Genomic DNA, 230,686 nt, shown 5'->3' with positions numbered 1-230,686 from the left:
ATTCGGGGATACCTGATAAGAAGCGATGCTAACAACGCGACCGTTTACCATGATAGCTTTGTGGCTTACCATCTGACGTGATTCAGCGCGAGTAGCACCAAAACCCATACGATAAACAACGTTATCCAGACGACCTTCAAGCAGTTGCAGCAGGTTTGCACCTGTGTTGCCTTTCAGACGTGCTGCTTCTTTATAATAGTTACGGAACTGACGCTCTAGCACACCGTAGATACGGCGAACTTTTTGCTTTTCACGCAACTGTACACCATAGTCAGACAGACGCGGTTTACGCGCACCGTGCTGGCCAGGAGCTTGTTCAATTTTACACTTGGAATCGATCGCACGAACACCAGACTTCAGAAACAGGTCGGTGCCTTCACGACGGCTCAGCTTGAGCTTAGGACCCAAATATCTTGCCATTTTCTTTCTCCAACAATCCTAAAAGCGGCGTTATACGCGGCGCTTTTTCGGCGGACGACAACCGTTATGAGGGATCGGAGTCACATCAGTAATATTAGTGATGCGGAAACCAGCCGCGTTCAATGCGCGGATAGTAGACTCACGGCCCGGACCAGGTCCTTTAACCATAACTTCCAGGTTCTTAATACCGTATTCTTTCACGGCCTCTGCGCAACGTTCTGCAGCTACTTGAGCAGCGAACGGCGTAGATTTACGAGAACCACGGAAGCCGGAACCACCGGCAGTTGCCCACCCCAGCGCATTACCCTGACGATCAGTAATGGTTACGATGGTGTTGTTGAAAGAAGCATGGATATGAGCCACACCGTCAGAGACTTGCTTTCTTACACGCTTACGTGCACGAATAGGTGCCTTTGCCATTATTCAATCACCCCGATTATTTCTTGATCGGTTTGCGCGGACCCTTACGGGTACGGGCGTTAGTCTTGGTACGCTGACCGCGAACCGGCAGACCACGACGATGACGCAAACCACGATAAGTACCAAGGTCCATAAGACGCTTGATGCTCAGGGTAACTTCACGACGCAGGTCACCTTCTACAACAAACTTGGCAACTTCGTCACGCAGCTTATCGATTTGCTCTTCAGACAGCTCACTGATCTTAACATTTTCGGCAATCTCTGTTGCAGCACAAATAGCCTGCGACCGAGTTTTACCGATACCGAAAATTGACGTTAACGCAATAACGGTATGTTTATGATCAGGAATGTTAATGCCTGCTATACGGGCCACTATGCACTCCTACAATTTTATACAGCAACACCATTCTGAAAAGCCCGTTTTCAGGATACTCAAATAATGTTGCAGCTACATACAAAAGATTGGCTGGCTAATCTAGCCAGCTCAATCCAACTTTGCAAGAAAAATATGCGAGATAATCAGCCTTGACGCTGTTTATGCTTCGGTTCGGCACTGCAGATCACACGAACGACACCGTTACGCTTAACAATCTTACAGTTACGACATAATTTCTTGACGGAAGCACGAACTTTCATTTTTACTCTCCGTAACTTCTCAAGCTCACCTAATTAACGGTTATAGCCTTTCAGGTTTGCTTTCTTCAATGCAGACTCATATTGACTCGACATCATCAGAGTTTGCACTTGAGCCATAAAGTCCATGATGACGACAACAACGATCAATAAAGATGTACCCCCGAAATAGAAAGGCACTTTCATTGCGTCACGCATAAACTCCGGGATCAGGCAGATAAAAGTAATATACATCGCACCAATCAGAGTTAGGCGAGTCATTACTTTATCGATATATTTCGCCGTTTGCTCTCCCGGACGAATTCCTGGCACGAATGCACCGGACTTCTTCAGGTTATCTGCTGTTTCACGCGGATTGAAAACCAACGCAGTGTAGAAGAAACAGAAGAAGATGATTGCAGACGCATAGAGTAACACATAAAGCGGTTGTCCGGGCTGCAAATACAGCGAAATAGTTGTCAGCCAGTTCCAACCGGTACCGCCCCCAAACCAGGATGCAATCGTGGCAGGGAACAGAATAATACTGGAAGCAAAGATCGCTGGGATAACCCCAGCCATATTCACTTTCAGCGGTAAATGCGTACTCTGTGCTGCATAAACACGACGACCTTGTTGACGTTTTGCATAATTAACGACGATACGACGTTGACCACGCTCAATGAAAACAACGAAGAAGGTTACTGCAAACACTAAAACTGCAACCAACAGCAACAGGAGGAAGTGCAGGTCGCCTTGCCGAGCTTGCTCGATGGTATGGCCAATGGCCGGCGGTAGACCCGCAACAATACCAGCAAAGATTATGATCGAGATACCGTTACCGATACCGCGCTCCGTAATCTGTTCTCCCAGCCACATCAGGAACATTGTCCCAGTAACTAGGCTTACAACAGCGGTAAAGTAGAAAGCAAAACCAGGGTTTATAACTAGGTCTTGCATTCCAGGCATATTTGGCAAACCGGTAGCAATACCGATCGACTGGAATATAGCCAATACCAAGGTACCGTAGCGGGTATACTGGCTGATCTTACGACGGCCAGCTTCCCCTTCTTTCTTTATTTCAGCCAAGGCGGGATGAACCACCGTCAGCAACTGGATAATAATCGATGCCGAAATATACGGCATAATACCCAGAGCAAAGATAGAAGCACGGCTGAGAGCACCACCAGAGAACATGTTAAACATTTCAATGATGGTGCCTCGCTGCTGTTCAAGCAATTTGGCAAGCACAGTGGCATCAATACCAGGAATCGGGATAAAAGAGCCAATACGGAAAACAATTAGCGCACCGATAACAAACAAAAGTCTGCGCTTCAGTTCACCAACTCCGCCTTTAGCACTCTGAAAATCTAATCCTGGTTGCTTAGCCATCTGCTACTTATTCCTCAATTTTACCGCCAGCAGCTTCGATAGCAGCACGAGCACCTTTAGTGACACGCAGACCACGAATCGTTACCGGACGAGCAACTTCACCAGACAGAATCACTTTCGCGAATTCAATCTGAATGCCAATAACATTAGCGGCTTTCAGCGTATTCAGGTCAACTACGTCGCCTTCTACTTTAGCAAGATCAGACAAACGAACTTCTGACGTGATCATTGCTTTACGAGAAGTAAAACCAAACTTCGGCAGACGACGGTATAAAGGCATCTGACCACCTTCAAAACCACGACGTACGCCACCACCAGAACGAGAGTTCTGACCTTTGTGACCACGACCGCCAGTTTTGCCCAGGCCAGAACCGATACCTCGACCTAAACGCTTCGGTGCATGTTTAGCACCTTCGGCCGGAGACAGAGTATTTAAACGCATCTGTTACTCCTCCACTTTAACCATGTAGGAAACCGCGTTGACCATACCACGAACCGCAGGAGTATCCTCACGTTCAACAGTATGACCAATACGACGCAGACCCAGGCCAAGCAGTGTCGCCTTATGTTTCGGCAGACGACCGATTGCACTACGGGTTTGAGTGATTTTAATAGTCTTTGCCACGGTCAATTACCCCAGAATTTCTTCAACGGATTTACCACGCTTGGCAGCGACCATTTCCGGGGACTTCATGCTGGCCAAGCCATCAATCGTTGCACGAACCACGTTAATCGGGTTAGTGGAACCATAGGCTTTAGCCAATACGTTGTGAACCCCTGCAACTTCCAAAACGGCGCGCATTGCGCCACCGGCAATAATACCGGTACCTTCGGAAGCTGGCTGCATGAACACACGAGAACCCGTGTGAGCACCTTTAACCGGGTGCTGCAGGGTGCCGTTGTTCAGCGCGACATTCATCATATTGCGACGGGCTTTTTCCATCGCTTTCTGGATCGCTGCTGGAACTTCGCGAGCTTTACCGTAACCAAAACCAACGCGACCGTTGCCATCACCCACTACTGTCAGTGCGGTGAAGCTGAAAATACGGCCACCCTTAACGGTTTTAGATACGCGATTTACCGCGATCAGCTTTTCCTGCAGTTCGCCAGCTTGTTTCTCGATGTGAGCCATCTTACACCTCTACCTTAGAACTGAAGGCCAGCTTCACGGGCAGCATCTGCCAGTGCTTGGACTCGACCATGATATTGGAAACCGGAACGGTCGAAAGAGACATTCTTGATGCCTTTTTCTAACGCGCGTTCTGCAATAGCTTTACCTATTGCGGTTGCAGCGTCTTTGTTGCCAGTCGACTTCAGTTGTTCAGCGATAGCTTTTTCTACAGTAGAAGCGGCTACCAGGACTTCAGAACCGTTCGGTGCGATGACCTGCGCATAAATATGGCGTGGAGTACGATGTACCACCAGACGCGTCGCACCCAGTTCCTGGAGCTTGCGGCGTGCGCGGGTCGCACGACGGATACGAGCTGCTTTCTTATCCATAGTGTTACCTTACTTCTTCTTAGCCTCTTTGGTACGCACGACTTCGTCGGCGTAACGGACACCCTTGCCTTTATAAGGCTCAGGACGACGGTAGGCGCGTAATTCCGCAGCAACCTGACCAATAACCTGTTTATCAGCACCTTTCAGTACGATTTCAGTTTGGCTTGGGCATTCTGCAGTAATACCTGCCGGCAGTGCATGCTCTACTGGGTGAGAAAACCCAAGAGACAGGTTAACCACATTGCCTTTAACAGCAGCACGGTAACCAACACCAACCAGTTGCAGCTTCTTAGTGAAGCCTTCGGTAACACCGATAACCATTGCGTTCAACAGAGCGCGAGTGGTGCCCGCTTGGGCCCATCCATCAACGAAACCTTCGCGCGGGGCGAAAGTCAAAGCGTTGTCAGCTTGTTTCACTTCAACAGCATCATGGATCTTACGACTCAGCTCGCCGTTTTTACCCTTAATCGAAACATCCTGACCGTTGAGTTTTACCTCTACGCCGGCAGGAATGACGACGGGTGCTTTTGCAACACGAGACATTTTTCCTCCCGATTAAGCTACGTAGCAGATAATCTCGCCACCAAGACCAGCTTGGCGAGCTGCACGATCAGTCATAACACCTTTAGAGGTAGAAACAACTGCGATACCCAAACCGGCCATAACTTTTGGCAGCTCATCTTTTCTTTTATAGATGCGCAGACCTGGACGGCTTACTCGCTGAATGCTTTCTACCACTGCCTTGCCCTGGAAATATTTAAGTTCTAATTCCAGAACTGGCTTGGTGTCGCCTTCGATTTTGAAATCTTCAATGTAACCTTCTTCCTTCAGCACGTTGGCAATCGCCACTTTCAGCTTGGAGGAAGGCATGGTGACCGCAACTTTGTTCGCGGCTTGACCGTTACGGATACGGGTCAGCATATCCGCGATCGGATCTTGCATGCTCATCTGTCTTTACTCCCGTGATTCAATTGGTGACAATTACCAGCTAGCCTTTTTCAGACCCGGAATTTCACCGCGCATAGCGGCTTCACGGACCTTGATACGGCTCAACCCGAACTTCCGCAGGAAAGCGTGCGGACGACCAGTTTGGCGGCAGCGGTTACGCTGACGAGACGGGCTGGAATCACGCGGCAGAGTCTGCAGCTTAAGAACTGCATCCCAACGATCTTCGTCGGATGAGTTCACACCAGAGATGATAGCTTTCAATTCCTCGCGTTTAGCGCGGTATTTTTCAGCCAGTTTCACACGAACAACTTCGCGTGCTTTCATGGATTGCTTAGCCATTAGTAACCCTACCTTACTTGCGGAATGGGAAGTTAAAGGCGGCCAACAGCGCACGGCCTTCATCATCGGATTTCGCAGTAGTGGTAATGGTAATGTCCAAACCACGAACGCGATCGACTTTATCGTAGTCGATTTCCGGGAAGATGATCTGTTCACGCACGCCCATGCTGTAGTTACCACGGCCATCGAATGACTTGGCGGACAAGCCACGGAAGTCACGGATACGTGGTACAGCAATGGAAATCAGTCGCTCAAGGAACTCCCACATGCGTTCGCCACGCAGAGTTACTTTACAGCCGATCGGATAGCCCTGACGGATTTTGAAGCCTGCAACAGATTTGCGTGCTTTGGTGATCAACGGTTTTTGACCGGAGATTGCTGTCAGATCAGCTGCTGCGTTATCCAGCAGTTTCTTGTCAGCGATCGCTTCACCAACACCCATATTCAGGGTGATCTTCTCGACCCGAGGGACTTGCATGACAGAATTGTAGTTAAACTCAGTCATGAGTTTTTTAACTACTTCGTCTTTGTAGTAATCATGCAGTTTCGCCATCGTACTACTCCAAATTACTTGATAGTTTCGCTATTAGATTTAAAGAAACGGACTTTTTTTCCGTCTTCGAATCTAAAGCCTACACGGTCAGCCTTACCAGTTGCCGCATTGAAGATTGCAAGGTTAGAAACTTGAATTGCAGCTTCTTTTTCAACGATGCCACCTGGTTGGTTCAGGGCCGGAACCGGCTTCTGATGTTTTTTAACCAGGTTAATACCTTCAACAATGACCTTACTAGCAGACAGGACATTTTTTACTTTACCGCGCTTACCTTTATCTTTGCCGGTTAGCACAATAACTTCGTCATCACGACGGATTTTCGCTGCCATGATTCGCTCCTTAAAGTACTTCTGGTGCCAGAGAGATAATTTTCATGAACTTCTCATTACGCAGTTCACGAGTTACCGGCCCAAAAATACGCGTACCGATAGGCTGTTCGCTGTTATTGTTTAAAATAACGCAAGCATTTCCATCGAAGCGAATGACAGAACCGTCCGGGCGACGAACACCCTTCTTGGTGCGCACCACTACCGCCTTCAGAACGTCGCCTTTTTTCACCTTACCGCGAGGAATTGCTTCCTTGATGGTAATTTTGATGATGTCGCCGACGCCTGCGTAGCGACGGTGCGAGCCACCTAGAACCTTGATACACATTACGCGACGTGCACCGGAATTATCGGCCACGTTCAGCATAGTCTGTTCTTGGATCATTTTAGTGCTCCGCTAATGTCAACTACTACTTTAGGACCCTTTCGGGCCATTAAATACCCCATAATTGAGGGCGCAGCATTATAACACTGCTTCCTTAGTATGGGTAGAAAAAATAAACGGCCCTTTGCAGAGCCGTTTATCTATTTTCGAGAAGCGCTACTGTATTACAGAATCGCTTTCTCTACAACGCGAACAAGTGTCCAAGACTTAGTTTTGGACAGCGGACGGCATTCATGGATTTCAACCACGTCACCGATACCGCATTCATTGTTCTCGTCATGTACGTGCAGCTTAGTCGTACGTTTGATGAATTTACCGTAAAGCGGGTGTTTCACGAAACGTTCGATGGCAACAACAATGGATTTCTCCATTTTGTCGCTTACAACACGACCTTGCAGAGTACGGATTTTATCGGTCATTACGCACCCGCCTTCTCAGTCAGTAAAGTCTTAACACGTGCAATATTGTGACGCACTTGTTTTACCAGGTGAGTCTGTTGCAACTGACCACTGGCAGCCTGCATACGCAGGTTAAATTGCTCGCGCAGCAGGCCGAGCAGCTCAGTGTTCAGCTCTTCAACGCTCTTTTCACGCAGCTCATTTGCTTTCATTACATCACCGTCTTAGTTACAAAGGTGGTTTTGATAGGCAGTTTCGCTGCTGCCAGTTGGAATGCCTCACGGGCTAACTCTTCCGGCACACCGTCCATTTCGTACAGGACTTTACCTGGCTGAATCAAGGCAACCCAATATTCCACGTTACCTTTACCTTTACCCATACGAACTTCAAGCGGTTTTTCGGTGATCGGTTTGTCCGGGAATACACGGATCCAGATCTTACCTTGACGCTTAACAGCACGGGTCATGGCACGACGTGCAGCTTCGATTTGACGAGCAGTCAGGCGACCGCGGCCAACAGCTTTCAGACCGAAAGTGCCGAAGCTAACATCCGTACCTTGCGCCAGACCACGGTTGCGGCCCTTGTGCACCTTACGGAATTTTGTACGCTTTGGTTGTAACATCAGCGACTCTCCTTACTTGCGGCCTTTACGCTGCTGCTTTTTAGGTTGAGCAGCCGGTTTTTCCGGTTGTTCAACTGCAGCCATACCACCCAGAATCTCACCTTTGAAGATCCACACTTTCACACCGATAACACCATAAGTGGTGTGCGCTTCGGAAGTGTTGTAGTCGATATCCGCACGCAATGTATGCAACGGAACACGACCTTCACGGTACCATTCGGTACGCGCGATTTCAGCGCCGCCAAGACGGCCACTTACTTCAACTTTAATACCTTTAGCGCCCAGACGCATGGCATTCTGTACAGCACGCTTCATAGCACGGCGGAACATTACACGACGTTCCAGCTGAGAAGTGATGCTGTCAGCAACCAATTTTGCGTCCAGTTCAGGTTTACGAACTTCTGCGATATTGATCTGTGCAGGTACGCCAGCGATATCCGCTACGACTTTGCGCAGTTTCTCAACATCTTCACCTTTTTTACCGATCACGATGCCTGGGCGAGCAGTGTGAATAGTCACACGGATGCTTTTTGCAGGACGTTCGATAACGATACGAGAAACGGAAGCTTTCTCCAGTTCCTTCGTCAGGTATTTACGAACTTTAAAATCGCTGTCCAGGTTGTCAGCGAATTCTTTGGTATTCGCATACCAGGTAGAGTTCCAAGGTTTGACAATACCCAGGCGAATACCATTAGGATGTACTTTCTGACCCATTGCTAGTCTCCAGAGTCTCAGCGATCGGACACAACCACAGTAATGTGGCTGGTACGCTTCAGGATGCGATCCGCACGACCTTTAGCACGCGGCATAATGCGCTTCATGCTTGGGCCTTCGTCAACGAAGATTTTCGCGACTTTCAGATCATCAATGTCAGCGCCATCGTTGTGTTCTGCGTTAGCAATAGCAGACTCCAGCACTTTTTTAACCAGACCAGCAGCTTTCTTGTTGGTGTAGGTCAGAACTTCCAGAGCTTGCGACACTTTCTTACCGCGAATCAGGTCTGCCACCAGGCGAACCTTTTGAGCAGAAGAACGAGCGTGGCAATGTTTAGCGATAGTTTCCATCTCTTCCTCCTACCTTAGCGCTTCTTGGCCTTTTTGTCGGCCGCATGGCCGCGATAAGTACGAGTCGGCGCGAATTCACCCAGCTTGTGACCGACCATTTCATCGGAAACAAACACCGGAACGTGCTGACGACCATTATGGACAGCGATGGTCAAACCGATCATATTTGGAAAGATCGTTGAACGACGGGACCAAGTGCGCAAAGGCTTCTTGTCTCCGCTTTCCACCGCTTTCTCTACCTTCTTCAGCAAGTGCAGGTCTATAAATGGACCTTTCTTGAGAGAACGTGGCATGGTTTATCCTCTAAGATTATTTAGTACGGCGACGTACGATAAATTTATCAGTACGCTTGTTGCTGCGGGTCTTTTTACCTTTGGTCTGAAGGCCCCACGGACTCACCGGGTGCTTACCAAAGTTACGACCTTCACCACCACCGTGTGGGTGATCGACTGGGTTCATTGCCGTACCGCGAACGGTAGGACGAATCCCGCGCCAGCGTGCAGCACCAGCTTTACCCAGAACGCGCAGCATATGCTCAGCGTTGCCAACTTCGCCCAGCGTCGCGCGGCAGTCGGATTCGACTTTACGCATTTCGCCAGAACGCAGACGCAGGGTAACGTAAGCACCATCACGAGCAACGATCTGAACGTAAGTACCAGCAGAACGAGCCAATTGGCCGCCTTTACCTGGTTTCATTTCTACGTTGTGAACCGTTGAACCGACTGGGATGTTACGCATCGGCAAGGTGTTACCCGCTTTAATCGCAGCATCAACGCCAGATTGAATCTGGTCGCCGGCTTTCAGGCCTTTCGGCGCCAGAATGTAACGACGCTCGCCGTCTTTATACAGAACCAACGCGATATTCGCGGAACGGTTCGGATCATACTCCAGACGCTCAACAACCGCAGGAATACCATCTTTGTTGCGTTTAAAGTCAACAATACGATAAGCCTGTTTATGACCACCACCGATGTGACGGGTAGTGATGCGGCCATTGTTGTTACGGCCACCGGATTTGCTGTTCTTTTCCAGCAACGGGGCATAAGGTTTGCCCTTGTGCAGCTCAGGGTTAACCACTTTAACAACGTGGCGACGACCCGGAGATGTCGGTTTACATTTAACAACTGCCATTGTCTTTCTCCTCCGACTTACTCAGCGCCGCCGATGAAGTCCAGATTCTGGCCTTCTTTCAGGGTGACGTAAGCTTTTTTCCAGTCGCTGCGACGACCAATACGCTGTCCGTGACGCTTAACTTTACCCTTAACTACCAGGGTGTTTACGTCTTTAACTTCTACTTCGAACAGTTTCTCGACAGCAGCAACGATCTCTGCTTTAGTCGCGTCTTTAGCAACTTTGAGAACGATGGTGTTAGTTTTTTCCATCGCGGTAGATGCTTTTTCAGATACGTGCGGCGCGCGCAGTACTTTCAGCAGACGTTCTTCACGGATCATGCCAGCATCTCCTCAACTTGCTTAACTGCATCAGCAGTCATAACGACTTTGTCGAAGGCGATTAGGCTAACTGGGTCGATTGCTGCTGCATCACGCACATCAACCTTGTACAGGTTACGTGCAGCCAGGAACAGATTCTCATCCAGTTCACCAGTGATGATCAACACGTCTTCCAGTGCCATTTCTTTCAGCTTCTGAGCCAGCAACTTAGTTTTCGGTGCTTCTACAGAAAACGTCTCGACAACGATCAGACGATCTTGACGTACCAGTTCGGACAGGATGCTTTTCAGCGCGCCGCGGTACATCTTTTTGTTAACTTTCTGACTGTGGTCCTGTGGCTTCGCAGCAAAGGTTACACCACCGGAACGCCAGATCGGGCTCTTAACAGAACCTGAACGCGCACGGCCAGTACCTTTCTGACGCCAAGGTTTTTTACCAGAACCAGTTACTTCAGCACGCGTCTTTTGAGCGCGAGTACCTTGACGGGCACCTGCTGCATAAGCAACAACAACCTGATGTACCAGCGCTTCGTTAAAATCACGACCGAAGGTAGTTTCGGAAACAGTCAGCGCGCTTTGCGCGTCTTTCAATACTAATTCCATTGCTATCTCCTCACGCCTTCACAGCTGGTTTAACGATCAGGTCGCTACCGGTAGCACCCGGAACAGCACCTTTAACCAGCAGCAGGTTGCGCTCAGCGTCAACACGCACTACATCCAGGCTCTGAACAGTTACACGTTCGTTACCCAGTTGGCCTGCCATTTTCTTGCCTTTGAACACTTTGCCCGGAGTCTGGTTCTGACCGATAGAACCCGGAGCGCGGTGGGACAAGGAGTTACCGTGAGTAGCATCCTGAGTACGGAAATTCCAGCGCTTAACTGTGCCAGCAAAACCTTTACCTTTGGATGTACCAGTAACGTCTACTTTTTTAACGTCAGCGAAAATTTCAACACTGATGCTCTGACCAATAGTGAACTCTTCGCCTTCAGACAGACGGAATTCACGCAGGGTACGGCCAGCTTCTACGCCAGCTTTAGCAAAGTGACCTGCTTCTGGCTTGGTAACACGGTTTGCTTTTTTAGCACCAGTAGTTACTTGCACAGCGCGGTAACCATCGTTAGCCAGGTCTTTAACCTGAGTTACGCGGTTTGCTTCAATTTCGATAACGGTTACGGGGATAGATACGCCATCTTCAGTGAAGATACGGGTCATGCCCACTTTTTTACCGACTAAACCAATCATTGTTTCAACCTCTCAATCGCTCAATGACCTGATTAACCCAGGCTGATCTGCACGTCTACACCAGCAGCCAGATCCAGACGCATCAGAGCATCAACGGTTTTCTCGGTTGGCTCAACGATGTCAACCAGACGCTTGTGAGTGCGAATCTCGTACTGATCGCGCGCATCTTTATTGACGTGCGGAGAAATCAGAACGGTAAAGCGCTCTTTGCGGGTCGGCAGCGGGATCGGACCACGTACTTGCGCACCAGTGCGCTTAGCAGTCTCGACGATTTCCGCAGTTGATTGATCAATCAGACGATGATCAAACGCTTTCAGGCGGATACGGATTCTTTGGTTCTGCATGAGACCAGAGCTCCAATTATTTATAAACGTAAATGATTACTCCTCACACCCATTTCGATTGATGGGGGAGTGTAATCGTCAGCACATAACCCCCATATCGGGAGTATTGTTTTAGTCAATAAATCAATATTGACTCTCTGATTCGGATTGAATCAGGCTTACCTTGTTTCAGTAAGCTCGCGCATTATACGCAAATTGGCTAGGGAAGCAATAAGCAGGATTAAATGATTTTAAACGCGGCCGGAACGATAAACGTTAGTCCGGCCGGATTGAGGTAGACAGCAGACTACGACGCCATGTTACTCAGCCTTTAGCTGAGCTTGAAGGTAGTTTTGTATCCCAAGACGGGAAATCAAATCCAATTCAGTTTCCAGCCAGTCGATATGCCCTTCTTCATCGGCAAGAATTTCTATCATTAAATCTCTACTGACGTAGTCATGCACGGAATCCGAGTGAGCAATCGCCTCACGTAAATTCTTTGCACCATCTAGCTCAAGTTGCAGGTCAGAACGTAAAATCTCTTCGACATCCTCGCCAATATTTAACTTACCCAAATCCTGTAGATTCGGGATGCCTTCAAGAAACAGGATTCGTTCGATGTAGCGATCAGCGTGCTTCATTTCGTCAATAGACTCATGATACTCGTGATCGTTAAGACGGGTTAAGCCCCAGTTTTTAAACATTCGGGCATGAAGAAAATATTGGTTAATGGCTACCAGCTCGTTGCCCAATAACTTATTCAGGTGTGTGATGACTTTTTTATCGCCTTTCATGACATGCTCCTCCGCTCCAGTTCTTAAAGTGTAGAACTGGTCAGCAGAGAGTCAAAAAAACGACCCTACATTTTATGCTACTTCATACATGTCAGGAATTTTAGCCTGCTCTTCCTCAAAAATGACACGCGCCTGACGAATACATTTTCCGCAATCTGTCCCGATAGGAACGAGCTTGCGTAATTGTTGCATAGATTGAGGCTGGTGCTGGCGAACAGCATTACGGATGACTTTGTCAGAAATTGCGTTGCACAAACAAACATACATACCAGAATGACTCATCGTTATCGCGAATGTCTTTGACGCTACCTTTCAGGACACTGCAAACGGCATTTGAAACCGCTCCTAGCGATTTTTTAACCAACCCAGTCATTGTAAATAAGAATTATTTTTATTTCAATTTACATTTAATTATTGAGGCGTAAAAAAAGGCACCGAGGTGCCTTTTTCATGCATTTAGTTTATCAGCGATTAAGCGATAACTTTAGCAACAACGCCCGCGCCTACAGTACGGCCGCCTTCACGGATTGCGAAACGCAAACCGTCATCCATCGCGATTGGGTGGATCAGGGTAACAACCATTTTGATGTTGTCGCCCGGCATTACCATCTCTACGCCTTCTGGTAGTTCGATGGTGCCCGTTACGTCAGTTGTACGGAAGTAGAACTGAGGACGGTAGCCTTTGAAGAACGGAGTATGACGGCCGCCTTCATCTTTGCTCAGGATATACACTTCTGATTCGAACTGGGTGTGCGGCTTGATTGAACCAGGCTTAGCCAGTACTTGGCCACGCTCGATTTCTTCACGCTTGATACCACGCAGCAGAACACCAACGTTCTCGCCTGCACGACCTTCGTCCAGCAGCTTACGGAACATTTCAACGCCGGTACAGGTTGATTTCACGGTATCTTTGATACCAACGATTTCAACTTCTTCACCAACTTTAACAATACCGCGCTCTACACGACCGGTAACAACGGTACCACGACCTGAGATGGAGAATACATCTTCGATTGGCAGCAGGAACGGCTTATCAATCGCACGCTCTGGTTCTGGAATATAAGAATCCAGGTAACCGGCCAGTTCGATGATTTTTGCTTCCCACTCAGCTTCGCCTTCCAGCGCTTTCAGTGCAGAACCACGAATTACCGGGATGTCGTCGCCTGGGAAATCGTACTGAGACAGCAGCTCACGCACTTCCATCTCAACCAGTTCCAGCAGCTCTTCGTCATCAACCATGTCGCATTTGTTCATGAATACGATCATGAACGGAACGCCAACCTGGCGACCCAGCAGGATGTGCTCACGGGTCTGAGGCATTGGGCCATCAGTCGCAGCAACAACCAGGATCGCGCCATCCATCTGAGCAGCACCGGTGATCATGTTTTTCACATAGTCGGCGTGGCCTGGGCAGTCAACGTGCGCATAGTGGCGAGCAGGGGTATCATATTCAACGTGAGAAGTGTTGATGGTGATACCACGTGCTTTTTCTTCTGGTGCGTTATCGATCTGGTCGAATGCACGCGCGCTACCACCGTAGGTTTTAGCCAGAACGGTAGTGATTGCAGCGGTCAGCGTTGTTTTACCATGGTCAACGTGGCCGATAGTACCGACGTTAACGTGGGGTTTTGTACGTTCAAATTTTTCTTTAGACACGGCGATATTCCTTACTCAAATGCTCTCCCCCTATGGAGAGAGCACGGGATTTTGTTTTAACCCTGAGGCTTATTTACCACGGGCTTCAATTACGGCCTGAGCAACGTTGTTAGGCGCATCATCGTACTTCAGGAACTCCATGGAGTAAGAAGCACGGCCTTTGGTCAGAGAACGCAGTTGAGTTGCGTATCCGAACATTTCAGACAGCGGAACTTCAGCATGGATCACAACGCCAGTAACGTTGGATTCCTGACCACGCAGCATACCACGACGACGGCTAAGGTCACCGATGACGTCACCAGTGTTCTCTTCCGGCGTTTCAACTTCAACCTTCATGATCGGCTCAAGCAGAACAGGTTTTGCTTTCTTAAAGCCATCTTTAAAGGCGATAGAAGCAGCCAGTTTAAACGCCAGCTCAGAGGAGTCAACGTCATGGAAAGAACCGAAGTGCAGACGCACACCGAGATCAACCACTGGGTAACCAGCCAGAGGACCCGCTTTCAGTTGCTCCTGGATGCCTTTATCAACGGCAGGGATGTATTCACCAGGAATTACACCACCTTTAATGTCGTTGACGAACTCGTAACCTTTCGGATTTGAGCCCGGCTCCAGTGGGTACATGTCGATAACAACATGACCATACTGACCACGACCACCAGACTGCTTGGCGTGTTTACCTTCAATATCAGTAACCTTCGAACGAATCGCTTCACGATAAGCAACCTGTGGTTTACCCACGTTTGCTTCAACGTTGAATTCACGTTTCATACGGTCAACGATGATATCGAGGTGCAACTCACCCATACCAGCGATGATAGTCTGGTTAGATTCTTCATCAGTCCATACGCGGAAAGATGGGTCTTCTTTAGCCAGACGGCCCAATGCCAGACCCATTTTTTCTTGGTCAGCTTTGGTTTTCGGTTCTACCGCAATGGAGATAACCGGTTCTGGGAACTCCATACGTTCCAAAATGATAACGTTGTTCGGATCACACAGTGTGTCACCCGTCGTTACATCTTTCAGACCGATAGCCGCAGCGATATCGCCCGCACGAACTTCTTTGATCTCTTCACGCTTGTTAGCGTGCATCTGAACGATACGACCAAAACGTTCACGTGCTGATTTAACTGGGTTCAGTACGGTATCACCGGAGTTAACCACACCAGAGTACACGCGGAAGAACGTCAGGTTACCAACAAACGGGTCGGTAGCAATTTTGAATGCAAGCGCAGCAAACGGCTCGTCATCACTTGCATGACGCTCAGCCGGTGTGTCTTTACCGTCATCCAAAAGACCGTTGATCGCAGGTACATCAACTGGGGATGGCAGGTAATCGACTACCGCATCCAGCATCGCCTGAACACCTTTGTTCTTAAATGCAGAACCACAGGTTACCAGGATGATTTCGTTGTTCAGAACGCGCTGACGCAGAGCTTTTTTGATCTCTTCTTCAGTCAGTTCTTCACCACCCAGATACTTCTCCATCAGCTCTTCAGAAGCTTCAGCTGCGGATTCGATCAGGTTCTGGTGCCATTCGTCAGCCAGATCTTGCAAATCAGCCGGGATCTCTTCGTATTCGAAGGTCACGCCCTGATCGGCATCATTCCAGTTGATGGCTTTCATTTTCACCAGGTCAACAACACCGGTGAAACCTTCTTCAGCACCAATCGCCAACTGCAGCGGAACAGGGTTCGCGCCCAGACGGGATTTGATCTGACCAACAACTTTCAGGAAATTCGCACCCATGCGGTCCATTTTGTTAACGAACGCAATGCGTGGAACTTTATATTTGTTTGCCTGACGCCATACGGTTTCAGACTGCGGCTGAACACCACCAACTGCGCAGTAAACCATTACCGCACCATCAAGTACACGCATAGAACGTTCTACTTCGATAGTGAAGTCAACGTGTCCTGGGGTGTCGATGATGTTTACGCGATGCGGTTCATACTGCTTAGCCATACCAGACCAAAATGCAGTAGTCGCTGCGGAAGTGATAGTAATACCACGTTCCTGCTCCTGCTCCATCCAGTCCATGGTAGCTGCGCCGTCATGAACTTCACCGATTTTATGATTTACACCAGTGTAGAACAGAATACGTTCGGTAGTAGTGGTTTTACCGGCGTCGATGTGCGCACTGATACCGATGTTACGGTAGCGTGCGATGGGTGTTGTACGAGCCATTTGTATCCTCTATTTACTAGGGCGTTCAATTTAGTTAACCCAAGCGGGTTGGCTATTTTTAGCGCCCGCTTGGTTAGCATGACTACAGCGAAGGGATTACCAACGGTAGTGAGCGAACGCCTTGTTAGCTTCGGCCATACGGTGAACGTCTTCACGTTTCTTAACAGCAGTACCTTTGTTCTCTGCTGCATCAGAAAGTTCGTTCGCCAGGCGCAGAGCCATAGATTTATCACCGCGTTTACGAGCAGCTTCTACGATCCAACGCATTGCAAGCGCATTACGACGAACCGGACGGACTTCTACTGGTACCTGATAAGTAGAACCACCAACGCGGCGCGACTTAACTTCAACAGTCGGGCGAACGTTGTCCAGAGCTACTTCAAAAGCTTCCAGATGGCCTTTACCAGAACGCTGAGCCAGGGTCTCCAGCGCGGTATAGACGATTGCTTCAGCAGTAGATTTTTTACCATCTACCATCAGGATGTTTACAAATTTGGCCAGCAGTTCTGATCCGAACTTAGGATCCGGCAGAATTTTACGTTGACCAATGACGCGACGACGTGGCATGGAAATACTCCGTTGTTAATTCAGGATTGTCCAAAACTCTACGAGTTTAGTTTGACATTTAAGTTAAAACGTTTGGCCTTACTTAACGAAGAACCATTAAGCCTTTGGCTTCTTCACGCCGTATTTGGAACGGGATTGCTTACGGTCTTTAACACCTGAGCAGTCCAGCGCGCCACGAACGGTGTGGTAACGCACACCTGGCAGGTCTTTAACACGACCGCCACGGATCAGGATCACGGAGTGTTCCTGCAGGTTATGACCTTCACCGCCGATATAGGAGGTAACTTCAAAACCGTTAGTTAAACGAACACGACATACTTTACGCAGTGCGGAGTTCGGTTTTTTAGGGGTGGTAGTATATACACGGGTACATACGCCACGTTTCTGCGGGCATGCTTCCAGCGCCGGAACGTTGCTTTTAGCAGCCTTCAGGGAGCGTGGTTTGCGTACCAGCTGGTTAATTGTTGCCATTAAAAAAGCTCCTGGGTTTTGCTTCGTAAACACGTAATAAATCGTCTCATGTTTGCGCAAGGCAAAGTATGAGGACGCAGAATTCTATTGCTGGCAGTGGAAGGAGTCAAGAAATATACAATAATTCGGCGTTACCACGCGAGTTGCTGCGGATGTTCCACTGTCAGTTGAACAAACTCATTATAGCCAATGAGCGTCACGCTGTTTGAAATTTGTTCAGTCACGCCCCTTGCCTCAGTATCAGGCCGGAGCGCATAGAGAAGAACCGCTGAATCAAGCAGGCGTTGAATAATGTCCCCACCAGCCAAAGCCGCAATCACACCATCTTGTAGCAATACCAAAGCATCGCCCTGCTCAAGACTACGTAAAAGCGTATCCAGGTCAGCGTGATAAGGAGAAGTTGAGAGCGTATGTAACATAAATGGAGAGGCCCGTCGCTAGAATGAAAGGATGGAATGATAATCGGCCAGCTTGCTACGCCATGCTTCTGGCGCTAACAACTCCACATCCAAAACCCAGTCCGTATCTATACTCAGCCCGCGCTGGAGCACGGAAGTCTCGCACAGATAGCAAGATTCGATGTCGTACAACGGCAACACGCCAAACGTGGCGATGTAATTGCGCATCAGAATCTTTTCCGGCTGTTGATGCGGCAGCAGTTGAAGCACGCCATCGCCAACAAAAAACACACCAATCTCTTCCGTCAGTGCCGACATCGCCAATAGCGCATCCAGCCCTTCTCGCCCAGACGCACTCCCATGCGGAGAATGCGTAAAAACAAATGCGACTCGCTTCATAATGCTACCTTAAAACTGAATAACCCGATCGCAGGTCAGCACCGACTGTGCCAGCTCACCCAGCCCACTCAGAATAAAACCAGGTTGCAGATTCGCTCCTGCAAGGTTGAGTTGAGCGGCTTGCTGAGCGTCAGTAATGCCTCGACGCAGCGCGGCGGCAACGCAAACATTCAGCACCACCTGATGCACATCGCCCAGCTGTTGCCAGCCGCGAACAACATCAAACTCATCGTTAGCTGGTGATGTCAGTTGGTTAGCATTCAGCACGCCTTCCCGGTAGAAGAACACACTTTTCAGTTTATGCCCCTCAGCCAACAGCGCCTGCGCAAACTGCAACGCGCTACTCGCTTGCTGTGTGCCGTAAGCAGGGCCGGTCACCAGCAAGCAGTAAGTCAGCATCAACGTTCGTGCCCGCTGAAGTCGCCGCTTTTGAATTGACGAATATAAAGATAGACAGTGTGCTTGGAGATATTAAGGCGCTCGGCAACCTGATTGATGGCGTCTTTAATATCAAAGATGCCTTTTTCGTACAGGCTCAGTACGATTTGGCGATTTTTCGCATTATTGGAAACATTGCGATCCGCATTGACTTCCTCAATAGAGAATTCCAGCGTTTGTGCCACCAGATCGTCAACGGATGATGCGAAGTTAACAGAAGACGCAGCGTCATGCGTTTCAGGTGGAATAAAGGTTTGCACGATCTGGGAGAAAGGTACATCCAAATTCATGTTGATACACAACAACCCAACCACGCGCTGATCGCGATTACGGATCGCAATCGTCACTGACTTCATCAACACCCCGCTTTTTGCGCGGGTAAAATAGGCCTTCGACACGCTGCTATCTTCGCCTGCCATATCATGCAGCATGCGCAATGCAAGATCCGTAATCGGCGAGCCAATCTTCCTGCCGGTATGTTCTCCATTCGCAATACGCACGGCGGAACATTTAAGATCCTCAAGCGAATGCAATACAATCTCACAGTGCTCGCCAATCAACATGGCCAAGCCATCAACCACTGCTTCATACGATTTCAGGATCTCATAGTCCGTTTGACTGAACGGCCGTTCATCCAGCAAATCAAGCTCATAAGATTCGCCAGATACAAGCGAATTAGACATGGCAGACACCACCCTCAACGTCATTTATCCCGTAAATAATTCGAGTTGCGTGACAAAACGTTAGCGTTTTGAACAACGCTCTGCGTTGGTCCTTTAGGACAAGGCCCATTTATGAGCCTTGTAACGCGGCAACCGCGCAAATCCTCAGGAGCTTACATCAGTAAGTGACTGGGGTCAGTGAGGACGGCCAACGCACAAGCAGCTTGAAGTATGACGGATATATTTATTTTGTATTGACAGGGGACATAGTCTAGCAAATGTCCACTCTCGCGTCCCTGAATTTCACGGGCTACCTCTTAAGGTTGTATTAATTTAATCCCGCTAGAGTCTGCGTCTTCTTTCCTCTCCATAATGGAAATCACGAGAGACGTGTATGAAAAACCTAATACCAATGGGCAGACCACACCTAAACAGCATCACGTTTGTGCTGATATTTTCTGCCTTTATTACTCTGGTCCAGAACATCGCCTACTACCGTCAAACGCTGCAACTGCTGGATATGGCAGACTGGATCAATATCCCTTTCTTCCTCAGCATGCCGGTAGTGATTTTCGCCGTGCTGAATATCATTTTCACGCTTCTGGCAGCGCCTTATCTGCGTAAGGCCGTCATTGTTTTCTTCCTGCTGTCCGGCGCTGCAGTGCAATACTTTATGTTGAACTACGGCATTATCATTGACCGCACCATGATCCAAAATATCGTTGAGACGACGGCCAGCGAGTCCTTTTCGCTTCTTACACCGCAGTTGATCGTCTGGGTATTTTTCACTGGCGTCATTCCCGCAGCGGCGGCCATCTGGATAAAAATAAAACCCGCCAAGCCAACAACGCTCTATATTGGACTGCGCTTTCTCAGCGTCATTATCTCGTTATTCGCTATTTTATCTGTCGCAGCATTCTTTTATAAAGATTACGCCTCGTTCATGCGTAATAACAAAGAGTTGGTAAAAGCGATTACGCCCAGCAATATTGTGGCAGCCAGTTTGTCCTACCATAAGCATAGTGCGCTGGCTAATTTGCCTCTGGTGCAAATTGGTCTGGATGCCCGCAAAGTGCCGCCGTCATCTCCTACGGCAAAAAAGAATCTGGTTATTCTGGTGGTCGGCGAGACCTCTCGGGCACAAAACTTTTCGCTAGGAGGCTATGAGAAGGAAACCAACCCGCTGCTGGCGAAAGACAATGTGGTTTACTTTGAGAACACGTCATCGTGCGGCACATCAACAGGTGTTTCCGTTCCGTGCATGTTTTCCAACATGCCGCGACAAAACTTTGATGGTGGCTTAGCCAGCCATCAGGAAGGGTTGCTCGATATCTTACAACGGGCAAAAGTTAACGTGCTTTGGCAGGAAAATGACGGTGGCTGCAAAGATGCCTGTACGCGTGTGCCAACAGTTGATGTGACATCGCTGAAACTACCAGTGTTATGCACCCGCGGCGAGTGCCACGATGAAGCGTTATTCCACAGTGTAGAAGACTATATTAACAAGCTCGATAACGATGGGATTATTGTATTACATACGATAGGCAGCCACGGCCCGAGCTATTACCAGCGCTATCCTGACGCCTTTAAGAAATTTACCCCAACCTGTGATACCAACCAGATTCAAACCTGTACGCAGGAGGCACTGACCAACACGTATGACAATACCATTCTGTATGTCGATTTTATTCTGGATAAAACGATCAACCTACTGAAGCAGCATCAGGATAAATTTAATACCTCACTAGTTTACCTGTCTGACCACGGCGAATCGTTAGGCGAGAACGGCATCTACCTGCACAGCATGCCCTACTCTATTGCGCCGAAGCAGCAAACGCATGTGCCGATGTTGATGTGGTTATCAGCAGGTTACCAGCAGCAACAGGCGATTCAGGACACCTGCCTGCGCCAGAATGCGAAGCAGGAGGATTACTCGCAAGATAATCTTTTCCATACCATACTGGGGATGTTTAGTATCGCCACGAAAGAATATCAGCCTCAGCTCGATATCCTTCAGCCGTGCAGGGATAAGGCAACATGAAATTATTGATTGTTGAAGACGATAAGCTGTTGCAGGAAGGATTATTCTTGGCACTGAGTCATGAAGGTTATGCCTGCGATTGCGCAGGCACGGCCAAAGAAGCGGACGCGCTCATCAGCAGCGCGCACTATAGTCTGGTGATTCTCGATCTTGGCTTACCGGACGACGACGGCCTCGCCTTGTTATCACGCTGGCGTAAAAATAATTACCAGCATCCCGTACTTATCTTAACGGCGCGGGATAAGGTCAACGATCGCGTCAGCGGGTTGGATGTTGGCGCCGACGATTATCTCGCCAAACCTTTCGCGCTGACGGAATTACAGGCGCGCGTACGCGCGCTGATTCGCCGCAATCAGGGATCGAGCAACAGCAAGATACAGGTCGACAACATTACGCTGGATTTAAACAATCAACAGGTGCTGCTGGACGAAAAGCCAGTGGTACTGACGCCAAAAGAGTTCGCGATACTTTCCCGACTGGTGCTGAAAGCCGGTTCTCAGGTACACCGAGAACTTCTGCATCAGGATATTTATGCCTGGAACGACGACCCGTCCTCCAATTCGCTAGAAGTCCATATCCACAACCTGCGTCAAAAGATAGGCAAAGACCGTATCCGAACCCTGCGAGGCTTTGGCTACCTGCTGACCAAAGGGGAACAACCATGAAGGGCGACACCGACGCCGTCACCAGTATGCGTCGCCGTTTGGTGCTAGCACTGGGCGGCATCCTCCTCGTTTGCCAGATGATCAGCGTATTCTGGCTCTGGCACGAAAGCGAAGAACAGATCGGCCTGCTGGTTGATAAATCTCTGAGCGCCAGTGCCCAGAACATGCAGATTGATCAAGAGATTAATGAAGCAATCGCGTCGCTCAGTATTCCCAGTCTGGTGATGGTCATCCTGACATTGCTCATGTGCTTTCAGGCGGTCAGTTGGATCACACGCCCGCTTTCTCGTCTACAGGAAGAATTGCAGGATCGCACTGCCGAAAATCTAGAACCGCTGCCACAGCAGAGCGACATTAAAGAAATCGCCGCGGTCACCCATACCATCAATCAGCTTTTTCAACGCTTAGACGAAACGCTGCAACGCGACAGGCAATTTACTGCCGATGTCGCCCATGAGTTACGAACTCCACTAGCCGGTATTCGGCTGCATCTTGAATTACACCAGCAACAGCATCAGATTGACTGCAGTGCACTCATCAAACGGATTGATAAGATGGTGAAGACAGTGGAACAGCTCTTACTGCTTGCGCGTGTCGGACAAGAATTTTCGGCAGGCCACCACGAAAATGTCGCATTCCTGGAAGACGTTATTTTTCCCATGCAGGATGAACTAGCGGAGATGCTGCAAAAGCGCCAGCAAAGGCTGAAATGGGTATTACCGCAGGAAGATGTCTCTCTCCACGGTGATGCCACGTTACTCCAATTGCTGTTACGCAATCTGGTAGAAAATGCCTATCGCTATAGCCCAGAAGCAAGTCAGATCACGGTTAGTCTGACTAAACGGCAACACCTTGAACTACAGATCGAAGATGAAGGGCCGGGTATCGATGAAAGTAAGGTTGGTGAATTAAGTAAGGCGTTTGTTCGCATGGATAGTCGCTATGGTGGTATCGGTCTCGGACTGAGCATCGTGACGCGCATTGCTCAGTTGCACGATGGGAAATTTTTCCTCAGTAACCGGCCGCAAGGCTCTGGTGCACTCGCGCAGGTGGTACTAACCACGCCTGAGGAATACCCAGACTCAGCCTGAAGAACAACAACAGAAAACCACGTCAAAATAACATCGCGACGACACATCCCTGTGCACGCGCCTTATACGCCTTATTGATACACAGGATAGCGGCGGCACAGCGCGACAACCTGCTCGCGAACACGATCGCGTATCACCGTTAACGCTTCATTCCCAGCACCTAGCCCATCCAGCACATCACATAACCACCCTGCCAGTTGCTCACACTCTGTCACACCGAAACCGCGCGTCGTCACAGCTGGCGTACCAATACGCAGGCCTGAGGTAACAAAAGGTGAACGTGGGTCGTTAGGCACCGAATTCTTATTTGTCGTGATGTAAGCATCGCTCAGCGCAGCGTCGGCATCCTTACCGGTATACGGCTTAGCAGACAGGTCGATCAGCAGCAAATGGTTGTCGGTGCCGTCGGAGACGATCTTGTAACCACGCAGTTGGATAATGCGCGCCATTGCCCGGGCGTTAGTCACGACCTGACGCTGATAAACCATGAAATCAGGGCGTAACGCTTCCTTGAAGGCTACCGCTTTAGCTGCAATAACGTGCATCAGCGGGCCACCTTGAATACCGGGGAACACGGCGGCGTTGAGCTTTTTGTAAAAATCCTCACTCTGCCCCTTGGCCAAAATAATGCCACCTCGTGGGCCACGCAGGGTCTTATGCGTTGTACTGGTCACAACATGTGCGTGAGGGAGCGGGTTGGGGTATTCACCCGCCGCCACTAAACCAGCAACATGAGCCATATCCACCCAGAAGATAGCCCCCACTCTGTCAGCAATAGTGCGCATACGCGCCCAGTCCTTGTGGCGTGAATAAGCGGAAAATCCTCCTATTAACATTTTTGGCCGGGTTTCCAAGGCAATACGCTCCATTTCGTCGTAGTCGATAAGCCCTGTTTCAGGGTCAAGACCATACGGTACGATCTTGTAGTGGCGACCAGAGAAGTTGGAGGGGTTCCCGTGAGTCAAATGCCCGCCCTGAGCCAGATTCATACCCATCACGGTGTCACCGGGGTTAGTCAAGGCCAGAAATACGGCGGCATTCGCCTGAGCGCCAGCATGGGGCTGGACGTTAGCGTAATCGCAGTCAAACAGCGCTTTGGCCCGCTCAATAGCCAGACGTTCGGCTACGTCAACATACTCACAGCCGCTGTAGTAGCGCTTGCCGGGGTAACCCTCTGCGTATTTGTTGGTGAACACGGAATTCTGGATCGCCATCACCAGCGGGCTGGCATAGTTCTCTGAAGCGATGAGTTCAACGTGGATTTCCTGACGGTGTTCTTCGTGCAAGATGGCATCGGCCAACTCAGGGTCGAAATCGGTAAGAGTTAAAGAGGTGTCATACATGGGCATCATCCTATGCGTTAATCGTTGGTTTTTTTAAAGGGGAGACTTCGGTGGTGGTTTCATCAGGCCAGTAGTAGCTATCCGGCAAAGGGCGTGCACCGAAGATCGCCTGACCGACGCGTACTACGGTGGCACCTTCCTCGATCGCGATTTCAAAATCGCCGGACATCCCCATGGATAATTCATCCAGTCGAATACCGACAGGCACGTTTTGCTGTAACCGATCGCGCAGGTTACGCAGTCGAATAAAACACTGGCGCACGCGTTCTGCCTCGCTGGAGAACAACGCCAGCGTCATGAGCCCACGCACACGTAGCGCAGAGAATGTGGGAAGCGCCTGAATAAAAGCAGGAACGTCTTCAGGAGACAGGCCGTACTTACTCGCCTCACCAGAGGTGTTAACCTGCACGAAGACATCCAGTGAGCGACCTTCAACGTGCAAGCGACGATCCAACGCTTCAGCCAGTCTCAGGCTATCCAAAGCCTGAAATTCGCTAGCGAAGCGTGCCACCAGCTTAGCCTTGTTGGTTTGTAGGTGGCCAATGACTGACCACTGTAAGTCGGCTAAGTCCTGCATGGCTTCCCATTTGCGGTACGCCTCCTGCACCTTGTTCTCACCCAATATCCGGCAGCCTGCTATATGGGCCATACGCAGGCGATTTTCTGGCTTGGTCTTGCTGACTGGCAGCAAGCGCACGGTTGCAGGATCGCGGCCAACGCGGTGACAAGCCGCCGCGATGCGCATCTGTACTGCCGCCAGATTACGTTGAAAATCCTCAACCGTGGCGGCTTCAGGGTAGCGACCGTGACTATCGTGGCGAGTGGGTGTATCGGAAGATATCGGCATCAGCCTAACTCCTGATAAAGAGGATGAATGGATTGTGAAACGTATTTATAGATTTAAAATAGCCGGATGTTCCCCACCATTTTTCTTATAAGAGGCAGACCAATTGTTCAGACACGCCCAGCTCGAATCTGTCAAAGCCTGGATTGGCGATCCCGCGCACGGCGCTTTGCCACTGCATGCTCGTATCCAGCGGGCGATTCGTCAGCTCATCCTCGATGGCATTCTCGATGTGGGAAAACCCTTACCCGCTTCACGCGCGCTGGCTACATCGCTGGAGGTATCACGTGATACGATCGAATCGGCTTACAGCCAGCTGCATGCAGAAGGGTTCATTGAGCGTCGCGTTGGCAGCGGCAGTTTCGTGTCAGAGCGGGCAAAACGTCTGTCAGGACGTGGTAAAGCCAGGAAAACAGGAGATAGCAAAGCAGAGCTGCGTCTCAGTCAACGCGGCAGCGCCATGTTCCAAAATGGCGGTGTACGAGATTTCATCATACCGCGAGCGTTCGCGCCCGGCGTGCCGGAAACACGCAGCTTTCCCCTCCAGACGTGGGAACGACTAGAGCGGCAGGTGCTAAAAGAATATGGCACTAAAGCGCTGTTACACAGCCCGCCGCAGGGTATGGAAACGCTGAGACGAGCCATCGCAGATTATGTCAATCTCGAACGAGGAGCCCGCGCCACGCCAGACCGCGTGTTAGTGTTGACCAGTTCCCAGCAAGCACTCACTCTGTGCGCGAATGTGCTGATGGATGCTGGCGATAGGATCTTCCTTGAAGATCCGGTGTACCACGGCGCACGCAAGGCATTCGAGGCCGCAGGGCTCGCGTGCGTTCCAATACCGTTAGATGCCGATGGTTTGCAGGTCGATCACCTGCTTGAAGCAAGCAGCGGACACAATGCGACCGTTAAAGCCGTATTCCTCACGCCCTCACACCAGTTTCCAACGGGCGCGACGCTGGCGTTGGACCGAAGGCTGGCGGTTATCGAATGGGCTAGGCAGCACCAAAGCTGGATTATTGAAGACGACTACGACAGCGAGTTTCACTACGCGGGCAAACCCACCGCCTGCGTACAGGGACTCGACCCGCACGATCGCACGATCTATATCGGTACCTTCACCAAATCGCTGTTTCCCGGCCTGCGCATCGGCTACATGGTACTGCCACCGCAGTTGGTCGCACCGATGACCGTGGGCCGTACCTTGATGGATGGGCACAGCGCACCGATTCCGCAGCTCACGCTGGCACGCTTTATCGAAGGCGGCCACTTCGGTGCCCATGTACGCACGATGCGCACCATTTACGCGAAACGCCGCGATGTGCTGGCACAACTGGTTCGCCAGCATCTGGCTGATTTCGTAGAGCCACGGGTGCCGACCGGAGGCATGCAGATGCCCTGTATCTTCATCCGCGACATCCCTGAACACGATGCGGTGGAATCCGCACGCCGGGCCGGTATCGATCTACTCGGGCTAACAGCGCTGTATGCGTCGGGCCAGCATAAAGCAGGTTTCCTCATGGGATTTGCTGCCCACGCTCCGCATGAACTGGAAATTGCCGTCAAGACGTTGGCGAAGGTGCTACGTGCGCTGTGCCGCTAATAGGTGGTAAGCGGTGGATGATAGGTATGAGCCGTACAGTCAGTGGGAAAATATCGGTCAGACTGAAGCTAAGCGTCATCGAAAGATGAGTAGCTGGAAAAGGGATTCGGTGGCAGGGACGTGATTGTGAAACACAAAAAAAACCGCAGGCCAAGCCTGCGGTCATATCGCCATAACAGCGATGCTTATTTAGCGGTTTTCTCTGCGGCAGCTGGTTTTTCAGCTTTCGCATCATCGGCTGCTTTCAGGTCAGCTTCAGATTTAATGTCCAACAGTTCAACGTCAAACACCAGCGTAGAGTTAGCCGGAATGCCAGGCACACCGGTTTCACCATAGGCCAGCGCTGGTGGGATAGCCAGCTTGATTTTGCCGCCTTTCTTAACGTGCTTCAGACCTTCAGTCCAACCTGGGATCACACCGTCCAGACGGAAAGAAAGCGGCTCACCACGTTTGTAGGAGTTGTCGAACTCGCTACCGTCAACCAGCGTACCTTTGTAGTTAACAACTACGGTATCGCTGTCTTTCGGCGCACTGCCGCTACCTTCTTTCTCAACCTGATACAGAAGGCCAGATTCAGTTTTCTTCACGCCTTTTTCTTTGGCGAAGGACTCAAGATACTTGGTGCCTTTATCAGCGTTATCTTTCGCATCTTGCTTCATCTTGGCTTCAGCAGCAGCTTTTACTTTACCTTCAAAGCCTTGCAGCGTTTTTTCGATTTCTTCGTCAGTCAGCTTGCTCTTATCAGCAAAGGCATCCTGAACGCCAGCAATCAGCTGATCCTTATCCAGTTTGATACCTAATTTTTCTTGCTCTTTCAGAGAGTTATCCATATAACGCCCTAAAGATGCACCTAACGCATAAGCCGCTGCCTGCTCATCGTTCTTGAATTTGGCTGCCGCAGTGCTCTCAGACGCCTGTGCTTTGTCTGCCGCCAGAGCCTGGCCCGCGTTCAGAGCCAGAGCCATCGTTGTTGCTAACAGCGTTACTTTAAACAGTGATTTCATCCATTTCTCCAGCATCTGGAGCGACACGCTCCAGCCATCATTAAAATAAATTCGCGCCTACTATAACTGTGCGGACGAAGACAACACAACGACGCACTCGACAATCCTTTGATAAAAAACGTCAGGAAGCTTTTCCGACACCATTTGTATCGTCCTAAGGCCATCTGGCAACGATATGCCCCATTCCGGATACGTCATTGCGCCCTACTGCGACCGTTTTTACTACCAGAAGTTTCCGCTTTCTGACAAACTCGCGGGTAACAAGAAGTAAGGGGAATACCGATGTCACCATCAGCACTCGAAGAACGGCTTGAACAATTGGAAAGCCGACAGGCTTTCCAGGAATTAACCATAGAAGACCTTAACCAAACGGTGATTCAACACGAGCGGGAAATTAGCCGCTTGCGTGAGCACGTCCGTCTACTCACCGACAGACTGCGCAATCAGCAAACGTCGCTTGTTGCTTCCCAGTCGGAAGAAACGCCACCTCCGCATTATTGAGGCCCGAGCCACGTGGTATCTGCGCTTACTATATCGGTGCTTACTCTATCGGTGCTTACTACAGGCCAGATATAAAAAAACCTCAGGTGATATTCATCAACCTGAGGTTTTTTTATGCACTACAACTAATTAGTGTAATTAGTGGCAGCCACATCCACCGTTGCCGCCGCAGCCGCCTTTACCATGTTGGTGATCATGGTCATGATCGTGGTCATGGCCGTGACCGCCACAGCAGCCGTCGCCGTGTTCATGATCGTGTTCGCCATGAACGTGACCGTGAGCCAATTCTTCTTCCGTCGCTTCGCGAATGGCAATCACTTCAACGTGGAAGCTCAGATTCTGGCCTGCCAGCATGTGGTTGCCGTCGACAACAACGTGCTCATCTTCAACTTCGGTAATTTCAACTGGAACTGGACCCTGATCGGTCTCAGCCAGGAAACGCATGCCAACCTGCAGCTCGTCAACGCCCATAAAGACATCTTTCGGTACGCGCTGAACCAGATTCTCATCATAGTTGCCGTAAGCGTCGCTGGAACCAATGTTCACATCAAACGTTTCGCCAGCTTCACGGCCTTCCAACGCAGTTTCCAGACCTGAAATCAGGGAACCGTGACCATGCAGATAGTCCAACGGCGCGCTCACCGGAGACTCATCAACCAACACACCGTCTTCTGTACGTACCTGATAGGCCAGGCTGACCACCAGATCTTTTGCTACTTTCATGATATCTCCTACCGTTGGAAATCAAACTGGCGCAAATTGTAGCTGAAAAATGTCCCTATGTACCGTCTGGAATCAAAAAACGTCAACGGTTGGTGACAATGCCACCATGACATTCTTCCATCACTCTGGCCGGAAGATCCCGATAATATCGCTAGCCTGCGGGGCGGGTGCCGTCGTGGGTTCATCTGCCCGACTCTGGCGATATCCGCACTTTACGCACACCACCACCTCAGCCTCATCCTCTCGTCCAACCGCTAGCGTGTCCTGAGCCTGACACGTCGGGCACACCGCCCCGGCAATAAAACGTTTACGCATGCTCGCTCCCACTCCTCTCCGTTCCAGCACCTATAACCTATTCAGATAGGCGTTATTGATTCTTACTCGTCGTCCTCATCCCACACACTTGGCCGACGACGCTCACGCTGCATTTCCCGCTGGAAAATATCTTCCAGCTCACGGCGCGCCTCTTTCACACGAGAAATCTGTGCGACATCTCCCGTCAGTTGCGGTACCAGCTCACGCAGCATACGCATATCAAGGCGGCGAAAATGCTGCTGTGCGCGCATCGCCTGATGGGGATGCATGCCTAACGTTACCAATGTTTTCCGCCCCAATTCCAGGGCGCTGGAAAAGGTTTCACGCGAGAAATGCCTTACGCCAGTTTGCAGCAATTCATGGGCTTCAACACGCCCACGCGCCCGTGCCAAAATCTCCAAATTCGGAAAATGTTGCTGGCACAGATGTACAATTTCCATCGTATCTTCCGGCGTATTACAGGTAATCACAATCGAGCGTGCTTTATCCGCCCCCGCCGAACGCAGCAGTTCCAATTCCGTGGCATCACCATAATAAACTTTATAACCATAGCTACGCATCAGGCTGACGGCGCTGATATCGCGCTCTAAAACCGTAATCCGCATTTTGTTCGCCATGAGCAAACGGCTGATCACCTGTCCAAAACGTCCGAAGCCCACCACAATGACCTGCGGCTCGTCATCTTCGACATACGGTTTCTCATCCGGCACATCCTGCACGTTATAACGACGCGCCAGAATGCGGTCTATCACCTGCATCAGTAGAGGCGTCGTCATCATCGATAGCGTCACCGTCACCAGCAGCAGCGGCAGTTGCTCACCTTTCAATACGTTGAATGAAGCCGCAGCGGAAAACAGAACGAAAGCGAACTCGCCGCCCTGACTCAGCACGCCAGCAAACTGCAAGCGTTCGGAACGGCGCATTCGGTTAATCCGCGCAAGGAGATAAAGTACAGCTGCTTTCACCGCTACCAGCACCAATACCGCAATCATAATCTTCACGATGTGGGTGTAGAGGATCCCGAGATTTAGCGCCATTCCTACAGAAATAAAGAACAGCCCAAGCAACAACCCTTTGAACGGCTCAATCGCAATTTCCAGTTCATGCCGATACTCACTTTCCGCCAATAGAATACCGGCGATAAAGGTGCCTAACGCCATAGAAAGACCTAATGCTTCCATAAACAGCGCAGAACCTAGCACCAGCAACAACGCAGCGGCAGTGAATACTTCGCGCACGCCGGATGCCGCAATAAAACGGAACAGCGGACGTACCAGATAGCGCCCACCGATTAGCATGCCGAGAAACGCAGCAACCTTCAGTCCAATCCGTTCCCAATCGCCGAAGTCACCCTGCACCCCAGCGAGAATAGGAATCAACGCCAACGCGGGAATCACCGCAAGATCTTGAAAAAGCAGCACAGAAAAGCCAAGCTGTCCCGATTCATTGCGGTTCATGCCTTTTTCGCGCATCAGTTGCAGCGCCATGGCCGTTGACGACATCGCCAGCCCCACACCACCAATCAGCGCAGACTGCCACGAGAAATCAGTCAGATATAAGGCTCCGCCTAAAATCAACGCGCTGAGGCCAACCTGAGCCACCCCAACGCCGAAGATTGAACGACGTAGCGTCCACAGCTTTCCCGGATTCAATTCCAGACCGATGATGAACATCAGGAAAACCACACCCAGCTCAGAGAAGTGCAGGATAGCTTCCACGTCACGGATAAAGCCGAGCCCCCAAGGGCCAATGGCGATCCCGGCGATCAAATAGCCCAATACGGCGCCAATCCCTAATCGGGCAGCGATCGGTACGGCTACTACCGCCACAAACAAAAACAAGACTCCGGCAGTCAGTAGCGCAGAACTCTCCATATTAGCGTTCCTCTTCAGATAAAGGTGAGGATAGCCATTCACCGTAAGCTCTGGCTTGACTCGATAACACATCGGGCTGTAAACGACGTGCCCAGTAAACAATCATGGGGCGCATCCAGTGCATACGGCACATGGCGGCCGTCAGCTCAAACGGGCGTAGCAAATCTTCCATCGGGTAGCGATTATTGCCATCCGCATGGTAGGCATCTTCCGGTTCGCCGGTCGTAATCACCGAACGCCAGTATTTGCCCGCCAATGCATTGCCGCCAATCCCATTGGCAAAACCACGGGATAACACCCTATCGAGCCACTCTTTCAGTAAAGCCGGACAGCTATAGGTGTAAAACGGGTGTTGGAAAACAATGATCTGATGCTCGCGCAGCAACTGTTGTTCGTGATGAATATCGATAAAAAAATCAGGATAGTGTGCATAAAGATCGTGCACGGTTACATTTGCCAACTGCTGCGCCGGTTGCAATAAGACGCGGTTTGCGACCGAGTCCTGTGGTTCCGGATGGGCATACAGCAGCAAAATCTTCGGTGGCTGCGACATCATTCCCCTCCAAAGCGTCGTCATGATAATCGTTTTCCGTTACCATGCAGCGCAACGACTAAAAACAGGACACCCCGTGTCCTGATATGTCCATAATTTAACATACTCTGAACATACGGCGCTTTATGATTGTTTTCTCTTCGCTGCAAATTCGACGTGGTGTACGCGTTCTGATCGACAACGCGACAGCAACGGTTAATCCTGGCCAGAAAGTCGGTCTGGTTGGCAAAAATGGCTGTGGTAAATCTACGCTGCTGTCATTACTCAAAGGTGAAATCACCGCCGACGGTGGTAGCGCGACATTCCCACAAAACTGGTCACTGGCCTGGGTCAATCAGGAAACCCCAGCATTGGACAAACCGGCGCTGGACTACGTCATTGACGGTGACCGCGAGTTTCGTCAACTGGAAGCCGCGTTACAGACCGCCAACGAAGAGAACGACGGCAACGCTATTGCCACCCTGCACGGCAAACTGGATGCCATTCAGGCTTGGACGATACAAGCCAGAGCGTCGAGCCTGCTCAGCGGATTAGGGTTTTCTCAGCCACAGTTGCAACAGCCTGTCAGCGCCTTTTCCGGCGGCTGGCGGATGCGTCTGAATCTGGCACAGGCGCTGATTTGCCGTTCAGACTTGCTGCTGCTGGATGAACCGACCAACCACCTCGATCTGGATGCGGTAATCTGGCTGGAGAAATGGCTGAAAAACTACGCTGGTACTCTGGTTCTGATCTCGCACGACCGTGACTTCCTCGATCCGGTAGTGACCAAGATTCTGCACATCGAGCAACAGTCGCTCAACGAGTACACCGGCAACTATTCCTCGTTTGAACGCCAGCGCGCTACCCGTCTCGCACAGCAGCAATCGCTTTATGAGCACCAACAGGAACGTGTCGCGCATCTACAACACTACATTGATCGGTTCCGTGCGCAAGCGACCAAAGCCAAGCAGGCCCAAAGCCGAATAAAAATGCTGGAACGCATGGAGATGATTGCGCCGGCGCATGTCGATAACCCTTTCCGCTTCAGCTTTCGCGCCCCGGAGTCGTTGCCCAATCCTCTCATGAAGATGGAAAAGGTCAGCGCAGGCTACAACGACACGCTGATTCTCGAATCCATCAAACTCAATTTAGTGCCAGGCTCCCGCATCGGGCTGCTTGGCCATAACGGCGCGGGTAAATCAACGCTGATCAAGCTGCTTGCTGGCACGCTTGCCCCGCTGAAAGGGGAAATTGGGCTCGCGAAAGGCGTTAAGCTCGGTTATTTCGCCCAGCATCAGCTAGAGTTCCTGCGTGCAGACGAGTCACCCTTGCAACACCTGGTGCGTCTGGCAGAACGAGAAACAGAGCAGCAACTGCGCGACTACCTCGGCGGCTTCGGTTTTCAGGGCGACAAAGTCACCGAGATCACCGAGCGCTTCTCCGGCGGCGAAAAAGCCCGTCTGGTGCTGGCGCTGATCGTCTGGCAGCGTCCGAATCTCCTACTACTCGACGAACCGACCAACCACCTCGATCTCGATATGCGTCAGGCGTTGACCGAAGCGTTAATCGATTTTGAAGGCGCGCTGGTTGTCGTCTCGCACGATCGACACCTGATCCGTTCCACCACCGACGATCTCTATCTGGTACACGACCAAAAAGTCGAACCGTTCGATGGCGACTTGGAAGACTACCAACAGTGGCTGGTCGGCCTTCAACGTCAGGAAAATGCGGCCGATGAAACGCCAAAAGAAAATGCCGCCAATAGCGCGCAGGGTAGAAAAGATCAGAAACGTCGCGAAGCCGAGTTGAGAACGCAAACGCAGCCGCTGCGTAAGCAGATCACCAAGCTTGAACAGCAGATGGAAAAACTGGGAGAAACGCTCGCAGCACTGGAAGCTCGGCTGGCGGACAGTGCCATCTATGATATCAGCCGCAAAGCCGAACTCACCGACTGCCTGCAACAGCAAACCAAAGTTAAAATCGAGCTGGAAGAAACAGAGCTGTCCTGGCTAGACGCGCAGGAACAGCTAGAGCAGATGATGCAAAGCGAGTAAGTGGTATTTCCCTACGAGCGGGTAGCCCCCGCTCGCTTTCCCACGTTTTTCTTTCCTTCTCACGACATTATCTTAAAAAGTGATGATAAAGCGCATTGAGCGCAATATTCCCCCAAGGTAATATTTAGTGATTAATCTACTGATTTCTACACACTTACCTATTCACTGACATTGAAGGCCGCAAGGCATAAAACGGCCGGACAATAAGGCAAGGACAATATTTATGATGGAAAATACGCCGTCTGTTTCTACTGATTCGCTCTCTGCTACGCTCACAGCTTCCGGCAACAACGCCGTCACCACGACAGCAAGCGATGCGTTATCTGAATTAAACATGTCGCAACTTAGCGAGCAGGAAAAAAGCGAAGTCTCGGTACTGGTCAATAAAATTGATATTACTGACCCTATGCTTTCCATCTCTTATGCAGCAAACACGATGGGTAATATTTCGCGCTTTTCAGAATCCTTAATGCAAGAAGTCAGAGCGAAGGATGCAGGCGTGATTGGTGAACAGTTGACAGACCTTCTGATGAAAGTAAAGTCGGTTGACCTCACCGTTTTTGACACTAAGCAAAGCTTCCTCGCCTCATTCCCATTGATAGGGAAATTGTTCAGCACCATCCAACGTACGCTGCTGGAGTATCAAACGCTGGCGCAGCAGGTTGATACCGTTTCTAAAAAACTCGAAAGCGCCATGATGGAGCTATTGCGCAATATCTCCACGCTGGAACAGCTTTTCATACGCAACCGCGAGTATTTTCAACAAATCACGCTGCATATCATTGCCGGTAAACAGAAATTGGCAGCCATTCAGTCTGGCGATCTGACCGCCGCACAGGAAAAAGCACAGCGTACCAACGACCCGATGGATATGCAGTACGTGCGTGATTTAGTGAGCAACATACAGCGCTTTGAAAGACGACTACACGACCTGATGATGTCACGCACCATCGCGATCCAAACCGCGCCTCAAATTCGTTTGATGCAAAGTAATAGCCAGTCGCTCGCCGAGAAAATTCAGAGCAGCATTCTCTCTACGATCCCGTTGTGGAAGAGCCAGATCGTGATGGCGATAACGCTGCATTCACAGCGCAAATCGGCAAAACTGCAAAAAGAAGTCTCTGATACCACCAATGCCATGCTGAGGAGAAATGCAGAAATGCTCCAGCTCGGTACCGTTGAAACCGCGCGGGAAGTCGAACGCTCGATTGTGGACATCGAAACCTTACGCGAAGTGCAAAGCCGCCTTCTGAACACCATCGAAGAAACCGTCACGATTGCCAATGACGCCAGAGTACGTCGCACTGATGTAGAGAAAGAACTGGGCACGATGGAAACAGAGCTAAGAACGCGTCTGGCCGAGATTGCAGCGAACCAACAACACGCGATGCAGCAACGTTCTGCATAAATAATTTCGTTTTGATAAGTGGTCTTTATTGAATATGCAAAACGCATCTTCCCCTCCAGATGAGGGATGGCAAAAGAAACTAGGTCGTTTGTGCCTGACGCTGCTTAAGCTCTGGGGATTAGTCTGCGCTGCTTTTATCGTCTCTACGCTCATCACTATAGTGTTTCTAGGTGAATTATATCCAGACCTCATGGCGGATAAAAACGTTCAAACCTGTGTTTTCATTGTGAATGCTTTCAGCTTAATTCTGCTGTGGTACGCCTTTACACGGTCTCAGGTTGATATGATTTGGCCACTTGTGGCTGGCGTAATTTGGTTCATTGCGCATGATGCCCTATTCGTTCTGGGATGGATTGCCGTAGCGTGGTGGATAATCAAAGCATGCTCCGAGATTTCCCACCCTCGTCTCGGCACCGTTATCCAGTTTCTTTTAGTTTTCATCATCATCATGGGCTACACCGATGCACATCAGTTTGGTGAACACCCTTTCTATAATACGGCCTTCGCCACGTGCATTGTGCTAGGTACGATGAGCCATTACCAAGGGAAAACGGCTTTCAAAATAAGGAAAGACCAACCCAAAACGCTCATTCCGGCACCAGCACCTATGTCGCCTCAACCTTCACCGGTCGTTATTACACCACCCGTTCAGGAAGCCGTTACATTTGAGAGCCGTATAGTACGGTTGCAAAACCTACAGAAGCTCCCCAGCGAGCTTCTCGACGAACTGAAAACGATCGTTGAGTATGCGCAGCTTATTGTCACGTGTATGAAGGAAGATCCCAAGGATGTTGAGCCGGGAACAGCGTTTCTTAATCGCTACCTTCCTGCCGTAGAAAAAGTGGCCGGTGAATTTGTCAGACTTTCCAACCAATTAGAGAAACATGGCAAATCAGACGATTTTCTGCTGAAGAATGTTACCGCACTGAAAGCGCTGGGCTCCGCCTTTCAACAACAACACGCACGACTGCTGGAGAACGATACGCTGGATTTTGATGCCGAACTCAACCTTGTTGATAATCTATTAAAAACAGACGGTTATAAGTAATTCCTACTGATAGTATGCAGCCGACAGTGTGCTTCCTCAGTCGCGAGCGAAAAACCGCTCGCGACGTTATCAAACCAGCATCAATGCCAGATCAGCATTAATGCCAAATCAACAGCACGCAAGCGGCGGTCAGCAGCCCCATTGATACGTTGAAGATAATCCACGCTTTCTTACTGCGCAGCAGTCGCCCAATCATCGTGCCAAATCCAAGCCAGATGACACCGGACACCAGATTGACCAGCACAATGCCGATGCTTATCGCGATCACAGAATGGTTATAGCCTTCACCAGCCAGACTAAAGCTGGCAACCGCGCCCAGCGCCATAAGCCACGCTTTCGGGTTCAGGAATTGCAGCAACCACCCTTGATAAAGCCGTATCGGCTGGGGCGGCGCAACGGACGTTTCCAGCCGTTCGTAAGCCGCCGTGGCGATTTTCCACGCCAGCCAGAGCAGATAGGCACTACCGAGGACTTTCAGGATAAAGTGCAGCGAAGGATAAATCAGAATCAAACCACCGACGCCGAATGCTACTAGTAGTAAAATGCTCTGCATGCCCAACATGATGCCGACCATCAACCACAGTGAACGCATAAAGCCAAAATTCGCGCCCGAGGTGGTCAACAGCATATTATTCGGCCCCGGTGTGATAGCCGCTACCCACAAAAAACCCAACATCGAAAGAAATAAACTCAGTTCCATTATTTGTGGGCGCTCCTGACCCAAATGTCGTACCAACTGGCAGCATTGAAGCTAACAGTGTGATATTGATCGTACAAGAGCCGACAACAAGATTTTCATATCCTTTATGCATGACCATTTTCGTCCGCTGAGCGGCGCCCATAATCCGCATCTGCAAACGCTATTGCCACGCTTGATTCGCCGTCACGCGCAGTTCTCACCTGTCTGGCAAGCGCTCGAATTACCGGACGGTGATTTCGTCGATCTGGCGTGGAGCGAAGCGCCCGAACAGGCGAGGCATAAACCACGCGTAGTGTTGTTTCACGGATTGGAAGGCAGCTTTCATAGCCCCTACGCTCACGGTCTCCTACATGCCTGTAAACAGCGTGGCTGGCTGGCCGTCATCATGCATTTTCGCGGGTGCAGCGGGAAGCCCAACCGGATGAAACGTATTTATCACTCCGGCGAAACCAGTGATGCAAGCTATTTCCTGCGCTGGATGCAAGAGACGCTGGGTGAGGCTCCTACCGCTGCCATCGGCGTTTCTCTCGGCGGCAACATGCTGGCCTATCTGCTCGGCCAGCAGGGTGAAGCCTGTTCCCTGTCCGCCGCGGTCATCGTTTCCGCACCATTGATGCTCGAACCTTGTAGCCGCCGGATGGAACAAGGTTTCTCCCGCGTCTATCAGCACTACCTGCTGCACCTGTTGAAACAAAATGCCGGCCGCAAGCTGGCAGCCTACCCAGACACATTGCCGATTCAGTTGCCGCAGTTGAAGCGAATCCGCCAGCTACGGGAGTTTGATGATGTCATTACTTCACGCATCCACGGTTTCCGCGACGCGGCCGACTATTACAAACGCTGTAGCGCCCTGCCGTTGTTGCCTCAGATTCGTAAACCGCTGCTGATCATCCACGCGAAGGACGATCCTTTCATGACGTCCGAGGTCATTCCCGATCTGTCGCAGTTACCGTCTAATATTGAGTATCAGCTAACGGAACACGGTGGGCATGTCGGCTTCGTCGGTGGAACATTGCTGAAACCGGAAATGTGGCTGGAACAGCGCATTCCCAATTGGCTTAGTCCATTTTTGGACCACGCCACCGGTTCTTTTTATTCAGAAACAATTTTTACTCAGGAAACATAGCGTGATAATTCCCTGGCAACAGCTCGATCCAGAAACGCTGGATAACATCATCGAATCTTTCGTGCTGCGCGAAGGCACCGATTACGGCGAACAGGAGCGCTCGCTGGCGCAGAAAGTCGAAGATATCCGCAGTCAGCTCCAATCCGGCGAAGTCGTTTTGGTGTGGTCTGAGTTACATGAAACGCTAAACATTATGCCGCGCGGTCAGCTCAATGCCGGTGGACATGCCCCTTATTGAGCATGGCGAAAGACGTGAAAGAACGCGTCAAACATGCTAACAATGGGAACAATTACGTCATTTTTGAGAATGCGCGCAGGCTTTCAGTCTATGCGGGCATCGAGATCACGGAGTCACGCGCCTTATGTCACATCAACATCCGATTATTGCGGTTACGGGCTCCAGCGGAGCGGGAACCACGACCACCAGTCTGGCCTTCCGTAAGATATTCCAACAGTTCGACCTACGCGCAGCCCAGTTGGAAGGTGACAGCTTTCACCGCTATACCCGCCCGGAAATGGATATGGCAATCCGCAAAGCGCGTGATTTAGGACGCCACATCAGCTACTTCGGCCCAGAAGCGAATGATTTCAGCCTGCTGGAACAGTCGTTTATTGAATATGGCCTACATGGGTGTGGTCAGACGCGTAAATACCTTCATACCTATGATGAAGCGATTCCCTATAACCAGGTTCCTGGGACGTTCACACCGTGGGAACCGATGCCAGAACCTACCGACATCCTATTCTATGAAGGACTGCACGGCGGCGTAGTCACCGAACAAAATGATGTGGCACAGCATGTCGATTTGCTCGTCGGTGTGGTGCCGATCGTCAACCTGGAGTGGATACAAAAGCTGATCCGTGACGTCAATGAGCGCGGCCACTCGCGTGAAGCGGTCATGGATTCCGTTGTCCGCTCCATGGAAGACTACATCACCTATATCACGCCGCAGTTCTCTCGCACCCATATCAACTTCCAGCGCGTACCCACCGTGGATACCTCCAACCCGTTTGCTGCCAAGTCGATCCCCTCACTGGATGAAAGCTTCGTCGTCATCCACTTTCAGGGATTGGATAATATTGATTATCCCTATCTGCTCGCCATGTTGCAGGGCTCGTTTATCTCCCACATCAACACGTTGGTCGTTCCCGGCGGGAAAATGGGGCTGGCAATGGAATTAATCATGGCACCGCTGGTGCAGCGGTTAATCGAAGGGAAAACGATAGAATAAGCATCGAGATACACGCGGAGACCACAGGGTGAGGCCTCTCTACGGGCCCCCCTGTGTTTCCCCTAATAATGGGCTTAAGTAACCAGAATTAGTGCTCAGAGAAAGGAATTATGGCAGTACTCTAATTTCGTGACTGTGTGTCACCTCAACGGCTTTACCCAGCATCAATGCCACAGAACAGTATTTTTCCGCTGACAGCTCGACGGCACGTTCGACGGCTTTATCGGTCAGCCCTTTCCCCGTCACAATAAAATGCAGATTGATATGGGTAAATAAGCGCGGTGCTTCAGACCGACGCTCTGAGGTTAATTTCACCTCACAATCCGCCACATCATTACGGCCCTTTTGCAGAATCGATACCACATCAATTGCGCTGCATCCCCCTACGGACATCAACACCATTTCCATCGGACTGGGCGCTTTATCGCCAGAATTACCGTCCATCAATACCTGATGTCCCGATGAGGATTCGCCCAAAAACGTTAAGCCTTCAACCCATTTTACCCGAGCCTGCATGATGCCTCTCCACTAAAAATTTTTTGAAAATTTATACCGTTACTGTACAAAAACCAGCGTTAATCAGAGCTTTGTCATGCTGAAGCGAGACAACACAAGACACATCCTTAAAGCTGTGTTAAAACGAAAATAGAATAGACCTTTTCTGGACAAACCCAGAAACGAAGAAGATGATGACGTAGCCAGAAATACCCAGCCACGTTTACGGTGCGGCAAAGCAGCAACCGAAAAACCAAGGGTACAGTGGTTCCAGTATATTCCCTGACGTCATTCTGCCTAGACTGAATTTTATTTTTTTTAGCAGTTAAACACGCCGTACAGGGAACTCTGACCCCTGTAATTTGCGCAGTGAATTACAACAGAGGATGATAGCGAATGGTTCTCGGCAAACCGCAGACAGACCCAACTCTCGAATGGTTCCTTTCCCATTGTCATATTCACAAGTATCCATCGAAGAGCACGCTGATTCACCAAGGTGAAAAAGCAGAAACGCTTTACTACATCGTGAAAGGCTCTGTAGCAGTGCTAATCAAAGATGAAGAAGGCAAGGAAATGATTCTTTCCTACCTCAATCAGGGCGATTTTATTGGTGAGCTCGGCCTGTTTGAAGAAGGTCAGGAACGCAGTGCCTGGGTTCGGGCAAAAACCGCCTGTGAAGTGGCTGAAATTTCCTATAAAAAATTCCGCCAGCTCATTCAGGTTAACCCGGATATCCTCATGCGCTTGTCTGCGCAAATGGCAAACAGACTTCAGGTTACTTCAGAAAAAGTCGGCAATCTCGCCTTCCTTGATGTGACCGGCCGTATCGCCCAAACCTTACTCAACCTGGCCAAACAACCTGATGCCATGACGCATCCAGATGGCATGCAAATTAAAATTACCCGTCAGGAAATTGGGCAAATCGTTGGCTGCTCGCGTGAAACCGTGGGCCGCATTCTGAAAATGTTAGAAGACCAGAATCTGATCTCTGCGCACGGTAAAACGATCGTCGTTTACGGCACTCGCTAAACCCTTGTCGCGGTACCCTATGACTAGTCCTGATATGGGTTGACAGTTTTCTGCCTGTAAAACGCCTGATGAACCTCATCGGGCGTTTTGTATTTCAGGGCCTGATGTGGCCGCTCATGGTTATAAATCGCCACAGATTCTTTTACCATTTTCCTCGCTTGTGCCAGATTAGCTGGGCGAGAGAGTAAAAACTCATTTTTCAGGATGCCGTTTATCCGTTCAGCCAGCGCATTCTGATAGCAGTCATAACCATCTGTCATTGAACAGGTTATCCCATTTCTCTCATGTACCGACTGGTAAAGCGCTGAACAGTATTGTAGCCCTCTGTCAGAGTGGTGTATCAACGGCCCTTTTGTTTTTCTTTGTCGTAACGCACGTTTGAAGGCTTTTACCACATTTTCAGTTTGCAGATTATCCCCTACATGGTAACCCATGATTTTTCTGGAACAGGCATCCGTGACCAAACTCAGATAGACCGTGCCACTGCGTACTGGTAGATAAGTAATATCGGCGACCCAGACTTGCTCCGGCTGAAGGACAGTAACCTGTTCGGGGCCAGACTTCAGCAAGTTCGGATGCCGGTAAAAACGATGATGGCTGTTGGTCGTTTTGTGGTATGCCCGCTTTACGGGTACCAGAAGCCGGTGTTTACCCAGTAGGCTAAACAGGCGGTCACGCCCGATATTGAGTGTTTCACCTGCCTGACGGTTCAACAGAGAGTGGAGTTTGCGTGTGCCTATACGTGGCTGACGGCACCGAACTCGGGCAATAAAATCAAGAACCTGACTATTGTGTTCATGTCGTTTATTGCACCTTGCATTATGCTGGTACCATGCCTGTCTGCTGTGCCCCAGGAGCTGGCATGCGCGTGTCACGGTGACTTTTGGGGCCTGACTCTGCGCAAGGACTTGCCGGGCCGCTTTTTTACGACACTTACCCCGTAATCATTTTTCAGGACGTTGATAACAGATTCAAAAAACTCAGCTTTCTGATTCGCCAGCTTAAGCTGCTCTTCAAGTTCTTTGATTCTTTGCTCGGGTGTAAGTGGGGTATTTGTCTGAGCCACAAGCAGTTTCCTTTTCATCAGGTCAGGAAGTCCGGGACTCCAGTCAAGCTGGCCATATTTACGCAGCCAGACAAGAACGGTGGAGCGCCCCTGAATGCCATATCGCTGCTGGGCCTGTTTATAGGTCATCTCGCCTTTTTCGACCTGTTCAACGACGGCTATTTTAAAGGATAGAGGATAATCACGTTGGGTACGTTTGAACTCAGTCATCATCACGTTCTCCGTATTTAAGTCAGGGACGTGTCAACGCTATTCAGGACGGATCACTACCAATAAAAAAGCGTGAAGCCTCGGCCTCACGCTTTTTTTATGCCGAGCTTCCTGCTCGCCACCTAACGGGAAGTCGCAAGCGATGTTGAGAGCGTAATCAGTGTGCTGCGTTAACCACTTGAGCGACGGCTTTGGCGAATTTATCCATCCCCTGCGCGATATCATCTTCATCAATGATCAAAGACGGTACAAAGCGGATCACGTTCGGCCCTGCCATCAACACCATCAGCCCCTGAGCCGTTGCAGCAGCCAAGAACTCGCCCGCACGGCCATGCCATTGAGGTTTCAGCTCAGCCCCCAGCAAAAGCCCCATACCGCGAACCTGATCAAATACACCATACTGCTGGTTGATTTTATCAAGTTCACTGATAAAACGATCGTGACGATCCGCGACACCAGACAATACTTCTGGCGTGTTGATGACATCCAGCGCGGCTTCCGCCACCGCACAGGCCAGAGGATTGCCGCCATAGGTGGTACCGTGTACCCCAACGGTCATGACTGATGCGATCTCTTCCGTCGTCAGCATCGCACTAATAGGGAAACCACCGCCCAACGCTTTAGCCGTTGTCAGGATATCCGGCGTAATACCATAGTGCATATAGCTGAATAATTTACCGGTACGCCCCATCCCGCTCTGCACTTCATCAAACACCAGCAGCGCTTTATGTTGATCGCACAAATCACGAACGCCCTGTAAAAACTCAGGCGTCGCGGGTGTAATACCGCCTTCGCCCTGAATCGGCTCCAGCACGACCGCACAGGTATGATCGTCCATCACCGCTTTAACAGCCGCCAGATCGTTGAACGGAACGTGCACAATATCCGCAGGCTTAGGTCCGAAGCCATCGGCATATTTAGGCTGTCCGCCAACTGAAACGGTGAACAGCGTACGGCCATGGAACGCATTGTAGAAGGCGATGATCTTGGTTTTATATGGACTATGGCGTTTAACCGCATAGTGGCGCGCCAGCTTAAATGCGGCCTCGTTTGCCTCTGCACCGGAGTTAACAAAGAACACGCGGTCAGCAAAAGTGGCATCAATCAATTTGCTGGCAAGGCGTAGCGCAGGCTCATTGGTGAAAATATTGCTGGTGTGCCACAGTTTTTCGCCCTGCTGCTGCAATGCGTTAACCAGCGCAGGATGGCAGTGACCGAGCGCCGTGACGGCGATACCACCGGAGAAATCGATATATTCACGACCGTCCTGATCCCAGACGCGGCTCCCTTTACCTTTCACTGGTACAAACTTCGCGGGTGCATAAACCGGCAAAATCACTTTATCGTGAGTATCCCGTGTCACTGCTTTCTGCTCTGCTGCCATTTGCTGCCTCACTCTGCTGCCCATCATGTCGAAATGAAAATATAGTCAATAAATATGCATAAAAAATCAATCACAGGCAATCTTAAATCGGCTATTGAAAAGAATAACTCTCTATATAGTTAAATTTTAAGGAAATTATCCAGAAGCTGATGCCCTTGCTGACTAAGAATACTCTCGGGGTGAAACTGCACCCCTTCTAGCGGTAAGGAGCGATGGCGTATCCCCATAATCTCATCACGCTGCCCTTCATATTCGCTCCAGGCCGTGACCTCAAAGCAATCAGGTAGCGAAGTGGAATCAATAATGAGTGAATGATAGCGGGTGACCGTCAAAGGCTGAGCCAACCCGGTGAAAACCCCCGCATCGCTGTGCGCAATTGCCGAGGTTTTACCGTGCATCACCTGCCGTGCCCGCACCACACGCGCGCCGAACGCCTGCCCCATCGCCTGATGACCAAGACACACACCCAGAATAGGCAATTTATCGGCAAAGTGACGAATAGCAGCCAGTGAAATGCCCGCTTCATCCGGCGTACAGGGACCCGGTGAAATGACCAATCGCTCAGGCGCAAGCTGCTCAATCTCACGTAGCGTCAGTTCATCATTACGCTTCACCACGACCTCTGCGCCAAGCTCACAAAAGTATTGGTAAAGGTTGTAGGTAAAGGAGTCGTAGTTATCAATAATCAGTAGCATAGTCATTGCACAGTTAGTCGGGAAAGCGGTACTAACATACATGAAATTCACATCAGGTACCCAGCCCTTGTCGCCAGCAAAGACAAAAGACGTGCCATCCCTACGCAATAAGTTAGCGCAATAATAATTATGACGATCACAAATGATTTATTTATACAAAAAGCACTTTTATTAATAGGTAATATTTATTATTTATCTCTATAGAAAACTATTTTTCTGAAATCATTTTTAACAAAAAAAATAATAAACAAAAAACCATCATGAATTAATTAGAGTTTTTAGATTAGGCAGGTTAGTTCATGGGATTTATCTTTCTAACCAATATTTATCTTTAACTTTTGACGACGATCACAATTGCTAATAAGCGAATAAAACCCTAGAAATGAGACGGATGAAAAATAAAGAACAAAGTTTAAATAAAAAACACAAGACATTGATTTAAATGACTTTAAGTGGAAATTAGTTTCTATTTAAAAGCAATAAACACAAATCCTCTCAGCTGTCCTCTGTTATTTAATTAATATATTTAACGCCCCATCTTGTTTTGTTTATTTTTTCTGTTAACACTTAGCTCGGCTTTATAGACAAACCTTAATTTCATTTTTGTTGAAACAGCCATTTTATTACACAGGGTGTGTAGTGATAAATACCCAAAAAATTCTATGTCAAGGAGAGTACACAATGAAATACCTACTGCCTTCTGCAGCCGCTGGGCTGTTGCTGCTTGCTGCCCAACCGACAATGGCGGCAAATACGGGGGGTTATGCCACCACTGACGGCGGCGATGTTTCCGGCGCTGTGAAAAAAACCGCACGCTCTCTGCAAGAGATCGTCGATATCATTGAGGCAGCGAAAAAGGATTCAAGTGGTAAAGCAGTCAAAGGTGGAGCCTACCCGCTCGTCATTACCTATAACGGTAATGAAGATGCACTAATCAAAGCGGCTGAAGCTAACATCTGTGGCCAATGGAGCAAAGATCCGCGTGGTGTAGAAATCAAAGAGTTCACCAAAGGGATCACTATCCTCGGTACTAATGGGTCTTCCGCTAACTTCGGCATCTGGGTGGTTAACTCTTCCAATGTTGTCGTACGTAACATGCGCTTCGGTTATATGCCGGGTGGCGCAAAAGATGGTGACGCTATCCGTATTGATAACTCACCGAACGTCTGGATCGACCACAATGAGATCTTCGCCAAGAACTTCGAATGCGCTGGTACACCAGACAACGACACCACTTTTGAATCGGCTGTCGATATCAAGAAAGCCTCAACCAACGTCACCGTGTCGTACAACTATATTCATGGCGTGAAAAAGGTCGGTTTGAGCGGTTCAAGCAACACGGATACGGGTCGCAACCTGACTTACCATCACAATATTTACAGCGATGTTAACTCACGTCTGCCACTGCAACGTGGTGGTCAGGTGCATGCTTATAACAACCTGTATGACGGCATCAAAAGTTCAGGCTTTAACGTCCGTCAGAAAGGGATCGCGCTGATCGAAAGCAACTGGTTCGAAAATGCCCTCAACCCTGTGACCGCACGTAATGACGATTCCAACTTCGGTACCTGGGAACTGCGTAACAACAACATTACCAGCCCGTCTGATTTTGCTAAATACAACATCACCTGGGGTAAACCATCCACACCGCACATCAATGCGGATGACTGGAAGAGCACCGGCAAATTCCCTGCCGTCCCGTATAGCTACTCCCCTGTTTCCGCACAGTGCGTGAAGGATAAACTGGCGAACTATGCTGGCGTAGGTAAAAACCAGGCAGTACTGACAGCAGCCAACTGTAAATAAATGCATTAATCCCGGCGTATTCACTCTGCGCCGGGTTCTTCCTGAGCGAGTTCTTTGGGCTCGCTCATTTTTTACGGCACATGGAGATGAATAATAATTATTTCTTAACAAACTAAAATTCAATGTAAAATTAACCCATACAAAAACAAAACTGAATGCGCCTGTGATATTATATTTTGACTTAAGATGAATTATTTACGTTAGTCTCAGCGCTCAACATCATAAAAGTAGCGATGTAAAATCATATAGATAAAGAAACCAGAATAAATCAATCATCCATTTAAATAATAACCTACTGATTTTCAATTATTTTAAAAGAATATCGTTTCCTATAAAATCCAAATCATCCAATCATCAGTATTACAAAATGTTTCCGCTGTAATACATTTAACATTTCACCCTTGAATTGAACTTATTTTTTGACCACACTCCCCTTGGTTTTTCATCAAAATTGATGATTCATTTTTGTTGAAAAATGTGTGTCGGGCATATGGAGCGATAAATGCCCATGAAATTCTATTCCAAGGAGACAGTCATAATGAAATACCTATTGCCTACGGCAGCCACTGGATTGTTATTACTCGCGGCTCAGCCAGCGATGGCAGCAAATACGGGCGGCTATGCCACCACAGATGGTGGAGAAGTTTCCGGCGCTGTGAAGAAAACCGCACGTTCTCTGCAAGAAATTGTGGATATTATTGAAGCTGCGAAAGTGGACTCAAAAGGCAAGAAAGTCAAAGGCGGTGCTTACCCGCTCATCATCACCTATAACGGTAATGAAGATTCATTAATCAAAGCGGCTGAAAAGAATATTTGCGGCCAATGGAGTAAGGACGCTCGCGGCGTACAAATCAAAGAGTTCACCAAAGGCATTACCATCCAAGGTACCAATGGTTCATCCGCCAACTTCGGTGTCTGGATCGTGAACTCCTCTGACGTCGTAGTACGTAATATGCGCTTCGGCTATATGCCAGGCGGTGCGCAAGACGGCGATGCCATTCGTGTTGATAACTCTCCAAACGTCTGGATTGACCACAACGAGATCTTTGCCAAGAACTTTGAGTGTAAAGGCACACCAGACAATGACACGACTTTTGAATCGGCCGTCGATATCAAAAAAGGGTCAACCAACGTCACGGTGTCATATAACTACATTCATGGCATCAAGAAAGTCGGCCTGAGCGGCGCAAGCAATACGGATACGGGACGTAACCTGACTTACCATCACAATATTTACAGCGATGTTAACTCACGTCTGCCGCTGCAGCGTGGTGGTCTGGTTCACGCCTACAACAACCTGTATGACGGCATCACTGGCTCCGGCTTTAACGTCCGCCAGAAAGGGATTGCGCTGATCGAAAGCAACTGGTTCGAAAATGCGCTCAACCCAGTGACGGCACGTAACGACAGCTCCAACTTCGGTACTTGGGAGTTGCGTAACAACAACATCACAAAACCAGCGGACTTCTCCAAATACAACATCACCTGGGGTCGCCCTTCTACGCCTCACGTCAATGCTGATGATTGGAAAAGCACCGGCAAGTTCCCTTCCATTTCTTACAAATACTCTCCGGTTTCGGCGCAGTGTGTGAAGGATAAACTGGCAAACTATGCTGGCGTGGGTAAAAACCTGGCGGTACTGACAGCAGCTAACTGCAAATAAACGCGGTCTGATTTACCCTTGAGCGAGCTCTTAGAGCTCGCTTATTTTTTATGAGGACCGACAAATGAACATGAGTATGCATCCCAATAAAGAGGGAATAAATTAAATATCATGCTAATTATTTTATAAGTTAATTATCTTTGTTATTGATGTAATCAAAAATAATTCACAACACGGGATTAATTAATAATTTGATCGGCGTCAATTATTTTTTGACATGGTCATCTCAATGAAGAATTTTACTTATTTCTTGATGGCGCTCACATTTATCACCTTTATCAAAACTCTCCCAACGTAGAATAACAAAACGAAATATAATTTTATTTTTCATAAAAACTCTGAATGCATCTATTTTATAAAAAATGAAAAAAATATCATCATTTAAAATAGAGACTTATTAATCATCAGCATTCCCCTGCGTTATTCAGTCGATATATTTAATATCTAAATATTGAATTATTTTATTTTTATGATAACACTTAATCTGGGTTTCAATAAACCTAGATTTCATTTTTATTGAAACACCAAAACAATATAATCTGGGTGATGTGGAACATTAATACCCAAAAAATTCTATTCCAAGGAGAGTACCCTAATGAAATACCTACTGCCTTCTACAGCCGCTGGGCTGTTATTACTTGCGGCTCAACCGACAATGGCGGCAAATACGGGAGGTTATGCCACCACTGATGGTGGTAACGTTGCTGGTGCAGTGAACAAAACGGCGCGCTCTATGCAAGATATCATTGATATTATCGAAGAGGCGAAGCTGGATTCTAAAGGTAAGAAAGTCAAAGGTGGGGCTTACCCACTCATCATCACCTATAACGGTAATGAAGACGCGCTGATCAAAGCTGCCGAGAACAATATCTGCGGCCAGTGGAGTAAAGATGCTCGCGGTGTGGAAATCAAAGAGTTTACCAAAGGGGTTACCATCATCGGTACCAACGGATCTTCCGCTAACTTCGGGATCTGGCTGACAAAATCATCCGATGTCATCATCCGTAATATGCGCTTTGGTTACATGCCGGGCGGCGCGCAGGACGGTGATGCCATTCGTATCGATAACACGCCGAACGTCTGGATTGACCACAACGAAATCTTCGCGAAAAACTTTGAATGCGCAGGAACAAAAGACGGTGACACCACCTTTGAATCTGCGATTGATATCAAGAAAGCCTCTACCAACGTGACGGTGTCGTACAACTACATTCACGGCATCAAAAAGGTGGGGCTGAGCGGCTTCAGCAGCAGCGATACGGGCCGCGATCTGACTTACCATCACAATATTTACGACGACGTTAACGCGCGTCTCCCACTGCAACGTGGCGGTCAGGTTCACGCTTACAACAACCTGTATACCGGCATCACTAGTTCTGGCCTGAACGTACGCCAGAAAGGGATTGCGCTGATCGAACGTAACTGGTTCGAGAATGCGAAAAACCCAGTGACCTCACGTTACGACGGTTCCAACTTCGGTACCTGGGAACTGCGTAATAACAACGTCATGAGCCCGGCCGACTTCGCTAAATACAATATCACTTGGGATAAAGACACCAAGGCCTACGTGAATGCTGAAGACTGGAAAAGCACCGGCACGTTCGCTTCACTCCCTTACAGCTACTCTCCGGTTTCACCACAGTGCGTGAAGGACAAACTGGCAAACTATGCTGGTGTGAACAAAAACCTGGCCGTGCTAACAGCAGCAAATTGCAACTAATCACGAAGTGTAAAGTGTACTAAGCGGACTTCAGGCTCCTACCCTCATTGTCCTGTGCTAGCAGGAGCCTGCAAGCGAGCTTAACGCCCGTCGATTTATCGTTCGGGCCATACTTGAGCGAGCCCTAAGGGCTCGCTCATTTTTATCGTTAATATTCAAGGAAATGAAATGAAACGTTCTCTTCTGTTCGCCGCACTGTTCAGCACCTGCACAGTATTCAGTGTCGGCATACCGATGGCTAGCGCCGCCACGCCAGCGGCACCAGAGTTGAAAGGATTCGGAACGGATACCGTGGCAGGCAGCGGTGGACGCATTATTCGCGTCACAACGCTGGCTTCTTCCGGAGCCGGTTCACTCAGAGAAGCACTGGCCACCAAAGGGCCACGCATTATCGTTTTCGAGGTTGGTGGCATCATCGACCTGAATAAAAGTGACCTTCGATTAGCTGAGCCATTTGTCACTATCGCTGGCCAAACTGCTCCCTCTCCCGGTATCACGATCATTCGCGGCGGGATGGGGATTAGCACGCATGATGTTCTCATGCAGCATATTCGTTTTCGCATCGGCGATGCCGGTACGGGTAAAAAAAGCGGCTTTGAACGCGATGTTTCAATCAACGGCAAAGATGCCTATAACGTGGTGATCGACCACTCCAGTTTCGCCTGGGGGACAGATGAGAACCTGTCTATCTCCGGCCCACGCTACGACGGGCCGCAGGGCACCGCACACCGCATCACGCTTTCAAATAATATCGTTGCTGAAGGCTTATACGACTCGGCTCACACTAAAGGCATTCACTCGATGGGGACGCTGGTTCACGATAACGTGACTGACGTATCGATCGTGGGCAGCCTGTATGCCCACAACAACGAACGCAACGCCTGGTTCAAGGCGGGTTCAACAGGCGTCATGGTCAATAATCTGATCTACAATCCCGGCATCTGGGGCGTTCGCGTTGGTGGTGTAAAAGGAGAATGGGAAGGGAAAACCATGCCTGCCAGCCCGCGTGTTTCCGTTGCGGGTAACGTGATGCACTACGGCGCAAATACCAAAGCGGGTTTAGGGCTGGTAGGGAGCAACAGCTCCGGCGATGTCTGGATGTCGGATAACCTCGCCTACGATGCCAAAGGCAGCGCTGCTCCGCAAACGTCAGGCACTGGGATTACGTTACTCAAGGTGTCCCCTATTTGGCCAGCGGGCTTAACGGCATCAGCGGCCAGCGCCGTCACCAATCAGGTACTGCAAAGCGCAGGCGCACGCCCCAAAGATCGTGATGCCGTCGATAAGCGTATCGTGGATAACGTCAAACAGCGGAAAGGTGGCTTCGTGAACAGCCAGGAAGACGTTGGCGGCTACCCCGTTGCAACGGCAACCTACCGTCAACTGAACGTACCCAGTACCGGCGTGGACGCCTGGCTACAACAGATGGCAAAAGCGCTGGAGTAACGTGCTAGCTGAAACGTTAAGATCGCAAAAGGCCACTCTCGTGGCCTTTTTCATATTCTCAGTGTCTTACTTCTCTATCTCACCAATCAAGGCAACACCTTCGCGGATTGAATCACAATCGGCGCAGTCGGTACGTTCTGATAAGGCCCGACGTTTTTCGTTGGTACCTGCGAGATCTTATCTACGATTTCCATGCCCTTAACCACTTTACCGAACACAGCGTAACCAAAATCACGCTGCCCGTGGTCGAGGAAAGCGTTGTCCGCTATGTTGATAAAGAACTGGCTGGTCGCACTGTCTTTGTCAGACGTACGCGCCATGGCAATCGTGCCGCGCTGGTTACGCAAACCGTTATCGGCTTCATTCTTGATCGGCGCATTCGGCGCTTTCTGGTTCATTTCGCCAGAAAAGCCGCCACCCTGCACCATAAAGCCAGGGATCACACGGTGAAATGTCGTCCCGTTATAAAAACCGTTGTTAACGTACTCGACGAAATTTTTTACCGAAACCGGTGCCTTTTGGTTATCTAAAGACAGTTCGATATTGCCTGCGGACGTCGTCAACAGCACATGAGTGGTGCCGGAAGCCGCAAAGGCTGGAGAAAATGCCGTCAGTGAAATAAGGGCTGCCGCAGCAACCAGAGTACGTTTGAACATGAGAATTCCTTTTTGAAGAGGCCAACTACAGAAAGCGTAATGATTGTAAGTATCCGCACTCTTCAACGCCACCCATTTACCTTTTTTTACGTATAAAAGTCTGTTCGTAACCAACTGTGATCGAAAACCTGCGTGAAAGATAAAAAAAGGGCCGATTGCTCGGCCCTCAGACCGTACGGAACGAGAACGGGGAATGGGATAGAAGAGTAAAACGTCCGCTCCAGGGACGTACTTGCCGCGTCTTTACGATCTACCCATTATCACCGCTCAGCAAACTCAGCCCATACGCTCCGAGCGCACCGCCAGATCGCGACTGTACTGACGACTGGCCTCCACCAGCATCGAGGTATAAGCATCCTTCGGCACATCGCTGGTCAGGTCGTCGGTTTCTAGCGTTTCCAGTATCTTACCGTACTGCATCACCGCGACTTTATGGCATAGGTGGGAAATCACGCCCAAATCATGCGTCACCATCAGGTAAGTCAGCTTTTCCTGCTGCTGCAACTCCGTCAGTAGATTGAGAATTTCCGCCTGCACCGACACATCCAGCGCCGACGTTGGCTCATCCAGCAGCAACACTCTCGGCTCCAGAATCAACGCTCGGGCAATCGCCACACGCTGGCGCTGTCCACCCGATAGCTGATGCGGATAACGGCGACGGAAATTGGTTCCCAGCCCGACTTTCTCCAGCAAGGTATCGATGCGATCGTCACGATCGTCAAAGCGGTGGATCGACAGCGGTTCCTCCAGAATCGACTCCACAGTATGACGAGGGTGCAGCGATCCGTACGGATCCTGAAACACCATCTGTACCCGACGGCAGCGCGCCTGATCGATCCGGTGCGCCAGCTTCTTCCCATCAATCAGCAGCGTGCCTTCCCAGTGATTAAATAGCCCTGCCAGACACTTCAGCACCGTGGTTTTGCCGGAACCCGACTCCCCTACCAGACCAAAGATATCGCCATCGTTGACGGTAAGATTCACATCGTACAACACCTGATTCTTCGTACTGCCCTGACCAAAAGAGAGATTCAGGTTATTCACTTCGATCATCGGCTTACGCTGACCCATTGCTTCAGTTGCCATGATTATCCCCTTTATCCATTGATCCAGGCTGGATCGCGATTCATCACCGGCAAACGCGGACGTCGGTGGTCGATATCCGGCAGCGAATTCAGCAACCCACGCGTGTACGGATGCTGTGCGTTGTCCAGATCGGCGGCAGCAATCGACTCCACGACGCGCCCGGCATACATCACCAGCACCCGATCGCAGAAGCTGCGCACCAGATTGATATCGTGACTGATAAAAATCAGCCCCAGACCGCGCTCACTCACCAGATCGTCCAACATCGCCAACACCTGCAAGCGCACGGACACATCCAGTGCGGAGGTAGGTTCATCGGCAATCACGATTTCGGGTTCGGTAATTAGCATCATTGCAATCATGATGCGCTGCCCCTGCCCGCCCGAGATCTCATGGGGATACAACTTGTAGACACGCTCTGGCTGACGAATCCGCACCACGTCCAGCATCGCCATGACCTTTTCCTTCGCCTCACGGTGCGACACCTTATGGTGTGCCAGATAGGCTTCGGCAATCTGATCGCCAACGCAAACCACCGGGTTCAGCGAATATTTGGGGTCCTGCATAATCATGGATATGCGTTTGCCGCGAATCTGACGCATCCGCGCCTCATCCGCTTTCAGCAGATCGGTATCACCGAAGCGCAGTTTGTCCGCCGTAATCCGCGCACTGTGCGGATGCAGTTGCAACAGCGCACGGCCGACCGTCGATTTACCGGAGCCAGATTCGCCGACAATTGCCAACTTTTCACAGCCCAGCGTGAAGGAGACACCGCGCACGGCATCCGTCACAACACCACGGTTCACGAAGCCTACCCGCAGATTTTCCACTTCCATCAGGGGCGAGCTTCCCGGCGCACGTTGAGAAAACTTATTCAGTTCTGGGATCGAGGATGTCACGTAGGCCGTCTCCAAGGAAGTTGAATGCTAGGCTGTTAATCAAAATCGCCAGCCCCGGAATAGTTACTAACCACCAGCACTCCATCATGTAACGACGACCCGCAGAGATCATCGCGCCCCATTCAGGATCGGGCGGCTGTGCCCCCAACCCCAGAAAGCCCAGACCCGCCGCTGTCAGAATAATGCCCGCCATATTCATAGTGATACGAATAATCACCGACGGCAGACACAGCGGCACAATGTGATGCAGCAGGATGCGGACAGACGATGCCCCTTGGAGCTTCACGGCAGAAACAAAATCCGCGTGACGCAGCGACAGCGTTTCCGCCCTTGCCAGACGCGCAATCGGTGGCCAGGCCGTCAACGTAATCGCGATCACCACATGATCCAGACCAGGACCGAGTGCCGCAACGAACGCCAGCGCCAATACCAGGCTGGGGAAAGAGATGAAAATATCGGTGATACGCATCAGGATAGTATCGACGATACCGCCGTAATACCCAGAAATCACACCCAGCGCCAGCCCGATCGGTCCAACGGTGACCGACACCAGCGCAACGATATACAGCGTGATGCGCGAGCCGTAGACCAGACGACTAAATACATCGCGCCCAAACTCATCGGTGCCAAAGTAATGTGCCGCACCCGGTGCCTGTAGCGCGTTGGACAAATCCTGTACCAGCGGGTCGTGTGTGGCGATCCAGGGTGCGAAGATGGCAACCAGCACCAACATCAGCACAATCGCGGAACCAATCGCGGTAAGTGGATTGCGCATCATCGTCAAGAGAAACCCGCCGATTCGCGCCCCACGCAGCCGCAGACGACTCACGCGTTTTTCCGGCGGTGTCCGCATTACCGATGCGCGAGTGACCGGCTGCTCAGAGGAAATATTCATGCGTTCGTCCTCGGATCAAAGATTTGATACAACATGTCCGACAGCAGGTTAAGCGTCACAAAGATCAACCCCACCAGCAGCACACATCCCATAACCGCGTTCATATCCCCCAGCAGCAGGCTGCCCGTCAGATAGGAACCAAATCCCGGCCATGAGAAGACCGTTTCGATCAGTACCGCCCCTTCCAGCAGCGAGCCATACGCCAGCGCCACCACCGTCAGAAGCTGAACCAGAATATTGCGAAACGCATGCGCCCAGACAACACGGAACTCAGATAGCCCTTTCACTCGCGCAGTGATGATGTATTCCTGCGAAAGCTGCGCCAGCATGAAGCTACGCGTCATACGGCTGATATAGGCCAGTGAATGGAAACCGAGAATCGTGGCTGGCAGCACCAGATGGTTCAGCGCGCTGCGGAACACATCCCACTCACCTGCCAGTAGCGAATCCACCAGCAGCAAACCGGTACGGTTCTCCACCAAACCGTCGTAGGCCATGTCAACCCGCCCAGCGCCGCCAACCCAGTTCAGCCAGGCATAGAACACCAACAGCCCCATCATCCCGACCCAGAATATCGGCGTGGAATAACCGGCCAGACTAATAAAACGCACCACATAATCTGCCCATTTACCGCGTCGTGCCGCAGCCAGCACGCCTAGCGGCACGCCCAGACCCGCGCCTACGATAATCGCCATGGTGGCCAGTTCGATGGTGGCAGGGAAAACCCGGATAATGTCATCCACGACCGGTCGCCCAGTCAGAAGCGCATTGCCCAAATCCCCATGCATCAGTGAATTGAAGTAAATAAAGAACTGGACATACAGCGGCTTATCCAACCCCAGCTGTTGGTAAACCTGTTGATAGGTACTTTGGTCAGCATCCTGCCCGACAATAGCCAGGACTGGATCGATTGGCATCACGCGGCCGATCACGAAGGTCAGGATTAATAACCCGAACAGCGTGATGACGACCTGAAACAGACGTTTTGCCAAACGACGCAGTACTCCACCCGGCTTGATCCAATCAGAGAAAACCATGTTCTTTCTCCTGATATCCCGGTTAGCGGCGACAGCAAACCACCACTCACGCGGTCATCTCTTTTTAACGTATCTGAGCCGGATGATTAGCTGGAAAGGTGTCGGCTAATCATCCGGTTTAACGTGTGGACACTAGCGCTGCTTATAGACCTCGCGCAGATGCGTCGTGGAGGACGGATGCGGCACATAGCCTTTCACGTCCTTACGCAACACCACAGAATCGATCATCTGCGACACCGGAATAATGGCCGGGAACAGTTCTTCATAGCGATTCTGTACGTCGATATACATCTGCTTCTGTTTCTGAGGATCTTTCTCCAACAGCGCCTTATCGATCATGTCGTTCAAAGGTTTGTCGTAGAAAGAGGTGCGCCAGCCTTGGAAGTTGGTCAGTTTGGCTTCGTCGCTGTTATCGGGGTTATAGACAACAGAACGCAGGCTGGAGTGAGGATGCGGGTCGACGCCGCCACCGCCGCGGCCAACCAGCATATCGAAGTTACGATCGCGCATCGCGCCGTAAACCTGATTACCGGTGCCGGAGATGATTTTGGCTTTGATGCCCGCCTGTGCCAGCGTGGACTGTACTGACGTCGCCAGATTCAGGAACGGTTGATCGGACAAGACACGCAGCGTGGTTTCAAATCCATTCGGGTAGCCCGCTTCGGCCAGCAGCGCTTTGGCGCGTGGCACGTCAAGTTTGTAGCCAGGGTCCGGCAACGTCGCATCCATCCCTTTTTGGATAGGGCGCTGATGATAGAAGCCATAGCCAGGCATCACCGTCTTATTGACGCCATCGTAATCAATCAGGTAGCGAACCGCTTCGCGCACTTTTGGTTTAGCGAAGTATTCATTTTTCAGGCTCATTGCAACGTAGTACAGCGTGCCTTTTTTCACCTCATCAACCACAACGTCTTTGTCTTGTTTCAACGCGTTGATATCCGGCACCGACATCCCAGAGGCAACATCAATATCGCCTTTTTCAATCATCAGACGAAGCGCCTGTGATTCGGTCATGTGGCGGAAAATCACGCGCCGCATTTTCGCGTCGCCCTGCCAGTTGTTCTCAACCTTGCTGATGCGCAGCACGTCTTTCGCCTGCCACACGTCCAGCTTGAACGGGCCAGAACCAGCTTCGTTCGTGGTCAGCCAGCCGTTACCCCAGTCACCATTTTTCTCATGTTGCATGACCGTTTTGCTGTCCAGCACAGAGCCGCTACCCAGCGTCGCCAGCGAATAGATCACCAGCTTGGGGTCGTTCGGTTTAGGCAGCTCGATTTCAACGGTGTGAGCGTCTTTGGCGCGGATCATTTTCTCCACGTTTTCCGCAGTGAAACCGTAGGATTTCCACGTCGTGGCCTGAGCCATATTGAGGCTAAGCAGACGTTTCATCGACCAGGCAAAATCTTGCGCCGTCACGGGGTTACCGGAATGGAATTTGGCGTTGTCCACCAGATTGAAGGTAATGACGGTGCCTGCATCATTGACGCTCCAGCTTTTCGCCAGAGAAGGCAAGATGTTACTCAAGTTGGCCGGATCGAGCACCACCAGCGAGTCATAGAGGTTGACGATAATGCCCACCACTTCGTTACCGGTCATCGCGGCCGGATCGAGTGAGAGCATGTTGTTCATGTTCATCCCTACGATCAACTGATCGTCAGGAGTTTTTGCCGATAGAATGGCCGGCGTAGCGGCCATGCAGAGTGAACTTAACAGCAGGGTACGGAGTATTGCTCGTGCTTTCATCATTATTCTCCAGGTGTGGGAGCATGGAAGACGACAACTTTTTATTTTTTAGGTAAGGCTATCTTTCAGATCGAACAACAAACTATTCATATAAAAAACTATTCTTTACTTAGGGTATGCTCCTCAATCCAATCAAAGTTGATATCTTCTCCCAGCCCTGGACGTTGCGGCAGATGCACAAAGCCCTCGTCATCCATCGGATCGACAATCGAATTCAGATAAGCAGCAGGTTCGTCGTAATCGAGGAAAGGATGCAGCAGCCCGCGTTCATACCAGCGGCAGTTTTTGATCGCTCCAACAACGTTGAGGTTTGGCGCACCGTTACCGTGGATTTCACAATCCATACCGAAGGATTCAGCCAGGCTCGCAACTTTCAGACACGGCCAGAGACCACCTACGCCTTGCACGCCCGCGCGTAAAATGTCGCATGCGCCTTCTTTAACCCAGTCAGCACGGCTGAAATATTTACCTGACAGGCTTTCCGGCCCAATCACATCGATATCCAGACTCTTGGTCAGCCAGTTGTAGGATGCCATGCTCTGTTCTTCCATTGGCTCTTCAAACCAGGTGAAATCGAGCTTTTGCAGTTCACGACCGATGTATAGCGCATCGCTGCGGCTGTACCAGTGGTAACCATCCAGCATCAGGCAGATATCTGGGCCGACCGCTTCACGCACCGCCGCACAGGCTTTTACGTCAATCTTAGGGCTGGGTGCGAATGACACCGGAGGCATCCATGTGTGCAGCTTGATGGCTTTATAGCCGCGCTGCACCAGCTTTTCTGCAAACTGGCCGAACTCTTCTGGCGTAGATAAACCGCCTTCCAGTTCATCGCCACACATGGTACTGCCGTAAGCAGGGACTTTTTCACGATAGCCGCCGAGCAGTTTATGTACCGGCATGTTCAGCACGCGACCTTGCAGATCCCACAGTGCAGATTCCACAATCGACAGCGCACGATCGGTCAGTTGGTTGGCGCTGCCGCGTTGCCAATGCACCAGATCCTGCCAGAGACGCTCGCGGTCGAACGGGTTCTGCCCGATCAGCACTTTGCGGAAGAAAGCGTTAACGATATGAGGACGAATCACTTCCGGCGGAGCGAAAGCGTAACCTTTTTGGCCGTCATCCGCCGTGATGGTCAACAACGCCATCTTGGCCTGATTCTCAGCTCCCGGGTGTGAATGACCCGCACTGTCGGAAACCCGACGTGTGGGATAAGTGAAGACGGTGACATCAATTGATTCTATTTTCACGTTGTTACCTGCCTTGATGTTTAACACAACTCATGTACGCGATTGCGAATGTAAGCCACATAAATAATTAAAGAAGAACTCCACTGGCTGTGTTGGGTCGGTAGATAAAAAAACACCGATATCTTTCTGGTACGACCTTATAAGTCGATCGACATCACAAAAAGAAATGGCGTGCTAATTAAAAAAAAATAGCGTTTTATTTTCAATTATTAAGGTTGTTACGCCGTTAGTCATTAGGCAATTTCTTTCATATGAAGAAATTATGCTGCGGATAACTGTGCAATTGCACATAAAGCTGTGAGCATTATCACCAGAAACTTTCATATCCTTATTAAATAAATGGATAATCCCTTAGTTTTATTTCTAAGCGTTCTGAAACGTGAATGATTGATGAGGGGGATGATTACTCTGATAGCGGATTGGCCGCTAATCAGTCGGCTTCTGACCAAAAGCGTGCTATAGATCTCATTTTTACTTGTCATGAAAAACCCAACAAAAACCAAGACTTAATAAAAAATAAGCAAAATCATCAACATACCCACAAAGAAGTATATAAAAGACAACTTGATGTACATCAATAAGCGCCCCTTGTAGCGCGATAAGGTAACCTCAGAAGAAGCAATTTTGAGGCAAAAATGAACAAAGTCAGACTCGCTGTTATCGGTAACGGGATGGTTGGCCACCGTTTTATCGAAGAGTTACTGGATAAGGCCCCAACGTCCACCTACGAGATTACCGTTTTTTGTGAAGAACCCCGCGTCGCCTACGATCGTGTCCACCTCTCTTCTTACTTCGCTCACCACACGGTAGAAGAACTCTCTTTAGTACGCGAAGGCTATTACGAAAAGAATGGCGTAAAAGTCCTACTAGGTGAACGCGCCATCACCATCAACCGCAGTGAAAAAGCCATACACTCCAATTCCGGCCGTACCGTGTATTACGACAAACTCATCATGGCAACCGGCTCCTATCCCTGGATTCCTGCAATCAAAGGATCGAACGGGCAAGACTGTTTTGTGTACCGCACCATTGAAGATCTGAACGCCATCGAAAATTGCGCTCGCCGTAGCAAACGCGGAGCGGTGATCGGCGGAGGACTATTAGGTCTGGAAGCAGCTGGTGCGCTAAAACACCTTGGTGTGGAAACACACGTCATTGAGTTCGCCCCCGTACTCATGGCCGAACAGCTAGATTCACAGGGTGGTGCCCTGCTGCAACGCAAGATTGAAAACATGGGTGTGCGAGTGCACACCGGCAAGAATACGCAGGCCATTCAACATTCCGGTCTGGAAAGCCGCAAGACGATGGTGTTTGCCGATGGCAGCACGCTTGAAGTGGATTTCATCGTGTTCTCTACCGGTATCCGTGCGCAGGACAAACTGGCGCGCCAGTGTGCGCTGGAAATCGGCCCACGTGGCGGTATCGCCATTAACGACTGGTGCCAAACGTCCGACCCTGATGTCTATGCCATCGGTGAATGTGCCGCCTGGCAGGGCAGACCGTTTGGTCTGGTTGCACCCGGCTACAAAATGGCACAGGTCACCGTCGACCACCTGTTAGGGCATGAGAACCGATTCCAGGGTGCCGATATGAGCGCCAAGCTCAAGTTAATGGGCGTCGATGTTGGCGGGATTGGCGACGCACACGGTCATACGCCGGGTGCACGCAGCTATATGTGGCTGGATGAAAATAAAGAAACCTACAAACGTCTGATCGTCAGCGCTGATAACAAAACGTTACTCGGTGCCGTACTGGTCGGCGACACACGGGATTACGGCAATCTGCTGCAATTCATGCTGAACAAGATCCCGCTGCCGGACTCCCCTGAAGCGCTGATTCTTCCGGCTACGGCGGGCAGTGCGAAACCGACGCTGGGCGTTGATGCACTGCCGGAAAGTGCACAAATCTGTTCCTGCTTTGACGTGTCCAAAGGCGACATCATCAAAGCGATTAACGGCGGCTGTCATACCGTCGCGGCGCTGAAGGAAACTACCAAAGCCGGCACGGGCTGCGGCGGCTGTATTCCGCTGCTGACACAAGTATTGAATTCGGAACTCAGCAAGCAAGGGATTGAAGTCAATAATCACCTGTGCGAACACTTTGCCTATTCGCGTCAGGAGCTGTACCACCTGATCCAAATCGAAAAAATCAAAACGTTCGATCAACTGCTGGAAAAACACGGTTCAGGCTACGGCTGTGAGGTCTGTAAACCGACCGTCGCGTCCCTGCTGGCTTCCTGCTGGAACGAATACGTACTCGAACCACAGCACACGCCATTGCAGGATTCCAACGATAACTTCCTCGGCAATATCCAGAAAGACGGCACCTATTCCGTCATTCCACGCTCCGCCGGTGGGGAAATCACCCCAGATGGTCTGATCGCGATTGGCAGGATCGCGAAGCAATATAACCTGTACACCAAAATGACCGGTTCTCAGCGCATGGCACTATTTGGCGTCCAGAAAGACGACCTGCCTGACGTGTGGGCGCAGCTCATCGAAGCCGGATTTGAAACAGGCCACGCTTACGCCAAAGCGCTACGTATGGCGAAAACCTGCGTCGGCAGCACCTGGTGTCGTTTTGGCGTCGGCGACAGCGTGGGCTTTGGCGTCGAGTTGGAAAACCGCTACAAAGGCATCCGCACCCCGCACAAAATGAAATTTGGCGTCTCCGGCTGTACGCGGGAATGTGCTGAAGCACAGGGTAAAGACGTGGGGATTATCGCCACCGAAAAAGGCTGGAACCTCTATGTATGCGGCAACGGCGGGATGAAGCCGCGCCACGCCGACCTGTTGGAAGCCGATCTGGATCGCGAGACTTTAGTTCGCTACCTGGATCGCTTCATGATGTTCTACATTCGCACAGCCGATAAGCTCCAGCGTACGTCCGTGTGGCTGGATAATCTCGAAGGCGGCATCGACTATCTGCGTAATGTGATCGTGAAAGACAAACTGGGCATTAACGATCAGCTTGAAGCCGATATTGCACGGTTGCGAGAAGGCTATGTCTGCGAATGGCAGGCCACACTGGCTGCCCCAGAGGCACAGAAACGCTTCGCCCACTTCATTAACAGCCCAGAACGCGATCCAAATGTACAAATGGTGGGTGAACGTCAACAACACCGTCCAGCGCGCCCTGCCGAGCGTATTCCAGTGAAACAGATTGAGCTAGAGGAGGAAAACGCATGAGCCAGTGGACGACGGTTTGTAAGTTAGACGACATCCTTCCCGGTACGGGCGTTTGCGCACTGGTCGAGCAGCAGCAGATCGCCGTGTTCCGGCCACGTAACGATGAGCAGGTTTACGCCCTCAGTAATATCGACCCCTTCGCACAGGCTAGCGTATTAAGCCGTGGGATAGTGGGCGAACATCATGAAGAGCTTTGGGTCGCAAGCCCATTGAAAAAACAGCACTTTCGCCTTTATGATGGTTTCTGTCTGGAGGATGGTGCCTATTCTGTTGCAGCTTATGATACTCAGGTAACAAACGGTAATGTGCAAATATCCATCGCAGACAGTGACGTAGCGGTTGATAATAGCCAACCATTACCCTAGCCCTAATGGGCAGTGTCCTGCGTACATCGCAGGGCACGCCACCATCTTATTTTTTTAAGATAATCTGAGTTCTCAAGAGGCGTTACATGGATTACCTGCCAATATTCTGTCAGCTACACGATAAACCTTGTCTGTTGGTAGGAGGCGGTGAAATAGCCGAGCGCAAGGCCCGGCTATTGTTGGATGCTGGCGCAGTGATTACCGTCAATGCGCTCGATTTTAACGATCAGTTTCGGGCGTGGGAGAAGGATGCTCAATTAACGCTGGTACACAGCACCTTCGATCCCACGTTACTGAACGAGGTGTGGCTAGTGATTGCCGCCACAGACGATCAGGACGTCAACAACCACGTTTATGCCAGCGCCAGCGAGCGCCGAATTTTTTGTAATGTCGTCGACTCCCCTGAACGCGCCAGCTTCATTATGCCGTCAATCATCGATCGTTCACCGTTGATGGTCGCCGTGTCTTCTGGCGGTACCGCGCCAGTTCTGGCTCGGCTACTGCGGGAAAAACTGGAAAGCATCCTGCCGCAAAATCTCGGTAAGCTGGCAACACTCGCAGGCGAATTACGCAGCCGCGTCAAAAACCGCTTCTGCAATATGAGCGCGCGCCGCCGATTCTGGGAAAAACTCTTTGTACACGATCGGCTGGCACAGGCGCTGGCCAATGAAGACAAACAGAGCGCTCAACAACTGACGGAACTGCTTTTCTCCGCGCCGTTGGATGACAGAGGTGAAGTAACGCTAGTGGGTGCCGGGCCGGGTGATGCAGGATTACTGACGTTGAAAGGTCTACAGCATCTACAGCAGGCCGACATCGTCGTTTACGACCGACTGGTGTCGAAAGAGATTCTCAACCTGTCACGCCGTGACGCCGAGCGCATCTTTGTCGGCAAAGCGTCTGGCTATCACAGCGTTCCTCAAGATCAAATTAATCAGTTGCTGGAAGAAAAGGCACGGGCTGGCCATCGTGTCGTCAGGTTAAAAGGCGGCGATCCCTTTATCTTCGGTCGTGGTGCCGAAGAGCTAGAATATCTGCAACAGGCGGGTGTGTCCTTCTCTGTCGTTCCCGGTATTACCGCTGCATCAGGCTGCTCGGCCTACAGCGGTATCCCACTCACCCATCGCGATCACTCGCAGGGCGTCAGGCTGATCACCGGACACGTCAAACACGACACCGATCTCGACTGGTCCAGCCTGGCAGCAGAAAAACAAACGCTGGTGTTTTACATGGGGCTTCAACAGGCTGAACACATTCAAAATAAGCTCATTGAGCAGCAACTACCGGAAACCGTGCCGGTCGCCATTATCGAAAATGGCACCTCAACGAAACAGCGTGTTCTAAGTGGACAACTCTCACAGCTGGGCGAATTAGCCCAACAAGCCAGCAGCCCAAGCTTGATCATTATCGGCAGCGTCGTCGGACTGCGGGAAAAATTGAGCTGGTTCGCAGAACAGACAGCATAATCCTCTCCCTATCCCTAGACTTACCCGCTATCCGTCCTGCCGGATAGCGGTTATTGCACCATCATAATGCAACGCCCCATCAAATAGCATAACAATGCACTATTTTAAACATACCCCCTTACAAAATGTCACTTTAATGCTTTACCACAGGCCACATCTGCCTTATTTTGATTAAAATAAAACTCATTAATAAGCAGACTATATGAATAAATAATCAATAATAATTTACGTAAAACGTGGCCCGACTATTGCTTGGTTTTCTAATAGATTCGCGGCGCGACCTCTGAGTCGTTCATATCGAACCGATTTCATCGTCAAACCATCGTGGTTCATTACACTAGTGCTTCACCGCTTTAGTACATATCGAAGGGTGATACATCGCATTAGTACAGATACATCGAGTCATTACGTATTTCTACTCTCGTTCCTGAACGGAGTATGTAGTCCTCTCATCACAAAAACAGTTCTGTTCAACAGAACAATCAGCAAGCAGTTTGGAGTCACTTGTGGAAGACGTTACTTTCTGGCAGCTCATCAGTTTTGGTGAACACGGCTGGGGGAAATTATTACTGATTGGGGCAGGAATGACGCTCGCGCTGGCGATCTGCGGCTTCCTGCTAGGGGCAGTGATCGGCACGATCGGTGCCTGGTCCAAAATTTGCGGCAATCGCCCCGTGCGCTATCTGGCAGATGGTTACACGACGCTCATCCGTGGCGTCCCCGATCTACTCATCATCTACCTGCTTTATTTCGGCGGCAGCTCTGCGTTAACTCTGCTCGCCAAACTGTTTGGCAGCAATGAGTTCTTTGGCTTTCCGGGCTTCCTCGCCGGGGTACTCGCCGTCGGCATTTCCTCCGGTGCGCAGCAGACGGAAGTCTACCGCGGCGCCTTTTACGCCGTGTCCAAAGGGGAAATTGAAGCGGCCAAAGCCTGTGGTATGCCAACGCTATTGCGCCTGCGCCGCATCATTGTCCCGCTCCTACTACGCCATGCGATCCCCCCACTCGGCAATGTGTGGCAGTTGGTGCTAAAAACCTCTGCGCTGGTTTCCGTTACCGGTGTCGCAGAGCTGATGACGCAGTCACAAACCGGCGCCGGTTCTACCGGCAAACCGTTCGATTTCTTCATGGCGGCCGCGCTGCTGTACCTGCTTATCTCAATCTGTTCCGGCTGGATTATGCGCCGTGCTGAGTCTCATTATTCCCGGGGTGTGAAACGCTGATGGATTTTCCTTTTCTGTACGAAACGTTTCTGGAGATTATTCCCGGTATCCCGCTGACCCTACAGTTGGCGGTTAGCTCTGTTTTTCTGGGTTTCTTTCTGGCGCTGGGCTTAGCACTGATGCAGTTGTCATCTTTTACCGTGCTGCGCTCAATTGCACGAACCTACGTGCTGTTTTTCCGCGGCACACCGCTGCTGGTGCAGCTGTTCCTGATTTACTACGGGCTGGGGCAATTTCCTTGGGTTCGGGAAAGCATGCTTTGGCCGTTCCTGCGGGAACCCCACTGGTGCGCCCTGCTGTCGCTCAGCCTGTGTACCGGTGCCTATGCCAGTGAAATTATCCGTAGCGGATTGCAGTCCGTTCCCGTAGGCCAGATCGAATCTGCACGCGCCTGCGGCATGCCGTCGTTCATGATTTTCAAGCGTATCGTTTTTCCGCTGGCAATCCGTCAGGCGCTCCCTGCTTACGGCAATGAGCTGATTTCGATGGTTAAATCGACCTCGCTGGCTTCCATCATCACGCTGATGGAAATCACCGGTATCGCCGCACGCCTCATTGCAGAAACCTACCGAGCGCTCGAAGTTTTCCTAGTCGCCGGTGCGATTTATCTGTTTATTAACCTTATTCTGACACGTTTACTGATGTGGACAGAATTTAGGCTTACACCTCATCTCCGTGCGCCGGGTGCGCAACCGGCAGCGAAAAAAATTAAGAAATTGGGAGATCTGCAATGACGACACCCGCCATTAGCCTGCGCAACATTCATAAAAGCTTTGGTTCTCTGGACGTCCTGAAAGGGATTTCGATTGAGGCCAACCAAGGGGAAGTCATCTCAATTTTGGGATCGTCCGGTTCAGGCAAATCGACACTGCTGCGCTGTAGCAACCTGCTTGAGCTTCCCGATCAGGGCGAGATTATCGTCGGCGGAGAAACGATTGAAATGAAGCCGAACCGTAAAGGGCAGAACCGCCCGTCGAACCTCAAACAGATCGACCGAATTCGCAGCCAGTTGGGCATGGTATTCCAAAACTTTAACCTCTGGTCACACAAGACCGTGCTGGAAAACATCATCGAAGCGCCCGTGCACGTCTTAAAGCGTCCACAGGCGGAATGCGTGGAACACGCCGAGCAGTTACTGGAGAAGGTCGGACTAGCGGATAAGCGTCACTACTATCCCGCTCACCTGTCCGGTGGTCAGCAACAGCGTGCAGCGATTGCCCGTGCGCTCGCGATGGAACCTAAAGTGATGCTGTTTGATGAGCCAACCTCTGCACTCGATCCAGAGTTGGTTGGCGAAGTGCTGCGCGTCATGCGCACGCTGGCGGACGAAGGGATGACCATGCTGGTCGTGACTCATGAAATGGATTTTGCCCGCGAAGTCTCTAACAGTATCGTCTTCCTCCATCAGGGGGAAATTGAAGAACAGGGAACGCCGGAGCACGTTTTCACCGCCAGCCAGTCGGCTCGCTTCCGGCAATTTATTGCCAGTTGGTAAACACAACCCCACTAATTTCGCGCGCAGACTTTTACCGCTGTCGCGACATTCGGGGAATAAATAAAATATAACTATATAGAGCTCCAGGAGAACACCATCATGATCAAATCAAAACTCACTCTGCTTGCCTGCTCACTGTGTATGGCAGGAACGCTGGCCGCCTCATTCACCGCATCAGCGGAAGAGAAAAAATGGACAACCGTCCGCATCGCGACCGAAGGCGCTTACCACCCGTATAACTTCACCAAGCCAGACGGTACGCTCGATGGCATGGAGATCGAACTGTATAAAGTGCTGTGCAGCAACATGCAGGTAAAATGCGAAATCATGGTTCAACCTTTCGCCAGCGCCATTCCTGCACTGAATGCCGGTAAATATGACGCGATCATTGCAGGTATGTCCGCCACGGCAAAACGCCGTGAGGTGATCGATTTCAGCCAGCCGTACACGCAGTCAGGGCAGACTTTCGCCGTGCTGAAATCCAGTTCACTCGCCAAAGATTTCCCAGATGCAGGCGTGCGTTTCTCCATTGACCCAGCCGATGAAGCTAAAGCATTGGCAGAAATCGAGAAACTGAAACCGCTGTTGGAAGGCAAAACCATCGGTGTGCAGTCTGCTTCTATCGCCAGCGCCTTTTTAGATAAATATATGAAAGGCGTGATGAAAGTACGCGAATATAAAACCACGCAGGAACACGATCTGGATCTGAAAGCAGGTCGTGTGGATCTGGTCATCGCTTCCGCGCCTTACTTGAAAAGTACGACGGACAAACCGGGCAATGACAACATCGTAATGCCAGGGCCACAGTTCATCGGCGGCATTCTGGGTAGCGGCTCCTCCGTTGGCCTGCGTAAAAGCGATCCTGAACTAAAAGCCATGTTCGACAAGGCAATCGATCAGGCCAAGCAAGACGGCACCATCAGAAAACTGAGTGAAAAATGGTTCGGTATGGACACCACGCCACTCTGAGTGTGACCTTCTAGTGAATCACGCGTCATAGCCAACGGGCTATGACGCGTCCCGCGCCAATGCATCAAAGAAATCAAACGAGCACACCACGCATGAATGCAACACACAATGAAGGAACGCTGCCAGCCGTCAATCACCAGACCGTGGAAGAGATCTGCGGCCTGATTGCGGCCAAGCGGCAGCAATTCTGTACGTTAAGCGACGGTATCTGGGACACGCCAGAACTGAACTACGAAGAACATCGTTCAGCTGCACAGCATGAAGCCATCCTGAAAGCAGAAGGCTTCCGCCTGACGAAAGGCATCGCCAACATGCCGACTGCGCTACTCGGGGAATTCGGTGAAGGTCTGCCGATTGTCGCCATTCTGGGTGAATATGATGCGCTGCCGGGCCTGAGCCAACAGGCAAATGTCGCAGAACCGAAGCCGCTCGAAAATGGTGGCAATGGCCACGGTTGCGGACATAACCTGCTCGGCACCGCGGCGCTACAGGCTGCGACGGCAGTGAAGGATTATCTGCAAAAACATGCGCTGGCCGGAACGGTACGTTTTTACGGCTGCCCTGCAGAAGAAGGCGGATCGTCCAAAGGTTTTATGGTCAAGGAAGGCGTATTTGATGACGTCGATATTGCCATCTGCTGGCATCCAGCGACCTTCACCGGCGTCAACAGCCCGGTATCGCTGGCCTGTAACGAACTGAATTTTTACTTCAAAGGCCGTGCCGCTCATGCTGCCAGCAGCCCACACTTGGGGCGCAGCGCGCTGGATGCCGTTGAATTAATGAATGTTGGCGTTAACTATATGCGCGAACACATGCCGTCCTCCGCGCGCATTCACTACGCGATTACCGACAGCGGCGGTCACGCACCCAACGTCGTACAGGCCAACGCTACCGTGCGTTACCTTGTACGAGCACGCCAGTTGCCGGAATTGCATCAGTTAGTCAAACGCGTGAAAAAAATTGCCGAGGGCGCGGCGCTAATGACAGAAACCGAGGTCAGCAGCGAGGTGATTAGCGGTGATGCCAACCTGCTGGCAAACCCACCGTTGGAAGCGCGTATGCACGAACACCTGCTGGCACTCGGCCCGATAGCGTTCGATGACGAAGACCGTAAGGTCGCGGCAATGTTCCAGACGGCGTTGAGTGCCGAAGACATCGCCGAATCCTACGCACGTTTCGGCGTCAAACCTCAACCGGGTTTAACGCTGCACGACGGGATTTATCCACTGTATAGCCCGAATGAAGCCTTCATCGGCTCCACCGATGTGGGAACGGTCAGTTGGGTTGTGCCGACCGTGCAAATCCGCAGCGCCACCTACGCTATTGGTACACCGGCGCATTCGTGGCAATTGGTTGCACAAGGGAAAACTGGCGCAGCGCACAAAGGCATGGAATATGCGGCAAAGGCGATGGCATCACTGGCTATCGATCTGCTGGTAACGCCTGAACTGATTGCACAGGCAAAAGCCGACCACCAGGAAAGATTGCAGCACACACCGTTTGAGAACCCGATTCCAGACGACGTGTTTGCACCTATCCCGCAGGAATAAGAAGCTGATTCGAAGGGATAAATAAGACGTATCAGAAAACCGTCAGGAGAGATCCTCCTGACGGTAATTAAGACTTACGGGCGAGAAACAAAGCCGACTGCGTCGTACACTTTCTTCAGCGTTTCCTGTGCGCGAGCGCTGGCTTTTTCAGCCCCTTCACGCATCACCTGTTGCAGGAAAGCCTCATCGTTACGGAAGCGGTGATAACGTTCTTGCAGCTCAGACAACATGCCGGATACGGCATCCGCTACCGCACCTTTCAGGTGACCATACATCTGGCCATTAAACTCCTGCTCCAGCTCAGGGATGCTTTTTCCCGTAACACCAGACAGAATATCCAACAAATTCGATACCCCGGCTTTATTCGCAACGTCATAGCGCACGACTGGCGGCTCATCGGAATCGGTCATCGCGCGTTTGATCTTCTTCACCACTGCTTTCGGATCTTCCAGCAGCCCGATAACATTGTTGCGGTTATCGTCGGACTTGGACATCTTCTTGGTAGGCTCCAGCAGCGACATCACGCGTGCGCCCGACTTCGGAATGAACGGCTCAGGCACTTTGAAAATATCGCCATACAGGCTGTTGAAGCGCTGACCAACGTCGCGACTCAATTCCAGATGCTGCTTCTGATCTTCGCCCACTGGCACTTGATTTGTTTGGTACAGCAAGATATCCGCCGCCATCAGCACCGGATAATCAAACAGACCGGCGTTGATGTTCTCTTCATAACGCGCAGATTTATCCTTGAACTGCGTCATGCGGCTCAACTCGCCGAAATACGCGTAGCAGTTCAATATCCAGCTCAGTTGGCTATGCTCAGGCACGTGAGACTGAACGAAAATGGTGCTCTTTTTCGGATCGATACCACAGGCCAAATACAACGCCAGGGTATCCAGCGTCGCTTTTCTCAGCGCCTGCGGATCCTGACGCACCGTGATGGCATGCAAATCCACGATGCAATAGATGCAGTCGTAATCGTCCTGCATGCTGACCCACTGACGTAACGCCCCCATGTAGTTACCAATGGTCAATTCACCAGACGGTTGCGCACCGCTAAATACAATGGGCTTGCTCATACTAAGGGTTCCTGATTGTGTGAAGAAGGGTGCCCGATCAGGGGCAAAATATCGGCAAAACGATCCAGAACGACGTCCGGCTGACTCAGTTCGATCGCTTCACCATAGTTATAACCATACGTCATGCCAACACTGCGGCAACCTGCCGCCTGTGCCGCCTGAATATCATTGCGGGAATCACCGATGAACAAAAGTTCACTCGTGCGTAATCCCAGCTTACCCAGCACCAGATAAAGCGGCGCAGGGTGAGGTTTTTTCACAATGACGTCATCACCACCGATGATCAGCGAAAAATAATCGCCGATCCCTAAACCTGCCAGCAACGGCGCAACAAACGGCGTGGGTTTATTGGTCACCACTGCCATCGGAACACCTTGCTGTGCCAACTGCGCCAGCGTCTCTTTTACCTGGGGGAACAGCGTGCTGCCGCTATCCACCGTCTGCGCATAATAGCTATCGAACCGCTCACGGGTTTCCTGCAAGCGTGCGGTAGTCGGCTCAACACCAGCCCAGCGTAGCGCTCGTTCAACCATCACATCCGCACCGTTACCAATCCAGGTTGCGACACGGGCTTCGCCCGCCGCAGGCAACGATTGTGCGACTAATGCCTGATCGATAGCCGCCGCCAGACCCGGTGCGCTATGAATCAACGTACCGTCCAAATCAAAAGCCAACCCGCGAATCGCGGCTAATTCAGTCATGTTTCGTCCTTGAAATTTCATTACGCATTTGATCAATGACAGTTCGGTAATCTGGATGACCAAAAATAGCCGATCCCGCCACAAACATATCCGCGCCAGCTTCAGCAATCGCGCCGATATTCTCCACCTTAACCCCACCATCGACTTCCAGTCGAATGTCGTAACCGCTGTCGTCGATCAAGCGACGAACCTGACGCAGTTTATCCAACGTGCTGGGGATAAAGGACTGGCCGCCAAATCCAGGATTAACCGACATCAGCAGAATGATATCCAGCTTATCCATGACGTAATCGAGGTAACTTAGCGGGGTCGCAGGGTTAAACACCAGCCCGGCTTTGCAGCCGTGATCCTTGATCAGTTGCAGTGAACGATCGAGGTGATCCGTGGCTTCGGGATGAAAGGTAATGAAACTGGCTCCCGCGTTGGCGAAATCGGGGATGATACGATCAACGGGTTTCACCATCAGATGAACATCAATCGGCGCGGTAATGCCGTAATCGCGTAGGGATTTCAGAACCAGTGGGCCAATCGTTAAATTTGGCACATAGTGGTTATCCATGACATCAAAATGGACCACATCAGCCCCGGCAGCCAATACGTTAGCAGTATCTTCACCAAGACGGGCAAAATCAGCCGACAAAATGGACGGCGCGATTAAAAACGGTTTCATTCATTTCTCCAAACGGTAAAGTCTGAATGCCTGCGGGTAACCTATTCTCGACTAATAACGCCTCTCTGACGACATTAACCGATTCACTGCGCTCTGTTTACCCCACCTGTACACAATATGGTATTACCGATATAAGGCGAGTAACTCACTGACTTTACTACGCCCTAAAATATTACGACTAATCGTTCGGCGCGCTTTAACAACATACAGCACGGCCTCCTGATACCATTCACGCGTCAGCACCGTGTCATGGTTGGAAATCAGTACTGGAATCTGGCTTTCTACGGACAAACGACGTGCCAATAACGCCAAACTCTGCTGGTCGGCACGGCTGAAATTATTGGTGTGATAGGCCGTAAAGTTCGCGGTAGCAGACAGCGGTGCATAAGGCGGATCGCAATAAATAACCGATCCCTTCTCTGCTTTTTCCAACGTGTCCTGATAATGCTCACAGATGAACGTGGCATTTTGCGCTTTCAAGGCGAACCAGCGAATTTCCTCTTCAGGAAAATAGGGTTTTTTGTAGCGCCCGAAAGGAACATTGAATTCACCGCGCATGTTGTAACGGCACAGGCCGTTATAACAGTGGCGATTCAAATAGAGAAACAGCAATGCACGCCGATAGGCATCGCGACAAAGGTTAAATTCTTCACGCAGCAGATAGAACGTCTCTGACGTGTTTACCTCATCCGTAAAAAGTTTACGAGCATCGGTAACAAACTCATCTGCATTCGATTTAACAATATTGTAGAGGTTAATCAGGTCGCTATTAATATCAGCCAGTATGTAGCGATCGTATTCCGTATTCAGAAATACGGAACCCGCGCCAACAAAAGGCTCAATCAGACAGTCTCCTGCGGGTAAATAGCGACGAATTTCTTCTACCAGCGGATACTTACCACCAGCCCATTTTAAAAAAGCGCGGTTCTTCTTCATGCCGTCGTTAGTTACTCATACGTTTCAGAGCCGCGGATTGTACTCTGTGTCAGACAGCACATCAGGGCTAAAATTGGTGTTACTTATTCAAGTCCTGCTTCACCTGGCGGATCGGCTTAACCCATGGTTTTTTCGTTTGTACCTCTGCGGGCAAGGCGGCAATCGCCTGTTTCGCTTCCGCAGAAGAAGCATAGACTCCGGTCACTAACACATACCAGGATTTTCCGTCTCGTTTCGTTTCATACACCCACGAATGGGCGAGGTTATGTTGTTTCGCGTAGGCTTTCAGCGTGTCCGAGCGTGAAGCGCTGCTCAGTTGCAAAGTAAAGTGGCTGGCTGGGGCATTCTGTACGGAAACGTTCTGCCCAGCAGTCGCCGGAGCAGCTTTTGCATTCGCTACAGGCTTGCTGGCTACTGGCGCTTTTGGCGCATTGTTTGCGGCAGACTTAGCGTTGCTAGCGTGTGCAGCCGTCGTATTGTGCGTATTTTTAGCGGACGATGTCGCAGGCGCTTTCCCCGTTGGAACAACCGTCGCAGGTGCCGTCGGCAGCGTCGAATTTCCTGTTGCGCCTTGGGAGAACTCGCTAACGCGCCCTTGCTGTTGCGACAGCGCATCAGTGATGTTGCCCGGCAGCTCGATACGCTGCTGGCCTGCCACTGGCTGTTGAACCTGTGCATCCGTTGGCGTACCGGAAATCGGTGGAGCACTTAATGTTTGAGGCGACATCGGCGCTTGAGAAGACGTCTGCGCTGGTGTTTGACCATGACTGGCATCGCCAGATACCGCAGTAGGGCTCTCACCCTGTGAGGAAGGCTGCGCACTTTGCGTCATTGGGGACGATGAAGAGAGATCGATATTTCGCTCTCCACCCGCTTGATTCTGCGTCTGTGACGTTTGTGGCTGAGAAGGTGCCTGCAAAGCAGAACCAATACCCACGATCAGCAGCACCAGTACCACAATCCCGATGCCAATCATCAGGTGCTGTCTGGAAAGCGCGATTTTCGGTACTGCGAAGTTGCTGCTTTTTTGCTGACGAGTAGGTCGACGGTCACTGGTATCTGGCTTCAGCTCATCTTCCGGCTTGAACTCATCCATTTAACATCTCCCCACTAAAAAGCTCGAATCCGCCGCGCGGTCGCCAAGGCGAATCATTGAATCGTAACGCATTGTATTTTATTAACCATAACCCATCAGGGCGTGTCTGTCGTTAATACTTCTGTTTCATAACTGGCATAGCATTACGCATCAGGCCAAGCAATCTGCTATCGAGGCCAACACCATGTCATGCGCGACACCACCACGGACTTCGGATTGACCAATTGCCGTTGGAAGCACCAGACGTAACTCACCCGCCAGCACTTTCTTGTCACGCATCATGTGGGGAAGATAGGCTTCAGGCGTCATTTGCGTCGGACCGTTCACTGGCAGGCCAGCGCGAACCAACAGAGACTTGATACGTTCGACGTCCGAATCGGAGAACTGTCCGAGGCGACGTGCCGTATGTGCAGCCATCACCATGCCTGCCGCAACCGCTTCGCCATGAAGCCAGTTACCGTAGCCCATTTCAGCTTCAATAGCATGCCCGTAAGTATGGCCCAGATTGAGCAATGCGCGCATGCCACTTTCACGTTCATCGGCTGCCACCACTGCGGCTTTAATTTCACAGCAGCGTCGAATGCAGTAAGCCAGCGCGTCATGCTGTAGCTCACGCACTGCCTCAATGTTTTCTTCAAGCCAAAGAAAGAAATCGCGATCCAGAATAATGCCGTACTTAATGACTTCCGCCAGCCCGGATGACAATTCCCGTGCCGGTAAAGATTTCAGGCAGTCCAGATCGATCACAACCGATACGGGCTGGTAGAACGCCCCGATCATGTTTTTACCCAACGGGTGATTGACGGCGGTTTTACCACCGACGGAAGAATCTACCTGCGATAACAGCGTTGTCGGCACCTGAATGAATCGGACGCCACGCTGATAACTGGCTGCGGCAAAACCGGCTAAATCGCCGATGACACCACCACCCAAAGCAACAATCGTCGTATCACGACCATGCGGCTTCGCCAGCAGCGCGGTAAATACCTGATCCAAGACGGTCAGCGATTTGTACTGCTCGCCATCAGGTAAAATAACCTGATCGACATGCACGCCATTGTTTTCCAGCACACCACGAACACGGTCAAGATACAGAGGGGCCAATGTCTGGTTCGTCACCAGCATGGCCTGATCCCCCGCTTTCAACGGCATAAAAGAAGCCGAATCATCAAACAATCCGGCAGCTATCGTAATGGGGTAACTACGTTCCCCAAGTGTTACGGTAATTCTTTCCATGCTCGTTAAACAACCCGTTCAGAATCCGCTCAATGCGGATAAGGTATGCTCTTAGTTACTTTCCAGCATATTGATAATCTGGTTAGCAACGACCTTGGCACTTTGCTCGTCAGTCCGAATGGTAACGTCAGCGATTTCTTCATAAAGCGGGTTCCGCTCTTTCGCCAACGCTTCCAATACTTCACGTGGAGGGGTTTCAACCTGAAGTAACGGACGCTTCTTATCACGCTGCGTGCGGGCCAGCTGTTTCTCGATTGTCGTTTCCAAATAAACGACAACGCCGCGCGCGGAAAGACGATTGCGCGTCTCACGTGATTTGACTGAGCCACCGCCTGTCGCCAGTACGATGCCTTGCTTTTCCGTCAATTCATTAATGACTTTCTCTTCACGATCGCGGAAGCCTTCTTCGCCTTCCACATCGAATACCCAGCCCACATCAGCCCCAGTGCGTCGCTCAATTTCTTGATCGGAGTCGAAAAACTCCATATTGAGTTGCTGAGCTAATTGACGGCCAATAGTGCTTTTGCCGGCACCCATAGGCCCAACCAGAAAGATATTGCGTTTCTCTGCCATGTTTTTTGGTATTACTAAGACAATTCGTTAATGATAACCCGCCCCGCCAATTAACCCAGCGGCGGGACCTAAACTGAAACCTCATGAGCGATAGTGCGAGAATCAGACAAAAAATTATCTCAAGACTCAGGGTAGTTTGGCAACCGAATAAAATGTCACACCGACCACAGGTGGTCAATGTAGTATGTTTTATCGACATTTTCGGTGGAACAACACTTCAGTGCTCAATTCGCTAACCCTTGTAAGCTAAATCCGCCGCAGCGTCAAACTCATAAGCGCCAAACGTGACAAAATATTGCTCCCTATCCGAGCAAAAAACACCGTATAACATCAGAGCGAGCCTGGGTTTGCTCATAATGATGCAGGGATCAGCGTCGGTGTAATGAAAATGACCAATTCTCGTCGCGTATGCTGCTGAGTATGGTTTCTGAACAGATGACCAAATACGGGAACCTCACTCAATATTGGCACCTTTCTGTCGTTGTTCTTCTTTTGCTGCTGGAAAATGCCGCCTAATACGATGGTTTCTCCATCAGCAACCGTCACCTGAGTTTGGATTTCCTGTTTATCTATCGCTAGCGCTTCGCCGTTATCACCTTGCTTAATCGTCTGTCCCGGCATGTTTTGACTGATTTTCAGGTTCAGCGTAATGCGTCCAGCACGCAGAATGTCAGGCGTGACTTCCATGCCTAATACCGCCTCTTTGAATTCGATAGACGTCGACCCGCTGGCACCGCTGGAGACCTGATACGGAATTTCCGTCCCTTGTTTAATACTGGCGGTTTGCTGATGTGCGGTAAAGAGTCGAGGACTGGCAATAATCTCGACCTCACTTTCCTGCTCCAGCGCCATTAATTCCAGATCCAGCAAGCGACCGTTCAACCGCGCCAGATGGAACCCCGCATTTACCGCTGGCGTATCCACAGGCAGGCCAACATTAAAATTATTCAGCCTGAGCGCTTTGTTTGTCGCGTCCCCTTCACCCAGCCCCCAGTTAACACCCAATGCCTGCAGGTGCTCACTGCTGATGGTGACAATATGCGCCGCCAGCTGCACCTGCGCTAACGGCAGATCGAGCTCTTTCACCCACGGTTCGAGCTGTGACAGCGCGTCTTCCGTATCGCGAATCAATAAGGTATTCGTCCGTTTGTCCACGGTTACGCTGCCACGCGTAGAAAGTAGCGTCCCACGTTGAGCCTGAACGCTGGCCGCCACTTCCGTGACATCAGCATACTGCAAGGCAACAGCAAGATTATGCAGCGGCAATTTCTGCGCCTGCTCCGCTACGCGTTCGTCCTTTTCCTTCTGCAGAGACTCAAGATGCTCAGCAGGGAAAACCAGCAGCACGTTACCGTTGCGCTCTACGCTGAGCTTCCCCATGCGTAAAACAATATCCAACGCCTGCTGCCAGGGAATATCTGCCAGCCTCAAGCTGAGATTCCCCGTCACGCCCGGCGCGATCACCACATTGAGCTGCTGGTGATCGGCTAATGCCTGTAACACGCGAGGTATCGGTGAGTCCTCAAATGCCATCGATACCGCGCTCTCCGCACTGGCCTGATACGGCACGCTGAGAAGCAACAGACAGCTCCACGCCACTACCCGACATAACATCCTCATATTCATCATCGTCCTTGTTATCGAGATACGCTCTTGTCCAAAAAAATCGTTGTCAAAAAACGACTTTCAAAATACGTGTCACCAGAGAGACTTCATCTATTCGGCTCGCTTATTGATAAACGGAGAAGCCAGCAGCAGCTTATCTGGCAGGCCGTCACAGCCGGCCTCACCCGCCGTCGGAATCAGTTTGGCTCCTGATTTATCCAGTTGACTGACCAGCCAGTTTCCTGGCGGGATCGTCTCGCCACTTGCCAGCCGGATCCACCCAACAGCCTCTGGCTGCGCGAGCCAACCAATCCAACGCTCGCCAGAGCCAATCACGCCTTTTAGCTGCCACGGTGGCAATGTCGCCGAAGGTAAACAACGCACAGTAGCCAAAGGATGAAAAGGGTCTATGCGTTCTGCGCGTTCTGCGAGCTTTTCTGCCTGCACGCTATGCGTTACGAAGAGCAGCATCAAAGCGGTACGAAGCGTGATATGACTCATGGCGCACCCTCTGGCCTGATTAGCGATAGCTCAACCAGTAACCGTGGCATTCCTAATAATGGCTCCGTTTGAGCGGTATCAGGCTTTACGGTCAGTTGCGCAATTCGCAGTACATAAGGCAACCCCATCAACTTACGAAGCACCTGCAACACGCCCGTGTAATCGGCGCTAAATGCCAACTGCCAGCGGTCATGATGAGGTTCACCTGCGTCACGCAGCGTGGGTTGCCAGGACAGCAGCGAAGCACCAGCCTGCGATAAAGGCTCGACGATAAGCTGTGCCAACCTGTCGGGCTGAAAGGGAACGGCTTGCGCGGTTTTCTCCGCTAATTGAGTGCGTAACACCGACAACGGCGGCATCGCGTCTAGCTTTTGCTGCACCTCTTGTATATCCAGACGCACCTGAACGGTTTGCGTTTCTATGCCAATAACAGCTCTCCGTACTTCGCCGATGAGGAACCAACCTGATAGCAGTCCAGCAGCGGCAACAAACGCCCATTGGAGAAAAAGCTGCTGCCATAACGGCTTATTGATGAGCCTCGGCCAGTTCAGCACAATATCAGTCACAATCGATTGATTACTCATTGGTTTCTCCCTGTGAAAGAGCGGTCGTACCACGCCAGTCAGCCTGAAAGGAGAAGCGTAAACCCGTATTCACACCACGCTCCCGGGATGCATGCAGTAGTTGTACACGTTCGACTGAAGCATGGCGCGACAATACATACTGTAACGTAATGATATCGTGGTGGTTTTCACTCATGCCAGAAAGTAACAGGTGCGATCCACGGTCAGCTATTTCCGTCAGCCACAGACGCGTGGGCATCATACTAGCAAGTTGCTCTAATACATGGAGGTTACGACGGTTGTCATGCTGGACTATCGCCTCAGCGCGTTCTTGCGCCTGATAGCGACGTAGTGTTTCTCGCGCCTGGTGGGTCTGCTGATACAACGCCGTCAGTTGCTGCTGTTGCGCCAGCACCGAATTGAACACATCCTGCACACGTTGCTGTCTGTGCTGCCAAAGTAGATACATCGCCGCGATAAGGCAGAACATCAACCCCGTCTGGAAGCACAGCAGCCCTAACCAACGACGTGCCCGCTGACGCATCTGAGTTTTACGCCAAGGTAAAAGATTAATCAGCAGCATGGTCAAACATCCTCAGGACGCAATGCCAGCCCACCCGCGATCGCAAAAGCCGAGGGACAACTCGGTAGAGGCGGCTGCATGTGGCTAAACGCCGTTAACGGCGACCACAGCTGTAGTACGTCGGTCAGTTGGCAGGGTAAATCGGGCGAGACACTAGAGTAATAGGCGATGCTATCGACACCATGCTGATAGCGAGCGCTTACAACCGATAAGATATCGGCCTCATCCTTCAGCTCATCAAGGTGTATCACGCCTGAGTGGAAAGCATGGTTGAGCGGGGATACCCACAGCCAACTATCCAACAAGCGATGCAGAAACAGACGGTTAGATTCAAGCTCTGCCCGCTGCGCCATTACCCGAAGCGCACACGTTGAAATCTCAAGAACATCAGGGTGCAATCCCGCGTAATTCAGACATGCCAGCCAATTATCGATCTCCTGTCGGCGTGCAGCCGTCACCAGCAGCGAACCCTGCATCTGCGGGTCTTCCCGATAGTCTATCGCCAGCGACTCGCTGCCGATCGGCAGCTTGCGAGCCGCTATAGTTTCAATATAGAGGCTGCGCTCCGGCTCCTGTAAACGCCGATCGGGCATAGGGAGATGCTGTTGCAAAGTCAGTTGAACAGGAAAACCCACCCGTAGCGAAATGTGTCCAGGCAGTAAACGACGCCATTTTCGTAAGGCCTCACAAAGCGCCTCAGTATGGTGTAAACTACCTGAGCGCAACGTGTCATCTGGTAGCGGACATTGCCACCAGTGACGAAGCTGCCAGCCATAGCGGCGACGCTGAACCGCCAGCGCACGCATGAAGCCGTTTTGTATATCTAACCCAACCCGCCAGATGTGATAAGCCATGTTCAACCCGATTTCCTTATCCAATAAACGTATCCACAGTGCTGGGTTATCTTTATACTAGCGCCCGATTGTTTATAAACTGTCCAAACGCTACTGAATGGAAAATCCCAGGTGAAGTTCGTAAAGTATCTATTCATCCTTGCAGTCTCTTGCATTCTGCTGGGAGCTGCCTCGATATATGGTTTGTACCGCTATATCGAACCCCAACTGCCCGATGTCGCCGCGCTAAAAGACGTTCGGCTGCAAACGCCGATGCAGGTCTACAGCGCCGATGGCGAGCTGATCGCGCAGTTTGGTGAAAAACGTCGTATCCCACTCAAACTGGACCAGGTTCCTCCTGAGTTGGTACATGCCTTTATCGCGACCGAAGACAGCCGCTTCTATGATCACCACGGTGTCGATCCCGTCGGGATTATCCGCGCCGCCTCTATCGCGCTCACGTCTGGTCACGCCTCTCAAGGGGCGAGTACCATTACGCAACAGCTCGCCAGGAACTTCTTCCTGAGCCCGGAACGCACCCTGACTCGTAAGATTAAGGAAGTGTTTTTGGCTATCCGCATTGAGCAATTGCTGACCAAGGATGAAATCCTTGAGCTCTATCTGAACAAGATTTACCTCGGCTATCGCGCCTATGGCGTTGGCGCGGCGGCGCAGGTTTACTTTGGCCGCCCTGTTGACCAGTTGACGCTAAGCGAAATAGCGATGATCGCTGGCTTACCGAAGGCTCCATCGACGTTCAACCCGCTCTACTCCTACGATCGTGCCGTTGCCCGTCGCAACGTCGTGCTTGCGCGTATGAAGGATGAAAACTACATCACGCAGTCGCAGTACGATGCGGCACGTAACGAAAAACTGGTCGCGAATTACCACGCGCCTGAAATTTCGTTCTCCGCGCCGTATGTCGCAGAAATGGCGCGGCAGGAGATGGTCAAACGCTACGGCGAAGATGCGTATAACGACGGTTATAAGGTCTACACGACCGTCACCAAAAAATTGCAAACTGCCGCGCAGGATGCATTGCGTAATAACATCCTCGCCTATGACATGCGCCACGGTTACCGCGGCCCAAGCAAAGTGCTGTGGAAAGTGGGTGAAGGCGTCTGGGATCAGACGAAGATGATAGCTGCCCTGAAAGCGTTGCCGGTCTACGGTCCGCTCTATCCGGCCATCGTCACCAGCACAACGGCAGACAACGCGATTGCAATCCTGTCTGATGGCAGCAACATTACCCTACCGATGGCGGGCATGCGTTGGGCACGCGCATACCGTTCCGATACGCAACAAGGGCCAACGCCGAAACGCGTAACGGACGTTGTACAGACAGGCCAACAGGTTTGGGTACGCAAAGTGAACGATGACTGGTGGCTGGCACAGGTGCCGGACGTCAACTCCGCTATCGTCTCGCTTAACCCGAAAAACGGTGCCATAGAAGCACTGGTTGGCGGCTTTGACTTTAACCAAAGCAAATTCAACCGCGCGACACAGGCACTGCGTCAGATTGGTTCCAACATCAAACCTTTCCTGTACACCGCGGCGATGGACAAAGGTTTAACGCTAGCAACGATTCTGAACGACGTTCCGATCACCCGTTGGGATGCTGGAGCAGGATCTGACTGGCGGCCGAAAAACTCCCCGGCAACCTATGACGGCCCGATCCGTTTGCGTCAGGGACTCGGTCAATCCAAAAACGTGGTAATGGTACGTGCCATGCGTGCGATGGGTGTGGACTATGCGGCGGAGTACCTGCAACGCTTCGGTTTCCCGGCACAGAATATCGTTCATACCGAATCGCTGGCGCTGGGTGCCGCCTCGTTTACGCCGCTACAGGTCGTACGTGGTTATGCCGTCATGGCAAACGGCGGCTATCTGGTCGATCCCTATCTGATTAGCAAGATAGAGAACGAAGTGAGCGGGACGGTCTTTACCGCGACGCCAAAAGTGGTCTGCGATACCTGTAATCTACCGCTGGTCTACGGTGATACGCCACGTTCTCCAGTCTTAGCAAACACGAATGTTGAAGATGTTGCCACGTCAAACGAAGCACCGCCGTTAGGTCTGCCGCAGCCAGAGTTGGAGCCTGTTACACCAGAGGCCGCACAGCAAAGCGCAGCGCAGCCTTATGCACCGCACGTGATCAACACGCCGCTGTCTTTCCTAATTAAAGACGCACTGAACAGTAACGTCTTTGGCGAACCGGGTTGGATGGGAACAGGCTGGCGTGCGGGTCGTGATTTAAAGCGTCATGATATCGGCGGTAAAACCGGTACAACGAACAGTTCTAAAGACGCATGGTTCTCTGGCTATGGCCCGAATCTGGTGACTTCAGTCTGGATTGGCTTTGACGATCACCGCCGCGATCTGGGGGCCAGTAGTGCATCTGGTGCGATCAAAGATCAGATCTCCGGTTATGAAGGCGGTGCGAAATCGGCGCAGCCAGCGTGGGATGACTTTATGAAAGCCGCACTGGATGGCGTACCTGAGCAACCGCTAACGCCGCCGCCTGGCGTCGTTAGCGTGGTCATTGACCGCAGCAGCGGCAAGCTGTCAAACGGTGGCGGGAACAGCCGTTCCGAATACTTCATTGACGGTACACAGCCGAAAGAATATGAAGTGCATGAAGTCGGCACCACACTGATGGATAACGGACAAAGCGAAGAGCTATTCTGATATCCGGCATTACGTTCATTGATGGCCTTCCTGACGGAAGGCCATTTTTTATTGCAAATTCAACACAATTCCCTTTTGGCCTGTTAGCGAAGTTATCGGCTATCAAGCCCTTCTTCTTTCACATCGCATCACTTAGGCATCACGGTGACAATCGCCCGACGATAGGAAAACAGATTCGGCGTTCCCTCGTCTTTCGCCTGCAAAATGATATGGAAAGGCGTCGGCGTTTTGACTTCTGGGGCGACAAACTGCGTTTGCATGCCTGAGTCGTTAGCCAGCCCCACTTCTGGCGCAAAATGTACGCCGATCGCCGTGGCCGTAGGTTCCTTATATTGCCACCAGGTATAATTCACCTTGTCGCCATCGCGGTCGTGCGAACCGTCGGCGGACAGCGTCACAGTCTCACCCGCTTTCACACCGATCGTCACAATGGAACGCCCGGCCTGACCATTCAGTACCACGTCAGGATTATGATTAACCTTGTTATTCCCCTTCGTTAACGTCCAATCCATACGAGCGGCAAAATCATTCTGGAATGCTTCGCGCCAGCGCCAGATTGTGGCCGAGGCGGTGCGGTACATTTTGCCATTCTTGCTCATAACCTGATCGGACGTGCTGACGCGAAGTCCGCTAATGTCGCCCGGAACGATGGCCGCATAGCGTCCTCCCCAACTGCCATATTCCGTGTGCTCTGGATCGCCAAGTCCGTTTTGAATCAGATAGAGAAACGAGGGCGTATCCCCTTCCATCGTATATTCAATCGCAGGATAGACCGCGCCGAGTGGACCTTTGCTGCGGATGTGTTTGCTCAGCCATTCGTTATTCACCTGACTCATATCGCTGCCTTCTGCAAACGACGAGGACATGCCAATCCAGGTAGAGAGAAAATAATCATTCCAGGCATGGATGCTGGTGATGTAGCGCAGTGTCGGGAAATTCGCCCGAATCCAGGCACCGGTATTATCCTGATCGGAGATCGCATACACGCGAATCTTACTGATAAATGCCGCTACCTGTTCCGGTGAACGAGTGTCGCGTACGTCATGAAGAGCCTGAGCCAAATCAACTGCGCCACCCCATACCGTGATCCACAGCGGCCGAGCATCCTGTTTGTCCACTGCCTGAATAATCAACTTAGACGCTTCCGTTGCTTTATTATCGCCAACGACGTCCATGCCAAATCCGGCACGACCAGCTCTGACAACCTGACGCAATGCGTCCGCAGACGGATATCCGGGCGCATGCTGGCGCAGATTGGGCAGCACCTGCTCGTAGGCATCAAGGCGCTGCATAATCATCTCTGGATTGACCTTATCCCGCAGCCAGGTTGACGTGGTTGCCACAATCCCCTCGACATCGAATTCATTACTGTAGAGCAGGAAGCGCACCAAAGACTGCGAATCATCCGGCTCATTGCCAATGTCCGTCAGAATAAGTATTCGGGTTTTCTCCGGCACCGTTTCCGCAGTCAGGCCCAGTGCAGGAAATAGCAGTGTGCTCATCAGCGCCAGCAACATCAACGGCGTTCGTATTATCCCCTTCGGTATATTCATCATTTTCCCCTTTGTGTCAGTGTCGTTTTGCTTATTTATCCAGGGCTAAAAAACAAAAAAACCCGCCGTGAATAGCAAGTTTTGCTATCCACGGCAGGTTCGCCTTAATTAATTCAGTCACGCCCTGTGCAGACGTTATAGACGCCTGCACCTGTCACGACAACGAACTAAAAAAGGATGTGTGACCAACATCACCGGAAAAGGCGTACGTTTTCCGTTATGCCACAGGAAATTAGCGGGGTGTGCGACGCAGCCAGTCGTGTGCCAGAAACAGCGCACTGACATTACGCGCTTCACGGAAATCAGGCTCTTGCAGCAGCGACAACATGTTATCCACTGACCAGCGGACTTGCGGCATCGGCTCCGGTTCATCGCCTTCCAGGCTCTGTGGATACAGCCCGCGCGCCACCACAATATTCATCTGGCTGGAAAAATAGGAAGGCGCCATGGTTAACGTCGCTAGCAATTCCAGCTTTTCCGCGCCAAAACCGACTTCTTCCATTAGTTCACGGTTAGCCGCTTCAAAGATCGTTTCACCGGGATCGATCAGCCCTTTGGGAAACCCCAGCTCGTATTCTTCAATGCCCACGGCGTATTCGCGGATCAACAGCAGCTCATCATCGATGATCGGGACGATCATCACCGCCTGTCGACCGCTTGAACGCATCCGCTCATAAACCCGGCGTACCCCGTTGCTAAATTCAAGATCGACGGATTCAACGTTAAACAAGCGCGAGCGCGCTATCGTTTCCACCTTGAGGATTTTAGGTTTTTGCAGGTTATGACTCATTGATGCCCCCAGAGAGTTACGACCAGAACGGCACCTTAGCCCAACGCGCATGAAGAGATTACTTTTACTGTAACCTGAATACGGCATGCTGTTGAATAAGAAGAGATCGTAAATATTCTTTTTTGATTCTGTTCACATTGTGCGTTAACAGTCACCTTCGCTGCAACTATCGTGACGATGAATTTACGTGTGAGCAACATGCAAGATACATCCTGTATGAGAAACCACCGCCAAAAGTCAATAACTTAAAAAAAATAGGATTATCCTCATTCAATAGACATTTTTTGCTTGTTACTATCATCGCCTTATGCGATTAATTCTATTCACAATTACGTTATTAATCTAAGAAAACAATGCCATACGGGTTATCATCGATTGTATAATTTTGTTAAACTCCGACGAGAACAGGGAGCATCGCGTTTTGGAATGGAGATGACATGAGCACAATATTTACCATATTGGCGATATTGCTTGCCTGTCTGATCGTTATCGGAGGTCTTGTCGGCTACCGTATGCGACGCCGTTTCCTGTCCGCGCCACCCTTACCCGTTTCGCAATCGCTTCCCCGTCGGTTAACTGAAGATGAGCGGATCGCCGTAGAGCGTTATCTGGCTCAAGAAAATAGTCAGCAAACCACGCCGCTTGATACTCCCAATGCACAGCCAAAATTACCGCGTTCCCTGCAAAGTAATCGGGTTTATCCTATAACCCATACGATTACACGTTACGGCCTGAGCACCGATGTTCAGAATAAGTGGCGCTACTACATTGATACACAAGAAATTCATCTGCCACCCAGTTGGGAACAGTTCATCACCGAAAACAATACCGTCGAACTGATTAAGACACGCTCGATCCCGCTGGTTATATCTCTGAACGGACACTCGCTAACCGAATGCCTCGACGATCGTCCGCTGGCTCCGTTGCCAGCTGAAATCCCTGTGCCAAATGCTTCCATCCGTCAGGAAGGCAATGAACATGCGGAGCTGGTCACCATCCGCAAAGAAACGCGTGAAGAACACGCAATGCACCATTCCCGAGGGTTGAAAGAAACGGCCGTGCTCTGCCTGTCCTTTCTACTTCTGTTCATTAGCCTGAATAGCCCCATTGCCCTGCTCCCCTGGCTGATCGGCGCCGCATCATTGTTAGCAGGCTGGAGTTTGTGGCAGCTTTTCCGGTCGCCGTCCGCACAGGAATTGCGGGATGTACATTGCCTCCACGGCACGCCGCAAGGTTTAGGATTGTTTGGCGAATCTAATCAGGGCCCGCTCGGCAATATCTCTCTTGGTAATATCGATCTGATCTACCCGCCCCACTGGCAGCCCTATATCACGCAGGATCTGGGTCGAAAAACGGACGTAGATATCTATCTCAACCGTCAGGTGATCCGTCAGGGAGAGTACCTTTCACTGCATGATGAAGTGAAAAATTTTCCGCTACAGCGCTGGGGCAGAAATCTGCTGCTGGCCGCGGGTTCGCTGCTCAGCCTGATTTTATTGGTCACTAACGTACAGCTTGAACTGCCGTTAAAACTCAGTCTGGCCTGGCTTCAAGGCGCACAGCGAATTGAGGTAATGCAGGTCAGCGATCTGGAAAAAGCCCAGCTCCGTATTGGCGACACGCTGGCCGTTCGCGGTAATGGTATGTGCTATGTGCCTGCAGGGATTCATCCCGTCTCAGCACCGTCCTCCTACGCGTTCAGCCCTTTCGACTGCTCCGCCATTTACTGGAACAAAGCCACGCCGTTGCCATTACCAGAGTCTGAAACCATTGAAAAAGCCTCCGCTTTGCTTAAATCCGTCAACAGCCAACTTCATCCGCAAGCGGAAAAAGAAGGTCAGGTCAATTCTCAATTAGCGTCCACGATCCAGAAATCAGGACTGATTTTGTTGAAGAACTTCGCTGAAGTCGTTCTGAGAACACAAGATTTGTGTAAACAGGAAAACGATTGCTCTCGCCTTAAAAATGCGCTGGTGAATCTGAGCGACGTCAAAAATTGGAATACGCTGGTACGAGACGCCGATTCCGGCAAGCTAAAAGGCATGAATGTCGTGCTGCCCGCCGTTAGCGCCGAAACGCTGGAGTCATTGGTCAACAGTTCCACCGATCAATTCTTCTATCAGGAAATCAATAACGCGACAGAGTCGCTGAACAGCCCGCCTCCCGGTGGATTCCTGATTCGCAGCGACGAAGGTCGGCAGTTCGTTAACTATCCGCTCCCGCCGATGCCGCTCAATGAATATCGTCCATCGGATCAGTGGCAGGAGCTTCAGCGGCTTTCAGCCATGCTGCTGCATACGCCGTTTAATGCCGCGGGCGTCATCACCCAGCTCAATACCGATGCTAACGGAACGCAGCACATCAGCCTGCATAGCGAACCCGATGTCATTACCGTCTGGCGCTACCTCGGCAGTTGCCTGCTGCTGCTGCTCTTTTCCGCGACGTTTATCATTAATGCGGTTCTGACGGGGATTAAAATGCGTAAAAGCCAGAAACGGGTTACCGATATTCAGCGTTATTACGCCTCACGCTTCAATATGATGGCCGATTCGTTCCCAGATCACCGCCCCCTGCTACCCCGCTAACAGCATCGTGCCCTCTCGGCGGTTATGCTAACCTAGCGGAATCGGTTTCTCGTCACTATTGTCACTATTGCATCGCGCGTCTCCTGCTTCTCACCCCTATAGCACGACGCGACATCTGGAGTCGTTATGAACCCCCACGTTAACTGGCACGACATCGACACCGTGATACTGGATATGGATGGCACGCTGCTCGATCTGGCGTTTGACAGCTATTTCTGGCTTCAACTGGTACCGCAGTCGCTCAGTGAAAAACGCCGAATCAGCCTTGAGCAGGCACATCAGCTTATCAAGCAAGAGTATCAGGCGGTTCAGCACACGCTAAACTGGTATTGCTTCGATTACTGGTCAGAACGTCTCGATCTGGATATCTATCAAATGACGACAGATATCGGCACGCAGGCCCGATTACGCGATGACACCACGCCGTTTTTAGCGGCGCTGCGCGAGTGCGGTAAGGAGACGATTCTGCTGACCAATGGGCATCCACACAGTCTGGCTGTGAAAATCGAACACACAGGGCTGGATCAGCACCTTGATTTATTGCTTTCCACCCATACTTATGGGTATCCGAAAGAGAATCAGCGTTTGTGGCAGGCCGTACAGCAGCAAACTGGCTTCAACCCCGACAGAACACTCTTCGTGGATGACAGCGAGCCGATTCTGGATGCCGCGAAGACGTTCGGCATCCATTACTGTCTGGGTGTACGTAACCCAGACTCCGGTCAGCAGGAAAAGGCATTCCTGCAACACCCGTCAATGAATGACTATCTTGCATTCCTACCAGCCCTGCGTCACTCCGTTAACGCAAGGTGATGTAAGTGGCCTGAGGGGGAAACACGGTGATGAGGTTCCCGCAGGGATGCCTCGCGCCGTGGTCGCCCCCGGTAACGCGATCCTTAAACGATCAGCATGAGGGTAATCAGGGGATTTATGGCGAAAGTTACCGAGCAGGCTGACGACGCCGTTCGTCTGGATAAATGGCTCTGGGCCGCCCGTTTCTATAAAACCCGAGCAATCGCCCGCGAGATGATCGACGGTGGCAAAGTGCACTATAACGGGCAACGCGGTAAACCGAGCAAACAGGTCGAGCTGAATGCCGAGATTAAACTGCGTCAGGGAAATGATGAACGCACCGTGATCATTGTGGCCGTCAGCGGCCAGCGCAGAAGTGCGGCAGAGGCGCAGGCGCTGTATCAGGAAACGGCTGCAAGCATAGAGAAACGAGAAAAGGTGGCGCAGGCGCGGAAAATGAATGCGCTGACGATGCCACATCCCGATCGCCGCCCGGATAAAAAAGAGCGACGCGATCTGATTAAATTTAAATACAGCGATCAAGACTAATCGCCGTATTAAGACGAGAAAATATTATGGCTCACGACCAACTACATCGTTATCTGTTTGAGAATTATGCCGTCCGTGGCGAATTGGTGACAGTTAACGAGACGTATCAACGTATTTTGACCAACCACGACTATCCAGAAGCGGTGCAAACACTGCTGGGCGAGATGCTGGTTGCTACCAGCTTGCTGACAGCAACGCTGAAATTCAGCGGCGATATTACCGTGCAGCTTCAGGGCGATGGCCCACTGAAACTGGCAGTGATTAACGGTAACCACCAGCAGCAGATGCGCGGCGTTGCCCGTCTGCAAGGGGATATCACGCCGGGCAGTTCGCTGAAAGAGATGGTCGGCAATGGCTATCTGGTCATTACGATTACGCCGACCGACGGCGAACGTTATCAAGGCGTCGTTGGCTTAGAAGGTGAAACCGTTGCTGAATGTCTGGAAAGCTATTTCCAGCAGTCCGAACAGTTGCCGACGCGGCTGTTTATCCGTACCGGACAGCACGAAGGCAATCCGGTCGCCGCTGGCATGCTGCTACAGGTACTGCCTGCGCAGGATACCGACCGGAATGATTTTGATCATCTGGCGCAGCTCACCACGACAGTCAAAGCCGAGGAGCTGTTTACCCTACCTGCCAACGAGGTGCTGTACCGCCTTTACCATCAGGAAGAGGTTACGGTATATGAACCGCAAGATGTCGAATTCCAGTGTCACTGTTCACGCGATCGTTGTGCTGATGCATTAATGACGCTGTCCGATCAGGAGATCAATGAGATGATCGAGCAGGACGGTGAAATCGATATGCACTGTGATTATTGTGGCACACACTACCTGTTTAATTCACTGGACATCCGTGCTATTCGGCACGACTCATCAGGAAATCTGTTGCATTAATCTTTTTAACGGGTACGACAGTACCCGTTTTATTTTGCTTATTTCCCCACCTGTAAACCGCCGTGATTATTTTTCAAACACCCTAAATAAGCAAAGTTATTAATGAATTTATTTAATTTTATGATTGCTATCGCGGTTAAAATAAGCTCACTCCCTACAATGTTTAGTAGTACGACTATAACTTGAGGAGTAGCAACATGCAGATCAACGGTATTACCCCGCAAGCCCTGGCTGCTTATGGAATCCATGATGTCCGCGATATTGTCTACAATCCCAGCTATGAACTGCTTTTTAAAGAAGAACGCTCCCCTACCCTACAAGGCTATGAACGCGGCATCGAAACCCAACTGGGTGCAGTAGCCGTTGATACCGGCATCTTTACCGGCCGTTCCCCGAAAGACAAATACATCGTGCGCGATGACGTTACCCGCGACACCGTGTGGTGGTCCGATCAAGGAAAAGGTAAGAACGATAACCAGCCATTGAGCCAGGAAACCTGGACGCACCTGAAAGAACTCGTCACCACGCAGCTGTCTGGCAAGCGGTTGTTCATCATCGATGCTTTCTGCGGTGCTAATCCAGACAGCCGCCTCAGCGTGCGTTTCGTGACGGAAGTAGCCTGGCAGGCGCATTTCGTCAAAAACATGTTTATCCGTCCGAGCGATGAAGAACTGGAAGGTTTTGAACCAGATTTCATCGTGATGAACGGTGCAAAATGCACTAATCCGAACTGGCAGGAACAGGGGCTGAACTCTGAGAACTTTGTCGCGTTCAACCTGACAGAGCGCATCCAGCTGATTGGCGGCACCTGGTACGGTGGCGAAATGAAGAAAGGGATGTTCTCCATCATGAACTACCTGCTGCCACTGAAAGGCATCGCCTCGATGCACTGCTCGGCAAACGTCGGCGAAAAAGGCGATGTGGCGGTCTTCTTCGGCCTGTCCGGTACGGGTAAAACCACGCTTTCTACCGATCCGAAACGCCAGTTGATTGGCGATGACGAGCACGGCTGGGACGACGACGGCGTCTTCAACTTTGAAGGCGGCTGCTATGCCAAAACCATCAAGCTGTCCAAAGAAGCGGAGCCGGATATTTACGGTGCCATCAAACGCGATGCACTGCTGGAAAACGTCACGGTGCTGGCAGACGGCAACGTGGACTTTAACGATGGTTCCAAAACCGAGAATACCCGCGTCTCTTACCCGATTTACCACATTCACAATATCGTTAAACCGGTCTCCAAAGCGGGTCACGCAACCAAAGTGATCTTCCTGACGGCGGACGCATTCGGCGTGTTGCCACCTGTTTCTCGCCTGACATCCGATCAGACGCAGTATCACTTCCTGTCCGGCTTTACGGCCAAACTGGCGGGAACTGAGCGCGGCGTGACGGAGCCGACACCAACCTTCTCCGCCTGCTTTGGCGCGGCATTCCTGATGCTGCACCCAACGCAATACGCAGAAGTGCTGGTGAAACGAATGAAGGCGGCAGGCGCACAAGCCTATCTGGTGAACACTGGCTGGAACGGCAGCGGCAAACGTATCTCAATCAAGGATACGCGAGGGATCATTGACGCCATTCTGAATGGCAGCATTGATGATGCAGAAATGCAGACGCTGCCAGTCTTCGATTTGGCGATCCCGACCTCGCTGCCCGGCGTCAACCCTGACATTCTCGATCCACGTGACACCTATGCGAGCATCGAACAGTGGCAGGAAAAAGCAGACGATCTGGCGCAGCGCTTTATCACCAACTTCGATAAATACACCGATGCGCCAGCAGGTGCCGCGCTGGTGAAAGCAGGACCGAAGCGGTAAACCGCTCGCCAGCAAATGTATGTAAAAAAGGCGCGGATTTCGCGCCTTCAGGCCGTCGAAAAATCTATTTGCCAAACGAAAACGGTAGTAACGGAATAGAAGAGTAAAGCGTTTGCGCCAAGGATGGCGCAAGCCGAGCGCACAGGGATGTGTTCACAGCGTCTTTACGATCTATCCGTTACTACCGCTCGGCGGACTTTATTCGTGACCTCAAAAGGCGCAGATTCCGCGCCTTTTGCTATTGTAGAACTTAAGAAGAGGCTTATGACTAACGCTGGTAGCCTAAGCCTCATTTTAGGAGAAACACGGGGATGAGGTTCCCGCAGGGACACCTCGCCCCGTGGTCGCTCCGTGTATCTCGGTTCTTAAACGATCGGCATTAGGCTTATGACTCTTTTACGGCACCGTTATCCGCAACCAAGGCTTCCGATAGCAGCGGCAAATACGCGCGGACACAGAGCCCACCGCGTTCGCTCGTGCCAACATCCAACACGCCATTGTGCGCATCAATAATACGCTGCACAATCGCCAAACCCAGCCCTGTTCCGCTGGTGGTTCGTGCGCTGTCGCCGCGAACAAATGGCTGGAACAGGTGCTGTAATTGATCGGCCGCGATACCTTCGCCGTCATCTTCTACCTGGAACCACACACGCTGTAGCTCACGTCCGGTACTGACTTTGATCCAGCCGTTACCATAACGCGCCGCATTCACCACCAGATTCAGCGCCGCACGTTTTATCGAGAGCGAACTGATGCGCAACAGCAGCTCACCAGTAGCAAAATCGCTGTCAATCTGACGCTCATAACCGCTCTCTGACGCGACCACTTCGCCCATAATGGCATTCAGATCGGCCACTTCCGTCTGCATTTCCTGACCGGTACGCAGGTAGTCGAGGAACTGCTCAATAATCGCATTACACTCTTCAATGTCCTTATTGATCGACTCCGCAAGGTAGTCATCTTCTTTGCCCATCATTTCAGTCGCCAGACGAATGCGCGTCAGCGGCGTACGCAAGTCATGACTGACGCCCGCCATCAGCAGCGTGCGATCATCGGCCAACAGCTTCACGCCGGAGGCCATCTGGTTAAAGGCGCGCGTCACAGAACGGACTTCAGACGCGCCATACTCCCGCAGAGGCGGCGGAATAATGCCCTTACCGACCTGCAAAGCCGCATGTTCAAGCTCAACCAGCGGCCGGTTTTGCACCCGAATAAATAGCCATGCACCGCCAATCACCAGCAACATAATCGCCAGCGTATAGCGGAAAAGCGGCGAGAAATCGCCTTGATGAATTTCAGTGAGGGGAACACGCACCCAGATATCCGGTGACAGCCAGGTTTTCAGCCACACTACCGGCGTGTTTTTGCTGACTTCAACCCGCACATCCGTTGGGCCGCCCAGCTGTTGCGCCATCTGATCACTCAGAAACTTGTAGTGCTGCGCCCAACGCAGGCCGCTTTCCTCCGCCGCTGCATTGGTGTACAGCGATATACCCAATTCGCGATAAATCTCACGCCGGAACGCAGGTGGCACCTCAAGCGTGGAGCCATCTTCCAGTTGCAGACTGTCCGTCATCAGCATTCTTACTTCGTATGCCAGCACCTTATTAAATTGCTGCAAACTCGGCAGAATAGCGAAGTTGAGCACCACCAGATAGGTGGTGACCAAACTGACAAACAATAACGTGACAATCAGCAGCAATGTCCGTGCAAATGAGCTGCGCGGAGAAAAGCGCCATTGCATCATGCCTTACTGCCGTCCGGGACAAATACGTAGCCAAGACCCCACACGGTTTGGATATAACGCGGGTGCGCCGGATCCTCTTCCACCATGCGACGCAGGCGAGAAATTTGTACGTCGATGGAACGCTCCATCGCACTGTATTCGCGACCACGAGCCAGATTCATCAGCTTATCGCGAGACAGCGGTTCACGCGGGTGGCTTACCAGCGCCTTAAGCACGGCAAATTCACCGCTGGTTAATGGCATCGGTTCATCATCACGGAACATTTCGCGCGTGCCCAGATTCAGCTTGAACTTGCCAAACGCGATAATGGCTTCTTCCTGCGATGGCGCACCCGGCAGTTCATTCGCCTGACGACGCAGCACGGCACGGATACGAGCCAGCAGTTCACGCGGGTTGAAAGGTTTAGGAATATAATCGTCCGCGCCGATTTCCAGCCCGACGATACGATCCACTTCTTCCCCTTTCGCCGTCACCATAATGATCGGCATCGGGTTGCTCTGGCTGCGCAAACGACGGCAGATGGACAACCCATCCTCGCCCGGCAGCATGAGGTCCAACACCATGAGGTGAAAGGATTCTCGGGTCAGCAAACGGTCCATCTGTTCAGCATTCGCTACGCTACGTACCTGAAAACCCTGTTCGGTCAAATAACGTTCTAACAGCGCACGCAAACGCATATCGTCATCTACAACCAGAATTTTATAGTTTTCTTGCATTCTCTTTCTCCAAAGGCGTAATAGCGCCGACGCTGCTATTGTTCAGAAACACACGAATTACTGACAGTCGTTTCTGGTATACATTCTAGGCAAAATTGTTACAAAGCATATTAAAATTCGTGTAATCAATCATTTCCTGTGCTGTCAGTCATAAAATCATCGGCGATTTATGCAGGTTGTGGTTAGCGAAGATTGTCGTTTACGAAGATTATAGTAACGCCGCCGCCAATAAAAAGGCACCGTGGCGGCAAAACAGGAGAAAAGAGAAGCAGCGGGCGCTGCCGCCCAGACTCAGAACGACAGCGTGAAGCGGTTAACGCAAGAGGTGACTAGCGCATGAGTTCATCAAGCACAACACTCACCGACGGCAGTGCGGGCAGGAAAAGGTGACGCGTCGTTTTGTAGGGAAACAGGCTCTTTTCCGTCACAATCGTCTGCATGATCAGATTCTTACAAAAAGGCTGCCCAGTCTTCCAGTGGTAAACGGACACGCGGGGATCGTCATAATCAAGCAGCGCACAAGGAATATGCTTTAATCCCAGCTCGGTGGCCGCACGTAGCCGATGGTTGCCGTCCATGATAATCCCCGTTTCTTTCTCTATCGGCACAGGCGTCGTCCAGCAGCCACAGCGACAAATGTCCTCCATCAGGCATTCCACGTTCGACATATCGACATTTTCCGAGGGCAACAGGAACTGCACGGGCGTAAGGGCAATATGGTAGGTCATACTTTCAAACATTCTCCACCTCCTGACGTAACGGTTACGTGCAGCGCCGACATGACGCCAGCGCTGCCTCTCATTTACGGCGCAAGACTGACGAAGTAGCCCGGCTGGTAATCAACCGGTAAAAACTGCTGATGAAGCTGGCGGAAGGTGTCATCCGCGTTGAGATCGCGGAATAAGTCTGGGTGAAACCACTCAGCCAGTTGCTGAATCGCGATGAAATCATACGGGCCGTTATAAAACTGATGCCAAATGGCATGGAATGCACGTTTCTGTTTAGCGATGGTGTTGGTATAGGCCGGACGCCCCAGAAACCATTCAAGCCGCTTGCGCCCTTCCGCCATATCCTGCCCCGGCCCTAACCCAATCCAGCGGCCGCCGGGCACGAAGGCTTCAAAGTTGCCGCTGGTGATCACCACGATCTCGGGGTTTTCCACAATCACCTGTTCTGGATGCATTTGCATGAAGGTATTCGGCGCGTTTTTCGCGGCCACGTTGTCGCCACCAGCCAACTGCACGAACTTACCGAAGTTATCCCGACCAAACGTCAGGCAGCACTCATCGGTGTAGCCACCTAGTCGCTCAATGAACACGCGCGGAGAACGCGGGTATTTCGCTGCCAACACGTCGGAAACGCGTTTTAGCTGCGCCTCACGGAATGCGAGAAAGGCTTCGGCACGCGCTTCCTGATTAAACAGCGTGCCGAGCAGGCGCATGGTTGGCGCGGTGTTTTCCAGCGGGTGATAGCGGAAATCAACGTAGACGATCGGGATCCCGACGCTGTCCAATATCCGGTCGTAACCCGCATCGACAATCGCCCGCTGCGCCTCAATGTTCATAATGATGACGTCCGGCTTCAGTGACACCGCCTGCTCCACGTCAAACGTGCCTTTCTCCGTACCGTCAAACGTCGGGATCGTCGCCAGTTGAGGGAAACGATCGCGATATTGATGCCACGTTGCCGGATCGGACTGAATCAGATCGCGCCGCCAGGCAACAATTCTTTTCGCCGGATCTTCTTTGTCGAGCATAGCGACCAGATAAAGCTGCCGCCCCTCACCCAGCATCACGCGCTGCACCGGCGTGTTGACTCTCACTTCGCGTCCCAACACATCCTTGACGACGGTTGACGTTTGCGCAGCCTGTCCCGCCAGCGGCGACAGGAATGCCATCAGCAGTGCACTCAGGAATAACGGACGGCGACACTGCCGCTTCCAACGATTAAACATTTTCGATATTTCCCTTCGTCGAGAGAGAGTCATGTTTTTCCGCCTGTATCCGCAGACGTCGTAGCAGCATCAGAGCGACCAGTAAGGTCACCAGATACGCGGCGCCAACGCAGAAGAATAGCGAACGTAGTCCGGGGGAATAGAGAACTAATCCGCCCAAAGAAATGCCAAGAATCGAGGCAAATTGGCTGACGCTTTGCGCCACGCCGAGTATATAACCCTGCTGCCCTGCACCCGCCGCACGCGAAATCAGCGCCATCAGAACCGGCGTGGTAGCCCCAAGCAGCACACCCCACAGGAAATAAAGCGGGATGAAAATCGCAATATTCAGCATCGTGGCAGCGGTCAATGTCACGATGGCGCAGGCCAGCATGACCACACATAGGCGGCTCAGCGTCTGCGACAGCGAGAGGTCTTCAAAATAGCGCGCCCACAATGACGCAGAGACGATCACCCCGGTCGCCTGCAAGCCATAACACAGACCGATAACCCACTTATCTACCTGAAAGAAGTCGTCCATGTAGAGGGAAAACGGCGTTTGCGGAATCATGCGGCTGGTCAGCAACAGGCCAGAAATCAGCAACAGGGCGGGAATCGGCGACAGCGCCCAGAGCCGTTTGCGGGGAATGTTTTTCTCCTGAGCCTCCGCGGTCGGAACGGCAGGAGTCACGGGGGTAACATGCGGCAGGAACAGCGCTACGGTGATGCCACACAGCGCGCACAGGATCGCGGCACTCAGGTTGATCCAGAAGAAGTTCAGATAATCGAGAATCAGCCCACCGACAATCGCGCCCAGCAGCGATCCCACGTTGGTAGAAACCTGAAGCCAGGCAAATAGCCGCGTGCGCTGTAACGGACTGACCACCGCGACGCCATACGCCTGCGCGGGCGCAATATAACCCGCACAGGCACCCTGAATAAAACGCAGCGCAACTATCGTCCAGATATCATTTGCCCACGCCAGCCCAAGTTGGGTCAAGGCCAGCCCGAACAGTGCGCGGACCATCATGGCTTTGTTGCCCAAGCGATCGCCCATCCGTCCCCAGAAGGCGCTGGTCAGCATAATCCCCAACATCGGCCCGACGTAGACGGCAATCCCCGCGACACTCAGTTCAGCACCGGACGACATGCTTTCCAGATGCAGCGGCCAAAACGGCCCGCTCATCTCCATCGCCCCCATCGCCGCCAGTTGTACAACAAACATAAAGTGGATGATGAACGCGACCTGTCCGGTCAAGCGCATGCGTCAATTCCTTCTGGTTCCACGGTGTCATTCTGCCTTAATTCAGCCACTGTCATCATTTTGCCCAATCCCATCATCTCAACCCGTGCGGCGGGAAATAGTCGGGTCGATCCTGCGTGGACACGCCCATGTAATCGCTGCACCACCGATAAACTTCCTCAATGTACGGAACGTTAACCGCTAAATTCTCCGCAAGGGTCACTAACAGGCTCAGCCCATAGGCGATATCCTCCTGAAACACGCGGTGCTGGGTATCAAACACGTACCCGCCAGCGTTATGCTTTCGCAACGGCAGACCGATGCCGTGGTAGGCCTGATTGGTACGCAACACCGAGAGCATCGTGTGCGCATCAGCAATCTGATCGCCATAAGCATCGATAATCTCCTGCTTGAGCGGCAGTACCGAATTCAGCCGCACGCCAAGCCGCGTCTCCAACGCCGCACACAGCCGCTGATTCTCTTCATCCATACGTTCCAGATAATATGCCCCCAGTTCAGGGCAATCATTCCACCAGCACAGCGATTGAAGGAACGATCGGGCATGCCACTGACCGTAAGGGCCGATCAGGCCATAAATTACTGCACTGTGCATAATCGGGTTACCCGGCGTCAGTGTGATCTCCAGATAATCCGGCAACAGCACCACGGGAGTAGAATAGAGCCGTTGCAACAGCGCCATCAGCGCCTGCTGGCTTGTAGCGGTTTCGCGCCGATGCGTGGCGACATACAGCGTGGCCTTTTCGCCGCCCATCTTGATCGACTGTCCCGGCACTAAATCAAACGCAATGTGCGCGACGTCCTTCATTCCCCAAATCACCGCATTCGGCCGCGCAGCTAGCTCACGTTCGGCCAGCCAGTCAAAACCACAAAAACCGGGGATCGCACCAACATAGACCGGCTTATCGGTGGGCAAATGGGGAACGATCCGTGCCAGAAGATCGGCGCGGAAGTTGGCGGGAACGGTGATAATCACGACGTCGGCGTCGCGGCAAGCTTCCGCCGGGTCGCAGGTCACGCCATCCGGCGTGGCGGTCAGCGTTTCGCCATCCGGCAGCAGCGCGTGTAGCCGTTTACCGTGCTGCTGGTAGGCTTCCGGCAGACGGGGATGGCTGCCGAGTAGCGTCACCTTGACGTCTGGCAGTTGCTTAAACAGTACCGTGGCGAGATGGCCGGTTTTACCGGCCCCGCAAATCACCACGTTAAGCGGCTGCCCGCTTAGCGTTTCGCGCATCCTTGACTCCTTAGCTTGCCTGCTCCAGAGAAATCGCGTTGCCCAGCCAGCGATCCAGATCGTGCCACACACTGCTGTCCGTGAGGTTACGCGCCGCCAGCCACTCTTCGTTAAACACCGTGTGCAGGTATTTCTCACCGCCGTCGGCGATCGCCAATACGACGTTGCCGCCGATACGATCCTGATAGATCAACTCCAGCGCTTTATAGATCACCCCGCCCGTCGAACCGCCGACCAGCAGTCCGTAATTCCGTGCGACATAGCGTGCTGTTTCAAACGCTTGTGCATCTGAAACCTGTTCGCCATAGTCGATGCAGCTGTAATCCAGTACCAGCCCCACGGTGTCCCCTGCTGGCGTACCGGTGCCGGACTGATAGTAGGGCTTACCGGGGTGGCCAAAGACGATAGAGCCAACCGGCTCAACGGCAATGGTCGCAATATCCGGGTTATGGACTTTCAGGCCGTGCGAAATGCCGGTCATCGATCCGCCCGTGCCTACGCAGCCGACAAACGCGTCAATCTTGCCAATCTGGCTGAACAACTCGCGGACAAAATCGGCATAGCCGCCTGCATTCGCCGCGTTATCCGACTGGTTCATAAACACCGCGCCGGGAATCTCCTCCGCCAGCTGTGCCGCCATACGCTGGCGCTCCACCACCGCCACCTCATCTTCACCGTAGTCGCCGGAGACGTAGCGAATTTCCGCGCCGAGCGCGCGCATGATGGCAATCTTGTCCTGTGCCGCATGATGATCGACCACGGCAATAAAGCGCAGACCGTATTCAATCGACGCCAGAGCCAGCCCGATACCGGTATTACCCGATGACGACTCGACAATCGTGCCGCCGGGACGGATTTTTCCTGACTTCAGTCCGGCGACAATCATATTTCTCGCCATGCGATCCTTCATGCTGCCGCCGGGGTTGTTCTTCTCCACTTTTAAAAACAAACGCGTATCCCCATAGGGGACGGGAATTTGTATAACGGGCGTATTACCAATCAAATCAGTTACTTTATTCAGGATCATGGTTCTGCTCCATTTCAGTTATCACTGGAAAAAATCAGCTCACCTTTCTTACCTTTGAAAGCGCACAGGCGCGCAGGCAGCGGATGTCGATGAAACGCGTTCTCCAGCAGGTCCATCTGGTATCCCGCCGTATTCGCGTAAATCAGTAAATCGCCTGGCTGCGGCACGGTTTGAAAATGAATCAATCGGTTCGTAATGACATCGTCGTCCAGACAGCTGTGTCCGGCGATCCAGGCTTTACCCGGCGTCGGACGTGTGTCTTTTTTGACGGAAAAAACATGCAGAGGATCAATCAAAAACTCAGAGTTAAACCAGGTCTCGCACGCGCTAAAGCTGCTACCTTCGACAAACACGACGTGGTTGCCATCCGGCTGGCGGCGCGTACGCGTGACGCGAAACACGGTAATCGCACTTTGGTCGGCCAGACTGCGCCCCGGCTCAATCGCCAGAATCAGGCCATACTGTTTCAGTATGTCCGCCACGCAATACTGCCCAATTGAGGCTGACAAGAATGCCTCAAGATAGTCGGCTGCCGAGCGCTCGCCGCCGTACGGGTAAAACGAGGTCGGCACCTGACCGTGGCGGTAATCCGCCTCATTCTGCTCCGCCAAATATGCCTGATAGCGAGAAGCCGAAAGATATTGAATCGGCAATCCACCGCCGATATCAATCATCGCGGGCTGCAAACCCCGTGACCGCGCCCGCTCCAGTAATGGCAACAGCTCAGCCAATGCGCTCACTCGGGTATCGGGAGCATAGCCACCCAGGTGGAAATGGAAGCCTTCAAGATGAAGCACATCCTGTCTGGTGCTTAACGTCTCCAGACAGAGCATGACCTCATCGGCCAGCATGCCAAAACGGCTGGCCTGTGTGAACGATGGGCGATAGCGCAGCAGTACCCGCACCGGTTTCGTCACGCGTAACAACGCCGCCAGCGCCAGCACGTCGTCGAACTCTTCTGGCGAATCCAGCACGATGAGCGCGCGATGATGAACCAACTCAGTCAGAAACTCGCGCGTTTTGGCCGGACCGGTGGCGCACAGCCGCGTGCCGTCGCAGCCAGCCCGCAGCGCATCTTTCAGTTCCTGCAAGCTGGAGACATCCACGCCGATGCCCGCGTTGACGGCCGCCTGTACCAGCCCCGGCGATTTGTTCACCTTCGCGCCGTAGTACAGGCGACAGTCCACATCGTGACGCTGCAACACGGTTCGCAATGCCTCGATATTGTTGGCGACAGTGTGCGGCCAGACAATATTCAATGGCGACCCATACTGCTCAACCAGCCATGACAGCCTTTGCGGCGAGTTGAAAAGGAACTGCTCAATCTCACTATCCAGATAAGGCGTCAGTCTCTCAGGCCAGTAGGCCTGCGTGACAGCGGGGGAAGACACTGCGGCAAAGCTAAACAGGTTGCTCATCGCTATCTCCTTAACGTTCGGTTCCTGAAAAATACCTATCCTTAGAAATCAACCGCCACGGACAGCATCAGCGTCCGCGGCGTTCCTTGCGATACCGTGCTGAATGACGTCACGCCAGACCAGTAATTACGGTCAAAGGCGTTAAGGACATCGGCACGGAACGTGGTAGGGGCGTTATAGATTCGCGTCTTGTAACGTGCGCCGAAATCAACGGTGGTCCAGGAAGGAATAGACTGGGTATTGATGGTGTTGACGTTCTGCTTCCCGTTATGGATGACGTTGGCGTTCAGCGTCAGATCGCGCAGGAACGGCAGGTCATATTCCACCCCGGCGTTAGCCTGAAAACGCGACGTGCCCGGCGCGCGCTTGCCCTGCGCACCCGGCGTCACGCTTTTGGTCAGCTCGGCATCCAGCAGCATCACGCCGCCGGTCAGACGCAGATCCTCCCGCGGTGAACCAACCACATCCAGTTCGATACCCCGATTGCGCTGCTCGTTAGCTGTAACAAACTCACTACCCGTACCGTTAACCAGTGCGCCGCTTGGCTTGGTGATCTGGAAAACGCTCAGCGTAGAGATCGTTCCCAGCGCATCCACTTTCACCCCGGCTTCATACTGTTTGCTCTTATACGGAGCAAGTACCTGCCCCGGATTACTTGCATTCGCTGGCGCGATATCCCCTTTGCTCAGCCCCTCAATGTAGTTGGCATAGAGCGAGACGTGCTGCCAGGGTTTAACTACTACACCCACCATCGGCGTTATCGCATTTTTGTCGTAAGACGATGAAGGTGCGCTATTGCCGGGAACAAAGTTGTCCGACTTGATCTGCTGATAACGCAGCCCACCTGTGACTTGCAGCGCATCATTCCAGAAGCCAAGCGTATCCGCCAACGCGATACCTGAAAGCGCAGTAGAAGAGCGTTTATACGCGCTTGGCGGAGCAGCGACATTTTGTGCAGGTGAAGAAACCGGATTGTAAATATTCGAGTTAATTGCTGTTCCGTTGCCGATACCGGTCGCCTGACGATCGCGATAGTAGCTGGTCTGTGCCGACAGCTTGTGCGTCACCGAGCCCGTTTCCACATCCGCGCGAACACCCGTCGCCAGCGTATAGCGACTGGTAGTAAAGCGATAATTCCCCACGGCGGAACTCACATCGCCATTATTATTCGTCACCTGCGGCACCTGCTCTGACAGTCGGCTCACGTGTGCGCTGGAACCGCCTAAATCGGTAAACCAGGTGACGTTATCCGCCAGATCGTATTCGGTATGCAGCAGCACCGACTGATCTTTGGAATGCCAGAATCCCCACGGCTGGGAAATGTTGGTGTTGCCATCTGGCGCATCAGGCACCGTCACCCCCGCCGCGAACGAATAGGGGCGAGACGGCGCGCGCGTTTTCAGGTGCTGAGTGATGAGATCCAACGTGGCACGGAAGCGTTCTGATGAGAAATCCAACCCGAGTGCGCCGACCTGTGTGCGCTTGTCGCTGCCGTCCCACACCGTGTCGCCGTAGCCATAGTTACCGTTAAAGCGCACGCCGAGCAGATTGTTATTGTCCAGCGCATAGACACGGGAAATATCCGCATGCTGCGTGAATTGGGAATCAGACTGCCAGCTGGTGGTGAGGCGAGTCAGGTTACCTACGGTGGTCGGGCGTTTCGTGACGGCGTTAATCACACCACCCACGCTGCTGTTCGGGGACAGCCCATACAGCAGCGCCGACGGTCCTTTCAGGACTTCCACTCGCTCAATGTAGTCGGTCATCAACTGATAGTTGGGCGCAACACCGTAGACGCCGTTCATGGCGATATCGCTCAGGTTTCCTTCGTTGAGTGGGAAACCGCGGATGTAGTAAGAATCCAGCAGACCGCCCTGCGAACTGCTCACCCGCACTGAGGCGTCATGTGCCACTACCTGCCCCAGCGTCTGTGCCTGTTTGTTTTCAATAAACGATGAGGTCATGTTGCTGACGTTAAACGGCGTATCCATGACATCCTTTTTGCCCAGCAGCCCGGTACTGGACGATCGCGCCGACATGCCGCCCGCCACCAGCCCCTGTACAGCCTCGGCGTCTTTGGCTTCCACCACGATAGTGGAATCATCGCGTTCTCCCGTTGCCGCCTGCACGGGTATCGCGATTCCGCTCAGCATAGCGATTGCCGCCGTTATGGCGACGCCCAACGTAGAAGGAATGGGAAAATGGCGCTTCCCGGTAGACGGCGTGAAGTTCTTCCTGGCGTTCATCAACAAAGTTATCCATCTCAAAATGAGGATTGAAAAAGATGCTCCCGTTTTTTAGCCTGTGAGGCAGGAGCATCGCCATACATCACGGCCCGACGCGAGTTTCTTCTCCTTCCGTGAGGAAGGGGTTGCTCAGGCCGTGCTGAATCCGGTAGTCGCGGTATTCCTGGATATGCATGCGCAACAGCGAGCGCGTATACCAAGGCTGGGTCAAAAACATGTCACGCTCGGTCTGCCACACATCGCCATCAACGCGCGATTTCACTGCGTCAAACGCCGCGGCGGTTTCCTCTTTCATCACCTGCCACAGTCGAGCATCGGCAAAGCCATATTCCGCGCTGAGTGCCAGTGCCAATTCATGTAGGTGACTGACAAAACAGGCATCGACGACAAACATCCGCACCGGCTCGATATCGCCTTCAAATACCGTGGGCAGAATGCCGGGCCAAACGTAAGGTTGCAGGTGATAGCCGCGCTGACTCAGCAGCGGCGCATAGGTGCGCCCGTCGCCGAAATCGCGGATTAATAACCCCTGCGCGACACCTTCAGGCGAGAAGAGGATCTGGCTGTTCTGCTGGTGTGCTTCCAGCCCGATGCCGTACAACAGATAGATAGCGATGACAGGACGGGTCACAGCGCGAACGTATTGACGGAACCACGCTTCTGCACCAAGCCCGGACAGCGTAACCAGCTCGGTGAATAATGGTTGATCGCGGTGAGGCAGCGCCGTAAACAGTGTGGCGACGGTTACGGGCAGCGCGCCGTCGGAGCGTTCATAGGCGCGCGCATCGCGGAAGACGACGGAGAGGTGTTTGCCCAGTGCGTCATCCTGATGCACCGCATGTTTGTAGTGGAATGCGGCCTCTTCGCGGAAAAACTCCAGCCGCTGCTCGAACCCGCCCTCCTGCGCCAGAATCGCTTCGATAATGGTGCTAATGCGCGGCCCCATGTGGATCGATTTTGCCTGTAGGCTACGCATTTCGCTGGTCATCCAGATGGCGACAGGCAGCTTGATGAAAGGAGAAGAAGGTGGCTCAACGGGCAAGACGGTGCGGAACGACATCCCCGGCAGCGTGATGAGATCAGGGCCGTCGGTGAGCAAAATCCCTTCGGCAATCTCATCCGCGTAATGGGATTTCACCCAGCTTTCCAGATGCCAACTGTGGATTGGCAGCGGAAGCCACTGCGTCTCATCCAACCCTTGTTGATTCAAGCGCTGCTTCCAGTTCTGCCAGAGCGCGGGGAACGCCTGAGCAAACCACTGATGAAAATCATCGACATGCGGCATGCATTCCACATACGCCATATCACGGCGCAGCGCAGTAATACGCAGCGGCACACGAGCATTGAATTCTGGCGACAGCAGTTGGACGTCTTCGTCACTCAAGCCCGGACGGGATTTCCAAGTGGGATAGTAGGGATGCCCTTCCAGCGATCCCCATTGGTCGAGTAACATCGCGGCATCGCGAATGCTTCGCTGCCGACGCAGCCACTGCGTGAAATATTCCTGCCCATCCTGCCGCATGGCATCAGCCACTTCAGCACGCCATTGACTCCGATAACGCCGGGCGTTGGTATCATTACGCACACTGTTGCCGACATCTTGTTTCAGGCCATTAATGCCGCTTTCTTCGGGATGGAAATCAAAACTCTCGCGGAGTAAATCAATCAACTGCTCGTGGTCAGTGACGGGAAAAGACGTCCCTTGGGAATTAATGTGATAAATATTTCCATTATTAATATAAGTGTTTGCCGGGGCCGAATAAATATCATCAAACTTCAATTCACCGTTGTTTCCGCGCAAAGAAAATGTTGCACGACCGGAATTAACCTCAGTAAATATCAGGTTATATTTATTCAAAATCCCTTCAGCGAAAAAGCAGCGAATCAATCGCTTTAACGCATTTTTATTTGAATAATCAGAGAGAAAACCATCTGGAATATTCCGTATATCCCTGTGTTCAACTGCGTCTACCTTGATATTCATAATCACTCCCTATACCGATAAAACAAGTAAGAATGGATTGCTGTAACGTATAAAAGGGTGTCATTAGATCTCGGGTTAACACATCCCGAAACTTAATAAAAATGTCGCGATTGATAGATTGAAAAATAATGAACGGAAAGCTAGCATATCACTAACGCCAATGTAAATAGGTATCATTCTTATTCGCAATTAATTAGTTACATTTCTATAAATTCATTTTTAATCAATGAAATAAGAAAAGGAGAACAGCATGGAACACGCTAAGACCTACCTCTTCGTGCCTGGAAATGCGCCTCATCGCTTTCAACATGCCATCCGCTGTGGAGCCGATGCCGTGATATTTGATCTGGAAGATGCTGTTCATCCTGATGAAAAAAACCAGGCCAGAGAAAATATTATCCAATGGTATGAAAATGATACTTCCGTCTCTGAAATAAATTGCAAAAAATATATACGTTTAAATAAATTTGGATCACCGGAATTCAGTGAAGATGTCGACTTTCTAAATAGACTCAGTAACAAGGCGAGATTAAGAAATAAAACCGCAGCGAGACATGAAATAGCCACACAGGAAATTGTCTTACCAAAAATAGAGTCAGCAGCAATGCTGAATGAAGCGAGGGAAATGATAAATCGTAATAGATTGGAAAATGTGAATATTATTGCGATTATTGAGACTGCTCGGGGATTACATAATGCGGAAGAAATTTGTGACGCAGGTGTAGAAAGGGTGGCATTTGGTTCATTGGATTTCTCACTCGACATCCATTGCGATCAATCCCTGCACGCATTGCTGTATGCCAGAAGCCGTATTGTACTGGCGTCCAGACTGGCTGATTTACCGCCGCCAATAGATTGCGTTAATCCCGATTTCACACATCATGACCGAGTGCTAGCTGACGCACTACATGCACGCTCGCTCGGCTTCTCGGCCAAACTCTGTATCCATCCCTCACAGATCGATACCGTTCAGCAGGCTTTCACGGCAGATCGTAGCAAAATAGACTGGGCAAAGCAGGTTTTGAAAGCGGCCGAACACAGCTACGCTTTCCAGATAAACGGCGAGATGGTGGACTTACCTGTCATTGAGCAGGCCAGACAGCTCTTGCGAGCACAAAATTCAGATGGCTAAACCTGTTCCAGGCGACGTCGCGTTTTTCACGTCAGCGATACATCTGCCCGGTGTGAGCCGGGCTACGCTCATGATTTAACGTAATCAATCGCATTGACGAACCACTCGCGTGGGCCATCTGGCGTGTTCACGGTGAACTCCTCATCAACCGCTTTTTTCAGCATCGCGCGTGCCATCGGGGAATCGATCGAAATATAGTCTTTGCTGTCGCCATAGATCTCATCTGGACCGACAATCCGCAAGCGCTTCACGTCGCCTTGCTCATTTTCGATCTCGACCCAGGCACCAAAAAATACGCTGCCATCCTGCTGCGGTGAATAATCAACGATTTTCAATTCCGCCAGACACTTCCTCAGATAGCGCACACGGCGATCGATCTGGCGTAATAAACGCTTATTGTAGGTGTAGTCCGCATTTTCCGAGCGATCTCCCAAGCTAGCCGCCCAGGAAACGATTTTGGTAATTTCCGGGCGCTTTACATTCCAGAGATGCTCATGCTCTGCCCGCAGTTTGTCATAGCCCTCGCGGGTAATCAGATTGGTTTTCAAGTCAGTAACCCCGTTAGGCTCTTAGCGCGTATGCTGTCCGGCGTACCTTCAAAAATAAAAGGGTTGAGAAACATCCGGCCCCAAAACAGCTTACGATCCACTTCGTTCAATGCAACTTCATCGCAGACGCTTTCCCAACATGCACGCACCGTTTCTATCTGATGCATGATGATCTCAATAGCTTCAGCTTCGCTCAGCAGAAATTTAGGTGCAGCCGCCAGACAGACAGAGAAATTGCTCATCCTGTTTTCACCCGTGATCAACATTGCCTGCGTCGCCTCATTACCCGCCCGATTCTGCGGGCAAATATCATAGGCTGGAGTCAGCTTTAGTGTTCGGCCATCCCAGAATGCCGCGTGGTTTCGGGCATGATCGTCGGTGTTCCCGCAGATGATATTGAAGACCAGACGACCAAACAGCTCGCGCAGCGTCGCTTTCGGCTCATCGAAGCGTTGCCGAATGATGTCCGAGAATTCTTCGTAGCTCGCATATCTCGCCATCATTTCATCAAGGCCGAAAAGCGTCAGTGCAGAGACCATTAGCCTGCGTTTCCAGCCACCTTCTGCTTTTGTACGGTCAAAGCGTTCTATCAGAATAACGTCCTTCCCCGCAGTTTGGCGAAAGTGCACCGGAGCCACATTTAAACCAATACTCGCAGCCAGCCGCATAGCAATGTATTCAGCTTTAACGACGTTATAGGTATCCGTCGAGGACGAAAATTTTGCGATGAACTTATGGTTCTCATCTTCGATCATCGCTTTCGGCCGAGCGCCACCTAACGAACTCCCATGGAAAAGTGCTTGATCAAGCTCGGGCGTCAACAAGACACCGTTTTCCACCATAGTGGCCGCAAGCATCAACTCTTCAAGAGAAGCATTTTGAGCTGAACGCGGGATATACTCTGTCGGCGATGCCTGAAAATCGAGCCCGCCAATTCTGTCTGAACCGGACTCAAGCAGATATGTCAATTCATCCAACGCACTGCTATCCACCCTCCTGCCTCTGACACCCATAAGTCGATTAAGGATGACCCTGCGTCCCCATGCGTCAGGTGCGGCATCGCGTAATGCACTCGCCTGCCATAGGCCCGCCGCTGGCGGTATAGCACCACGTATTAACGGCAGTTCAGGTTCATAGATAGGGATCGCGTCTTTTCGCTCCAGATAGTGACGACCATAATTGAAAATGAGTCGGTCGCCGTCCCGGCTCAATAAACCGGCCACAACAGGCTTCGCCGCATCAGGCAACCAGATCCATACATAGGCTTTATCAGAAGTCATCATTCACGACCTTTTTGGAATGATGTACAGCGCGCGGCAGAAGAGAGAGTGTTTTCTCCGTGTTGGCAATATGAAGTGCCATTGTGGATTGGTCTGCGGTAAAAAGAGGGACACCAACAAGGGTTGCCAGTTCGAAAACCGCGCCAATTGAACATCCCATATCTCCTTCCTCTGCGCGATAGACTAAGCCTCGTGATACGCCAGCCCGTTCAGCTAATTCTTCCACTGTCATATTACGTTCGATTCTCGCACTGCGAAGCATCAACCCGAGTAAACGAGCTGCGTCACGGCTGTAGCGAGAATATGTTCGAGCAGAAGGTTTCGCCATCGCTATATTCCTGTTCCATTAATGGGTATACCCCATACTTAACACCTATTTATAGAACATGATGTGTCTGTAATGAAGAAAACACAAGACCCGTTGTTCTATTAATAGATCATATTTATAAGTTATGCCTTATTAATGAAACACGAAAAACAACCCTGCATTGAATAACAGCGGCAACAGAATTGTCCTGGCGAGCTTTTTCCATAGCTAATCGGCATGCTGGGGTTGGTAGTAACACGCAAAAATCGCGCGTTCATTACACAGATTTACAATTTTGGCTAATAATCTATCAACAGACATAAATATGTCATTTCTATCCCGTACTTTTAGCCACGGAGAGCTACGGAGAACGATTTATGTTTAGCTTAGACGCCATTCTGCAAGATCTTGTCCCGCATCGCCATACGCCACCTTGGCAGAAAACGGTTTTGCGTTCTCTGCTATTTGAAAATGAAATGCAGCAATTTGCACGGCGTTACCCACACTTGAAAGGATTGGATCTAGTTGAACAGATTCTTGATTACTTCAATTTCAATTGTGAAATGGTCGAGGGGGATTTAGAAAATATCCCCAGCCAAGGGCCAGTGGTGCTGGTTGCCAACCACCCGATTGGCTCGCTGGACGGCTTAGCGTTATTACGCACCGTCGCCAGCGTCAGGCCCGATGTCCGCATCGTCGCCAGCCAGCTCCTCTCTTATGTCGCCCCGCTCAAAAATCTGTTTTTTTCCGTCGATAACTTCAATAACCGTACCAAACGCCAGCAAATCAGCGCCATCCAGCAACATCTGGAAGGCGACGGCGCGATCATCGTATTCCCAGCCGGAGAGGTTTCACGCGTCAGCCTGCAAGGTATTCGTGATGGTCATTGGCACAACGGATTTATCCGCATGGCCAGCAAAGCACGTGCGCCCGTAGTGCCCATCCATATCGGCGGACGCAATAGTACGCTGTTCTATCTCTCCTCCATGGTTTATCGCCCGCTGTCCACCCTGCTGCTGGTTAGAGAAATGTTCGGCCAGCGCGGACAAACGCTCAAGCTGCGTATCGGTGCCAGAATTCCTTATGCCTCCTGGAGCCAAGGTGAATGGAATGCCAACGATCTGGCGGCTCGCTTCCGGCGTCACGTTTATCGATTGGGACAAGGAAAGCCCGGCTGCTTTGCTGGTGAAAAACCCATTGCGCTAGCCGAAGACCGCGTGCTGCTGAAACGCGCGCTGTCAGCGTGTGAAACGCTGGGCACCACGCCAGATGGCAAAGTGGTCTATCTGTATCGTCGCGGTGAAGAAGATTATGTGCCGCTGTTACGTGAGCTCGGACGCCTGCGCGAAATCGCTTTCCGGGCTGTGGGCGAAGGCTCCGGTCAACGCCGCGATCTAGACAGCTATGATGATGACTACCTGCACCTGATCCTGTGGGACGACCGAGAACTGGAGATTGTGGGTGCCTATCGCTTTGTTTCGACGGCAAACCTGATCGCCGAAAAAGGGAAAAGTGGGCTTTATAGTCACAGTCTGTTCCAGTACGGCGACGAAATGGATCCCATCCTGGCATCAGGCATTGAGCTAGGACGCAGCTTTATTCAACCTAAGTACTGGGGTAAACGCGGGCTGGATTATCTCTGGCTGGGCATTGGTGCCTATCTGGCGCGTTATCCAGGACACCGCTATCTGTTCGGCCCCGTATCGCTTTCCGGCACGTTGCCACCGCATGCACGCGATTTGCTGGTCGCCTTTTATCGCCTGCACTTCACGCCCGATCAGCCGCTGGCAACGTCGCGCCGCCCTTATCCGGCATCGTTGCCTGACGTACTGAAACAGTTTGAAGGAACGGACTACCAGCAGGATCTTACGCGGTTGAAAAGCATGCTCAGCAATATGGGGTGCGCCATCCCGACGCTCTATAAGCAGTATTCGGAGCTGTGTGAACCTGGAGGCGTGCGGTTTATCGACTTCGGCATCGATCCCGATTTCAATAACTGCATCGATGGTCTGGTGCTTGTCGACCTGCAACAGTTGAAAGAATCACGCTATCAGCGCTATATCGCCCCTTTTGTCAGTGATAAAGCCTCTTGATTGATCGGTGTGTTAGCTTGTTCATTAGCTAACGCACCACTCCCCTTCGTGCCAATCGCTTCAGAACCGAGATACACGGAGCGACCACGGGGCGAGGTTTCCCTGCGGGAACCTCATCCCCGTGTTTCTCCTAAAAACAGGCTTAAGTAACCTGTGTTACCACTTCCCTTCGCCTCTCTCATCACCGTCAGACAATGTCGTAAAAATCCGCATTTTGCCTCTCAGATCACACATTTCATACGAAATCCCTCTCTCGGTAATTTACGTGATCAACTGAACGCTTTTTCTGCCAATATTAAAGATATTCTTATCTATAAGTTTTTAAATCCGGGAGTTATCGATGTATCCCGAAAATGTAAAACACAGCAATAAAACCTTGTCATTACTTGCATCGGTTACGATAGCAAGCCCCCTCCGTTATGCCTTCGTAGCATGTCAAAAAATTAAGGATGTTTATGAATATGCTGAACAGAATCAAACTCGGTAACATGTTGGGTATGGGATTTACTCTGGTTATCATCATCAGTTTGCTGGTGGCATTCTTCGGACGACTCCAGTTGGTTGGGCTGGGTAACGACATCAATCGGCTTTCCGGCACCACGTTAGCCAATATGCTACTTATTCAAGAGGTTAAAGCCGGCTTTGATGCCAATGCTCGTCTGATCCGTAACATCGCGATCAGCACCGACCCTGCACAAATCAAGCAGGAAAAGCAGTTCGTCGATGAGCAAATTGCCCGCAATACCGCCAATCTGAAAAAGCTGGGGCAACAGCTGGATACCGAAGCAACCAGCGCGCTGTTGAAGCAGTTTCAAGACACCCGCCCGCCGTACCTTGCCGCCTTTTTGAAAGCCATGGAGCTGGTGCAATCCACCGACCCACAACTGCGTCTGCAGGGTAACACCATTATTCTTAATGAGATGCAACCTGCGCAAAACGCACTGTTCAAAGTGCTGGACGCAATGATGGCCTCGCAACAGCAGGATACCAACGAGATTGTCAGCCACGCACAGCATGGCGCGCAATCTGGCAGCGTCATCATGCTGGTTCTCTCCCTTGCCGCTACAGCGATGGCCGCCGTCGTGGCATGGCTGATTACCCGCACGTTAAAAAACCAACTGGGTGGTGAACCACTTTATGCGACCCACATTGCCCGGCAGGTAGCCGATGGCGATCTGGCTGTCGATATCAACATCAAGCCGGACGACCACAGCAGCCTGCTAGCCACCATGCATCACATGAGTAATAACCTAGGCGATATCGTCGAACAGGTACGGCAGAGCAGCGAAGCTATCGCTTCTGGCTCTAGCCAAATCGAGGCAGGCAGCGAAAATCTCAGCCAACGCACGGAAGAACAAGCCGCCAGCTTGCAGCAAACCGCTGCGTCTATGGAGCAGATGAGTCAGGCAATTCGTCAGAATGCAGATACCGTGCGCAACGCCACCCGTCTCGCCAGCCAAACCAGCGAAACGGCAACGAAAGGCGGCGAGGCGCTCGGAGACATGGTCATTACGATGAAAGAGATCTCCACCAGTTCGCACAAAATCCGAGACATCATTAGCGTCATTGATGGCATCGCTTTCCAGACCAATATTCTGGCGCTGAATGCGGCGGTCGAAGCCGCTCGTGCTGGCGAGCAGGGTCGCGGTTTCGCTGTGGTAGCAGGAGAGGTTCGTTCACTGGCACAGCGCTCCGCCTCCGCAGCCAAAGAGATCGCGGTACTGATCAACACCAGCGTCGAGAAAGTAGAAGCGGGGAATCGTCTGGTCGAAGACACCGGCAGTACGATTGATGAACTGGTCCGTCAGGCACGCAGCGTGGCGGATTTAATCAGCGAAATCGGGACGACCACGCAGGAGCAAGAATCCGGCATTTCGCAAATTCATGATGCAGTGAACCAGCTCGATCAGGTCACCCAGCAGAACGCGACGCTGGTTGAAGAGTCCGCCAATGCGGCAACCAGCTTGCGCGAACAGTCATCCCATCTGGTGACGCTCATGAACCATTTCCACCTGCGCGGCACACCAACAGCACGCCCTACTCCGATGGCGAAGAAAGTGCAACCAACCCGCTTAGCGCTTGCTCCGGTCGGCAACACGCAGGATAACTGGGAAAAATTCTAACGCATTTCCCCTGCTCCCTGATGCCGCAGCATAGGCATCAGGGGCAATCATACGAGTCCTTCATGTTAGAAGGATTTCCCGATGGGAAGCATTATCCCTTCTGAGAAGAATAGTCCCGACGCGGCTGTCCGGTATAAATTTGGCGCGGGCGATAGATGCTGATTTCCTGCTGTTTGTGCATTTCATCCCAATGCGCGACCCAACCAATCGTCCTGCCAACGGTAGAAATGACGGTAAACATCGACGGCGGCAGCCCCATCGCTTTCAGGATGACGGAGGTATAGAAGTCGACGCTCGGGTAGAGTTTATTTTCCAGAAAATACGCATCGGTCATAGCGATATGTTCCAGTTCCATCGCCACCTGTAACAGGCTGTCTTCCGTGCCCAATTCATTCAGCACTTCGTAGCAGGTTTTGCGCAGAATCGCCGCGCGTGGGTCAAAATGCTGATAGACCGAGTTACCGAATCCCATCAGGCGGAATGAATCACAGCGGTCTTTCGCACGCCGAACAAATTCAGGAATGCGGTCAACCGTTTTAATCTCTTCCAGCATGCGCATGCAGGCTTCATTCGCCCCGCCGTGCAGCGGCCCCCACATCGACGCCAGTCCAGCCGCAATGCAGGCAAACGGGTTCGCGCCGGAAGAACCAGACGCTCTGACCGCCATGGTAGACGGGCATTGACCGTGATCGGCATGCAGAATCAGGATGCGGTTCATCGCCCGTTCCAACACCGGATTCACTTCATACTTCTCTGCCGGAATCGAAAACAGCATGTGCAGGAAGTTGCCGGTATAAGAGAGAGAATTGCGGGGATATACGGACGGCTGCTCAATAGAATATTTGTAGCACATCGCAGCCAGCGTCGGCATTTTCGACAGCAGTCGCACCGCCGCCAGCTCGCGGTGTTCCGCGTTATCGATATCCAGGACATCGTGATAGAACGCGGCCAGCGCACCAACGACTGCGCACATCAGCGCCATCGGATGGGAATCGCGACGAAAACCGCTGAACATCCGGGCAATCTGCTCATGAACCAGCGTATGACGGGTAATGTTGTCGGCAAATTTCGCATACGCCTCCGGTGAAGGCGCATCGCCGTGCAGCAGGATGTAACAGACCTCAGTAAAGTCGCACTGCTCGGCAAGCTGTTCAACAGGGAAGCCACGATGCAGCAGCACGCTATTCGCTGCGTCAATATAGGTAATCGCCGACTCACATCCTGCCGTATTGGCAAAACCGGGGTCATAGCTGCACAACCCGTGTTCACCGAGTGGGCGAATATCCACAGCCGCTTTCCCCAGTACGCCGGAACGCATTTCCAGCGCAATACTTGCCTGCCCTTCTGCCGTCAACGTGGACGTTCTGACTGTCATGAACCTTTCTCCTGCCCGAATAATGATGTTGTCCCGTCCGCTCTCACAGGCTTTGGATAGGTAATCCCGTGCTACACGCCCAGATTAAAACGACACTCAATTTATAAAGAAACAAGCCAACGTATTTCATACGCTAAAATCGTAGGTGGGTTGCAAGAATCTGACGGAATATTGATTTAGATAAAGATTGTTGCGCAGAATAGCATCGTTATTGCACTCGCTTTCCAGACAGCGGCGGCTGGCATTTTGCACGCTCAATCCGTATAACTGTCCTCACTGGTTTACTCCACGACTTATTTATTCCACTACTTATTTACTCCACTAACTTGATGACGACTGATATCAGACCTATGAATGATTCATTAAGCCAACTTATCGCCAGCGAATTGCAGGCGCGCACGGAGCAGGTAGACGCCGCAGTCCGCCTGCTGGACGAAGGAAATACCGTCCCTTTTATCGCCCGTTACCGTAAAGAAGTGACCGGCGGGCTGGATGACACCCAACTGCGCCAGCTCGAAACGCGCCTCGGTTACCTGCGTGAGCTGGAAGATCGGCGCCAGACTATTCTGAAATCCATCGACGAGCAGGGGAAGTTAACCGCACAGCTCGCTACCGCCATTAACGGCACGCTGAGCAAAACCGAGCTGGAAGATCTCTACCTGCCGTATAAACCTAAACGCCGCACGCGCGGACAAATCGCGATTGAAGCCGGTCTGGAGCCGTTGGCCGACGGCCTCTGGCAAGACCCAAGCCAGGAGCCGGAGCTGACGGCACAGGCGTATGTCGATGCAGAGAAAGGCGTGGCAGACGTGAAGGCGGCGCTGGACGGTGCACGTTACATCCTGATGGAACGCTTTGCCGAAGACGCAACGCTGCTGGCAAAAGTGCGTCATTATCTGTGGAAAAACGCGCATCTGGTTTCCCGCGTCGTAGAAGGAAAAGAAGAAGAAGGCGCGAAGTTCCGCGACTATTTCGATCATCACGAACCGATTGCTCAGGTGCCTTCACACCGTGCTCTGGCAATGTTTCGTGGGCGTAACGAAGGCGTGCTGCAACTGGCATTGAATGCCGATCCACAGCACGAAGAAGCCCCGCGTGAGAGTTACTGCGAACAGATTATTATCGACCACCTGAATCTGCGGCTAGGCAATGCGGCAGCAGACAGCTGGCGACGTGCCGTCATTAGCTGGACGTGGCGTATCAAAGTGCTGCTGCACCTTGAAACCGAGTTAATGGGCAGCGTGCGTGAAAAGGCCGAAGACGAAGCGATCAACGTCTTTGCCCGTAACATGCATGACCTGCTGATGGCTGCGCCTGCGGGCATGCGCGCCACCATGGGTCTCGATCCGGGTCTGCGTACGGGTGTAAAAGTCGCGGTGGTGGATGCCACCGGCAAGCTGGTCGCGACCGACACCATTTATCCGCATACCGGTCAGGCAGCGAAAGCCGCTCCGATCATCGCCGCACTGTGTCTCAAACATCAGGTCGAGCTGGTGGCGATTGGTAACGGGACTGCCTCGCGTGAAACCGAGCGCTTCTTCCTCGACACACAGAAACAGTTCCCGGATATCAACGCGCAGAAAGTGATCGTCAGTGAAGCAGGTGCATCGGTGTACTCTGCGTCCGAACTGGCTGCGCTGGAATTCCCCGATCTGGATGTGTCCCTGCGCGGTGCGGTATCTATCGCCCGTCGTTTGCAGGATCCGCTGGCGGAACTGGTGAAGATCGATCCGAAATCCATCGGTGTTGGCCAGTATCAGCATGACGTGAGCCAGAGCCAGCTGGCGAAGAAACTGGATGCGGTGGTCGAGGACTGCGTAAACGCCGTCGGCGTTGACCTGAATACCGCGTCCGTGGCGCTGTTAACACGTGTTGCAGGGCTGACGCGCATGATGGCGCAAAATATTGTGACCTGGCGTGATGAGAATGGCCGCTTCCACAACCGCGAACAGCTGCTGAAAGTCAGCCGTCTGGGGCCAAAAGCCTTTGAACAGTGCGCGGGCTTCCTGCGTATCAACCACGGCAATAACCCACTGGATGCCTCTACCGTTCACCCGGAAGCCTATCCGATCGTGGAGCGCATTCTGGCCGCGACCGAACAGGCGTTGCAAGAGTTAATGGGGAATCCAACCGCACTGCGTAACCTGAAACCATCGGACTTTACCGATGAACGTTTCGGCGTGCCGACGGTGACTGACATCATCAAAGAGCTGGAAAAACCGGGCCGCGATCCGCGTCCTGAATTCAAAACAGCTAGCTTCGCTGATGGCGTAGAAACCTTGAAAGATCTGCTACCGGGCATGATTCTGGAAGGTGCGGTCACCAACGTCACCAACTTTGGCGCGTTTGTCGATATCGGTGTCCATCAGGATGGCCTGGTACACATTTCATCACTGGCCGATCATTTCGTCGACGATCCACATAAAGTGGTGAAAGCTGGCGACATCGTGAAAGTGAAAGTGATGGAAGTGGATCTGCAACGTAAGCGCATCGCACTGACCATGCGGCTTGATGAACAGCCGGGCGACACCGCATCACGTCGTGGCGGTGGCAATACACGTGGTGATAGCAATACCTCACAGCGTCAGCCAGCCAAATCACGCCCACGTCCGGCCAGCGCACCAACCTCAGGCAACAGTGCGATGGGCGACGCCCTAGCTGCGGCATTTAAAAAACGTTAATCACCATTCTGTCATTATTTAAAAGATCCCTGACCTTGTGAAAACGAGTTCAGGGATCTTTCCTGCCAAAATATCGCTATTCTGTTTCCCTAATAAAACTCAGTTTCATTTATATTGAAATATTCAATCAATTTACGATTAATTTGTGATCTGTATCTAGGTAAATAAATTACCGTTGCGTTATTATTGTTCTATATAAGAAACCGTGGTTTTACATATAGAACAGCATGAATATATTCCGACAGCTCGAACACAGTAAAGCGCCAGCAGCAGTCCGTTTAGTGATGGTTATTGACTACATTGCCAAACGTGACGAAGCCAGCTTCACTGAAATTTGCACTGATTTGTCTATACCCAAAAGCAGCGTACATCATCTATTGGAAGTGCTAGTGGTAACGCAACTGTTACGCCAGCGCGCTGACGGACGTTATGTTTTGGGACTGAGACTATTTGAGCTGGGCGGTCTGGTAATAAAGAATATTGACCTGCGTAAAGACACCATTAACTTTATGCATGAGCTGGTCAAAGAGACAGAGTTGACCTGCCATCTTGGTATTATGGACGGCGACAACGGTTTCTTCCTGAGTAAAGTGGAATCTCCCAAGGCCATCGTAAAAACATCCTGGGAAGGGAAGAAAATTGTATTTAACCGTATGTCTCTGGGAAAAGTGCTCGTGGCTTGGTTGCCGCAGGAAAGAATTGAATCGTTGATTGCCGATTGCACCTTTGAGTATTTAACACCCCGGACGATTACCAATAAAGAAGATTTCCTGCAACACCTGAAAACCGTCAAGGAACAGGGCTGGGCAATAGACGACGGCGAAGATATAGAAGAAATCTGCTGCATGGCCGCGCCGATTTTTAACCAAAATGGCGACGTCATTGCTGCTATCGGCGTTAACGGTATGCAATCGCAATATGCTAACGGAAAAAAAGAGAAGCATCTGGCAAGCCTGATTAAAACCAGCAAAGCTATCACCGCTCATATCAACAGTCGGAATATTGATATTAGATAATATATTTCACTTAAATAGCCATGGTGAATTTCAATTCATAATTAATTGAAATTCGCATAGCAATAGTCATGAAAATATCAACGTGACGGATACGTCACGGCATAATTACCTGTAATTGCCAACTAGCATTACGGGAAGGCTTTCCATCACCAAAATACAGAAATAACGCATAAACATTACGGTGAAGAAAAACATTAACGATCAACTTTATAATAAGGATGACCATCTTCAACAATTAATGAAATTGGGTAATAACACCTTAGTTATTATTCCCCTCTGTTTATTACTTTATACAAACAATCTCTCTGTCTTTATTGACGGTGGGCTGAACATATTCCTATTTTTACGATGAGAAATTTTATGAAAATCAAACAAGCTATTGATAAAATCCCTGGGGGATTAATGCTGGTTCCGCTCTTTTTGGGCGCGTTCTGTAATACCTTTACGCCGGGGGCTGGGAAATATTTAGGTTCTTTCAGCAACGGTCTTATTACTGGTACTATCCCTATTCTGGCAGTCTGGTTTTTCTGCATGGGTGCATCCATAGAGCTTAAAGCAACAGGAACGATGCTGAAAAAATCAGGTGTTCTGGTGGTGACAAAGCTCGCTACGGCCTGGGTTGTTGCGTTGTTCGCGGGCACATTCTTACCGGGAGACGGCATCCAAAACGGTTTGCTGGCTGGGATCTCCGTTCTTGCGCTGGTCGCAGCAATGGACATGACTAACGGTGGTTTGTACGCTGCATTGATGAACCAATACGGTTCGAAAGAAGAAGCCGGTGCCTTCGTGCTGATGTCTCTGGAATCGGGTCCGTTGATGACAATGGTCATTCTGGGTGCCAGCGGTATCGCCACCTTTGAACCGCAGTTATTTGTCGGTGCCGTACTGCCATTCCTGATTGGTTTTACGCTGGGCAACCTGGACCCGGACTTGAGAAAGCTGTTCGGCAATTCAGTACAAACGCTGATCCCTTTCTTCGCCTTTGCGTTGGGCAACACCATTAACTTATCGGTGATCCTCCAAACGGGCTTCGCAGGTATCTTCCTCGGCGTATTGGTGATTATTGTTACCGGTATTCCATTGATTATCGCGGATAAATTTATCGGCGGCGGTAATGGAACCGCAGGCGTGGCCGCATCCAGCAGCGCAGGTGCCGCTGTCGCCACTCCCCTTCTGATCGCGAATATGGCTCCAGAGTTCGCGCCAGTCGCTCAACAGGCGACAGCGTTAGTCGCCACCAGCGTCATTGTGACGTCAGTATTGGTGCCCATCATTACGGCATTATGGGCAAAACGCTTTTCACCTAAACACGCATAGAAGGTAACAGAATGGACGTACGACAGAGTGTACACAGTGAACATGCGAAAACGCTTGATACTACCGAGCTGAGAAAGAAATTTCTCATTGAGAAAATCTTCACGCCAAACCACTACACCATGACTTACAGCCACATCGACCGAATTGTTGTGGGTGGAATCATGCCAGTAGATGGCGAGATAACGTTTGATGACGGCATCGGTAAACAATTTGGCGTGAACTATTTTCTTGAGCGGCGCGAACTGGGGCTGATCAATATCGGCGGCCCGGCAAAAGTCGTTATCGACGGCACAAGCTACCAGGTTGGCAACGAGGAAGCGCTCTATGTCGGCAAAGGAGCCAAGGCCTTAGCATTTAGTAGCCTGGACAAGGCTAAACCAGCAAAATTGTATTACAACAGCGCACCGGCTCATGCCGTTTACCCGACACGCATCATCACACAAGATGACGCCATCAAAGCACCGTTGGGAGACGTCACGACCTGCAACAAACGGACGATTTGCAAATATCTGGTACCGGAAGTGGTGGAAACCTGCCAGTTGAGTATGGGATTGACGCGTCTGGCAGAAGGCAGCAACTGGAATTCAATGCCGACGCATACTCATGAACGCAGAATGGAAGTTTACTTCTATTTTGACATGGCGGAAGACACCATTATTTTCCATATGATGGGCGAACCACATGAAACGCGTCATCTGGTGATGCATAACGAACAGGCAGTGATTTCCCCAAGCTGGTCGATTCACACTGGCGTCGGCACAAAAAACTACGCCTTTATTTGGGGCATGATCGGCGAAAATCTGACGTTTGACGATATGGACCATATCGCGATGCGGGATTTACGCTAATCCCCTCTGGCGCTACACGCCAAGAGAGTAAGATGTAGCAGGGTGAATCCCGTTCACCCTGCTTATTTGTGTTACGCCAGCAATCTAGTGATGTCGTTCTACCGGCACGGAGTCGTCCTGTCGTTTAGCAGCACCGCTCATTCCACGTCGATGCCGCAGCCTTCACCATTGCGGTGCAATACAGCCGCCAGCGCCCCACGCCGTGCACCAAACCAAAGACTATCCGCAATTAATTAGCTGACTAACAGATGAGTTAACATTGGTACAGAAGTTGCTTTTGTTCTTGTATTCCCATACCAAAAAACAAGGACCTGCAAATGCAACTCTCATTTATCACCCGCACTATCACTGCCGCTTGCCTGATGCTGTCATCTCATGCACTGCTGGCCGATGACGTCAAACCTGGCGTCACTATCTACGCGACTGGCGGCACTATTGCCGGAAAGGCAGAATCCAATACGGCGACGACAGGTTATAAAGCGGGCGCTATCGGCATCCAGGAATTATTGAACGCGGTACCGGCTATTGGCGATGTCGCTACGGTGACAGGCGAGCAGATCGCCAATACCGCCAGCGGAAATATCGATCAAGCGATCCTGTTAAAGCTATCCAAAGCGATTAACAAACAGCTAAGCGATTCAAATACGCACGGCGTCGTCATTACTCACGGCACCGACACGTTGGAAGAGACCGCGTTCTTCTTGGATCTGACGGTAAAAAGCGAGAAACCGGTGGTTGTCGTCGGCGCAATGCGTCCCGCCACTGCCATCAGCGCGGATGGTCCTATGAACCTGCTGGAAGCCGTCACGCTGGCAACCAGCAGGAACGCGGAAAAACGCGGCGCGCTGGTGTTGCTGAACGATCGCATCGGCTCCGCATTCTACACCACCAAAACCAATGCCACGGCGCTGGACACGTTCAAAGCCAATGAACAAGGCTATCTGGGCGCATTCTACGGCGGCGTTCCGCGCTTCTTTTACCAGCCTGCTGCCCCTGAGAACAAACCATTCTTTGACGTAAGCAATAAAGAAACGCTGGCGAAGGTCGACATTCTCTACGGCTATCAGGATCAAGACAGTGGTCTGCTGAATGCCGCCATTGAACAGGGCGCAAAAGGCATCATTATCGCGGGTAGCGGCAACGGCGCGACGCCTACACGAATCAAAGAAGACATCAAGAAAGCGGTAGCGAAAGGCATTCCGGTAGTGATCAGTACGCGTACCGGCAGCGGCTATGTAACCGATAAGAAGAAAGACGGGGCAATCGGCAGCGGATTCTACAACCCGCAAAAAGCACGCATTCTGCTTTCGCTGGCGTTATCTAACGGCGACGACATCGAAAAAATCCGCACCTATTTCGAGCAGTAAGAGCAGAGTAAACCGTAATAATGGGGGTATCCCGCAGCGCCAATCTGCGAGATACCTTTTAAAACAACGTATTAGTTTCAGTATGGATGCACACGTGCACCGTCATTTCCGACGGTGCACGCCGCAATTACCTGCTACACACTTATTCCCCTCGCAGTGCCGTTGCCGGAGACTGACGATAAGACAGCATGGCCGGAATGGTGAGGACAACAGCGGCAACCAGCAACAGGAGCAGGACGAAGTGGATATCTTCCCATTCCAGCGTCACCGGCAGGACAAAACCGCTTTTCTCGCTCATCACCACAGCAATAGCCTGTGCAGCAAGGTAGCCCAGACCGACACCCACTAGCACGCCGACGCTCACCAGTGACATCAACCCGCTCCAAATCAGCGTAAAAATGCCGTAGCGCGGTGCGCCAAATGCACGAAGTGCACCGATCTGTTTCTGCCGCTGCCGCAGGTGGATAACCGCCACCATAGCAACAGCGACGCCCACCAATCCCTGCGTCCCTAGCGAGATGTAAGTCAGCAGTTCACGAATATCGCCCAGCATCGAATAGAGCTTCACCAAAACTTCACCGGGGAACACCGCCAGCGTCGTGTTGCTGCGATACAGCGAGCGCAGTTGATAAGCGCCAGCGATCGTTTTCGGTTTCACGACAATCGCAGGCAGTCCCGCCTGATGTTTGTGCTCATGTACTTCCGCATCACTATGATCGTCATCTTCAGTTGGATGGGCTTCATTGTGATGTTCATCGGCATGTTGGTCGCCTTCCGCATGTGCGGTTTCATCATGCGTATGCCCGTCATGTTCATCGTGATGCGCATCATCTGCATCATGCGGTGGATGGATCCCATGCACTCGCCACACGGCATTTACCGGCACCAGAATCGCTTTATCCCACGCACTGCCATCAGCAGGTAACACACCGACAACGGTATAGCTAACGTCATCGTGCGCGTGCGCCCCTTCCGTTCCCACCTGACCATGAATAGGGCTAAATTTACTCCCCACCGTCAGCCCCGTTTGCGCGCCGACTACCGCTTCAAAGCCGTCGTTGAACACGCGTCCGGCGGTGAGCTGTCGCTTGCCGTTATCCGTGACCAGAGGCGGCGTGGTGCCGATAATCGGCATCCCTTGATAGAAATCACCGAACGCGACTGGTGCCGCCCACGCCACCAGCGGGTTCTTCTCCAAATCCGTCAACACCTGCGCAGGAATCAACGTCAGCGCAGACGGTTGCAGGAACACGGACGACAGCACCAGTTGCGTTTCGCTTCCCGGCGCACCAATCACCAGATCAAAACGATCGGCCGCTTTGGCACTGCCCATGCGCAACGCTCTTTCCTGCAAACTCACCGAAATACTTAACGCTGTCGCCATCGCAATCAGCAATACCACAACCAGCACGCCCGGCCAGAGCCGACGCCAGTCTACCCAGATAAGACGCCATGGAATCATGCACGATCCTCCTGATACAGCGTGTCCGCCACGAGGCGTCCTTTTTCCAGTTGAATACAGCGCGACATCTGCGATGCCAAACGTGCATCGTGCGTGATAGCGACGAGCGTTGCACGGCTCTCGCGAGCCAGCGTCACCAGCAGATCAGCGATCTGCTCACCGCTCTGTGCGTCCAAGCTAGCCGTCGGTTCATCGGCGACGATGATATCTGGATTGCTCAGCAAGGCTCTCGCGACCGCAACCCGCTGCTTCTCGCCGCGTGATAACACCTCAACCGGACGTTTTCCCGTATCCAGTCCGACCTGCGCCAGCAAATCTCCCGCCCGCTGCCTGAGCGATGCAGGTATCCGCCAGTAGTGAAACTGCGCGGGCAACAAGACGTTCTCTATCGCAGTCAGGCCGGGGAAAAGGTGGAAATCCTGCATCACTAGCCCGATATGTTTTGCCCGCCAGCGGTCGCGTTCCGCTTCTTTCAACTGCCAGATATCCTGCTTTTCCCACTGCACCTGACCCGTACCGCTGTGATCCATGCCAGTGATGGCATTCACCAACGTGGTCTTACCGGAGCCAGAAGGCCCCATCACCGCCACCCGTTCGCCAGAACGAATCGACAGCGCGGGAATATCCAGCACGGCCTCTAATGTATCAGGGAAGGTCACACTCAGGTGTTGAATCAATAACTCAGCCATCAGCGCTCCTAAAGGGTATCGAACGTGGCTTCACGCAGTCGCAGCAGGCTGACAAAACCCGTTTCAGGATCGGTCCACGATCCATGATCCAGCACACCTTCCACCTCAATCATGGTGTTGTTCTGTACGAAGGTCTGACGTTTGGCGAGATAGACGACGACAATATCTTCGGGCCAGTCCGCATCAGACGAACAGAAGGGACAGAGCGCCATCGGCATTTTAGTTAATACAAAGAATTGTGACTCCGCCTTGAGCGGCGGTGCCATAAAGCCGTGCATCTTTACCCGTTTACCGGAGAGTGCTTTGACGTCATTGGAGAATTCCAGACCCAGCACGCCGTAAGAGGCATACAGCTTATCGAAGGAGAGTTCAGGCTGCGCGGCTTTCACTGGGGCGATACCACCTAGGAGGAGGAACACCAGCACCGCACGCAGCCAAGAGAATAAAAGCGAGGTTGCCCCCGCTTTGCTACATTTCGCATTATTCATAGCGTCGTAGGGTTACTTTTTGTCTTGCGGTTTCACCGCCAGTGCATCAACAATCACGCGGAACAGATCGGTGTTTTCCATGTAACCACGAATGCGCTCTGCACCCGGGCCGCTAGCCTGAATCACCATATCATCAACGGCATGAACGCCCGTGTCGGAAGAACGTGGCAGGATCCCTTCACGGAACACCGCACCCGGCACTTTCTCGTAGGCTTTGTTAGCAACGTATTCATCTTTTTCGTTCTTGATAGCAGGAACGAACTGACCATCCAGCTTCGGACGGAACGTTTCGTAATAGTCTGGGTAGTTGTTGAAGAACACCGCCAGACGTTTAGAGACGTTCAAATCATCCGGGTAGCCGTCTTTGTTGTCGTCTTTATAGTTCGGATAGCCTGCGTCTTCATACACGCCGACTTTCTCACGCATCTCAGTGCCTGGTTTGCTGTCATCGACTGTACCGATGATAGACAGACCGTGCGTATGGTCGCCCGTTACGATAATCATCGTATCTGGGTTTTTCTCCACGAACTTCTTGGCGATCGCGACAGACTGATCCAGCATGATGGTGTTAGTAAACGCACGTTCCCAATCCAGCGGGTGAGACGCTTTGTCGATCAGCGCAGATTCCACCATCAGGAAGAAGCCGTCTTTGTTTTTGGACAGCACATCCAGCGCCGCCTGCGTCATTTCAGTCAGGTCAGGCTGGTTGGGGAATTTCTTGGCTACGTCGTTTTTCAGGAAACGACGATCCATCACACCATCCATATTACCAGTGTGGAACAGCCCCAGCAGCTTGGTGGCCTGTGACGCGTTTTTCTTCAGTGAATCCGCATCGGTAACCAGTGAGTAACCCGCCTGCTGGAATTTCTCAACGTAGTTGGTTTCGTCTTTACGCTTTGAACCCGGCGTACTTTTCGGCAGGAAGTAGGCAGAACCGCCGCCCAACATGACCGTAGGCTGCACGTTGTAGAACATCTCGACGATTTCGGCTTTATCCGCGCGACGGCGAGTGTGAGAAACGACTGCGGCTGGCGTGGCATCCTGAAGCTCAGCATCGCTGACCACGCCGACAGACATCTTGGTAGAACGGGTCAGCAGTTCACCCAGTGTTTCTTGCTTCGGGTGATCCAGTGAATTTTTGCTACGGCTGACGTACACACCCAGCGCATTCACACCGGATTTGTGACCGGTCATGTAAGCACTCATGGTGTTGGCGCTGTCGGCCGCGATGGAATCAGTACTGGAAGTACCGCCAAACGCCATATATTGCAGGTCATCAATCGCCAGACGACCGTCCGCTTTCCCTTCCGTCACCCCTTTGGACAGGATGCGCGCGCCCGTGCGGTGCGCAACGGACAGGCCATCGCCGATGAACAGAATGACGTTCTTGGCTTTACGCGTACCAGACGCTGAATAGACGTCCCAGTTCACCTGGGTCTTTTTGCCTTTGGCTTCCGCTTCTACCACATACTTGCCAGCTTCTGGCAGGTTTACGTCTCGCAGCCAGATCGTGGAAACATTGCCGCCATCTTCACGCTCAACAAACGAGGCCGTTTTGCCCAGCACCTGCTGGTAATCTTTGCCGTTGATCAGAATGCGAATATCTTCCGGCTTGAGTACTTCATCAAACTCGACTTTAAAATCGAATTTCCCGCCCGCCAACATGGTGGCGCGGTCAATGGGATAAATGGCCTGAGCCTGCACCATTCCTGGCAGCGCAGCAGAAATCAGTAAAGGCAGTAACCAGCGAGCTTTCATTGTTATGTCCTTGGTTGCGTAGTTTAGCAGGACATAACGTAGTTACCTTTTTTTACAGTTTGATGAATTTCACCATAAATTATTGCATCTACATCTATTTTTAATAACAAACGCAATCTGGCCTTTACGTTTCAAAAGCATTCGCCCGACGCCATTTTCCTATTCCAGCATCTTCTCCTTCAACGGAAAGCGGCGGCGCACGACGACAAAGAACAGCGGCACGAAGAAGATGGCGAGGAAGGTGGCGGCGAGCATGCCGCCGATCACGCCCGTTCCTACCGCATGCTGACTGGCTGAGCCTGCACCGCTGCTGGTCGCCATCGGTAATACGCCGAAGATAAACGCCAGCGATGTCATCAAAATTGGTCGCAGCCGCTGGCGGGAAGCCTCCAGCGTGGCCTCAACCAGATCCTTCCCTTTCTGGTTCATCTCGTTGGCGAATTCTACAATCAGGATAGCGTTCTTCGCCGATAGCCCGACCACAGTCAGTAGCCCAACCTGAAAATAGACGTCATTTTCCAGACCGCGTGCCCAGGTCGCCACCAGCGCGCCAAGTACGCCCATCGGCACCACCAGCATGACGGAGAACGGCACCGTCCAACTTTCATACAGTGCAGCCAGACACAAGAACACCACCAGCAGTGAAATCGCATACAGCGCCGGAGCCTGCGCCCCGCTCAGACGTTCCTGCAAAGACATTCCCGTCCATTCCAACCCAAAACCTTCCGGTAGCTTCTCCACCAGCGATTCCATAATAGTCATCGCTGTACCGGTACTGACGCCCGGCGTCGCCTCGCCGACAATCTCCAGCGACGAATAGCCGTTGTAGCGTTCAAGGCGCGGCGATCCGGTTTCCCAGACGGTTTGTGCAAACGCGCTGAACGGCACCATACCGCCGCTGTTGTTACGCACATACCATTTACTGATGTCGTCCGGCAGCATGCGGAACTTCGCTGCCGCCTGCACGTAGACTTTCTTCACTCGGCCACGGTCAAGGAAGTCATTCACATAGGTCGACCCCCAGCCCGTTTTCAGCGTGCTGTTAATGTCGTCTATCGACACACCCAGCGCCTGTGCTTTGCGCTGATCGATATGAATCCGCAGTTGCGAACTGTCATCCAGACCGTTATGGCGCACACGCGTCAGTTCGCGGTTACCGTCAGCCATGTTCAGCAGTTGATCCCGCGCTTCCATCAGCGCATCGTGCCCCAGCCCAGCGCGATCCTGTAACCGCATAGCAAAACCCGCAGCGCTGCCCAAACCATTAATAGACGGTGGACTGCTGGCAAACACGCGTGCTTCCTTGATCTTGCGAAATTCTTTGGTGGCGCGTTCGATGACGGCAAACGAACTGCTCTCCGGCGTGGTGCGTTCGTTCCAGTCTTTAAGACTCACAAACAGCCGCGCCACGTTCTGCCCATTTCCGCCCGGCCCTGAGCCGATGGTGGAAAACACGGACGTCACGGTGTTCTTTTCCTGCGTGAGGTAATACTGCTCAATCTTGTTGACCACCTGTAAAGTCTGCTGTTGCGTCGCCCCAGGTGGGAGCTGTACCTGAGTCGTGAACACGCCCCGATCTTCCTGTGGCAAAAACGAGGTTGGCAGTCGGAAAAACAGGAAAGCCATAATCCCGATGATGCCCATATAAAGCAGCAGCCAGCGTCCGCTGTTTACCAATATCTTGCCAACGCCACGCTCATAGCCCAGCGACGTACGGGTAAAGCTCCGGTTAAACCAGCCGAAAAAGCCTTTGCGACCGTGGTGCTGGCCTTTGGCGAGCGGCTTGAGCAGCGTCGCGCACAGTGCGGGCGTCAGAATCATCGCCACCAGCACCGACAGAATCATTGATGTCACAATCGTGATGGAGAACTGACGGTAAATCGCCCCCGTGGTGCCGCCAAAGAAGGCCATCGGCACAAACACGGCGGACAGCACCAGCGCAATACCGACTAACGCTCCCTGCACCTGCCCCATCGATTTTCGCGTCGCTTCCCGCGGTGAGAGCCCCTCTTCGCTCATCACCCGCTCCACGTTTTCCACCACCACGATGGCGTCGTCCACCAGCAGGCCAATCGCCAGCACCATCGCGAACATCGTCAGCGTGTTCAGGCTAAAGCCGAAGGCATACAGCACGGCAAACGTACCGAGCAACACCACCGGTACTGCAATCGTGGGAATCAGCGTGGCGCGGAAATTCTGCAAGAACAGGTACATCACCAAAAAGACCAGCAGCACCGCTTCAAATAGCGTTTTCACCACATCAGTAATGGAGGCTTTAACAAAAGGGGACGTTTCGAAGGCAATTTTAGCTTCCAGCCCGTGGGGAAAGTAATGCGACAACTCTTCGATACGTTCTCTGACGCGCTTGTCAGTTTCCAGCTCATTCGCGCCAGATGCTAACTTAACGCCCAGCCCAGACGCTGCCTGACCGTTAAAGCGGCTGAGAAAATCATAGCGTTCGGCACCGAGCTCCACTTCCGCGACATTGCCCAGCGTGACGGCAGAGCCATCTTGATTGACGCGCAGCGTGATATCACGGAACTGTTGCGGCGTCTGTAGCAGAGATTGTGCGTTGATCGTGGCGTTAAGCGCCTGATTATCTACCGACGGTACGCCGCCGACTTGCCCTACCGAAACCTGACTATTTTGCGATTCGATAGCCCGCACCACGTCGCTGGTCGTCAGCGAGTAATCCATCAGTTTGGCCGGATCCAACCAGATGCGCATCGCATACTGCGATCCGTAGGAATCGACCTCGCCCACCCCACTGATGCGGCTGATCGGTTCCTGAATATTCGTCGCGACATAATCGGAGATATCCTGCTTGTCCATGCTGCCATCAGTAGAGACAAACGCGACCATCAGGATATTGGTGTCGCCAGTTTTACTTACGGTAACGCCCTGCTGCTGCACGTCCTGCGGCAGCTTGCGGGTAGCGGATTGAAGTTGGTTTTGCACCTGCTGACGGGCTTCATCGGGATCGGTGCCCGCTTCGAAGGTCAGCATGATTCGAGCCTGCCCGGTATTGCTGCTGTCCGAGGACATGTACATCAGGTTATCCAGCCCGGTCATGCTCTGCTCGATAACCTGCGTCACGGTATTTTCCAGCGTCTGTGCCGACGCGCCGGGGTAGCTAGCCGTGATCCTTACGCTGGGCGGAGCCAGATCGGGGTATTGTTCTAGCGGTAATGACTTGATCGCCAACATACCGCACAGGCTGAGAAGGATAGCCAGCACCCACGCAAAAATAGGACGGTCGACAAAAAAGTTCGCCATCTCTTCTACACTCCTCAGCCATATTTTAATGTGGCTGCTTCACGAGCAGCCTACTTATGTTCGATCAGAACAGGATTCACTAACCCCAGAGAAAAACCCTGCATGCAGGGTGCCAAATTACCTTAACTGCCAGCGTCGGCTAAATCGTGGAGAAATTGAGGAGAAAATGTAAATTATCGTCGGCTACGCCTGAGCGAACGCGATCACCTGCTCGGTAAAGGCATCCGGATGCGAGATAAACGGCGCATGCGCGGCCTTTGGCACCACCACCGACGTCGAATTCGGCCATTGGTCATCCAGCAATCCGGCGACCTTACGCGGCACCAGCCCGTCTAACGCACCATAGAGACGCAGGAGCGGCACGGACAAATCGACTAACGGCTGGCGTAAATCCGCTTCACGCAAGATTTCCAGTCCGCCATTCAACACGTCAACTGACGGCATCGGCTGTTCCAGCACCACACTTTTTAGCAGTCTTGCATCCTGCCGCGCGCTCTCCGTTCCCAGCGTTTGCAGTGCCAGAAACCGCTCGACCGTGCGCTGAAAATCTTCACTGAGCTGCTGCTGAAAGCCCTGTAATACGTCCGGCTTAATACCCGGCCAGCCATCCTGTGCGCTGAAACAGGGCGACGATGCCACGGTAATCAGCTTTTCCACCCGCGAAGGAGCGCTCAGCGCAATTTGACTGGCAACCAATCCACCCAGCGACCACCCCAGCCAGACAGCACGTTCCGGTGCCTGCGTCAGCACAATGTTCGCCATGTCACTCAGCGACATTGGCCCGAACTCCTGACTTCTACCATAGCCCGGCAGATCGACCAGATGCAGACGAAAATGCGGAGCGAGTCGCACAACCATGCTCTGCCATACTTGCGCATTCAATCCCCATCCGTGCAGCAACACAAGATCCGTATTTCCTGCGCCTTCGGTCTGCCAATACAACGATGCCATCAGTTATCTTCCTTCCTCAGGAAACCCCTTCACGCATACGAAGGGGTCAATATATTTCAGGGAAAAGCCCCTATTTAGGGGAAACCGTATTTAGGGAAAAATATGTTAACCATCGCAGCACGTTGCTGGCTATGTTTATTGCCGCTTCATCGCAGCCAGCAGGGAATTTGCTCGTACTGTCAGCGCCATTTTCCCCGCGTGCCCACCTGCTGCCCACGTTGTGGTTTGCCCGCAAGCGACACCACGCGTCAGTGCGGACGCTGCCTGCAAAACCCGCCGCCCTGGCAATCGATGACCTTTATCAGCGACTACGCACCGCCGTTCAACACACTGCTTAAGCATTTCAAGTTTAACGGTAAAACCGAGCTGGCAGCCGTACTCGCACGACAGCTGTTATTACGCTGGCAGATGACCTATCGCGAGCGAAAGCTCACTGGGCAAGTTCCCCTCTTCCGCCCTGACCGTCTGTTCACCGTTCCTTTGCACCGAAATCGCCAGTGGCATCGTGGTTTCAATCAGACCGAACTGCTCGCTCGCCCTCTCGCTCACTGGCTAAACTGCGCTTACGATCCACGCGAGTTGCAGCGCACGCGACGCACCCCCTTACAGCAAACGCTCAGCGCCAGCGCGCGGCGAAGAAATCTGCGAGGTGCATTTTCCTGTGACGTATCGCTGTCCGGACAGCAAGTGGTGTTACTGGATGACGTGGTCACGACGGGCAGTACCGCAGCCGAAATCAGCAGGCTATTGCTGGCTCAAGGCGCAGCGGGGGTTCAGGTCTGGTGTTTGTGCCGAACCTTGTAGTCGGGGGGAGGATGGGCGTATTATAACCGATAAGTGCAGTCAACTATCGAGCTTACTATTATGATCCGTATTACCGATGCTGCTCAGGAGCATTTCCTGAAACTGTTGGCAAAACAGGAAGAAGGCACACAGATTCGCGTATTTGTCATCAATCCAGGTACGCCAAACGCCGAGTGTGGTGTCTCTTACTGCCCGCCGGATGCCGTAGAAGCCAGCGATACCGTACTGAAGTTTGAAAAAATTTCCGCCTACGTGGACGAACTCAGCTCACCTTATCTGGAAGACGCTGAAATCGACTTCGTGACCGACCAATTAGGCTCTCAGCTCACGCTGAAAGCGCCGAACGCCAAAATGCGTAAAGTGGACGACGGTGCCCCGTTGATGGAACGCGTTGAGTATGTTCTGCAATCGCAGATCAACCCACAGCTGGCTGGCCACGGTGGCCGCGTGACGCTGATGGAAATTACTGATGATGGTTTGGCGATTCTGCAATTTGGCGGCGGCTGTAACGGCTGTTCTATGGTCGACGTAACGCTGAAAGAAGGGATCGAGAAAGAGCTGCTGGAAAAATTCCCTGAGCTGAAAGGCGTGAGAGACCTCACCGAACACCAGCGCGGCGAGCACTCTTACTATTAATGGCTTCCGCTACTGAGTTTTCCTGCTGATTTATTCTTCTTAATCCTCCCCAGTTCAGGGGAGGATTACTATTCCGCCGTGGTTAGCCTTTTAGCGGTACGCCGCGACGTAAGTCCATATCTCGAACTAGTCGTTCAAGGCAGCGGTCAGCGAAGATCGACTCCAGCGGACGCGTCAGCTTGCGTCGCCAGTTGGGGTATTCACGATTGGTGCCCGGTACATTAACCGGCGTCGCCATATCCAGCCAGTCTTCCAGTTGAAACCCAACGAGTGCACATGCACTATCCGCGACATAGCGGTGAACGCCACGGCTCAGCGGTGCGCCCATCGTCGTCAGCGCCGAATTGCGGCCGACGCGCTGCGGTAATAGTCCGAATTCGTGCAGCGCATTGAGTAGCCCCTGTTTCGCTTTCTCACGTTGCTGCATCTGCTCCTGCAACAATGTCTCCGTAGGATACAGCCCTAACTCGCGCCCAAGCGATAAATCCACCGTTTGCCAGTAGCCGCGTAGCGTCGGAAGATCATGAGTGGTGATGGTTGCCATCGCCTGACGTGGGTAGTCTTCAGGTGCGCGGAAGTGATTCTCTTCGTCCTTTTCAAAGAACAGCACCTTGTAGGAATAGATGCCGTAGTCATTCAGTTTGCTGACAATTTCCGGCGGCACCGTACCTAAATCCTCACCGATAATCAGGCAGCGATGGCGCTGGCTTTCCAGCGCCAGCACCGCCAGCAGATCGTCAACCGGATAGTGCACATAAGCTCCGCTGCTCGCCGACTCCGCTTTGGGGATCCACCATAGGCGCAAGAGCGCCATCACATGATCGATGCGCAATGCACCGCAGTGCGCCATGTTGCTGCGCAGTACGTCGATAAAAGGTTGATAGCCGCGAAGCTGCATCATCGTGGGGTTCATCGGCGCAAGCTGCCAATTTTGTCCCTGCGGCCCCAGTGGATCCGGCGGTGCACCGATAGAAGCATCGAGACAATATAGCTGTCGTTCGTCCCAGGTTTCCGCGCCGCCCTGTGCGACGCCAACGGCCAAATCGCGATACAGACCTAACGGCAGGCCAAGCTGCTTACTGTGCGCATAGCAGTCTGCTAATTGCTCATGCGCCACCCATTGCAGCCAGCTGTAGAACGTAATCTCATCGCTGTTATCACGGCGGAATGATTTCACGGTTTCACTGTGTACATCATGATAGCTGGCGGGCCACTGGTGCCAGTCCGCGTAGTTCTCGCCCTGTTTTTTCAGGTAGGCCTGCAATGCATCAAACGTCGCCTGAAGTTGCAGGCTTTGCCCGCCGCTGACGACAAACTGACGAAAAGCGCTAATGCGCGGATCCAGCAAACTACGGGTAGTAAAGTAGCGGAACGCCAGCCGCAAGGCCGTCAGCTTAAGTTGCGTAACGGGTTCATAATCAACCCAGCGACCCGCTCGCAGCGACGTAACCGCGCTTTGCGTATCCTCACGGCGCCACCATTCCTGCGCTTCACCGCTCTGCTGGAAATCATCGATCCGATTCACATCGATATAAATAATATTCAGCCAGTGTCGGGATGAAGGACTGTAAGGGCTCGCCGCTTCTGGCAGCGCGGGATACAGCGAGTGCAGTGGGTTCAGCCCCACAAAGGCACCGCCACGCCGGGCAATCTGTTCCACCAGTTGGCGCAGATCGCCAAAATCCCCCACGCCCCAGTTGTTCTGTGAACGCAAGGTGTAAAGTTGGACGGTAACGCCCCACCAGCGTTTTCCCTGCAGTAAGGCTTCGGGTTCATAGCAACGATGCGGCGCAACAATAATCCGGCAGCTCCAACGTTGGTCAGCCTGCGTCAGCGTTAGGTAGTGGTAGCCCAGCGGCAGCACACCCGGCAGAGCTAGCGTTGAGCCACCCGTTATCTGTCCTTGAATTTGACCGCCGTTCTCATACATCAGCGTCCAGAGGTATTCACCGTGGCCAGCAAGCTCGATGACCGCATCCCGGCCTTGCAAAAAGACACGAACAGGCGGCAAGGGCGCATTGCCGCTATCAGAAACGTCCATCATTGCCTGAATCTGATTTCTGATTGCGGCCGCAACAATGTGCTCTTTGCCATAGGCATCGGTATAGCTTTCCGCGATGCCTGTCTGTTGGCTTGCCAGTTTATCCACCTTGAACACCCTCTCCTTTTCCTAACGATGCGCCTGCCAAATGCGCGTCTGGTAATCATGAATCGCCCTGTCCGAACTGAACATCCCCATTCTGGCGGTATTCAGCACACAGCGGCGCGTCCATTCATCCGGCTCACGGTAAAGCGCATCAACACGCTGCTGCACCTCACAATACGGTGCAAAATCGGCCATTAACATATAGGGATCGCCCAGCTTCAGCAGGCTATCCAGCAGTGGGGCAAACGCTTCTTTATCCCCCTGACTAAACGCGCCGCTCGCCAGCTCGCTCAGTATTTCACGCAGCAGTGGCGTTGCAGCAAGGTAGTCAGACGGTTCGTAGCCCTGAGCCTGTAACGCTTTGACCTGTTCCACGGTGTGGCCGAAAATAAACAGATTGTCTTCACCGACCTGCTGCGCCATTTCTACATTCGCCCCGTCCAACGTACCGACGGTCAACGCCCCGTTCAGCGCCAGCTTCATATTGCCAGTACCGGACGCTTCTTTACCTGCCGTCGAAATCTGCTCAGACACATCGGCAGCAGGAATCATCCGTTCCGCCAGCGATACACGATAGTCCGCCGGGAAGATGACCTTTAGGCGATCGTTAACCCGGCGATCCTGATTAATGACCGCAGCGACCCGATTAATGGCATAAATGATGTTTTTCGCTAATACATAGCCCGGTGCCGCTTTGGCACCGAACAAAAAGACGTGCGGCACTATATCCAGATGCGGATTGTCACGCAATTGACGATATAGCGCGAGAATATGAAGTAGATTCAAATGCTGACGCTTGTATTCATGCAATCGCTTGATTTGCACGTCAAACAGCGCCTGTGGATCGACCACAATGTCGTACTGCTGGCGAAGGTAGGACGCCAGCTGCATTTTATTATCGGCCTTGATTTGTCGATAACGCTCACGAAAGCCAGCATCGTCAGCGTAAGGTTCTAGCCCTTGCAGCGCAGGCAAATCATTCACCCACGGCGTATGCAGCGTGTCGTCGATCAACGCAGACAGCGCCGGGTTACACTGCTTCAGCCAGCGGCGTGGCGTAATGCCGTTGGTCACATTGTGGAATTTGGTCGGCCACAGCTGGTGGTATTCAGGGAACAGATCTTTCACCACCAGTTCCGAGTGCAGTGCCGCCACACCGTTAACCGCAAAGCAGCTCACGACACACAAGTTCGCCATGCGAATCTGGCGCTGGTGGCGAATGGCAAGCCTCGCCCACACCAGCCGATCGCTAGGCCATTTGCGTTCAACCTGCGCCTTAAACTGTGTATCAATCTGCCGGATAATCGACAGGTGACGAGGAAGCAGGCGGCTAAACAGCCGTTCATCCCAGCGCTCAAGCGCTTCGGGCATCAGCGTATGGTTGGTATAGGCAAAAGTGCGTCCAGTTATCGACCACGCTTCATCCCACGACATCTGGTGTTCATCCAGCAACAGGCGCATCAATTCAGGGATCGCCAGCGTCGGGTGAGTGTCATTAAGTTGGATGACTTCATAGTCCGGCAACGCCGATAACGCCCGTCCCGCGTTAAGGTGACGGCGCAGGATGTCAGCTACCGAACAGGCGCAGTGGAAATATTGCTGCATCAGGCGCAAGCGTTTGCCCGCTGCATGATTGTCATTCGGATACAACACGCTGGTCAGGCTGGCGGCGGAAATACCCGCCTGCGCCGCGCGCAGATAGTGACCTTCATTGAATAAGGTTAAATCAAACGGGTCACGGTGCGTGGCACGCCACAGGCGCAGTGGCTGAGCGGCACCGTTGTGATAGCCAATCACGGGTAGATCACAGGCTTCGCCCCTGAAAACGGTATCCGGTAGCCAACGCAGGCTCCCGTCTGTTTGAGGTTGGAGACGCCCGCCGAACCCCACATCCACCGCCAGCTCTGCTCGCGGTAAAAGCCACGGATAAGTGTCACGTTGCCAGTCATCAGCCGTTTCCTGCTGCTGTTCTTGCGCAAAGTGCTGACGAAACAGGCCATATTGATAATTGAGGCCGTAACCCGTTGCTGGCTGCCCCACCGTCGCCATCGAGTCCAGAAAGCAGGATGCCAACCGACCTAATCCACCATTGCCTAAACCCGGATCGGTTTCCTGCTCCAGAATATCGCTCAGGTTCAGCCCTTGCTCGGCCAGCGCAGTGGCGACGGCGTCATACCATCCCAAATTCAGCATGTTGTTGCCCGTCAGACGGCCGGGCAGAAACTCCATCGACAGGTAGTTCACATGGCGCTGAGGTGTATTGGTATTAGAAGCAGGAGGCGTTGGCGACGCGGTGTGCGTCAGTAACTGCTCGGCCAGCGCAAGGCTAACGGCGCGCCAGCACTGCACCGGCGTCATCGCCTTTAGGGAAGTAACTCCACTGAGCCGCTGTTGACGAAGCAACGCGGCGGCAAACTGTGGTGCATCAAAGGCGATGGCAGAATGAATGGGAGAAGCAGGCTGCGTCAAAGCATCTGACTTTTTTGCAGCCACTGAACGTTTTGACAATCCTGACTTTTTTGAAGAACCAGACTGGTTTGAAGAATCTGACATCGTGCCTCCTCCTTTGTCCATCATGGAAAAGGCACATCGGACTCAACACAACTCCAACTGTACCTTATGTTGTTCAATGATTTTCAGTACGCTGGGTGGTGGTGACTGATCGGTAAAAAGATAGTCGATCAAATCCATGTTGCCCAAATTCACCATCGCATTACGGCCAAATTTGGAATGATCCGTTACCAGCATGACGCAGCGAGAATTTTCAATAATCGCCCGTTTTGTGCGCACTTCATGGTAATCAAACTCCAGTAATGACCCATCCATGTCAATACCACTGATGCCTAAAATACCGAAATCCAGACGGAACTGAGAGATAAAATCGAGCGTCGCCTCACCCATGATACCGCCATCACGGGTGCGCACTTCGCCACCGGCCAAAATCAGGCGAAAATCCTCTTTTGCTGTCAGCAGCGTTGCCACGTTCAGGTTGTTGGTGACCACACGCAGATCCTTATGCTGCATCAGCGCATAGGCCACCGCTTCAGGCGTGGTGCCAATATCGATAAACAAGGTAGCCCCGTCTGGAATCTGGCTCGCCACCCGACGGGCAATGCGCGCTTTTTCATCCGACCACATCATTTTACGGTCATGATAGGCCGTGTTCACTGAACTGGACGGTAAGGCCGCGCCACCGTGGTGACGATGGATTTTATTCTGTTCGGCCAGATCGTTCAGATCGCGGCGGATGGTCTGCGGACTCACCGCAAAATGATCCACCAGCTCTTCAGTACTGACATACCCCTGCCGACGCACCAGTTCAATAATGGCGTCATGCCGTTGTGTCTGCTTCACATTTATCCCCTAAGACGCCCCGATTTACCGGGGGTTTGTTTTATTATACGTGTCCCAAAAGGCCATCAATAGCCCGACAACCAGCCCAGCCACATGCGCCGCATTCGCGATCGACATGCCTAAAATATCGAAATATCCGGCGACCAGCCACAGTAAAGCGAAGGCCATCAGACTGCGCGGCATGGATAAATAACCGTCAGGCTCTCTTTCCCCTCGAAGCCAGACATACCCCATCAGGGCATAAACCACGCCGGACAGGCCACCAAAATAGGTGCCGCTAAACCAGGACTGCGCCCAGCCGCTGACCAGCGCAGAAACCAATGTAATGACCAGTAGCTTGCCGGTTCCCAACACTTTTTCAACCGGCCCACCCAGATACCACCACCACATCAGATTGAACAAAATGTGCAGCAGAGAAAAGTGCAACAAAGCATGACTGAACCAGCGCCACAGCTGTAGTTGCTGTCCTTCTGCCGGGAACGCGAGCCACGTCATCACGTTCTCATAGCCTGAAATCTGCATCAGGATGAACACCGCAATCGTCACGACCATCACGGATAGCGTCAGCGGCCCTGCTTTTTGCTTCAGCGTTTGTAGGTAAGAATAACGCTGGTATTGAATACCGGTATCCATCGATCCCGTTTGCCAGCTCGCCGCCAGATAGCGCGGGTTTGTTGGGTCGCGCAGAAAAACCTCCAGCGCTTCCTGAACCTTACTCAGTTGAGTTTCATCTTCCAGCCACAGTTCAGCTTCATGCCCTTGAGGCCGCATCTCCAGATGGACCTGCTGCGTACGCATGTAATCAACAAATGCCTGAGCCAGACGCGGGTTGGAGAGAGCGATAACGCGAATCATCATAGCGGAAAGCGCCAGTGGGTAGGTTGAGTTAGGAACATGATAATAAAGATTCTTTCATCGTCATGCGATCAGACTTACGCCTGTGTGTCTTGCGGGTAGCGATTTTGCCAGGCTTCAAAGCCACCATCGATGCTATACACCGAATCAAATCCTAGGCTAATCAGGTACTGTGCGGCATTGCGGCTGCTAATACCGTGGTAGCAAATCACCATGACCGGTGCTTCTAAGTCAGCTCCGCGCACAAAGTCAGACAGCGTTTCATTCGTCAGGTGCGTCGCGCCGGGAACATGGGCAACGGCAAAGCTCTGTGGGTCGCGAATATCAACGACAACGCCCCCTTCCTGCCAGCGGGAATGGGCTTGCTCAATACTAATAGCTTCAAATTGTTCCATCGAAAGTGACAACCTTGTTAATAATGGACAGGGTGTTAGTAACAACTGACGTCATTGTAACCCGCCTTCGGCGGCATAAAACCCATATGATTATAAGGTTATTTATAAAAACAGTGCGTCACTAACGTGAAGCGTGACGGCAATTCAGCCTAATAACCCTTATTTTAATGTGACAACTATCATCATATTGTTAGCTTCATCACGCATAAATGTTTTTATTTGGTTAACCATTAGCTGATTTGTTTGTTTTCGATTATTATAATGCTCGAAAACGAACATTTTGATTTATTCGAGGGTGGAGGAAGAAACGTGGAAACCAAAGATCTCATCGTTATCGGCGGCGGAATTAACGGGGCAGGCATCGCCGCAGATGCGGCTGGGCGAGGGCTATCAGTCCTGTTGTTGGAAGCGCAGGATCTTGCCTGTGCCACGTCCTCTGCCAGCTCTAAGCTGATTCACGGCGGCTTGCGCTACCTTGAGCACTATGAGTTTCGTTTAGTCAGCGAAGCGCTGTCTGAGCGCGAAACGCTGCTGAAAATGGCTCCGCACATTATTTTCCCCATGCGTTTTCGTTTGCCCCATCAGCCGCACCTGCGCCCGGCCTGGATGATTCGTATCGGCTTGTTCATGTATGACAACATCGGCAAACGCGTCAGCTTGCCTGCCAGTAAAGGACTGAAATTCGGTGCAGATTCCGTTCTTAAGCCTGAGCTAAAGCAGGGCTTTGAATATTCTGACTGCTGGGTAGACGATGCGCGTCTGGTGGTGTTAAACGCGCAGGAAGTAGCAAAACGTGGCGGAGAAGTCCGTACCCGCACCAAAGTCACCCGCGCTCGCCGTGAACAAGGCGTGTGGATTGTGGATGCCGTTGACTCACTGACCGGCGAAACCTTCACCTGGCGTGCTAAAGGTCTGGTGAACGCAACTGGCCCGTGGGTGAAAGAATTCTTTGATGATGGCTTGCAGCTGAAATCGCCTTACGGCATCCGTTTGATCAAAGGCAGCCACATCGTGGTGCCAAAAGTTCATAACCAGCCGCAGGCGTATATTCTGCAAAACAAAGATCACCGTATTGTGTTCGTGATCCCGTGGCAGGATGACTACTCGATCATCGGCACCACCGACGTGGAGTACAAAGGTAATCCGCACGATGTGAAGATCGATGACAACGAAGTCGGTTACCTGCTGGATGTATATAACGATCATTTCAAACAGCAGCTCACGCGTGACGATATCGTCTGGACCTACTCCGGCGTACGTCCGCTGTGTGATGACGAGTCCGATTCTCCACAGGCGATTACCCGCGATTACACGCTGTCAGTCGATGATGATAACGGTCAGGCTCCGCTGCTTTCCGTGTTTGGCGGCAAGCTGACGACGTACCGTAAGCTGGCAGAGCACGCGCTGGAAAAGCTGAACAAATACTATCCGCAGGCGGGTAAAGCCTGGACGAAAGGTGCGGTACTGCCGGGCGGTGATATCGCTGGCACGCGTGATGATTACGCCGCCGCGCTGCGTCGCCGCTTCAATCTGCCTGAATCACTGACACGCCGTTACAGCCGTACTTACGGTTCAAACAGCGAACTGATTCTGGCAAACGTGAAAGGTCTCAGCGATCTGGGTGAAGATTTCGGTCATGACCTGTATGAAGTTGAACTGCGCTATCTGGTCGAAAAAGAATGGGCCGTCACATTGGACGACGTCATCTGGCGCCGCACCAAACTGGGCATGCGCTTTGATGACGCGCAGAAACAGCGCATCGGCGACTGGTTAGCCAGCTACCGCCAACAGCAAATGGCAAAAGCGGGTTAATTAGCCCTTACCGCGCTCCTTTTACTTCAAATATAAAAGCGCCGTAGGTTTTGCCTACGGCGCTTTTTCATATCATCAACGCGCAATCACAACCGTATCGGTTTGATATTCCAAATATCTTCTGCATATTCGCCGATGGTGCGGTCAGACGAGAAATAGCCCATGCTGGCAATATTCTGGACAGCACAGCGCGCCCACTCGTCTTTGTTCTGATACAGCTCATCAACCCGATCCTGCGTATCCACATAGCTGCGATAGTCTGCCAATAGCTGGTAGTAATCGCCAAAATTCACCAGTGAATCAAACAGATCGCTGTAGCGTCGGCTATCATCAGGGCTGAAGACACCCGTGGTGATTTGCGTCAGCACACGGTGTAGCTCTTCATCCTGATCGTAATATTGCCGTGGGTTATAGCCGTTCTGGCGTAGCGCTTCGACCTGATCGGCCGTGTTGCCGAAGATAAACATATTCTCTTCGCCGATATGTTCCAGCATTTCGACATTCGCCCCATCCAACGTGCCGATCGTCAGCGCGCCGTTCAGTGCAAACTTCATGTTACTGGTCCCAGACGCTTCCGTTCCCGCCAGCGAGATCTGTTCAGAAAGATCCGCCGCCGGAATGATCAGCTGTGCCAGGCTCACGCTATAGTTAGGAATGAAGACGACTTTCAGCCGCTCGTGCAGTGTCAGATCGTTGTTGATCACCTTCGCAACGTCGTTGATCAAGTTAATAATGTGCTTCGCCATGTAATAGGCCGATGCCGCCTTGCCCGCAAAGATGACGACGCGCGATACACGCTCAACCTCTGGGTCATCCTTAATGCGGTTATAGAGTGTGATGACGTGTAACACGTTCAGCAGTTGCCGTTTGTATTCGTGAATACGCTTAATCTGCACATCAAACAGTGATTCTGGATTAACCACAATATTCAGATTTTCCGCCATATAGGTCGCTAAACGCACTTTGTTCTTTAGCTTCACCTTGCGGATTTTCTGCACAAATGCCGGATAATCGATGTGCTGTTTCAGTTCGCTCAATTGGCTCAGATCGGTACGCCAGGTCTGCCCAATGGTGTCATCCAGCAGCTTGGAGAGCGACGGGTTGGCCAGCGCCAGCCAGCGCCGCGGCGTCACACCGTTGGTTTTATTGCAGAACCGGTTAGGGAAGAGACGGGCGAAATCAGCAAACAGAGACTGCACCATCAGATCCGAATGCAGCTCCGATACGCCGTTCACCTTATGGCTGGCAACTACGGCCAGCCACGCCATGCGTATTTTACGCCCGTTGTTTTCATCAATGATGGAAACCCGCGCCAACAGCTCGTTGTCATCGGGGATTTCTTTCTGCACGTATTCCAGAAAATGCTCGTTAATTTCGAAAATCAATTGCAGATGGCGCGGCAGGATTTTACCCAGCATATCAACCGGCCAGGTTTCCAGCGCTTCCTGCATCAGCGTGTGGTTGGTGTAGGAGAAGACTTTCCTCACCACGGTCCACGCCTCTATCCATTTGAATTTATGCTCATCGATCAGCAAACGCATCAGCTCTGGGATAGCCAGTACTGGGTGAGTATCATTCAGGTGGATAGCAAATTTTTCCGCCAGATTGGCGTAGGTCTTATGCATCATCCAGTGCCGGTTGAGAATGTCCTGCACCGTGGCGGAAACCAGAAAGTATTCCTGACGCAGGCGCAGCTCGCGGCCAGAGTAGGTGGAATCATCGGGATACAGCACGCGCGACACGTTTTCCGAGTGGTTTTTATCTTCCACCGCAGCAAAATAGTCGCCCTGATTGAATTTACCCAGATTGATTTCGTTACTGGCCTGCGCACCCCATAGACGCAAGGTATTGGTGGCGTCGGTATCAAAACCGGGAATGATTTGGTCGTAGGCACAGGCGATAACCTCTTCCGTTTCCAGCCAGCGCATTTTGCTGCCTTCCTGCTGGATTCGACCGCCGAAGCGCACTTTGTATCGCGTGCTGTGACGCGGGAATTCCCACGCATTACCGTATTCCAACCAGTAATCCGGTGACTCCGCCTGTTTGCCATTAACAATGTTCTGTTTGAACATCCCGTATTCGTAGCGAATACCGTAGCCGCGCCCCGGCAGCGCCATCGTCGCCAGCGAATCAAGGAAGCAGGCCGCCAGACGCCCCAGACCACCGTTACCTAAGCCAGGGTCATTTTCTTCCTGTAGCAGATCGTCCAGTTCCAGCCCCATACCATCCAGCGCCGCTTTCAGATCATCATACAATCCCATCGCCAGCAGCGCGTTCGACAGCGTCCGCCCCAGCAAAAACTCCATCGACAGGTAATACACCTGCCGCACATCTTGCGAAAGTTGCGCGCGGTTCGATCGCAGCCAACGTTCTACCATCCGGTCGCGCACGGCCAGCAGCGTAGCGTTCAGCCAGTCATGTTTATTCGCAATCGAGGGATCTTTCCCCACGCTAAACATGAGCTTGTAAGCAATAGAGTGTTTCAGCGCTTCCACACTGAGCGTTGGTGAAGTATAGATAAACGGCGAGTTCATAATATTCATTCCCAAGTGAGTGTTACCCTACCCTGTCGTTTTCAGGTTGCACACGGATGACGGGCAGCGAGAAAGCTAGTGGGTATACAAGCGTTGATATAGCGCACTATAAGCCTGAGCAGAAACCTGCCAACCAAAGTCCATCGCCATCGCCTGACGCTGCACATAGCGCCATAGCGTAGGTCGGGACCACAACACGAACACACGACGAATCGCGCGGGATAGCGATCCCACACTGCAATCGTTAAAGACAAACCCGCTTGCCAGACCATCTGCCAGATTCTCTAGCGAACAGTCTGATACCGTATCTGCCAGCCCGCCTGTTCGGCGCACCAGTGGCAACGTGCCATATTTCAGGCCGTAGAGCTGCGTTAGCCCGCAGGGCTCAAATCGGCTGGGCACCATGATGACATCCGCCCCGCCAATGATGCGGTGCGAGAAGGCTTCGTGATAGCCAATCTGTACGCCAACCTGACCGTGATATTCCGCAGCGGCGGCTAAGAAACCTTCCTGCAAATCGGCATCCCCTGCACCCAGCACCACCAGTTGCCCACCCTGCTCCAGCAAATCCGGTATCGCACTTAACGCGATATCGAGCCCTTTCTGGCTGGTCAGGCGACTGACGATGGCAAAAATCGGTGCCTTTTCGTCTACCTTCAAGCCCATCGCCGTTTGCAGACGTCGTTTGTTTTCCGCTTTGTTTGCCAGCGCATCGCGGCTGTAGTGGCTGGTGAGTAAAGGATCGTGCTCCGGATTCCAAATCGTCTCGTCTACACCATTGAGGATACCGGACAGCCTCCCTTCCTCTTCACGCGCCTGTAGCAAGCCTTCCATACCGTAACCATAGGCTGGCAACGTGATTTCATGCGCGTAGGTCGGGCTCACGGTCGTAATATGGTCAGCGTAGAACAACCCCGCTTTGAGGTAGGAAATCTGGCCGTAAAACTCTAGCCCGTAGACCTGAAAGAAGTCGCTCGGCAAGTGGAGATTCTCCATATGTCGGGCATCAAACAACCCCTGATAGGCAAGGTTGTGAACAGTGAAGATCGATTTCGCCGGACGGTTACGCGCCGCCAGATAGGCACAGGTCAGCCCCGCGTGCCAATCATGGGCATGCACAATATCGGGCCGCCAATAGTGATCCAGCCCGCACGCCATTTCACATCCCATCCACCCCAGTAGCGCGAACCGCAGGTAGTTATCGGCATAAGCGTACAGCGCAGGGTCGTGATAAGGGCTGCCCGCGCGTTCATAGAGATCGGGCACATCAATCAAATAAATACCGACGCCGTTAAAATGGCCAAACAGCAAGGTCACGTGCCCGGCGAACGTATCCAGCTCACGCACGACCTGTAGGTTAGCGATGCCTTTTTTCAGATCGGGGAAGGCAGGCAAGATGACGCGGACATCCATCCCCGCCGCAATCTGCGCGCCGGGTAACGCACCAGCCACATCCGCCAGTCCACCGGTTTTTAATAGTGGAAATAGCTCTGAACAAACATGTAAGACCCGCATTATTACTCCCGTTTTGTTCCGATGGTGTTTATAGCTTTTCCAACATCGATCGCGTGACCAGTACGATCCCCTCTTCCGAACGGTAAAAACGGCGGCTATCCTCTTCCGCGTTTTCACCAATCACCATGCCTTCCGGCAAGTGGCAGGCGCGATCGATCACGCAACGGCGTAAACGACAGGAGCGCCCCACGTTGACATCCGGCAGGATCACCGTCGAATCTATGCTGCAAAACGAATTGACCCGCACACGCGGGAATAGCACCGAATGCGTGACAACCGAACCGGAGACAATGCAGCCCCCCGATACCAGCGAATTCATCGTCATGCCATGGCTGCCGGAACGATCCTGAACAAATTTGGCTGGCGGCAGCGATTCAATCGCGGAACGAATCGGCCAGTGCCGATCGTACACATCCAGCTCCGGCGTGACTGACGCCAGATCGAGATTGGCGCGCCAGTAAGCCTCTAGCGTGCCGACATCCCGCCAATACTGGTGTTCATCTTCACCCGACGTCACGCACGACAGGGTAAAAGGGTGCGCCCAGGCCAAACGCTGCGAAACAATCTTCGGGATCAGATCCTGACCGAAATCGTGGTTAGAGTCCGGCGCGTTGCGATCCCCCTCCAGCAATTGATAAAGATAGTCCGCATTAAAAACATAGATCCCCATGCTCGCGAGCGCCATATCCGGGTTATCCGGCATCGGTGTTGGGTTATCCGGTTTTTCGGAAAAATCGAGGATACGATGCTGTTTGTCCACGCTCATGACGCCAAAGGCGCTGGCTTCTTCCAGCGGCACGGGCAAGCAGGCGACCGTACATTCCGCCCCCTTTTCCACGTGATCAATCAGCATACGTGAGTAGTCCATCTTGTAGATGTGATCGCCCGCGAGGATCACCACATACTCCGCACGGTAGCGCCGGATAATGTCGAGATTCTGGCAAACTGCATCCGCCGTTCCCCGATACCAGTGATCGGTAGAATGGCGCTGCTGCGCGGGGAGTAAATCCACAAATTCATTCATCTCTGCATTCAAAAACGACCAGCCGCGCTGAATGTGCTGCACCAGCGTATGCGACTGATATTGCGTAATCACGCCAATGCGGCGGATGCCAGAGTTCAGGCAGTTAGAGAGCGCGAAATCAATAATGCGAAACTTGCCGCCAAAGTGGACGGCGGGCTTGGCACGCAGTGCCGTTAGCCCTTTCAGTCGCGTTCCACGGCCTCCGGCCAAAATTAATGCCACGGATTTTAAAGGGAGCTGTCTTGCCAACATCAGAGGGTCATGCTTGTCGTTGTTCACCATGGCTATCTCCTGATTATTCTTTTAATGGCTTGCGCTTAGGCGGTCTGTTTTATCAAGACGCCTACCGCCTGCGCTTGTCCGTGCCAGATTCCGCCCTCAGGCGGGTTCGTCTCATCAAACGGCGGTGAAACCTGCCAGTGGCCTTCTGGCAAAATGAATGCGCCGGCATGCAGGCTGGCGTTAACCAGCACAAGCCAACGACTAGAAAGCAAAATCTGTAGCTGATGCTCCCCCTGCTCCCACTGCGACGGCGTCAAAGGCTGTCCTTCTCTATTCAGCCACTGCACCGCGCCGTCCCCTTCTTGCCACCACGTTTCCAGCTGTAACGCCGGGATCGCGCGGCGCAGTTGGATCAATCCGGCGACAAATTCACGTAAGCCACGATCCGCATGATCCCAATGCAGCCAGGTTAATTCGTTGTCCTGACAGTAAGCGTTGTTGTTACCCTGCTGGCTATGCCCCAGTTCATCACCCGCCAGCAGCATCGGTGTTCCCTGCGACAGAATCAGCGTCGTCAGCAGTGCCTTCTGGCTCGCCAGTCGGCGTTGACGGATATCGTCGTCTGCCTCAAGCCCTTCTGTGCCGTGGTTATTGCTGAAGTTACTGTCTGTGCCGTCGCGGTTGCCCTCGCCGTTGGCGTCGTTGTGCTTGTGGTTGAAACTCACCAGATCGCGCAACGTAAAGCCGTCATGGGCCGTCAGTTTGTTGATCGAGGCGTAAGGCAGGCGGTCGCGCTGCTGGAAGATGTCGCTGGAGGCGGCAAAACGGCAGGCAAATGCGCCGAGGGAAATGTCACCATGCAGCCAAAAGCGGCGCATATCGTCACGATAACGGTCGCTCCATTCGGCGAACGGCGTCGGAAATTGACCCAGTTGATAGCCGCCATGCCCGATATCCCACGGTTCGGCGATCAGCTTGCAGCCCTGCAAGCGGCTATCGTTTTTCATAGCGGAGAGCAGCGGCGCGGCAGCGGTAAAGTCAGGAGTGCGACCCAGCACCGTTGCCAGATCGAAGCGGAAACCATCAACGTGGCAGACCTCGCGCCAGAAGCGCAGGCAGTCCATCACCCAGTCGATCACCGCTGGATGATTCAGGCGCAGCACATTGCCGCAGCCGGTCCAGTTGTGGTACTCACCGCTTTCGCCCAGCCAGTAATAACTGCGGTTGTCGATGCCGCGCTGGCACAGCGTAGGGCCTTCAACGTCCAGTTCCGCGCTGTGGTTGAATACCACATCCAGAATGACCTCAATACCCGCGCTATGCAGCGCTTTCACTGCATCTCGGAATTCGTTCAGCGCGTCATCGCCTGCGGCCAGACTGTTATCCACCGCAAACGGCAGCAATACGTTATAGCCCCAGTAATTACGCAGCCCAATCTGTTGAAGTCGGGGTTCATCGGCATGCTGCTGCACCGGAAGCAGTTCCAGCGCGGTGATGCCTAGCGATGTCAGATAATCAATCATCACCGGGTGACCCAACGCCGCATAGCTGCCACGAATATCTTCGGGAATATCAGGGTGCAGTTGCGTCAACCCGCGAACATGCGCCTCATAAATTACCGTCTGGTTCCAAGGCGTTTGTGGATGTTGGTCATCCTGCCAGTCGTAATCCTCTACCGTAACCACGCACTTCGCCATAATCTCAGCGCTATCGCGTTCATCCCGCTGGTCAATTCCGCCTTGCAGGCTAGCGTCATCCACCACCCAGCCATCAAGCTGGCGGGCGCACGGGTCTAACAGCAGCTTATGCGGGTTGAAACGTAAACCCTGTGACGGCTCGAACGGCCCATCGACCCGGAAACCGTAACGCAAGCCAGGCTGCGCATCGGGAAGATAGCCGTGCCAGATATCGCCGCTGCGCGCGGTCAGCACGATGCGCTGTTCCTGCTGACGCTCATCAAACACGCACAGCTCTACCCGCTCGGCATCGGCGGAAAACAGAGCGAAATTCACGCCGTTACCGTCAAAACTTGCCCCCAGCGGCGTCGGCTTACCCGTCTGCAATTCCGCCATTTACGTCTCCTTCACCAGATACAGCGTGGCGAGCGGTGGAATGGTCAGAACAAGGGAGTGCTGGCGTTGATGACTACCCCACTCCTCGCTATAAATCGTCCCGACATTGCCCTGATCGCTACCGTTGTAGTGAACAGAATCGGTGTTCATGACTTCACGCCAGCCGCCGGGCTGGTTGATGCCAATCCGATAGCCGTAACGTGGCACAGGCGTAAAGTTGCTGATCACCAGCACTTCATTGCCTTGTTCATCGCGTCGAATAAAGGCGAAGACCGAATTTTCCCGATCGTCCACCACCAGCCATTCAAAGCCCTGCGGCTGAAAATCCAGCTGATACAGCGACGGCTGCTGGCGATAGTAATGGTTAAGATCGCGCACCAGCGCCTGCACACCACGATGCCACCCTTCTGGTTCATCCAACAGATGCCAATCCAGACTGGCGTCGTGATTCCACTCACGCCCTTGCGCAAATTCGCAGCCCATAAACAGCAGCTTTTTGCCAGGATAGGCCCACATAAAGCCGTAATAGGCACGTAAATTGGCAAATTTCTGCCATACATCACCGGGCATGCGATCCAGCAGCGAACGCTTACCGTGCACCACTTCGTCGTGAGATAGCGGCAGTACAAAATTCTCGCTATAGGCGTATAACATGCCGAATGTCAGCAGATCGTGATGGTATTTGCGGTGAACCGGATCGAGCTGCATATAGGTCAGCGTGTCGTGCATCCAGCCCATATTCCACTTGTAGTGAAAGCCTAAACCGTTGCAGTCGGGCGGCAGCGTGACACCCGGATAATCAGTGGACTCTTCGGCAAGCGTAATCGCAGCGGGTGCCGCATGACCCAGCATGTGGTTGGTGTAGCGTAGAAACGCGATGGCTTCGAGGTTCTCTTTACCGCCGTAATGATTCGGCACCCACTCGCCTTCACTGCGGCTGTAGTCGCGATAAATCATGGAGGCCACAGCGTCTACCCGCAGCCCATCAATGCCATAGCGCTCCATCCAGAACAGCGCGTTACCCGCCAGATAGTTACGCACCTCATGGCGGCCATAGTTATAAATCAGCGTGTTCCAGTCCTGATGATAGCCTTCGCGCGGATCGGCGTACTCATAGAGCGCGGTGCCGTCAAACTGTGCCAAGCCGTATTCGTCGCCGGGAAAATGCCCCGGCACCCAGTCCAGCAAGACGTTGATTCCCGCACCATGAAGCGCATCAACAAACGCTCTAAACTCTGATGCTGTACCGAAACGGCGCGTTGGTGCATACAGCCCTAGCGGCTGATAACCCCAACTGCCATCGAACGGGTGTTCGTTAATCGGCATCAATTCAACATGGGTGAAGCCCATGTACTGCACATAATCAATCAGTTGCTTCGCCAGTTCCTGATAGCTCAGCCAGAAATTGTTATCCGTATGCCGCCGCCAGGAACCGAGGTGGACTTCATAAATAGAGATAGGAGAGCGCAGGCTATTCGCCTCGCGACGAGCCTCATTGGTTGGGACTTTCTCAGGCAGCGGCGTAATCAGCGATGCAGTATCTGGGCGCATTTGCGCTTCAAACGCATACGGATCGGCCTTCAACCGGACGCTACCGTGGCTGTCGATCATTTCATATTTGTAGAGCTGTCCCGCTTTCACATCGGGCAGAAATAGCTCCCAAATGCCGTTTTCCTTGCGTAACCGCATCGGGTGACGTCGGCCATCCCAGAAGTTGAACTGCCCCACCACCGAAACACGTTGAGCATTCGGTGCCCAGACGGCAAAGCGCGTGCCCTCAACGCCATCCAGCGTTTCCAGATGTGCACCTAGTCGCTCGTAAGGTCGCAGGTGGGTACCTTCGGCTAAAAGCCAAATATCCATATCCTGCAACAGCGGGCCAAAACGGTAAGGATCTTCAATCACCCAGGTTTCTTCACGCCAGGTCACAGCCAACTGGTAGTGAAAAGCGTGTTTCCGACGCGGCACAAGACCACAAAAAAAACCGCGTCCATCGACACGTTCCAGCTCGACGATTTTTTGTCCATTGCTGGCATCAACAACCCAGGCGGCCTCCGCATCCGGCAGCAACGCTCGAACTTCAAGGCCTTTGGAGGAATGATGCATACCTAACAGCGAAAACGGATCGGCATAATGCCCGGAAATAAGTGAATTAATCGCCTCAGAAAATGCTGACATGGTATCCATCCTCTGATTAACCATTTGAATTAAATAAATAAGCTATATAAAAAACGCATCACGTTGCGTTTATATTCTTCCGTCACTTATTTTTAACAAAAATCCAATAAAAATAATGAGTTATTAGCTTGCTAATGAATAACGGCGACGTGTAAAAATAATGAATACTATGAAAGAGTTCTTGAACAACGCGCCCTAATTTAGCGTAGTCAAAGAACGGAGAAATATCTGAGAACTGATGAAATTTTTCCGTTTATATTTATATGAATAAGTTATGACGCGGGATAATTAGCATCTTTTGTTTAAAGATCGATTCGTCCGCTAGCAAAAAGCAGTACAATTTGGCGATTGTGTATGTTGAGACCCCGTCCATGGTTAGCCAGGTTGATCTGATTCTTTCCCTGTTACAGCAGATGTGTGTTTATCTGGTTATCGCCTATCTGCTCAGTAAAACACCGCTGTTTATCCCGCTGATGCAGGTCACCATCCGCCTGCCACACAAGCTGGTCTGCTATCTGGTTTTTTCCGTGTTTTGCATTATGGGAACCTACTTCGGCCTGCATATAGACGATTCCATTGCCAATACCCGCGCGACGGGCGCAGTGCTCGGCGGTATGTTGGGCGGCCCTTCCGTTGGCTTTCTTGTCGGGTTGACTGGCGGGTTACACCGCTATTCGATGGGCGGTATGACAGCGCTGGCCTGTATGCTATCGACCATTGCCGAAGGTCTGCTCGGTGGGCTGCTGCATCGTTATCTGGCACGCCGTAACCGTATCGATCTGCTTTTTAAGCCCCTCGTCGTTGGCCTGACTGCGCTGGTTGCGGAGATACTACAAATGGCGATTATTCTGCTGGTTGCTAGACCGTTTGATAACGCCGTTGAACTGGTGAGGGATATTGCGCTACCGATGATGATCACCAATACCATCGGTTCCGCTATGTTCATGCGCATCCTGCTCGACAGGCGCGCCATTTTTGAAAAATACACCTCCGCATTTTCCGCAAAAGCGTTGCAAATCGCGGCTCGCGCCGAAGGGGCGTTGCGCCAGGGGTTCAATCCGCAAAACAGTATGCGCGTTGCCCGTATTTTGTATGAAGAACTGGGTGTCGGTGCTGTAGCGATTACCGATCGCGACAAACTGCTGGCCTTCATTGGGTTGGGTGATGACCACCACAACGTCGGTGCGCCCATCACGTCATCACACACGCGACGGGCGATAGACAATAATCAGGTGGTGTACGCCGACGGTAACGAGGTGTCTTATACCTGTTCGGTGTCATCACACTGCAAACTCGGCTCCACGCTGGTGATCCCGCTACGCGGCGAAGATCAGCGCGTTGTCGGCACGATCAAGCTTTATGAGCCCAAGAATAAGCTATTTTCCAGCATTAACCGTACGCTGGGAGAAGGGATCGCCCACCTGCTTTCCGCTCAGATTCTGACAGGCCGTTTTGAACAACAGAAACAGCTGCTGGCGCAGTCGGAAATCAAGCTGCTGCACGCACAGGTCAACCCGCATTTTCTGTTTAACGCACTGAATACGCTGTCCGCCGTGATACGACGCAACCCCGATCACGCCCGCCAGTTGGTGCTATCCCTGTCGACGTTTTTCCGTAAAAACCTCAAGCGCAGCAACGATGAAGTGTCGCTCAATGACGAGCTGGAGCACGTTAATGCCTATCTGGAAATCGAAAAAGCGCGCTTTGCCGATCACCTGACGGTAGAAATCTCGCTGCCGGAGGCGCTACGTGAGGCGCGACTACCGGCATTTTCCCTGCAACCGATTGTCGAAAATGCGATTAAGCACGGTACTTCGCAGATGATTGAACACGGGCATATCCATATTAGCGGGCGTCTGCACGCCAACACGCTGGAACTGTCAGTGGAAGATAATGCTGGCACCTATCAGCCCCGCAGCGGTGGCGATGGGCTAGGCATGAATCTGGTCGACCGCCGAATTAAAGCGCGCTACGGCAACCGTTATGGCATCACAGTAGTCAGCGAAACAGATAAATTCACCCGGGTAGAAGTACGCGTCCCGCTGATTTCAGCGCGCAAGGCATTGGAAAAACTGGATAGCGTGGCATGACGAGGTGGATAAACATGTCAGGTCGTCAGAATAAAATCAGGCAAATGAAAACAGCCTGAAAGCAGGAGACGACGCTTAGTCTGACGGGTGACTCAAGCCGGATGTATCTTCGACTGATATATATCGGGACGCGCAATCGTCCAGACATAGTTTTCTTTGTTAATCGGAGAATATCCTGCTTTTTCATAGAGCCATGGCGCAGTTGATGTTAGTAGCATAATACGTCGCAGCCGCTTAAGTACTGGGTGGTCGAGGCAGCATTCCATTAACCAGCTTCCCAACTTTTGCTGCTGATATTCTTCCAGTATATAAACATCACAGAGATAACCGAAAGTCGCAAAATCTGTCACGACTCGCGCCAACCCAATCTGCTTATCGTCAGTAAATAAACCGAAATTAAGGCTGTTAGTGATAGATTCCCGAACCGTATCGATATCAATGCCTTCTGCCCAACTTGAACGCGTTAAATAACAATGTATGGCATGAATATCCAGTAGATCATTATTCGTCGTAACAACAAATTGCTGATTTTTCCATGTCAATACTCGTGACATATCTTGTTCACTGTTGGTATGCATTCGTTGATGTTCTCGATATGACCTGAGTATGAAACAGGCGCAACACCAATCGATGTCGCGCCAGAAAGCAGGAGAACTATAGCAAGATAACTACAGCAGGATGCGCAGCATACGGCGCAGCGGTTCAGCGGCTCCCCACAGCAGCTGATCGCCGACTGTGAAGGCGGACAGGTATTCCGGCCCCATGTTCAGCTTACGCAGACGACCGACCGGCGTAGAAAGCGTGCCCGTTACCGCAGCAGGCGTCAGTTCACGCATAGTAATATCGCGATCGTTCGGGACCACTTTCACCCAGTCGTTGTGGGTTGCCAGCAGTTGTTCGATTTCCGGCAGCGCGACGTCTTTTTTCAGTTTGATGGTGAACGCCTGGCTGTGGCAGCGCAGTGCGCCGACGCGCACGCAGAGACCATCAACAGGAATGACGCTGCTGGTGCTCAGAATCTTGTTAGTTTCCGCCTGACCTTTCCACTCTTCGCGACTCTGGCCGTTATCCAGCTGTTTGTCGATCCACGGAATCAAGCTACCTGCCAACGGTACGCCGAAGTTATCGGTCGGCAGCGAACCGCTACGGGTCAGCGCTGTCACTTTACGTTCGATATCCAGAATCGCAGAAGCCGGGTCTTGCAGCTCTTTCGCAACTTCGCCGTGCAGGGCGCCCATCTGAGCCAGCAGTTCACGCATGTGACGCGCACCGCCGCCAGAAGCCGCCTGATACGTCGCAGCAGAAACCCACTCCACTAAATTGTTAGCAAACAGGCCGCCCAATGACATCAGCATCAGGCTGACGGTACAGTTACCGCCTGCAAAGGTTTTGATACCTTTATCCAGACCCTGTTGAATCACCCCGTGGTTCACCGGATCCAGAATAATAATCGCATCATCTTTCATACGCAGTGAGGATGCGGCATCGATCCAATAACCCTGCCAGCCACTTTCACGCAGCTTTGGGTACACTTCATTGGTATAATCGCCGCCCTGACAGGTAATGATGATGTCCAGCGCGCGCAATGCTTCGATATTATAAGCATCCTGCAACACGCCTTGATGGCCGCCCAGCGCAGGTGCGGGTTCGCCATGCTGAGAAGTCGAAAAGAATACCGGGTGAATCACATCAAAGTCGCGTTCTTCGACCATGCGCTGCATGAGAACCGAGCCGACCATACCGCGCCAGCCAATAAAACCAACATTTTTCATGGTAACTGTCCTGCTTTGGGGGTAACAAAAAGAATTCTGGCTAACGTCGATAGCGCTTAGTTATTGCTGACTCAGTGATCTGCCGCAGAGGCTGCGCGTGTCGTGTCGTAAACCTGTAAATTATCGTGTCGTTCAACCTTACAAAATGTACATAAAGTCGCAAGTGAATTTATTCGATAGTACGGCATTTTTCAGCAGTCATTCTAATATCATCAACCTGACACAGGATAATAACGTTGGCCAGTCCATAAAGATGGCCCCGGTCAGGAAACACGGTTTTGGGAGTAAAGAACCAACATGACAGAAATGATCTCCGCAACGGTACTACTGTTGCTCATAATGGACCCACTCGGCAACCTGCCGATTTTCATGTCCGTACTCAAGCACCTCGACCCTAAACGCCGACGTGTGGTTCTGATCCGCGAAATGCTGATTGCACTCGGGCTAATGCTGATTTTCCTGTTCGCCGGTGAACACATTCTGGCGTTCCTGAATCTGCGCACCGAAACCGTGTCTATTTCCGGCGGTATCGTGCTGTTCCTCATCGCGATTCGGATGATTTTTCCCTCGCAGGAAGGCAACAGCAGCGGATTGCCAGCCGGAGAAGAACCGTTTCTGGTGCCAATGGCGATTCCACTGGTGGCGGGGCCGTCGATTCTGGCAGCGCTGATGCTGCTTTCCCACCAGTATCCCAATCAGTTATCTCACCTGACGCTGGCGCTGTTTATCGCCTGGACGATCTCTTTCATCATCCTGCTGATGTCTGATTTGTTCTTGCGGTTGCTGGGTGAGAAAGGCGTGAGCGCGCTGGAGAAATTGATGGGCCTGATTCTGGTGATGCTATCGACGCAGATGTTCCTCGACGGCATACGTGCTTATATGAAGTTATAGGCGTCGTTACCCCCAGTGTCTTAGTCACATTTTTATGCCGACTAAGAGACGGTTTCGTGCGCGATAATACCGCAATTTCCATGCTACCCCGTAGCACGCGCCCGACGCAGGGCGCTCAGTCGCCGCCGCCCTGCGAACCCAGGCTTCCGGCTAAATCATACCGCTACGCGGTGCCATCGGCGTTCATGACCCCCCTTCGAGCCGCCAGTGACGCGTTCCATACGCGGCACTGGCTTTCGCGACGTCCTGTCGCTCACTCGGTGCTCATGATCACCGCTGCATAATTTTTACGCCGGATTAATGTCAAACCCTTCCCTTGTACAAGGAGGGTTAAACACATTAGAGGAAAATACTCCCCACTAACGCGATCAGGAACGCGATGGTGCCGAGCAGCGTTTCCATCACCGTCCAGGTTTTCAGAGTCGTTTTCTCATCCATTTCGAGGAAACGGCCAACCAGCCAGAAGCCTGAGTCATTCACATGCGACAGCACGGTCGCACCACCCGCAATCGCCACCACAATAAAGCAGAGATCGAACTGGCTCAGGCCAGGGGTCGCCGCAACCGCAGGCGCCATCAGCGCCGCTGTGGTCGTCAATGCCACCGTTGCCGAGCCCTGCGCGACACGCAGTGCCGCAGAGACCACAAACGCGGCCACAATCACTGGCATACCGGTATCTGCCAACACGCCAGACAGCGCGTCGCCAATACCGCTAGAACGTAGAACACCACCGAACATACCGCCCGCACCGGTTACCAAAATAATCGAGCAAACTGGCCCCAGTGCGCCTTCACAGATCTTCTCAAGGTGTCTACGGCTATGCTGGCCGCTAAACATAATCATGGCAAACAAGACGGTAATCAGCAGCGCAACCGGCGTTTTCCCCAGCATTCGCAGGAACTGCACCAGACTGCTATCACCACTGATGACGCCCATTACCGTCAGGGTGTTCAATCCCGTATCGAGGAAAATCAGGATCAGCGGCAGCAACAGCACCCACATCACCACACTGAACGGAGGCGGCGTATGCTGCTCATCCGCTTTGACTTCAGTCAGGAAGGTTGACGGCAACGGTAAATGGAATTTTTTACCCGCCCACAGGCCGAACAGATAACCGCCAAAATACCAGGTGGGGAAAGCAATCACGGCACCCACCAACACCAGCAGACCAATGTTGGCACCCAGCAATTCACTGGCAGCAACCGGGCCGGGATGTGGCGGCAGCAAGGCGTGCATAACGGCAAAGGCACCCGCCGCTGGGAACGCATAGGTCAACGTTGAACCGCCAAAGCGTTTCGCCACGCTGAAAATAATCGGCAACATCACGATCAGCCCAGCGTCGAAAAAGATCGGGAAGCCGAACAGCAGAGAGGCAAGACCCAGCGCGAAAGGCGCGCGTTTCTCACCAAATTTATTAATTAGCGTATCCGCCAGCACATTCGCACCACCGGTAACTTCCAACAGGCGGCCAATCATTGCCCCCAGACCAACCAACAGGGCAACAGATGCCAACGTGCTGCCGAAACCACTGAGCAACGTAGGAACGAGTTTCTCGAAAGGCGTTTTTGTCGCCAGCGCCGTGATCAAACTCACCAGCGTCAACGCTAGGAATGCGTGGACACGGAAGCGCATAATCAGCACCAGTAACAGTGCGACCGAACCTGCGGCAATGGTTAATAGCACACTGGCGCTATAAGCGGATGTTATTTCTGTCATCGTTAATAATCTCTTTAGGGCACCCAGTCTGGATTGGCTGATTGTTTGTGAGGTGTATCACATCATCATTTGATACCGGTAACATGATACGGGTAACATGTTAAAGTCTGGAACCATTAAGTATCATTTAATTTACAGTTTGCGATAGAGATCAAATTATGTCAGGTCGAAGCATTATTCTGATGGGCGTATCAGGCAGTGGAAAATCCTCAGTTGGCGCTGAACTTGGCCGCGCCATTCAGGCAAAATTTATTGATGGCGACGATCTGCACCCGCGCGCCAATATCCAGAAAATGGGCAGCGGTACGCCGTTGAATGATGACGACCGCGCACCGTGGCTGGAGCGGCTCAGCGATGTCGCCTACAGCCTGGCGCACAAAAACGAGACTGGCATCATCGTCTGTTCCGCGCTGAAAAAGCGCTACCGCGACCGCCTGCGCGAAGGGAACGAAAAGATGGTGTTTATCTATTTGAAAGGCAGCTTTGAACTGGTTCTGGAGCGTCACAAAGCCAGAGCAGGACACTTCATGCCGACAGACCTGCTGAAAAGCCAGTTCGATGCGCTGGAAGAACCGGGCAGCGATGAGCCGGATGTCCTGAAGGTCGATATTGACGGCACTCGAGAAGATGTGGTGCAGCGCTGCGTTGAAGCACTGCGCGCAGCAGGCTAACGCCAAGGCTTAGAGGCTTTCGCCGTCCAGCACGGTAAAGCCGACATCGACCATTTCCAGCTCCACCGGCTCGCCTCGCAGGCGGGCCAGCAGGCGCTCGGTGCCGACGCGTCCCATGTGTTCACGCGGCGTCAGTACGCTAGCCAGCTTCGGCACCATCGCCTGCCCGATATCGTGCCCGTGGAAACCAGCGACGCCGATGTCTTCCGGCACGCGTAGCCCCTGCCGCTGGCATTCAAACATCGCGCCGACGGCTAAGTCGTCATTGGTGCAAAACACGCTATCGACCTGCGGGTATTCCGCCTGCGTCTGCCGCAGTAGCTCACCGCCAAGTGAATAGGAAGAGGCCCGCTCACTCATCACGCAATAACTTTTGAGATTGCTTTCCCACATCGCCTGCTCGTAGCCGCGACAGCGCATAATCGTACGCTCATCCTGTCGCGCGCCGAGATAGACAATATGACGATGCCCCAGTGCGACCATACGCAACGTCATCTGTCGCGCGGCTTCGACGTTATCAAATCCGACAGCCATATCCAGACAGGGTGAAACGGAATCCATCAGCTCCACCACCGGAATACCGGCGACGTCCAGCATCTGACGCGTTCGCGGCGTGTGGGTGCGCTCAGCCAGAATAAGCCCGTCAATGTGATACGACAGCAGTGAGGTCAGACGCTGCTCTTCTTTGTCAGGATGGTAGCCATAGTGCGCCAGCATGGTCTGGTAACCGTGCGCTTCTGCCGTGCGTTCAATCCCACGCAGTACCTCGGCGAAAACCTGATTGGTTAATGATGGCAGCAGTACGCCAATCGCCCGACTGGTCGAGCTGGCGAGCATATTGGGTGCGAGATTAGGGATGTAGCCCAGCTCATCCAACGCAATGGCGATCTTTTCCTGCAACGCGGCTGACACCTGAGCGGGATTACGCAAATAGCGGCTTACCGTCATTTTGGTAATCCCAACGCGATCGGCAACATCCTGGAGAACGGGTCTTTTTTTCTTCATCATCGACTAAAAGCGTCTGAAAAACAGTGCCCTAAGTCTAGCAAAAAAAACGTAAAGAAAGTAAAGGCAAAGGGACAGAATCTAAAGGATAGCGTGAAGCTTTTAAGAGAATAAAAAGCCCGCGTTCTTTCCTACGCGGGCTTATCCGTTATTCCTTCGCCGTCGTTATACCGGCGGTAAATCAAACAACAGAATTTCACTGTCTTCGCTGGCGTGTACGGAAATAGCCGTTTCATCCCAGACCGCAAATGCATCACTGGTTTCGGCTTTCTGGCCGTTAATCTCTACACTACCACGCACCACTTGAACCCAAACGCGACGATCGGCCGGAATCTGATACTCCGCCTGTTCCTGCGCTTTCAGCGCCCAGCGCCACAGCGTCATGTCCTGAAAGACTTTCAGAGAGCCTTCACGCGCATCTGGAGAGAGCACCAGTTGGCGACCTTGAAGCACATCAAAACGCTTCTGCTCGTAGCGCGGCGTCAGCCCGGTTTTTTCCGGGATAATCCAGATTTGATACAGGTGCAACTGTTCATCCTTGCTGGCATTGTACTCAGAGTGACGAATGCCCGTTCCCGCGCTCATAATCTGGAATTCGCCCGCTGGCACCTGCTCTTTATTTCCCATGCTGTCCTGATGCTCAACCGCACCGGATAAAACATAGGTCAGAATTTCCATATCTTTATGCGGGTGCGTGCCAAAGCCCTGACCACCTTCGATAAAGTCTTCGTTAATAACGCGCAGTGCTGAGAATCCCATAAAATCAGGATCGTAATAATCGGCGAATGAGAATGTATGCCAGCTGTCGAGCCAGCCGTGATTAGCATGTCCGCGATCTTGCGCTTGACGTAAATAGATCATGTTCTTTCCTCCTGCGTTTCTGATAAGGAAAGTGTAACGGGCAGCGGAAAATAAGATAGCGCAAAAAACTCACCGCTCTGTTCGAAAAATCAGAACGGGATGCTGCATTGGGGAATGGGGTACAACACACACTCATTCATTTGTATGGAAAAATTGTATATGGAACAATTTCGCACGGAACCAAAGATTAACTCCAGTTCCGTGTTTGATGATTACTTAACAACACCTACCGCTGTCGGGTCGGGATATAACATAGTCCACCGACCATTATCATTGTTAACGCTGGTTCCGGTCGCTGAAAGTTGATAGGTATCCGCATTCATTACAACATAGCGACGATTAGACAGAGCAAGCAATGTACCGTTGCCATTACCAGAATCGGTATAAATAAATGACTCGCTGTCGGTCACATTGTCAGCAGACGCAAATAAACGCCCATCAGAGGAGACAGAAATATATTTACCCGTCTGTATCGAACGAAAAGCGAATCTATTCTGATTAATGTAAACAGCCTGAATCCCACTATTTACCGACGGATTGACCCCATTCACGGCAATTGGCGCGGAAGCACCGGTGACGGCAGCCAGCGTTCCCGTGTTATCCTTATTCAGAGATTTACTGACGGACTGCAACACAATATACATATTGCTTGATGAAGAAGAATTCATGGCATTAATTAATCCTTCATAGGAAGGATGGTCAAAATAGAATTTCCCTATCGGCATACGGCTAATGACTTCTTTCGTGTACGGTAGCTTGGTTTCAGCAACGCCGGCAGCAGTAAATAAGCTGAGAATCCCCCGATATATTGGTCTGAACTCGCCACGAAACGCAGAAGAGATAGTCAGGCCGGAGATCCATGAACGTCCTTTTCCCATATCAGCAAGCGTATAACCTTTACCAGGAATCGGCGTATAGGGAACCGTATATCCCAAGTTATATTTCGCTGTATACTCCGCCGCCTTAACGAGTGGATAGCTATTATTCGGGTAGCTCACCATCTCTGCGCCATTAGTGTGATATTGACGCTGGTTATAGCCAATCTGTGCGGCCATCACTAATAAGCCTAACCCCCCTTGCGCATGCGCCTGATCCCGACCACTCTCCTGCAGTTGCCCATTATCATTTTGTACATAATGGATAACCGAACCGTTGCCTTCACCCTGTTTAAAGTAAGTTACGGCATTGTCATATATTTCAGAATCGCTCAGCCAGACACCTAAGCTCAAGTTAAATACCGTGTCGGCTGCATCCCAATTGCCATTCGCCCAACCGCCATTCACCTGACCATACGTTTTGGTTAATGGGTAAAATACGTTGGTCATCATTTTACTAAACTGCGCAATATCAGCCGATGACCAACCGCTGCCGCTATAGCGTAAAATTTCAGCCGCATTAAGCAATTTATAGCCATAAAGGCTGGCGGCAAGTTGTGCGTCGTTGCCCTTAATTTCCGTTAATGTTGCTGACCAGCCGTTAAGAATTTTTATCGCCGCATTAGCATAAGCGGGATTTTTGGTAATCGCCCATTCAATTGCGAGGGACAATGCGGCTGAAGCACTATTCTGTAATTCGCCATTTCCCGCACTTCCATTTGTGGGGTCGTTTCGGTATACCACCGCTTTAGACGTGACCGAATAAGTGGAGCCTGCCAAATAGTGAGATTGCAGCAGTTGCCAATCTGGGTACCAAGGTTCCTGCTTATTATTGACCCCTGCCTTCATCCGCTCCAAATCGGCTTGCGTATAAAGCATACCTGGGTGCAGGAACGCTTTATCATTCGCCGCAGCGTGGCTCACAGTTAGTCCGCCTAAAAACAGACTCAACAACATCATTATTAAGACAAATACACTTTTTTTCCTACTCATGCAGATATCCATACACCGTTTCCCTTTTATCAATAGATGTCTATGCCGAAGCGACACCAGTCCATTTTTCCAAGACAGTATCATCAATAATCGCGCAGCAGGGCAATCGCCAGCACGATGTATCGGTTCGACACCAGAGAATAATTGATAGCGATGGAATCAAGGCAAGGGGTTTCGGAAGATCAAAGCAGGGTTGTCTGTCTGGGGGCGTTGTTCGACAGGCAAAAAAAAGCCAGCACCCGAGCTGGCTAAATAATACTGGAAGCAATGTGAGCAATGTCGTGCCTTCACAGGGAAGCCGGATCGTCGTGAACACCCTTAACAAATCATCGTTAAACAATTCATCATTAACACAGGTACATGACATCGTTCCCCAGAACGCACAGCAATAATAATCATTATCATTCGCACTTGTAAAGTGCTTTTTGCGATAAATTCTTATTCTCAATACGGACGCAGGAACGCCCCGTTTTTGCTTCCTTTTTTGCGGTTTACTCTGGCTGCGCTAATGACCTCGCCAGCAGCGTGATCGGGTGCTCACACCGTTTGCTGGTCGACATCTCAATCTGCCATTTACAGGTTTCGCAGTCCGTCACCACGATATCGACGCCGCTCTCTTCAATCTGCTGGAACAGCGGAGCGCCAATGCCCTGCGACGTGGCATAATTCTCTTTCTTGAAGCCGTAAGTACCCGCAATACCGCAGCACTGGGAATCCAGCATTACCAGTTCAAGACCGGGGATACGTTGCAGCAGCGCTAGGGTATACGCCGTCCAGCCCATCCGTTCCAAGTGGCAAGGTGTGTGATATGCCACCCGCAGCGGCAATTTACGCAGAGGTAGCGTTCGCCCTTCTTCTTCCAGCAGGCGATAGAGCTGACGCGTCACCAGTTCGATACCATCACGCACGTGGCCGTTGTCCACACCCAGCAGATGTGGATACTCGTCCCGCAGCGTGAACGTACAGCTGGATGACGTCGCGACTACGGGCAAGGATTTCTGATTGATCGCCTCATCCAGTGATTTGATATTCGCGTGCGCCTGCTTTCTGGCTTTGTCGTGAAAACCATTGGCGATCAGCGGCACACCACAGCATTTCTCTTTATTCAGCAACTGAACGCCAATGCCCATCGCATTAAAGACCTGAACCAGATCCTTACCCAATTGTGGATGGTTGTAGTTCACATAACAGCCGTGGAAATAAGCGACTTGCTCATCATAAGCCTGCTGCTTTGCTGCCTGCTGACGATACCAGCGCCGAAAGGTACCGAACGAGTATTTCGGCAGTTGGCGACGATGGTCGATTTTCAACGCCTTATCCAGCAGTTGGCGCACCGGTTTCAGGCTGGTAGCCGTATTGACCAGCGGCGCAAACGGCGTGGCAATCGATCCCATGAAGTCGGTATGGCTCAGAATCGCGTCGCGCAACGTTGGCTTATGATTACTGTGCGTCGCTTTTGCACGCTGAATAATGTCGCCAATTTTGACATCCGATGGGCACGCGACCTCACAGCGTTTGCAGTTGGTGCAGTATTTCAGCGCATCGTCGTACAGCGCTGGATCTTTGCGGCGCAGGCGTTCACCGTCCGGCCCAGCCTGTTTCGGGCCAGGGTAAAGCGGATTCACGCGCGAAACCGGACAATACGTGGTACAGACCGTACATTTAATGCAATCTTCAAAACTGTTATCGCTAAGCAGGCTCATGGGTTGCCCTCCTTCAGGATCTGTTCGGCAACATGGAGCGCGCTGAGTAAGGAAACGCCAGCCCCACATCCCTGCACAATCGGGTCGAAACCTTCCAGCACTGCGCCAATCGCGTACAGATTGTTGACCGTCTCACCCGCGATACGCGGATGCAGGTGTTCATCGACGATCGCACCAAATTGCATATAGGGCTGCGGTGCAAACACATCCTGCTGGCTCCAGCCCTCGCGCTGCTCAGCAAACCGAATGTCTAGCCCAAAGACCGGTTCAGTTACCCGATCGAACTGTGTCACTAGCCCGTTACTGAAGAAGCTACCGCTCGCCAGCACCGCGTGTTTCGCACGCAGCGGAATATCGCGGTGATGGTGGCTATGAATCGCAATTTCTTGCGGAGACAGCGAAGCACGCACCGCGCGATCGCCCGGCATCACCATGCCACCCAATTGGCGAAAACGCTGTGACAGTGCCTGATGCAAACGTAACCCGAGTACTGACGGCGGTAATGTCGGTAACAGCAGCACCGGTTTACCTAACGCAGCAGCGAGTTCACGCACGATCTCAGGGCTGTCCAATCCCAGACAGGCTGGCATGATGATGGCATCGTTACCGTTAGCCAGAAGCGATAGCTCTTCCACCAGCGCCGCGCGGTTTTCTGGTCGATCCAGCACGCGGGCAATATTTACCGCGCGGAATTCGCTAGGGTTTTGACGCAACCGATCCAGCACGGGCAGTTTGAGTTCATCACTACGTGCCGCGATACCCTGCGTCTGAAGCCTGCCAGCCACAATTCGGGACTGAAAATCCAGAAAGCCCTCAATACCGGCAATGAGCGGATTGTCACCAAAATGGGAATTCGGCAGGCCACGCGTGACACCGTCAACCGGGCTTAGCCAGCATGCACGAAACTTACCTAACGGCGTCATACGCCAGTGGTTCTGCTGATGATTGCCCAACAGGGAGATATTGCTGCGTTCCAACAACGCCTCAACCTGTGGTAACAGTGCGGCAACTGCCGACGCCCCCATACGAGAATAAGGGTGATGAGGTGCCTGACGCGCCAGCTCGTCCAGCGCATCGAGCGCCTGGCTAACGGGCTGCCCGTCAGGGAGATGAGAAAGCAAATCCAGCGCACCGGAAGAAAAGTGCAGTGCATTCTGCCCAGCGCTGACAATCGCGCAGCGTTTTCCCTGTTCTGCCAAGCGGATACCGCAGGTCAGCCCTGCCAGTCCGCCGCCAATAATCACAACGTCATAGCGCATGACGATCCTCCTGACTGTCGCTGGCTGTCAAGCCGCACAATCCCTGATAAATCCAGCTGGTAAACTCGCTTTCGCGCAGCGCATTACCCCACGCGATGGGGCGAATGCCTTTCCAGCGTTCGTTCAAAAACTGGCTGAGCTGCGTAAGCGACTGCTCCGGCGTCGCGGTGCCCAGACGGCACAGCAGACCTGCCGCACGGCAGGCGCACAGCTCCCCCTGACAGGTGCCCATGCCAACACGAGTACGCCGACGTAAATCAATCAGGTTATTAACCTGCAACGATTCCACGGCGTAGCGCACTTCTCCCGCCGTCACGGCCTCACATTCGCACACCAGACTGCGGTCCAGACGTTCACCGGACAGCATTCGCCCAGCGCGTTCACCGTGGCGATAGATCGCCGAACCACGTAGCGGCGCAGAGAGCGGTTTTGCCGCGGGATACGCTGACAGAGCGTGGGGGGCGGTTTTCACTTCATTCAGCGATTCAGAACCGGGTAACGGCGTCTGCGCCGTCGAACAGGCGACGTCATGACTCAGCTTTTTGCAGATAGCGTCCGTCACCCATTCCGCCATCAGGCGATAGGTCATCAGCTTGCCGCCAGTGATGGTAATAAAACCTTCCAGCCCGTCGCGGCTAGCATGGTCGAGCAGCACAATGCCGCGACTCACGCTACGCCCGCTGGGATCGCTATCGTTGGCAACCAGCGGTCGGACGCCCGCATAGGCGCGTAGAATTCGCGTACTTGCCAGAGAGGGAGCCAGCATCGAACCTTCCCGCATCAGCGTTTCCACTTCAGCAGGCGTCACCAGCATATTGTCGATCTGATCGTAGTCGATGTGGGTTGAGGTGGTGCCAATCAGCGAAATGGTATCGCCCGGCACCAGAATGTCGGCATCTGCCGGTTTGCGACAACGGTTGATCACCATGTTGTTGATGCGGTGCCCAAGAATCAGCAGCGCGCCCTTTGCCGGGAACATGCGCACGCGCAGATCGGCATATTCTGCAATGTGCTGCCCCCAGATACCGCCAGCATTAACCACCACCTGCGCGTATATTTCTGTTTCTACACCTTTTTTATGGTCGAAAACGCGCACGCCGGTAATACGGTCACCCTGACGAATCAGCCCGATGACCTCATGATAGGTCAACACTTCCGCGCCGTGCTCACAGGCATCAATCATGTTGGCCGCTGTCAGGCGAAAAGGATCTACAGAGCCATCCGGCACGCGCACCGCGCCAATCAGTGTCGGGTTTGCTGCGGGTTCCAGCCGCAGCGCTTCCTGCGGATCCAGCGCCTGCGCGCCAATCCCAGCCTGCTGACAAGCGGTAATAAACTGCGCCTGCCAGCCAAGATCGTCTTCCGGCAAGGTGATAAACAGACCGTCGGTAGGCTCAATACAGTGCCGGGCGATCCGCCGAAGAATTTGGTTCTCTTCAATACATTCGCGGGCAGATTCACCATCCGTCACTGCATAACGGGCGCCGCTGTGTAATAAGCCGTGATTACGCCCGGTCGCACCGGTCGCAATATCATAACGTTCAAGTAACAGGCAGCGCAGTCCGCGCAGGGCACAGTCCCGTGCTGTACCCGCGCCCGTCGCACCACCGCCAATGACAACCACGTCAGTTTCACGCCAGTTCCCAGTGTTTTGCTTCATATTCTCGCTCCAGGCGGAGGATATAGAGGGTATGTATGTTGCTATTGGGACACAAAAAGAAGGGTTAATGTTTGATAAAGAGCAAAAACGAACACTAAACGAAAGCAAAGGGGAGTTTAAAAACAATAAGTGTGATTTGGGTCACTAAAACCACACTGTGGAATTTTCCGATTCTGTTAACATGAGCGCAAAAATCGTCACAGTTTCATAAAAGTGTAACATTAGCGTCATGAATCACACTCATTTGTACGCTAGCCCCTTACAATAACGTTCGTAATAGAACAAAAAAGCTATCGTTTTTTTTCGCATTGGAGATATCTATGCTGAGTATTTTTAGGCCCGCCGCCCACCAGCCACGCGTGTCGCAAGATCACGTCGATCCGCTCTATCGTCGCCTGCGTTGGCAGATTTTCATGGGGATCTTTTTTGGCTACGCCGCCTACTATCTGGTACGCAAAAACTTCACCTTGGCGATGCCTTATCTGATTGAACAGGGCTTCTCGCGCGGTGACCTTGGCTTTGCACTGTCCGGCATCTCCATCGCCTACGGTTTTTCCAAATTCATCATGGGTTCGGTCTCTGACCGTTCAAACCCACGGGTTTTCCTGCCTGCTGGTCTAATTTTGGCGGCTGCCGTCATGCTGTTCATGGGTTTTGTACCGTGGGCAACCTCCAGCATTGCCGTCATGTTCGTCCTGCTGTTCCTGTGCGGCTGGTTCCAGGGTATGGGCTGGCCACCGTGCGGACGTACTATGGTTCACTGGTGGTCACAGAAAGAACGTGGTGGCATCGTGTCCGTATGGAACTGCGCGCATAACGTCGGCGGCGGGCTTCCACCTCTGCTCTTCCTACTGGGTATGGCCTGGTTTAACGACTGGAAAGCAGCACTCTACATGCCTGCTTTCGCCGCCATTCTGGTTGCACTCATCGCATTTGCCTTAATGCGTGATACCCCGCAATCCTGTGGCCTACCGTCAGTTGAAGAGTACAAAAACGACTATCCGGTTGATTACAATGAAAAAGACGAAGAAGAACTGACAGCTAAGCAGATCTTCATGCAGTACGTTTTCCCGAACAAACTGTTGTGGTACATCGCTATCGCCAACGTCTTCGTTTACCTGCTGCGTTACGGCATCCTCGACTGGTCACCGACTTACCTGAAAGAAGTTAAACACTTCGCACTGGATAAATCGTCCTGGGCGTACTTCCTGTATGAATACGCGGGTATTCCGGGCACGCTGCTGTGCGGCTGGATGTCTGATAAGGTGTTCAAAGGTAACCGTGGTGCAACGGGCGTATTCTTCATGGTACTCGTTACCATCGCCACCATCGTTTACTGGATGAACCCAGCCGGTAATCCGGGTGTGGATATGGCATGTATGATCGTCATCGGCTTCCTGATTTACGGACCGGTTATGCTTATCGGTCTGCACGCGCTGGAACTGGCACCGAAGAAAGCGGCAGGCACAGCGGCAGGCTTCACCGGTCTGTTCGGCTACCTCGGTGGCTCCGTTGCCGCCAGCGCCATCGTCGGCTACACCGTTGACTTCTTCGGTTGGGACGGCGGCTTCATGGTGATGATTGGCGGCAGCATTATGGCTGTGCTTCTGTTGATTGTTGTTATGCTGAATGAGAAAAAACATAAAGCAGAGTTAGCCAATCGCGCCTAACCCGCTCTTGTAAGCATCCCTCTGGCGGCGTCCTGATGACGCCGCCTTTCTCTCAACAGAAAGAGGTTTGATCGCATGAACGTTACCGTAACATCTCTGATCTCCGCCCTCGCGCTCTCCGTTTCCTTTAGTGCTTCTAGTAACGCCGACACTTCCGCTTCATCAACCGATAAAATTGTCATTGCCCACCGTGGTGCCAGCGGTTATCTGCCTGAGCATACGCTTCCGGCGAAGGCGATGGCCTACGCTCAGGGTGCCGATTATCTGGAACAGGATTTGGTACTCACTAAAGATAACGCGCTTATTGTCCTGCACGATCACTATCTGGATCGCGTTACCGATGTGGCAGAACGTTTCCCACAGCGTGCCCGCAAAGATGGACGTTTTTACGCTATCGACTTTACGCTGAAAGAGATCAAATCACTGAAATTCACCGAAGGGTTCGACATCAAAGACGGCAAGCAGGTACAGAGCTACCCAAACCGTTTCCCGATGTGGAAATCCGACTTCCGCATTCATACCTTTCAGGAAGAGATTGAATTTATTCAGGGTATGAACCACTCAACTGGCAAGAACATCGGCCTCTATCCTGAAATCAAAGCACCGTGGTTTCACCATCAGGAAGGGAAAGACATCGCACGCGAAACGCTGACCGTGCTGAAGCAGTATGGCTATACGGAGAAAAGCGATAAGGTCTTCCTGCAATCGTTTGATGTTGCAGAGTTAAAGCGCATCAAAACCGAATTACAGCCACAGATGAAGATGGATCTGAATCTGATTCAACTGGTCGCCTATACCGACTGGCATGAAACCTACGAAAAACAGGCCGATGGGGCGTGGGTGAATTACAACTACGATTGGATGCAAAAGCCCGGTGCAATGAAACAGATTGCGACCTATGCCGACGGTATCGGCCCGGACTACCACATGCTAGTTCAAAAAGGGTCGACGCCTGGCAACATCACCTTTACCGATATGGTGAAGGAAGCCCATCAGCACAAACTTCAGGTGCACCCGTTTACGGCAAGAGCCGACAGGCTACCGACGTACGCCAAAGATATCGATCAGCTCTATGACATTCTCTACTATCAGGCGGACGTTGACGGCCTGTTTACCGATTTTCCCGACAAAGCAGTCGATTTTCTGAAAAAGCCGCGCTGAAGTTATCATGCTGGTCACTTAAGCATGGATTTAGAGGGAAACACGATGATGAGGCTCCCGCAGGGATGCCTCGCACCGTGGTCGCCCTCGGTATCTCGATCCTCAAACGAGCGCTGAAGTTCAAAGTTATCATCGGGCATCGCGTGCCCGATGATACATCGTTTCAATAATGCACCGCTTACTTCAGAAACAATTCCCGCAGGTAATTCGGCACCGCACTGTCTGCATTAGAACCAATTACTTCGCGATCCGGTAGCAAATCTTTCAAGCGCTGATGCGCGTTCTCCATGACGCAGCCTTTCCCGGCCATCGACAACATTTCGTAGTCGTTCATGCCATCGCCAAACGCTACGCACTCTTTGAGCGAGAAGCCGATAATCTTCGCTACCTGCTCCAGCGCATGGCCTTTAGACACGCCGCCTGCCATCACTTCCAGACAAGTGAGGGTCGAAAAACTCACGTTGACGCGGTCGCCCCAACGCGCGTTGATCGCTTCTTCAAACGGAAGCAGCTGTTCATGAGAATCGCAGGTAAAGAACACCTTGCTAACGCCATCGGTCTCAAGCAGTGCAGGCTCGAACAGCTTGTATTTAAAGATCGACTCTTTGAAGAAACGCTCTTCTTCCGCACGCGGACGGTTCATAAACCATTCGTCATCACGGTACACGTGCGTCAGCATATCGGGGTTAGTGTGCACAATGCTGTAAAGGTCGCGGGCAATATCCTGATCCAGATTGTGACTGAAAATCAGCTCGCCCTGCGAGTTGTGTACGCGCGCGCCATTCGAGGTAATCATAAACGCGCTGATACCGAGATTATCGCGGATTTGCGCGACATCCATGTGATGCCGTCCGGTCGCGAACACAAAGTGAATCCCTTTCTCCGTCAGCAGCCTGAGGGTTTCTTTCGCATACGGGGACAGCGAGTGGTCAGGTGACAGCAGTGTGCCATCTAAATCGGAAGCAACGACATGGTACATAACGATGAGATCTCACTTCTGGTGTATTGGCGGCACGCGCCGCAAAAAATGAACGAGGTTGCTGGCAGTATCCGTTGAGCGATTTGCCAACAGTCTAAAATTAATGATAGCGCGCAAAGTGCGCAAAAATCAGCGCAAATGCATGAGCGCGGAGACTATCCGTCTCAAATAGAATTTCATGCCGCGCGCCGTGGATAACCTGCAAAACGCCGTTCGAATTGGCATCACCGCTCTGAGTCAGTGTCTGGCAAAACGCATTCTGACTGCGATTATCCACCACGCGCTCCTCTTCCGCCTGTAGCAGCAGAAGCGGCGTCGTCACGGCGCTGGCCTGTGCCAGCAGCTGTTTCCCAGCCTGTATCGCCTCACGCACCCAGTGGTAAGTAGGGCCACCAACACGCAAATCTGGCGAATCCGCGTAAAATCGAATACTACGCTGGTAGCGTTCGCGGCTGTGCGTCAGCACATTCATTCGGTAAGGCAGAGGACGCCACTGTCCCGTGCCTATAGCGTAATAATCACGTATCGCTGGACGACGTTCCGCCCAATCGACGATCCACTCGGCCACGCAATGAGGAAGCGGTAAACGAATGCCGAACATCGGCGCACACAGCGCCGCCGCATCAAACATCTCAGGTTGGCGAACCAAAAGCTGTGCCAAAATCGCGCCGCCCATGGAATGCGCCAGCGCAAACCGGCGGGTATATCGCGTAGGTTCAATGTGCTGCTGGCACAGCGTTTCAGCATCATCGACATAATCACTGAAGCGCTGCACGTGTCCGCGATGGCCATCTTGCAGCACCCGCCCAGACCGCCCTTGCCCACGGTGATCCATGATGAGCACATCATAGCCGCAATGAAAGAGGTCATACGCCACTTCGCTATATTTGACGTAACTTTCGATGCGGCCAGAAAAAACCACGACAATTTTGTCGTGCTGCGGCGCGGTAAAGCGAACAAACCGGATCGGCACATCATCCACGCCAGAGAATTCGCCCTCTTCGCGCTGACGCCAGAAATCTAGTAATTCTCCGGTAGCAAAAGCGGCAAACTGCGCTTCTCGCGTTAACAGGCCTGCCGTTAACGATTCAGGTGTTAACCGTTCCGACGTAAACAACGTATTGCGGCGTTGAATCATCACACCTCTCCGGTGACACAGGGAAAACAAAGCTAGCGGAAGAACATGACAAGCGGTGGATCACGAGCGTATTGTGACATAAAAAACAGACAGACTCTCGTAATACAGAACGTGATTCAGGAGCAGGATTTCATGACATTGGATTGGTGGTTAACCTACTTACTCACAACACTTATTCTCAGCCTGTCACCCGGTTCGGGGGCCATCAACACCATGAGTACGGGGATTAGTCACGGCTATCGCGGCGCGGCAGCTTCAATCTGTGGTTTACAGGTTGGGCTGGCTATTCATATCGTGCTGGTCGGCATTGGGTTAGGCGCGTTGCTTAACCAGTCTATGCTGGCTTTCGATGTGCTGAAATGGCTGGGCGCGGCTTATCTGATTTGGCTAGGGATTCAGCAGTGGCGTGCCGCCGGGGCACTCGACCTTCAGGCGCTCGCCAGCGCGATGCCGCGTCGCAAACTCTTTAAACGTGCGATATTGGTGAACCTGACCAACCCAAAAAGCATTGTGTTTCTGGCTGCGCTGTTCCCACAATTTATTATCCCTCACCAGCCGCAGGCCGCACAGTATTTGGTGTTGGGTATCACCACCGTTGTTGTCGATATTATCGTGATGATTGGTTACGCTACGCTAGCCACGCGTATCGCTGGGTGGCTGAAAGGCCCACGGCAGATGAAGACACTCAACCGGATATTTGGATCGCTGTTCGTGCTGGTCGGCGCGTTACTCGCCACAGCGAGAAAGGCCTGATGAAGACAGCGCGCCGTGTCGAATCACAGCGCGCTTTTATTTCTCCACCGGAAATGCTCTGGGGGAAAGGTTAGCGAGAGAAGATCAGGTGTAAACCGAAACCGGTAAACAATACGCCCGCCACGCCATCCACCCACTTCGCCAGACGCTGATAGCCACGGCGCATGGTAGGTAGTGCGAACACGATTGCGACCAGACTGAACCACAACAGCGTTTCAATCGAGATCAGCGCAAACAAGCCCCAACGCGCACCGCTGCCAACGCTGTCGCCGACAAACAGTGAAAACACGCTGCCGAAGTAGATCAGTGCTTTTGGGTTCGCCAGATTCGTCAATAATCCACGCATAAAGGTTTTACCGCGCTGCGGCAGCACAACCGCCGTTTCCTGCGTGGTTTCCAACTGTGCTTTACTCCGCGCGGAGCGCAGCATCTGCCAGCCCATCCAGCACAGATACAGCCCACCACCGACGGTAATTGCCGTATGCAGCCAGGCCATTTTTTGCAACAGCAGGTGTAGCCCCAACAGCGCGATAGCCGCCCAGACCACCACACCCAGAGAAATGCCCAACACGCCCATCATCGCTTCACGGCGCGACCGGCTAGCTGCGGTTTGTGAAACGAAAAAGAAATCCGGCCCTGGGCTCATCAGCGCAATGAAATGCACCAGCGCCACCGTCAGAAATAGCATCAGCATGTTGGTTTTCCTGTTTTTAAATGCAATCAAACAAGACGAGCATCACTCGTCATCATTATCGACATGATCGCGAATCATGTTCATGAAAGGCGCGCCGAAACGTTCAAGTTTGCGGTGGCCGACCCCGTTGATATTCAGCAGCTCGCCCGCCGTGATCGGCATCAGTTCTGCCATCTCCAGCAGCGTGGCATCGCTGAATACCACGTAAGGCGGAATGTTGTCTTCGTCCGCGATGGATTTACGCAGTTTACGCAATTTGGCAAACAGCTTGCGGTCGTAATTCCCACCGTAAGATTTTTGATTAGCGCGGGGTTTCAGGTTAATCGCACGCGGCACGGCCAGTTGCAGCGACATTTCCCCCCGCAATACTGGACGTGCAGATTCGGTAAGCTGTACGGCAGAGTGCATCGTAATATTTTGGTTCAACAAACCCAGATGAATCAGTTGGCGCAGCACGCTGACCCAATGTTCCTGCGATTTATCCTTACCAATCCCGTAGACCGGCAATTTATCATGGCCGAAATCGCGGATACGTTGGTTATTCGCACCGCGCAGCACCTCGACGATATACCCCAGGCCAAAACGCTGTCCGACCCGATACACGCAGGAAAGTGCCTTTTGCGCCTCAACCAGCCCGTCGTAGCGCTTCGGAGGATCGAGACAAACATCGCAGTTGCCGCAGGCTTCTTGGCGTCCTTCACCGAAATAGTTCAGTAGCACCAGACGGCGGCAGGTCTGCGCCTCGGCAAACGCGCCCATCGCATTGAGCTTATGACGTTCAATATCCAACTGCGGCCCGGCGGGTTTCTCTTCCAGACAGCGACGCAGCCACGCCATATCCGCCGGATCGTAGAACAGTGCGGCTTCGGCAGCGAGGCCATCACGCCCGGCACGTCCCGTTTCCTGATAGTAAGATTCGATATTGCGCGGAATATCAAAATGCACCACGAATCGCACGTTAGGCTTGTTGATACCCATACCAAACGCGACGGTCGCCACCACCACCTGAAGATCGTCACGCAGGAACGCTTCCTGTACCTGTGCGCGTCGTTCATTATCCAGCCCGGCGTGATAAGCCCCCGCACTCAGCCCACGGGCCTGCAAACGGGCGCTGATATCTTCCACGCGGGAACGGCTATTACAGTAGATGATGCCGCTTTTTCCACGCTGCGCCTGCACGAACATCCAGAGCTGATCGAGCGGCTTAAACTTCTCCACCAGCGTGTAGCGGATATTCGGGCGGTCAAAACTGCTGATCTGAATCAGCGGCGACTGAAGATCCAACAGACGAACGATATCGTTCCGCGTGGTCTCGTCGGCGGTAGCCGTCAGCGCAATAAAAGGAAGATGAGGGAAACGCTGTTTAATCTGCCCCAGCGCGCGGTATTCAGGACGGAAATCGTGTCCCCATTGGGAAATGCAGTGCGCTTCATCCACCGCGATCAGTGAAATCTGCCAGTAGCCGAGGTGTTCGAGAAAGCTTTCTGTCGTCAGGCGTTCTGGCGCAATATAAAGTAGCTTAATCTGACCAGTACGACAGCCCGCCATCACCTCAAGCTGCTGTTCGCGCGTCTGCGTCGAATTGAGGCAAGCTGCGGAGACGCCGTAAGCCTGGAGCTGATCGACCTGATCTTTCATCAGAGAAATTAGTGGCGACACCACCAGCGTCAGCCCGTCCATCACCAAGGCGGGGATTTGGTAGCACAGCGATTTACCGCCGCCTGTCGGCATGATAACCAGACAATCCTGCCCACTGAGCGTCGCGCTGATAATTTCCTGCTGACCCGGTCGGAATTGCTGGTAGCCGAACGTGTCCCGTAGAACCTGAACCGCCAGCGCTTCCTTATTCAATACTTCCGCCGTAGACACGCCTTCCCCAATTCAATGAAATCAAACAGGCGCTATTTTCAGCGCCGTCGGGTAAAACTGCAATGGTTAAAAACCGCAATCGCTAAAACACACGTTAGTTAGAACATATCGTTCAACGTCACCCCAACGCCGAAGCGGGTTTGACGATGATTGTAGTCAATCAGAGATTCACCGTAGCCGCTAAAGACCTTGGTGTAAAAACGGACATGACGCGTCAGAGGATAGCTCCAGCCCAGTTCGCCGCCGCCGTAACCGCTATTCCAGTTATAACGGCCTTCCGCGCTAAACACGCTGTCGCCCCACACATAACCGACGCGTAAACGATAATGTCCCATGTATTTAATGATATCTGGGTTATCGTCCTGACTGTCGGAGAAACGCACCCACGGCTTCACATCAACCTGCCAGTTGCCGTTCTGCGCCATCAGACGCATATAAGCACGGTTCCAACTGCGGGACGTTGGATCAGAACGGCCGTTAGACTGGTGATTAAAGCCCATCTCTACATCCCGCAGCGTCCAGCCTGCTAATGTGTAGTGGGTTGCCCAGCCCAGGAAGACCTGTGGCTCATAGTTGGTTTCACGAAACGGAGAAGACTCGCTTTTATTAGACAGTTGCCACCAGGAACGCTGTGTATAGGACGCGCCCAGCAGCGAATTATCACCCAAAATTCCACGCCAGATCGGGAACCCGAGGCTCAGTTGATAGTGCACTTCGTCTTTACGCGCTTCATCACCCCAGTTATAGCTCTGTATCGCCGTCTTATTGATGTTACTGGTATAGGTATACAGTAAGTAGTTGCTTTCATAAGGATAAAGAATAAACGGGGTGTCGTGCTCTTGTAACAAGCTGGCGATAATGCTGCCACGTACCGCCGGTTGGTTCGGCGCAGGTGCATTTGTTATATCTTCAGCATGAGCCTGTGCCATCAGTAATGCTGCCAGTGCGAGTACTATTTTACGCATTCATTTTCTCCGCCATTTTTTTATACGACGTTCGTTTTAACCGACGTTCGTTTAACCAGCTTGTGGTGAGTATTTCCCCACTCAAACCCGCCATTCTACACAGTTCAGCGGCGTTTGAATTACCGTTCCCCCGTTTCTTGGCTTTTTCTGGAAAGAAACAAAATCAACGCATAAAATAAACACCTGAATAACTTTATTACATCAAATAAAACACATTTATTGCGTATCTCTTATCCGGACGGGAAACGACTATGGCTGACGTACCATCATTTCAGGGAACCACATTAACCAGAGATACTGTGCGCCAGCTCGTGGGTGAGATTTTCATTTACAAGATGCCGTTCAACATCGAGCTTGGCCTTGAATTACAGCAGTTTGAAGCCGACAAAGCCGTCTTGACGTTTGCTCGGCAAGATAAGCTCATCGGCAATGCGGCACAAAAGATTCTGCACGGCGGCGTGATTGCTGCGGGGTTGGACGTTGCCGCTGGATTAGTCTGCGTCGGCAACACGCTACTGCGCCATGAGACGATCAGCGATCAGGAGTTTCATCACCGGCTCGCACGCATGGGCACCATTGACATGCGGGTGGATTATCTACGTCCGGGCTACGGGGAGCGCTTCACTATTACCAGCACGCTGCTGCGCGGTGGTAATAAAATCGCCGTCGCACGTGCCGAATTGCATAACGAACAGGGTTCGCATCTGGCCAGCGCCACCGCAACCTATATTGTCGGATAGCATTTATCGTTGGCGAACATCCGTCGTTAGCGAACATCCTTCATTGGCAAACCGTGTCATGAACACTTTACGTGAAAGCGCTCACAGTTTTGGGTAGACTTAGCGTTTTCCCGCCGTCCTTATCGAGTCACCCATGAACGCGCAACAAACCCGTGAGGGGATCTTTTTCGCCCTCGCCGCGTATTTTATTTGGGGAATTGCTCCCGTTTACTTCAAGCTGCTTGAGCATGTTCCGCCCAATGAAATACTGACGCACCGTATTATCTGGTCATTCTTCTTTATGCTGATCCTGCTGACGGTCGGTCGGAAATGGCGTCAGGTGAGCCATGCCTGCCGTAACATCAAGCACCTGTTTCTGCTGGCATTAACGGCGGTGCTTATTGGCGGGAATTGGCTGTTATATATCTGGGCGGTTAACAATCATCACATGCTGGAAGCCAGTCTGGGGTATTTTATCAACCCGCTGGTCAACGTCATGCTGGGTATGATCTTTCTGGGTGAACGCTTCCGCCGCCTGCAATGGCTGGCTGTGCTGCTTGCCGTGACTGGCGTACTGATTCAGCTATGGACATTCGGCTCGCTGCCGGTTATCGCGCTCGGGCTGGCATTCAGCTTCGCGTTATACGGCCTGCTGCGTAAAAAAATTGGTATCGACGGCCAAACCGGCATGCTGATCGAAACGCTGTGGCTGCTGCCAGTTGCCGTCATTTATCTGTTTTTTATTGCCGACACGCCGAGCAGCCATCTGACAGCCAACTCCTGGTCGCTGAATCTGCTTCTGCTCTCGGCGGGTATCGTCACCACAGTACCGCTGTTGTTCTTTACCTCGGCGGCCATGCGCCTGCGCTTGTCGACGCTCGGCTTTTTCCAGTATCTCGGCCCCACCATCATGTTCATGCTGGCAGTGGTGTTCTACGGTGAAACATTCAGCAGCGATAAGCTGGTGACGTTTGCCTTCATCTGGGGTGCACTGGGGCTATTTATTCTGGATGCGCTTTATACGCAGCGTAAGCTACGGCGCACGCCAGCTACAGTGTCCCAGCCTCAACACGACGGGAAATAAAGCGCGATAAGATCGGGCTGAACAACAGTGTCGAAAACAGCCGCAGCGTCTGCATGGCAATAACAAAAGCCATATCAACCCGACTGCCTGCGGCGATAATCGCAATCGAATCCAGCCCGCCAGGGCTGGTCGCCAGAAAAGCGGTCAGCATATCCACCGGCATCATTTTCGTCACCATCCATGCCATCCCGCCACACAGCAGCATCAATCCGACAATCGACGTCATCATGTAAGGCAACGTACGTATCGCCAGCAAAAAGATGGGGCGGGTGAAGCATAAACCCACGCTCCATCCGATCACGGCGTAGGCCAACGCCAGCAGCCATTCCGGCGTTTGCAGTTGTAATGTACCGCTCGCATGCAGCATCGACCCGATAATCATCGGCCCCAGTAACGCCCCAGATGGAATACGTAAGCGCCTTGCTAACCAGGCGCTACCGAATGCCACACCAAGCGTCGCGAGAAAACGCCAGTCCAACGAAGGGAACCACACTAGCATCGCGCTGTTTTCTGCCGCTTCGTCACCCAGACTCAGGCGTGCCACGAACGCCGCTGAAGCGGTCACCATCAACACCCGTAAATATTGCATGAAGGCAACCAGCCGCACGTCCGCGCCGAACTCTCCAGACATGGCGACCATGGCAGACGCACCACCCGGCGATGCTCCCCAAGTTCCGGTCGTTCCGGGCAACTCGCTAAATTTGACCAGTAACCAGCCAGATAACCCGCTGGCAGCCAGTGTCGCCAACAGAATGAACAGCACCAGCGGCCACTCATGCAGCAAAGGCATCAGGATAGAAAATGACAGGCTTTGTGCAACCAGGCAGCCCAGAACGGCATTACTGCCCGCAAAGCCGACGGGCGGGATGCGAATCGTCGCGCCATTTAGCCCCATGACGACACCGACCATCATTGGCCCCAGCAACAGCGCGGCAGGAACGTGGTAAACCTGTAGCCCAAACCCCAGAATTAATGAGACCGACAGCAGGATTCCCCATTGCACCCACGGTGACATCCCTTTCATGTACACGACCTGTTTTTAATAAAAGTAAGAACAGAAAAGCGATTCGCCATTCTAAACAGAATAATTGGAGAATAAACAGGAATAGTAAGGTCGCAAACGATCAAGCAGGAAAGGGGTTTTACATTAAAGGGAAGGAGCGTTATGCGCCTGATGGGTAATCTCCATCAGGCGCATCGGTAAAAATTTAAAGCCAGTTTTTACGTTTGAAATAGAGGTACGGTGCCAGTCCGGCAAGAATCATCAGTACAATCGCACCTGGATAGCCAAACGACCACCTCAGCTCCGGCATAAACTCGAAGTTCATCCCGTAGCTTGATGCCACCAGCGTCGGTGGCAGGAATACCACGGATACCACCGAGAAGATCTTGATAATCCGGCTCTGCTCGATGTTGATGAAACCCATCGCCGCCTGCATCAGGAAGTTAACCTTCTGGAACAGGGATTCGTTGTGCGGCAGCAGAGATTCGATGTCGCGCAGAATTTCGCGCGCCTGCTCCAACTGGCCGGATGGCAAACGAGCTTTACGCACCAAGAAGTTCAGCGCGCGCTGAGTATCCATCAGACACAGACGAACTTTCCAGCCCACGTCTTCCTGTTCCGCCAGCGTGGACAGCGCGTCGTCGTACTCTTCACCCTGACGCCCTTCCATAATGATGCGGCTCAGCGATTCCAAATCGCTGTAGATGTTTTCGATTTCGTCCGCCAGTTGCTCAATTTTCGTCTCAAAGAGATCGAGCAGCAGTTCGTAAGCATTACCGTCAACCAGAGTTTGATTACGGGCGCGCATGCGGTACAGACGGAACGCGGGTAGTTCACGCTCGCGTAAGGTATACAGGCGACCATCGCGAATGGTAAACGCCACGGTAGAGTTACCGGCGTGATCTTCCGCGTCTTCAAAAAAGAAAAAGGAGTGAATATGCAGGCCGTCTTCATCTTCAAAAAAACGTGCCGACGCTTCAATGTCTTCCAGTTCCGGACGGGTTGCCAGGCTTTGTCCCAGTTCGGTTTGTACTTTCTCACGCTCATCGTCTTCCGGCTCGATCAAATCAACCCAAATTGACGTGGTGAGATCATCGGAGTCATCCAATTCCAGACGAGATAAACGGCAATTATCCAGTTTAAATGCGCTCAGCATGGGCCATAGCTCCCCTTTCAGTAGCAGAGATGGACAACGCGATTGAAGCACAGAAACAGAGGTGAGGTGTCACCAGCAGGTTTCAGTCCGTTCGACGGATCTGACTCATAGCGACAAAAACAGCATCGCTGACAACCACGAAGGGTATCAGCAGAGGAAGATAACCTTAGAAGTTGTACCTAATGAACAGGTTAGTGAGCCAGTATCGACTGGGTGTGTCCAAGGCGTTAGTCCTCCGAGAATAATGATGCGCGCATGTTACGCTGAGATGAAAAAGACTTCAACTTTAAAACCGCGGCTGAAACACGCTGTAAAATATTGGTCAAATGGATAAGCTTTATCCAGTAAATCCGCCGCTGAAATCAGTAAAAATGCAGTCCCCCAAAACAAAAAGGAACCGCATATATGTACTAGGCGTTGTCCGGTAAATAGGCAATGGCACGGACGGGGAAGCCGGGTGCACCGGCGAAATTAGGGTAGCTGACATGAATATAAGCGCCAGTAGGCGGCAGTTGATGCAGGTTATTCAGTACCTCGACCTGCCAGGCATTTTGGTTCAACACGAAGAACTCGCCAATAAGCCCATTGTTACGACGGAAATCAGCAGCGGAATCCGTATCCAGCGTTTCGTGCCCTACCGCGCTAATACCGCGCTCTTCAAATAGGAACGTTAGCGCCTCAAGCGACCACCCCGGCGTATGACTGTTTCCCTGTTCGTCTTTATTCGCAAAAGCGTCAATATCAGGCCAGCGCGTACTCCAGCCGCTGGCAAACGCGACAAAACTTCCTGACGGAATGTCCCCGTGCTCACGTTCAAACGTCAGAATGTCTTCGACAGAAAGGCGATAATCGGGATCGAGCGCGACCGCGTCTTGTTTGTGGATCACCACCAGCGGCACCAACAGTTCTTTATTATCAATCCGATCCAAATAACGTTTGCCCGCCACAAAATGCCCCGGCGCATCAATGTGCGTACCTGTCTGTGTGGCAAACGTCACGGCCTGTGCATAAAACCCATGATCTTCAACATTGAATAAGGTCTTGCGCTGCAACACGCCTTCAAACGCACCAAAAATAGGAATCGACTCTGTAATCGTATGCGTAAGATCGACCCATTTTTTCTTCTGTAACTCGGCAATAATCTGGTCTAACGTCATGGGCATGCTCCTTTTTTATTGTGATACCACACATCCATGGATACGCGGCAGGCCACCTAGCATTGTCGAAAATGACGAGAAAGATTAATACAGGATTTTTATAAGTTATGCTGCCACACGCGTGACGATCACATCGTTTCCAGTCTGGCGTAGGCGGCAACCAGCCATTTAACACCCTGCCCCTGAAATGCGACCTGAAGACGGGCGTGATCGCCGCTGCCTTCCAGATTCACGATAGTGCCTTCGCCGAATTTCGCATGGTGAACTCGTTGTCCTAGCTTGTAGCCGCTGTCATTTTGCGTTATCGGCGTGCCAAGGCGCTGGTGATTGACCGGGCGGGAGACGCTGGCGCGTAACCGCACTTCTTCAACACACTCTTCAGGCAGTTCCCCGACGAATCGGGAAGGCCGATGATAGACTTCTTTGCCATATAAACGGCGGGATTCAGCGTAGGTTATCGTCAGCTTTTCCATCGCGCGCGTGACGCCAACATAAGCCAGACGACGTTCTTCCTCCAGACGCCCGCCTTCATCCAGCGACATCTGGCTAGGGAACATGCCTTCTTCCATGCCAACGATAAACACCTGCGGGAATTCCAACCCTTTCGCCGAGTGCAACGTCATAAGCTGCACCGCGTCCTGATTGGCATCCGCCTGACCCTCACCCGCTTCCAGCGCAGCATGCGACAGGAATGCCTGAAGCGGCATCAGATCCTGATCTTCTTCCTGATAGCTGAACTGGCGCGTAGCCGTCACCAGTTCCTCCAGGTTTTCTACTCGTGCCTGACCTTTCTCGCCTTTTTCCTGTTCGTACATGCTCCACAGACCAGAATCTTTAATCGCCCGGTCGGTTTGCACATGCAGCGGCAGTTCAGAGGTTTCATAGGCCAGCGCATCGATCAGTTCGATAAAGCGTTGCAGCGATGCCGCCGCACGTCCGGCCAGCACCTTCTCCTGCAACAGCACACGAGTGGATTGCCACAGCGTCAGTTGACGATCGCGCGCCGTCTGGCGCACCACGTCGAGCGTACGATCGCCAATGCCGCGCGTCGGCGTATTCACCACACGCTCGAACGCCGCATCGTCATTACGATTGGCAATTAGGCGCAGATAAGACAGCGAATCTCTGATTTCCTGACGTTCGAAGAAGCGCATTCCGCCGTAGATGCGGTACGGCATACTCTGCTGCAACAGCGCTTCTTCCAGCACACGCGACTGGGCGTTGCTTCGATACAGAATAGCGTTATCTTGCAGCGCACCGCCGTTTTCCTGCCAGGCTTTAATTCGGTTGACGACGTAGCGTGCCTCATCCAGTTCATTGAACGCGCAGTAAAGCGAAATGGGTTCACCCTCGACACCGTCCGTCCAGAGGTTCTTGCCAAGCCGACCGCCGTTATGGGCAATCAGGGCATTCGCCGCTTTCAGGATATTGCTGGTCGAGCGATAGTTCTGCTCCAGACGGATCGTTTCTGCGCCAGCGAAATCTTTCAGGAACAGTTGAATATTTTCAACCTGCGCTCCACGCCAGCCGTAAATAGACTGATCGTCATCTCCAACGATCATGACCTTGGCGCTATCGCCCGCCAGCATGTGGATCCAAGCGTATTGAATACGGTTGGTATCCTGAAATTCGTCCACCAGAATATTGGTAAAACGCTCACGATAGTGATTCAGCACATGCGGCTTGTTCAGCCACAGTTCATGCGCACGCAGCAGCAGTTCGGCGAAATCCACCAATCCGGCGCGATCGCACGCTTCCTGATAGGCTTGATAGACACGCTGCCACGTTTGCTCGATGGGGTTGCCGTAGCTTTCAATGTGCTGAGGACGCAAACCTTCATCTTTCTTACCGTTGATGAACCACATCGCCTGACGCGGCGGCCACTGCTTCTCATCCAGATTCAGCGCCCGAATGAGCCGTTTTAGCAGGCGCAGCTGATCGTCGCTGTCCAGAATCTGGAAATCCTGCGGCAGATTGGCATCCATATGGTGCGCGCGCAGCAGACGGTGTGCCAATCCGTGGAAGGTGCCAATCCACATGCCCCCCTGACTGGTGCCGATCAAGTGGTTGATACGATGACGCATTTCCGCTGCGGCTTTGTTGGTAAACGTCACCGCCATGATGGAGTACGGCGAACAGTTTTCGACGGACAATAGCCAGGCAATACGATGAACCAGTACCCGAGTCTTGCCGCTGCCTGCCCCTGCCAGCACCAATAAATTGCTGCGCGGCGCGGCTACCGCGTCACGCTGTTTGTCGTTGAGGCCATCGAGCAGATCAGAAACGTCCATAGGTACGGGTTATCCGGTGACGGGAAACACCGCGCATATCAGGGGCGTTTCCACTGGTAATTTATACAGATTAATTCGGTGATTATAGCAATGCCGACAGCGATGCCAACCGCGAAATTTCAATATGCGGCAGCAGCCGAGCGTCGCCAATCTGTGTCAAGCTGCCTTCACGCAGGTTAATCCAGCAGGCTTGCATACCGCAGCGGATCGACCCCGCGACATCGGTCGTGAGATCGTCGCCGACATGCAGAATCTCATGCAAAGGCAGATTGAGTTTTTCCGCCGCCAGATGGTACATATCATCAAACGGCTTGGCGCGACCATGTGGACCGGCACGCAGGATGAAAGAAAAATAGCGATCGAGACCAAACCGATGCGGCTCAGCATTACCATTGGTAATCGCCGCCAGCGGCACTTTCTCGGCTAATGCTGCCAACGTCTGGTGCGTCTCTTCCGTAATCGTAATCTGACTACGCCAGTGGGCAAAGTTTTCCATTGCCGCTTTTGCGCCACTCTTCGACTCTGCGGCACTCAGACCACGTTCTAACATTGCCAGCTCAGCCGCACGGCGACGCCATTCGGTGACGTCGTGATAGATGTCCGGTTCGCGCTCCAGCAAGGTCTGGCGTAAGTTTTGGAAATCATCCGCCTGAAAATCACGAAGCGCAGGATGGTACTCTTGCAGGAAGCGGATTGACTCTTGCCCCGTGCGTCGAATGACGTCCGCGTTATCGTACAGCGTGTCATCCAGATCGAACGTGATCGCACGGATCGGGCCAAGAGATCGGTAAAAATGCATCAGGGTTTCCCTCGTTTGGCGCGTGGATGCGCAGCATCGTACACGGAGGCTAAATGTTGAAAATCAAGATGGGTATAAATCTGCGTCGTAGTCAGATTGGCATGACCGAGCAGCTCTTGAACCGCGCGTAAATCACCGCTGGATTCCAGCATGTGCGTCGCAAAGGAGTGGCGTAGCTTATGCGGGTGAACATGGCTATTGATGCCCTGCTTAACGCCCCATTCAGCAAAACGCTTTTGCACGTTGCGCATCGAAATGCGTCGCCCCTGATTGGAGATAAACACGGCATCATCCTGTGGGCCGAACAGTTCGCGCAGCGCCAGCCAACGTTCCAGCCAGGTTACCGCCGTTTTTCCTATCGGCAATTTGCGCTCTTTGCTGCCTTTCCCCATTACCCAGACTTCGCCGCTTGCCAGATCGATATGCTGATAATCCATGCCGACCAGCTCTGCCAGACGCAGCCCCGCCCCGTACATCACTTCCAGCATCGTACGGTCACGCACCGCAAGGGGATCGTCCAGATCGATCTCCAGCAGGCGATTCACCTCATCGACATCCATATTCTTTGGCAAAGGACGTCCGGCTCTCGGCGTGGATACCCCTTTGGCTGGGTTTGCCGTCAGCACACCGCGTGACACCATCCAGTCGAGAAAACTACGCAACGCCGATAAACGGAGCGCCAGACTGCCTGAATGTAACCCATCGCGCTTACTGCGGGACACCACGGCGCGCACGCCAGAGGCATCCAGCGTGCGCCAGTCAGTGACACTCGCAGCGGAGAGTATTGTGATAACCGCAGATAATTGGCGCGAATAGCTGGTCAGTGTCAACGGGCTTAACTGGCGTTCGACTTTCAGATAGCGCAGGAACGCATCAACATCGGTTTGTAGAGGAGAAGAGGAAGGTGCCTCCGCTGGTGCAGGCTGTCGGCTCATACCCGCTCAACCCAGCGCGCCAGCATCGCTGGCAGCATCATGGCCATTTGCTGTAGCAGTACGGTTCCCATGCCATCCTGATAATGATGGCTGTCACGGCTGCTGAAAATCAGCACGCCCAAATCGTGATGGTTTCCCATCAGCGACAGCGCAACCGACCCAACCTGCCGAGCCTGCGGTAGCAGAAGCAACAGCTCTGGCCCATTCAGGCTGCCAAGGTAGTGGTTCTGTTGTCCGAAGCGCTGAATGCGCAACGGCTCAAACGTGGAACGGTTTAACCCAAGGTGGGTAAAGCCAGAAGGCGCACCAATGCGCCATTTGTCGCTAAACAGACGAACCGTTGCCCCCGCCAAGCCAAGCTGACGTGCCCAGCGCTGCAAGCGGTCCAACATGTCTGTGAGACTTTCCGCCGATGCCAATTCAGTTTGTAGCCCAAGCAGGCGATTGAACAGCACCTCGTTTGCGCCCGCTTGCTCCATCAACAGCGTGATTTCTTCCTCAAGCTGAGTGATGTGGTTACGCTGGCGTGCTAGTTGCCATTCCACCAGCGACACGGTTCCCCTGACAGGATGAGGAACACGCATCTGCTCGACGGGACGCGCATTGCGGATAAAAAAATCAGGATTTTGTTGCAGGAACTGCAAAACCATCTCGTCACTGAGTGCGATCTCGCGTTCTGCCTGTTCCTCGACATTCTTCATAAATGAATAAATCCATCGTAGACATGCGTTGCAGGCCCGGTCATGAATAACGGATGTCCCGGCCCATCCCACTGAATATCCAACTCCCCGCCCGGCAGCGATACGCGAACTTTCGCGGACAATAATCCCTGCTGGATCCCTACCGCCACGGCAGCACACGCGCCGCTACCACACGCCTGCGTTTCTCCCGCACCGCGCTCGTACACCCGCAGACGGACGGTCTGGCTATCGACGATCTGCATAAAACCGATATTGGCGCGTTCAGGAAAACGCTCGTGGCTTTCCAGCAGCGGCCCTAGTGTTTCCACCTTCGCCGTTGCCACATCCTCAACCTGAATCACACAGTGCGGGTTGCCCATCGACACCACGCCACACAGTACCGTGTGTTCGTCGGCACGCATGATGTAGGTTTTCTCCGCTTTGACCGCGCGAAAAGGCACCTGCTGCGGCTCGAAATTCGGTTCGCCCATGTTGACACGAACCAGTTCATCGTCGGTCACCGACAGCACCATCCGGCCAGTCTGCGTACTGACGGCGATATCACGCTTGTTGGTTAACCCTTTCAAGCGAACAAAGCGAGCAAAGCAGCGCGCGCCATTACCGCACTGCGCCACTTCGCTGCCATCCGCATTAAAAATACGGTAATGAAAATCCAGTTCAGGATCGTAGGGCGGCTCAACCACCAACAGTTGATCGAATCCCACACCACAGTGCCGATCCGCCAAGCGGCGAATCAATTCGGGTGAAAAATAAACGTTTTGCGTAACGGCATCAACAACCATGAAATCGTTGCCTAACCCGTGCATCTTAGCGAACTGCATTATCCTGACTCCCCCGCTTGCTTAACCGGGCGCGATAAACATCTACGTGACCTGTTATTTATTATTACCGTCACGCATTAAGGACGTATTGACGCTTTCTTTTGTGGCGGCTGGTTCTCATTTTGCTGAGTCGTTGACGCACCGGATTTGCCATCGGCAGGCATATACAGCGGACCTTTCAGGCCACAACCCAATAAACTCACTACTGCTAACACCAGAAAAAATGGGCGAAGTACGTTCTTCATCACGTTAAGACCTGTCATTAATACTCGTATGCTCTCTATAATCGCAGGTGGATCATGAAAATCAATAGGAATCGAAAATGAACGATAGCGAGTTCCACCAATTAGCCGACGAACTCATGCTTCAGTTGGAAGAAACGCTGGATCGATTTGAGGGTGATGCCGACATCGATTACGAGATCAACGGCGGCGTGATGACGCTGAGTTTTGAGAACGGCAGCAAAATCGTGATTAATCGGCAGGAACCTCTGCACCAAATTTGGCTGGCGACCAAAACGGGCGGTTATCACTTTAGCCTTCAGGAAGCGCGCTGGATATGCGATCGCAGCGGTGAGGATTTTATCACGCTGCTGTCATCAGCCTGTTCGGCTCAGGCTGGGGAAACCGTCCACTTCGAGTAACCGTCTCTGTCTTCATGGCACCGCAACTCATGGTATTGCGATGCCTCGAACATCAGCGCCGTCCCAGCACTATCAGCGCCAGTACCAGCAGCAACAGCATGCCGATACCGACCATATTCACCAGCGGCCAGCCGCTGGTCAGCGCCATCATGCTACCGGCAGACAGCGAAGCCAACGCGTTAGGCACATATACCACCAGCGAGTTAATGCCCTGCAAACGGGATTTATGCACTGAATGCGTAAAGGCATTCAGCATAAATGTCCCGCCGTTGAACATAAACGCCCACCCGATGCCAAACAGCACCAGCGCAAAAAGGAAGTGCCAAAACGTTAAACCACTCAGCGCTACCGCCACACCGACAACGTTACATACCATGCCGATCGCCACGACCTGAACCGGCGTCAGCCGCTTCGCCAACAGCACGAGCAACAGAGCGGGGGCATACATCGCAACAAAATGCCATTGCAAAACCGTCGCGCTATGGCTGAGGGAAAAATGGTGCTGATGCATCGCTAGCGGCGCTGAGTTCATTAGCAGCGTCATCACCACAAATCCGACGGAACAGCTTGCGGTGCCTAACACAAACGCCCGATTTTTCAGGATCGCCGCCAGCGGTTCACTGCGCTGAGCGCTAGCCGTAACAATCGGCATCGGGGGTAACTTAAGGCCAAGCAGCAGCAATGACGTAATAACGCAGATAACCCCAGCAGCGATAAAACTGCCGAGAAACGGGTATGAAGTCCAAAGCTGAGAAGCCTGACTGGCCGCGAACGGGCCAAGGAAGCCGCCCAAGATACCCCCGCTGATCACCCATGATATCGCCCGGTTTTTCTGCTGATTCTCAGTAAAGATTTCGGCAGCCGCGAAACGATAATATTGATTGAAGGCGCAGGACATCCCCAGAACAAACGTTGAAAACACAAAGAATGAGAAGCTGTGTAGCACAATCGCCAACGCCGCCAAAAACGCCCCCACCAGCCCTAGTAACGTGCCGATGATGAACGTATTGCGCCTGCCATATTTCGTCATCAATGAGGAAACGGCGTAAATCATCAGCGCCGCGCCACATACCGTCGCAGTAATCGGTAATGTAGTCAGCAGCGGAACTGGCGTCATCGATACGCCAACCAGCGTGGAACACAGCGTCATCAGGGAAATAATACTGCCGGTCAGCCCTTGTCCGAGCGCCAGCAGTATCAGATTTCGGCGTTGCAACGAATCCATCAATACATCCTTTTCTGAATGCGCTGAAAGCCGAGTGTCAGGACGTGACTATAAGATTTGTAGCCGCTGCTTCATCGTCATCACCTCATCATCCACCACGGGCGTAATGCACAGATGAGAAAGCGCGCTACTGCGGAACGGAATCACCTGCGTGCGGCCGTCCAACTGTACGATCTGGTAGAACTGCGGCAGGTTGAAATTGATAAAGCTAGAACCGTAAGTAAAGCGGTCATGCGAAGACGAATAGAAGCGGCTGACATCGCGCACCAGCTCTTCTTTACTGCCTTCACAATGGTGATACACCTCGACGCGATTCGACTCATCCAGAATATAGATATTAAAGCCCTGATTTTCCGTCAGATCTTCAAAGAAGAATTGGATGATCCCTTCGCTAGCGACACCATCGACCACCGGCGGTAAATGCACATGATTGGTTTCAACCTGAACCGGCTGACCTTGCAGCTTGTTGTTGGAAATCGCGCCATAAAATTCAACTGCATTTTCCAGCTTCTGCACCGACACACTCAGCCGCTCAAAGAACAGCCCCCAGGTTTGGCCTGCGACTTTCACCGCTTTGAAGCGACCTGGCTCCTGACGTGTACTGGTCAAACGCAGCTCAATGCATTCGGAAACCAGTTGCTGCACGCGAGTACGGATCAACCCACGTAGGTGCTGGCTATAGCAGAACACTTCCAGTGATTCCGGCAGCGCGGCATCCTGATGCATTTTACCCAGAATGGTTTTCAATGCTTCCAACACCGCCTGCTCGCCGCTGAAATGTAGCGTACGCACTTCGTTCCACGAGTTGCGATACAGCAGGTCGATACTGCCAACCAGACACTGCTGCTGTTGGCCGAAGCTGAACACGTCCAGATGACGGAAATCGAAATGCACCACCTGATTGCGGAAAGCTGCCGTCGGATCGTGTTCCAGATTGACGATAATCGCCAGATGACGAATTTCACACGGGCTGTACAGCGCCTTCGGCGTTGGTGCAGGCAGGCGTAGCGGGAAGTGGCTGGCTACATCGTCCACCAGCGCTTGCAGTCGAGTGATGTCACACAGCTCGTTGCCTTTAATGTACAGACGCGTGCTCGGCGTCAGCAAACCATTAAAGTACGCCCACGCCACCAGCTTGTTTAGGTAGCGGTTATATTCCAGCGGCTGATGGCTGATGATCGCATCCATCGACGGTGCCTGATTGTACAGGTACCAGCCGGAACGGTTCGCTCGACCAGGCGGAACATAAATAAAGGTTAAATTTGGCTCTGACAAATCGGGCGAAATTTGTGGGTTCAGCAGGGTAACTTTACCCGGCAGTGCTTCAAACGCGGCGTACAGTTTACGGGTCAACACACCGATATCCTGCGGGCTAGCGCTGACGCTCAGATTATTACGGCGGGCGAAGCGAATCAGGTTGCGGTAAGTCTGCATCATCGCATCCAACAGCTCATTATGCGCTTCGCGTACCTGTTCGATTTTCCAGTTAGCGCGGTTATCCAGCATTGCCAGATGTTCGTCGCTCCAGCCCCACTCTTGTACCAGTTGGCTCAGAATCTGGCGACGCCAGCCAACGCAGGCTTGTTCTCTGGAGAGCTTTTCACAGACTTTTAAATAGAAACATCGACGCGCCAGATCGAGGCGCGTGGGATCGTTGATCGCCGTCAGGTAGTGCGTTACGCGATCCAACATCATGCAGTAAGGATCGAGACCGAAAGAGACGATCTCGCCGTCATGCAGGCGTTTTTTAATTTCGGTCGAAAGCAGGCTGGTATCCGGGTATTCCCAGGAATAGGCTTCCAACAGCAGTGTTTTCAGTACCGCTTTATACGGAGAATCGATGCTTTTATAGAGCTGCCAGAGGCTCGCACCGAAATACTCTTCCGCCGACAGCGTACTTAAGCCACCTAAATCCATCCACTCGTTCGGTGCCAGTGCCCCCTGCGAGTACAGCGATAGCACATATTCGTCGTAGTGGGATTCTTCTTCGACCGGCACCATGTTCCACAGAATGCGTTTACCGGCCATACGCACGGCAGTACGGTAGAATTCGTCGAGTAACAGGATGTGCTGCATGGTGCCGCAGTCTTCACCACCCAGGCTACCACTTTCATTGTGACGGAAACGGCTTTCATCCATCAGGAAGAAGCTAACCTCAGCGCCCTGAGAGGCTGCCCACTGCTCTAGCAGCGTACATTTCTTCTGTAGGAGTTGGCGTTCTTCGCTATCCAGCCAGGATTGGTGGCACACCCAGATATCGAGATCGGAGCTACAGCTCTGCCCGATAGACGAGGTGCTCCCCATTGAATAGATGCCTGTGATCGGCAGTTCGCCCTGCGGATGAGAAGAATCAAACTGACCCCAGCGCAATGCGATGCCATCAAGGTACTGTTGTTGCTTTTCATCAGACGTGTGAGTGCAGATACCGTGAGGCACCTTGCCTTCAAGGTAGCCGGGCATCAACGGGTGATGATGATGTAATAAAATGGGCAGAAGACTGTAAACCTGCTGAAAAGCGGGCTTCATTGCTCCCAGAGCACGGTCAACACGCAGTTGGTTGATCGCATCCAGTCTTTGCTTCAAAGTCTCGATGTAGAAGTACAAGACGTCTCGCCTGATTTATCCCAGTGCCTAGAAAAACCCCGTGTTCCAAATTCGCCAATGATAAAATTAGAAGAATGTTTAGCGAATTATTGCTGGAAACGTGATCAATTTAACACCTTGCTGATTGGGCGTAAAGAAAGTAAAGAAAGTTAGACTTACCTATCTTGCTTTATTATGAATTTCTCTACCCAACTGCATCAGCACGGCTTCCTTACTCGTCATACTTCAAGTTACATGTGCGTTGGCTGCGCTACTCGGCCCACTCGCGTGGGCCTCGCCCCGTTGGGGTCGCGGCAAGCCGCGTTCAAATCTGCCTATGGCAGATTTGTCAGTCACCCGAATCACTTACTTGTGTAAGCTCATCGGGACTCCTTCCCTTGCCGCGTTATTCGGCCTTATGGCCTCACCCCTTCGGGGTCAGCGCAAGCGCTGTTCAAAAACGCCTTGCCGTTTTTGTCCTGAAACTCGAATTATTTAGAGTATATCTAGATTTGCGGCACCCAAATTTCAGACCGTTTTAAAGGCGCACCGCGAATGCCCACAACCTGACACCAACGCACCATCAGTGATACGATGGCGGAAAATGATAAAAACGGTATCAAGCATGTTAGCCAATATTATTAGAATTGCCACCCGACAAAGCCCGCTAGCCTTATGGCAAGCACGATATGTTCAGCAGTGTTTGAACCATCTCTATTCCGATTTACAGGTGGAACTGGTGCCGATGGTAACCCGCGGCGACATCATCCTGGATACGCCATTGGCAAAGGTCGGTGGTAAGGGATTGTTTGTTAAAGAGCTGGAATTGGCGCTGCTTGAAGGACGCGCTGATATCGCCGTCCACTCCATGAAAGATGTGCCTGTCGAATTCCCCGATGGCCTCGGCCTGACCACTATTTGCGAACGCGACGACCCGCGCGACGCTTTTGTTTCCAATCATCACGACAGTCTTGAACAATTACCGGAAGGCAGCTGTGTTGGTACGTCCAGCCTGCGCCGCCAGTGCCAACTACGCGCTCGACGTCCCGATCTGGTGATTCGTGATTTGCGCGGCAATGTCGGAACGCGTCTGGCAAAATTGGACAACGGCGAGTATGACGCCATTATTCTTGCTGTCGCTGGCCTGAAACGTCTTGGCCTTGAAGAACGTATCCGCTGCGCGTTAAGCCCAGAAGAGTCTCTGCCTGCCGTCGGACAAGGCGCTATCGGCATCGAATGCCGTTTAGATGACGATCGCATTCGCCAACTCCTTGCCCCACTCAACCACACCGATACCGCTGCCCGCGTACTGGCTGAACGTGCGATGAATGTACGCCTTGAAGGCGGCTGTCAGGTGCCGATTGGCAGCTACGCCGAACTGGAAGGCGACACGCTGTGGTTACGCGCGCTGGTTGGCGCACCGGATGGCAGCCAAATGATCGTCGGTGAGCGGAAAGGAAGCGTCTCTGACGCCGAAAAAATAGGTACTGCACTGGCTGAAGAGCTATTGGCAAAAGGGGCCAGCGCGATCCTTCAGGCCGTTTATCAAGGGCAAAGCTCATCATGACTATTCTGGTTACCCGTCCGTCACCAACTGGCGAACAACTGGTGACCCGTTTAAGAAAGCTCGGCTATCACGCCTGGCACAGCCCGCTGATTGAATTTTCGCCCGGACGAGAGCTCGCAGGCCTGCCTGCACAATTACACGCGCTGCACGCCGACGATCTGGTGTTTGCTCTCTCACAACACGCGATTCATTACGCCGATCCTATGCTGGTACGCACGGGTACAAGCTGGCCTGCGCACCTCGCTTATTATGCCATTGGCCGTACCACGGCACTGGCACTGCATAAAATCAGCGCACACCCCGTTACCTATCCACCCGAGCGTGAAACCAGCGAAACACTTTTACAACTCCCTGAACTGCAAGATGTTGCGGGGAAACGTGCACTATTATTACGCGGCAACGGTGGAAGAGAACTACTGGGAGAAACGCTAATTGAACGGGGCGCTCAGGTGACCTACTGTGAATGCTATCAGCGCAGAGACGTTCACTATGATGGACCGGAGCAAAGCCGCCATTGGCAGCAAATAGGCATCGACAAACTGGTGATTACCAGCGGAGAAATGCTACAACGGATCTATACTTTAGTACCTGATTACTATCGGGCTTCCTGGTTACTCGATTGCCAGTTGATCGTCGTCAGCGAACGACTGGCAGAACAGGCGCGTCAGCTAGGCTGGCGCGATATCCGAGTGGCTGATAACGCCGATAACGATGCGCTCGTGCGCGCACTACAATAAACCTGATCATGGGATGTACCATTATGACGGAACACAATACCCCCACAGCCCCATCCGACGAGGTTGCTGAACGGGTTGAACCCGCGCATCAGCAGCAAGATCCTACACCGCAGCCCAAGCGCAGCGGGGCCGTGCTAGGAGCGATCGCCATCGTGATTGCGCTGGCAATAGGCGCGGGATTGTATTACCACGGCCACCAGCAGGCACAGCGCGAAACCGCCTCGCTTCAACGTCTGGAATCACAGCTAAACGCATTACAGCAACAGCATAAGCAGGAACAACAGCAATGGCTGGACGCTCAACAGCAGCAAACCAAAGTGCAGGACAGCGCAACACAGCGTCTTGAGGCACTAACGCGTCAGTCAGACGAGCTACGCGATAAACTGGCGGCGCTTTCCAGCCATGACACGAATACCTGGTTGATCGCTCAGGCAGATTTTCTGGTAAAACTGGCAGGACGTAAGCTCTGGAGCGACAAAGACGTCACCACCGCAGGCGCATTGCTGAAAAGCGCGGATGCCAGCCTCGCGGAAATGAACGACCCTAGCCTGATAGAACTTCGCCGCGCGTTGACCAATGATATCGGTGCACTGGCAGGCGTGAGTCAGGTCGATTTTGACGGCATCATCCTGAAAGTGAATCAACTGACCGATCAGTTGGACAACTTGCAGCTCGCCGACAACAACACTGATGAAGCGCCGATGGATGCCAACAGCACAGAGCTGTCCGCTTCTTTAAGCGAGTGGCGACAAAACCTGAGCAAGAGCTGGCACAATTTCCTGGCTGACTTTATCACCATTCGTCGCCGCGACAGCGCTGCTGAGCCATTGCTGGCACCAAATCAGGACGTGTATCTGCGTGAGAACATTCGCTCACGCCTGCTGGTTGCCGCACAGGCGATTCCTCGCCATCAGAATGAAGTGTACAAACAGTCGCTGGAAACAGCCGCAACCTGGGTTCGCGCCTACTTCAATACTACCGACCCTACGACGCAGGCCTTTTTGGATCAGCTTGATGCCTTAAGCCAGCAGTCGGTTTCACTGGATGTTCCAACGGAACTACAAAGTCAGGCGCTGTTGGAAAAACTGATGCAAACGCGCGTTCGTAACCTACTGGCTCAAGCGCCAGCCACACAGCAGGGAGAGTGAACATGCTGAAAGTCTTATTGCTGTTCCTGATCCTGATCGCTGGCGTTGTGATCGGCCCGATCGTCGCGGGTCACCAAGGCTACGTTCTGATCCAGACAGATAACTACGACATTCAAACCAGCGTGACCGGTCTCGTCATTATGCTGGTGCTGTTTTTCCTCGCCTTTTTGGCGGTGGAATGGGTGCTGCGCCGACTCTTTCGTACAGGGTCTCGCACACGCGGCTGGTTCCTCGGCCGCAAACGCAGCCGAGCCAGAAAACAGACCAAAGCCGCGCTGCTCAAGCTGGCCGAAGGGGATTATTTACAGGTAGAGAAACTGCTGACTCGCAATGCCGATCATGCCGAGCAGCCCGTGGTTAACTACCTTCTGGCAGCCGAAGCCGCTCAGCAGCGCGGTGACGAGTTCCGCACCAAGCAATACCTGGAGCGTGCCGCCGAGGTTGCAGATACCGATCAGCTTCCGGTGGATATTACGCGCGTGCGCATTCAGCTAGCACGTAATGAAGATCATGCTGCGCGTCACGGCGTGGACAAATTGCTGGAAGTCGCACCTCGCCATCCTGAAGTGCTGCGTTTAGCGGAGCAGGCTTTCCTACGTACCCAAGCCTACAGTGCGCTGCTGGATATTCTGCCTGCGATGCGCAAAATCAATCTGTACCCTGAAGCGCGTTTGCTGGATCTGCAACAGCAGGCGTATATCGGTCTGATGAATCAAGCGATGGCGGATGGTGGCAGTGAAGGACTGAAATCGTGGTGGAATAATCAGAGTCGCAAAGTGCGTCATGAGATTCCACTTCAGATCGCGATGTCTGAGCATTTGATCGAGTGTGACGATCATGATACTGCACAGAAGATCATTCTTGATGGTCTCAAACGTCAGTATGACGAACGTTTGATCCTGCTGATGCCACGCCTCAAGGCTGGTAACCCAGAACAGTTGGAAAAAATGCTGCATCAGTACATCAAGCAACATGGCGCAACGCCGTTGTTAAGCAGCACGTTAGGCCAACTGCTGATGAAACACGGCGAATGGCAACAGGCCAGCGATGCTTTCCGCACCGCGTTGGAACTGCGCCCAGACGCTTATGATTACGCCTGGCGCGCCGATGCACTAGAGCGGCTGCATCTGCCGGATGAAGCGGCACAAATGCGGCGTGAAGGGCTATTACTCACGCTACAGCAACCAGCCAACTAATCGCTGCATCATCCCTTTAATAAGGCTCCTTCTTTGGAGCCTTATTTATTTTTTATGTTTCAATCGCAGGCTGTGACCGAGCGTTTTCATCAGACGAAAAAAAACGCTTACCGATAAACGGTAAGCGTTGAAAATATCAGGTCTGTCAGACAACAGAATGGTGCCTCACTCAACGTTATGTCCGGAAAGCCCGATGGAGATTTACATCTTCATCTGGAGTTGGACGATAGGCACCTCAAATTGGCTCTGCGTCATTCCCAGGATTATGAAGCCGAAGCAAGCATAGAAGGTGGAATGAGCATCTACCCGCTTATTTAAGCACAAATTATGCCAACATGCATAATTTTATTGTCACAACCTCATCAATTCAATTTAACCAGCTAATAGTAAATACTATTTTTATTTATCCGCCGGAGGGGAAGCAACAACACGCAGGGTGGTGAAAACGAGATCGAACTCACAAATCCTGTCGCCATTCAGAGACGAATTTATCAGATAAAATATTAATCATTATTAATCAATAAATTAAATGTCTCCTTTTTGCGACAGCAGATCCCCCAAGTGTCGTGTTTTTCCGACAGTCCTGTCAAAGCTGCTGATTCAACATACTTAGCCGGGCGCGATAACCATTACGAATATGCTGGCAGGCTGCTTCTTGCGCCCCGTCCTTATCACGCCGCACCAGCGCTTCCACAATCGCCTGATGTTCGCGCCGCGCTTCTTCGGTACGTTCCGTCGACTCATAGGTGGTTCCACGCAGTAGCGACAGATGAATACGCAAGTTTTCCAACATCTCGTTCAGATAGGGATTATGGGTCGCCCGATAAATCTGCCGATGGAAAAGGCGGTTGTGATCGTGCAGTTGCTGGCTGTCGGTAAGCGTTTTCTCCACGTTGACCATATCCTGCAATAGCTCCAGTTCTTCTGTCGAAGCAGAAGCCACTGCCAGTTCCATCGCCAACCGTTCTAATCCTTCACGCACGGCGAAAAGCTGACGCAGCCGCTCATAGCTGATCTGCGCAATCATCAGCCCACGCTGCGGACCCGGCTCCACCAACCCCAACGCCTCAAGCCGATGCAGTGCCTCACGAATCGGCGTGCGGCTAAGCCCAAACTGCTGTGCCAGCCGTGTTTCCTGCAAGCGTTCTCCTGGCAGGAGCTCGCCCTTCTCGATCGCGTTAATCAGTATCTCGAACGGCGATAGCGCCATCTTTTTGTCGGTAAGTGTTAAGTTCATAATCCCTTGATATATGATGTGACGATCAGGATGGCTTCACACGCAAACGGGTAACACACCTCGCCTTTATAGCTATCCAGGTGTTCACGCTGCGCCACGGATCGTCATGTATTGAGAAAAATTCAAGTTTGCCCGACGCCCTGCCTTTAGCAAGATATCGCATCGCATATTTTGTGCTTAGCTTAGCGAAAAAGCGTCTTTGTCACTGAATGGACGATTGAATATGCTTTTCGCCACACACTGTATACAAATGCATTCAACAAGACAAAACGCGAATCCCAAAACCAATCTGCTTTGCTGGCAATGTCATCGCGTTTTCGTCTAAGGAGCTCCTACGATGCCCGCCACCCCGACGTTTCCTCGCGGTAACGCACTCAGCCAATTTATTTACACTGCGCCTACGATGGCGATTCCCGATGCCGTCTGGCACGAAGCCAAGCGAGCGCTCATTGACTATCTTGGCGTCGCCATCGGCGCAGTAGGCGATGATGCCGCCAACGCGGTTCAGCGCGTGGCACAACGGTGGCAGGCTCAAGGTAACGCACAAATCATTCTCGGTGCAAAAACCACACCAGCACTGGCAGCGCTGATCAATGGCACACTTTCTCATGCAGCCGACTATGACGATACGCATCCCGCTGGCGCGGGGCACCCGAGTGGCCCTTGCTGGTCTACCGCTTTAGCAATGGCGCAACACTACGGCGCAGACGAGCGCACGACACTTATCGCTTTTATTACCGGATTTGAAGTGATGGCCAGATTGGGAGGCGGCTGGGTGCACGGCGTAGGCCGCAACCTACAACGTCGCGGTTTTCACCCAACGTCGATTGTTGGACGTGCCGGGGCAGCCGCCGTCGCCGCTTCCATTTTACACCTCGAACCCAACGCCATTGCCAATGCCTTAGGTGCGGCCGCGACCATGATGGGGGGATTGCAGAAATCGTCCGGCACGCACGGTAAACCGTTTCATGCTGGCAAGGCGGCAATGGACGGCATCACGGCAGCGGAACTGGCTGACGAAGGCTTTATCGCTGCCCATCACTTTTATGAAACCGATGGTTGGGTGAAAACCTTTGTGCAGGATGGTAGCGCTGTTATCCCGCCGCTCGATTTTGGCGACAGTTGGGAGCTATTGGGTAACGGCTACAAGCTGTATGCCAGCTGTCGGGGAACCCACGCGTCAATTGAAACGGCGCTTAAGCTCTATCCACAGTTGAAAGGCCGCGCTATCGCCCGTATTCATGCCAAAGTCCATCCAATGGGCATGGTGAACGCCGGGATCGCCAACCCGCAAAACCCACTGGAGAGTAAATTCAGTATTCCGCACTGCATTGCGCTGGCATTGAGCGGCTACCGTCTCAACGATACAGACTTCACTCAGCACGCCGTTGACGACCCCGCGCCGCGCCAACTGCTGTCGCGCTTGCAGATCGATGCAGTAGAAGGACAATCGGCCAGTTCCGCCTTTATCGACATCGAACTGGAAGACGGAGAAAAACTGCACGCGGAAACCGACGTGTATCGCGGTCATCCGCAAAATCCGCTGACCGACGCCGAACTGCGCGCCAAATTTGATGCCCTGACCCTCCCCATATTAGGGGAAACCCGTAGCGATCGGCTCTATCAGGCGGCTTTTCACTTTGAGCAGCCTGGCTCGCTTGCCGTTCTCACCGAGCTATTAGCGGGCTAACGCGCTTCAGCTCGACATAAACAATTCGATGTAAGCAATTCAACATAAAAATTTCACGATAACGACAGGACGCCTTCATGACCATTGCCCGCCAGCTTGCCCATAATCTGCTGGAATTTTCTCGCCAGACATTCCCTGCCGACGCATTGGCACACGCACGAACCGCTGTGATTGACACACTGGGCGTCACGCTTGCGGGAGGCATTCAGGACGGTGCGCAAAAACTCAGAGCGGTGATCGTTCCATCAGCCGCCGTAGGGAAAAGCCGGATTTTTGGTACGGACCTCAAACTCAACGCGCTGGATGCCGCATTACTAAACGGTACATCAGCCCATTTACTCGATTTCGACGACTCCAATTCCTGGCTGCACGGGCATATTTCTGTCGCCGTGCTCCCAGCTCTGCAAGCATTGGCAGACGAGCAGGACGCCAACGGGGAAGCGATCCTGCACGCCTATCTGTGCGGCTATGAAACCGCAGTACGCATGGGAAAAGCCGTCAGCCCTTTTCAGTATCGTAACGGCTGGCATCCGACAACCTCCGTTGGCATTTTCGCAGGCGTCGCCGCCTGCGCGGTGCTGCTGAAGCTTAGCGAAGAAGAAACGGCGACCGCCTTTGCCATCACCGCATCGCTGGCCTCCGGTATCAAATCCAACTTTGGCAGCCAGACGAAATCACTGGCGGTCGGCCACGCCAACCGCAGCGCCGTCATGGCAGTATTATTGGCGCGTCAGGGTTTCAGCGCAGGCGATGCCGCGTTTGAACATCATCACGGCTATTTCAACGTCTACAACCGCGCAGGTGAAAACGTCGACACCACGCCGTTAACCGAACCCTGGTCTGCGCCGTCCCACATCCTGGATCCAATAAAAGGGAATAATTTTAAATACTTCCCCTGCTGCTATGCCATTCTGGCACCGCTGGACGGGCTGCTGGCGCTGCGTGAGGAAACCGGACTGAATCCCGAATCGCTGGAGCGCATTCAGATTGCCATTCACCCTATTCGCTTTCCGCACATCAACATTCCAACCCCGGATACGCCGCTAGCAGGGAAATTCAGCCTGCACTACTGCATCGCTCGCGCTTGGGTGCAGGGGAAGCTGACGCTGGACGATTTTATTGACGACGCGGCGCTACACGACCCCACGACACAGGCACTAATGGCACGCGTTGAGCTGATCTGCCATGACGAAAGCACCACGCACACGGCACACGTCACATTAGTGACCCGTGATAGCCGCACTTATCACCGTCGAGTAGCAGGCGCGCTAGGCTCCAGCGCAGAAAATCCTCTGCCGGACAACCTGATCGCGGAGAAGTTTATCGACTGCGCCAGTCAGGCTCTGCCACGTACCGAGGCACAGGCACTGTATCAACGGCTGCTGCGCGACGATTATCGTTAACGGCGGAAAGGGTGCTTGATGCGCATTGATCGCATCAGGCATTATCATTTGCTCGACCACGCGATGGGTTTCACCATGCTACATCTTGTTCCGCCCGACATTTCTCCGCTCTTTGCCGGTATCCTGATTTTTTGCAGCTTTTTGACGTCGGCGTTAACGGCAGCGCTGGGACTCGGCGGCGGCGTTACGCTACTGGCGATCATGGGGCTCGGAATGCCAGTCAGCAGCCTGCTGCCGGTTCACGGCATCGTCCAACTTGGTTCTAACCTGAGCCGCAGTCTGATTCAACGTTTGTATATTGTCTGGCCACTGGCACTGTGGTTTTTTATCGGCAGCGTCATTGGCATCGCAGTAGGCGCGCCCGTCGCCGTTTGGATCCCAGACAGCGTGGCAAAAATCGCACTGGCCAGTTTCATTCTGTGGTCGGTTTTCCGTAAACGCACCGCACCAAAACCGGTTAATCGATTGTTCTTCGTTCTCGGCGGTGCGCTCACCAGCCTTGGCACCATGATCGTCGGTGCAACCGGCCCGATGGTCGCCGGACTTATCAGTTCTCAAGGGGTAACCAAACAGCCGCTTATCGCCACGCATGCGCTCTGCATGGTGTTACAACACGGCTTGAAGATACTGGCATTCGGGATGATGGGGTTTGCCTATCACGATTGGCTGCCGATGCTGGCTGCGATGATTGTCAGCGGAGTATTGGGAACCTGGCTAGGCACGCGCCTGCTGGATAATCTGCCCGAAAAGCTATTCCGCACCACCTTTCGCCTCACCATGTTGATCCTCAGCACCCAACTCATGTGGCAAGGCGTACAAGGCCTGCTCGCCCGCTAAATCATCCCTCTGTGCCTTGCTTACTGCGCAAGGCACAGCCCCTTTTTATCTTTCGAATCGTCCCCGAAATAGCTATATCCATTATTCAGCTTTAGATAGAGAAATATGCTATTTGCCATTTACAGGCAACATTGAGAACATTTGTATACAAAAGGACGCATTACAATAAAAACAATTAATTACAACAAATTAGCCCCAAGGTAATTCGAGTTACTGGCAGCTTGAAATCTGACGGGCATAAAACAACACCGACCATTCTGAGGATACTTATGCTGAGAAAATTACTCTCATTGACGACCGCCACAGCGCTGACTTTAGGGAGTCTTCTGTTGCCTGTTGCCCACGCCAATGCCGCCGACGCTGGAAACGGCGAGACGCTCAAAAAGATCAAAGCACGCGGTGAACTGGTTTGCGGCGTACACCCCGCACGCCACGGTTTTTCCGCGATTGATAGCAAAGGGCAGTGGACTGGGCTGGACGTCGATTACTGCCATGCGTTAGCCGCCGCTATTTTTGGCGATGCCAGCAAAGTACGTTTTGCCGCTCTTTCCACCGCGCAGCGTTTCCCAGCGATTCAGTCAGGTGAAGTTGACGTGCTATCACGCAATATCACCGCCGATTTGTCTCGCGACACCTCACTTGGGTTGAACTTCGCCCCGCCGACGTTCTATACCGGAACAGGTTTCATGGTGCGCACCAGCGCCAATGTGAAGAAGGTGGAAGATCTGGACGGCGCGACCGTCTGCATCACACCGGGCAGCAGCACCGAACGCAACGTCGCGCAGATTTTTGCGTCACGCAACCTGCATTACACCCCGGTGGTCATCGAAAACAATAAAGAGTACGTCGCAGCCTATCTGTCTGGGCGTTGCGACGTCATCGCTCGCGATAAAGTCGCCCTACCCGGCGTGCGCACCTTTGATGCGGAAAAACCGGCTGACCATGTGATTCTACCGGGGATTTACTCAAAAGAGCCGCTGGCGATGGCAGTCCGTCAGGGTGATGACCAATGGTACGACATCGTGAAATGGGTGGTTTACGCCACGTTCAACGCGGAAGAGATGGAAATCGGCCAACAGAACGTAGAGAGCAAACTCAAATCGACAGACCCAGATATACAAGCATTGCTGGGTACCACTGGCGATTATGGTCAAAAGCTGGGGCTGAATAACCAGTGGGCTTACAACCTGATTAAGCAGGTAGGGAATTACGGCGATATTTATAACCGCCACTTCGGGCCAGACACACCAGCTCCACTGGAACGCGACCTGAATAATCTCTGGACGAAAGGCGGTTTGCTCTACGGCCTGCCCATTCGTTAATTAACCCCACCCTCGGCGTCAACTCGGAAAAATTCGGGCTGACGCCATGCCATCGCATTACCGTCATTAGCGATGTGCGTTGAGAATCGGTAATGACCAGAAGAAAAGATCGCCAGTAATGAAATCACCAAACAAGACGCTACTGCCAACCTCGGCAACACCGTGGTCGGGAACGCCATCTCATTCGCACCGTCTGCTCAACGCGTTTGGCAGCAAGTCCCTGCGCGCCTGGATTTATCAGAGCCTGCTCGGCCTCCTGATCGTCGCGTTCAGCTACTGGCTGTACGCCAACGTAGTCGAAAACCTGCGCTCGCAAAATATTGCCACTGGCTTCGGTTTTCTCGATCACACCGCACAGTTTGAGATTGGCGAAAAGCTCATCGCCTTTACCCCACGCGACAGCTACCTGCGTGCACTTGGCGTCGGCTTACTGAATACCCTCTACGTCACGCTATGCGGCATCGTACTTGCCACGCTGCTGGGTTTCTCCGTCGGAATTGCTCGTGTCTCCCGTAACTGGCTGCTGGCGCGGCTCGCTGGGGGATACATCGAGATGATGCGCAATATTCCAGTGATCTTGCAGGTGATTTTCTGGTCGGTGGTTATCCGTAACTTGCCCTCACCACGGGATGCCATAGAGCTTGGCAGTCTGGGTTTTCTGACCAATCGCGGGCTGTCTTTTTCCGTCCCCGCCGCGCATCACGGCTGGCTGTGGACCACCATCGCCCTACTCGCTGCCGCCCTGATTAGCCTGATCCTGAACCGCGTGGCGCGCTACCTACGGGAAAATACAGGGCGTTCTCTGCCTACAGGCCGTCTGACGCTGTTAGCACTTATCGGGTTACCGCTGCTGGTCTGGTGGCTTTCCGGCGCACCGGCAGAACTCGATCGCCCGATTCTCCGCGGCTTTAACTTTCGTGGCGGCTTTACCGTCAGCCCTGAATTCACCGCGCTATTGCTCGGTATTGCGCTCTATTCTTCGGCATTTATCGCGGAAATCGTGCGGGCAGGGATTCAGTCGATCCCCAAAGGTCAATTGGAAGCGGCACGCGCGCTGTCCTTTTCACCGTGGCACATGATGCGCCACATCATCATTCCACAGGCCATGCGCGTCATCGTTCCGCCGCTGACCAGCCAATATGTCAGCCTGTCGAAAAACAGCTCGATCGCGGTCGTAGTCGGCTACCCCGAGCTGGCGAACATCAGTAACACGTTGATGAACCAAACCGGTCAGGCGCTCGAAGTAATTGCCATCATGATGGTGGTTTACCTGACGGTCAGCATCGTGACGTCGCTGCTGATGAACCTGTTTAACCGCGCCGTCGCCATCAAAGAGCGTTGAGGAGCACTGAATGTTATTTCCAGCACTGTCACTCTCCGCTGTTCCCAACCGACTGCGTACGCCGCTGCTGTGGCTACGCCGTCACCTCTTCAGCAGCGTGCCACAAACCGTGCTCACGCTATTACTGACTGTGCTGATGTGGAATGTCGGAAACAAACTGCTGCATTGGGGCATTCTCGATGCCGTGTGGTACACCACAGACCCGAATGTCTGCCGTGCGGCCGCCGGTGCCTGCTGGGCGGTAATCGTGGAAAAACATCGCCCCATCCTGTTTGGTCTTTATCCTTACGATGAACACTGGCGTCTGGTACTGGCGATTGGGATCTGGTTTCTGGCTCTCGGTCTGTCGCTGATGCCACGTTTCTGGCATTCACGCATCCTCTTACCGCTGTGGATTGCCGCAGTAATCGGCATTGCCATCCTGATGTCCGGTGGCGTGCTTGGCTTACCCTACGTGCCTTCCAGCGAATGGGGTGGCCTGCCGCTGACGATTCTGCTGTTTAGCGGCACCGTCGTCATCGGTATGCCTATGTCGGTTTTGCTAGCGCTGGGGCGGCGCTCACCGCTGCCTTTTCTACGTGGTCTGTCGGTTATTTTTATCGAAGGCCTGCGCGGCGTACCGCTCATCACGATCCTGTTCGTCGCCGTTAACGTCTTTCCGCTGTTCCTGCCCGCCGGTATGGAAATCAACAAACTGCTGCGCATCATCATCGGTATCGCGCTGTTTTTCGCCTGTTATCAGGCCGAGGTCATTCGTGGCGGTTTACAGTCCGTACCACGTGGACAATACGAAGCGGCGACAGCGCTCAATCTCAGCTATTGGCACACGACGACTAAAATCATCCTGCCGCAGGCGCTGCGTATCTGTCTGCCCGCCATGACCAACCATATTATCGCCGCCATGAAGAATACCTCGTTCGTCATCATTATCGGGCTATTCGACATCCTCACCGCCACCAGCTCGGTGATGCAGGACCCGATATGGCGACGCTATTACATTGAAACCTATATTTTTATCTCGGCTATCTATCTGCTGTTTGGCTTCTTGCTCTCACGCTACGCGCTGTGGGTAGAAAAACGCATCGATGCCAGCCGTAATCCAGAAACGTATCACGGTTAAGCGATAGCCGTTGATGAAAACACCGACAGGAGCTTTTTTATCATGAGCTTAGCCGCAGACACTTTAGTTACAAGCAAGGCAGTTACAAACCATGTCGTTACAGACAGTGTAGTGACAGACAACAACGTCATCATTGAGATCGACGCGGTCAGCAAATGGTATGGCGCGTTTCAGGCGCTGAATAACGTGACGCTTAACGTGCAGAAAGGTGAGCGCGTGGTGATTTGCGGCCCTTCCGGCTCCGGTAAATCCACGCTCATCCGCTGTATTAACCGATTGGAAGAACACCACGACGGCCATATCCGCGTGAATGGCATCGAAGTTAACGACAACATTAAGAACATTAACCGCGTACGTTCCGGTATCGGTATGCTGTTTCAGCAGTTCAACCTGTTTCCCCACCTGAGCGTGCTGGATAACCTGACGATTGGTCCAACGCTGGTCAAACAGCGTAAGAAGCAGGAAGCCATCGATTTAGCGATGCACTATCTGGAAAAGGTGCATATCGCGAATCAGGCGCATAAATTCCCGCTACAGCTCTCTGGCGGCCAACAGCAGCGTGTAGCGATTGCCCGAGCGCTCTGTATGCAGCCGGAAATCATGCTGTTTGATGAACCGACTTCTGCGCTGGATCCGGAGATGATTAAAGAGGTACTCGATGTGATGCTCGATCTGGCGGAATCAGGTATGACGATGATCGTCGTTACCCACGAAATGGGGTTTGCCAAGACGGTCGCTGACAAGGTCATTCTGATGGCCGACGGTAGCATCGTTGAATCTGCACCGCCGCAGGACTTCTTCAACACACCATCGCATCCGCGCACGCGCCAGTTCCTGGATCAGATTCTGAGCCATTAATAGGCAAAAAATATCCGCGCCGAGGAATCGGCGCGGATAGCAGCAATCAGGAGAACTTAACGGGAAGACAGCTGTTCTAAACTCTGTTTCGCGACCTGATACAGATAGTGTGCAGTCGGGAACAGTGCGCGGTCGTCAACGCGGAATTTCGGGTGGTGCAGCGCATACGGTCCGCCGGAGCCAACCATCATGAACGTACCCGGCAGTTTCTGCTGATAGAACGCGAAATCTTCACCAATCGGGCTGGCTTCCACACGGCGTGCTTCAAAGCCTTCGTCACTCGCCACATTCAGCGCAAACTCAACCCACTCTGGCGAATTGATCACCGATGGCGGCCCTGCGTGCCACAGGAATTCAATGTCCGCGCCAAAGCTGCTGGCAATACCCGAAACGATTTGGCGGAAGCGCTGTTCAATTAAATCACGCGCTTCCTGATTGAACGTTCGGACCGTGCCTTCAACATAGGCCGTATCTGGGATAACGTTCCAGGTGCTGCCGCTATGAACCTGAGTAATCGACACCACCGCGTTATTGTCGGACGACACCGTGCGGCTGATGATGGTTTGCACCGCAGAAATCAACTGACCCAGAATGATAATCGGATCGTTGCCTTCATGCGGCTTCGCTGCGTGACAGCCTTTCGCCGCAATTTTGATCTCAAAACGGTCAACGCCCGCCGTCAATGCACCGTCTTTCCCGCCGATGACGCCAACAGGCAGCGTCGGGTCGTTGTGAATACCGAAAATCGCTACCGCATTGTCCAACGCACCAACGGCAATCACTTCCGGTGCACCCAGCCCTGTCTCTTCAGCTGCCTGGAACAAAATTCGCACCGTGCCTTTCAGCTCCGGCTCGATTTTCTTCAGCAGAATCGCCGCACCCAGCGCAGCGGAAGAGTGAAAATCATGGCCGCAGGCGTGCATCACCCCTTTGTTGAGCGATGTGAATTCTACGCCAGATTCTTCTTCAATCGGCAGGGCATCGATGTCCGAACGGACCACGACCAGTGGGCCATCCTGTAAACCACCAACTTCCGCGACCAGACCGGTTTTCAACGGCAGATCTAGGACGCGAATCCCTTCTTTTTCCAATACCGCACGAATCTTTTTCGTCGTTTCAAACTCCTGATTCGACAGTTCAGGATTGCGGTGTAAATCGTGGCGAAACGCCTGAATAAACTGAGCCAGGGGCTCGTGCTGAGGTGCGGTTTTCATCAATTCTTACTCCACATTATCGTGCCCCGTCTGGCAGGGCGGCCTTGTTCAGGCGTGCAGGTGTGTCTACGTATACGTTAAATATCGTACTCAAGCGGCTCAGGCAGCTTGGTCAACTGACGCAGGAAACGCTGGGTTTGCGGATTGTCCGAGAAGCTAATCACCTGCTCCGCTGGACCTTCCTCAACGATGTGACCATCCGCCATGAAGATCACTCGGTCGGCCACTTCTTTCGCAAACTGCATTTCGTGGGTAACAATCACCATCGTGGTGTCGTTTTTCGCCAGCTTCTGAATCACCTGAAGCACTTCGTGTACCCTCTCTGGGTCCAGCGCCGAAGTCGGTTCATCAAACAAAATGGCTTTCGGATCGACCGCCAGCGCACGCGCAATACTCACGCGCTGCTGTTGCCCGCCGGACAACGTCACCGGGTACTGTGCCGCCTGCGGCAACAGACCAACCTGCTCCAGCAACGCCAGACCGATTTCATCCGCCTGCTTCTTCGGCATTTTTTTCACGACAATCAGCGCTTCCGTTACATTCTCCAGCGCCGTCTTGTTCTTAAACAGGTTATAACTCTGGAACACCATCGCCGTCTGACGGCGCAGTGCGTAGGCATCCTTGGAGGAGTAACGACGTGTATCCAGCGTTTGTTCGCCAATTTCGATCGTACCTGACTCTGGCGTTTCCAGCAGATTCAGACAGCGCAGCAGCGTGGATTTACCCGAGCCGGATGGGCCGATGATGGCAACCACTTCGCCTTTCGCGATATCCAGACTAATGTTGTCCAGCACCACCTGATCGCCAAAGCGTTTAGAAAGATTCTTTACACTGATCATGTCAGCCCCTTATCGCTGTAGCGAGTGATTCAGTTTCTTCTCAAGCTGTTTTTGCAGCCAGGCGTAAACCACAATCACCATCCAGTAAATCAGACCCACGACCAGGAAGGTCTCGAAGAAACGCAGAGATTCAGCGGCAATCATCTTGCCTTCCGCGAACAGCTCAGAGACACCCAGCGCAAAGGCCACCGAGGTATCTTTAATCAGGGAAATGAAGGTGTTGCCCGTCGCTGGCAGCGCATTCAGCATGGCCTGAGGCAACACGATGCGGCGATAGACCTGCGCTTTACTCATGCCAATGGACAAGCCCGCTTCCGTCTGGCCGAAATCCACCGAGGCCAAGCCCGCACGGAAAATCTCAGCCATATAGGCGGAAGTTTTCAAGCTAAAGCCGATAATCGCGGCCGTCATCGCATCCAGATTGGATAAGCCGGGGAATAACTGCGGTAGGCCGAAATAGATGATAAACAGCTGAACCAGCGACGGAATGCCGCGGAACAGCGAGATATACAGTTCGACGATTTTTACCACGACGACGATCTTGCTTTCACGGACTAACGCCAGGATAAGACCGAGAACCATAGCAAAAAACATCGACACCACGGCAAGAAACAGCGTGGTCGGCAAATACATTAATACCTGGGGAAAGACTTTTAGCAGGTAGGCAAGATCGATATTCATAAGTAATACCATTAATGCTTCCACCGGCCATATTGCGCCGGTGGAACGGGGTTATGACTGTTGACTACATAACGAGTCATCTGGCATCAGACTACGTAACGACGCAGCCAGAATGACAGCGTGAAGTTATTTAGCCGGTGATACCGTGATGTCTTCGCCAAAATATTTTTCGGAGATAGATTTCAGACGTCCATCTTCACGCATTTTCGTCAATTGTGCATCGAACTGCTTACGCAGCGCATCGCCTTTCTCGTCCTTATGGAACGGGAAGCTGACTTCTTCAATCACCAGCGGTTCGCCAACCAGTTTGAACGGCAGGTTACGCTTATTGATTTCCGCCAACAGGATCGGGCGTGAATTCACGTAGCCTTCAACGCGTTTAGACAGTGCATCGTTCATTGCGCCATCGCGTGTTTCATAGGTACGAATAGTGACGCTGCCGTCGGCAAACGCTTTTTTCAGGTTGTTGACGTGGTTAGAACCCAGAACCCCAGCAACCGTCTTCCCTTTCAGGTCAGCCAGTGTATTAATGTCTGTGTTATCTTTGTGCGTCACAATCTGGCTACCGTAGAAGCTATACGGCTGGGCGAAATTGTATTTTTCCTGACGTGCTGGGGTAATTGCCACCACGTTCGCTACCGTGTCGAGTTTTTTCGCTTCCAACTGCCCCATCAGGCCGCTGAAATCAGCGGTGACCCACTCAACTTTGTAATTCAGATCTTTCGCGATGGCTTCCGTGACTTCAACGTCAAACCCAACCAGCTTGTTATCTTGCTTGAAACCACTTGGATAACTCTGGCCTGTTGAACCCACTTTCAATACTTTTCCCTGCTCGGTGCCGCTCTTCCCAGAATCACAGCCAGCAACAAGAAAGGCGGTCGTCAGCGCCAGAACAGACAACGTTACTTTTTTCATCATTTTACTGCCTCTCTTTTTAAGTTTTTATCTTTCCACTGGTCATACAATTGGTTATCAAGAATTTTTTCCATCCAGATGGTCAGGTGTCCTTTTCCCAGATTCGTCTGCCCGACTTCCTTGAAACCATAATTTCTGTACATCTCAATCAGCCACGGGTGGTTTTGCGCAGTGCCAAGCGACACCGCAGGCGCTTTGAGCTGGTTAATCAGAATTTCTTCTTCCAACCAGCTCATCATTTGCTTACCCAATCCCTGTTTTTTATAACCAGGGTGCGTCGCAAACCAACCCAGATGCGGTAGACCGAGCGGGCCCGGTTCTGGCCCCCACGGATAGCGGATGGTAAATGACGACACCATCTCCCCGCCTTTTTCCATCACATAAACGCCGTGTGAGACGATATGCGTGCGCACCATGTCGATATCCGCATGGGCGGCGGAAAAATTGATGCCCAACTGGCGAATCGGCTCAAACGCCGCCAGCGCCAGCGCCAAAAAAGTTTCATCATCCGCAAGCGTAGCCTGACGAAATACGATACTCATGATTTCACCTTATGCTGGTAGCAGACCGGAGTTATCGGCATAACGAATCACGTCATCAACCTTCTGCGGCGCGCTGCCGACATAGTTAGCCGGATTCAGCCATTCGTCCAGATCGGCAGCGGTTACCTGCTCAGAAAGCACGGGATGAGCCAGCAGCACCGATTTAAAGGACTGATTCTGCTCGAATGCCTGCATAGAGCATTCGTAAACCAGATGGTGTGCTGTCTGCTTACCGAGACGCTTGCCAATCTCGAACATCACTTTCTCGGATAACAGCAGGCCGTTTTGCAGATCGAGGTTCGCCAGCATCTGCTTCTCGTTGACGGACATTCCACGCAGGATGCCAAGCGCATTCTGAAGCTGAGCAGACAGATAGATGTTGATTTCCGGCAGCGCGATCCACTCTGCACGCCAGCTCATTGCATCACGCTCATGTTCAACTTTCATGGATTCGTGAATCAGCGCGGCGCTCTTAAACAGCGGTGCAGTCAGGCTCGCCAGCCCTTCCAACGCGGCAGGGTTACGTTTGTGCGGCATCGTGGTAGAACCGATTTTCCCTTCGGAGAACGGCTCTTCGATTTCATTAATCTCGGTGCGCATCAGGTTGTACAGCTCGTTGCCGATTTTGCCCAGCGTACCGCTGATCAGAACCGTCACGGAGGCATATTCGGAGAAGCGATCGCGGGCAGACTGCCAGCCGATATTCGGCGTATTCAGCCCCAATTTATCCAGCGTCAGACGCTCGATTTCCGGCCCTTGCTCGCCAAAAGAAGCATAGGTACAAATGGCACCATTGATGTTGCCGACCAACACACGCTCTTTGATTTCACCCAGACGTTCGAGGTGACGGATAAATTCATCCAGCCAAACGGCCAGTTTGAAGCCAAACGTGGTGGGCAGCGCTTGCATGCCGTGGGTACGGCCAGCCATCAGCGTGTGTTGATATTTCTTCGCCAAACGTTTCAGTTCGACGGCCAGCAGTTGTGTATCTCTGACGACAATATCAAAAGATTGTTTCAGCTGTAACACTGTCGCGGTATCAACGATGTCCTGCGTGGTCACGCCATAGTGAATAAATTCACCCGCAGCGCCACATTGTCTCTGAATCGCGGCAATCGTCGGCATCAGAGAGTGCTTCATGCGTGCTGCATCTTTTGCAATCTCTTCAACATTAAGCGCGCTTGCATCAGCGTTTTCTGCAATGGTTTTTGCCGCATCCAGCGGAATGACACCCAGTTCACCCTCGGCAAGTGCCAGGGCAACTTCTACCTCGACCTGCTTAGTCAGGCGGCTATGCTCGGACCAGACGCCGCGCATTTCAGGCGTGCCAAAATTATTCCCTATAAGAAGAAAATCAATAAGATGTGATGCCATAATTAACTCGTTAGTGTTGGATTTATCAGGCGGGGATTTATGTCGTCTTTTTAATTTTTAAAAATATAACATGCGGAAATTATGCGCTTTATACCTTTGGGATCTATCTTAGACCAAAAAGTTTGATTGCAAACTATGCATTTGGAAATGTTCGCTAACACTCTCTCCCGTGTTGAAAAACCCGCTTGTCACTTTTTCCTTCCTACAATGAAACTCCTTATCCGTATGACTGCTGACGAAGGATTATCATGCTTTCCCACACGACATTACGCATGCCACGTACCTTATTGATTACCATGATCATTATTTCAACATTCTCTTCTCAGGCACAGGCCCAGGATCGCTACCTGCTGGAAAAGGTAGTTGAAGTTAGCCGTCATGGCGTGCGTCCCCCGACAGCATCCAACACAACCGCACTGGAGTCCGGCACAGCACGACAATGGCCGCAGTGGGTCACGCGAGAGGGTGAATTAACCGGACATGGCTATGCTGCCACCGTGATAAAAGCTAGCTATGAGGGCGAATATTATCGTCAACAACATCTGTTCGCGTCAGGTTGCCCAGCGGAACAGCAGATTTATGTACTTGCCAGCCCGTTACAGCGCACCCGCGCAACCGCACAAGCTTATATGGACGGCATGTTTCCCGGCTGCGGCGTTGCTACGCATGCCGTTGAGGATGAAAAGCAAGATCCGCTGTTCCATGGCGATAAAATGGGGATTGGCACACTTGACCCTGAACAGGCAAAAGCTGCCGTGCTGAAAGCCATGGGGGGTGACTTGGATACCGCCTATCAACGTCTTAAGCCCAGTATCGAGTTGTTGAAGCAGGTCGTATGCGAAGCAGACAAACCCTGTCCGGTGTTTGATAAACCGTGGGCGCTCAAACAGGATAAAGACGGTTCGACGTCTATCAGCGGCCTGAATACGCTGGCGAATATGAGCGAGGTTTTCCTGCTGGAATATAGCGAAAACCTGCCGCTGGCACGGGTCGCTTTTGGTCATGTCCGCAGCACGCAGGATCTCATCCCACTGATGGCACCAATGACTGCCAAATACGACTTCACCAATGATGTTCCCTACATTGCACAGCGTGGCGGCTCGCTATTGATGCAACAAATCGCACAGGCACTCGCGCAAGGGACGTCAGCAGAACAGGACACCGCACAAGGCGAACCACCGACAGCGCCTTACTTATTGTATGTCGCGCATGACACCAACATCGCCTATCTGCGCACGCTGTTGCAATTTCACTGGCAGCTACCCGGCGATACCGCCGATAACATCCCGCCCGCAGGCAGTCTGGTCTTTGAACGCTGGCGCGATACGACCACTCAGAAACGTTTTTTGCGTATTTATTTCCAGACACAATCGCTGGATCAGATCCGTGCGCTGACACCGCTGGGTGAGCAACAGCCGTTACTGAAAGAAGAGTTTACGTCTCAGGGCTGTCAGCAGACAGAAAAAGGCACGCTGTGTCCTTTTGATACGACGCTGGAATCCATGCGGAAAAGTATCGATAGCAGTGCGCTGGCAACGGTACATTACGCGCCGTAGCTCGCCATCTTATCGGGAACAACAACGTCTTGTCGGGTTACTGAATCTGACAGGACCTTTGCACGAGAAGGCAAATTGTAGACGAAAAAAAAGCACATCTTTCGATGTGCTTTTTCTTGTAATTGGTCGGCGAGAGAGGATTCGAACCTCCGACCCACTGGTCCCAAACCAGTTGCGCTACCAAGCTGCGCTACTCGCCGAATGTACTGTTTTTTGAACATCACTGATGTTCTAGCTTGTGTGTGGTGCGAAGAGAGGGACTTGAACCCTCACGTCCGTAAGAACACTAACACCTGAAGCTAGCGCGTCTACCAATTCCGCCACCTTCGCATAACTCACAAACTTTTATTAACGAAAAATCGCTAACTTACTACTAAATCTGGGGTGGCTAATGGGACTCGAACCCACGACAACTGGAATCACAATCCAGGGCTCTACCAACTGAGCTATAGCCACCATCACCACATTTTACATCTTATTACGCGGTACTTCCTTTTTACGGGATACTTTCTTTACGAAGGCAAGTGTACCACCGCAGCTCTTGCACACAACATACTCGTTTAGACAATATAATGGTGCGCCCGACAGGATTCGAACCTGAGACCTCTGCCTCCGGAGGGCAGCGCTCTATCCAGCTGAGCTACGGGCGCTTAGCGCCGTTGCGGGACGGGATATTACGGACTTAGCGACTGGCTGTCTAGTGCTTTTTTATCGAAATGATGTGTTTGCTTATGCTTTGCTCATTTCAAGCTAAATAACGTACAAATCCGCGCTTCCCGCCCCCAAATACGACTATTTACCCCCTGCCAGCGATGTTTTTTTACCCAATCCCAGCGCGAAATAACACAGGCTGACTACAGCTAAAAAGGCGATACCGACCAATAAAGACATCCGTGTGTCGATATTTATATACATTCCCACCAGCACACACAGCAAAAACGCCATCGTCAGGTAGTTTACCCACGGGAACAATATCGATTTAAACGGATGTGCGGCCAGCGCTGCACGATGCTGCTCGCGAAAACGCAGCTGGCTGATCAACACCACAAACCACGGCACCATACCCGGCAGCACGCTGGCGCTATAAACATAAACAAACACTTTTTCCGGGTTAGGGATGACGTAATTCAAAAGCGACCCAGCCACCAGACAAAGAATAGAAATCATGACACCTGCTGCGGGTACACCGCTGGCCGTCACTTTACCTAGCCAGGCAGGAAGTTGACGGTTGTTAGCCAGCGAATACAGCATACGACCACAGCTATACATGCCGCTGTTGCAGCCGGACAGCGCGGCCGTCAGCACCACAAAGTTGATAATGCCTGCCGCCGCCACAATACCGATTTTCGCAAACGTCAGCACAAACGGGCTGCCGGATGTACCGATTTCATTCCAGGGGAAAATGGTGACGATAACGAAGATCGCACCCACATAGAAAATCAGGATGCGCCACAGAATGTTATTGATCGCACGCTTCAGCGTCACCTGCGGATTTTTCGCTTCACCCGCCGTGATACCGACCAGCTCAACGCCCTGATAGGACGCTACCACCAGACACAGCGCGAACAGCAGGCCTTTCCAGCCTCCCGCAAGGAAGCCGCCGTGCTCGGTCAGGTTACTAAACCCTGTCGCCTGACCGTGGTTACCAAAGCCGAAGAAAATAATGCCGACACCGACCAATATCATCACGACGATGGTGGTGATTTTAATCATCGCAAACCAGAATTCGATTTCACCATACAGCCTTACCGCAGCAAGATTTGCGCCCGCGACGAGTGCTACCGCGGCGATGGCCGGTATCCATTGTGGCAAGTCGGGGAACCAATACTGAACATACACGCCAATGGCGGTAATCTCCGAAATTCCGACCGCCATCCACATAAACCAATAGCCCCACGCGGTGAGATAACCGAAAAAGGGATGCATGTATTTATGTGCGTAGACGGCAAACGATCCTGCAACCGGCTCCAGATAGAGCATTTCGCCCATTGAGCGCATGATGAAAAAAACGAAGATTCCAGCGACAATATAGGCCAGCAATACTGACGGCCCCGCCCACTTCAACGCACTCGCTGCGCCCATAAACAGCCCAACACCGATCGTGCCACCTAGCGCAATCAGCTCAATATGTCGGGCTTCCAACCCTCGATGGAGTTTTTCCTGCTTTACATCTTCTGCCATATATCCTCTGTCTTTATGTTGTGCTTATCCCGACTGTTGCCGGTTATTGTTCTTATTTCAGAAATACTATCTGTTAGAAAGAATGTGTCCTCGCCTCAAATTGGCGGCCATGAAAATACCGTAATGTGGGCTTGAATAACACATCAGGGACGACGAATACGGCAAAGATAGAATTCTGTCTTTCTGATTGTTTGGCAAACAGACAATTGAAGTCGAATAGGAATGAAAAATCAGGGTTATCTACTGTAGAGAAAGAGAAAGGCTGTGGGGAAAGACGACGAGGAAAGGTTGGCGCGTCCAGCGCGCCAATTCAATAAGGCTACAGACGACCGCTGTAATGATAAGCGACGTATTTCAACAACTTAAACTGCCGAAAAATACGACTGGGCTGGGACAGCAAGCGATATAACCATTCCAACCCTAAGTTTTGCCAGACGAGCGGAGCACGCTTAACACGTCCGGTAAAGACGTCATACGTGCCGCCCACGCCCATATACAAAGCATCAGGATAGTGGTGGCGACAATCGCGCATCAGGATTTCCTGCCGTGGTGATCCCATCGCGACGGTCACAATCTGGGCGCCGCTGGCACGGATTCTCTCAAACAAGGCATCGCGCTGCTCTGGCGTAAAATAGCCATCCTGACTGCCGACAATATTCACGTTCCACTGCGCCCGCAGTTTCGCTTCCGTTTGTGCCAACACATCAGCTTTGCCCCCTACCAGAAAAACGGGCGTTCCCTGTTTGCCCGCTCGTTCCATTAGCGCTTCCCACAGGTCAGCCCCTGCAATCCGCGTGACGTCAGCCTGCGGGTACTTACGCCGAATAGAACGCACAATGCTGATGCCGTCCGCATACTTATACTCTGCGCGATCGAGCAGCGTACGTAGCGCCACATCTTTTTCCGCTGTTAGCACTTTCTCCGCGTTAATCGCGACAAGCGTTCCCGTTTCAACCCGCTCCCCCGCAAATAGGTAGTCAACAAACGTCCCCATATTGCGGAAACCGTGAATGGGCAAACCACGAATGGTATACAGAGGGACTGTCTCTGTGGTTTTTAACTCGGTCATATCTGCTCCTTGATCACAGGGTCCTGTACGGTGTTGGGTGTCGGCGCGAGCGGCGTGGCGCGCATGCGCATCAGACGTTGTCTGATGAGTCCGGCGCTTTCCAGCAGCCAGTAAAGCAGTTTGGCAACGAGCAGGCACAGGCCAAATATCAGACAGAAAAACACCACACGTGAAACAAAGGAATCGACGCCTTCGCGCGTCAGCACAATAATATTGAACACCGCACCGAAGCAGAACGCCTGCAAAATGGCGGCCTTATAGCGATTGCTGTCGTTTTTCCCTAACTCATACACCCAATCGAACCACTTGATAACCAGCCCTACCGCAATTGCGCCGAGCGGGATGAACAGCACGCCGCCCATCACTACCAGCGAGCCTAACAGCGTAGGGGATATCGCCAGTCCAGAGTGGTTATTCAACACTTCCCAGGTGAAATAGTTTGCACTGTTTAACACCATATTCGGACGGTCTGGCCATAGCCAGGAGGGAATAAAGACGTAGAAATCACGAGCAATCGGTGCCAGCCCTTGAAATTCAATCTTGTCATAGTTCTGCCACAGCAGCGCCAGATTCTCCCAGGGCGAGAAGGTGTCACGCGTTAAATAGAGGAAGGTATAAAAGGCGTAATCACCGCTGACGTCCAGCCCATAGCGCTTCAGCGCCAGCCAGAACATCCCGACAACCCCAAATATCCCGGCCGCTACCAGCATCCAGAGCGTAATCCAGCCACGCACAATGCCAATAAACAGAAACAGAGCGAAGGCAATGATCAGATTCGCACGCGTGCCGCCGACAATCACATATGTCAGCATCCCAAATGCGACCGTCCCGATAAGGAACATCAGCCATGCACGCTGCGTCTGACGCAGAAAATACACCACCAGCATTGCCGGAATGAAGAAGTAGAAAAAGCGTTTCAACGCCACGCCGGACACATCGCTAGAGAATATCTGGCTGTAAGAACGCAGCTTAAACAGCAGGAAGCCATTGTTGAGGAAGAAAATACCGACGGTGGCTACCGCAATCAACGCCAGCAGCAGCCAGGTCAGATTGGCTTCAACTCGGTTCACCGTTAAGAACGGGGCACGTGGCGCGGCGGTTTTCTGGCGTAGTCGCGTTTTATAGCTGACGTAATAGATCGCATAGAAGGCAGTGGCGGACAGCATTGCCTGAAGCAGGTACTGCACAGGGACGACTTCAACACCAAAACGAAATACCAGCACGCAGGTAAATGGAAAACCAAAGTAGAACGTCAATAAATAGAGCAGCGAGAACAGCACGTTAAAGTTAAAACGAACGCGCCGAAACTCCATCCAGGTCAGGCTCAGGATAAAGATGACTGAAATCAGGTAGACGACAAACAGCCCACCAAATTGCCCCAGCGTCATGTCGGTTCTCCCGCCGCCAACGCCAGCGCATCCCGCCAGCCTTGCAGATAATTGGGATTGAAGAACGCGATCTGGTGTTTATCTACCGATGCCAGTTGGCGCTGAGCTTCACGCACCACTGCCTCGTCCAGTTCATCACCGTAAAACAGCACAGGAAGGCCTTGCTCCGTCAAATCCTGCCAGAACGGATTTTGCCGACTGATGACGAACGGTACACCAAACTGAATCAGCAGACATAGCGTCCCGATCCCCTGTTGGCGATCGAAAATAAAATAGCCCAAATCACAGGTACGCAACATGTTGAGATAATCATCAAACGCCAGTTGGTCTTTCAGCAGTTGGAAATTTTTCACGCCGAACAGCGCCAAGCCGTCCTTTTCAACCTGCGCGATGTAGGGCGCATTATTCGCGGGGTAGCCCATTGGCACAATAACCCGCACATTGTTCCCGAACTGCTTGTGAATCGCCCGCAGCGCTTCCTGATGGCGGTTCGTGCGATCGCCAGAATTGCCGACCAGAATCGTCATCGGTCCAGCCAGCGGTTTATCCACCTGCATGCCCGTTAGCGCCGGATCCATCCGCGTTGGGAAGTACAACAATGACGTCGGCACGCGAGGAGCACGCTGCTGATACCACGCCAGATCGCCGCGCGTGGCGAACACGTGTCCGACACGCTTTTGCGCCATACGCCGCAGCAGATAAAACAGGCGATATTTCAGGCTGCTTGCTTCTTCATACAAATCCGCGCCCCAAACGTGCCAGTAAATCTGCTCAGATTTGATTTTCCCGCTCAGCAGCGCCAGCCACAGCGTGGGATTAAACTGCCCATGCAGGAAAAAGCGCATCTTGCGATTCGACTTTGCTCTGGCGATGACCGCCTCAGCCAGCGTTTTTTTATCCACGCAGGTTTCTATACGCAATGCAGGAAAATCGGCCGGCGAAATGCCGTCGTGAGAAGCCACGATGAAATGCCGAATCTGATGTTCGGGGAGTTCCGTCGCCAGTACGTCGTTAAAAAAACGTAAAACGGTCTGGTTATGATGCGGGATATCAGATCCCAATACATGAATCAGTGTCGTCATGCTCGCCTACGGTAAATAATGAATACGCAACAACAAAGCAAAAAATAGACCAGGTAGGTTGCCATATAGGCCTGCGCTGCGCCTTGTGCGCCATAAAGCGGAATTAACCAGTGAGAAAAACCGGTTAACAGGAGAAACTGGCTGACTTCCGTGAGCAGATAAAAGCGCAGCGCAGCTTTCGCAATGACCAGATAGCCAAAGACGTAAGCACCCACTTTCATTACATCCCCGACCAACTGCCAAACGAAGAGATCTCTCATTGCCGTAAATTGGCTAGAGAACAGCAGCCAGATAGCAAAATCTCGCAGCAGCCACACACACAAGCTGACGCACGCCACAACGGGCAGCACAAACTTCAGCGAGCGAATAATCTCCTGCGCCAGCGCGGCCTTGTCTGTCAGACGCGAGAGCGTCGGCAACAGATAAACGGTAAAGGAGGCAGTAATAAATTGCAGATAAGCATCGGAAATACTGCTGACGCCCTGCCAAATGCCCACTTCATCCCAGCTGTAATGCGCCGCCAGCAGGTTACGCATCATGATGTACGCCACGGGCAGCGTCACCGCCGTCATCAGCGCCATCAACGTAAACTTGCCCAACTGCCCAGCGATGGCACGATCCCATGCTGGTTTTAGCGACGCCAGCGACAGCGGCGTACGACGCAGTAGCATGATTCCTGAAGGAATTACCAACAATGCAGGCACCAGCGCCATCCCCGCAAGCGCACCAGCATAGCCGCCCAGCCGCAGGCAGAGCCAAAAGGCAGCCAGCCCGATCAGGCTACCGCCGATCACGGCCAGCGCGTTGCCTATCGCATCCCGATAGCCTTTGAGGATTGCCAGAAACAGGTTGGCGTAGGCAATACCCATCTGGATAAACGCCAGCGCACGCACCACATCGCGATAGTCCTCATGCCCAAACAGCAGATTGGCGATAGGCGCTGCGGCAGCCAGAAAGAGTATCGCCAGAAAGGTGGAGAACCCCAGTACCAGCGTGATAGACGTGCCTAGCAGCGGCCTCAGTCGGTCCGGCTGTTGTTGATATTCCGCGACATATTTGGTGACACCGTTGAAAATCCCCGCCCCGGCTAACACGCCCAACACCGTAATAAGCTGGCGGAAATTCCCTGCCATTCCCACGCCGCTGGGGCCAAACGTGACCGCCAGCAGTTTGACGACAACGAGCCCCGCGCCGATTTTTATCAGCGTGGAGCCTGCCGTCCATATCGATGCTTTCGCCAACGACATATTAGGAGAAGAAGCTCAGAATGGTATTGATGACGGTCCGCTGATTGACGTCCGACAGGTTGTAGAACAGCGGTAAACGTACCAGCCGTTCGCTTTCCTGCGTGGTATAGCGATCGTCACCGGAGAAACGACCGAAGTTCAGACCCGCCGGACAGCTATGTAGCGGGATATAATGAAAGACCGTCATGATTTCGGCTTCTTTCATGTAATTGATAAACGCACTGCGGTCGTCCTGATCGCGCAGTTTGATATAAAACATGTGCGCGTTGTGGATCCCATTGGCAGGCACGGTCGGCAGCGTTATACGCCCCGCATCGGCCAGCGATTTGAATGCCGCATAGTAGTTCTGCCACAGTTTCAGGCGACGCTCGTTGATGGGTCGCGCCGCTTCCAACTGAGCCCAGAGATAGGCAGCCTGAATATCCGCCATCAGATAGCTTGAGCCGATGTCACGCCAGGTGTATTTGTCCACCTGTCCACGGAAGAACTGGCTACGGTTGGTGCCTTTTTCACGGATGATTTCCGCTCGTTCCACCAGCCTCGCGTCATTAATCAACGTGGCCCCGCCCTCACCGCCCGAGGTGTAGTTTTTGGTTTCGTGAAAACTGAAGCAGCCGATGTGACCAATAGACCCCAGAACGCGGCCTTTGTAGCTGGACATCACGCCCTGTGCCGCATCTTCCACGACATATAAATCGTATTTTTTCGCCAGAGCCATAATCGCGTCCATCTCGCAGGCGACTCCCGCGTAGTGAACCGGCACGATAATGCGCGTTTTTTCCGTAATCGCCGCTTCGATTTTCGTCTCATCGATGTTCATGGTATCCGGGCGGATATCGACAAACACGATCTTCGCACCGCGCAGCACAAAGGCGTTGGCGGTAGAAACGAAGGTATAGCTCGGCATGATCACTTCATCGCCGGGCTTAATATCCAGTAGGATAGCCGCCATCTCCAGCGACGCTGTGCAGGAAGGCGTAAGCAGGACTTTCTTGCTACCGGAGTAATGTTCCAGCCACTGCTGACAACGGCGAGTAAATCCGCCATCGCCGCACAATTTGCCGCTGCTCATGGCAGCCTGCATATAATCCAGTTCCGTACCGACAACCGGTGGCGCATTAAATGGAATCATGTATTCACCTGTATAACCAATACGCCGTGCTCTCAATCGTGGCACCACGGCGAAGATAAAGACGAAGAGCCGCCACGTTGCCAACCTGCGTCGCGACCCGAAGACGTATCAACCCTTGCTGTCGGCACCACGCTTCCGCCAGCGCCATCAGTTGTGAACCAATACCGCGTATCGTAACGCCCGGCCAAACACCCAGCAGCCCGATACGGGCATCCGAGTCATCCAGTCTGCGCAGCGTGACCCATCCTTGTGGATGACCCGCGGCATCTTCCATCATCAAGCAACAGTGGTCGAACGTACCGCGTACCGCATTTTCAACCCACTGAGCGTAAAAACGCCCACTATCCTCCGGCTGATACCACGGCGTACGGAAACGACTCAGTGCAAAAACACATGATGCCGCGTCCCTCAACGCAGGAATATCATCGAGCGTGGCTTCACGCCAGCGCGGTAGTGGCGTAGCGGCTGCAGTAGGATGCAGAGGCAAACTGAGATCGACCTCGCCTTCCACTAAGCGAAAACCGAGATCAGCCAGCTCATCCGCCAGTACCAGATTGTCCGCCGCGATTTTGGCCTGCGTCAGCGCAAATACGTTCAACACATCAGGCGTCAACACAGGCGCAGAAGGCGAAAAATTCAGCTTACCGCTGTCAATCTGAAAGAATTCACTCTCCCAGCCCAGCGGTTCAACCGTGGCGCGAATTTCTCCCTTTCCTGCTGATATCGGATAGGTCATCATTTCGCCTCTTTCTTTTCCGCCATCTGGCTTTTCCGTCATCTCAGTACAGGTTTAGTCGTTCAGTCCTAAACGCTCACCGGTATAGGAACCGTCCTGCACACTGCGCCACCATTTTTCGTTATTCAGATACCAGCTGACGGTTTTTTTCATGCCCGTCTCAAACGTTTCCTCTGGACGCCAGCCCAACTCACGTTCGATTTTTCCAGCATCGATCGCATAACGCATATCGTGGCCTGGCCGGTCTTTCACATAGGTGATGAGATCGCGATAATACGCCACACCAGCAGGCTTATTTGGTGCCAGCTCTTCTAGCAGTGCGCAAATGGTCTGCACCACTTCAATATTTTTACGTTCGTTGTGGCCGCCAATGTTGTACGTCTCACCGACTTCGCCTTCCGTCACGACTTTGTACAGTGCGCGGGCATGGTCTTCGACAAACAACCAATCACGAATTTGTGCGCCATCGCCGTAAACCGGCAACGGTTTGCCCGCGACCGCGTTCAGAATCACCAACGGAATCAGCTTCTCAGGGAAATGGTAAGGACCGTAGTTATTCGAGCAGTTCGTGATAACGGTCGGGAACCCGTAGGTGCGCAACCATGCGCGAACAAGGTGGTCGCTGGAGGCTTTCGATGCCGAATAAGGGCTGCTCGGCGCATAAGGCGTGGTTTCTGTAAACAGATCGTCCGTCCCATGCAGATCGCCAAAGACTTCATCGGTAGAAATATGGTGAAAGCGGAACGCATTCTTGTCCGCATCAGCCAGGTTCTGCCAATAGTGGCGTGCCGCTTCCAGCATCGTATAGGTGCCGACAATATTGGTTTCGATAAACGCCGCAGGGCCGTCGATAGAGCGGTCAACATGGCTTTCTGCCGCTAAATGCATCACCAGCGCAGGCTGGTAAGCCGTGAAGACACGATCCAGTTCAGCACGATCGCAGATATCTACCTGCTCGAATGCGAAGCGTGAGCTATCGGCAACCGGTGCCAGTGAAGACAGGTTGCCCGCATAAGTCAGTTTATCGACAACCACGACGCTGTCCTGCGTCTCAGCCAAAATGTATCTGACTAACGCGGAACCAATAAACCCTGCACCACCGGTAATTAAAATACGTTTCAACGCCATACTCCTTTGGTATCAATAACCCACTGTTGTTTCACATCGTCTGGGTTAATCGCCTTAAACTGACGGTGGTCTACCAGCATCACTAGCACATCGGCTTCTTTTAATGCACTGCTGGTATCGACCAGTTTTACCTGCCCAGCCAACACGGACGGCAGGTGTTTGACATTCGGTTCGACAACTAACGTCACACCCGTATTCCACTGCGCAATCATGGAGGTAATTCCCACGGCAGGACTTTCGCGCAAATCGTCAATATCCGGCTTGAACGCTAATCCAAAGCAGGCCACAGTGACCTCGCTGGCGCGTTTATCCGTTTGTGCCAGATAATCCGCCACGGCCGCTTTGACCCGATCCACCACCCAGAGTGGCTTGCCATCGTTCACCAGTCTGGCGGTATGAATCAACCGAGCCTGCTGCGGATTCTGCGCCACGATAAACCAAGGGTCGACCGCGATACAGTGCCCACCTACGCCGGGACCGGGTTGCAGGATATTGACGCGAGGATGGCGGTTTGCCAATCGGATAAGTTCCCATACGTTAATGTTTTGTTCGGCACAAATCAGCGAGAGTTCATTGGCGAAAGCAATATTGACGTCGCGGAAGCTGTTTTCGGTCAGCTTACACATCTCGGCGGTGCGGGAGTTAGTGACCACACACTCACCCTCTAAGAAGATGTTGTAGAGTTCGCTGGCGCGAGCAGAGCACACTGGGGTCATACCGCCAATAACGCGATCGTTTTTAATCAGCTCAACCACGACCTGACCGGGCAGCACCCGTTCAGGACAATAGGCAATATTGATATCCGCCGTTTCCCCAACCTGCTGCGGAAACGTCAAGTCCGCGCGCGCATCGGCTAGCCACTCGGCCATTTGCTCAGTCGCCCCCACGGGGGACGTCGACTCAAGGATCACTAGATCGCCTTTCTTCAGCACTGGCGCGATGGACGCTGCTGCAGCCTGAACGTAGGCCAGATCGGGTTCGTGATCGCCTTTGAAAGGAGTAGGAACTGCGATCAGGAAAGCATCGGCTGGCACAGGTTTTGTCATCGCCTGAAGGTAGCCATTTTCCACCGCGACCTTGACCAAGGTATCCAAATCGGGCTCGACAATATGAATTTCACCGCGATTAATGGTCTCAACCGCCAATTTGTTCACATCGACACCGATGACTTTTTTCTGACGCGACGCAAATGCCGCTGCGGTGGGTAAACCGATGTAGCCTAAACCGATTACGGAAATGGTAGTAAAGCTCATAGTGTCACCTGATATTTTTATGTCTGCCGCCGTAAGGCGACGTTTAAAATCGCTTCTAGCGATTTTTTATGTCGAGCTGTCCCTGTCCGACACCCTTCGGGTCGCTGCAAAAACAGCGCTAAAAATCATTTCCTATGATTTTTTAAAGCATCCACAATGCGTTGACAGGCTTGGCCATCGCCATAGGGGTTGTGGGCTCGGCTCATTGCCTGATACGCACCTTCATCCGTCAGCAGCATAGATACCGCATCGACAATGCTCACCACTTCCGTGCCGACCAGTTTGACCGTACCCGCTTCTATCGCTTCCGGCCGTTCCGTCGTATCACGCATCACCAATACTGGCTTTCCTAACGACGGCGCTTCTTCCTGGATGCCACCCGAATCGGTCAAAATCATGTAAGAACGATTCATCAAATACACGAAAGGCAGATAATCCTGCGGCGCAATCAGCATCACATTATCAATATCGCTCAGGATACGATTCACCGGCTCACTGACGTTAGGGTTCAGATGGACTGGGTACACAATCTGCACTTCAGGGTGTCGACGAGCGATATCCGCCAGCGCACCACAAATACGCTCAAAGCCGCTACCAAAACTCTCGCGTCGGTGTCCGGTAACCAGAATCAGCCTTTTACTGCTGTCCAAAAAGGCATATTTTTCGTCAAGGCTGCGGCGTAGTGAGGCATCTCCGAGGATACGGTCGCGCACCCAAAACAACGCATCAATCACCGTATTGCCAGTCACAACAATATGCCGATCGGACAAATGTTCACGCAGCAAATTTTGGCGGGAATGCTCCGTCGGAGCAAAATGGTACATCGCCAGGTGCCCAGTCAGCTTACGGTTAGCCTCTTCCGGCCAGGGCGAATAGAGATTGCCAGTACGTAATCCCGCCTCCACGTGGCCGACAGGGATACGCTGATAAAAAGCCGCCAAACTGGTTGCCAGCGTTGTGGTGGTATCACCGTGAACCAACACTAAATCCGGTTTAAACTCCGCCATGACGGGTTCAAGTCCCGATAAAATCCGGCAGGATATCTCACTGAGCCCCTGTCCCGGTCGCATAATATTTAGATCGTAATCCGGTGTAATATCGAACAAATGCAACACCTGATCCAGCATCTCCCGGTGCTGGGCTGTTACGCAAATTCTCGATTCAAAGGCTCCATCCTGAGCCAGGGCATGAACCAGCGGTGCCATTTTAATGGCTTCCGGCCGGGTGCCGAAAACAGTCAACACTTTCACATTGAATCTCTTTAATCAGGTTAGGCGCAGGCGCTCGCTGAGCATCAAATCAGCAAGCTGGTTAACGCAGACGGCGAGCCAGGGCAACACCCGCTCCCACTAGCACACCAATCGCACCCCACATCACCATCAGGAATGCCCGGCGCGGGCTGTCGCGCTTCACCGGTTCTTCCGGCGTACGCAAATAACGATACGTCTGGAAACTGGCCTCAAGCGTTGGGCCAACGTTCAGCGTCGCCAACATCGCGCGATTTTGATCGTAATCCAGTTCATAATGCGGGCCGCTGGTCTGCAACGTTTCCAGTCGGGCTTGAAGCATCGGCCTGCCGAGCAGGAACATTTCCGATGCGGGGATTTCATCTGCTGGCGTATCCGTCTGGCTACGGCTAATACCTTGTTGTTGTGCGATTTTCAGCGCCAGTTCAACGCTGCGGACTTCACGATCGTAAATCGCTTTTGCTACCGCTTCCTGACGCTTAATCTGCGACTTCATGAAAATGGTTCTGGCAGCCCAGGCTCCCTTGATTTCTTCATTCAAGTGGTTGGCTGCACGCTGACTGGCAAAAACCACATACTGACGAAGCAACGTGTTGGAATCTGAGGAGGTTTCCGCCACCAGCTTCACGGAGTCATTGGTTTTTTTCCCGTCATCACGCGCCGTAAACTGAATGTTGTTGACCAGCTCATCCAGCAAGGCTGCATCAGCCTTTTCATCGCCTTCCAGACGTTGCTTATAATAGTCAGTCTGCAACCAGAAATCGCGGCGGGTATCGTAAGCCGCTAACTGCATGATGAATTCATCATAAGCACCAGCCGAAATAGACGGTTGTTCTGGCTGAGGAGAGGAAAACGATCGAGCGTCGAGGTTACGTAGGAATTGCTGCTGCGAGTAATAGCCGCCCAACATATTAACCGTCGGCTTGTCGGTAATCGATGTTGCACTCCATTCCTGTTTAACAAGATAGGAATAGCCTAATGCCACGACGGCAAACAGCAGGCCGATTGCTATCGGCCACACCTTTCCACGCCACAGCAGGCGAAATAAACCACGGATATCCAGTTCGTTATCAATCAACGCATTTCCGGTAGACAAGTTCTCTGATTTCATTACTTCCCCAAAATTATTTGGTCAGGATGACTGCTTTTGCTCATCGGAATGCCGCATACGGCGTTTGATTCGCTTGATAAAACGGGCGACCCGCCATGCTCGTTTCAGGCAGTAGCCATACAGTAGAAATGCAAGCAAGAATAATGCCAACATGACCCATTCGGGTATGAAAAAGAAATATTCTCCCAACACACCGACCGCAGCCAATAAAGCAGCGGCGAGCGTAATCAGCAAAAATGCCTGACGAGAGGAAAAGCCCGCCCGCATCATTAAATGATGGATATGCTGCCGATCAGGCGAGAACGGACTCATCCCTTTGCGCAAGCGCCGATACATAATGGCGATCATATCAATCAGCGGGATAGCGATGATCCACAATGCTGTAACGGGATTAATCGGATGCTGCGGACCTTGCGTCGTCTGAATCAGAAGCCAGATAGCCGTGAAGCCAATCATCGTGCTACCCGCATCGCCCATGAAGACCTTATAGCGTCGTCCAAACATGCCGAGATTAAGCAGAATATAAGGCAACGTCGCCGCGATCATGGCGAAACACCACAATGCCAGATTCGTATGGCCGCTCATATACAACAAAATTCCCATCGCCCCGAACGAGACGCTGGACAACCCGCCAAGCAGTCCATCGATCCCATCCACCATATTGAACGCATTGATAGCCGCCCAAACGGCAAACAGTGTCACCAGATAACCAAATGGCCCCAGTCCCATCTGCCACGGGCCGAAAATATGCCCTAGGTTGTGTATCGTCAAGCCAGCAAGGGCCATCATCACCACAGCGACAAACGCCTGCACAACAGCGCGAATTTTCACACTGATATCAAAACGATCGTCCAGCATGCCGACAAAAACCAGCACACCCGCGCACATCAGGTAAAGACGGAAGTTGGGGATATATTGATCGGTAATGAAGTAGGTAAAGCAGATACCTGCATACACGGAGATACCGCCAACCAGAGGTACAAGACCCCGATGGCGTTTACGGTAGTTGGGACGATCGACAAGTCCTATTTTACCCGCAATACTGCGAGCAAAAAAAAGAAAGCCCAGAGAAAACAAGAAAATAAATAGTAATTCGGTACTCATAGTGAGTAAGTTCACCGTTAACAGCTTCGCTGTAGCTGTTCAGTATAGACTCGGTTTACGCCTTATATCCTATCGCCCACATTGATCGCCAGTAAAAATTGAAGTGATAACCGCAGCTTCCCAGCGGAAAACACGCATCACATCTGGTCAATTGGGGGATAAAAAAACGCCACGACCCAGCGTGGCGTTCCCCGAGTTATCCGTAATGTACCCGTCATACTTCAAGCCGCATGTGCGTTAGCTTCTCTTACTCACCCCAGTCACTTACTGATGTAAGCTCCTGAGGATTAATGAGTCTCATAAATGAGACTCACCCTTCGGGCCAGCGTTCACGTTGTTCAAAACGTTAACGTTTTGTCATGCAACTCGAATTATTTAGGGTATATATAGATGAATGCCCGGATTTATGAACGTTTCATCATATCGAAGAATTCATCGTTGGTTTTCGTCATCGCCAACTTATTGATGAGGAATTCCATCGCATCGATCTCACCCATTGGGTGGATGATCTTGCGTAGGATCCACATCTTCTGCAATTCTTCAGAGGTGGTAAGCAACTCTTCTTTACGCGTACCAGAACGGTTGTAATCAATCGCTGGGAACACGCGTTTTTCTGCGATTTTACGAGCCAGGTGCAGTTCCATATTACCTGTACCTTTAAATTCTTCGTAAATCACTTCGTCCATTTTGGAACCGGTATCAACCAGCGCAGTAGCGATGATTGTCAGGCTACCGCCTTCCTCAACGTTACGTGCCGCACCGAAGAAACGCTTCGGACGATGCAGGGCGTTGGCATCCACACCACCGGTCAACACTTTGCCCGAGGCCGGAACAACGGTGTTGTAAGCACGCGCCAAACGGGTAATCGAGTCCAGGAGGATGATAACGTCTTTCTTATGCTCAACCAGACGCTTCGCTTTTTCGATCACCATTTCAGCGACCTGAACGTGACGGGAAGCTGGTTCGTCAAACGTTGACGCAACCACTTCACCTTTCACCAGGCGCTGCATCTCGGTAACTTCTTCCGGACGTTCGTCAATTAGCAGCACCATCAGCACACAGTCAGGATGGTTGTAAGCAATGCTCTGCGCAATGTTTTGCAGCAGCATGGTTTTACCCGCTTTTGGCGGCGCAACGATCAGACCACGTTGACCACGACCAATTGGCGAAGCCAGATCCAGCACACGCGCCGTCAGATCTTCTGTCGAACCGTTACCACGCTCCATACGCAGACGAGAGTTTGCATGCAGTGGTGTTAAGTTTTCGAACAGGATCTTGTTGCGGGCGTTTTCAGGTTTGTCGTAGTTGACTTCGTTAACTTTCAGCAGCGCAAAGTAGCGTTCACCTTCTTTCGGCGGACGAATCTTGCCAGAAATGGTGTCACCAGTGCGAAGGTTAAAACGGCGGATTTGGCTGGGAGAAACGTAGATATCATCGGGGCCTGCGAGGTAGGAGCTGTCTGCGGAGCGGAGAAAGCCGAAGCCATCCTGCAGTATCTCCAGCACACCGTCGCCGAAAATATCCTCGCCGCTTTTGGCATGCTGCTTCAGAATAGAGAAGATAATATCCTGTTTGCGCATGCGAGCTTGGTTTTCCAAGCCCATATTTTCGCCAAGAGTAATTAACTCAGAAACTGGCGTATTCTTTAATTCGGTAAGATTCATAGTGGTGGGTTCTTTAACTCGGGGTAAATCTCGAACTATTAACGTGAATGGTATGGCAGGATCATCCGTGCCTCTATAACAGCCTTCAACCGCTGGATTCCTGTCTGGTTTCACACCTGAAGCGCATTAAATCCGCGCAAAACAACATCCGCATAAACGATATCCGCATAAACCAACGGCAGGAGATCGAAGACACATAAAACCAATTATTGTAAAACTAGTAGACTGTCCAAATCGGAGCACAACGTGTTGTAAAACAACCACTTTTCAAAACAATCATTTCGGAAAACAATCATTTTGTAAAACAACGACTTTTCGATTTAGACACAGAATAATGCTTTAGACTCTAACTTTCAGGCTCAAGCCTAAGGGCTTAAACATAGGCAAGTACGATATGCAGTGTTAATGAATCTAACACGCTTCCCGACGAGCAGCAAGCAGTCAATATGAGAATTGCATATTGCCCGATTGTGCCCGCCGGCAATACCCTTTTGAAGGGGATCACGCTAATTACAGATTGGCTGTCAGGAACTCTTTCAGTTGCCCTTTGGACAGTGCGCCGACTTTTGTCGCAGCGACTTCGCCGTTTTTAAACAGCAGCAGAGTAGGAATACCACGGATACCATATTTTGGTGCAGTAGCCGGATTTTCATCAATGTTCAGCTTGGTAACCGTCAGTTTGCCTTCAAACTCTTCGGCGATTTCATCCAGAATAGGAGCGATCATTTTGCAAGGACCACACCACTCAGCCCAGAAATCAACCAAGGTAGCGCCCTCAGCCTGCAATACTTTCGTGCCGAAGCTGTCATCAGTCAGGTGAATTATTTTATCGCTCATATTTTACTCCGCAGGATTATTTCTACCTTGTTGGTGTAGCATTAACCAACAACAGGTTGACTTTATTTCACCGGATACGCTTTCGTAAAGCAATCGTTAGCTGATATTCTACCACACTATGAGCAAAACACACTTAACTGAACAGAAGTTTTCCGACTTCGCCCTGCACCCGCAGGTTATCGAAGCCCTTGAAAGTAAAGGGTTTCATAACTGTACGCCTATTCAGGCGTTAGCTCTGCCATTAGCTTTGTCAGGGCGTGATGTTGCGGGTCAGGCGCAAACCGGTACCGGCAAGACGCTGGCTTTTCTTGCGTCTACTTTCCATTATTTGCTTTCACACCCTGCAAACGCAGAGCGTCAGACCAATCAACCACGAGCCTTAATTATGGCGCCAACTCGTGAACTGGCTGTCCAAATTCACTCAGACGCAGAAGCGCTGTCTCACATGACCGGGTTAAAACTGGGTTTAGCCTACGGTGGCGACGGCTACGACAAGCAGCTTAAAGTGCTGGAAAACGGCGTTGATATACTGATCGGCACCACCGGTCGTTTAATCGATTACGCTAAACAAAACCATATTAATCTGGGTGCGATTCAGGTTGTCGTACTGGACGAAGCGGATCGCATGTACGATCTCGGCTTCATCAAAGATATCCGCTGGCTGTTCCGCCGCATGCCTGCAACATCACAGCGCCTGAATATGCTCTTTTCCGCTACGCTCTCCTACCGAGTGCGTGAACTCGCGTTTGAACAAATGAATAACGCAGAGTATGTGGAAGTTGAACCGGAACAGAAAACCGGCCACCGCATTACAGAAGAACTGTTTTATCCGTCCAACGAAGAGAAAATGCGCCTGCTCCAGACGCTGTTGGAAGAAGAATGGCCGGACCGCTGCATTATTTTCGCAAACACCAAGCATCGCTGTGAAGACATCTGGGGCCATTTGGCTGCCGACGGTCATCGCGTTGGGCTACTGACGGGTGATGTTGCGCAGAAGAAACGCCTACGTATTCTGGAAGAATTTACCCAGGGTAGTCTTGATATTCTGGTAGCTACGGACGTTGCAGCACGCGGTTTGCACATTCCTTCTGTGACCCACGTTTTCAACTACGACCTGCCGGATGACTGCGAAGACTATGTTCACCGTATTGGCCGTACGGGTCGTGCGGGACAAAGCGGATTTTCTATCAGTCTGGCCTGTGAAGAGTACGCGCTGAATCTCCCGGCGATCGAAACCTATATCGGTCACGGCATCCCAGTCAGCAAATACAACAGCGACGCACTGATGAGCGATTTACCTGCGCCGAAGCGTTTAACGCGCCCACCGCGTTCCAATAATGGCCCGCGCCGACACAGTAATGCGCCGCGCCGCAGTGGAGCGCCCCGTAATAACCGTAAACGAGCGGACTAACCGTCGATGCTGAGTTCTTCTTCACTTTACGCTGCCATCGATCTCGGCTCGAACAGCTTCCATATGCTGGTCACCCGGGAAACCGCAGGTAGCATTCAGACGCTGGCGAAAATAAAGCGTAAAGTCCGCCTTGCAGCAGGGTTGGATAAGCAGAATCGGCTCTCGCAGGAAGCGATGCAGCGTGGCTGGCAGTGTCTACAGCTGTTCTCCGAACGGTTACAGGACATTCCGCAGGATCAGGTACGCGTCGTCGCGACCGCAACCCTGCGACTGGCAACGAACGCTGACGAGTTTCTGCAACGGGCTCAGGAAATTCTGGGCTTGCCGATTCAGGTTATCAGCGGTGAAGAAGAAGCACGTTTGATTTATCAAGGCGTGGCACATACTACGGGTGGCCCAGATGCACGCTTAGTCGTGGATATCGGTGGGGGGAGTACCGAACTGGCAACGGGGATCGGCGCAAAAACGACCCAGTTGATCAGCCTCCCTATGGGATGTGTAACGTGGCTGGATCGCTATTTCAGCGACCGCAATCTGGAAGCGGGTAATTTTGAACGCGCTGAAAACGCAGCGCGTGAAATGTTGCGTCCCGTCGCTGCCTCCCTGCGAGAACAGGGTTGGCAGATCTGTGTTGGCGCTTCCGGAACAGTACAAGCGCTACAGGAAATCATGGTTGCGCAGGGTATGGATGAATACATTACCCTGCCGAAGCTCAGACAGCTTAAAGAGCATGCTATTCAGTGCGATAAGCTGGAAGAGTTGGAAATTGATGGTCTGACGCTGGAACGCGCGCTGGTCTTCCCCAGCGGGCTCGCCATTCTATTGGCGATCTTCCAAGAGCTAGACATCAAAACGATGACGCTGGCTGGAGGCGCTCTGCGTGAAGGACTGGTCTATGGCATGTTGGATCTGCCCGTCGATCAGGATATCCGCCATCGTACGCTGGAGACGCTACAACGTCGTTATCTGCTAGATACCGAACAGGCTAAACGCGTCAGTACGCTGGCAGACAACTTTCTGCAACAGGTTGCCCGTGACTGGCAGTTAGATAGCCGATGTCGAGAGTTACTGCGCAGCGCCTGTCTGGTGCACGAAATCGGTTTGAGCATTGATTTTCGCCAGTCACCCCAGCATGCAGCCTATTTGATTCGCCATAGCGATCTCCCCGGCTTTACGCCAGCCCAGAAGAAACTGTTAGCCACGCTCCTGCAAAACCAGATTAACCCCGTCGATTTAATGCCGCTCAGTCAGCAGAATGCACTACCGGTGAGTCAAGCACAGCGCCTGTGCCGCCTATTACGTCTGGCGATTATTTTTGCCAGCCGCCGCCGAGATGACACGCTGCCAGCAGTACGGTTACGCGTAGAAGGTGAAGCGTTGCGTTTGATTCTGCCTGCTGGCTGGCTGGCTCAACACCCGTTACGAGCAGAAATGCTGGAACAGGAAAGCCGCTGGCAGAGCTACGTACACTGGCCGCTTATGCTGGAAGAAACCCCAGCTTAACGGATATATATTATCCCCTAAATAATTCGAGTTGCAGGACAAAACGTTAACGTTTTGAACAACGTGAAGCGTTGGCCCTTTAGGGCGATGCTCAGTGATGAGCATCGTAACGCGGCAAGCGCACGACAAATCGGTGTTAAAACGATTTGAACAGCGCTTGTGCTAGCCCGAAGGGGGAACCTCATTTATGAGGTTCATTAATCCCTAGGAGCTTACATAAGTAAGTGACTGGGGTGAGTAAGGACAAATTGGTCTAGCCGATTTGAACGCCGCTTGCGGCGGCCCTTAGGGCGAGGCTC

The 230,686-nt window shown here is 52.2% G+C and carries 211 protein-coding genes and 4 tRNA genes (1 of these 215 running past the window's edge); 65 read left to right on the top strand and 150 right to left on the bottom strand.

Annotated elements, in window-relative coordinates; genetic code table 11:
- From rpsD to DUT67_RS02230, 36 genes are all read right to left on the bottom strand, one after another.
- Positions 1–420 carry the 5' portion of a 30S ribosomal protein S4 gene (gene rpsD / locus DUT67_RS02405; protein ID WP_005970249.1) on the bottom strand. The gene continues 201 nt to the left of window position 1, outside the view, so 420 of the gene's 621 nt are visible here — the first part of the coding sequence; the start codon lies at positions 418–420; its stop codon lies off the left edge, out of view.
- Between the two features lie 30 nt (positions 421–450).
- Positions 451–840: a 30S ribosomal protein S11 gene (rpsK, locus tag DUT67_RS02400; protein WP_002919257.1), complete on the bottom strand. Its 390-nt coding sequence runs from the start codon at positions 838–840 to the stop codon at positions 451–453.
- 16 nt (positions 841–856) lie between these two features.
- Positions 857–1,213, bottom strand: coding sequence for a 30S ribosomal protein S13 (gene rpsM, locus DUT67_RS02395; RefSeq protein WP_011095499.1), 357 nt, complete (start codon positions 1,211–1,213; stop codon positions 857–859).
- 146 nt (positions 1,214–1,359) lie between these two features.
- A complete protein-coding gene (rpmJ, locus tag DUT67_RS02390; RefSeq protein ID WP_002227352.1) occupies positions 1,360–1,476 on the bottom strand; it encodes a 50S ribosomal protein L36 in 117 nt (38 codons plus the stop codon).
- A gap of 33 nt (positions 1,477–1,509) precedes the next feature.
- Positions 1,510–2,841 (bottom strand): preprotein translocase subunit SecY, encoded by a 1,332-nt coding sequence (gene secY, locus DUT67_RS02385; RefSeq protein WP_005970255.1) that lies wholly within the window; start codon positions 2,839–2,841, stop codon positions 1,510–1,512.
- Between the two features lie 7 nt (positions 2,842–2,848).
- On the bottom strand, positions 2,849–3,283 hold the full coding sequence (gene rplO / locus DUT67_RS02380) for a 50S ribosomal protein L15 (RefSeq protein ID WP_011095501.1): 435 nt from the start codon (positions 3,281–3,283) through the stop codon (positions 2,849–2,851).
- A gap of 3 nt (positions 3,284–3,286) precedes the next feature.
- A complete protein-coding gene (rpmD, locus tag DUT67_RS02375) occupies positions 3,287–3,466 on the bottom strand; it encodes a 50S ribosomal protein L30 (RefSeq protein ID WP_004846568.1) in 180 nt (59 codons plus the stop codon).
- Between the two features lie 6 nt (positions 3,467–3,472).
- A complete protein-coding gene (gene rpsE, locus DUT67_RS02370; RefSeq protein ID WP_113628035.1) occupies positions 3,473–3,973 on the bottom strand; it encodes a 30S ribosomal protein S5 in 501 nt (166 codons plus the stop codon).
- 14 nt (positions 3,974–3,987) lie between these two features.
- Positions 3,988–4,341, bottom strand: a complete 354-nt coding sequence (rplR, locus tag DUT67_RS02365; RefSeq protein WP_005970258.1) for a 50S ribosomal protein L18 — start codon at positions 4,339–4,341, stop codon at positions 3,988–3,990.
- Positions 4,342–4,350: 9 nt separating this feature from the next.
- Positions 4,351–4,884 carry a 50S ribosomal protein L6 gene (gene rplF, locus DUT67_RS02360; protein WP_005970259.1) on the bottom strand — a complete coding sequence of 178 codons (534 nt, stop codon included), beginning with the start codon at positions 4,882–4,884 and terminating at the stop codon, positions 4,351–4,353.
- Positions 4,885–4,896: 12 nt separating this feature from the next.
- The gene (gene rpsH / locus DUT67_RS02355) at positions 4,897–5,289 is read right to left on the bottom strand and encodes a 30S ribosomal protein S8 (RefSeq protein WP_005970261.1); all 393 of its coding nucleotides are present in this window, start codon (positions 5,287–5,289) and stop codon (positions 4,897–4,899) included.
- Between the two features lie 33 nt (positions 5,290–5,322).
- Positions 5,323–5,628 (bottom strand): 30S ribosomal protein S14, encoded by a 306-nt coding sequence (gene rpsN, locus DUT67_RS02350; RefSeq protein ID WP_010286114.1) that lies wholly within the window; start codon positions 5,626–5,628, stop codon positions 5,323–5,325.
- 13 nt (positions 5,629–5,641) lie between these two features.
- On the bottom strand, positions 5,642–6,181 hold the full coding sequence (gene rplE / locus DUT67_RS02345) for a 50S ribosomal protein L5 (RefSeq protein ID WP_011095504.1): 540 nt from the start codon (positions 6,179–6,181) through the stop codon (positions 5,642–5,644).
- A gap of 14 nt (positions 6,182–6,195) precedes the next feature.
- Complete coding sequence (rplX, locus tag DUT67_RS02340) at positions 6,196–6,510, bottom strand: 50S ribosomal protein L24 (RefSeq protein ID WP_005970267.1); 315 nt, start codon at positions 6,508–6,510, stop codon at positions 6,196–6,198.
- 10 nt (positions 6,511–6,520) lie between these two features.
- Entirely contained in the window at positions 6,521–6,892 is a 372-nt protein-coding gene (gene rplN, locus DUT67_RS02335) for a 50S ribosomal protein L14 (protein ID WP_000613954.1), read from the bottom strand.
- A gap of 164 nt (positions 6,893–7,056) precedes the next feature.
- A complete protein-coding gene (gene rpsQ, locus DUT67_RS02330; RefSeq protein ID WP_005970270.1) occupies positions 7,057–7,311 on the bottom strand; it encodes a 30S ribosomal protein S17 in 255 nt (84 codons plus the stop codon).
- Positions 7,311–7,502 (bottom strand): 50S ribosomal protein L29, encoded by a 192-nt coding sequence (gene rpmC, locus DUT67_RS02325; protein ID WP_005970272.1) that lies wholly within the window; start codon positions 7,500–7,502, stop codon positions 7,311–7,313. Before rpmC ends, rpsQ begins: the two co-directional genes overlap by 1 nt.
- Complete coding sequence (gene rplP, locus DUT67_RS02320) at positions 7,502–7,912, bottom strand: 50S ribosomal protein L16 (RefSeq protein WP_005970273.1); 411 nt, start codon at positions 7,910–7,912, stop codon at positions 7,502–7,504. Before rplP ends, rpmC begins: the two co-directional genes overlap by 1 nt.
- Before the next feature lie 12 nt (positions 7,913–7,924).
- Positions 7,925–8,626: a 30S ribosomal protein S3 gene (gene rpsC / locus DUT67_RS02315; RefSeq protein WP_005970274.1), complete on the bottom strand. Its 702-nt coding sequence runs from the start codon at positions 8,624–8,626 to the stop codon at positions 7,925–7,927.
- 17 nt (positions 8,627–8,643) lie between these two features.
- A complete protein-coding gene (gene rplV, locus DUT67_RS02310; RefSeq protein WP_005970275.1) occupies positions 8,644–8,976 on the bottom strand; it encodes a 50S ribosomal protein L22 in 333 nt (110 codons plus the stop codon).
- Positions 8,977–8,990: 14 nt separating this feature from the next.
- A complete protein-coding gene (rpsS, locus tag DUT67_RS02305; protein WP_004929772.1) occupies positions 8,991–9,269 on the bottom strand; it encodes a 30S ribosomal protein S19 in 279 nt (92 codons plus the stop codon).
- A gap of 16 nt (positions 9,270–9,285) precedes the next feature.
- Positions 9,286–10,107 (bottom strand): 50S ribosomal protein L2, encoded by an 822-nt coding sequence (gene rplB / locus DUT67_RS02300; RefSeq protein ID WP_014701619.1) that lies wholly within the window; start codon positions 10,105–10,107, stop codon positions 9,286–9,288.
- A 17-nt stretch (positions 10,108–10,124) separates the two neighbouring features.
- Entirely contained in the window at positions 10,125–10,427 is a 303-nt protein-coding gene (rplW, locus tag DUT67_RS02295; protein WP_005970277.1) for a 50S ribosomal protein L23, read from the bottom strand.
- Entirely contained in the window at positions 10,424–11,029 is a 606-nt protein-coding gene (rplD, locus tag DUT67_RS02290; RefSeq protein ID WP_039308906.1) for a 50S ribosomal protein L4, read from the bottom strand. Before rplD ends, rplW begins: the two co-directional genes overlap by 4 nt.
- Before the next feature lie 10 nt (positions 11,030–11,039).
- Positions 11,040–11,669: a 50S ribosomal protein L3 gene (rplC, locus tag DUT67_RS02285; RefSeq protein WP_048262674.1), complete on the bottom strand. Its 630-nt coding sequence runs from the start codon at positions 11,667–11,669 to the stop codon at positions 11,040–11,042.
- A 32-nt stretch (positions 11,670–11,701) separates the two neighbouring features.
- Positions 11,702–12,013 carry a 30S ribosomal protein S10 gene (gene rpsJ / locus DUT67_RS02280; RefSeq protein ID WP_001181005.1) on the bottom strand — a complete coding sequence of 104 codons (312 nt, stop codon included), beginning with the start codon at positions 12,011–12,013 and terminating at the stop codon, positions 11,702–11,704.
- 299 nt (positions 12,014–12,312) lie between these two features.
- Complete coding sequence (gene bfr / locus DUT67_RS02275) at positions 12,313–12,786, bottom strand: bacterioferritin (RefSeq protein WP_048262676.1); 474 nt, start codon at positions 12,784–12,786, stop codon at positions 12,313–12,315.
- Positions 12,787–12,858: 72 nt separating this feature from the next.
- Positions 12,859–13,053: a bacterioferritin-associated ferredoxin gene (bfd, locus tag DUT67_RS02270; RefSeq protein ID WP_005970281.1), complete on the bottom strand. Its 195-nt coding sequence runs from the start codon at positions 13,051–13,053 to the stop codon at positions 12,859–12,861.
- 204 nt (positions 13,054–13,257) lie between these two features.
- A complete protein-coding gene (tuf, locus tag DUT67_RS02265) occupies positions 13,258–14,442 on the bottom strand; it encodes an elongation factor Tu (RefSeq protein ID WP_011091854.1) in 1,185 nt (394 codons plus the stop codon).
- 69 nt (positions 14,443–14,511) lie between these two features.
- A complete protein-coding gene (gene fusA / locus DUT67_RS02260) occupies positions 14,512–16,626 on the bottom strand; it encodes an elongation factor G (RefSeq protein ID WP_048262677.1) in 2,115 nt (704 codons plus the stop codon).
- A gap of 96 nt (positions 16,627–16,722) precedes the next feature.
- Positions 16,723–17,193: a 30S ribosomal protein S7 gene (rpsG, locus tag DUT67_RS02255; protein WP_005969574.1), complete on the bottom strand. Its 471-nt coding sequence runs from the start codon at positions 17,191–17,193 to the stop codon at positions 16,723–16,725.
- A gap of 96 nt (positions 17,194–17,289) precedes the next feature.
- The gene (gene rpsL / locus DUT67_RS02250; RefSeq protein ID WP_005969567.1) at positions 17,290–17,664 is read right to left on the bottom strand and encodes a 30S ribosomal protein S12; all 375 of its coding nucleotides are present in this window, start codon (positions 17,662–17,664) and stop codon (positions 17,290–17,292) included.
- Between the two features lie 131 nt (positions 17,665–17,795).
- Positions 17,796–18,083: a sulfurtransferase complex subunit TusB gene (tusB, locus tag DUT67_RS02245; protein WP_113628044.1), complete on the bottom strand. Its 288-nt coding sequence runs from the start codon at positions 18,081–18,083 to the stop codon at positions 17,796–17,798.
- An 18-nt stretch (positions 18,084–18,101) separates the two neighbouring features.
- On the bottom strand, positions 18,102–18,461 hold the full coding sequence (gene tusC / locus DUT67_RS02240; protein WP_113628043.1) for a sulfurtransferase complex subunit TusC: 360 nt from the start codon (positions 18,459–18,461) through the stop codon (positions 18,102–18,104).
- Between the two features lie 9 nt (positions 18,462–18,470).
- Positions 18,471–18,857 carry a sulfurtransferase complex subunit TusD gene (gene tusD, locus DUT67_RS02235; RefSeq protein ID WP_189339556.1) on the bottom strand — a complete coding sequence of 129 codons (387 nt, stop codon included), beginning with the start codon at positions 18,855–18,857 and terminating at the stop codon, positions 18,471–18,473.
- A 2-nt stretch (positions 18,858–18,859) separates the two neighbouring features.
- Positions 18,860–19,582, bottom strand: a complete 723-nt coding sequence (locus tag DUT67_RS02230) for a transcriptional regulator (protein WP_011095518.1) — start codon at positions 19,580–19,582, stop codon at positions 18,860–18,862.
- 373 nt (positions 19,583–19,955) lie between these two features.
- Between DUT67_RS02230 and eptA the strand changes: the two genes are divergently transcribed.
- Genes eptA through pmrB form a run of 3 tightly spaced genes read left to right on the top strand, consistent with a single transcriptional unit; the run spans position 19,956 to position 23,358 of the window.
- Positions 19,956–21,602 carry a phosphoethanolamine transferase EptA gene (gene eptA, locus DUT67_RS02225; RefSeq protein WP_113633038.1) on the top strand — a complete coding sequence of 549 codons (1,647 nt, stop codon included), beginning with the start codon at positions 19,956–19,958 and terminating at the stop codon, positions 21,600–21,602.
- A complete protein-coding gene (gene pmrA, locus DUT67_RS02220) occupies positions 21,599–22,267 on the top strand; it encodes a two-component system response regulator PmrA (protein WP_113628040.1) in 669 nt (222 codons plus the stop codon). The genes eptA and pmrA overlap by 4 nt, the downstream gene beginning before the upstream one ends.
- Positions 22,264–23,358 carry a two-component system sensor histidine kinase PmrB gene (pmrB, locus tag DUT67_RS02215; protein WP_113633037.1) on the top strand — a complete coding sequence of 365 codons (1,095 nt, stop codon included), beginning with the start codon at positions 22,264–22,266 and terminating at the stop codon, positions 23,356–23,358. Before pmrA ends, pmrB begins: the two co-directional genes overlap by 4 nt.
- Before the next feature lie 71 nt (positions 23,359–23,429).
- Here pmrB and glyA read toward each other — a convergent pair whose 3' ends face one another.
- On the bottom strand, positions 23,430–24,701 hold the full coding sequence (gene glyA / locus DUT67_RS02210) for a serine hydroxymethyltransferase (RefSeq protein ID WP_113633036.1): 1,272 nt from the start codon (positions 24,699–24,701) through the stop codon (positions 23,430–23,432).
- A gap of 10 nt (positions 24,702–24,711) precedes the next feature.
- Entirely contained in the window at positions 24,712–25,548 is an 837-nt protein-coding gene (locus DUT67_RS02205; protein ID WP_113633035.1) for a YggS family pyridoxal phosphate-dependent enzyme, read from the bottom strand.
- A 103-nt stretch (positions 25,549–25,651) separates the two neighbouring features.
- On the opposite strand from DUT67_RS02205, the gene DUT67_RS02200 reads away from it, so the two are divergent.
- Complete coding sequence (locus DUT67_RS02200; RefSeq protein ID WP_113633034.1) at positions 25,652–27,148, top strand: PLP-dependent aminotransferase family protein; 1,497 nt, start codon at positions 25,652–25,654, stop codon at positions 27,146–27,148.
- Between the two features lie 185 nt (positions 27,149–27,333).
- Here the strand turns inward: DUT67_RS02200 and fkpA are convergent, their stop codons facing one another.
- Positions 27,334–28,152 (bottom strand): FKBP-type peptidyl-prolyl cis-trans isomerase, encoded by an 819-nt coding sequence (gene fkpA / locus DUT67_RS02195; protein ID WP_048262693.1) that lies wholly within the window; start codon positions 28,150–28,152, stop codon positions 27,334–27,336.
- 282 nt (positions 28,153–28,434) lie between these two features.
- Between fkpA and DUT67_RS02190 the strand changes: the two genes are divergently transcribed.
- Positions 28,435–28,653, top strand: coding sequence for a protein SlyX (locus DUT67_RS02190; RefSeq protein ID WP_048262695.1), 219 nt, complete (start codon positions 28,435–28,437; stop codon positions 28,651–28,653).
- Between the two features lie 138 nt (positions 28,654–28,791).
- Here the strand turns inward: DUT67_RS02190 and slyD are convergent, their stop codons facing one another.
- The 4 genes from slyD to kefG form a co-directional block, all read right to left on the bottom strand.
- A complete protein-coding gene (gene slyD, locus DUT67_RS02185; protein WP_048262697.1) occupies positions 28,792–29,376 on the bottom strand; it encodes a peptidylprolyl isomerase in 585 nt (194 codons plus the stop codon).
- A gap of 120 nt (positions 29,377–29,496) precedes the next feature.
- A complete protein-coding gene (locus tag DUT67_RS02180) occupies positions 29,497–29,691 on the bottom strand; it encodes a YheV family putative zinc ribbon protein (RefSeq protein WP_048262698.1) in 195 nt (64 codons plus the stop codon).
- A 62-nt stretch (positions 29,692–29,753) separates the two neighbouring features.
- A complete protein-coding gene (gene kefB / locus DUT67_RS02175; protein WP_113633033.1) occupies positions 29,754–31,565 on the bottom strand; it encodes a glutathione-regulated potassium-efflux system protein KefB in 1,812 nt (603 codons plus the stop codon).
- A gap of 1 nt (position 31,566) precedes the next feature.
- The gene (kefG, locus tag DUT67_RS02170; protein WP_015731339.1) at positions 31,567–32,118 is read right to left on the bottom strand and encodes a glutathione-regulated potassium-efflux system ancillary protein KefG; all 552 of its coding nucleotides are present in this window, start codon (positions 32,116–32,118) and stop codon (positions 31,567–31,569) included.
- 125 nt (positions 32,119–32,243) lie between these two features.
- On the opposite strand from kefG, the gene DUT67_RS02165 reads away from it, so the two are divergent.
- The 3 genes from DUT67_RS02165 to DUT67_RS02155 all read left to right on the top strand — a co-directional run bounded on the left by DUT67_RS02165 (position 32,244) and on the right by DUT67_RS02155 (position 36,607).
- On the top strand, positions 32,244–34,151 hold the full coding sequence (locus DUT67_RS02165; RefSeq protein WP_048262702.1) for an ABC transporter ATP-binding protein: 1,908 nt from the start codon (positions 32,244–32,246) through the stop codon (positions 34,149–34,151).
- A gap of 334 nt (positions 34,152–34,485) precedes the next feature.
- Complete coding sequence (locus DUT67_RS02160) at positions 34,486–35,559, top strand: toxic anion resistance protein (protein WP_048262985.1); 1,074 nt, start codon at positions 34,486–34,488, stop codon at positions 35,557–35,559.
- A 34-nt stretch (positions 35,560–35,593) separates the two neighbouring features.
- A complete protein-coding gene (locus DUT67_RS02155) occupies positions 35,594–36,607 on the top strand; it encodes a 5-bromo-4-chloroindolyl phosphate hydrolysis family protein (protein ID WP_080965266.1) in 1,014 nt (337 codons plus the stop codon).
- A gap of 97 nt (positions 36,608–36,704) precedes the next feature.
- Here DUT67_RS02155 and DUT67_RS02150 read toward each other — a convergent pair whose 3' ends face one another.
- On the bottom strand, positions 36,705–37,307 hold the full coding sequence (locus tag DUT67_RS02150) for a LysE family translocator (RefSeq protein WP_005969536.1): 603 nt from the start codon (positions 37,305–37,307) through the stop codon (positions 36,705–36,707).
- 106 nt (positions 37,308–37,413) lie between these two features.
- On the opposite strand from DUT67_RS02150, the gene DUT67_RS02145 reads away from it, so the two are divergent.
- The 3 genes from DUT67_RS02145 to DUT67_RS02135 all read left to right on the top strand — a co-directional run bounded on the left by DUT67_RS02145 (position 37,414) and on the right by DUT67_RS02135 (position 39,665).
- Complete coding sequence (locus DUT67_RS02145; RefSeq protein ID WP_113633032.1) at positions 37,414–38,433, top strand: hydrolase; 1,020 nt, start codon at positions 37,414–37,416, stop codon at positions 38,431–38,433.
- 1 nt (position 38,434) lies between these two features.
- On the top strand, positions 38,435–38,671 hold the full coding sequence (locus tag DUT67_RS02140) for a YheU family protein (protein ID WP_048262706.1): 237 nt from the start codon (positions 38,435–38,437) through the stop codon (positions 38,669–38,671).
- A 124-nt stretch (positions 38,672–38,795) separates the two neighbouring features.
- Complete coding sequence (locus tag DUT67_RS02135) at positions 38,796–39,665, top strand: phosphoribulokinase (RefSeq protein WP_113633031.1); 870 nt, start codon at positions 38,796–38,798, stop codon at positions 39,663–39,665.
- 108 nt (positions 39,666–39,773) lie between these two features.
- Here the strand turns inward: DUT67_RS02135 and DUT67_RS02130 are convergent, their stop codons facing one another.
- Positions 39,774–40,181 (bottom strand): OsmC family protein, encoded by a 408-nt coding sequence (locus DUT67_RS02130; protein ID WP_113633030.1) that lies wholly within the window; start codon positions 40,179–40,181, stop codon positions 39,774–39,776.
- A gap of 375 nt (positions 40,182–40,556) precedes the next feature.
- Between DUT67_RS02130 and crp the strand changes: the two genes are divergently transcribed.
- The gene (crp, locus tag DUT67_RS02125) at positions 40,557–41,189 is read left to right on the top strand and encodes a cAMP-activated global transcriptional regulator CRP (RefSeq protein WP_005969523.1); all 633 of its coding nucleotides are present in this window, start codon (positions 40,557–40,559) and stop codon (positions 41,187–41,189) included.
- A 23-nt stretch (positions 41,190–41,212) separates the two neighbouring features.
- On the opposite strand, the gene DUT67_RS02120 is transcribed toward crp, so the two are convergent.
- From DUT67_RS02120 to DUT67_RS02110, 3 genes are all read right to left on the bottom strand, one after another.
- Positions 41,213–42,468, bottom strand: a protein-coding gene (locus tag DUT67_RS02120; RefSeq protein WP_113628139.1) for an IS3 family transposase whose coding sequence is annotated in 2 segments (ribosomal slippage) — positions 41,213–42,117 and positions 42,117–42,468 — 1,257 coding nt in all. Because the reading frame shifts where the segments join, the coding sequence is not laid out codon by codon here.
- A 154-nt stretch (positions 42,469–42,622) separates the two neighbouring features.
- Positions 42,623–43,849: an aspartate aminotransferase family protein gene (locus DUT67_RS02115; protein WP_048262710.1), complete on the bottom strand. Its 1,227-nt coding sequence runs from the start codon at positions 43,847–43,849 to the stop codon at positions 42,623–42,625.
- A 119-nt stretch (positions 43,850–43,968) separates the two neighbouring features.
- Positions 43,969–44,544, bottom strand: coding sequence for an aminodeoxychorismate synthase component II (locus DUT67_RS02110; RefSeq protein WP_113627013.1), 576 nt, complete (start codon positions 44,542–44,544; stop codon positions 43,969–43,971).
- A gap of 681 nt (positions 44,545–45,225) precedes the next feature.
- Here DUT67_RS02110 and pelA point away from each other — a divergent pair.
- The 4 genes from pelA to pelZ all read left to right on the top strand — a co-directional run bounded on the left by pelA (position 45,226) and on the right by pelZ (position 51,179).
- Positions 45,226–46,350 (top strand): pectate lyase PelA, encoded by a 1,125-nt coding sequence (gene pelA / locus DUT67_RS02105; protein ID WP_048262712.1) that lies wholly within the window; start codon positions 45,226–45,228, stop codon positions 46,348–46,350.
- A gap of 538 nt (positions 46,351–46,888) precedes the next feature.
- Positions 46,889–48,013, top strand: coding sequence for a pectate lyase PelB (gene pelB, locus DUT67_RS02100; RefSeq protein ID WP_048262714.1), 1,125 nt, complete (start codon positions 46,889–46,891; stop codon positions 48,011–48,013).
- Between the two features lie 595 nt (positions 48,014–48,608).
- Positions 48,609–49,733, top strand: a complete 1,125-nt coding sequence (gene pelC / locus DUT67_RS02095) for a pectate lyase PelC (protein WP_048262716.1) — start codon at positions 48,609–48,611, stop codon at positions 49,731–49,733.
- A 168-nt stretch (positions 49,734–49,901) separates the two neighbouring features.
- Complete coding sequence (gene pelZ / locus DUT67_RS02090; protein WP_113632626.1) at positions 49,902–51,179, top strand: pectate lyase PelZ; 1,278 nt, start codon at positions 49,902–49,904, stop codon at positions 51,177–51,179.
- An 86-nt stretch (positions 51,180–51,265) separates the two neighbouring features.
- Here pelZ and ppiA read toward each other — a convergent pair whose 3' ends face one another.
- The 7 genes from ppiA to DUT67_RS02055 form a co-directional block, all read right to left on the bottom strand.
- On the bottom strand, positions 51,266–51,835 hold the full coding sequence (gene ppiA / locus DUT67_RS02085; RefSeq protein ID WP_048262719.1) for a peptidylprolyl isomerase A: 570 nt from the start codon (positions 51,833–51,835) through the stop codon (positions 51,266–51,268).
- A 276-nt stretch (positions 51,836–52,111) separates the two neighbouring features.
- Positions 52,112–52,888, bottom strand: coding sequence for an ABC transporter ATP-binding protein (locus DUT67_RS02080; RefSeq protein WP_189339534.1), 777 nt, complete (start codon positions 52,886–52,888; stop codon positions 52,112–52,114).
- A 44-nt stretch (positions 52,889–52,932) separates the two neighbouring features.
- Positions 52,933–53,757, bottom strand: coding sequence for an ABC transporter ATP-binding protein (locus DUT67_RS02075; protein WP_048262722.1), 825 nt, complete (start codon positions 53,755–53,757; stop codon positions 52,933–52,935).
- A 34-nt stretch (positions 53,758–53,791) separates the two neighbouring features.
- Entirely contained in the window at positions 53,792–54,673 is an 882-nt protein-coding gene (locus tag DUT67_RS02070) for an ABC transporter permease (RefSeq protein ID WP_189339535.1), read from the bottom strand.
- A 38-nt stretch (positions 54,674–54,711) separates the two neighbouring features.
- Complete coding sequence (locus DUT67_RS02065; RefSeq protein WP_011095549.1) at positions 54,712–55,752, bottom strand: ABC transporter permease; 1,041 nt, start codon at positions 55,750–55,752, stop codon at positions 54,712–54,714.
- Positions 55,753–55,884: 132 nt separating this feature from the next.
- Positions 55,885–57,495: an ABC transporter substrate-binding protein gene (locus DUT67_RS02060; RefSeq protein WP_113626994.1), complete on the bottom strand. Its 1,611-nt coding sequence runs from the start codon at positions 57,493–57,495 to the stop codon at positions 55,885–55,887.
- A gap of 98 nt (positions 57,496–57,593) precedes the next feature.
- Positions 57,594–58,748 (bottom strand): mandelate racemase family protein, encoded by a 1,155-nt coding sequence (locus tag DUT67_RS02055; RefSeq protein ID WP_048262991.1) that lies wholly within the window; start codon positions 58,746–58,748, stop codon positions 57,594–57,596.
- Between the two features lie 383 nt (positions 58,749–59,131).
- Here DUT67_RS02055 and DUT67_RS02050 point away from each other — a divergent pair, with 383 nt between their 5' ends.
- The 9 genes from DUT67_RS02050 to DUT67_RS02010 all read left to right on the top strand — a co-directional run bounded on the left by DUT67_RS02050 (position 59,132) and on the right by DUT67_RS02010 (position 69,004).
- The gene (locus tag DUT67_RS02050) at positions 59,132–59,329 is read left to right on the top strand and encodes a hypothetical protein (RefSeq protein ID WP_048262727.1); all 198 of its coding nucleotides are present in this window, start codon (positions 59,132–59,134) and stop codon (positions 59,327–59,329) included.
- Between the two features lie 54 nt (positions 59,330–59,383).
- Positions 59,384–61,936 carry a nitrite reductase large subunit NirB gene (gene nirB / locus DUT67_RS02045; protein ID WP_113632628.1) on the top strand — a complete coding sequence of 851 codons (2,553 nt, stop codon included), beginning with the start codon at positions 59,384–59,386 and terminating at the stop codon, positions 61,934–61,936.
- Positions 61,933–62,301, top strand: a complete 369-nt coding sequence (nirD, locus tag DUT67_RS02040) for a nitrite reductase small subunit NirD (RefSeq protein ID WP_048262730.1) — start codon at positions 61,933–61,935, stop codon at positions 62,299–62,301. Before nirB ends, nirD begins: the two co-directional genes overlap by 4 nt.
- 86 nt (positions 62,302–62,387) lie before the next feature.
- Positions 62,388–63,767 carry a siroheme synthase CysG gene (cysG, locus tag DUT67_RS02035; RefSeq protein ID WP_113632629.1) on the top strand — a complete coding sequence of 460 codons (1,380 nt, stop codon included), beginning with the start codon at positions 62,388–62,390 and terminating at the stop codon, positions 63,765–63,767.
- 506 nt (positions 63,768–64,273) lie between these two features.
- Entirely contained in the window at positions 64,274–64,990 is a 717-nt protein-coding gene (locus DUT67_RS02030) for an ABC transporter permease (RefSeq protein ID WP_048262734.1), read from the top strand.
- Entirely contained in the window at positions 64,990–65,724 is a 735-nt protein-coding gene (locus DUT67_RS02025) for an ABC transporter permease (RefSeq protein ID WP_113632630.1), read from the top strand. The genes DUT67_RS02030 and DUT67_RS02025 overlap by 1 nt, the downstream gene beginning before the upstream one ends.
- Positions 65,721–66,485, top strand: coding sequence for an ABC transporter ATP-binding protein (locus DUT67_RS02020; RefSeq protein ID WP_113632631.1), 765 nt, complete (start codon positions 65,721–65,723; stop codon positions 66,483–66,485). Before DUT67_RS02025 ends, DUT67_RS02020 begins: the two co-directional genes overlap by 4 nt.
- 99 nt (positions 66,486–66,584) lie before the next feature.
- Entirely contained in the window at positions 66,585–67,454 is an 870-nt protein-coding gene (locus tag DUT67_RS02015) for a transporter substrate-binding domain-containing protein (RefSeq protein WP_113632632.1), read from the top strand.
- Positions 67,455–67,546: 92 nt separating this feature from the next.
- Positions 67,547–69,004 carry a M20 family metallopeptidase gene (locus DUT67_RS02010; RefSeq protein WP_113632633.1) on the top strand — a complete coding sequence of 486 codons (1,458 nt, stop codon included), beginning with the start codon at positions 67,547–67,549 and terminating at the stop codon, positions 69,002–69,004.
- A gap of 74 nt (positions 69,005–69,078) precedes the next feature.
- Here DUT67_RS02010 and trpS read toward each other — a convergent pair whose 3' ends face one another.
- The 12 genes from trpS to pilM all read right to left on the bottom strand — a co-directional run bounded on the left by trpS (position 69,079) and on the right by pilM (position 79,401).
- Positions 69,079–70,083 carry a tryptophan--tRNA ligase gene (gene trpS, locus DUT67_RS02005; RefSeq protein WP_048262745.1) on the bottom strand — a complete coding sequence of 335 codons (1,005 nt, stop codon included), beginning with the start codon at positions 70,081–70,083 and terminating at the stop codon, positions 69,079–69,081.
- Complete coding sequence (locus DUT67_RS02000; RefSeq protein WP_113632634.1) at positions 70,080–70,784, bottom strand: phosphoglycolate phosphatase; 705 nt, start codon at positions 70,782–70,784, stop codon at positions 70,080–70,082. The genes trpS and DUT67_RS02000 overlap by 4 nt, the downstream gene beginning before the upstream one ends.
- Positions 70,777–71,454: a ribulose-phosphate 3-epimerase gene (gene rpe, locus DUT67_RS01995; protein ID WP_005969459.1), complete on the bottom strand. Its 678-nt coding sequence runs from the start codon at positions 71,452–71,454 to the stop codon at positions 70,777–70,779. The genes DUT67_RS02000 and rpe overlap by 8 nt, the downstream gene beginning before the upstream one ends.
- A gap of 123 nt (positions 71,455–71,577) precedes the next feature.
- Complete coding sequence (gene dam, locus DUT67_RS01990; RefSeq protein WP_048262748.1) at positions 71,578–72,390, bottom strand: adenine-specific DNA-methyltransferase; 813 nt, start codon at positions 72,388–72,390, stop codon at positions 71,578–71,580.
- Between the two features lie 79 nt (positions 72,391–72,469).
- A complete protein-coding gene (locus DUT67_RS01985) occupies positions 72,470–73,486 on the bottom strand; it encodes an SPOR domain-containing protein (RefSeq protein ID WP_113632635.1) in 1,017 nt (338 codons plus the stop codon).
- 150 nt (positions 73,487–73,636) lie between these two features.
- Complete coding sequence (aroB, locus tag DUT67_RS01980; protein WP_113632636.1) at positions 73,637–74,722, bottom strand: 3-dehydroquinate synthase; 1,086 nt, start codon at positions 74,720–74,722, stop codon at positions 73,637–73,639.
- 51 nt (positions 74,723–74,773) lie between these two features.
- The gene (aroK, locus tag DUT67_RS01975) at positions 74,774–75,295 is read right to left on the bottom strand and encodes a shikimate kinase AroK (protein ID WP_005969451.1); all 522 of its coding nucleotides are present in this window, start codon (positions 75,293–75,295) and stop codon (positions 74,774–74,776) included.
- A 351-nt stretch (positions 75,296–75,646) separates the two neighbouring features.
- The gene (gene hofQ, locus DUT67_RS01970; protein WP_223254636.1) at positions 75,647–76,909 is read right to left on the bottom strand and encodes a DNA uptake porin HofQ; all 1,263 of its coding nucleotides are present in this window, start codon (positions 76,907–76,909) and stop codon (positions 75,647–75,649) included.
- A gap of 102 nt (positions 76,910–77,011) precedes the next feature.
- Positions 77,012–77,401 carry a DNA utilization family protein gene (locus DUT67_RS01965; protein WP_113632638.1) on the bottom strand — a complete coding sequence of 130 codons (390 nt, stop codon included), beginning with the start codon at positions 77,399–77,401 and terminating at the stop codon, positions 77,012–77,014.
- Entirely contained in the window at positions 77,398–77,985 is a 588-nt protein-coding gene (locus DUT67_RS01960; RefSeq protein ID WP_113632639.1) for a hypothetical protein, read from the bottom strand. Before DUT67_RS01960 ends, DUT67_RS01965 begins: the two co-directional genes overlap by 4 nt.
- Positions 77,978–78,547, bottom strand: a complete 570-nt coding sequence (locus DUT67_RS01955; protein WP_113632640.1) for a PilN domain-containing protein — start codon at positions 78,545–78,547, stop codon at positions 77,978–77,980. The genes DUT67_RS01960 and DUT67_RS01955 overlap by 8 nt, the downstream gene beginning before the upstream one ends.
- A gap of 2 nt (positions 78,548–78,549) precedes the next feature.
- Positions 78,550–79,401, bottom strand: a complete 852-nt coding sequence (gene pilM, locus DUT67_RS01950; RefSeq protein WP_113632641.1) for a type IV pilus biogenesis protein PilM — start codon at positions 79,399–79,401, stop codon at positions 78,550–78,552.
- A 111-nt stretch (positions 79,402–79,512) separates the two neighbouring features.
- Here pilM and mrcA point away from each other — a divergent pair, with 111 nt between their 5' ends.
- On the top strand, positions 79,513–82,068 hold the full coding sequence (gene mrcA, locus DUT67_RS01945) for a peptidoglycan glycosyltransferase/peptidoglycan DD-transpeptidase MrcA (protein WP_113632642.1): 2,556 nt from the start codon (positions 79,513–79,515) through the stop codon (positions 82,066–82,068).
- Positions 82,069–82,196: 128 nt separating this feature from the next.
- On the opposite strand, the gene DUT67_RS01940 is transcribed toward mrcA, so the two are convergent.
- Both DUT67_RS01940 and nudE read right to left on the bottom strand, forming a co-directional pair.
- Positions 82,197–83,624: a DUF1593 domain-containing protein gene (locus tag DUT67_RS01940; RefSeq protein ID WP_223254634.1), complete on the bottom strand. Its 1,428-nt coding sequence runs from the start codon at positions 83,622–83,624 to the stop codon at positions 82,197–82,199.
- 229 nt (positions 83,625–83,853) lie between these two features.
- Positions 83,854–84,411, bottom strand: a complete 558-nt coding sequence (nudE, locus tag DUT67_RS01935; protein WP_048262770.1) for an ADP compounds hydrolase NudE — start codon at positions 84,409–84,411, stop codon at positions 83,854–83,856.
- 437 nt (positions 84,412–84,848) lie between these two features.
- On the opposite strand from nudE, the gene DUT67_RS01930 reads away from it, so the two are divergent.
- The 5 genes from DUT67_RS01930 to pckA all read left to right on the top strand — a co-directional run bounded on the left by DUT67_RS01930 (position 84,849) and on the right by pckA (position 91,050).
- Positions 84,849–86,996 carry an intracellular growth attenuator family protein gene (locus DUT67_RS01930; protein WP_113632644.1) on the top strand — a complete coding sequence of 716 codons (2,148 nt, stop codon included), beginning with the start codon at positions 84,849–84,851 and terminating at the stop codon, positions 86,994–86,996.
- A 126-nt stretch (positions 86,997–87,122) separates the two neighbouring features.
- Positions 87,123–87,809 carry a GMP/IMP nucleotidase gene (yrfG, locus tag DUT67_RS01925; protein ID WP_113632645.1) on the top strand — a complete coding sequence of 229 codons (687 nt, stop codon included), beginning with the start codon at positions 87,123–87,125 and terminating at the stop codon, positions 87,807–87,809.
- A 117-nt stretch (positions 87,810–87,926) separates the two neighbouring features.
- Entirely contained in the window at positions 87,927–88,337 is a 411-nt protein-coding gene (gene hslR / locus DUT67_RS01920; RefSeq protein WP_113632646.1) for a ribosome-associated heat shock protein Hsp15, read from the top strand.
- A gap of 26 nt (positions 88,338–88,363) precedes the next feature.
- Positions 88,364–89,233: an Hsp33 family molecular chaperone HslO gene (hslO, locus tag DUT67_RS01915; RefSeq protein WP_048262778.1), complete on the top strand. Its 870-nt coding sequence runs from the start codon at positions 88,364–88,366 to the stop codon at positions 89,231–89,233.
- Between the two features lie 197 nt (positions 89,234–89,430).
- A complete protein-coding gene (gene pckA / locus DUT67_RS01910; RefSeq protein ID WP_048262780.1) occupies positions 89,431–91,050 on the top strand; it encodes a phosphoenolpyruvate carboxykinase (ATP) in 1,620 nt (539 codons plus the stop codon).
- A 385-nt stretch (positions 91,051–91,435) separates the two neighbouring features.
- Here the strand turns inward: pckA and envZ are convergent, their stop codons facing one another.
- The 10 genes from envZ to DUT67_RS01860 form a co-directional block, all read right to left on the bottom strand.
- Positions 91,436–92,797: a two-component system sensor histidine kinase EnvZ gene (gene envZ / locus DUT67_RS01905; protein WP_113632647.1), complete on the bottom strand. Its 1,362-nt coding sequence runs from the start codon at positions 92,795–92,797 to the stop codon at positions 91,436–91,438.
- Positions 92,794–93,513: a two-component system response regulator OmpR gene (ompR, locus tag DUT67_RS01900; protein WP_005969424.1), complete on the bottom strand. Its 720-nt coding sequence runs from the start codon at positions 93,511–93,513 to the stop codon at positions 92,794–92,796. The genes envZ and ompR overlap by 4 nt, the downstream gene beginning before the upstream one ends.
- Before the next feature lie 329 nt (positions 93,514–93,842).
- Positions 93,843–94,253, bottom strand: coding sequence for a ParB N-terminal domain-containing protein (locus DUT67_RS01895; RefSeq protein ID WP_113632648.1), 411 nt, complete (start codon positions 94,251–94,253; stop codon positions 93,843–93,845).
- A gap of 62 nt (positions 94,254–94,315) precedes the next feature.
- Positions 94,316–95,467, bottom strand: a complete 1,152-nt coding sequence (locus DUT67_RS01890) for an ABC transporter substrate-binding protein (protein WP_113632649.1) — start codon at positions 95,465–95,467, stop codon at positions 94,316–94,318.
- A complete protein-coding gene (locus DUT67_RS01885; protein WP_113632650.1) occupies positions 95,460–96,710 on the bottom strand; it encodes an MFS transporter in 1,251 nt (416 codons plus the stop codon). The genes DUT67_RS01890 and DUT67_RS01885 overlap by 8 nt, the downstream gene beginning before the upstream one ends.
- 73 nt (positions 96,711–96,783) lie before the next feature.
- Complete coding sequence (locus tag DUT67_RS01880; RefSeq protein ID WP_113632651.1) at positions 96,784–97,941, bottom strand: NAD/NADP-dependent octopine/nopaline dehydrogenase family protein; 1,158 nt, start codon at positions 97,939–97,941, stop codon at positions 96,784–96,786.
- A 10-nt stretch (positions 97,942–97,951) separates the two neighbouring features.
- Complete coding sequence (locus DUT67_RS01875; protein ID WP_048262789.1) at positions 97,952–98,968, bottom strand: PLP-dependent cysteine synthase family protein; 1,017 nt, start codon at positions 98,966–98,968, stop codon at positions 97,952–97,954.
- 14 nt (positions 98,969–98,982) lie between these two features.
- Complete coding sequence (locus DUT67_RS01870; RefSeq protein ID WP_113632652.1) at positions 98,983–100,386, bottom strand: Y4yA family PLP-dependent enzyme; 1,404 nt, start codon at positions 100,384–100,386, stop codon at positions 98,983–98,985.
- Positions 100,387–100,427: 41 nt separating this feature from the next.
- Positions 100,428–102,632, bottom strand: coding sequence for a TonB-dependent siderophore receptor (locus tag DUT67_RS01865; RefSeq protein ID WP_113632653.1), 2,205 nt, complete (start codon positions 102,630–102,632; stop codon positions 100,428–100,430).
- Between the two features lie 82 nt (positions 102,633–102,714).
- Complete coding sequence (locus tag DUT67_RS01860) at positions 102,715–104,616, bottom strand: IucA/IucC family siderophore biosynthesis protein (protein ID WP_113632654.1); 1,902 nt, start codon at positions 104,614–104,616, stop codon at positions 102,715–102,717.
- A gap of 250 nt (positions 104,617–104,866) precedes the next feature.
- Here DUT67_RS01860 and DUT67_RS01855 point away from each other — a divergent pair, with 250 nt between their 5' ends.
- Complete coding sequence (locus DUT67_RS01855; RefSeq protein ID WP_113632655.1) at positions 104,867–105,748, top strand: CoA ester lyase; 882 nt, start codon at positions 104,867–104,869, stop codon at positions 105,746–105,748.
- A 68-nt stretch (positions 105,749–105,816) separates the two neighbouring features.
- On the opposite strand, the gene greB is transcribed toward DUT67_RS01855, so the two are convergent.
- From greB to DUT67_RS01840, 3 genes are read right to left on the bottom strand one after another with little or no spacing between them, the layout of a single operon-like run.
- A complete protein-coding gene (gene greB / locus DUT67_RS01850) occupies positions 105,817–106,296 on the bottom strand; it encodes a transcription elongation factor GreB (protein ID WP_113626964.1) in 480 nt (159 codons plus the stop codon).
- Complete coding sequence (locus DUT67_RS01845; protein ID WP_113632656.1) at positions 106,293–107,576, bottom strand: type II toxin-antitoxin system HipA family toxin; 1,284 nt, start codon at positions 107,574–107,576, stop codon at positions 106,293–106,295. The genes greB and DUT67_RS01845 overlap by 4 nt, the downstream gene beginning before the upstream one ends.
- The gene (locus tag DUT67_RS01840) at positions 107,566–107,904 is read right to left on the bottom strand and encodes a helix-turn-helix transcriptional regulator (RefSeq protein WP_113632657.1); all 339 of its coding nucleotides are present in this window, start codon (positions 107,902–107,904) and stop codon (positions 107,566–107,568) included. Before DUT67_RS01840 ends, DUT67_RS01845 begins: the two co-directional genes overlap by 11 nt.
- A gap of 356 nt (positions 107,905–108,260) precedes the next feature.
- On the opposite strand from DUT67_RS01840, the gene DUT67_RS01835 reads away from it, so the two are divergent.
- Entirely contained in the window at positions 108,261–109,976 is a 1,716-nt protein-coding gene (locus DUT67_RS01835) for a lysophospholipid acyltransferase family protein (protein WP_113626963.1), read from the top strand.
- Positions 109,977–110,431: 455 nt separating this feature from the next.
- Positions 110,432–112,099 (top strand): methyl-accepting chemotaxis protein, encoded by a 1,668-nt coding sequence (locus tag DUT67_RS01830; protein WP_113632658.1) that lies wholly within the window; start codon positions 110,432–110,434, stop codon positions 112,097–112,099.
- 91 nt (positions 112,100–112,190) lie between these two features.
- Here the strand turns inward: DUT67_RS01830 and DUT67_RS01825 are convergent, their stop codons facing one another.
- Positions 112,191–113,474 carry a citrate synthase gene (locus DUT67_RS01825; protein WP_113632659.1) on the bottom strand — a complete coding sequence of 428 codons (1,284 nt, stop codon included), beginning with the start codon at positions 113,472–113,474 and terminating at the stop codon, positions 112,191–112,193.
- 350 nt (positions 113,475–113,824) lie between these two features.
- On the opposite strand from DUT67_RS01825, the gene DUT67_RS01820 reads away from it, so the two are divergent.
- The 5 genes from DUT67_RS01820 to DUT67_RS01800 all read left to right on the top strand — a co-directional run bounded on the left by DUT67_RS01820 (position 113,825) and on the right by DUT67_RS01800 (position 120,703).
- Positions 113,825–116,155: a Tex family protein gene (locus tag DUT67_RS01820; protein ID WP_113626961.1), complete on the top strand. Its 2,331-nt coding sequence runs from the start codon at positions 113,825–113,827 to the stop codon at positions 116,153–116,155.
- A gap of 227 nt (positions 116,156–116,382) precedes the next feature.
- Positions 116,383–117,171: an IclR family transcriptional regulator gene (locus DUT67_RS01815; protein ID WP_113626960.1), complete on the top strand. Its 789-nt coding sequence runs from the start codon at positions 116,383–116,385 to the stop codon at positions 117,169–117,171.
- A gap of 360 nt (positions 117,172–117,531) precedes the next feature.
- Positions 117,532–118,488 (top strand): 2-keto-3-deoxygluconate transporter, encoded by a 957-nt coding sequence (kdgT, locus tag DUT67_RS01810; protein WP_048262811.1) that lies wholly within the window; start codon positions 117,532–117,534, stop codon positions 118,486–118,488.
- An 11-nt stretch (positions 118,489–118,499) separates the two neighbouring features.
- Positions 118,500–119,336, top strand: coding sequence for a 5-dehydro-4-deoxy-D-glucuronate isomerase (gene kduI / locus DUT67_RS01805; RefSeq protein WP_113632660.1), 837 nt, complete (start codon positions 118,500–118,502; stop codon positions 119,334–119,336).
- 317 nt (positions 119,337–119,653) lie between these two features.
- On the top strand, positions 119,654–120,703 hold the full coding sequence (locus DUT67_RS01800; RefSeq protein WP_113626959.1) for an asparaginase: 1,050 nt from the start codon (positions 119,654–119,656) through the stop codon (positions 120,701–120,703).
- 142 nt (positions 120,704–120,845) lie between these two features.
- Here the strand turns inward: DUT67_RS01800 and DUT67_RS01795 are convergent, their stop codons facing one another.
- From DUT67_RS01795 to bioH, 6 genes are all read right to left on the bottom strand, one after another.
- Positions 120,846–122,165, bottom strand: coding sequence for an FtsX-like permease family protein (locus DUT67_RS01795; protein ID WP_113632661.1), 1,320 nt, complete (start codon positions 122,163–122,165; stop codon positions 120,846–120,848).
- Positions 122,162–122,854 (bottom strand): ABC transporter ATP-binding protein, encoded by a 693-nt coding sequence (locus DUT67_RS01790; protein WP_113632662.1) that lies wholly within the window; start codon positions 122,852–122,854, stop codon positions 122,162–122,164. Before DUT67_RS01790 ends, DUT67_RS01795 begins: the two co-directional genes overlap by 4 nt.
- Before the next feature lie 8 nt (positions 122,855–122,862).
- Entirely contained in the window at positions 122,863–123,342 is a 480-nt protein-coding gene (locus DUT67_RS01785; protein ID WP_113632663.1) for a hypothetical protein, read from the bottom strand.
- Between the two features lie 12 nt (positions 123,343–123,354).
- Complete coding sequence (locus tag DUT67_RS01780; protein ID WP_113632664.1) at positions 123,355–125,100, bottom strand: alkaline phosphatase; 1,746 nt, start codon at positions 125,098–125,100, stop codon at positions 123,355–123,357.
- A 159-nt stretch (positions 125,101–125,259) separates the two neighbouring features.
- Positions 125,260–128,376 carry a multidrug efflux RND transporter permease AcrD gene (gene acrD / locus DUT67_RS01775; RefSeq protein WP_113632665.1) on the bottom strand — a complete coding sequence of 1,039 codons (3,117 nt, stop codon included), beginning with the start codon at positions 128,374–128,376 and terminating at the stop codon, positions 125,260–125,262.
- 183 nt (positions 128,377–128,559) lie between these two features.
- Complete coding sequence (bioH, locus tag DUT67_RS01770; RefSeq protein ID WP_113626953.1) at positions 128,560–129,327, bottom strand: pimeloyl-ACP methyl ester esterase BioH; 768 nt, start codon at positions 129,325–129,327, stop codon at positions 128,560–128,562.
- 102 nt (positions 129,328–129,429) lie between these two features.
- Here bioH and gntX point away from each other — a divergent pair, with 102 nt between their 5' ends.
- Positions 129,430–130,131 (top strand): DNA utilization protein GntX, encoded by a 702-nt coding sequence (gntX, locus tag DUT67_RS01765; RefSeq protein ID WP_113626952.1) that lies wholly within the window; start codon positions 129,430–129,432, stop codon positions 130,129–130,131.
- Between the two features lie 60 nt (positions 130,132–130,191).
- Positions 130,192–130,767, top strand: coding sequence for a Fe-S biogenesis protein NfuA (gene nfuA, locus DUT67_RS01760; RefSeq protein WP_048262834.1), 576 nt, complete (start codon positions 130,192–130,194; stop codon positions 130,765–130,767).
- Between the two features lie 82 nt (positions 130,768–130,849).
- Here nfuA and malQ read toward each other — a convergent pair whose 3' ends face one another.
- The 5 genes from malQ to glpE form a co-directional block, all read right to left on the bottom strand.
- The gene (gene malQ / locus DUT67_RS01755) at positions 130,850–132,925 is read right to left on the bottom strand and encodes a 4-alpha-glucanotransferase (protein ID WP_048262836.1); all 2,076 of its coding nucleotides are present in this window, start codon (positions 132,923–132,925) and stop codon (positions 130,850–130,852) included.
- Between the two features lie 12 nt (positions 132,926–132,937).
- Entirely contained in the window at positions 132,938–135,466 is a 2,529-nt protein-coding gene (gene malP, locus DUT67_RS01750) for a maltodextrin phosphorylase (RefSeq protein WP_113626951.1), read from the bottom strand.
- A 42-nt stretch (positions 135,467–135,508) separates the two neighbouring features.
- Positions 135,509–136,267, bottom strand: coding sequence for a DeoR/GlpR family transcriptional regulator (locus DUT67_RS01745; protein ID WP_005969330.1), 759 nt, complete (start codon positions 136,265–136,267; stop codon positions 135,509–135,511).
- A 24-nt stretch (positions 136,268–136,291) separates the two neighbouring features.
- Positions 136,292–137,125, bottom strand: coding sequence for a rhomboid family intramembrane serine protease GlpG (glpG, locus tag DUT67_RS01740; RefSeq protein ID WP_113626950.1), 834 nt, complete (start codon positions 137,123–137,125; stop codon positions 136,292–136,294).
- A gap of 74 nt (positions 137,126–137,199) precedes the next feature.
- The gene (glpE, locus tag DUT67_RS01735; RefSeq protein WP_113626949.1) at positions 137,200–137,517 is read right to left on the bottom strand and encodes a thiosulfate sulfurtransferase GlpE; all 318 of its coding nucleotides are present in this window, start codon (positions 137,515–137,517) and stop codon (positions 137,200–137,202) included.
- A 309-nt stretch (positions 137,518–137,826) separates the two neighbouring features.
- Here glpE and glpD point away from each other — a divergent pair, with 309 nt between their 5' ends.
- Entirely contained in the window at positions 137,827–139,329 is a 1,503-nt protein-coding gene (gene glpD / locus DUT67_RS01730) for a glycerol-3-phosphate dehydrogenase (RefSeq protein WP_113626948.1), read from the top strand.
- 86 nt (positions 139,330–139,415) lie between these two features.
- Here the strand turns inward: glpD and glgP are convergent, their stop codons facing one another.
- The 5 genes from glgP to glgB form a co-directional block, all read right to left on the bottom strand.
- A complete protein-coding gene (glgP, locus tag DUT67_RS01725; RefSeq protein WP_113627012.1) occupies positions 139,416–141,863 on the bottom strand; it encodes a glycogen phosphorylase in 2,448 nt (815 codons plus the stop codon).
- Between the two features lie 75 nt (positions 141,864–141,938).
- Positions 141,939–143,378, bottom strand: coding sequence for a glycogen synthase GlgA (glgA, locus tag DUT67_RS01720; protein WP_048262845.1), 1,440 nt, complete (start codon positions 143,376–143,378; stop codon positions 141,939–141,941).
- A gap of 28 nt (positions 143,379–143,406) precedes the next feature.
- Complete coding sequence (gene glgC / locus DUT67_RS01715) at positions 143,407–144,684, bottom strand: glucose-1-phosphate adenylyltransferase (RefSeq protein WP_048262847.1); 1,278 nt, start codon at positions 144,682–144,684, stop codon at positions 143,407–143,409.
- Between the two features lie 35 nt (positions 144,685–144,719).
- Positions 144,720–146,696, bottom strand: coding sequence for a glycogen debranching protein GlgX (glgX, locus tag DUT67_RS01710; RefSeq protein ID WP_113626947.1), 1,977 nt, complete (start codon positions 146,694–146,696; stop codon positions 144,720–144,722).
- Positions 146,697–148,874, bottom strand: a complete 2,178-nt coding sequence (gene glgB, locus DUT67_RS01705) for a 1,4-alpha-glucan branching enzyme (RefSeq protein WP_113626946.1) — start codon at positions 148,872–148,874, stop codon at positions 146,697–146,699. It abuts the gene before it with no gap.
- A 371-nt stretch (positions 148,875–149,245) separates the two neighbouring features.
- On the opposite strand from glgB, the gene DUT67_RS01700 reads away from it, so the two are divergent.
- Positions 149,246–150,964, top strand: coding sequence for a sensor histidine kinase (locus DUT67_RS01700; RefSeq protein ID WP_048262854.1), 1,719 nt, complete (start codon positions 149,246–149,248; stop codon positions 150,962–150,964).
- Between the two features lie 92 nt (positions 150,965–151,056).
- On the opposite strand, the gene DUT67_RS01695 is transcribed toward DUT67_RS01700, so the two are convergent.
- Together DUT67_RS01695 and asd are read right to left on the bottom strand one after the other, a co-directional pair.
- A complete protein-coding gene (locus DUT67_RS01695; RefSeq protein WP_113632666.1) occupies positions 151,057–151,542 on the bottom strand; it encodes a GNAT family N-acetyltransferase in 486 nt (161 codons plus the stop codon).
- Between the two features lie 90 nt (positions 151,543–151,632).
- A complete protein-coding gene (gene asd, locus DUT67_RS01690; protein ID WP_048262856.1) occupies positions 151,633–152,736 on the bottom strand; it encodes an aspartate-semialdehyde dehydrogenase in 1,104 nt (367 codons plus the stop codon).
- Between the two features lie 297 nt (positions 152,737–153,033).
- Here asd and DUT67_RS01685 point away from each other — a divergent pair, with 297 nt between their 5' ends.
- Positions 153,034–153,627, top strand: a complete 594-nt coding sequence (locus DUT67_RS01685) for a YhgN family NAAT transporter (protein WP_011095628.1) — start codon at positions 153,034–153,036, stop codon at positions 153,625–153,627.
- A gap of 339 nt (positions 153,628–153,966) precedes the next feature.
- On the opposite strand, the gene DUT67_RS01680 is transcribed toward DUT67_RS01685, so the two are convergent.
- Positions 153,967–155,343 carry a GntP family permease gene (locus tag DUT67_RS01680; protein ID WP_011095629.1) on the bottom strand — a complete coding sequence of 459 codons (1,377 nt, stop codon included), beginning with the start codon at positions 155,341–155,343 and terminating at the stop codon, positions 153,967–153,969.
- 158 nt (positions 155,344–155,501) lie between these two features.
- On the opposite strand from DUT67_RS01680, the gene DUT67_RS01675 reads away from it, so the two are divergent.
- Positions 155,502–156,014, top strand: a complete 513-nt coding sequence (locus DUT67_RS01675) for a gluconokinase (RefSeq protein WP_113632667.1) — start codon at positions 155,502–155,504, stop codon at positions 156,012–156,014.
- A gap of 9 nt (positions 156,015–156,023) precedes the next feature.
- Here DUT67_RS01675 and gntR read toward each other — a convergent pair whose 3' ends face one another.
- From gntR to glpA, 6 genes are all read right to left on the bottom strand, one after another.
- Positions 156,024–157,019, bottom strand: coding sequence for a gluconate operon transcriptional repressor GntR (gntR, locus tag DUT67_RS01670; RefSeq protein WP_113632707.1), 996 nt, complete (start codon positions 157,017–157,019; stop codon positions 156,024–156,026).
- A 165-nt stretch (positions 157,020–157,184) separates the two neighbouring features.
- Positions 157,185–157,880, bottom strand: a complete 696-nt coding sequence (locus DUT67_RS01665; RefSeq protein WP_113632668.1) for a pirin family protein — start codon at positions 157,878–157,880, stop codon at positions 157,185–157,187.
- Between the two features lie 212 nt (positions 157,881–158,092).
- Positions 158,093–159,748, bottom strand: coding sequence for an alginate lyase family protein (locus tag DUT67_RS01660; protein WP_223254635.1), 1,656 nt, complete (start codon positions 159,746–159,748; stop codon positions 158,093–158,095).
- A gap of 491 nt (positions 159,749–160,239) precedes the next feature.
- Positions 160,240–161,451, bottom strand: coding sequence for an anaerobic glycerol-3-phosphate dehydrogenase subunit GlpC (gene glpC, locus DUT67_RS01655; protein ID WP_048262862.1), 1,212 nt, complete (start codon positions 161,449–161,451; stop codon positions 160,240–160,242).
- A complete protein-coding gene (glpB, locus tag DUT67_RS01650; RefSeq protein WP_113632670.1) occupies positions 161,448–162,710 on the bottom strand; it encodes a glycerol-3-phosphate dehydrogenase subunit GlpB in 1,263 nt (420 codons plus the stop codon). Before glpB ends, glpC begins: the two co-directional genes overlap by 4 nt.
- The gene (glpA, locus tag DUT67_RS01645) at positions 162,700–164,370 is read right to left on the bottom strand and encodes an anaerobic glycerol-3-phosphate dehydrogenase subunit A (protein WP_113632671.1); all 1,671 of its coding nucleotides are present in this window, start codon (positions 164,368–164,370) and stop codon (positions 162,700–162,702) included. The genes glpB and glpA overlap by 11 nt, the downstream gene beginning before the upstream one ends.
- 320 nt (positions 164,371–164,690) lie before the next feature.
- On the opposite strand from glpA, the gene glpT reads away from it, so the two are divergent.
- Both glpT and glpQ read left to right on the top strand, forming a co-directional pair.
- Positions 164,691–166,040 carry a glycerol-3-phosphate transporter gene (gene glpT, locus DUT67_RS01640; protein WP_048262867.1) on the top strand — a complete coding sequence of 450 codons (1,350 nt, stop codon included), beginning with the start codon at positions 164,691–164,693 and terminating at the stop codon, positions 166,038–166,040.
- Between the two features lie 75 nt (positions 166,041–166,115).
- The gene (gene glpQ / locus DUT67_RS01635) at positions 166,116–167,201 is read left to right on the top strand and encodes a glycerophosphodiester phosphodiesterase (protein WP_113632672.1); all 1,086 of its coding nucleotides are present in this window, start codon (positions 166,116–166,118) and stop codon (positions 167,199–167,201) included.
- Positions 167,202–167,379: 178 nt separating this feature from the next.
- On the opposite strand, the gene yigL is transcribed toward glpQ, so the two are convergent.
- Together yigL and pldB are read right to left on the bottom strand one after the other, a co-directional pair.
- Positions 167,380–168,180, bottom strand: a complete 801-nt coding sequence (yigL, locus tag DUT67_RS01630) for a sugar/pyridoxal phosphate phosphatase YigL (protein WP_048262871.1) — start codon at positions 168,178–168,180, stop codon at positions 167,380–167,382.
- Between the two features lie 100 nt (positions 168,181–168,280).
- Positions 168,281–169,318, bottom strand: coding sequence for a lysophospholipase L2 (gene pldB / locus DUT67_RS01625; protein WP_113632673.1), 1,038 nt, complete (start codon positions 169,316–169,318; stop codon positions 168,281–168,283).
- Between the two features lie 132 nt (positions 169,319–169,450).
- Here pldB and rhtB point away from each other — a divergent pair, with 132 nt between their 5' ends.
- Positions 169,451–170,071, top strand: a complete 621-nt coding sequence (gene rhtB / locus DUT67_RS01620; RefSeq protein WP_113632674.1) for a homoserine/homoserine lactone efflux protein — start codon at positions 169,451–169,453, stop codon at positions 170,069–170,071.
- A 70-nt stretch (positions 170,072–170,141) separates the two neighbouring features.
- On the opposite strand, the gene rhtC is transcribed toward rhtB, so the two are convergent.
- The 3 genes from rhtC to pldA all read right to left on the bottom strand — a co-directional run bounded on the left by rhtC (position 170,142) and on the right by pldA (position 173,599).
- A complete protein-coding gene (rhtC, locus tag DUT67_RS01615) occupies positions 170,142–170,765 on the bottom strand; it encodes a threonine export protein RhtC (protein ID WP_011095642.1) in 624 nt (207 codons plus the stop codon).
- A 42-nt stretch (positions 170,766–170,807) separates the two neighbouring features.
- The gene (gene recQ, locus DUT67_RS01610; RefSeq protein ID WP_113632675.1) at positions 170,808–172,634 is read right to left on the bottom strand and encodes an ATP-dependent DNA helicase RecQ; all 1,827 of its coding nucleotides are present in this window, start codon (positions 172,632–172,634) and stop codon (positions 170,808–170,810) included.
- 98 nt (positions 172,635–172,732) lie between these two features.
- The gene (pldA, locus tag DUT67_RS01605) at positions 172,733–173,599 is read right to left on the bottom strand and encodes a phospholipase A (RefSeq protein ID WP_048262878.1); all 867 of its coding nucleotides are present in this window, start codon (positions 173,597–173,599) and stop codon (positions 172,733–172,735) included.
- Positions 173,600–173,850: 251 nt separating this feature from the next.
- Between pldA and DUT67_RS01600 the strand changes: the two genes are divergently transcribed.
- Entirely contained in the window at positions 173,851–174,339 is a 489-nt protein-coding gene (locus DUT67_RS01600; RefSeq protein ID WP_048262880.1) for a thioesterase family protein, read from the top strand.
- A 133-nt stretch (positions 174,340–174,472) separates the two neighbouring features.
- On the top strand, positions 174,473–175,402 hold the full coding sequence (gene rarD, locus DUT67_RS01595) for an EamA family transporter RarD (protein ID WP_113632676.1): 930 nt from the start codon (positions 174,473–174,475) through the stop codon (positions 175,400–175,402).
- Here the strand turns inward: rarD and DUT67_RS01590 are convergent.
- The 10 genes from DUT67_RS01590 to DUT67_RS01545 form a co-directional block, all read right to left on the bottom strand.
- Positions 175,368–176,426, bottom strand: coding sequence for an AbrB family transcriptional regulator (locus DUT67_RS01590; RefSeq protein ID WP_113632677.1), 1,059 nt, complete (start codon positions 176,424–176,426; stop codon positions 175,368–175,370). The genes rarD and DUT67_RS01590 overlap by 35 nt on opposite strands.
- 184 nt (positions 176,427–176,610) lie before the next feature.
- Complete coding sequence (gene corA, locus DUT67_RS01585; protein ID WP_048262883.1) at positions 176,611–177,561, bottom strand: magnesium/cobalt transporter CorA; 951 nt, start codon at positions 177,559–177,561, stop codon at positions 176,611–176,613.
- A gap of 166 nt (positions 177,562–177,727) precedes the next feature.
- On the bottom strand, positions 177,728–177,784 hold the full coding sequence (gene ysgD, locus DUT67_RS01580) for a YsgD/CorL family protein (RefSeq protein ID WP_349814568.1): 57 nt from the start codon (positions 177,782–177,784) through the stop codon (positions 177,728–177,730).
- A gap of 187 nt (positions 177,785–177,971) precedes the next feature.
- Complete coding sequence (locus DUT67_RS01575; protein WP_113626937.1) at positions 177,972–178,718, bottom strand: cyclase family protein; 747 nt, start codon at positions 178,716–178,718, stop codon at positions 177,972–177,974.
- 128 nt (positions 178,719–178,846) lie between these two features.
- Complete coding sequence (gene uvrD / locus DUT67_RS01570) at positions 178,847–181,009, bottom strand: DNA helicase II (RefSeq protein WP_113626936.1); 2,163 nt, start codon at positions 181,007–181,009, stop codon at positions 178,847–178,849.
- Between the two features lie 82 nt (positions 181,010–181,091).
- A complete protein-coding gene (gene yigB, locus DUT67_RS01565) occupies positions 181,092–181,808 on the bottom strand; it encodes a 5-amino-6-(5-phospho-D-ribitylamino)uracil phosphatase YigB (protein WP_048262888.1) in 717 nt (238 codons plus the stop codon).
- Positions 181,808–182,743, bottom strand: a complete 936-nt coding sequence (xerC, locus tag DUT67_RS01560) for a tyrosine recombinase XerC (protein ID WP_113632678.1) — start codon at positions 182,741–182,743, stop codon at positions 181,808–181,810. The genes yigB and xerC overlap by 1 nt, the downstream gene beginning before the upstream one ends.
- On the bottom strand, positions 182,740–183,444 hold the full coding sequence (locus tag DUT67_RS01555) for a DUF484 domain-containing protein (RefSeq protein ID WP_113632679.1): 705 nt from the start codon (positions 183,442–183,444) through the stop codon (positions 182,740–182,742). The genes xerC and DUT67_RS01555 overlap by 4 nt, the downstream gene beginning before the upstream one ends.
- Entirely contained in the window at positions 183,441–184,265 is an 825-nt protein-coding gene (gene dapF / locus DUT67_RS01550) for a diaminopimelate epimerase (protein ID WP_048262893.1), read from the bottom strand. Before dapF ends, DUT67_RS01555 begins: the two co-directional genes overlap by 4 nt.
- Before the next feature lie 77 nt (positions 184,266–184,342).
- Entirely contained in the window at positions 184,343–184,528 is a 186-nt protein-coding gene (locus DUT67_RS01545) for a lipoprotein (RefSeq protein WP_113632680.1), read from the bottom strand.
- 59 nt (positions 184,529–184,587) lie between these two features.
- On the opposite strand from DUT67_RS01545, the gene cyaY reads away from it, so the two are divergent.
- Positions 184,588–184,908: an iron donor protein CyaY gene (cyaY, locus tag DUT67_RS01540; protein WP_113632681.1), complete on the top strand. Its 321-nt coding sequence runs from the start codon at positions 184,588–184,590 to the stop codon at positions 184,906–184,908.
- Between the two features lie 52 nt (positions 184,909–184,960).
- Here the strand turns inward: cyaY and DUT67_RS01535 are convergent, their stop codons facing one another.
- Positions 184,961–186,133 carry an MFS transporter gene (locus DUT67_RS01535; RefSeq protein ID WP_113632682.1) on the bottom strand — a complete coding sequence of 391 codons (1,173 nt, stop codon included), beginning with the start codon at positions 186,131–186,133 and terminating at the stop codon, positions 184,961–184,963.
- 48 nt (positions 186,134–186,181) lie between these two features.
- Positions 186,182–188,737: a class I adenylate cyclase gene (locus DUT67_RS01530; protein WP_113632683.1), complete on the bottom strand. Its 2,556-nt coding sequence runs from the start codon at positions 188,735–188,737 to the stop codon at positions 186,182–186,184.
- Between the two features lie 604 nt (positions 188,738–189,341).
- On the opposite strand from DUT67_RS01530, the gene hemC reads away from it, so the two are divergent.
- From hemC to hemY, 4 genes are read left to right on the top strand one after another with little or no spacing between them, the layout of a single operon-like run.
- The gene (hemC, locus tag DUT67_RS01525; RefSeq protein ID WP_113632684.1) at positions 189,342–190,283 is read left to right on the top strand and encodes a hydroxymethylbilane synthase; all 942 of its coding nucleotides are present in this window, start codon (positions 189,342–189,344) and stop codon (positions 190,281–190,283) included.
- A complete protein-coding gene (gene hemD / locus DUT67_RS01520; protein WP_113632685.1) occupies positions 190,280–191,020 on the top strand; it encodes a uroporphyrinogen-III synthase in 741 nt (246 codons plus the stop codon). Before hemC ends, hemD begins: the two co-directional genes overlap by 4 nt.
- Before the next feature lie 23 nt (positions 191,021–191,043).
- Positions 191,044–192,168, top strand: coding sequence for a uroporphyrinogen-III C-methyltransferase (gene hemX / locus DUT67_RS01515; RefSeq protein WP_113632686.1), 1,125 nt, complete (start codon positions 191,044–191,046; stop codon positions 192,166–192,168).
- 2 nt (positions 192,169–192,170) lie between these two features.
- Complete coding sequence (hemY, locus tag DUT67_RS01510) at positions 192,171–193,364, top strand: protoheme IX biogenesis protein HemY (protein WP_113632687.1); 1,194 nt, start codon at positions 192,171–192,173, stop codon at positions 193,362–193,364.
- Between the two features lie 586 nt (positions 193,365–193,950).
- Here hemY and DUT67_RS01505 read toward each other — a convergent pair.
- Positions 193,951–194,601, bottom strand: a complete 651-nt coding sequence (locus DUT67_RS01505; protein WP_113632688.1) for a GntR family transcriptional regulator — start codon at positions 194,599–194,601, stop codon at positions 193,951–193,953.
- A 337-nt stretch (positions 194,602–194,938) separates the two neighbouring features.
- Between DUT67_RS01505 and DUT67_RS01500 the strand changes: the two genes are divergently transcribed.
- The 7 genes from DUT67_RS01500 (at position 194,939) to DUT67_RS01470 (ending at position 203,173) form a co-directional block, all read left to right on the top strand.
- On the top strand, positions 194,939–196,291 hold the full coding sequence (locus DUT67_RS01500; RefSeq protein WP_113632689.1) for an MmgE/PrpD family protein: 1,353 nt from the start codon (positions 194,939–194,941) through the stop codon (positions 196,289–196,291).
- 77 nt (positions 196,292–196,368) lie between these two features.
- Positions 196,369–197,694: an MmgE/PrpD family protein gene (locus DUT67_RS01495; protein ID WP_113632690.1), complete on the top strand. Its 1,326-nt coding sequence runs from the start codon at positions 196,369–196,371 to the stop codon at positions 197,692–197,694.
- Between the two features lie 75 nt (positions 197,695–197,769).
- A complete protein-coding gene (locus tag DUT67_RS01490; RefSeq protein WP_113632708.1) occupies positions 197,770–198,531 on the top strand; it encodes a sulfite exporter TauE/SafE family protein in 762 nt (253 codons plus the stop codon).
- 269 nt (positions 198,532–198,800) lie between these two features.
- Positions 198,801–199,853 carry an amino acid ABC transporter substrate-binding protein gene (locus DUT67_RS01485; RefSeq protein ID WP_113632691.1) on the top strand — a complete coding sequence of 351 codons (1,053 nt, stop codon included), beginning with the start codon at positions 198,801–198,803 and terminating at the stop codon, positions 199,851–199,853.
- A gap of 118 nt (positions 199,854–199,971) precedes the next feature.
- Complete coding sequence (locus tag DUT67_RS01480) at positions 199,972–201,195, top strand: amino acid ABC transporter permease (RefSeq protein WP_113632692.1); 1,224 nt, start codon at positions 199,972–199,974, stop codon at positions 201,193–201,195.
- Positions 201,196–201,205: 10 nt separating this feature from the next.
- Positions 201,206–202,315 carry an amino acid ABC transporter permease gene (locus DUT67_RS01475; protein WP_113632693.1) on the top strand — a complete coding sequence of 370 codons (1,110 nt, stop codon included), beginning with the start codon at positions 201,206–201,208 and terminating at the stop codon, positions 202,313–202,315.
- Positions 202,316–202,357: 42 nt separating this feature from the next.
- Positions 202,358–203,173: an amino acid ABC transporter ATP-binding protein gene (locus DUT67_RS01470; protein WP_113626920.1), complete on the top strand. Its 816-nt coding sequence runs from the start codon at positions 202,358–202,360 to the stop codon at positions 203,171–203,173.
- 56 nt (positions 203,174–203,229) lie between these two features.
- Here the strand turns inward: DUT67_RS01470 and DUT67_RS01465 are convergent, their stop codons facing one another.
- From DUT67_RS01465 to purB, 6 genes are all read right to left on the bottom strand, one after another.
- On the bottom strand, positions 203,230–204,387 hold the full coding sequence (locus tag DUT67_RS01465) for a M20 peptidase aminoacylase family protein (RefSeq protein ID WP_113632694.1): 1,158 nt from the start codon (positions 204,385–204,387) through the stop codon (positions 203,230–203,232).
- Between the two features lie 77 nt (positions 204,388–204,464).
- Positions 204,465–205,226 (bottom strand): amino acid ABC transporter ATP-binding protein, encoded by a 762-nt coding sequence (locus DUT67_RS01460; protein WP_113626919.1) that lies wholly within the window; start codon positions 205,224–205,226, stop codon positions 204,465–204,467.
- A 9-nt stretch (positions 205,227–205,235) separates the two neighbouring features.
- On the bottom strand, positions 205,236–205,907 hold the full coding sequence (locus tag DUT67_RS01455; RefSeq protein WP_011095665.1) for an amino acid ABC transporter permease: 672 nt from the start codon (positions 205,905–205,907) through the stop codon (positions 205,236–205,238).
- A gap of 126 nt (positions 205,908–206,033) precedes the next feature.
- Positions 206,034–206,825 (bottom strand): amino acid ABC transporter substrate-binding protein, encoded by a 792-nt coding sequence (locus tag DUT67_RS01450; RefSeq protein WP_113632695.1) that lies wholly within the window; start codon positions 206,823–206,825, stop codon positions 206,034–206,036.
- Entirely contained in the window at positions 206,822–207,364 is a 543-nt protein-coding gene (locus tag DUT67_RS01445) for a GNAT family N-acetyltransferase (RefSeq protein WP_113632696.1), read from the bottom strand. Before DUT67_RS01445 ends, DUT67_RS01450 begins: the two co-directional genes overlap by 4 nt.
- A 9-nt stretch (positions 207,365–207,373) precedes the next feature.
- Positions 207,374–208,738 carry an adenylosuccinate lyase gene (gene purB, locus DUT67_RS01440; RefSeq protein WP_113626916.1) on the bottom strand — a complete coding sequence of 455 codons (1,365 nt, stop codon included), beginning with the start codon at positions 208,736–208,738 and terminating at the stop codon, positions 207,374–207,376.
- Between the two features lie 248 nt (positions 208,739–208,986).
- Between purB and DUT67_RS01435 the strand changes: the two genes are divergently transcribed.
- On the top strand, positions 208,987–210,294 hold the full coding sequence (locus DUT67_RS01435) for a histidine-type phosphatase (protein ID WP_113626915.1): 1,308 nt from the start codon (positions 208,987–208,989) through the stop codon (positions 210,292–210,294).
- 123 nt (positions 210,295–210,417) lie between these two features.
- Here the strand turns inward: DUT67_RS01435 and DUT67_RS01430 are convergent.
- The 18 genes from DUT67_RS01430 to trxA all read right to left on the bottom strand — a co-directional run bounded on the left by DUT67_RS01430 (position 210,418) and on the right by trxA (position 227,473).
- Positions 210,418–210,494 (bottom strand) — tRNA-Pro (locus DUT67_RS01430).
- Positions 210,495–210,537: 43 nt separating this feature from the next.
- A tRNA-Leu gene (locus tag DUT67_RS01425) sits at positions 210,538–210,624 on the bottom strand.
- 50 nt (positions 210,625–210,674) lie between these two features.
- Positions 210,675–210,750: transfer RNA gene (locus tag DUT67_RS01420), tRNA-His, on the bottom strand.
- 117 nt (positions 210,751–210,867) lie between these two features.
- A tRNA-Arg gene (locus tag DUT67_RS01415) sits at positions 210,868–210,944 on the bottom strand.
- A 142-nt stretch (positions 210,945–211,086) separates the two neighbouring features.
- The gene (locus DUT67_RS01410) at positions 211,087–212,475 is read right to left on the bottom strand and encodes an amino acid permease (RefSeq protein ID WP_048262932.1); all 1,389 of its coding nucleotides are present in this window, start codon (positions 212,473–212,475) and stop codon (positions 211,087–211,089) included.
- 319 nt (positions 212,476–212,794) lie between these two features.
- Complete coding sequence (wecG, locus tag DUT67_RS01405) at positions 212,795–213,544, bottom strand: lipopolysaccharide N-acetylmannosaminouronosyltransferase (RefSeq protein ID WP_113626914.1); 750 nt, start codon at positions 213,542–213,544, stop codon at positions 212,795–212,797.
- A complete protein-coding gene (gene wzyE, locus DUT67_RS01400) occupies positions 213,541–214,932 on the bottom strand; it encodes an ECA oligosaccharide polymerase (RefSeq protein WP_113626913.1) in 1,392 nt (463 codons plus the stop codon). Before wzyE ends, wecG begins: the two co-directional genes overlap by 4 nt.
- The gene (locus tag DUT67_RS01395; protein ID WP_113626912.1) at positions 214,929–216,014 is read right to left on the bottom strand and encodes a TDP-N-acetylfucosamine:lipid II N-acetylfucosaminyltransferase; all 1,086 of its coding nucleotides are present in this window, start codon (positions 216,012–216,014) and stop codon (positions 214,929–214,931) included. Before DUT67_RS01395 ends, wzyE begins: the two co-directional genes overlap by 4 nt.
- Positions 216,011–217,261 (bottom strand): lipid III flippase WzxE, encoded by a 1,251-nt coding sequence (gene wzxE, locus DUT67_RS01390; protein ID WP_113626911.1) that lies wholly within the window; start codon positions 217,259–217,261, stop codon positions 216,011–216,013. The genes DUT67_RS01395 and wzxE overlap by 4 nt, the downstream gene beginning before the upstream one ends.
- 1 nt (position 217,262) lies before the next feature.
- Positions 217,263–218,393: a dTDP-4-amino-4,6-dideoxygalactose transaminase gene (rffA, locus tag DUT67_RS01385; protein WP_011095675.1), complete on the bottom strand. Its 1,131-nt coding sequence runs from the start codon at positions 218,391–218,393 to the stop codon at positions 217,263–217,265.
- A gap of 4 nt (positions 218,394–218,397) precedes the next feature.
- The gene (gene wecD / locus DUT67_RS01380) at positions 218,398–219,129 is read right to left on the bottom strand and encodes a dTDP-4-amino-4,6-dideoxy-D-galactose acyltransferase (protein WP_113627009.1); all 732 of its coding nucleotides are present in this window, start codon (positions 219,127–219,129) and stop codon (positions 218,398–218,400) included.
- Positions 219,130–219,183: 54 nt separating this feature from the next.
- A complete protein-coding gene (gene rffG / locus DUT67_RS01375; RefSeq protein ID WP_189339533.1) occupies positions 219,184–220,257 on the bottom strand; it encodes a dTDP-glucose 4,6-dehydratase in 1,074 nt (357 codons plus the stop codon).
- Complete coding sequence (gene wecC, locus DUT67_RS01370; protein WP_011095678.1) at positions 220,248–221,510, bottom strand: UDP-N-acetyl-D-mannosamine dehydrogenase; 1,263 nt, start codon at positions 221,508–221,510, stop codon at positions 220,248–220,250. The genes rffG and wecC overlap by 10 nt, the downstream gene beginning before the upstream one ends.
- Before the next feature lie 125 nt (positions 221,511–221,635).
- The gene (wecB, locus tag DUT67_RS01365) at positions 221,636–222,760 is read right to left on the bottom strand and encodes a non-hydrolyzing UDP-N-acetylglucosamine 2-epimerase (protein WP_113632697.1); all 1,125 of its coding nucleotides are present in this window, start codon (positions 222,758–222,760) and stop codon (positions 221,636–221,638) included.
- 61 nt (positions 222,761–222,821) lie between these two features.
- Positions 222,822–223,868: an ECA polysaccharide chain length modulation protein gene (wzzE, locus tag DUT67_RS01360; RefSeq protein ID WP_113626908.1), complete on the bottom strand. Its 1,047-nt coding sequence runs from the start codon at positions 223,866–223,868 to the stop codon at positions 222,822–222,824.
- 21 nt (positions 223,869–223,889) lie between these two features.
- Positions 223,890–224,987, bottom strand: a complete 1,098-nt coding sequence (gene wecA / locus DUT67_RS01355) for a UDP-N-acetylglucosamine--undecaprenyl-phosphate N-acetylglucosaminephosphotransferase (protein WP_113626907.1) — start codon at positions 224,985–224,987, stop codon at positions 223,890–223,892.
- Between the two features lie 389 nt (positions 224,988–225,376).
- Positions 225,377–226,636, bottom strand: coding sequence for a transcription termination factor Rho (gene rho, locus DUT67_RS01350; protein WP_048262948.1), 1,260 nt, complete (start codon positions 226,634–226,636; stop codon positions 225,377–225,379).
- Positions 226,637–227,146: 510 nt separating this feature from the next.
- Positions 227,147–227,473: a thioredoxin TrxA gene (gene trxA, locus DUT67_RS01345; protein ID WP_011095683.1), complete on the bottom strand. Its 327-nt coding sequence runs from the start codon at positions 227,471–227,473 to the stop codon at positions 227,147–227,149.
- A gap of 118 nt (positions 227,474–227,591) precedes the next feature.
- On the opposite strand from trxA, the gene rhlB reads away from it, so the two are divergent.
- Both rhlB and ppx read left to right on the top strand, forming a co-directional pair.
- Complete coding sequence (gene rhlB, locus DUT67_RS01340) at positions 227,592–228,884, top strand: ATP-dependent RNA helicase RhlB (protein ID WP_048262951.1); 1,293 nt, start codon at positions 227,592–227,594, stop codon at positions 228,882–228,884.
- 6 nt (positions 228,885–228,890) lie between these two features.
- A complete protein-coding gene (gene ppx / locus DUT67_RS01335; RefSeq protein ID WP_113626906.1) occupies positions 228,891–230,387 on the top strand; it encodes an exopolyphosphatase in 1,497 nt (498 codons plus the stop codon).
- Positions 230,388–230,686 lie beyond the last annotated feature (299 nt).

Origin of the sequence: Pectobacterium peruviense, assembly GCF_003312355.2 — a bacterium.
Classification (GTDB): domain Bacteria; phylum Pseudomonadota; class Gammaproteobacteria; order Enterobacterales; family Enterobacteriaceae; genus Pectobacterium; species Pectobacterium peruviense.
This window is presented reverse-complemented; position numbering and strand designations above follow the sequence as displayed.

Coding starts and splice junctions, on each gene's coding strand:
- rpsK (WP_002919257.1), bottom strand. CDS start 840: ATGGCAAAGGCACCTATTCGTGCACGTAAGCGTGTAAGAAAGCAAGTC.
- rpmJ (WP_002227352.1), bottom strand. CDS start 1,476: ATGAAAGTTCGTGCTTCCGTCAAGAAATTATGTCGTAACTGTAAGATT.
- secY (WP_005970255.1), bottom strand. CDS start 2,841: ATGGCTAAGCAACCAGGATTAGATTTTCAGAGTGCTAAAGGCGGAGTT.
- rplO (WP_011095501.1), bottom strand. CDS start 3,283: ATGCGTTTAAATACTCTGTCTCCGGCCGAAGGTGCTAAACATGCACCG.
- rpsE (WP_113628035.1), bottom strand. CDS start 3,973: ATGGCTCACATCGAGAAACAAGCTGGCGAACTGCAGGAAAAGCTGATC.
- rplR (WP_005970258.1), bottom strand. CDS start 4,341: ATGGATAAGAAAGCAGCTCGTATCCGTCGTGCGACCCGCGCACGCCGC.
- rplF (WP_005970259.1), bottom strand. CDS start 4,884: ATGTCTCGTGTTGCAAAAGCACCCGTCGTCATTCCTGCCGGCGTAGAG.
- rpsH (WP_005970261.1), bottom strand. CDS start 5,289: ATGAGCATGCAAGATCCGATCGCGGATATGCTGACCCGTATCCGTAAC.
- rpsN (WP_010286114.1), bottom strand. CDS start 5,628: ATGGCTAAGCAATCCATGAAAGCACGCGAAGTTGTTCGTGTGAAACTG.
- rplE (WP_011095504.1), bottom strand. CDS start 6,181: ATGGCGAAACTGCATGATTACTACAAAGACGAAGTAGTTAAAAAACTC.
- rplX (WP_005970267.1), bottom strand. CDS start 6,510: ATGGCAGCGAAAATCCGTCGTGATGACGAAGTTATTGTGCTAACCGGC.
- rplN (WP_000613954.1), bottom strand. CDS start 6,892: ATGATCCAAGAACAGACTATGCTGAACGTGGCCGATAATTCCGGTGCA.
- rpsQ (WP_005970270.1), bottom strand. CDS start 7,311: ATGACCGATAAAATCCGTACTCTGCAAGGTCGTGTTGTAAGCGACAAA.
- rpmC (WP_005970272.1), bottom strand. CDS start 7,502: ATGAAAGCAAATGAGCTGCGTGAAAAGAGCGTTGAAGAGCTGAACACT.
- rplP (WP_005970273.1), bottom strand. CDS start 7,912: ATGTTACAACCAAAGCGTACAAAATTCCGTAAGGTGCACAAGGGCCGC.
- rpsC (WP_005970274.1), bottom strand. CDS start 8,626: ATGGGTCAGAAAGTACATCCTAATGGTATTCGCCTGGGTATTGTCAAA.
- rplV (WP_005970275.1), bottom strand. CDS start 8,976: ATGGAAACTATCGCTAAACATTGCCACGCTCGTTCTTCTGCTCAAAAG.
- rpsS (WP_004929772.1), bottom strand. CDS start 9,269: ATGCCACGTTCTCTCAAGAAAGGTCCATTTATAGACCTGCACTTGCTG.
- rplB (WP_014701619.1), bottom strand. CDS start 10,107: ATGGCAGTTGTTAAATGTAAACCGACATCTCCGGGTCGTCGCCACGTT.
- rplW (WP_005970277.1), bottom strand. CDS start 10,427: ATGATCCGTGAAGAACGTCTGCTGAAAGTACTGCGCGCGCCGCACGTA.
- rplD (WP_039308906.1), bottom strand. CDS start 11,029: ATGGAATTAGTATTGAAAGACGCGCAAAGCGCGCTGACTGTTTCCGAA.
- rplC (WP_048262674.1), bottom strand. CDS start 11,669: ATGATTGGTTTAGTCGGTAAAAAAGTGGGCATGACCCGTATCTTCACT.
- rpsJ (WP_001181005.1), bottom strand. CDS start 12,013: ATGCAGAACCAAAGAATCCGTATCCGCCTGAAAGCGTTTGATCATCGT.
- bfr (WP_048262676.1), bottom strand. CDS start 12,786: ATGAAAGGCGATAAAAAAGTCATCACACACCTGAATAAGTTATTGGGC.
- bfd (WP_005970281.1), bottom strand. CDS start 13,053: ATGTATGTTTGTTTGTGCAACGCAATTTCTGACAAAGTCATCCGTAAT.
- fusA (WP_048262677.1), bottom strand. CDS start 16,626: ATGGCTCGTACAACACCCATCGCACGCTACCGTAACATCGGTATCAGT.
- rpsG (WP_005969574.1), bottom strand. CDS start 17,193: ATGCCACGTCGTCGCGTCATTGGTCAACGTAAAATTCTGCCGGATCCT.
- rpsL (WP_005969567.1), bottom strand. CDS start 17,664: ATGGCAACAATTAACCAGCTGGTACGCAAACCACGCTCCCTGAAGGCT.
- tusB (WP_113628044.1), bottom strand. CDS start 18,083: ATGTTACATACGCTCTCAACTTCTCCTTATCACGCTGACCTGGATACG.
- tusC (WP_113628043.1), bottom strand. CDS start 18,461: ATGAAGCGAGTCGCATTTGTTTTTACGCATTCTCCGCATGGGAGTGCG.
- DUT67_RS02230 (WP_011095518.1), bottom strand. CDS start 19,582: ATGTCTAATTCGCTTGTATCTGGCGAATCTTATGAGCTTGATTTGCTG.
- eptA (WP_113633038.1), top strand. CDS start 19,956: ATGAAAAACCTAATACCAATGGGCAGACCACACCTAAACAGCATCACG.
- pmrA (WP_113628040.1), top strand. CDS start 21,599: ATGAAATTATTGATTGTTGAAGACGATAAGCTGTTGCAGGAAGGATTA.
- pmrB (WP_113633037.1), top strand. CDS start 22,264: ATGAAGGGCGACACCGACGCCGTCACCAGTATGCGTCGCCGTTTGGTG.
- glyA (WP_113633036.1), bottom strand. CDS start 24,701: ATGTATGACACCTCTTTAACTCTTACCGATTTCGACCCTGAGTTGGCC.
- DUT67_RS02205 (WP_113633035.1), bottom strand. CDS start 25,548: ATGCCGATATCTTCCGATACACCCACTCGCCACGATAGTCACGGTCGC.
- fkpA (WP_048262693.1), bottom strand. CDS start 28,152: ATGAAATCACTGTTTAAAGTAACGCTGTTAGCAACAACGATGGCTCTG.
- DUT67_RS02190 (WP_048262695.1), top strand. CDS start 28,435: ATGTCACCATCAGCACTCGAAGAACGGCTTGAACAATTGGAAAGCCGA.
- slyD (WP_048262697.1), bottom strand. CDS start 29,376: ATGAAAGTAGCAAAAGATCTGGTGGTCAGCCTGGCCTATCAGGTACGT.
- DUT67_RS02180 (WP_048262698.1), bottom strand. CDS start 29,691: ATGCGTAAACGTTTTATTGCCGGGGCGGTGTGCCCGACGTGTCAGGCT.
- kefB (WP_113633033.1), bottom strand. CDS start 31,565: ATGGAGAGTTCTGCGCTACTGACTGCCGGAGTCTTGTTTTTGTTTGTG.
- kefG (WP_015731339.1), bottom strand. CDS start 32,118: ATGTCGCAGCCACCGAAGATTTTGCTGCTGTATGCCCATCCGGAACCA.
- DUT67_RS02165 (WP_048262702.1), top strand. CDS start 32,244: ATGATTGTTTTCTCTTCGCTGCAAATTCGACGTGGTGTACGCGTTCTG.
- DUT67_RS02160 (WP_048262985.1), top strand. CDS start 34,486: ATGTCGCAACTTAGCGAGCAGGAAAAAAGCGAAGTCTCGGTACTGGTC.
- DUT67_RS02155 (WP_080965266.1), top strand. CDS start 35,594: ATGCAAAACGCATCTTCCCCTCCAGATGAGGGATGGCAAAAGAAACTA.
- DUT67_RS02150 (WP_005969536.1), bottom strand. CDS start 37,307: ATGGAACTGAGTTTATTTCTTTCGATGTTGGGTTTTTTGTGGGTAGCG.
- DUT67_RS02145 (WP_113633032.1), top strand. CDS start 37,414: ATGCATGACCATTTTCGTCCGCTGAGCGGCGCCCATAATCCGCATCTG.
- DUT67_RS02135 (WP_113633031.1), top strand. CDS start 38,796: ATGTCACATCAACATCCGATTATTGCGGTTACGGGCTCCAGCGGAGCG.
- DUT67_RS02130 (WP_113633030.1), bottom strand. CDS start 40,181: ATGCAGGCTCGGGTAAAATGGGTTGAAGGCTTAACGTTTTTGGGCGAA.
- crp (WP_005969523.1), top strand. CDS start 40,557: ATGGTTCTCGGCAAACCGCAGACAGACCCAACTCTCGAATGGTTCCTT.
- DUT67_RS02115 (WP_048262710.1), bottom strand. CDS start 43,849: ATGGCAGCAGAGCAGAAAGCAGTGACACGGGATACTCACGATAAAGTG.
- DUT67_RS02110 (WP_113627013.1), bottom strand. CDS start 44,544: ATGCTACTGATTATTGATAACTACGACTCCTTTACCTACAACCTTTAC.
- pelA (WP_048262712.1), top strand. CDS start 45,226: ATGAAATACCTACTGCCTTCTGCAGCCGCTGGGCTGTTGCTGCTTGCT.
- pelB (WP_048262714.1), top strand. CDS start 46,889: ATGAAATACCTATTGCCTACGGCAGCCACTGGATTGTTATTACTCGCG.
- pelC (WP_048262716.1), top strand. CDS start 48,609: ATGAAATACCTACTGCCTTCTACAGCCGCTGGGCTGTTATTACTTGCG.
- pelZ (WP_113632626.1), top strand. CDS start 49,902: ATGAAACGTTCTCTTCTGTTCGCCGCACTGTTCAGCACCTGCACAGTA.
- ppiA (WP_048262719.1), bottom strand. CDS start 51,835: ATGTTCAAACGTACTCTGGTTGCTGCGGCAGCCCTTATTTCACTGACG.
- DUT67_RS02080 (WP_189339534.1), bottom strand. CDS start 52,888: ATGATCGAAGTGAATAACCTGAATCTCTCTTTTGGTCAGGGCAGTACG.
- DUT67_RS02075 (WP_048262722.1), bottom strand. CDS start 53,757: ATGGAAGTGGAAAATCTGCGGGTAGGCTTCGTGAACCGTGGTGTTGTG.
- DUT67_RS02070 (WP_189339535.1), bottom strand. CDS start 54,673: ATGCGGACACCGCCGGAAAAACGCGTGAGTCGTCTGCGGCTGCGTGGG.
- DUT67_RS02065 (WP_011095549.1), bottom strand. CDS start 55,752: ATGGTTTTCTCTGATTGGATCAAGCCGGGTGGAGTACTGCGTCGTTTG.
- DUT67_RS02060 (WP_113626994.1), bottom strand. CDS start 57,495: ATGAAAGCACGAGCAATACTCCGTACCCTGCTGTTAAGTTCACTCTGC.
- DUT67_RS02050 (WP_048262727.1), top strand. CDS start 59,132: ATGATTGATGAGGGGGATGATTACTCTGATAGCGGATTGGCCGCTAAT.
- nirB (WP_113632628.1), top strand. CDS start 59,384: ATGAACAAAGTCAGACTCGCTGTTATCGGTAACGGGATGGTTGGCCAC.
- nirD (WP_048262730.1), top strand. CDS start 61,933: ATGAGCCAGTGGACGACGGTTTGTAAGTTAGACGACATCCTTCCCGGT.
- cysG (WP_113632629.1), top strand. CDS start 62,388: ATGGATTACCTGCCAATATTCTGTCAGCTACACGATAAACCTTGTCTG.
- DUT67_RS02025 (WP_113632630.1), top strand. CDS start 64,990: ATGGATTTTCCTTTTCTGTACGAAACGTTTCTGGAGATTATTCCCGGT.
- DUT67_RS02020 (WP_113632631.1), top strand. CDS start 65,721: ATGACGACACCCGCCATTAGCCTGCGCAACATTCATAAAAGCTTTGGT.
- DUT67_RS02015 (WP_113632632.1), top strand. CDS start 66,585: ATGATCAAATCAAAACTCACTCTGCTTGCCTGCTCACTGTGTATGGCA.
- DUT67_RS02010 (WP_113632633.1), top strand. CDS start 67,547: ATGAATGCAACACACAATGAAGGAACGCTGCCAGCCGTCAATCACCAG.
- trpS (WP_048262745.1), bottom strand. CDS start 70,083: ATGAGCAAGCCCATTGTATTTAGCGGTGCGCAACCGTCTGGTGAATTG.
- DUT67_RS02000 (WP_113632634.1), bottom strand. CDS start 70,784: ATGACTGAATTAGCCGCGATTCGCGGGTTGGCTTTTGATTTGGACGGT.
- rpe (WP_005969459.1), bottom strand. CDS start 71,454: ATGAAACCGTTTTTAATCGCGCCGTCCATTTTGTCGGCTGATTTTGCC.
- dam (WP_048262748.1), bottom strand. CDS start 72,390: ATGAAGAAGAACCGCGCTTTTTTAAAATGGGCTGGTGGTAAGTATCCG.
- DUT67_RS01985 (WP_113632635.1), bottom strand. CDS start 73,486: ATGGATGAGTTCAAGCCGGAAGATGAGCTGAAGCCAGATACCAGTGAC.
- aroB (WP_113632636.1), bottom strand. CDS start 74,722: ATGGAAAGAATTACCGTAACACTTGGGGAACGTAGTTACCCCATTACG.
- aroK (WP_005969451.1), bottom strand. CDS start 75,295: ATGGCAGAGAAACGCAATATCTTTCTGGTTGGGCCTATGGGTGCCGGC.
- hofQ (WP_223254636.1), bottom strand. CDS start 76,909: ATGTTATGTCGGGTAGTGGCGTGGAGCTGTCTGTTGCTTCTCAGCGTG.
- DUT67_RS01965 (WP_113632638.1), bottom strand. CDS start 77,401: ATGAGTCATATCACGCTTCGTACCGCTTTGATGCTGCTCTTCGTAACG.
- DUT67_RS01960 (WP_113632639.1), bottom strand. CDS start 77,985: ATGAGTAATCAATCGATTGTGACTGATATTGTGCTGAACTGGCCGAGG.
- DUT67_RS01955 (WP_113632640.1), bottom strand. CDS start 78,547: ATGCTGCTGATTAATCTTTTACCTTGGCGTAAAACTCAGATGCGTCAG.
- pilM (WP_113632641.1), bottom strand. CDS start 79,401: ATGGCTTATCACATCTGGCGGGTTGGGTTAGATATACAAAACGGCTTC.
- DUT67_RS01940 (WP_223254634.1), bottom strand. CDS start 83,624: ATGATGAATATACCGAAGGGGATAATACGAACGCCGTTGATGTTGCTG.
- nudE (WP_048262770.1), bottom strand. CDS start 84,411: ATGAGTCATAACCTGCAAAAACCTAAAATCCTCAAGGTGGAAACGATA.
- DUT67_RS01930 (WP_113632644.1), top strand. CDS start 84,849: ATGAGCACAATATTTACCATATTGGCGATATTGCTTGCCTGTCTGATC.
- yrfG (WP_113632645.1), top strand. CDS start 87,123: ATGAACCCCCACGTTAACTGGCACGACATCGACACCGTGATACTGGAT.
- hslR (WP_113632646.1), top strand. CDS start 87,927: ATGGCGAAAGTTACCGAGCAGGCTGACGACGCCGTTCGTCTGGATAAA.
- hslO (WP_048262778.1), top strand. CDS start 88,364: ATGGCTCACGACCAACTACATCGTTATCTGTTTGAGAATTATGCCGTC.
- pckA (WP_048262780.1), top strand. CDS start 89,431: ATGCAGATCAACGGTATTACCCCGCAAGCCCTGGCTGCTTATGGAATC.
- envZ (WP_113632647.1), bottom strand. CDS start 92,797: ATGATGCAATGGCGCTTTTCTCCGCGCAGCTCATTTGCACGGACATTG.
- ompR (WP_005969424.1), bottom strand. CDS start 93,513: ATGCAAGAAAACTATAAAATTCTGGTTGTAGATGACGATATGCGTTTG.
- DUT67_RS01895 (WP_113632648.1), bottom strand. CDS start 94,253: ATGTTTGAAAGTATGACCTACCATATTGCCCTTACGCCCGTGCAGTTC.
- DUT67_RS01890 (WP_113632649.1), bottom strand. CDS start 95,467: ATGTTTAATCGTTGGAAGCGGCAGTGTCGCCGTCCGTTATTCCTGAGT.
- DUT67_RS01885 (WP_113632650.1), bottom strand. CDS start 96,710: ATGCGCTTGACCGGACAGGTCGCGTTCATCATCCACTTTATGTTTGTT.
- DUT67_RS01880 (WP_113632651.1), bottom strand. CDS start 97,941: ATGCGCGAAACGCTAAGCGGGCAGCCGCTTAACGTGGTGATTTGCGGG.
- DUT67_RS01875 (WP_048262789.1), bottom strand. CDS start 98,968: ATGATCCTGAATAAAGTAACTGATTTGATTGGTAATACGCCCGTTATA.
- DUT67_RS01870 (WP_113632652.1), bottom strand. CDS start 100,386: ATGAGCAACCTGTTTAGCTTTGCCGCAGTGTCTTCCCCCGCTGTCACG.
- DUT67_RS01865 (WP_113632653.1), bottom strand. CDS start 102,632: ATGAACGCCAGGAAGAACTTCACGCCGTCTACCGGGAAGCGCCATTTT.
- DUT67_RS01860 (WP_113632654.1), bottom strand. CDS start 104,616: ATGAATATCAAGGTAGACGCAGTTGAACACAGGGATATACGGAATATT.
- DUT67_RS01855 (WP_113632655.1), top strand. CDS start 104,867: ATGGAACACGCTAAGACCTACCTCTTCGTGCCTGGAAATGCGCCTCAT.
- DUT67_RS01845 (WP_113632656.1), bottom strand. CDS start 107,576: ATGACTTCTGATAAAGCCTATGTATGGATCTGGTTGCCTGATGCGGCG.
- DUT67_RS01840 (WP_113632657.1), bottom strand. CDS start 107,904: ATGGCGAAACCTTCTGCTCGAACATATTCTCGCTACAGCCGTGACGCA.
- DUT67_RS01835 (WP_113626963.1), top strand. CDS start 108,261: ATGTTTAGCTTAGACGCCATTCTGCAAGATCTTGTCCCGCATCGCCAT.
- DUT67_RS01830 (WP_113632658.1), top strand. CDS start 110,432: ATGAATATGCTGAACAGAATCAAACTCGGTAACATGTTGGGTATGGGA.
- DUT67_RS01825 (WP_113632659.1), bottom strand. CDS start 113,474: ATGACAGTCAGAACGTCCACGTTGACGGCAGAAGGGCAGGCAAGTATT.
- DUT67_RS01820 (WP_113626961.1), top strand. CDS start 113,825: ATGAATGATTCATTAAGCCAACTTATCGCCAGCGAATTGCAGGCGCGC.
- DUT67_RS01815 (WP_113626960.1), top strand. CDS start 116,383: ATGAATATATTCCGACAGCTCGAACACAGTAAAGCGCCAGCAGCAGTC.
- kdgT (WP_048262811.1), top strand. CDS start 117,532: ATGAAAATCAAACAAGCTATTGATAAAATCCCTGGGGGATTAATGCTG.
- kduI (WP_113632660.1), top strand. CDS start 118,500: ATGGACGTACGACAGAGTGTACACAGTGAACATGCGAAAACGCTTGAT.
- DUT67_RS01800 (WP_113626959.1), top strand. CDS start 119,654: ATGCAACTCTCATTTATCACCCGCACTATCACTGCCGCTTGCCTGATG.
- DUT67_RS01795 (WP_113632661.1), bottom strand. CDS start 122,165: ATGATTCCATGGCGTCTTATCTGGGTAGACTGGCGTCGGCTCTGGCCG.
- DUT67_RS01790 (WP_113632662.1), bottom strand. CDS start 122,854: ATGGCTGAGTTATTGATTCAACACCTGAGTGTGACCTTCCCTGATACA.
- DUT67_RS01785 (WP_113632663.1), bottom strand. CDS start 123,342: ATGAATAATGCGAAATGTAGCAAAGCGGGGGCAACCTCGCTTTTATTC.
- DUT67_RS01780 (WP_113632664.1), bottom strand. CDS start 125,100: ATGAAAGCTCGCTGGTTACTGCCTTTACTGATTTCTGCTGCGCTGCCA.
- acrD (WP_113632665.1), bottom strand. CDS start 128,376: ATGGCGAACTTTTTTGTCGACCGTCCTATTTTTGCGTGGGTGCTGGCT.
- bioH (WP_113626953.1), bottom strand. CDS start 129,327: ATGGCATCGTTGTATTGGCAGACCGAAGGCGCAGGAAATACGGATCTT.
- gntX (WP_113626952.1), top strand. CDS start 129,430: ATGTTAACCATCGCAGCACGTTGCTGGCTATGTTTATTGCCGCTTCAT.
- nfuA (WP_048262834.1), top strand. CDS start 130,192: ATGATCCGTATTACCGATGCTGCTCAGGAGCATTTCCTGAAACTGTTG.
- malP (WP_113626951.1), bottom strand. CDS start 135,466: ATGTCAGATTCTTCAAACCAGTCTGGTTCTTCAAAAAAGTCAGGATTG.
- glpG (WP_113626950.1), bottom strand. CDS start 137,125: ATGATGATTCGCGTTATCGCTCTCTCCAACCCGCGTCTGGCTCAGGCA.
- glpE (WP_113626949.1), bottom strand. CDS start 137,517: ATGGAACAATTTGAAGCTATTAGTATTGAGCAAGCCCATTCCCGCTGG.
- glgP (WP_113627012.1), bottom strand. CDS start 141,863: ATGAACTCGCCGTTTATCTATACTTCACCAACGCTCAGTGTGGAAGCG.
- glgA (WP_048262845.1), bottom strand. CDS start 143,378: ATGCGGGTCTTACATGTTTGTTCAGAGCTATTTCCACTATTAAAAACC.
- glgC (WP_048262847.1), bottom strand. CDS start 144,684: ATGGTGAACAACGACAAGCATGACCCTCTGATGTTGGCAAGACAGCTC.
- glgX (WP_113626947.1), bottom strand. CDS start 146,696: ATGGCGGAATTGCAGACGGGTAAGCCGACGCCGCTGGGGGCAAGTTTT.
- glgB (WP_113626946.1), bottom strand. CDS start 148,874: ATGTCAGCATTTTCTGAGGCGATTAATTCACTTATTTCCGGGCATTAT.
- DUT67_RS01700 (WP_048262854.1), top strand. CDS start 149,246: ATGGTTAGCCAGGTTGATCTGATTCTTTCCCTGTTACAGCAGATGTGT.
- DUT67_RS01695 (WP_113632666.1), bottom strand. CDS start 151,542: ATGCATACCAACAGTGAACAAGATATGTCACGAGTATTGACATGGAAA.
- asd (WP_048262856.1), bottom strand. CDS start 152,736: ATGAAAAATGTTGGTTTTATTGGCTGGCGCGGTATGGTCGGCTCGGTT.
- DUT67_RS01685 (WP_011095628.1), top strand. CDS start 153,034: ATGACAGAAATGATCTCCGCAACGGTACTACTGTTGCTCATAATGGAC.
- DUT67_RS01680 (WP_011095629.1), bottom strand. CDS start 155,343: ATGACAGAAATAACATCCGCTTATAGCGCCAGTGTGCTATTAACCATT.
- DUT67_RS01675 (WP_113632667.1), top strand. CDS start 155,502: ATGTCAGGTCGAAGCATTATTCTGATGGGCGTATCAGGCAGTGGAAAA.
- gntR (WP_113632707.1), bottom strand. CDS start 157,019: ATGAAGAAAAAAAGACCCGTTCTCCAGGATGTTGCCGATCGCGTTGGG.
- DUT67_RS01665 (WP_113632668.1), bottom strand. CDS start 157,880: ATGATCTATTTACGTCAAGCGCAAGATCGCGGACATGCTAATCACGGC.
- DUT67_RS01660 (WP_223254635.1), bottom strand. CDS start 159,748: ATGAGTAGGAAAAAAAGTGTATTTGTCTTAATAATGATGTTGTTGAGT.
- glpC (WP_048262862.1), bottom strand. CDS start 161,451: ATGAGCCTGCTTAGCGATAACAGTTTTGAAGATTGCATTAAATGTACG.
- glpB (WP_113632670.1), bottom strand. CDS start 162,710: ATGCGCTATGACGTTGTGATTATTGGCGGCGGACTGGCAGGGCTGACC.
- glpA (WP_113632671.1), bottom strand. CDS start 164,370: ATGAAGCAAAACACTGGGAACTGGCGTGAAACTGACGTGGTTGTCATT.
- glpT (WP_048262867.1), top strand. CDS start 164,691: ATGCTGAGTATTTTTAGGCCCGCCGCCCACCAGCCACGCGTGTCGCAA.
- glpQ (WP_113632672.1), top strand. CDS start 166,116: ATGAACGTTACCGTAACATCTCTGATCTCCGCCCTCGCGCTCTCCGTT.
- yigL (WP_048262871.1), bottom strand. CDS start 168,180: ATGTACCATGTCGTTGCTTCCGATTTAGATGGCACACTGCTGTCACCT.
- pldB (WP_113632673.1), bottom strand. CDS start 169,318: ATGATTCAACGCCGCAATACGTTGTTTACGTCGGAACGGTTAACACCT.
- rhtB (WP_113632674.1), top strand. CDS start 169,451: ATGACATTGGATTGGTGGTTAACCTACTTACTCACAACACTTATTCTC.
- rhtC (WP_011095642.1), bottom strand. CDS start 170,765: ATGCTGATGCTATTTCTGACGGTGGCGCTGGTGCATTTCATTGCGCTG.
- pldA (WP_048262878.1), bottom strand. CDS start 173,599: ATGCGTAAAATAGTACTCGCACTGGCAGCATTACTGATGGCACAGGCT.
- DUT67_RS01600 (WP_048262880.1), top strand. CDS start 173,851: ATGGCTGACGTACCATCATTTCAGGGAACCACATTAACCAGAGATACT.
- rarD (WP_113632676.1), top strand. CDS start 174,473: ATGAACGCGCAACAAACCCGTGAGGGGATCTTTTTCGCCCTCGCCGCG.
- DUT67_RS01590 (WP_113632677.1), bottom strand. CDS start 176,426: ATGAAAGGGATGTCACCGTGGGTGCAATGGGGAATCCTGCTGTCGGTC.
- corA (WP_048262883.1), bottom strand. CDS start 177,561: ATGCTGAGCGCATTTAAACTGGATAATTGCCGTTTATCTCGTCTGGAA.
- DUT67_RS01575 (WP_113626937.1), bottom strand. CDS start 178,718: ATGACGTTAGACCAGATTATTGCCGAGTTACAGAAGAAAAAATGGGTC.
- uvrD (WP_113626936.1), bottom strand. CDS start 181,009: ATGGACGTTTCTGATCTGCTCGATGGCCTCAACGACAAACAGCGTGAC.
- yigB (WP_048262888.1), bottom strand. CDS start 181,808: ATGCATTTTTACCGATCTCTTGGCCCGATCCGTGCGATCACGTTCGAT.
- xerC (WP_113632678.1), bottom strand. CDS start 182,743: ATGAGCCGACAGCCTGCACCAGCGGAGGCACCTTCCTCTTCTCCTCTA.
- DUT67_RS01555 (WP_113632679.1), bottom strand. CDS start 183,444: ATGAAGAATGTCGAGGAACAGGCAGAACGCGAGATCGCACTCAGTGAC.
- dapF (WP_048262893.1), bottom strand. CDS start 184,265: ATGCAGTTCGCTAAGATGCACGGGTTAGGCAACGATTTCATGGTTGTT.
- DUT67_RS01545 (WP_113632680.1), bottom strand. CDS start 184,528: ATGACAGGTCTTAACGTGATGAAGAACGTACTTCGCCCATTTTTTCTG.
- cyaY (WP_113632681.1), top strand. CDS start 184,588: ATGAACGATAGCGAGTTCCACCAATTAGCCGACGAACTCATGCTTCAG.
- DUT67_RS01535 (WP_113632682.1), bottom strand. CDS start 186,133: ATGGATTCGTTGCAACGCCGAAATCTGATACTGCTGGCGCTCGGACAA.
- hemC (WP_113632684.1), top strand. CDS start 189,342: ATGTTAGCCAATATTATTAGAATTGCCACCCGACAAAGCCCGCTAGCC.
- hemD (WP_113632685.1), top strand. CDS start 190,280: ATGACTATTCTGGTTACCCGTCCGTCACCAACTGGCGAACAACTGGTG.
- hemX (WP_113632686.1), top strand. CDS start 191,044: ATGACGGAACACAATACCCCCACAGCCCCATCCGACGAGGTTGCTGAA.
- hemY (WP_113632687.1), top strand. CDS start 192,171: ATGCTGAAAGTCTTATTGCTGTTCCTGATCCTGATCGCTGGCGTTGTG.
- DUT67_RS01505 (WP_113632688.1), bottom strand. CDS start 194,601: ATGAACTTAACACTTACCGACAAAAAGATGGCGCTATCGCCGTTCGAG.
- DUT67_RS01500 (WP_113632689.1), top strand. CDS start 194,939: ATGCCCGCCACCCCGACGTTTCCTCGCGGTAACGCACTCAGCCAATTT.
- DUT67_RS01495 (WP_113632690.1), top strand. CDS start 196,369: ATGACCATTGCCCGCCAGCTTGCCCATAATCTGCTGGAATTTTCTCGC.
- DUT67_RS01490 (WP_113632708.1), top strand. CDS start 197,770: ATGCTACATCTTGTTCCGCCCGACATTTCTCCGCTCTTTGCCGGTATC.
- DUT67_RS01485 (WP_113632691.1), top strand. CDS start 198,801: ATGCTGAGAAAATTACTCTCATTGACGACCGCCACAGCGCTGACTTTA.
- DUT67_RS01480 (WP_113632692.1), top strand. CDS start 199,972: ATGAAATCACCAAACAAGACGCTACTGCCAACCTCGGCAACACCGTGG.
- DUT67_RS01475 (WP_113632693.1), top strand. CDS start 201,206: ATGTTATTTCCAGCACTGTCACTCTCCGCTGTTCCCAACCGACTGCGT.
- DUT67_RS01470 (WP_113626920.1), top strand. CDS start 202,358: ATGAGCTTAGCCGCAGACACTTTAGTTACAAGCAAGGCAGTTACAAAC.
- DUT67_RS01465 (WP_113632694.1), bottom strand. CDS start 204,387: ATGAAAACCGCACCTCAGCACGAGCCCCTGGCTCAGTTTATTCAGGCG.
- DUT67_RS01460 (WP_113626919.1), bottom strand. CDS start 205,226: ATGATCAGTGTAAAGAATCTTTCTAAACGCTTTGGCGATCAGGTGGTG.
- DUT67_RS01455 (WP_011095665.1), bottom strand. CDS start 205,907: ATGAATATCGATCTTGCCTACCTGCTAAAAGTCTTTCCCCAGGTATTA.
- DUT67_RS01450 (WP_113632695.1), bottom strand. CDS start 206,825: ATGATGAAAAAAGTAACGTTGTCTGTTCTGGCGCTGACGACCGCCTTT.
- DUT67_RS01445 (WP_113632696.1), bottom strand. CDS start 207,364: ATGAGTATCGTATTTCGTCAGGCTACGCTTGCGGATGATGAAACTTTT.
- purB (WP_113626916.1), bottom strand. CDS start 208,738: ATGGCATCACATCTTATTGATTTTCTTCTTATAGGGAATAATTTTGGC.
- DUT67_RS01435 (WP_113626915.1), top strand. CDS start 208,987: ATGCTTTCCCACACGACATTACGCATGCCACGTACCTTATTGATTACC.
- DUT67_RS01410 (WP_048262932.1), bottom strand. CDS start 212,475: ATGGCAGAAGATGTAAAGCAGGAAAAACTCCATCGAGGGTTGGAAGCC.
- wecG (WP_113626914.1), bottom strand. CDS start 213,544: ATGACCGAGTTAAAAACCACAGAGACAGTCCCTCTGTATACCATTCGT.
- wzyE (WP_113626913.1), bottom strand. CDS start 214,932: ATGACGCTGGGGCAATTTGGTGGGCTGTTTGTCGTCTACCTGATTTCA.
- DUT67_RS01395 (WP_113626912.1), bottom strand. CDS start 216,014: ATGACGACACTGATTCATGTATTGGGATCTGATATCCCGCATCATAAC.
- wzxE (WP_113626911.1), bottom strand. CDS start 217,261: ATGTCGTTGGCGAAAGCATCGATATGGACGGCAGGCTCCACGCTGATA.
- rffA (WP_011095675.1), bottom strand. CDS start 218,393: ATGATTCCATTTAATGCGCCACCGGTTGTCGGTACGGAACTGGATTAT.
- wecD (WP_113627009.1), bottom strand. CDS start 219,129: ATGACCTATCCGATATCAGCAGGAAAGGGAGAAATTCGCGCCACGGTT.
- rffG (WP_189339533.1), bottom strand. CDS start 220,257: ATGGCGTTGAAACGTATTTTAATTACCGGTGGTGCAGGGTTTATTGGT.
- wecC (WP_011095678.1), bottom strand. CDS start 221,510: ATGAGCTTTACTACCATTTCCGTAATCGGTTTAGGCTACATCGGTTTA.
- wzzE (WP_113626908.1), bottom strand. CDS start 223,868: ATGAAATCAGAGAACTTGTCTACCGGAAATGCGTTGATTGATAACGAA.
- rho (WP_048262948.1), bottom strand. CDS start 226,636: ATGAATCTTACCGAATTAAAGAATACGCCAGTTTCTGAGTTAATTACT.
- trxA (WP_011095683.1), bottom strand. CDS start 227,473: ATGAGCGATAAAATAATTCACCTGACTGATGACAGCTTCGGCACGAAA.
- rhlB (WP_048262951.1), top strand. CDS start 227,592: ATGAGCAAAACACACTTAACTGAACAGAAGTTTTCCGACTTCGCCCTG.
- ppx (WP_113626906.1), top strand. CDS start 228,891: ATGCTGAGTTCTTCTTCACTTTACGCTGCCATCGATCTCGGCTCGAAC.